The organism is Brachyspira suanatina, from assembly GCF_001049755.1.
GTDB lineage: Bacteria > Spirochaetota > Brachyspiria > Brachyspirales > Brachyspiraceae > Brachyspira > Brachyspira suanatina.
On record NZ_CVLB01000001.1, the window covers coordinates 2,076,023 to 2,243,936 of the forward strand.

The 167,914-nt window shown below is 25.8% G+C and carries 148 protein-coding genes, 2 tRNA genes, 1 other RNA gene and 1 pseudogene (1 of these 152 only partly in view); 75 read left to right on the forward strand and 77 right to left on the reverse strand.

Annotation, left to right across the window (positions count from 1 at the left end; translation table 11 throughout):
- Positions 1-377, forward strand: the 3' portion of a protein-coding gene (locus BRSU_RS08915) for an MFS transporter (protein ID WP_048594983.1). It extends 784 nt beyond the left edge of the window; only the last 377 of its 1,161 coding nucleotides appear in the window; its start codon lies off the left edge, out of view; its stop codon occupies positions 375-377.
- 290 nt (positions 378-667) lie between these two features.
- Here the strand turns inward: BRSU_RS08915 and BRSU_RS08920 are convergent, their stop codons facing one another.
- Complete coding sequence (locus tag BRSU_RS08920; protein WP_048594984.1) at positions 668-2,605, reverse strand: heavy metal translocating P-type ATPase; 1,938 nt, start codon at positions 2,603-2,605, stop codon at positions 668-670.
- On the reverse strand, positions 2,592-2,990 hold the full coding sequence (locus BRSU_RS08925) for an ArsR/SmtB family transcription factor (RefSeq protein ID WP_048594985.1): 399 nt from the start codon (positions 2,988-2,990) through the stop codon (positions 2,592-2,594). Before BRSU_RS08925 ends, BRSU_RS08920 begins: the two co-directional genes overlap by 14 nt.
- Before the next feature lie 609 nt (positions 2,991-3,599).
- Here BRSU_RS08925 and BRSU_RS08930 point away from each other — a divergent pair.
- The 4 genes from BRSU_RS08930 (at position 3,600) to BRSU_RS08945 (ending at position 8,776) form a co-directional block, all read left to right on the forward strand.
- Positions 3,600-4,166 carry a hypothetical protein gene (locus BRSU_RS08930; RefSeq protein ID WP_048594986.1) on the forward strand — a complete coding sequence of 189 codons (567 nt, stop codon included), beginning with the start codon at positions 3,600-3,602 and terminating at the stop codon, positions 4,164-4,166.
- Positions 4,167-4,551: 385 nt separating this feature from the next.
- Positions 4,552-6,534, forward strand: a complete 1,983-nt coding sequence (locus tag BRSU_RS08935) for a DUF4954 family protein (protein ID WP_048594987.1) — start codon at positions 4,552-4,554, stop codon at positions 6,532-6,534.
- Positions 6,535-6,563: 29 nt separating this feature from the next.
- On the forward strand, positions 6,564-7,433 hold the full coding sequence (locus BRSU_RS08940) for a 50S ribosomal protein L11 methyltransferase (RefSeq protein WP_048594988.1): 870 nt from the start codon (positions 6,564-6,566) through the stop codon (positions 7,431-7,433).
- 44 nt (positions 7,434-7,477) lie between these two features.
- Positions 7,478-8,776 carry a glutamate-5-semialdehyde dehydrogenase gene (locus BRSU_RS08945; RefSeq protein ID WP_048594989.1) on the forward strand — a complete coding sequence of 433 codons (1,299 nt, stop codon included), beginning with the start codon at positions 7,478-7,480 and terminating at the stop codon, positions 8,774-8,776.
- A gap of 133 nt (positions 8,777-8,909) precedes the next feature.
- Here the strand turns inward: BRSU_RS08945 and BRSU_RS08950 are convergent, their stop codons facing one another.
- Entirely contained in the window at positions 8,910-9,314 is a 405-nt protein-coding gene (locus BRSU_RS08950; RefSeq protein ID WP_048594990.1) for a hypothetical protein, read from the reverse strand.
- Between the two features lie 202 nt (positions 9,315-9,516).
- On the opposite strand from BRSU_RS08950, the gene BRSU_RS08955 reads away from it, so the two are divergent.
- The 3 genes from BRSU_RS08955 to BRSU_RS08965 all read left to right on the forward strand — a co-directional run bounded on the left by BRSU_RS08955 (position 9,517) and on the right by BRSU_RS08965 (position 12,535).
- The gene (locus BRSU_RS08955) at positions 9,517-10,281 is read left to right on the forward strand and encodes a ParA family protein (protein ID WP_048594991.1); all 765 of its coding nucleotides are present in this window, start codon (positions 9,517-9,519) and stop codon (positions 10,279-10,281) included.
- Positions 10,282-10,373: 92 nt separating this feature from the next.
- Complete coding sequence (locus BRSU_RS08960; RefSeq protein ID WP_048594992.1) at positions 10,374-11,336, forward strand: ParB/RepB/Spo0J family partition protein; 963 nt, start codon at positions 10,374-10,376, stop codon at positions 11,334-11,336.
- 8 nt (positions 11,337-11,344) lie between these two features.
- A complete protein-coding gene (locus tag BRSU_RS08965; RefSeq protein WP_048594993.1) occupies positions 11,345-12,535 on the forward strand; it encodes a DUF4384 domain-containing protein in 1,191 nt (396 codons plus the stop codon).
- A gap of 56 nt (positions 12,536-12,591) precedes the next feature.
- Here the strand turns inward: BRSU_RS08965 and BRSU_RS08970 are convergent, their stop codons facing one another.
- The 5 genes from BRSU_RS08970 to BRSU_RS08990 all read right to left on the reverse strand — a co-directional run bounded on the left by BRSU_RS08970 (position 12,592) and on the right by BRSU_RS08990 (position 17,788).
- Positions 12,592-13,281 (reverse strand): hypothetical protein, encoded by a 690-nt coding sequence (locus BRSU_RS08970; protein ID WP_048594994.1) that lies wholly within the window; start codon positions 13,279-13,281, stop codon positions 12,592-12,594.
- A 429-nt stretch (positions 13,282-13,710) separates the two neighbouring features.
- Positions 13,711-14,769: a hypothetical protein gene (locus BRSU_RS08975; RefSeq protein ID WP_048594995.1), complete on the reverse strand. Its 1,059-nt coding sequence runs from the start codon at positions 14,767-14,769 to the stop codon at positions 13,711-13,713.
- Between the two features lie 14 nt (positions 14,770-14,783).
- Positions 14,784-15,599: a TIGR00282 family metallophosphoesterase gene (locus BRSU_RS08980; protein WP_048594996.1), complete on the reverse strand. Its 816-nt coding sequence runs from the start codon at positions 15,597-15,599 to the stop codon at positions 14,784-14,786.
- A gap of 5 nt (positions 15,600-15,604) precedes the next feature.
- A complete protein-coding gene (rny, locus tag BRSU_RS08985) occupies positions 15,605-17,134 on the reverse strand; it encodes a ribonuclease Y (RefSeq protein WP_048594997.1) in 1,530 nt (509 codons plus the stop codon).
- Between the two features lie 114 nt (positions 17,135-17,248).
- On the reverse strand, positions 17,249-17,788 hold the full coding sequence (locus BRSU_RS08990) for a rubrerythrin family protein (protein ID WP_014488538.1): 540 nt from the start codon (positions 17,786-17,788) through the stop codon (positions 17,249-17,251).
- Between the two features lie 308 nt (positions 17,789-18,096).
- Here BRSU_RS08990 and BRSU_RS08995 point away from each other — a divergent pair, with 308 nt between their 5' ends.
- The 3 genes and pseudogenes from BRSU_RS08995 to BRSU_RS15085 all read left to right on the forward strand — a co-directional run.
- Positions 18,097-18,717 (forward strand): cytidylate kinase-like family protein, encoded by a 621-nt coding sequence (locus BRSU_RS08995; protein ID WP_048594998.1) that lies wholly within the window; start codon positions 18,097-18,099, stop codon positions 18,715-18,717.
- A gap of 84 nt (positions 18,718-18,801) precedes the next feature.
- Positions 18,802-19,155: a DUF2262 domain-containing protein gene (locus BRSU_RS09000; RefSeq protein WP_245158071.1), complete on the forward strand. Its 354-nt coding sequence runs from the start codon at positions 18,802-18,804 to the stop codon at positions 19,153-19,155.
- A 565-nt stretch (positions 19,156-19,720) separates the two neighbouring features.
- Positions 19,721-19,870 (forward strand): annotated as a pseudogene (locus BRSU_RS15085) (hypothetical protein); the annotation flags it as partial.
- Between the two features lie 444 nt (positions 19,871-20,314).
- Here BRSU_RS15085 and BRSU_RS09005 read toward each other — a convergent pair.
- The 3 genes from BRSU_RS09005 to ychF all read right to left on the reverse strand — a co-directional run bounded on the left by BRSU_RS09005 (position 20,315) and on the right by ychF (position 24,179).
- On the reverse strand, positions 20,315-21,394 hold the full coding sequence (locus BRSU_RS09005; RefSeq protein WP_048594999.1) for a hypothetical protein: 1,080 nt from the start codon (positions 21,392-21,394) through the stop codon (positions 20,315-20,317).
- Positions 21,395-21,767: 373 nt separating this feature from the next.
- On the reverse strand, positions 21,768-23,018 hold the full coding sequence (locus tag BRSU_RS09010) for a chloride channel protein (protein ID WP_048595000.1): 1,251 nt from the start codon (positions 23,016-23,018) through the stop codon (positions 21,768-21,770).
- 60 nt (positions 23,019-23,078) lie between these two features.
- Entirely contained in the window at positions 23,079-24,179 is a 1,101-nt protein-coding gene (ychF, locus tag BRSU_RS09015; RefSeq protein WP_048595001.1) for a redox-regulated ATPase YchF, read from the reverse strand.
- 237 nt (positions 24,180-24,416) lie between these two features.
- Between ychF and BRSU_RS09020 the strand changes: the two genes are divergently transcribed.
- From BRSU_RS09020 to BRSU_RS09055, 8 genes are all read left to right on the forward strand, one after another.
- A complete protein-coding gene (locus BRSU_RS09020; RefSeq protein WP_048595002.1) occupies positions 24,417-25,400 on the forward strand; it encodes an aromatic ring-hydroxylating oxygenase subunit alpha in 984 nt (327 codons plus the stop codon).
- A gap of 56 nt (positions 25,401-25,456) precedes the next feature.
- Positions 25,457-25,834 (forward strand): STAS domain-containing protein, encoded by a 378-nt coding sequence (locus BRSU_RS09025; protein ID WP_048595003.1) that lies wholly within the window; start codon positions 25,457-25,459, stop codon positions 25,832-25,834.
- A 50-nt stretch (positions 25,835-25,884) separates the two neighbouring features.
- Complete coding sequence (locus BRSU_RS09030; RefSeq protein ID WP_048595004.1) at positions 25,885-26,889, forward strand: hypothetical protein; 1,005 nt, start codon at positions 25,885-25,887, stop codon at positions 26,887-26,889.
- Positions 26,890-26,912: 23 nt separating this feature from the next.
- A complete protein-coding gene (locus BRSU_RS09035) occupies positions 26,913-27,848 on the forward strand; it encodes a bifunctional riboflavin kinase/FAD synthetase (RefSeq protein WP_048595005.1) in 936 nt (311 codons plus the stop codon).
- A complete protein-coding gene (gene rpsO, locus BRSU_RS09040; RefSeq protein WP_008726355.1) occupies positions 27,815-28,084 on the forward strand; it encodes a 30S ribosomal protein S15 in 270 nt (89 codons plus the stop codon). The genes BRSU_RS09035 and rpsO overlap by 34 nt, the downstream gene beginning before the upstream one ends.
- Positions 28,085-28,153: 69 nt before the next feature.
- On the forward strand, positions 28,154-30,292 hold the full coding sequence (pnp, locus tag BRSU_RS09045) for a polyribonucleotide nucleotidyltransferase (protein WP_048595006.1): 2,139 nt from the start codon (positions 28,154-28,156) through the stop codon (positions 30,290-30,292).
- Between the two features lie 186 nt (positions 30,293-30,478).
- Positions 30,479-31,885 (forward strand): ankyrin repeat domain-containing protein, encoded by a 1,407-nt coding sequence (locus tag BRSU_RS09050; RefSeq protein ID WP_209435140.1) that lies wholly within the window; start codon positions 30,479-30,481, stop codon positions 31,883-31,885.
- A gap of 404 nt (positions 31,886-32,289) precedes the next feature.
- Positions 32,290-33,654, forward strand: coding sequence for an ankyrin repeat domain-containing protein (locus BRSU_RS09055; RefSeq protein WP_209435141.1), 1,365 nt, complete (start codon positions 32,290-32,292; stop codon positions 33,652-33,654).
- A gap of 3 nt (positions 33,655-33,657) precedes the next feature.
- Here BRSU_RS09055 and BRSU_RS09060 read toward each other — a convergent pair whose 3' ends face one another.
- The gene (locus BRSU_RS09060) at positions 33,658-34,839 is read right to left on the reverse strand and encodes a hypothetical protein (RefSeq protein ID WP_048595007.1); all 1,182 of its coding nucleotides are present in this window, start codon (positions 34,837-34,839) and stop codon (positions 33,658-33,660) included.
- A gap of 285 nt (positions 34,840-35,124) precedes the next feature.
- On the opposite strand from BRSU_RS09060, the gene BRSU_RS09065 reads away from it, so the two are divergent.
- Complete coding sequence (locus tag BRSU_RS09065) at positions 35,125-35,367, forward strand: PepSY-like domain-containing protein (RefSeq protein ID WP_048595008.1); 243 nt, start codon at positions 35,125-35,127, stop codon at positions 35,365-35,367.
- 82 nt (positions 35,368-35,449) lie between these two features.
- Here BRSU_RS09065 and BRSU_RS09070 read toward each other — a convergent pair whose 3' ends face one another.
- From BRSU_RS09070 to BRSU_RS09100, 7 genes are all read right to left on the reverse strand, one after another.
- The gene (locus tag BRSU_RS09070) at positions 35,450-37,771 is read right to left on the reverse strand and encodes an nSTAND3 domain-containing NTPase (RefSeq protein ID WP_048595009.1); all 2,322 of its coding nucleotides are present in this window, start codon (positions 37,769-37,771) and stop codon (positions 35,450-35,452) included.
- Between the two features lie 112 nt (positions 37,772-37,883).
- The gene (locus BRSU_RS09075; protein ID WP_048595010.1) at positions 37,884-39,677 is read right to left on the reverse strand and encodes a phosphoenolpyruvate carboxykinase (GTP); all 1,794 of its coding nucleotides are present in this window, start codon (positions 39,675-39,677) and stop codon (positions 37,884-37,886) included.
- Between the two features lie 525 nt (positions 39,678-40,202).
- A complete protein-coding gene (locus BRSU_RS09080; protein ID WP_048595011.1) occupies positions 40,203-40,736 on the reverse strand; it encodes a hypothetical protein in 534 nt (177 codons plus the stop codon).
- Positions 40,737-40,760: 24 nt separating this feature from the next.
- On the reverse strand, positions 40,761-41,255 hold the full coding sequence (locus BRSU_RS09085) for a hypothetical protein (RefSeq protein WP_048595012.1): 495 nt from the start codon (positions 41,253-41,255) through the stop codon (positions 40,761-40,763).
- A gap of 121 nt (positions 41,256-41,376) precedes the next feature.
- Positions 41,377-41,559 (reverse strand): hypothetical protein, encoded by a 183-nt coding sequence (locus BRSU_RS09090; protein WP_048595013.1) that lies wholly within the window; start codon positions 41,557-41,559, stop codon positions 41,377-41,379.
- A gap of 20 nt (positions 41,560-41,579) precedes the next feature.
- Positions 41,580-43,184, reverse strand: coding sequence for a peptide ABC transporter substrate-binding protein (locus tag BRSU_RS09095; protein ID WP_048595014.1), 1,605 nt, complete (start codon positions 43,182-43,184; stop codon positions 41,580-41,582).
- A 293-nt stretch (positions 43,185-43,477) separates the two neighbouring features.
- Positions 43,478-44,038, reverse strand: coding sequence for an RNA 2'-phosphotransferase (locus tag BRSU_RS09100; RefSeq protein WP_048595015.1), 561 nt, complete (start codon positions 44,036-44,038; stop codon positions 43,478-43,480).
- A gap of 182 nt (positions 44,039-44,220) precedes the next feature.
- Between BRSU_RS09100 and BRSU_RS09105 the strand changes: the two genes are divergently transcribed.
- The gene (locus BRSU_RS09105; protein WP_048595016.1) at positions 44,221-44,937 is read left to right on the forward strand and encodes a gamma-glutamyl-gamma-aminobutyrate hydrolase family protein; all 717 of its coding nucleotides are present in this window, start codon (positions 44,221-44,223) and stop codon (positions 44,935-44,937) included.
- A gap of 3 nt (positions 44,938-44,940) precedes the next feature.
- Here the strand turns inward: BRSU_RS09105 and BRSU_RS09110 are convergent, their stop codons facing one another.
- From BRSU_RS09110 to BRSU_RS09140, 8 genes are all read right to left on the reverse strand, one after another.
- Entirely contained in the window at positions 44,941-45,798 is an 858-nt protein-coding gene (locus tag BRSU_RS09110) for a hypothetical protein (RefSeq protein ID WP_048595017.1), read from the reverse strand.
- Between the two features lie 156 nt (positions 45,799-45,954).
- Positions 45,955-47,238: a recombinase RecA gene (recA, locus tag BRSU_RS09115; protein WP_047101015.1), complete on the reverse strand. Its 1,284-nt coding sequence runs from the start codon at positions 47,236-47,238 to the stop codon at positions 45,955-45,957.
- A gap of 136 nt (positions 47,239-47,374) precedes the next feature.
- Positions 47,375-47,469, reverse strand: an RNA gene (ffs, locus tag BRSU_RS14335) — signal recognition particle sRNA small type.
- 34 nt (positions 47,470-47,503) lie between these two features.
- Positions 47,504-47,589, reverse strand: a tRNA-Ser gene (locus BRSU_RS09120).
- Between the two features lie 11 nt (positions 47,590-47,600).
- Positions 47,601-47,674 (reverse strand) — tRNA-Arg (locus tag BRSU_RS09125).
- A gap of 196 nt (positions 47,675-47,870) precedes the next feature.
- Positions 47,871-48,635 carry a hypothetical protein gene (locus BRSU_RS09130; RefSeq protein WP_048595018.1) on the reverse strand — a complete coding sequence of 255 codons (765 nt, stop codon included), beginning with the start codon at positions 48,633-48,635 and terminating at the stop codon, positions 47,871-47,873.
- Between the two features lie 29 nt (positions 48,636-48,664).
- Positions 48,665-49,126 carry a ribosome silencing factor gene (gene rsfS / locus BRSU_RS09135; RefSeq protein WP_048595019.1) on the reverse strand — a complete coding sequence of 154 codons (462 nt, stop codon included), beginning with the start codon at positions 49,124-49,126 and terminating at the stop codon, positions 48,665-48,667.
- Positions 49,110-50,333: an LCP family protein gene (locus BRSU_RS09140; protein WP_048595020.1), complete on the reverse strand. Its 1,224-nt coding sequence runs from the start codon at positions 50,331-50,333 to the stop codon at positions 49,110-49,112. Before BRSU_RS09140 ends, rsfS begins: the two co-directional genes overlap by 17 nt.
- Positions 50,334-50,597: 264 nt before the next feature.
- Between BRSU_RS09140 and BRSU_RS09145 the strand changes: the two genes are divergently transcribed.
- From BRSU_RS09145 to msrA, 4 genes are read left to right on the forward strand one after another with little or no spacing between them, the layout of a single operon-like run.
- Positions 50,598-51,572: a hypothetical protein gene (locus tag BRSU_RS09145; RefSeq protein ID WP_048595021.1), complete on the forward strand. Its 975-nt coding sequence runs from the start codon at positions 50,598-50,600 to the stop codon at positions 51,570-51,572.
- Between the two features lie 11 nt (positions 51,573-51,583).
- The gene (locus BRSU_RS09150; protein ID WP_048595022.1) at positions 51,584-52,567 is read left to right on the forward strand and encodes a hypothetical protein; all 984 of its coding nucleotides are present in this window, start codon (positions 51,584-51,586) and stop codon (positions 52,565-52,567) included.
- Between the two features lie 45 nt (positions 52,568-52,612).
- A complete protein-coding gene (gene msrB, locus BRSU_RS09155; protein ID WP_048595023.1) occupies positions 52,613-53,092 on the forward strand; it encodes a peptide-methionine (R)-S-oxide reductase MsrB in 480 nt (159 codons plus the stop codon).
- A 59-nt stretch (positions 53,093-53,151) separates the two neighbouring features.
- Entirely contained in the window at positions 53,152-53,760 is a 609-nt protein-coding gene (gene msrA / locus BRSU_RS09160) for a peptide-methionine (S)-S-oxide reductase MsrA (RefSeq protein ID WP_048595024.1), read from the forward strand.
- 71 nt (positions 53,761-53,831) lie between these two features.
- Here the strand turns inward: msrA and BRSU_RS09165 are convergent, their stop codons facing one another.
- From BRSU_RS09165 to lysS, 5 genes are all read right to left on the reverse strand, one after another.
- Entirely contained in the window at positions 53,832-54,728 is an 897-nt protein-coding gene (locus BRSU_RS09165; protein WP_048595025.1) for a metallophosphoesterase, read from the reverse strand.
- Between the two features lie 16 nt (positions 54,729-54,744).
- Positions 54,745-56,823, reverse strand: coding sequence for an ABC transporter permease family protein (locus BRSU_RS09170; RefSeq protein WP_048595026.1), 2,079 nt, complete (start codon positions 56,821-56,823; stop codon positions 54,745-54,747).
- Between the two features lie 188 nt (positions 56,824-57,011).
- Positions 57,012-57,440 carry a copper homeostasis protein gene (locus BRSU_RS09175; RefSeq protein WP_048595027.1) on the reverse strand — a complete coding sequence of 143 codons (429 nt, stop codon included), beginning with the start codon at positions 57,438-57,440 and terminating at the stop codon, positions 57,012-57,014.
- Positions 57,441-57,581: 141 nt separating this feature from the next.
- A complete protein-coding gene (locus tag BRSU_RS14340; protein ID WP_209435142.1) occupies positions 57,582-58,517 on the reverse strand; it encodes a putative sugar O-methyltransferase in 936 nt (311 codons plus the stop codon).
- A 281-nt stretch (positions 58,518-58,798) separates the two neighbouring features.
- Positions 58,799-60,331, reverse strand: a complete 1,533-nt coding sequence (gene lysS, locus BRSU_RS09185) for a lysine--tRNA ligase (RefSeq protein WP_048595028.1) — start codon at positions 60,329-60,331, stop codon at positions 58,799-58,801.
- 388 nt (positions 60,332-60,719) lie between these two features.
- On the opposite strand from lysS, the gene BRSU_RS09190 reads away from it, so the two are divergent.
- Positions 60,720-61,172, forward strand: coding sequence for a hypothetical protein (locus BRSU_RS09190; protein WP_048595029.1), 453 nt, complete (start codon positions 60,720-60,722; stop codon positions 61,170-61,172).
- Positions 61,173-61,201: 29 nt separating this feature from the next.
- Here BRSU_RS09190 and BRSU_RS09195 read toward each other — a convergent pair whose 3' ends face one another.
- The 4 genes from BRSU_RS09195 to BRSU_RS09210 form a co-directional block, all read right to left on the reverse strand.
- Positions 61,202-61,972: a 4Fe-4S binding protein gene (locus BRSU_RS09195; RefSeq protein WP_048595030.1), complete on the reverse strand. Its 771-nt coding sequence runs from the start codon at positions 61,970-61,972 to the stop codon at positions 61,202-61,204.
- A gap of 276 nt (positions 61,973-62,248) precedes the next feature.
- The gene (locus tag BRSU_RS09200; RefSeq protein ID WP_048595031.1) at positions 62,249-63,340 is read right to left on the reverse strand and encodes an ankyrin repeat domain-containing protein; all 1,092 of its coding nucleotides are present in this window, start codon (positions 63,338-63,340) and stop codon (positions 62,249-62,251) included.
- A 796-nt stretch (positions 63,341-64,136) separates the two neighbouring features.
- Entirely contained in the window at positions 64,137-65,210 is a 1,074-nt protein-coding gene (locus BRSU_RS09205) for an ankyrin repeat domain-containing protein (protein ID WP_048595032.1), read from the reverse strand.
- Positions 65,211-65,387: 177 nt separating this feature from the next.
- Positions 65,388-66,557: an ankyrin repeat domain-containing protein gene (locus tag BRSU_RS09210; protein WP_048595033.1), complete on the reverse strand. Its 1,170-nt coding sequence runs from the start codon at positions 66,555-66,557 to the stop codon at positions 65,388-65,390.
- A gap of 337 nt (positions 66,558-66,894) precedes the next feature.
- Here BRSU_RS09210 and BRSU_RS09215 point away from each other — a divergent pair, with 337 nt between their 5' ends.
- On the forward strand, positions 66,895-67,767 hold the full coding sequence (locus BRSU_RS09215; RefSeq protein WP_048595034.1) for an ankyrin repeat domain-containing protein: 873 nt from the start codon (positions 66,895-66,897) through the stop codon (positions 67,765-67,767).
- 77 nt (positions 67,768-67,844) lie between these two features.
- Here BRSU_RS09215 and BRSU_RS09220 read toward each other — a convergent pair whose 3' ends face one another.
- Positions 67,845-68,711 (reverse strand): Rpn family recombination-promoting nuclease/putative transposase, encoded by an 867-nt coding sequence (locus BRSU_RS09220; RefSeq protein ID WP_048595035.1) that lies wholly within the window; start codon positions 68,709-68,711, stop codon positions 67,845-67,847.
- A gap of 124 nt (positions 68,712-68,835) precedes the next feature.
- Here BRSU_RS09220 and BRSU_RS09225 point away from each other — a divergent pair, with 124 nt between their 5' ends.
- The gene (locus BRSU_RS09225; protein WP_048595167.1) at positions 68,836-69,636 is read left to right on the forward strand and encodes a hypothetical protein; all 801 of its coding nucleotides are present in this window, start codon (positions 68,836-68,838) and stop codon (positions 69,634-69,636) included.
- Between the two features lie 28 nt (positions 69,637-69,664).
- Here the strand turns inward: BRSU_RS09225 and BRSU_RS09230 are convergent, their stop codons facing one another.
- On the reverse strand, positions 69,665-70,555 hold the full coding sequence (locus tag BRSU_RS09230) for an Rpn family recombination-promoting nuclease/putative transposase (RefSeq protein WP_048595036.1): 891 nt from the start codon (positions 70,553-70,555) through the stop codon (positions 69,665-69,667).
- A gap of 140 nt (positions 70,556-70,695) precedes the next feature.
- Between BRSU_RS09230 and mutS the strand changes: the two genes are divergently transcribed.
- Together mutS and BRSU_RS09240 are read left to right on the forward strand one after the other, a co-directional pair.
- A complete protein-coding gene (mutS, locus tag BRSU_RS09235; RefSeq protein ID WP_048595037.1) occupies positions 70,696-73,359 on the forward strand; it encodes a DNA mismatch repair protein MutS in 2,664 nt (887 codons plus the stop codon).
- Between the two features lie 88 nt (positions 73,360-73,447).
- Complete coding sequence (locus BRSU_RS09240) at positions 73,448-73,771, forward strand: cupin domain-containing protein (protein WP_008723089.1); 324 nt, start codon at positions 73,448-73,450, stop codon at positions 73,769-73,771.
- 536 nt (positions 73,772-74,307) lie between these two features.
- Here the strand turns inward: BRSU_RS09240 and dcd are convergent.
- Positions 74,308-74,826: a dCTP deaminase gene (gene dcd / locus BRSU_RS09245; RefSeq protein WP_048595038.1), complete on the reverse strand. Its 519-nt coding sequence runs from the start codon at positions 74,824-74,826 to the stop codon at positions 74,308-74,310.
- 100 nt (positions 74,827-74,926) lie between these two features.
- Between dcd and BRSU_RS09250 the strand changes: the two genes are divergently transcribed.
- On the forward strand, positions 74,927-76,258 hold the full coding sequence (locus BRSU_RS09250; RefSeq protein ID WP_048595039.1) for a glucose-6-phosphate isomerase: 1,332 nt from the start codon (positions 74,927-74,929) through the stop codon (positions 76,256-76,258).
- Positions 76,259-76,274: 16 nt separating this feature from the next.
- On the opposite strand, the gene BRSU_RS14830 is transcribed toward BRSU_RS09250, so the two are convergent.
- From BRSU_RS14830 to BRSU_RS15025, 3 genes are all read right to left on the reverse strand, one after another.
- Positions 76,275-76,457 (reverse strand): hypothetical protein, encoded by a 183-nt coding sequence (locus BRSU_RS14830; protein ID WP_245158072.1) that lies wholly within the window; start codon positions 76,455-76,457, stop codon positions 76,275-76,277.
- A gap of 104 nt (positions 76,458-76,561) precedes the next feature.
- A complete protein-coding gene (locus BRSU_RS14835) occupies positions 76,562-76,780 on the reverse strand; it encodes a class I SAM-dependent methyltransferase (protein ID WP_245158080.1) in 219 nt (72 codons plus the stop codon).
- Between the two features lie 43 nt (positions 76,781-76,823).
- Complete coding sequence (locus BRSU_RS15025) at positions 76,824-76,949, reverse strand: hypothetical protein (protein WP_280642057.1); 126 nt, start codon at positions 76,947-76,949, stop codon at positions 76,824-76,826.
- A gap of 213 nt (positions 76,950-77,162) precedes the next feature.
- Here BRSU_RS15025 and BRSU_RS09260 point away from each other — a divergent pair, with 213 nt between their 5' ends.
- Complete coding sequence (locus BRSU_RS09260; RefSeq protein ID WP_048595040.1) at positions 77,163-77,849, forward strand: hypothetical protein; 687 nt, start codon at positions 77,163-77,165, stop codon at positions 77,847-77,849.
- A gap of 116 nt (positions 77,850-77,965) precedes the next feature.
- Positions 77,966-79,627: a vWA domain-containing protein gene (locus tag BRSU_RS09265; RefSeq protein WP_048595041.1), complete on the forward strand. Its 1,662-nt coding sequence runs from the start codon at positions 77,966-77,968 to the stop codon at positions 79,625-79,627.
- 67 nt (positions 79,628-79,694) lie between these two features.
- Here the strand turns inward: BRSU_RS09265 and BRSU_RS09270 are convergent, their stop codons facing one another.
- The 5 genes from BRSU_RS09270 to BRSU_RS09290 form a co-directional block, all read right to left on the reverse strand.
- A complete protein-coding gene (locus BRSU_RS09270) occupies positions 79,695-80,291 on the reverse strand; it encodes a phosphatase PAP2 family protein (RefSeq protein WP_048595042.1) in 597 nt (198 codons plus the stop codon).
- A gap of 186 nt (positions 80,292-80,477) precedes the next feature.
- Positions 80,478-82,064, reverse strand: coding sequence for an alpha-glucoside-specific PTS transporter subunit IIBC (locus BRSU_RS09275; RefSeq protein ID WP_048595043.1), 1,587 nt, complete (start codon positions 82,062-82,064; stop codon positions 80,478-80,480).
- Between the two features lie 80 nt (positions 82,065-82,144).
- Positions 82,145-83,503 carry a family 4 glycosyl hydrolase gene (locus BRSU_RS09280; RefSeq protein ID WP_048595044.1) on the reverse strand — a complete coding sequence of 453 codons (1,359 nt, stop codon included), beginning with the start codon at positions 83,501-83,503 and terminating at the stop codon, positions 82,145-82,147.
- Between the two features lie 166 nt (positions 83,504-83,669).
- Positions 83,670-84,335, reverse strand: a complete 666-nt coding sequence (gene bioD, locus BRSU_RS09285) for an ATP-dependent dethiobiotin synthetase BioD (RefSeq protein WP_048595045.1) — start codon at positions 84,333-84,335, stop codon at positions 83,670-83,672.
- A gap of 17 nt (positions 84,336-84,352) precedes the next feature.
- Positions 84,353-86,473: an alpha-amylase/4-alpha-glucanotransferase domain-containing protein gene (locus BRSU_RS09290; RefSeq protein ID WP_048595046.1), complete on the reverse strand. Its 2,121-nt coding sequence runs from the start codon at positions 86,471-86,473 to the stop codon at positions 84,353-84,355.
- Between the two features lie 236 nt (positions 86,474-86,709).
- On the opposite strand from BRSU_RS09290, the gene glmS reads away from it, so the two are divergent.
- The 5 genes from glmS to BRSU_RS09315 all read left to right on the forward strand — a co-directional run bounded on the left by glmS (position 86,710) and on the right by BRSU_RS09315 (position 94,154).
- A complete protein-coding gene (gene glmS / locus BRSU_RS09295; protein ID WP_048595047.1) occupies positions 86,710-88,536 on the forward strand; it encodes a glutamine--fructose-6-phosphate transaminase (isomerizing) in 1,827 nt (608 codons plus the stop codon).
- Between the two features lie 447 nt (positions 88,537-88,983).
- Entirely contained in the window at positions 88,984-90,015 is a 1,032-nt protein-coding gene (locus tag BRSU_RS09300; protein ID WP_014488599.1) for a deoxyguanosinetriphosphate triphosphohydrolase, read from the forward strand.
- On the forward strand, positions 89,993-91,969 hold the full coding sequence (locus tag BRSU_RS09305; RefSeq protein WP_048595048.1) for a BspA family leucine-rich repeat surface protein: 1,977 nt from the start codon (positions 89,993-89,995) through the stop codon (positions 91,967-91,969). The genes BRSU_RS09300 and BRSU_RS09305 overlap by 23 nt, the downstream gene beginning before the upstream one ends.
- 188 nt (positions 91,970-92,157) lie before the next feature.
- Positions 92,158-93,570, forward strand: coding sequence for an amidophosphoribosyltransferase (gene purF / locus BRSU_RS09310; RefSeq protein ID WP_048595168.1), 1,413 nt, complete (start codon positions 92,158-92,160; stop codon positions 93,568-93,570).
- A gap of 95 nt (positions 93,571-93,665) precedes the next feature.
- Positions 93,666-94,154 (forward strand): hypothetical protein, encoded by a 489-nt coding sequence (locus tag BRSU_RS09315; protein WP_048595049.1) that lies wholly within the window; start codon positions 93,666-93,668, stop codon positions 94,152-94,154.
- An 82-nt stretch (positions 94,155-94,236) separates the two neighbouring features.
- On the opposite strand, the gene purC is transcribed toward BRSU_RS09315, so the two are convergent.
- Together purC and purE are read right to left on the reverse strand one after the other, a co-directional pair.
- Positions 94,237-94,953, reverse strand: a complete 717-nt coding sequence (gene purC / locus BRSU_RS09320; RefSeq protein ID WP_048595050.1) for a phosphoribosylaminoimidazolesuccinocarboxamide synthase — start codon at positions 94,951-94,953, stop codon at positions 94,237-94,239.
- 100 nt (positions 94,954-95,053) lie between these two features.
- On the reverse strand, positions 95,054-95,542 hold the full coding sequence (gene purE, locus BRSU_RS09325) for a 5-(carboxyamino)imidazole ribonucleotide mutase (protein WP_048595051.1): 489 nt from the start codon (positions 95,540-95,542) through the stop codon (positions 95,054-95,056).
- Positions 95,543-95,661: 119 nt separating this feature from the next.
- Between purE and BRSU_RS09330 the strand changes: the two genes are divergently transcribed.
- Positions 95,662-96,069 carry a rhodanese-like domain-containing protein gene (locus BRSU_RS09330; RefSeq protein ID WP_048595052.1) on the forward strand — a complete coding sequence of 136 codons (408 nt, stop codon included), beginning with the start codon at positions 95,662-95,664 and terminating at the stop codon, positions 96,067-96,069.
- 14 nt (positions 96,070-96,083) lie between these two features.
- Here the strand turns inward: BRSU_RS09330 and BRSU_RS14485 are convergent, their stop codons facing one another.
- Both BRSU_RS14485 and BRSU_RS09335 read right to left on the reverse strand, forming a co-directional pair.
- Positions 96,084-96,248, reverse strand: coding sequence for a zinc ribbon domain-containing protein (locus tag BRSU_RS14485; protein WP_157031471.1), 165 nt, complete (start codon positions 96,246-96,248; stop codon positions 96,084-96,086).
- A gap of 145 nt (positions 96,249-96,393) precedes the next feature.
- Entirely contained in the window at positions 96,394-97,596 is a 1,203-nt protein-coding gene (locus tag BRSU_RS09335) for an ATP-binding protein (protein WP_083997880.1), read from the reverse strand.
- A gap of 182 nt (positions 97,597-97,778) precedes the next feature.
- On the opposite strand from BRSU_RS09335, the gene BRSU_RS09340 reads away from it, so the two are divergent.
- The 4 genes from BRSU_RS09340 (at position 97,779) to BRSU_RS09355 (ending at position 102,138) form a co-directional block, all read left to right on the forward strand.
- Positions 97,779-99,440 (forward strand): methyl-accepting chemotaxis protein, encoded by a 1,662-nt coding sequence (locus BRSU_RS09340; protein ID WP_048595054.1) that lies wholly within the window; start codon positions 97,779-97,781, stop codon positions 99,438-99,440.
- A 168-nt stretch (positions 99,441-99,608) separates the two neighbouring features.
- Complete coding sequence (locus BRSU_RS09345) at positions 99,609-100,481, forward strand: glycine--tRNA ligase subunit alpha (protein ID WP_048595055.1); 873 nt, start codon at positions 99,609-99,611, stop codon at positions 100,479-100,481.
- Between the two features lie 463 nt (positions 100,482-100,944).
- Entirely contained in the window at positions 100,945-101,295 is a 351-nt protein-coding gene (locus BRSU_RS09350) for a demethoxyubiquinone hydroxylase family protein (RefSeq protein WP_020064030.1), read from the forward strand.
- A 33-nt stretch (positions 101,296-101,328) separates the two neighbouring features.
- Complete coding sequence (locus BRSU_RS09355) at positions 101,329-102,138, forward strand: family 1 encapsulin nanocompartment shell protein (RefSeq protein WP_048595056.1); 810 nt, start codon at positions 101,329-101,331, stop codon at positions 102,136-102,138.
- 65 nt (positions 102,139-102,203) lie between these two features.
- On the opposite strand, the gene BRSU_RS09360 is transcribed toward BRSU_RS09355, so the two are convergent.
- The gene (locus tag BRSU_RS09360; protein WP_048595057.1) at positions 102,204-103,190 is read right to left on the reverse strand and encodes a DUF2157 domain-containing protein; all 987 of its coding nucleotides are present in this window, start codon (positions 103,188-103,190) and stop codon (positions 102,204-102,206) included.
- A 5-nt stretch (positions 103,191-103,195) separates the two neighbouring features.
- Positions 103,196-103,516 carry a hypothetical protein gene (locus tag BRSU_RS09365; protein WP_048595058.1) on the reverse strand — a complete coding sequence of 107 codons (321 nt, stop codon included), beginning with the start codon at positions 103,514-103,516 and terminating at the stop codon, positions 103,196-103,198.
- A gap of 298 nt (positions 103,517-103,814) precedes the next feature.
- Between BRSU_RS09365 and BRSU_RS09370 the strand changes: the two genes are divergently transcribed.
- Complete coding sequence (locus BRSU_RS09370; RefSeq protein ID WP_048595059.1) at positions 103,815-104,246, forward strand: PepSY-like domain-containing protein; 432 nt, start codon at positions 103,815-103,817, stop codon at positions 104,244-104,246.
- A gap of 113 nt (positions 104,247-104,359) precedes the next feature.
- Here the strand turns inward: BRSU_RS09370 and BRSU_RS09375 are convergent, their stop codons facing one another.
- Positions 104,360-106,357, reverse strand: coding sequence for an ATP-dependent helicase (locus BRSU_RS09375; RefSeq protein ID WP_048595060.1), 1,998 nt, complete (start codon positions 106,355-106,357; stop codon positions 104,360-104,362).
- A 194-nt stretch (positions 106,358-106,551) separates the two neighbouring features.
- Here BRSU_RS09375 and ispG point away from each other — a divergent pair, with 194 nt between their 5' ends.
- From ispG to BRSU_RS09415, 8 genes are all read left to right on the forward strand, one after another.
- Positions 106,552-107,619, forward strand: coding sequence for a flavodoxin-dependent (E)-4-hydroxy-3-methylbut-2-enyl-diphosphate synthase (gene ispG, locus BRSU_RS09380; RefSeq protein ID WP_048595061.1), 1,068 nt, complete (start codon positions 106,552-106,554; stop codon positions 107,617-107,619).
- A 187-nt stretch (positions 107,620-107,806) separates the two neighbouring features.
- A complete protein-coding gene (locus BRSU_RS09385; protein WP_048595062.1) occupies positions 107,807-109,156 on the forward strand; it encodes a tetratricopeptide repeat protein in 1,350 nt (449 codons plus the stop codon).
- Positions 109,146-110,435 (forward strand): hypothetical protein, encoded by a 1,290-nt coding sequence (locus tag BRSU_RS09390; protein ID WP_048595063.1) that lies wholly within the window; start codon positions 109,146-109,148, stop codon positions 110,433-110,435. The genes BRSU_RS09385 and BRSU_RS09390 overlap by 11 nt, the downstream gene beginning before the upstream one ends.
- A gap of 526 nt (positions 110,436-110,961) precedes the next feature.
- Positions 110,962-112,038: a hypothetical protein gene (locus BRSU_RS09395; RefSeq protein WP_048595064.1), complete on the forward strand. Its 1,077-nt coding sequence runs from the start codon at positions 110,962-110,964 to the stop codon at positions 112,036-112,038.
- A gap of 94 nt (positions 112,039-112,132) precedes the next feature.
- A complete protein-coding gene (gene cdaA, locus BRSU_RS09400) occupies positions 112,133-112,915 on the forward strand; it encodes a diadenylate cyclase CdaA (protein ID WP_083997881.1) in 783 nt (260 codons plus the stop codon).
- Positions 112,912-113,955: a CdaR family protein gene (locus BRSU_RS09405; protein WP_048595065.1), complete on the forward strand. Its 1,044-nt coding sequence runs from the start codon at positions 112,912-112,914 to the stop codon at positions 113,953-113,955. The genes cdaA and BRSU_RS09405 overlap by 4 nt, the downstream gene beginning before the upstream one ends.
- A gap of 16 nt (positions 113,956-113,971) precedes the next feature.
- On the forward strand, positions 113,972-114,334 hold the full coding sequence (locus BRSU_RS09410; protein WP_048595066.1) for a NusG domain II-containing protein: 363 nt from the start codon (positions 113,972-113,974) through the stop codon (positions 114,332-114,334).
- Between the two features lie 8 nt (positions 114,335-114,342).
- Complete coding sequence (locus BRSU_RS09415; protein WP_048595067.1) at positions 114,343-114,888, forward strand: Gx transporter family protein; 546 nt, start codon at positions 114,343-114,345, stop codon at positions 114,886-114,888.
- Here BRSU_RS09415 and BRSU_RS09420 read toward each other — a convergent pair.
- From BRSU_RS09420 to BRSU_RS09435, 4 genes are all read right to left on the reverse strand, one after another.
- Positions 114,885-115,925: a tetratricopeptide repeat protein gene (locus BRSU_RS09420; RefSeq protein WP_048595068.1), complete on the reverse strand. Its 1,041-nt coding sequence runs from the start codon at positions 115,923-115,925 to the stop codon at positions 114,885-114,887. The two genes, BRSU_RS09415 and BRSU_RS09420, sit on opposite strands and share 4 nt — an antisense overlap.
- A 16-nt stretch (positions 115,926-115,941) precedes the next feature.
- A complete protein-coding gene (locus tag BRSU_RS09425) occupies positions 115,942-116,889 on the reverse strand; it encodes a tetratricopeptide repeat protein (protein WP_048595069.1) in 948 nt (315 codons plus the stop codon).
- Positions 116,890-117,063: 174 nt separating this feature from the next.
- Positions 117,064-117,921, reverse strand: coding sequence for a DUF368 domain-containing protein (locus tag BRSU_RS09430; RefSeq protein WP_048595070.1), 858 nt, complete (start codon positions 117,919-117,921; stop codon positions 117,064-117,066).
- A 137-nt stretch (positions 117,922-118,058) separates the two neighbouring features.
- Entirely contained in the window at positions 118,059-118,442 is a 384-nt protein-coding gene (locus tag BRSU_RS09435; protein WP_048595071.1) for a RidA family protein, read from the reverse strand.
- A gap of 191 nt (positions 118,443-118,633) precedes the next feature.
- Here BRSU_RS09435 and aroE point away from each other — a divergent pair, with 191 nt between their 5' ends.
- The 3 genes from aroE to BRSU_RS09450 all read left to right on the forward strand — a co-directional run bounded on the left by aroE (position 118,634) and on the right by BRSU_RS09450 (position 121,187).
- Positions 118,634-119,485, forward strand: coding sequence for a shikimate dehydrogenase (gene aroE / locus BRSU_RS09440; RefSeq protein WP_048595072.1), 852 nt, complete (start codon positions 118,634-118,636; stop codon positions 119,483-119,485).
- A 36-nt stretch (positions 119,486-119,521) separates the two neighbouring features.
- Positions 119,522-120,280, forward strand: a complete 759-nt coding sequence (gene aroD, locus BRSU_RS09445; protein ID WP_048595073.1) for a type I 3-dehydroquinate dehydratase — start codon at positions 119,522-119,524, stop codon at positions 120,278-120,280.
- A gap of 76 nt (positions 120,281-120,356) precedes the next feature.
- Positions 120,357-121,187, forward strand: coding sequence for a leucine-rich repeat domain-containing protein (locus tag BRSU_RS09450; RefSeq protein WP_048595074.1), 831 nt, complete (start codon positions 120,357-120,359; stop codon positions 121,185-121,187).
- A gap of 72 nt (positions 121,188-121,259) precedes the next feature.
- On the opposite strand, the gene BRSU_RS09455 is transcribed toward BRSU_RS09450, so the two are convergent.
- The 3 genes from BRSU_RS09455 to BRSU_RS09465 all read right to left on the reverse strand — a co-directional run bounded on the left by BRSU_RS09455 (position 121,260) and on the right by BRSU_RS09465 (position 123,766).
- Positions 121,260-122,099 (reverse strand): amino acid ABC transporter substrate-binding protein, encoded by an 840-nt coding sequence (locus BRSU_RS09455; RefSeq protein ID WP_048595075.1) that lies wholly within the window; start codon positions 122,097-122,099, stop codon positions 121,260-121,262.
- A gap of 250 nt (positions 122,100-122,349) precedes the next feature.
- A complete protein-coding gene (locus BRSU_RS09460) occupies positions 122,350-123,132 on the reverse strand; it encodes an amino acid ABC transporter ATP-binding protein (protein ID WP_012670707.1) in 783 nt (260 codons plus the stop codon).
- Positions 123,116-123,766, reverse strand: coding sequence for an amino acid ABC transporter permease (locus BRSU_RS09465; protein ID WP_012670708.1), 651 nt, complete (start codon positions 123,764-123,766; stop codon positions 123,116-123,118). The genes BRSU_RS09460 and BRSU_RS09465 overlap by 17 nt, the downstream gene beginning before the upstream one ends.
- A 173-nt stretch (positions 123,767-123,939) precedes the next feature.
- Here BRSU_RS09465 and BRSU_RS09470 point away from each other — a divergent pair, with 173 nt between their 5' ends.
- Positions 123,940-124,689 (forward strand): SDR family oxidoreductase, encoded by a 750-nt coding sequence (locus BRSU_RS09470; RefSeq protein WP_048595076.1) that lies wholly within the window; start codon positions 123,940-123,942, stop codon positions 124,687-124,689.
- 356 nt (positions 124,690-125,045) lie between these two features.
- On the opposite strand, the gene BRSU_RS09475 is transcribed toward BRSU_RS09470, so the two are convergent.
- The 3 genes from BRSU_RS09475 to BRSU_RS09485 all read right to left on the reverse strand — a co-directional run bounded on the left by BRSU_RS09475 (position 125,046) and on the right by BRSU_RS09485 (position 128,218).
- A complete protein-coding gene (locus BRSU_RS09475; RefSeq protein ID WP_048595077.1) occupies positions 125,046-126,437 on the reverse strand; it encodes a DUF4132 domain-containing protein in 1,392 nt (463 codons plus the stop codon).
- Between the two features lie 48 nt (positions 126,438-126,485).
- Complete coding sequence (locus tag BRSU_RS09480; protein ID WP_048595078.1) at positions 126,486-127,490, reverse strand: C45 family autoproteolytic acyltransferase/hydrolase; 1,005 nt, start codon at positions 127,488-127,490, stop codon at positions 126,486-126,488.
- Positions 127,491-127,786: 296 nt separating this feature from the next.
- Positions 127,787-128,218, reverse strand: coding sequence for a PepSY-like domain-containing protein (locus BRSU_RS09485; protein ID WP_048595079.1), 432 nt, complete (start codon positions 128,216-128,218; stop codon positions 127,787-127,789).
- A gap of 336 nt (positions 128,219-128,554) precedes the next feature.
- Here BRSU_RS09485 and selD point away from each other — a divergent pair, with 336 nt between their 5' ends.
- Complete coding sequence (gene selD, locus BRSU_RS09490; RefSeq protein WP_048595080.1) at positions 128,555-129,631, forward strand: selenide, water dikinase SelD; 1,077 nt, start codon at positions 128,555-128,557, stop codon at positions 129,629-129,631.
- Positions 129,632-129,726: 95 nt separating this feature from the next.
- Here selD and ppdK read toward each other — a convergent pair whose 3' ends face one another.
- Positions 129,727-132,714: a pyruvate, phosphate dikinase gene (ppdK, locus tag BRSU_RS09495; protein ID WP_048595081.1), complete on the reverse strand. Its 2,988-nt coding sequence runs from the start codon at positions 132,712-132,714 to the stop codon at positions 129,727-129,729.
- Between the two features lie 251 nt (positions 132,715-132,965).
- Between ppdK and BRSU_RS09500 the strand changes: the two genes are divergently transcribed.
- Positions 132,966-133,526 (forward strand): OmpA family protein, encoded by a 561-nt coding sequence (locus BRSU_RS09500; RefSeq protein ID WP_048595082.1) that lies wholly within the window; start codon positions 132,966-132,968, stop codon positions 133,524-133,526.
- 38 nt (positions 133,527-133,564) lie between these two features.
- Positions 133,565-134,953: a sodium-dependent transporter gene (locus tag BRSU_RS09505; protein WP_048595083.1), complete on the forward strand. Its 1,389-nt coding sequence runs from the start codon at positions 133,565-133,567 to the stop codon at positions 134,951-134,953.
- A gap of 83 nt (positions 134,954-135,036) precedes the next feature.
- Here the strand turns inward: BRSU_RS09505 and BRSU_RS09510 are convergent, their stop codons facing one another.
- The 3 genes from BRSU_RS09510 to BRSU_RS09520 form a co-directional block, all read right to left on the reverse strand.
- A complete protein-coding gene (locus BRSU_RS09510) occupies positions 135,037-136,380 on the reverse strand; it encodes a toxic anion resistance protein (protein WP_209435143.1) in 1,344 nt (447 codons plus the stop codon).
- A gap of 30 nt (positions 136,381-136,410) precedes the next feature.
- On the reverse strand, positions 136,411-136,947 hold the full coding sequence (locus tag BRSU_RS09515) for a 5-bromo-4-chloroindolyl phosphate hydrolysis family protein (RefSeq protein WP_048595084.1): 537 nt from the start codon (positions 136,945-136,947) through the stop codon (positions 136,411-136,413).
- Between the two features lie 127 nt (positions 136,948-137,074).
- Positions 137,075-138,130: a DNA adenine methylase gene (locus tag BRSU_RS09520; RefSeq protein ID WP_048595085.1), complete on the reverse strand. Its 1,056-nt coding sequence runs from the start codon at positions 138,128-138,130 to the stop codon at positions 137,075-137,077.
- Between the two features lie 230 nt (positions 138,131-138,360).
- On the opposite strand from BRSU_RS09520, the gene BRSU_RS09525 reads away from it, so the two are divergent.
- The 9 genes from BRSU_RS09525 to BRSU_RS09565 all read left to right on the forward strand — a co-directional run bounded on the left by BRSU_RS09525 (position 138,361) and on the right by BRSU_RS09565 (position 149,365).
- A complete protein-coding gene (locus BRSU_RS09525; protein ID WP_012670720.1) occupies positions 138,361-138,870 on the forward strand; it encodes a nitroreductase family protein in 510 nt (169 codons plus the stop codon).
- Between the two features lie 314 nt (positions 138,871-139,184).
- On the forward strand, positions 139,185-139,739 hold the full coding sequence (locus BRSU_RS09530) for a DUF2271 domain-containing protein (RefSeq protein WP_048595086.1): 555 nt from the start codon (positions 139,185-139,187) through the stop codon (positions 139,737-139,739).
- An 80-nt stretch (positions 139,740-139,819) separates the two neighbouring features.
- On the forward strand, positions 139,820-141,694 hold the full coding sequence (locus BRSU_RS09535) for an ankyrin repeat domain-containing protein (RefSeq protein ID WP_048595087.1): 1,875 nt from the start codon (positions 139,820-139,822) through the stop codon (positions 141,692-141,694).
- A gap of 325 nt (positions 141,695-142,019) precedes the next feature.
- Positions 142,020-142,466, forward strand: a complete 447-nt coding sequence (locus BRSU_RS09540) for a hypothetical protein (RefSeq protein ID WP_048595088.1) — start codon at positions 142,020-142,022, stop codon at positions 142,464-142,466.
- 241 nt (positions 142,467-142,707) lie between these two features.
- On the forward strand, positions 142,708-144,021 hold the full coding sequence (locus BRSU_RS09545; protein WP_048595089.1) for a hypothetical protein: 1,314 nt from the start codon (positions 142,708-142,710) through the stop codon (positions 144,019-144,021).
- A 265-nt stretch (positions 144,022-144,286) separates the two neighbouring features.
- Positions 144,287-145,705 (forward strand): hypothetical protein, encoded by a 1,419-nt coding sequence (locus tag BRSU_RS09550; RefSeq protein WP_048595090.1) that lies wholly within the window; start codon positions 144,287-144,289, stop codon positions 145,703-145,705.
- 467 nt (positions 145,706-146,172) lie between these two features.
- A complete protein-coding gene (locus BRSU_RS09555) occupies positions 146,173-147,453 on the forward strand; it encodes a hypothetical protein (protein ID WP_048595091.1) in 1,281 nt (426 codons plus the stop codon).
- A gap of 94 nt (positions 147,454-147,547) precedes the next feature.
- Positions 147,548-148,621: a hypothetical protein gene (locus BRSU_RS09560; protein WP_048595092.1), complete on the forward strand. Its 1,074-nt coding sequence runs from the start codon at positions 147,548-147,550 to the stop codon at positions 148,619-148,621.
- A 24-nt stretch (positions 148,622-148,645) separates the two neighbouring features.
- The gene (locus tag BRSU_RS09565) at positions 148,646-149,365 is read left to right on the forward strand and encodes an ankyrin repeat domain-containing protein (protein ID WP_048595093.1); all 720 of its coding nucleotides are present in this window, start codon (positions 148,646-148,648) and stop codon (positions 149,363-149,365) included.
- 172 nt (positions 149,366-149,537) lie between these two features.
- Here the strand turns inward: BRSU_RS09565 and rpmA are convergent, their stop codons facing one another.
- From rpmA to rplU, 3 genes are read right to left on the reverse strand one after another with little or no spacing between them, the layout of a single operon-like run.
- Positions 149,538-149,792 carry a 50S ribosomal protein L27 gene (rpmA, locus tag BRSU_RS09570; RefSeq protein ID WP_012670728.1) on the reverse strand — a complete coding sequence of 85 codons (255 nt, stop codon included), beginning with the start codon at positions 149,790-149,792 and terminating at the stop codon, positions 149,538-149,540.
- Positions 149,782-150,138, reverse strand: coding sequence for a ribosomal-processing cysteine protease Prp (locus tag BRSU_RS09575; RefSeq protein ID WP_048595094.1), 357 nt, complete (start codon positions 150,136-150,138; stop codon positions 149,782-149,784). Before BRSU_RS09575 ends, rpmA begins: the two co-directional genes overlap by 11 nt.
- Entirely contained in the window at positions 150,138-150,449 is a 312-nt protein-coding gene (gene rplU, locus BRSU_RS09580; RefSeq protein ID WP_008722750.1) for a 50S ribosomal protein L21, read from the reverse strand. Before rplU ends, BRSU_RS09575 begins: the two co-directional genes overlap by 1 nt.
- A gap of 178 nt (positions 150,450-150,627) precedes the next feature.
- Here rplU and BRSU_RS09585 point away from each other — a divergent pair, with 178 nt between their 5' ends.
- Positions 150,628-152,094 (forward strand): tetratricopeptide repeat protein, encoded by a 1,467-nt coding sequence (locus BRSU_RS09585; protein ID WP_048595095.1) that lies wholly within the window; start codon positions 150,628-150,630, stop codon positions 152,092-152,094.
- 5 nt (positions 152,095-152,099) lie between these two features.
- On the opposite strand, the gene BRSU_RS09590 is transcribed toward BRSU_RS09585, so the two are convergent.
- The 5 genes from BRSU_RS09590 to coaD form a co-directional block, all read right to left on the reverse strand.
- Positions 152,100-153,101, reverse strand: coding sequence for a FecR domain-containing protein (locus BRSU_RS09590; protein WP_048595096.1), 1,002 nt, complete (start codon positions 153,099-153,101; stop codon positions 152,100-152,102).
- A gap of 92 nt (positions 153,102-153,193) precedes the next feature.
- Positions 153,194-153,805 (reverse strand): 4'-phosphopantetheinyl transferase family protein, encoded by a 612-nt coding sequence (locus BRSU_RS09595; RefSeq protein ID WP_048595097.1) that lies wholly within the window; start codon positions 153,803-153,805, stop codon positions 153,194-153,196.
- A 192-nt stretch (positions 153,806-153,997) separates the two neighbouring features.
- Positions 153,998-157,732 (reverse strand): hypothetical protein, encoded by a 3,735-nt coding sequence (locus tag BRSU_RS09600; protein ID WP_048595098.1) that lies wholly within the window; start codon positions 157,730-157,732, stop codon positions 153,998-154,000.
- Positions 157,733-157,822: 90 nt separating this feature from the next.
- A complete protein-coding gene (gene miaB, locus BRSU_RS09605; RefSeq protein WP_048595099.1) occupies positions 157,823-159,130 on the reverse strand; it encodes a tRNA (N6-isopentenyl adenosine(37)-C2)-methylthiotransferase MiaB in 1,308 nt (435 codons plus the stop codon).
- A 16-nt stretch (positions 159,131-159,146) separates the two neighbouring features.
- The gene (gene coaD / locus BRSU_RS09610) at positions 159,147-159,635 is read right to left on the reverse strand and encodes a pantetheine-phosphate adenylyltransferase (RefSeq protein WP_048595100.1); all 489 of its coding nucleotides are present in this window, start codon (positions 159,633-159,635) and stop codon (positions 159,147-159,149) included.
- 184 nt (positions 159,636-159,819) lie between these two features.
- On the opposite strand from coaD, the gene BRSU_RS09615 reads away from it, so the two are divergent.
- The 4 genes from BRSU_RS09615 (at position 159,820) to flcA (ending at position 165,456) form a co-directional block, all read left to right on the forward strand.
- Positions 159,820-160,233 (forward strand): acyl-CoA thioesterase, encoded by a 414-nt coding sequence (locus tag BRSU_RS09615; protein WP_048595101.1) that lies wholly within the window; start codon positions 159,820-159,822, stop codon positions 160,231-160,233.
- A 3-nt stretch (positions 160,234-160,236) separates the two neighbouring features.
- Positions 160,237-160,542, forward strand: coding sequence for a hypothetical protein (locus BRSU_RS09620; RefSeq protein ID WP_014487115.1), 306 nt, complete (start codon positions 160,237-160,239; stop codon positions 160,540-160,542).
- 15 nt (positions 160,543-160,557) lie between these two features.
- Positions 160,558-160,983 (forward strand): F0F1 ATP synthase subunit delta/epsilon, encoded by a 426-nt coding sequence (locus tag BRSU_RS09625; protein ID WP_048595102.1) that lies wholly within the window; start codon positions 160,558-160,560, stop codon positions 160,981-160,983.
- A gap of 105 nt (positions 160,984-161,088) precedes the next feature.
- Complete coding sequence (gene flcA, locus BRSU_RS09630) at positions 161,089-165,456, forward strand: periplasmic flagellar collar protein FlcA (RefSeq protein WP_048595103.1); 4,368 nt, start codon at positions 161,089-161,091, stop codon at positions 165,454-165,456.
- A gap of 69 nt (positions 165,457-165,525) precedes the next feature.
- Here the strand turns inward: flcA and BRSU_RS09635 are convergent, their stop codons facing one another.
- Positions 165,526-166,269, reverse strand: coding sequence for a DNA methyltransferase (locus BRSU_RS09635; RefSeq protein WP_048595104.1), 744 nt, complete (start codon positions 166,267-166,269; stop codon positions 165,526-165,528).
- Between the two features lie 138 nt (positions 166,270-166,407).
- Between BRSU_RS09635 and BRSU_RS09640 the strand changes: the two genes are divergently transcribed.
- Complete coding sequence (locus BRSU_RS09640; RefSeq protein WP_048595105.1) at positions 166,408-167,181, forward strand: TM2 domain-containing protein; 774 nt, start codon at positions 166,408-166,410, stop codon at positions 167,179-167,181.
- 18 nt (positions 167,182-167,199) lie between these two features.
- Complete coding sequence (locus tag BRSU_RS09645) at positions 167,200-167,415, forward strand: hypothetical protein (protein ID WP_048595106.1); 216 nt, start codon at positions 167,200-167,202, stop codon at positions 167,413-167,415.
- The last annotated feature ends 499 nt before the right edge of the window (positions 167,416-167,914 follow it).

The following is a 167,914-nucleotide window of genomic DNA, read 5'->3' on the forward strand; positions in this document are numbered from 1 at the left end:
TAACAATGAAATTAAACGATAATCAAATGATAATTTTAGGCGAGTCATTAATTTTGATAGGCATAATATTAATGATTATTCCTGCTGTAAATATTGTATCTTTAATAGGTTTTATAATTATAGGTTTAGGCTGTGCTCCTATATATCCTTCAATAATACATTCAACTCCAAGTAATTTTGGTGCAGAAAATTCTCAGGCTATAATAGGAGTACAAATGGCTAGTGCTTATATAGGTACTCTTGCAATGCCTCCTCTATTCGGTTACATTGCAAATCATATATCAATATCATTACTTCCTTTTTATTTGATATTGATTTTAGTACTTATGTTTATTATGCATAAATTGATGATAAGAAAGACTATAAAAAATAAATAAAAAATAGATGCATGAATAATAATCATGCATCTATATAAAATATATACCTAAACAACTATATTTTGTCAGAAATAATTTTTTTTAATTTGAAAATCTGCAGGGCTTTGCCCACCGCTCTACGTGCTTACGCAGCACCCCACTTCTTTTGCGATTGAAGGAAGTACCTGCGACTGAAGAGAGTATCTTCAGGTATGGTATTGCCACAAGCTAAGCCCACCTGCGGTGTGCGGCTGGAAAAAGTTGAATAAAAAATTGAAAAACTTAAAAATTTTCAGTATCATTATAAATAATTAATGTCCGCAACCGCAGTCAGTAACTTTTATATCGCAAGTTTTAGTATCTATATTAACAGCCTCTTCTTTTTCACCTAAAGGATAAAGAAGTCTTAATGCATTTAATACTACTATCATAGTAACACCTGTATCAGCAAAAATAGCAAGCCACATAGATGCAAGTCCTAAAGCCCCTAATATAATAGCAGCAAATTTTATTAATAATGCTAGAAGAATATTTTGCAAAACTACTATATGATTTTTCTTAGCTAGCTTTATAGCAAGAGCAACTTTAGAAGGCTTATCGTCCATAATTACAACATCAGCATTTTCTATAGCAGCATCAGAACCAAGTCCTCCCATAGCAATACCAATATCTGCACGTGCCAAAGAAGGAGCATCATTTATACCATCGCCTACGAATATTGAAGCCTTTGAATCTTTCATCATTTCTTCTAATACAGTTACTTTATCTTCAGGCAAACAGCCCCCTTTGAATGATTGTATATTCATCTCTTTTGCAAATGCTTCTACTCTGTCAACATTATCGCCGCTTATCAAGGCAGTTTTTATATTCATTGAATTCAATAAATCAATAGCGTCTTTAGTATCATCTTTCACGCTATCATCAATAAAGAATCCGCCGGCATATTTTGAATCTATCGAAATATGAACATTGATATTTTTTTTAATTTCTGATATTTCAACATTATTTTGTTTTAATAAATCAAGTCCTCCAATCAATATATTTTTATTTTCAACTATTGATGAAGCACCTTTTCCACTTATATCTTTATGACTTGAAATTAAACTATCATTTATAATGCCGTTATGATGATTTTTATAATGCTCAACTATTGATACTGCAATCGGATGAGAAGAACCTGTTTCAGCATAAGCAGCATATTTTAATAAAGTTTCATTATCATATAAACCTGTATTATGTATATCTCTTATAGAAAACTCTCCTTTTGTAAGAGTTCCTGTTTTATCAAAAATAACTTTATCAGCTTTGGCAAGCAAATCCAAAAATACTCCGCCTTTAACCATTATTCCGAATTTAGATGCTCTTCCTATAGAAGCAAAATATGTTAATGGAATTCCAACCATAAAAGCACAAGGACAAGATACAACTAATAGAGTCAAAGAACGTTTAAACCAATTATCAAAAACTTCTGTACCATATATTATAGTAGGTATTACAGTAAGGAAAATTGCACCGAATACCACTATAGGAGTGTAGATACCTGCAAATCTGCTTATAAACTGCTCAATATTAGCTTTTCTATTCTGTGAATCCTGAACTAATTTTAATATTTTAGCTATAGAAGATTCTCCGTAAGCTCTTATAACTTTTGCCTTTATAGTGTTATCTCCGTTTATAGTTCCTGCTAAAATTTCATCATTAACTTTAACACTTCTAGGCATACTCTCACCTGTTAAAGCCTTAGTATCAATCCAGCTTTCTCCTTCATATATAATAGAATCAAGAGGCACTTTCTCAAATGGATTTATTATTATACTATCATTAATATGTACTTCGGATATATCAACTTTTTCAACATTTCCATTCTCTCTTATAATATTTGCAGAATCAGGTCTTATTGCCATCAATGCAGCTATTGTACGCTTAGATTTATCAACTGCCATATCTTCAAAGTACTCTCCTACTCTATAAAACATTAGTACGGCTAATGCTTCAGGAAGCTCATGAAGTATAATAGCTCCCACTGTAGCAATACTCATAAGGAAACTTTCACGCATGAACTTTCCTTTAATGAAATCCAAAGCAGCATTTTTAAATACATCTCTTCCTAAAATAAAATATGGGATAAAGAAAATAATATATTCTATAGCACCATGTATATTTTTATGCAAAGTGTATAATAATATTAATACTATAAGTCCTAAAAAAATTTCTAATAAAAATAAAAGTCTTTCTTTATTCTTTAACATGTTCATACCCCCAAGTATAAATTTTTTCTATATGCTCATCATCTAATCTATAAAAAACATGAAGTCCTACTTTTCTCTTCTTTACTACCCTAGCCTGCCAAAGCATCTTTAAATGCTGCGATATAGAAGGCTGCTTCATATCAAGTAAAGAAGATAATTCATGCACGCATAATTCCTTCTCACTCAGGGCAGATATTATCTTTAATCTTGTAGGATCAGAAAATACAGAAAAAAATCCTGCTAAAAGTGAAAACTCTTCATCATTTGGAAGTTTTGGTATTAATGATGATATATTTGAATCTTTTGTGCTTATCTCACAATCATCATCATTATTTAAATATTCTTCATCAGAAGCTTCGATATCTTTTTTTATATTCTTTTTCATATTGCCTCGTATTTATATAAGTATATTATAATATAATAATATACTTATATAATAATTAAGTCAATGATAAAATACAATTTTTTTTAATTTTACTCAAATTTAAAAAAATACTATGTAAAGTATAAAGTAAACATTATTTAACAATAGATAATGTTTTTTATTCTTTTACAAATAAATATTACACTTGAACATTTTTTTAATAATTCAATTTACAAATTCAAAACTATAATTTTTTTATTGACTATTTCTAAAAACATATAATCAATAATGATATTTTTATTGTATGGCAATAAATAATTCATATTCAAAAAAAAAATAAAAAAAACGAATAAAAAATAATATTTTTGTAGAAAAAATATTTTATAAGTATTGACATAAAATATAAAGACATCTAGCATTTTAGTATAATTAAGTTAGAAACATTGATAAAAAAATAAGACAATATGCTTGTAAAGTTAGATTACACAAACTAAAAATCAATCTTTACAATAACGATCAAATAATTCTTAATGAATATCATATCAAAAAATATAAATGTTTCTAATATAATTTTTAAAATAAGCATTAACAATAATGTTTATTATAAATTTCAATAAAGGAGTTCAATATATGAACAAAAAACTTTTTACACTATTTTTAGTAATTGCAGCATCAGCAATATTTGCGGTAAGCTGTAACAACAAAACAACAGATCCTGTTAAAGATTCAAACACAGGAACAACAACAGAATCTAAACCAACAGGAGGAGATACTTCAACTCCTAGTACACCTACTACTCCAACACCAGAAGTAAAAAACATAACTGATGATCAAATTGAAACTGCTTTAAAAACTTTTGGAGAATTAAAAATCAATGATGGAGCAGATAAGGCAAATGCTGCTAATGGAAAATATTCTGAAGGAACTTTCACAATTACAGTAGATGCTGCTGCTGCTAATGCAAAAAAAGCAACAACTAAATCATCTGTAGAAGCTAAATTAGCAACTGTAAAATCAGCATTAGATAAAATAGGTGTTACTTGCTCTACTTCTACAGTTACAGTTAAAGATAATACTGCAGATGGTACTTTTGATTTGGATGTAAAAGTGAAAGAAAATTACAAACTTCCAGCAAGTATAAAATCTGATAAAATAACTGTAAAAATTACTGTTACAGGTAAAACTTGGGAAAATTAATTTACAAGCAAAATATGCTTGCCATACAAAAAATTGAATTGAAAAAGGTGTGGATATATTGATAGTCATACCTAAAATACAAGCTAAATATTATTAAATAAATATTTTATTTATCTTTCTAATTAAGAGATTATTAACTGGCGGGGATATAATATCCCTGCCATACAAAAAATTGAATTGATTTCATCATATATTTATATTAAAAAAAGTCAATATAAAAAGTCTAAATTTATTTCATACATAATAGAAAATTATTTAATTTTGATATATAATTTTTAATATTTTTCATTTTTTAACGAATTTTGATTTTTACACAATTTTTACACAAAATCATAAAGTTAACATAATGACTAATAAATAATGGAAAAAAGGAAAACTTTTAATTATGTATATTTTCAAAAAACAGGATAAAGATTTTAGAAACCTCACAAATGAAGAAATAAATTTTCTTAAATCTCAAGGCTGTTCTTCTCAGTCTTGGGAAAAAATATTAATAAAAAATGTAGACTTAAGCAGAATAAAAGATGTTCAATTTCATGGTAAAATAAAAATAAATGCTCTCAATGGAATGGTGAAATATCATAAAAAAGTAAAATTATTAGCTTCAATAAACAGAGCAACTTTAATAAATGTATATATTAATGGAAATGTTTATATAAATAATGTTGGAAGATTTATAGAAAATTATAAAATAGAAAAGGGAGTTATAATAGAAAATGCAGGCTCTATATATATGGAAGGAAAAAGCAGTTTTGGAAATGCCGTTGAAACTTCACCAATTATGGAAGGAAATGGAAGAAGCGTAAAAATATTCTATAGGCTTAATTCTCATATAGCATATTTAGTTGCAATGTATAGACATGAAAAAGTAATGCGTGAAAAAATCAATGCCATGATAGATGAATATGCCAAACAAAAAACAAGAAGATTCGGTAAAATAAAAAAATATGCAAAAATAATCAATGCAAGACTAATCAAAAATTCTTTAATAGATCCTTATGCCACAATAGAGAATACCGATGAAATTAACAATACAACAGTTATAAGTACAAAAGAATGCCCATCATATATAGGAACTTCTGTCATATTAACTGATTCTATAGTTCTTAAAGGTGCTCATATAGTTGATGGTACAGTTATTAAAAAGGCATTCATAGGCGAAGGTGTTAAACTTGGAAGACAATTTTCATGTGAAGACTCTCTTTTATTTGCAAACTGTGAGGGAGAACATGGAGAAATGTTTTCTATATTTGCAGGACCTTATACAGTTACGCATCATAAAGCTACACTTTTAATAGCAAGTCATTTTTCTTTCTTTAATGCTGGAAGCGGAACTAATCAAAGCAATCATATGTACAAATTAGGGCCATATCACCATGGTTTTATGGAAAGAGGATGCAAAACCGGAAGTAATTCATATATATTATGGCCTTCTCATATAGGAGCTTTCTCAACTGTTATAGGTGCTCATTATGATAATGTTGATACTTCTGATTTTCCTTTCTCTTATATAACAGAACATGGATATCATCAAACAAGACTTATACCTGCTTTAAATTTATTCGGAGTAGGTTTATCAAGAGATGAAAACAAATGGAGAGATAGAGACAGAAGAAAAGGAGACAAAAAAGATTTAATAATATTTAATGTATTTAGTCCTTACACTGTATCTAAAATGATTAAATCAGAAAAAATACTAGATGAAATAAAAAAAGAAAGCAACAATAACAATGGAGATTTTTTAACATATAAAAATATGATTATAAAAATATCTTCTTTAGATAAATATTCAAAAAGATACTCCATAGCAATAGATTTATATCTTCATAATAAAATACTTTCATATATAGAGAACTCTAAAAATATTGATGAAATTATAAAAAATCTTCAGTATGATGAGAATAATATTTTTGAAAAATGGGTTGATATAGGCGGACTTATATGTGCAAAACAAAGAATTGATAATATTATAAAAGATTTAGAAAATGATAAAATAAACGATGTAAAATCATTAACTGAAAGATTTGAAGATATATATAACTTATATTCAGAAGATGAAAAATCTTGGGTTATGGATACCGTAAAATCAAGATATAATATCAATACCATTAATAACGAAACTATAAAAAAATTATTAAATAATCATAAATCATTATTAGAAGAAGCATATAATATATTTTATAAAGATGTTGAAAAAGAATATGATGCATCAAAAATGGTAAGTTCAGGTATTGATGATAAAAGTGTTATGGAAAAAGATTTTGAAGCTGTAAGAGGTACTGTTAATGATAACACTTTCGTAATAAAATATAAAAAAGATATGGAAAATAAAATTGAATCTATTAACAATATTATTAATATATTGTAATATAATAGAAAATTATTATTGGAGTCATTATGTTAATATATTCATTATCAATAAAAATAGAAAGAGGTTTTGAAGATATAATTGAGGCTGTTATAGAAAGCGGTAAATTAAATATATTAGGTTTTAATACAGAATTTCCTATAAAAGAAGAAAGTATTTCAATAGTTAATATATACAATGAAAATGAAGAAATATTAAAAAATAATCTAAATATAATAGAAGAAAATATTAAAGGTATAGCTGAATATACTTATAAAATAGAAGAATTAAAATCTGAAGAATATTTAACTTCATATATGGATTTTCTTAAACCTTTTAATATAGGAGATGTTACTATAGTACCGAATTTAAAAGATTTTTATAATGAAGAATGTGATAATCCTCTTTATATAGCAAAGCAGTATGCATTCGGTTCTGGTACACATGAAACCACATCGCTTGCACTTGAAATGATTTATGAATATTCAAATAATAATGATATTGTTTCAAAAAGTATAACTGATATAGGATGCGGAAGCGGTATATTATCATTATTCGCTTATAAATTAGGTGCAAGAAATATTACATCTATAGATATTGATAATGATGCTGTTCATTGCACTCTTGATAATGCAGATTACAACAGTATAAAACTTGATAATGTTATACTTGGAAATGCTAGAGATTTAATCAATATGAATTTGAAATTTGATTTGGTAATAGCTAATATTGAAACTGATATTTTAATAGATATTCTTCCGGATTTAAAAGAATTATTAAAACCGAGTTCTACTTTAATATTATCAGGAATTTTACTAGAGAAAGAATCATATATGATTAATGCCATTAGAGAAAATAAACTCAATACCATTTTAAGAAAAAGAAAAAATGACTGGGTATCAATAATGCTTAATCCATAATAAAAATAATTATATTTAATTATAAGTATATTAAGGAGAATAATATGCAATTAATAGATTTAGTAAAAAATGCAAAAGAAGCTACATATAAATTACAATCATTGAATACAGATATAAAAAATAATGCCCTTCTTGAAATAGCAAAAAAAATTGAAGAAAATAAAGATAAAATATTTGAAGCTAATAAAAAGGATTTAGAATATGCTCAAAAACTTCTTGATGAAAATAAAATTTCAAAATCTATGTTTAACAGATTAAAATTAGATGAAAATAAATTAATAGATGTTGTTTCAGGAATTAGAGATGTTGTAAAACTTGAAGACCCTATTAATAAAGTATTATTAAAAACAGAGCTTGATGACAATTTATTATTAAAAAAAATATCCTGCCCTATTGGTTTAATCGCTGTAATATTTGAGGCTCGTCCTGATGTAATATCTCAAATATCTTCTTTATGTATAAAATCATCTAATGCAGTTATACTTAAAGGAGGAAGCGAAGGAGAAAACACCAATAAAGCAATATACAATATAATAGAAGAAACTCTAAATAATATAAAAGAATTTCCAAAAAACTCTGTTAATTTGGTATTCACTAGAGAGGATATAAAAGAATTATTATCAATGGATAAATATATTGATTTAATAATACCAAGAGGCGGAAACAGTTTAGTACAGTATATAAAATCAAATACAAATATACCTGTATTAGGACATGCTGACGGTATATGTCATTTATATATAGATGAATCTGCCAATCAGGAAAAAGCATTGCAAATATGTTTGGATTCAAAGGCTCAGTATCCAAGTGCATGCAACGCTGTTGAAACTATACTCATAAACAAAAATATAGCTTCAGAATACTTGCCAAAACTTTATGATTTATTCAAAGAAAATGAAATAAAAATGAATGCAGACTCTGAAGTAAAAAAAATATTAACTTCATCAGATATAGGCGAAGTAAAAGAATGGCATTTTGAATATGGAGATAAAGAAGTATCATTAAAAATAGTATCAGACACAGAAGAAGCATACAATCATATTAATAAATATGGTTCTCATCATACAGACTCAATAATATCGGAAAATAAAGACAATATAGAAAAGTTTATGACATTCGTTGATTCTGCTAATGTATACTGCAATGCTTCAACAAGATTTTCAGACGGATTTAGATATGGTTTCGGTGCTGAAGTGGGAATTTCAACAAACAAAACTCATGCAAGAGGTCCTGTAGGATTGGAAGGTTTAACAATATACAAATACAAAATTTTTGGTAACTATCAAATTGTAGATGATTATGTTAACCATAGAGCAAGTTTCAAACATAAAAGAATAAAATAAAATATAAAAATTGTTAGTACCTGCTGGCAGGAGATATTTAACTAACAATTTTTATTAGCTATTATATAAATAATAAAGCTGATAACTATTAAAAGCTATCAGCTTATTTTTGCAGTATTTTCAAATGCTTTGTTTAATATTTTTCATAATAGAAAATCATATTTGGTTTACTTACACAACTAATTTCACATTCATTCTCACTCATAAAATAAAATATAATGCTTCCTACAATCGGTATATTATGTATAATCAATTCATAATAACTTCTTTTATCATATTTATAATAATCCCAATTATCAATATAATGCCTGCTATATGAACCATCAGCATTATAAAAAGTTAATATGCTATCATAAGAAATAGTAAATCTTTCATTATAATTATCTATGTTTCTCCAAGTACCTATTAGATCATAAGGTCTGAATCTTCCTGCATAATCAGAATCAAATAATGATGAACAGCTTATAGAAAACATAGATATTATAGAAAATAAAGCAATAAATATAAAAGTTCTCACAATTTTTTTACTTTTAATCATAAACCCTCCTTGATGTATATCATAATAATAAAAAACAAATTAATACGACATACACTGCCAACCTATAATACAATAGTAAAACATTTTATCAATAATATTTACATAATAAATAATAAAATAGTTATATATAAAACTTGATAAAATGCCTAATTTTGATATAATCAATCTAATTTCATGGAGATTTTAGTTTAAGGATATATTTATGTCTAAAGTTATAGCTATAGTCAATCAAAAAGGCGGAGTAGGAAAAACTACCACAGCCGTTAATTTAAGTGCCAACATAGCAAAAATGGGTCATAAAACACTTCTTATAGATATAGACCCACAGGCAAATGCTTGTTTAGGTATTGGTATAACAAGAGATCAAATGCAAAAAAGCGTATACGATATATTAATAGGACAGGCTAATGCAAATGAAGTTATAATGCCTACATATCAGGAAAATTTATTCTTGATACCGGCAGACTCTGATTTAGTTGGTGCTCAGATAGAACTTGTCAATGAAATAGCTAGAGAATATAAATTAAAAAAGGCTGTAGAAACTGTAAAAAATAACTATGAATATATTATTATAGACTGTCCCCCTACTTTGGGTATATTAACCCTTAATGCATTAACTGCTGCTGATTCTGTTCTTATACCTATACAATGCGAGTTTTATGCTTTAGACGGGGTTGCTGAACTAAATAATACAATAGCACTTGTTAAAGAAAATCTTAACAAAGAATTAAAAATAGAGGGTGTTCTTCTTACAATGTATGATGCTAGAACAAAATTAGCTTCAGATGTAGTAAAAGAAGTTGTAAATTTCTTTAAAGAGAAGACTTATAAAACTATGATACCTAGAAATGTGCGTTTAAGTGAAGCTCCTTCCTATGGAAAAGCTATAGGGGATTATGATAAAGACTGTGTTGGGGCTAGAAGTTATAAAGAATTTGCTAAAGAATTTGTTGAAAAATCTAAATAATTATGATTCTTTATGCGAATAGTTTTTAAATTTGAAAAAGTTGTTAATAAATAATATAATTATGTTAATTAAATAAAATTAAGAGGATATATATGAGTAGAAAAGGCGGACTTGGCGGTCAGGGTTTAAGTGCATTAATAAAATCTACTGACAATGAAATAAGAACAGCAGCCGAAGAGGCAGAAAGAAGAGGAGTATTAGAAATAGATGTTTCTCTTATAGATGTTAATCCGGATCAGCCTAGAAAAGTATTCAATGAAGAGGAAATACAGGGTCTTGCCGAATCTATAAAAGAAAATGGGCTTATAAACCCTATAACTTTAAGAGAAAAAGACGGAAAATATCAAATAATATCCGGAGAAAGAAGATTCAGAGCATTTAAATTCTTAAATAGAGATAAAGTTCCGGCATTAGTATTAGAAAATATAGCTGATTCTAAAATGCTTGAACTTACATTGGTAGAAAATATACAAAGAGCCGACTTAAATGCCATAGAAGTTGCCAGAAGCTATAAAAAATTAATATATGATCTAAACATAAAACATGAAGAATTAGCTAATAGGGTTGGAAAAAGCAGAAGTACAATATCAAATTCCATGCGCATATTAGATTTAAGCGAAAATATACAAAATTTAATATTAGAATCTAAATTAACAGAAGGACATGCCAGAACTATATTATCATTAGATGATGAGAATGAAAGAGAAGAATTTGCTAAAGAAATAATAGAAAAAGGATATTCTGTAAGAGAATGCGAGAGAATAGTAAAAGAAAGAAAAAATAATACAGTAAATGACTCTAATATAAATAATGAAGAAAATAAAGAAAATCAAAATGAAGTAAAAAAAGAAAATAAAAAAGATCCTAATATAAAAAAATTAGAAAATGATTTAGAAAAAATATTCTCTACAAAAGTAAATGTTATAGATAAAAATGGAAAAGAAGGTAAAATAGTAATAGAATATTACAGTTCCGATGATTTATCAAGAATAATGGATATGCTTGAAAAAGTATATGAAAGAGAAACAGGAATAAAACCTACTCTTGAATATTAGGAGCAATTTTGAAAACTGCATTAAAATACATTTTAATTATTACTATAATATCATTAAATCTTTATTCAAGAGAAACCCTGCTTATAGCTACTGTAGATTTGGATCATAGTTTAAGAGCTAATGAACCTTTAAGAAAAGAACTAGTGAAAACAATAAATAGATTTGCTTATATAAAACAAAAAACTTCTATTTCTGTAGACAGAGAAAAGAAAAAATTATTTTCAACAAATGAACTTACTTTAGAAGAAGGATTGACTGTTGCATCAAATCTGAAAGTACAGGCAGTTATTATAATGGACAGCGAAAAAGTATTAAAAGCAACAAATACAAATAATAACAATATTACTATTAATTCAAATGATATAAATACAATACTAAGCAATTATAATATTACAAATACAATGCTTAGCAATGATATAATACTTACAAATGAGATAAAAGATTTAGGTGATTTAATAGAATATGGAATAGGAGAAAAAAAAGAAGGTATTGATAAAGACGGAGAAGAAAAAAGCGATGAAGAACTTTATGAAATGAGATATAATTTCAAAGTTATGGATATGGCTACAGGAGATATACTTAAAGAATATGAATTAAAAAATCAGTCTGAAAGTATAGCAATTATAAATGAAATATGCACATATTTGGAATTTCATCTATCAAACTTATTATTTAAATCTATGGAATCTCCTATAAATGGTATATATTTAAATTTCAGAATAGAAAGAATTACATTAGAAAATAAAACAAATATAATAAATAATGCAGGTGAAATAATAGAAGGTGAATCATTTACATTAAATTTCAGACCAAATACTGAAGGTTATTTGTATATTTTTGCATTTCAAAATGACGGAAATGTTATTTTAATGTATCCAAATGATTTTAATAATTTTATAAATAATAAATATGAAAATAAAATAGAAGCCAGAAGAAATTATATTGTTCCTCCTGCAAATTCTAAATTCAGTATCAAAATAAGACCTCCTTTTGGAGAAGATGCTTTTTACTGTTTATACACAAAAAAAGAGCAGAAATGGATTACAGGAGAATATTTTACAGGAGATGGCTTCCAAATGTGTCCAAAAAACAAAATAGCTCAATTTACGGATAAATTAAAATACAAATTAAAATTCATTAGTTCTAATGATTGGCAAATATCAAAGGTATATTTAAAATCTGTTTCAGAAACAGAATAAGCTATCACATTAAATGTAATAGCTTATTTACGTTAATAAAACTTTTTTATATATAATTATTTATAAATATATTTGCTGTTATAAAGAGGCTGATATCTGTTTTCTTTATCCAAAAATGAATTAAGATAAAAATCATATAAAACGATAGTACCATCTTCTTGAACATGTCCTACAGGATCATATTTATAAAAAGGTAAAATAGAACCTTTATAATTAACTGTATCTGAAGGCCCCCATCTTTTAGGTACATCAACACCGAATACTTTTTCCTCTTCTACAGGTACTCCATATATATATACATATTTTGTATAAATATCTATAGCTACTAAAGTATTATCCAGATATATTATTCCGCCACCTTTTCCTGTAAATCTATAGAAATAAAAACGTTTCATCATATTAGCATTATCTATATTTCTTTTTTCTGTATATAAAGGATTATATCCTCTGTATTGATAATATGTCATAGATGATATAAAAAACATACCTGCTTTTGAATTTTTTCCTTTATACATATACTCTTTTGTATCTTCATTATTAATTTGCCAATACTGATTTTCAGTCTTTTCTATAAACTGTAATGTTGGTACATTATCACCATTAAAAGTAGCAACTAAAAGCCAGTCTTTAAATTTAGAAGAATTAAAGTTTGGATTATATGATAAATCTCTTTCTATAGCTTCTTTAGAAAAGAGAAATAAACTATTTATAAATATTAAAAATAAACAAAAAAATAATTTTTTCATAAAATCATCTCAAAATTATAATAAGAATTTCTTTTTATTAAATTTATAATACACTAAAAAATATATAAGTAAATGTCAAAAAGATAGCATATAATACAAATTTATAGAAAATTAAAGAAAAAATATATTTTAGTTATAACTATAAGACATTTTTTACAAAAATACTACATTTTATATTTATTGTTGCTAAATTAGCGGACATTTTTTGTTTTATGTCTTATAAAATATTATATAGAAAATTTATTATTATACCCTATTAAATACACTTAAGTTTCTCCTAGTAAAAAGATTTAACTAGTTTTTTAACGGATTATGAGGAAATTAAATATTGACTATGTTATTAACTTTTAAATAGCTAAACTAGCAGCTAATAACTTTAATTACCAGATAATATTTTAACGAGTTTATTCTTAACAATAAGAAAAATTATTATTTATTATTGTCATCAGGATTGATTTCTATATATTTTACATCATCTTTTGTATTATCTTCAGGTTTTATTTCTATGACATTAAAATTATCTCTATTATTATTTGTAGTTTCTACATCATTTTTTTCTACCACATCAACTTCTATAATATCAGATTTTTTATTTATATTTCTTAATTTTCCATAAATAATTACAAAAATCACATAATAAATAATGGACATTAGCACAGCAGATAAACTGTATGGAATTAATGACATATTATTATTATATACTGTATTAAACAAGTAATTATATCCATAAGGGAAAAGTATATATAATAATAATATTAATGGAATTGTAAGCAAAAGCCATAATTTGTTTTTATAAACTTTATCTGCAAATGAATATGATATAATAATAGTTAATATAGATATTGTAGATAAATATGAAACAGTACCTCTATCTAATTTGGCATTATTATAATCTAATTCCAAGAAATTCATTATAATAATTCCGCATATAGAAGTCAAAAATATACCTATCATTGTATATATTATAGCAAATAACAATTTAAGTAAAAATACTCTGCTTGAAAATTCTTTTTCGCTATGAGGAAGCATTTCTACAACCCATAATATTATAGAAAAAGAAAATGTTTGAACAAGAAGCTCTGGTAAATTAGATAAATGAAATTCAATAGGCAGCTGTGTATATATTAGCCCTTCTATAGAACTAGGTGCTGATGAAGGGGCTGCAATAATACCTATACATGCAAATATAAGCCATAGTACAAACCAGCCGAATTTGGTAGCTATAACTTTTCTAAGAGGAAATAATGCAATAGCTATAAATATTGCCCTTATAGGCTGTAAAAAAGGTCCTATAACAGTAAGAGGAGATTCAAATCCTCTCATAAAATTAGAAACTATATCATTATTATATACTGAACTATAATCGAACATATTAGAAAATAAGATACCAAAAACTATATAAGTTAAAGTGTGAATAACAGCAACTTTTATATAAAAAATAAAAAAATGTCTTATAAAAATTTTTGGACTATTCTCATTTTCTTCCATAAAGATCTCTCTAATTATTTTTCTTGTCTTTCAACAATATCATTATGATAAACTAAATTAATTCTTTTAATGGAAACAGCCTTGCCAGTTACAGTGTCAATTTGAACTACAATACCATTAATCATAGGACTGGTAGTTTCTACTTCAAATCTATGAGGCATTTTAGTAACAAATCTAGCAATAGCAGGCTCTTTTTTCATTCCTATAACAGAATTATAACTTCCGCACATTCCCAAATCTGATATATAAGCTGTATACGATGATAATATCTTTTCATCAGCGGTTTGAACATGTGTATGAGTACCAAATATACATGATACCTGCCCTTCAAGATAATAAGAAAAAGCTATTTTTTCTGCTGTGGCTTCTGCATGAAAATCTATAAATATAATATTGGTTTTTTCTTTTATATGCTTAATTGCAAGATTAGCCTTTTTGAAAGGACAATCTAATGTATCCATAAAAGTCCTTCCCATAAGATTAATTACGCCAATCTTACAATCCAACATATCATATATATAATAGCCAAGTCCAGGAGCATCACTAGGATAATTATACGGACGAAGCAGACGATGTTCATTTCCTATTAAAGCAAAAACATCTCTATTATTCCAGATATGATTACCAGAAGTAAGTACATCTATACCTGAATTAAATAGTTCAGCCGCTGTATCTCTAGTGATCCCTATTCCATTGGCAGCATTTTCACCATTTGCTATTATAAAGTCTATATTATTCTCTAATTTTATTTCTTCTAAATGCCTTCTTATAGCATAACGTCCTGTAACGCCTATAATATCGCCAAGACATAGTATATTCTTCACAGACATTTTATTTACCTTGCAACTTCAACTGCTCTAGTTTCTCTAATAACAGTAACTCTAATTATACCTGGGTATTTCAATTCATCTTCTATTCTCTTAGCAATGTCTCTTGCTATTTGCTTAGCCTGAATATCATCTACAATATCACTTTTAGCCATAACTCTAAGTTCACGGCCGGCCTGTATAGCAAATGATTTTTCAACACCCTCTATACTATCAGCAATCTTTTCTAAATTATCTAAACGTTTTATATAACTTTCAAAAGATTCTCTTCTTGCTCCAGGTCTTGCCGCACTAATAGCATCGGCAGCCTTTACTATTACAGCTTCAACTGTTTGAGTATCAACATCATTATGATGTGCTCTTATAGCATTAACTACTTCTTCTTTTTCTCCGCATCTTTTAGCTAAATCGGCACCGCTCATAGCATGAGAACCTTCGCCTTCTGTTTCTATAGCTTTACCAATATCATGCAAAAAAGCACTTCTCTTAGCCATTTCTACATTAGCCCCTATTTCAGCAGCTATCATAGCGGCAATATTAGCAACCTCTTTGCTATGGAAAAGCATATTTTGTCCATAACTTGTTCTGTACTGAAGTCTTCCCATATGCCTGATTAATTCATGATGCATAGTAGTAAGATTCAAATCTACAATAGCATTTTCACCAGCTTCCATTATAGAATCTTCAACTTCTCTTTTAGTTCTCTCAACAACTTCTTCTATTCTAGCAGGGTGAATTCTTCCATCTAAGATAAGCTTTTCTAATGAAACTTTAGCTATATGTTTTCTAACAGGATCAAAACAGGATATTACAACAGCTTCAGGAGTATCATCTATAATAATATCAACACCAGTAAGCGTCTCAAGCATTCTGATATTTCTACCCTCTCTTCCTATGATTCTTCCTTTCATTTCCTCACTAGGTAAAGATACAGATGTTACAGAAGTTTCCTGAGCCACTTCACTAGAAAGTCTTTGTATAGTTTGTACTATTATTTCCCTAGCCTTTTTCTCTCCTGTTTCTATAGCATTTTTTTCTATATTATCAACTATTTTAGTAGCAGATTTTTTAGCATCTTCTTCTATACTCCTAATCAAATCTGCCTTAGCTTCTTCTCTAGTAAGTCCTGCTATTCTCTCAAGTTCTTTTTCAGCTTCTTGTATAACAGAAGTTAATTTATCCTCCTGTTCTTTTATTTTTTTCATTTTATTCTCAATATTATGCTCTTTATTTTCCAAATATTGAGACTTTTTATCAATATTAGCCTCTCGTTGTAGCACTCTATTTTCTAATTTCTGAATTTCAGCTTTTCTATCTCTATTTTCGCTTTCTAATCTATTACGTTCTTTCTGTATTTCAGAATTAGCTTCAGAAAGTATAGTCTTTCTCTCATTTTCTGCTTGCTCTCTTGCACTTTGGAGCAGTTTATGTGTTATTATTTCCGTAGAATTAAGCTTGATTTTAGCTATAATAAAACGGGTTGTATATCCAAAAACAAACGCAACTACAACAGAGGTGATAATTATTACTGGATTCATATTTCACCTCTTTATTTATATTTTAAATTATTTTTTACAATATAATACTATTTAACATAAATTTATTATAAAGTCAATAATATATTTATTATAAAAATAACAAAAATGTTGCTATTAATATTTTTGGAACATTTTTCCTGAACCGCCGCAAGTTTCACAAGTTTCAGGTGCTTTATCTCTATAAATATTACCGCAGCTAGGGCAAAGATAGAAAGTAACATCTCCGTCTTTATTTAAGAAATTATCTATAATATCTTGGAAAAGTTTAGCATGTTCTGTTTCAACTTTACCTAAAGAATTTACTGTATCGCTAGCTAATTTATTTTTCTGCTCTATTGCAACCTGTGCTAACTGAGGATAAAGTATAGTAGATTCATAAACCTCACCTTTTATACCTGCCTCTAAATTTTCTTTATCGCTTAAAGGTTCTACAGGATTAAGCTGAGGAACGAATTTACTCATATCTAATCCGCTTCTTAGAGCTAATTTTCTCATTTTTTCGGCATGAATTTTCTCTGCCAATGATGTTGTTGAAAAAACTTTTTGAATAGCTTTATTGCTAGATGCTTTACCAAATGAACTATATCTATTTGCAGCGTTTGATTCGCCTTGAAATATTTGATATAAAACTTCTTCTAATGTTTTAGCAGCCATATTTATTTCCTCCAAATTATATATTTATCTTAAAAAGAATAATTGTTTTTATTATAATATTCCTGTGTACATGATATCAATTAGTAAAAAAAAATCAAACCATTTTTTTAAAAATAGGAAAAAAATTACAACCCATCGATATAGATTTAAATTTTTTTTATATTATAATAAAAAACTATTATTTTTTATTATTGCTAATAAAAATTGTTCGCTCAAAAGCTCTGTCAACTAAACTTGCCAGAGGCTCACAATTTTTATAATTAGCCTTACAATATTTAAAAATTATTATTTTAAAAGACGGCGAGAATATGAATAACATTATTATAACTATAAGCAGACAATATGGAAGCGGTGGAAGAAATATAGGAAAATTAATAGCAAACAAATTAAATATCAACTTTTATGATAAAGAATTTGTAGAAATAGTAGCAAAAAGAACCGGTATTAATAAACAGTATTTAGAAAATATGGAAGAAAAATTCACTAATGACAATCTTTTTTTTAGTGCATTTCATAAAGAACATTTTTCAAGCCCTTTCTCAGGACAAATAAAATACTCCACTTTAGATAAAATGTTTGAAATTCAAAGTGAAGTTATAAAAGATATAGCAAACAAAGGAAGCTGTGTAATAATAGGAAGATGTGCTAATTTTATTCTTAAAAAGACAGAACATAAATGCTTTAATGTATTTGTACATGCCCCAGATAAAAACAGAATAGAAAGAATTACAAAAGAATATGGTGTAAAAATAGAGGATGCAGAAACCCAGTTAATAAATACTGATAAATACAGATCGAATTACTACAAATACTACACAGGCATGGAATGGGGAAACATGATCAATTATAATCTTACTATAGATAGCGGATCTTTTAATGATGAAAATATATGCAATATTATTATAGAAGCTGCTAAAAAAAGAATATAAAAAAGAACATAAACACTTGAAAATTGATAATATATTACTATATTTAAAAATAAAGATTTATCAAATGGTATATAAGAGGATATTATGAAGGATAAGATTATAAAAGATTTTTATGAAAATGATTACTTTTCTTATGAATCTGATTGCGATTTATGGAATGACGAAAAAATATCATTATTAATAGATTTCGGTGAAGTGTCAAACAAATCTGAAATGCTTATGAAATATATAGATAAAATTAATGAAATATTAAAATGGATTGATGAACATAAAAAAAATGTTACTGACTTTCTTATAGAAAAACAATGTTTAGAATTGGCAGAAGAATGGGTAAGTACTTGCGAAGCAATAGATGAAAATACATACAAAAATCAATCCGGAGAATTAATCACTATTCCTATAAAAGAAGATGATTTTTTTAATGCTATATATATATAGATACAATATTAATAGATTTTGATGAAGACGAAGCAAGACCGGATACCACATTGCATATACTTTTTGAACCAGATTATTTTAAACATCATTCATTAATAGTTTATATAGATGGGGATAAAAATATAGAATACGGAGATATTGCTGGATAATACAACTTATACAAACAAAATAATCATAGATAAAATATATTTTTAAAATTTAATATAATAAACATAATTTATTATATTAAATTTTTATATTTAAATAATAAATCAAACAAAACTCATGTTTATAAACAATACATATATTTTGAACTAAGTTTCATATTTATAATTATATAATATAACTCCTTATAGCTTTTAAATATAAAAAATACTATGCTTATAGTAAAAGATATAAATCAATTGAATTTTATAAAAATGTTTTATATCTATATGTTATCATGGATTTTGGAACAAATAAAACATTAACTGGAAATTTAGTTTTATAAACAATAGAAACATATAAAGATTTTATTGATAAAAATAATATTTCTTTTGGAGGAAATAATTTTGAAATATACTTTGAATAATATGATTTTGATAATTTTATCGATAAACTAAAAAATTACAATATAGAATATGTACATTCTGTAAAAGAACATTCTTGGGGACAGAGAGTTATTCGGTTTTATGATCCAAATAAACATATTACTGAAGTTGGTGAAAATATGAAATCAGTATGCAAGCGTTTTTAGATAGCGGCATGAATATATAAGAAACTGCAAAACGTATGGACGTACCTATAGAATTTATTAATAACTGCATTAAATAAATTTATAACAATAAAATCAATATATTTTTTATTATTATATAGTTAGTATATACTGAAAATTTTTAAGTTTGACAACCGCGAGCTGCTACTGTAGGTATGCTTCGCAGCACCTTTCCCCACGGTATCCTTATTCTTAACGAATATCCCTCTATACGTGCGGCTGATTACTAATTATTGTACAAAAATTAATAATTTATCTTACCTGTAAAAACACAATTAGTATGATTTAACACTAATTTTATACTTACACTTTCGTTAAATGTATACGAGTTTATCGAGTATATAGGTTCTTTGACAAAGTCTGCAGAGCGTATTCGGTTGGAAAAATAACAACATAAAATTGACAAACTTAAAAATTTTATGTTTTTTAATATAGCTTCAATTTTTTTAGCTCTTTTTGATACTCTTCTGATATTTTATTTTTTAATTTTTCATCTCTTACAATATCGCAGCATAATAATACTTTTTTGTATAATTTCAAATAAAAAGAATGATGTTCTAACGTAAAAGGCTCACTAATGAAAGCCCATATTTCTTTTGCTAATTTCTCATTATTTATATTAAGCATTATATCAGCCGCTCTTTCTATTATATATCTGCCTAAATTAATATTATAAAATTTATCATCTTGAATATTTTTTATATTATTCATATATTTTGATATTAATTGCCAAGCATAATCATATTTTTTATTTTCAATTAAAGATTTAAGATAATTATTTAAAGCAGAAACTATATCCCAATTACTCTCATTTTCTTTAACAGCCATTTCAAAAAGTTTTTTAGTAGTTTCCAGTAAAGATTCTTTATCTTCTATAAGTGACTCATAATATTTTAATTTATCTAAATTCTTTTTATCCCATTCTTTTACTGTATCTTTCCATATATCAATAAGTTTTGAACATAATTGTAAATCATCAATATCTATAGAATAAGATATTACTGCATCTATACTTAATTCATCTAATCTTTCATTATAATAATCATAATCATCAATACCATAACCGCAATTACAGTCAAAGTTTGCATTTTTTGCTTTATCAAATAAATCTTTATATTTAGAAAGTAATTTATTTATATCATCATTATAAAGTTTAACAAATAAAAAACTCATAATTTCCAAAGAAGTACCTATTCCCTGATAAGAATTAGTTTGTCTGTCTTTTATCTCTTCTTCAAATAAAAAAACAAGAAAATCTTCAAATGATTTTTTATTCATTAATTCATTTCTATTTTTATGATAAAGTATAGATAAAACTAATTTTAATCTTTCAATATAATTTTTATCTTTTGTATACTCTGCCTCATTATCTTTTTTATATATAAATGCTTCAATATTTATTTGAAATTTTTCTTTATCATTACTTTCTAAACAATTAAATAATTCTTCAAGAGTCTTATAATATTCTTTTAAATAGTCATTAAATAATTCTTGATAAAGTTCCATAATATACCTAAACAAATATACTTTGTAAAAAAATAAAGTTATATTTTTGTTTTTTATATTGGGGCTTTGCCCTTACGAAGTACACAGAGTGCAGAACCCAACTTATTTTGCGAGCGAAGAAAGTGTCTGCAACTTAAAGGAGTACCTGACAAAGTCCACTGTAAGTGTAGGTATGGTATTGCCACAAAGGCTATATCCACAAGCTCAATTTAACAATTTATCATACATATAAAATATAATTAACATATTTGTATTATTTTTAGGCTTGCACTTTTTGCAACTTTGACGAAGTCCGCCTGTGGCGTGCAGCGGGAAAAGTTGAATAACAAAATTTACAAACTTAAAAATTTTCAGTACATATAAAAATTACTTATTAATCATTATGATCGTATATAGAAGTTACTCCCAATACTTTAGCAACCATATACGATATTATCGCCACTATAACTAGAGCCGAGAAATTAGAAATAGAGTTGGATATTTCAAGTATCAATATACATACCATTATAGGTGTTCTTGTAATTCCTGACATAAGAGAAGTTATTCCAAGAAGTATAAACAAATCTCCATATACTGCATAATCCGGAAAATATTTAACTAAGAATATATCATATAAAGAACCTATTGAAGCACCTAATATAAATGTAGGAAAGAATATTCCTCCAACTGCCCCAGAAGTAGCACATACAGAAGTATAAAATAATTTCATAAATATTAATATAAAAAGCATAGATACAGAAAACTTATCTTTTACTATACTTCCTATAAGCAAATCACCGCTTCCAAGTACATAAGGGAAAAACATTATCATTAAACCAGCAAGCAAGAATGCAGGCACAGGACGAATTATATCATTATTAATCTTTTGATACATCTTAGAAAAGAAATTCATAAGATAATTTAATATAGAAGCAAGTATGCCGCATATTATACCAAAAGGAAGTAAAGATATATAATGTCTTACTTCAAGTATCTTAGGAAGATTAAAATTAAGTATAAATCCCTGACCTACAATATGCTCTATTACAAGTATTGAAGCTATGGAAGAAAAAACTATACATACAAAAACTATATGATTTTTATGCTCTCCAAGCTCCTCAAAAGAAAAAGCAATGCCAGTAAAAGGAGCACTGAAAGTAGCCGTCATTCCGGCACAAGCACCGGAAACAAGTAAATATCTTCTATACTTAGCTAATTTAGAAAAGTATTTATGAAAAAATAATCCTACAAGCATACCCACATGCATTGAAGGGCCTGCTCTTCCTAAAGAAATACCGCTTGCAAATGAAATCATACTTCCGAAAAGTTTAAATAAAATTTCCAAAAATATATTTTTAGGTTCATGCAAAGATATATAATATTTTATCTGAGGAACTCCTGCCCCTCTTATTCGCGGATAATGTATAAGTATATAACCTATTAAACATCCCATACTTATAAGAAATATAAAAAGTAAAATAGGATAATACCATTTTTCAAATATAAAGTTTGATACATAAAAGACATTAACGCTTAATTTATATAATATAATCCTATATATAGAAACTATAAACCCAACTACTGCCCCTATACAAGCAGATAATGTAAAAAGCTTTATATATTTAATTTCAAAATTTATCTTCATAATTTAGTTTTCTAATCAATGTTTTTTTATTATTTTATGGGTTATTAATAAATATATAAATCATACATTAAATCTGAATGTTACAACATCGCCTTCCTGCATAAGATACTGTTTACCCTCAAGTCTTATAGCACCGGCCTCTTTAGCTTTAACAAAACTTCCAAGCTCTAAAAGTTTATCACAATTTATAACTTCAGCACTGATGAACCCTCTTTCAAAATCGCTATGTATAACTCCGGCAGCCTCTGGAGCATAAGCACCTTCTCTAACTGTCCAAGCCCTTGTTTCATCTTCTCCTGAAGTTAGGAATGTTAAAAGTTTTAATAATCTATGTCCTGCTTTTGTAAGTCTTGCCACTCCTGATTCTTTTACTCCCAAATCTTCTAAATAGCTTAATCTTTCTTCTTCATCTAAATCCTGCAAATCTGCTTCTATTTTGGCACTGAAAGGTATTAATTCAATGTTTCTTTCATTTGCATATTTTTGTAATGTTAAATAATTAGAATTTTTTTCTGGATTAGCAAGTTCATTTTCTGATAAATTAGCACCTATCATCATACTTTTTGCTGTTAATAAGAATAAAGGTCTTAATATTTCTTTTTCTGTATCTGTTAAATCAAGACTGAATACCGGCTTAAAATTATTCAATTCAGGAAGTATTTTTTCAAGTAATGCCACTTCTTCTTCAGCAGCTTTTACTTTAGCACCTTTTGCTGCTTTTTTCTGCTTTTCCATTCTTGCATTAATAGTTTCAATATCTGCAAGCATAAGCTCTGTTAAAATAATATCTAAATCCCTTAAAGGATCAACTTCTCCTATATGAGTGATATTTCCATCTTCAAATACTCTTACAACATGTAAAACTGCATTAACTTCTCTGATATGAGAAAGAAATTTATTACCTAATCCCTCACCTTTTGAAGCGCCTTTTACAAGTCCTGCAATATCTACAAATGTAGTTGTATTATAAACTTTCTTTTTTGATTTGAAAAGTGCTGCTAATTTATCAACTCTTTCATCTTTTATTATAGCAGTTGCTTCATTTTTATCTATAGTACAAAATGGGTAATTAGCCGCCTCTGCATGAGCATTAGTTAGAGCATTAAAAAGTGTAGATTTTCCAACATTTGGAAGTCCTACTATTCCTATAGATAAAGCCATATTTATTTCCTTAAATCTTATTTAACATTAAATTGAAAAAATGAATTATTTTCGGTAATATTATATATTAAAAAATATTAATAACAAGTATATTAAAGTGAATAATAAAAAATATTTGAATTTATATTGTCTTAACCTTATATGTACTTATACAACTTATAAAAAATCATCTTATAAAATGTTTATTTATTAAAATAACAATATATAATTAATGTATCAAAATTTGAGGATACAACTATGATATATAATATGTGGTATGCTGTACTAGATTCTAAAGAAGTGAAAAGAAATAAACCTCTTTTTGCTAAAAGATTAAACAAAAATCTTGTATTTTGGAGAGATTCAAGCAATAATATATGCTGTATAGATGATAAATGCTGTCATAGAGGGGCTTCATTATCTCATGGAAAAATTTGCGGTAATAATATAACATGCCCATTTCATGGGTTTCAATTTGATAAAACAGGAAAAACAGTAATGATTCCTGCTAATGGAAAGAATACTGAAGTTAATAAAAATTTCTTTGTTGAAGGTTATGAAGTTAGAGAATTATACGGATTTATATGGTTATGGTATGGAGATAAAGATAAGATCAATGATAAAATAATGTTTCCAGATGATTTGAAAGATAAAAAATTCTCCTACTCTACCATAAGAGATGAATGGCATAATCATTATACAAGATGTATAGAAAATCAGCTTGATGTAGTTCATATTGCTTTTGTTCATTATAATACTATAGGAAAAGGAAATAAAACCGTAGTTAATGGCCCTTTAGTAGAGTTAGATGAAGATAATAATATATTAAAATTCTATGTAAATAATGTAATTGACAGCGGACAAAAAGCATTAAGAGAATCTGAAATGAAAAAAGAAGATTTTAAATACTTTTTATATTTTTATTTTCCAAATACTTGGCAGAATTACATATTTGAAAAGATGCGTGTGTTTGGAGTATTCGCTCCTGTTGATGATGAAAATACAGTTATATATATGAGATTCTATCAGAAAATAGTAAATATTCCTTTTATAAAATCTATAGTAAACCTTATAGGAAAAAAATATTCGGATGTTGTATTAAAACAGGATAAGAATGTAGTAAAAACACAAAGCAGTAAAGAATCTTATTTAGGTATGAAAGAAGAAAAACTAATACCGGGCGACAAACCTATCATAATATATAGAAGCACTAGGGATAAATTAAAAAAATTAAATGATTGAAATAAAATTAAAAAAAATTCATTGACTAAAAATTAAAAATTTGTTAAAGTAACCTTATGATAGGTATTTCATTTGAAAGCAGCTATTATTTAAAAGATGATTCTGTTATCATTATATCTTTATACAATAATATATATGATGAACATCTTCCTCAAATAAAAGATTTATTCTCAGAATTTCTTATTAAAGATATAAACAATATTATATTAGATTTATCTGATTGTCTATTTATAGAAAAGGAAATATGGGAATATCTTATAGAATTAAAAAAAGAATTATCTCATAAAAAAGGAGATTTAGTTTTAGCAAATATGTATGGAGTTGTAAAAAATGATTATAATATTATGGAATTATCAAATTATTTAGAATCTTTTAATAATATAAATAATGCTTTTTATAATTTTGGCATATTAAACGATATTAAATCAGCTTAAATTTATTTTTATACTTGAATTTTTCTCTTTCTAGATATAATATATAAATTATGAGAACTATTAAAAATATTATTACTCTTACACTTTTCTTTATAGTGTTTTTTATAATATATTTTGGTATTTATTTATTCAAAGTTATGGATACAAATAATATTTATCAAAATATGAATATTGATTTAGTAAAAAATTTAATGGAACATTATTTTTTAGCAATTGTTATAGTTGCTGGTATTTCCTCTGTAGTAATAATAGGAGCTTTAAATAAATTTTCAGGAAGCTTATCTACTATTATAGTAATAGGCATTCTTGCTTTATTTATAACATTATATCCGGCTTATACAGTAGCATTCAATAAAAACATAGATTATCTTAGAAACGAACTCAATGATAAAACATCATTATTTATAGATGATACAGGAAGATATTTTACAAAAGTTGATAATTATTTAATAAAAGTAGGATATAAATTATTAGATAATACATATAAAAATGTAATATTAGTGGATCCTACAGTTATGGGAAAATTATATATAGGAGATTATATATATATTACAGATAAAGAAATATCTTTACATGAAGTAAAAGAAATTAATGGTACTTCAGTAGTAGAAAAAACATCAAGTATATTTAATAGAAATTCTATAAGTAATTATTTATCAAGTTTTACGGCAGATATAATCTTCGGATTTGAAGTATTCCCTATAATAGTGGCTTTATTAAAAATAGTAACTTTAACTGAAATGCCTATTTATGCTATAAGTCTATTATTTATTAATTTATGGCTTATGTTATTTTCATTTTATATGTTAGGGTTATCTCTAAATTCAAGGCAGTATATATATCATAATATACTTAATGCATTTTTATTATATGGTATAATAAAAATAATATTTGCTGTATCTATAGAACAATACAATTTATTGGAAGTAATAGTAAGAAATGTAAATTATTGGACTATGAATTTATATATGTTTATAGCATCATTAATCACTATAATAATTTCAATAGCCTTGAAAAAAATTCTGAACAACGATAAAAAAACAATTAATAATTAAAGAAACGGATAAAGAATACTAAAATGAATCGAATTATATATGATTTTTGTAAACTTCCTATAAAAAAAGATAGTATAGTAACTATAGGAAAATTTGATAGCGTACATAGAGGACATCAAAAACTAATTAAATACACTGTTGATTATGCTAATAAAAACAATCTTATATCAATAGCAATAGTTATCAAAAAGAAAAATGTATCAATATATAATACCGAAGATAATAACACTTTAATAAAGTCTATGGGTATTAATTACATAATTGTTATTGACTTTTTACCAGAATTTTATACAATGGAAGCTAAAGAGTTCTTTGATAAACTCATAGAATATTATCGCATGAAACATATTGCTGTAGGAACTGATTTTGCATTCGGTAAAGATAGAATGGGAGACAGTGAATTCTTAAATAAATATTCAAAAGAATGTGGTATTGGAGTAAGTTTTATAAATTTTTTAAATTATAAAAAAGATAAAATATCAAGCTCTAATATCAGAGAAGCCCTTTCAAACGGTGATGTTGTTAGTGTTAATAAAATGCTTGGAAGAGAATATTCTATGAGCGGATTAGTAGTTCATGGTAACGCTTTAGGAAGAAAAATAGGATACCCTACTGCTAATTTAGAAATACCTAAAAATATTTTTATACCTAAAATGGGTGTATATAGTTCCACAATAAAAATAGGTAATTCTGATACTATATATAAAGCTCTTACTTTTATAGGTATTAGCAATATCAATAAAGAACTAAGAGTAGAAAGCCATATATTAGATTTTTCTAAAATGATATACGGCAAAAAAATAACTGTTGTATTACTCAAATATATTAGAGATAATATAAAAGTTAATTCTATAGACGAAGTAAAAAAATTATTAGAAAATGATGAAAAAAAGATAAGAAAATATTTCAAAAGGAGAACAAAACAATGTCTATCACAGCAGACGAAAAAGCAAAAATAATAAAAGAATTTGGTAAAAATGAAAAGGATACAGGCTCTACAGAAGTACAAGTAGCACTTTTAACTAATCGTATAACTTATTTAAAAGGTCACTTTCAAACTCATACTAAAGATAATCATTCAAGAATGGGACTTCTTAAAATGGTTGCTAAAAGAAGAAAACTTCTTAACTATTTAAGAAAAACTGATATAGAAGCTTATAAAAATCTTATACAAAGATTAAAATTAAGAAAATAAATTTGCTCAATCAAATTTTATTATTTCAATACCCTCTCGGTGTTTTGTACCTAGTATAAGGAGTAAAATATGGTAACAGTTAAAAGTGTATTTTGTGGAGAGGAGTTAATTTTAGAAACCGGACTTTTAGCTAAACAGGCTCATGGTTCTGTAACTTTGAGACTTGGCAATACAACTATATTGGCAACTGTTGTAGCAGCTAAAGAGCCTAATTTAGAATCTGACTTTTTCCCTTTGACAGTAAATTATAATGAAAAATATTATGCAGGCGGTAAAATTCCTGGTGGTTTCTTCAAAAGAGAGGCAAAGCCTAGAGATAAAGAAATACTTATATCACGTATAATAGATAGACCTTTAAGACCTCTTTTCCCTGAAGGTTTCAGAAATGAAGTTCAAATAATACCTACAGTACTTTCTGTAGATACTGATATGCCTACAGATGCTTTAGCTTTAATAGCTTCATCTGCAGCACTTACAATCTCTTGGATACCTTTCGGAGGACCAGTGGCAGCTGTAAGAATAGGTTATAAAAACGGTGAATATATAATAAACCCTAAAAATAGCGAACTTGTTACTAGCGAATTAGATATTATTGTTGCTGGAAGTAAAGATGCTATTTTAATGATTGAAGGTGAAGCAAAAGAAGTTTCTGAAGAGGTATTCATCGGAGCTATAGAATTAGCACATAAAGAAATGCAAAAATATATTGATATTCAAAATGAAATGGCTAGTCTATGCGGAACTCAAAAAATAGAACAGGAATTGTTTGAATTTGATGCTGAATTAGTAAAAATGGTTACCGAATACGGCAGAGATAAAATAGAAACTGCTAATTACAATCCTGACAAAACCAAAAGAAATGAAAGTATGGATAATGCTTTTAACGAAATAGAAGAATATATCAAAACTAAAGTAGAAGACGAGAAGTTAATATCTCAAGTTAAAGGTATTTGCCATTCTATAGAAGAAGAAATAGTTAGAGAGGCTATAGTAGAAAAATGTATGCGTCCTGACGGAAGAGCATTAGATGAAATTCGTCCTATAACTACTATGACAAATCTTATTCCTAGAGTACATGGTTCTGCCCTTTTCACTAGAGGACAAACTCAATGTTTATCTATAGTTACATTAGGAAGTGAGAAAGATGCTCAATTAATGGACGATATATACGGCAAAGAAAATAAAACATTCATGCTTCACTATAATTTCCCTCCATTCTCTGTAGGAGAAGTTGGAAGATATGGTGCTCCTGGAAGAAGAGAAATAGGACATGGTAATTTAGCTGAAAGATCTTTCAATGCTGTACTTCCTCCAAAAGATAAATTCCCATACACTATAAGAGTAGTTGCTGAAATATTAGAAAGTAATGGTTCTTCATCAATGGCTACAATATGTGCCTCTACTATGTCATTACTTTCAGCAGGTGTTCCTCTTAATGCTAGCGTTGCAGGTATTGCTATGGGACTTGCTACATACAAAGACGGCTATAAAATACTTACAGATATACAAGGTGTAGAAGATCACTTAGGGGATATGGATTTCAAAGTGGCAGGAACTCGTAAAGGTATTACTGCTTTCCAATTGGATATTAAACTTACAGGAATCTCTGCTCAAATATTAAAAGAAGCATTAGAGCAGGCTAAAAAAGCAAGATATTTTATACTTGATAAAATAGATGCTACTATAGCTAATGCAGGAGAGATTTCTGATTTTGCTCCTAAATACAAAACTATGGATGTTAATCCTGAAAAAATAAGAGTATTAATAGGACCTGGCGGAAAAAATATAAAAGCTATAATAGAAGAAACTGGAAGCGATGTAGAAATACAAGATATCGGTGTAGTTAATATATTTGCTCCTGACACTCCTACTCTAGATAAAACTATAAAACTTATCAACTCTTATGTTAAAGACCCTGAAGTCGGTGAAGTTTATGACGGAATAGTTAAAGACATCAAAGATTTCGGTGCTTTCGTTGAGATACTTCCTGGAGTAGAAGGACTTTGTCATATATCTGAACTTGCTTATAAACATGTTATGAATGTTGAGGAAGTTCTAAAAATCGGCGATGAAGTGAAAGTAAAAATATTAGATGTTAAGGGCGGTAAATATTCTTTAAGCAGAAAAGCATTGCTTGAAAAACCTGCTGATTATGTTGAAGAAGAGTACACTAAAAAAGAAAAAAAACATGGTAAAAAAAGATTCTAATTAAAAATTCAAATAAATAATTTTTAATGATAAAAGGCTGTTATAAAAATATAATAGCCTTTTTTATTTAACAAAAATATTTTTAACTTTAATTCTAATGATCAATATAATTTAATGCTAATTAAAATATTTACTAAAAATATATTATATGATATTATTGAAACAATTAATATTAAGGATTCTGCCATGAAAAATAAAATCATTCTAATTCTGATGATAACTCTAACAATAGTAATAGCTTTATATGCAAGTGATGAAACTAATAATGATAAAATAAAAGAAACTATTCTTAACAATGAAGTAACAAATACAACACAAATAAAAAATAATGAAAGCAATAATGATAAAGTAAAAGATAGTACTATAAATAATACAGAAACAACAGATGATGTACAAATAGAAGATAATACATTAATAGAGCCTGACAAAGAAGCTGATGAATATACTGAAGATGAGGAAATAAAAGATAATAGCACTTTTAATGAAAGTAATAATGATAAATTAAAAAATACAGTAACTACAAATGAAATAATAATGCCTAGTGAAGAATTATTAAAACTATTAGAAAAAAATAAAAAGAAAACAGGAGTTGCGGAAATAATTGAATTAATAAATAAAGGCGGTATAAATGCTGCTTCAAAAGATCAACTTATTATAGGCGATGTTACACACTATACTAATTCTACCCCTTTAATAATAGCTTCATCATACGGGCATTATGATATAGCAAAAGCTTTGATTGATAATGGTGCTTTGGTTAATTTAAGAGCAGACGATGGATTTAATGCTTTAATGGAAGCTGTAAGAACTGATAATATAGAGATGGCAAAATTACTAATAAACAATAATTCTAATATAAATATAAAAAATAAAGATGGTGAAAATATGATTATGATTGCATGCGAAAACGGCAATGAAGAAATGTTTAATCTATTAGTAGAAAATAATGCAGATATAAATGAAAAATCATCTTGGGGAGCATCTGCACTTATTTATGCTTCTGAAAAAGGCAATATCAACATAATGAAATATTTAATAGATAATGGAATAGATGTTAATGGAAAAGCCGATTATAATGGGGATACTCCATTACTTTGGGCTGTTACAGGAGAGAATCCTTATGAAGCTTCAAAACTTTTAATAGAAAATGGTGCCAATGTAAATGCTACAAATGATGGCGGAGTTGCTCCTGCTACTATACTTTCAGCATCTGTTCCTGAAGTAGTTAAACTTTTAAAAGATAATGGTGCCGATTTAGATACAAAATTTTTAGATTATTATCCTCCTATGGCAATTGCTGCAGGTGAGGGTAATTTAGAAATAGTTAAGGCATTGGTTGAAAATGGGGCTGATGTGAACTATTATCCTAATGATATAAACTATACAGCGATATTTCATGCTATAGACAAACATAATTATGAAGTTGCTGAATATTTATTTAAAAATGGTGTTGATTTAAATATAAAAATGAAACCTGATAATGACTATGGCAGAAGTATAAAAGAAAGCTACAATGTTTTAGAATATGCTGAGGCTATTCAGGATAAAAAAATGATTGACATAGTAAGTAAATATTATAAAAATAAAAAATAATTATAATTTTAATGTATATTTAAAATTTTTAAGTTTGTCAATTTTTTTATTGTTCTTTTTCCCGCCGCACGCCACAGGCGGACTTCGTCAAGAACCAAAAAGTGCAAGTATAATATTAGTACTAAATCATACTAAAATCGTATTACATGTAAGATAATTTATTAAATTAAAGACCAAATGTAGCCTTTCGCAAAGTGTATCCGAGTTTATCAAGGATATAACTTCTTTGTGGCACCAAAAGAAGTGGGGTGCGGCACGCTGTGTACTTCGTAAGGGCAAAGTGCAGATATTTAAAATTTAAAAAAATTATTTTGACAAAATATAGTTGTTTAGGTATATATTAAAATATTTACTAAAAATATATTATATGATATTATTAAAACATTAATATTAAGGAACGTTTTATGAAAAATAAAATCATTCTCATTCTGATGACAACTCTAATTACAGTAATAACTTTATATGCGGCAAATAATGAAAGCAATAATGATAAAGTAAAAGAGAGCATTATAAATAATACAGAAACAACAGATAATGTAAAAGATACAGAAGACACACAAATAGAAGATAATACATTAATAGAACCTGACACAGAAGCTGATGAATATGCTGAAAATGAAAATATAAAAGAAGAAACAAAAGATAATAGCACTTTTAATGGAAGCAATAATGAAAAGTTAAAAAACACAGTAATGACAAATGAAATAATAATGCCTAGTGAAGAACTATTAAAACTATTAGAAAAAAATAAAAATAAAACAGGCGTTGCGGAAATGATAGAATTAATAAATGATGGCGGTATAAATGCTGCTTCAAAAGATCAACTTATTATAAGCGATGTTACACACTATACTAATTCTACCCCTTTAATGATAGCTTCATCATACGGGCATTATGATATAGCAAAAGCTTTGATTGATAATGGGGCTTTGGTTAATTTAAGAGCAGACGATGGATTTAATGCTTTAATGGAAGCTGTAAGAACTGATAATATAAAGATGGCAAAATTATTAATAGAACATGACTCTGATATAAATATAAAAAATAAAGACGGCAAAAATATGATTATGATTGCATGCGAAAACGGCAATGAAGAAATATTTAATCTATTACTAGAAAATAATGCAGATATAAATGAAAAATCATCTTGGGGAGCATCTGCACTTATTTATGCTTCTGAAAAAGGAAATATTAATATAATGAAATATTTAATAGATAATGGAATAGATGTTAATGGAAAAGCTGATGATAATGGGGATACTCCATTACTTTGGGCCGTTACAGGACAAAATCCTTATGAAGCTTCAAAGCTTTTAATAGAAAATGGTGCTGATGTGAATGCTACAAATAATAGCGGAGTTGCTCCTGCTACTATACTTGCCGGATCTGTTCCTGAAGTAGTTAAACTTTTAAAAGATAATGGTGCTGATTTAGATACAAAATTTACAGATGATGCTCCTCCTATAGCAATTGCTGCAAGCGTTGGTAATTTAGAAATAGTTAAAGCATTAGTTGAAAATGGTGCTGATGTGAATTATTATCCTAATGATATGAATTATACTGCAATATATCATGCTATAGATCAAGGCTATTATGAAGTTGCTGAATATTTATTTAAAAACGGAGTAGATTTAAATATAGAATTAAAACCTTCTAATGTTTATGGAGGTGCTATAAAAGAAAGATATAATCTTTTGGAATATGCTGAGGCTATGCAGGATAAAAAAATGATTAACATAGTAAGCAAATATTATAAAAAGAAAAAATAAAAATTAAAAAGCATTATAAAATAAAGGCATTATAAAACATACTATAAAAGCTACGATTCCATAAACATATACATAATAGCTTCTATTGTTTGTTAGTATAATGTCTTTTATATTTTTTATACTACTTAATTTTTTTAATGATTTTATATTATCAAAAATTATCAAAATAAAATGAATAAGCATTATTATATTTGTAAAAATCAAAGTTAATTTATTGGGACTTATTCCATATTCTTTTATTCTGTATATTGTAGAAGTTAAAATTATTATATTAAAAATAAATGCTATTACAGGAAATAAAATATAAACTAATTTCGTAAATATACTTGATTTATAGTCCATTCTTACAAAAAATAAATTTACCGCCCCTATAGCAAGAGCAACATTATAAATTATAAAATTGATTCTGATATTATAAGGACTGCTGTAAGGAATAATTGGAATTATTATAGAAAATAAATACTTAAATATATTATATAAACTTATATACATTATTATTCTTGAAAAGTATATTGATATATTTTTTACATCTTTTTTATAAAGAAAATAAATTATAAAAGGAGTAAAAGCAAATATATAAAATACAGCCAATATAAAAACATAAAAAATAATAGTTGTATCAGGCAATATATTTATAATAATTCCTTTAAATAAATTGATTACTAAAGCAAAAATCATCATAAACATCAAAGAAATAATTGCAGGTATAATAGAATTTATTATCATTATATTAGCACTGAAAGTAAATGCCTGATTAATATCTTTATAATTTTTATAATTGTTAAATGATAAAGCAAACATTATAAAAAATATAATATCTAAAAATAAATTCTTATTTAAAATTGTATGAACAAAGAAAATCACTTTTTTATCTATATCTATAATATCTTTAAATGTAAACTCTGAAGAAGGTATAAGCACACTAAGAATGCCTATAAAGAAAAATATCAAAAAAGTTATAAATGTATTTTTCTTATTATCTAAATTAAATATCAAAGAAAAACAAAATAAATAAAAAATCTTAAAAGCAAAAAAATAAGAGGTTATATCAGTAATTCTATAATCAGAATTAATATTTGAAGCAAAAAATAAAAAATATATAGTAAAAGGCAAAATAGAAATTAATGCTAGTATTATAATATTTTTTTGTGATTGTATTTTTAATTCTTTTATTAAATTATTCATAATAGTTTTTTCTTGATATTTATTTTTTATAGATTATCTATCTAAATAAATAAAAAATCAACTAATATATTGATTATAAAACATACTAAATGATAAATATCCTAAATATATAGCAATGAAAAATATTAAATTTAAAAATAAATAAATATTTGCAATATCAGATTTAATATAATTAGGAAATTAATTATTTATTTTTGTAAATTTTATTTAAAATATTGTAAAAAAACTTAACATTATTTATATATGTACTATACTATAGTTATAACTAATTATAAAGGAGATTTTATGAAAAAATTAATATGTTTGGTATTTGCTTTATCTACTTTTGCATCTGCTAATTTGTTTGCAGATTGGATCGTTCCTATGAATCAAGTTCCAAGATCAGTTATTAATGCTGTAAAACAATATTTTCCTCAGACTCAAATTTGGATGGTAGAAATGGACGACGGACTATATAAAGTGAAACTTAATAATGGATTAGAAGTTGAAGTTACTCTTTACGTACAAATAATAGAGATAGATGATTAATAATTTTATTGATAAAATAAAAAAGCCAATAGCTTAATATTAAATTAAACTGATAATATAATTAATAGTTTATTAAAACTTTTTATTTAAAATCTCTATCAAAAATTATATCTATTGAATCCATATCATCATCAGGTATATAATCATCACCATATCTTTTATCAGAAGATTTATAATAATAATTATTTCTTAAAGCCTCGTAAAAAAACTCTTCTATATCATAGCTGTTTTCTATAGAAGAAATTAACTCTTCTTTATTACAATAAGAAACTATACTATTTATCTTTTCTATAATATCTGATAATTCATCAATTACTGAAGATATATCTTTAGAGATAACACTAATATCAAAATTATCATTTAATTCTTCTAAATCATTTTTAAATATATAGTATTCAATTTCATCATTTACTACTTTTTCAGAAAATTCACACATCTTTTCACAAAAAAAACTATCCAAAGAATCATAAATATCTTTATGAAATATTTCTTTTAAATGTTTTATAAAATCATCAGGATAATTGAAATTATATTTCTTTTTAATTTTATACAAAATATTTATTATAGATAGACAATCAATATTTTGTAATATTTTATTAAAATTATTAACTACTAAAAATACATCATTGAAATTATAAAAATCCCACAAAGTACTATTATATAATTTCATTATAAAAGATGAATATATATTTATTTTTATATTATCTGAACTTTTTATAAAACAATCTTGAACAATACTAATAATATTTAAATCTTTTATATTAAATTCCAATATTAAAGAAAGTACTTCATAATATATATTTGTATAACTTTTGAAAGTAAAAATGCTAGAATCATAAATTAAATTGATTATTTTTTCTTTAATAAAACATTCATCAGTTTTTTCATATAAATTTATATATTGTTCTATATAAACAGCATTATTTAATATATTCTTTATTTCATTTTCATTATATCTTAAATAGTTAAAAATATAATCATTAATAGATGGATTTAATACACTAATATTTTTATTATTATTCTTATCTATATTTATTTTAAGAAGCGAATTTGATAATCTATTCAATGTACTATCAAAATTATTTATTGTTGTATCTATATTTTTTAATTCAAATAATCTTTTATTGAAAGATTCCTTTAATATATTTAAATCTATATAATTATTTGTAAGAGAATATATTGTATACATCATTATCCTATCAACGTTTTCAATTCTTTTTACAAATTCATTTTCCCATATTTTTGCTGGATTATTTAAATTATCAATAATAAAATTTACATATTCATTAGATTCAACATCTTTATAATTTGAAGTTATATATTCTATTATTCTTGGATTATAATTATTATGATTTATTATTCTATAATAGTTTTTATTTTTTTTTATATTATTAAAATAACTTTTTGGAATATCTGAAAAATACATATGATTATACAATATTAGTGCCTTCTCATAATTACTAATTTCATTTAAATCTATTAAAACAGTGTCATTATCTTTTATAATTTCATTAAATTCTATAAAAAAATTTTTTGCTTCATTCATAATTGTTATTCTAGTATTAAGTATTAATTTTTTATTACAAGTTTTTGAATGACTAATCAGCGTTTTCAATTCTTTAGCATAATTTTCTTTTAATTCTAAATAATGCTGTCCTAAAAAATCATCTATAAGTATTACTTCTTTATTTTTTCCTTTCAAAATAGATTTTTTAATATCCTTAATACTACTATCTGATGAATATTTAACATTGTAATTTTTTTCAAGATAAAATAAAACTAACATTTTAGATAGTGTTGTCTTACCAACACCAGGATCTCCAGTTATAATAACGACATGATTTTTATCTAATATATCAATAGATTTTTTATAAAAAGATGTTTGAACATATAAATGTTTTTCTTTTTTTATATCATCAATTAAATATTCACAATCTATTAAAATATTTTGATTATTTATTATTTGTAATATAGAACTAGAAGATAACCACAATTTATAGTGTCGTTCAACTATATCCGTATTTTCTTCTAATAATTTATTTATTTCAGATAGATCTATTATATTAGATGTATCTGACATATATAAAGAAAACATATTATATATATTTTTTATATTATTAGGAGTAAGTGCTAGGCTAGTAACAATATAATATTTTTCAGGTTTCAATTTATTTATTTTGTCTAATTCTTTTTTCAGAGAGTTTAATAAGGATGAATAAGTACTTCGGCAATAATGTTTTACTTGCACTATAATATTATTTTCTGTATAATAAGCTTGTATATCTATACCATCATCTTTACCTTTAGCATAGGTTCTCAATTTTATACCAAGTTTTTTTTCTAATATATCTCTAATTAGTAATTCAAACTCATAATCATTTAAATTCGTTAAATCATATGACACAAATATTACCTCTTAATTTAATATTATATAAAATACTATTTTTTATAATAAAAGCCAATAGCTTAATATTAAATTAAACTATTGGCAAATTAAAGGAATTTTACTTTATCAATTATTTGCTTAATCTAGCTCTTAATTCTTCTAATTGTTTTTTAAGTCTAGCTGGAAGTCTTGAACCGAATTTAGCATAATGAGCTTCGATTTGATTAGCTTGATCTTTCCAAGCTTCAACATCTACTCTCATAAGCTCTTTGAAATCAGCTTCAGGAATATCTAAACCTTTAAGATCTAAATCGCCTTCTTTAGGCATTTTACCTATAGGAGTGTCAACAGCATCGATTTTACCTTCAACTCTTTCACACATCCATTTTAATACTCTTGAGTTATCACCGAATCCAGGCCATAACCATTTACCGTCAGCATCTTTTCTGAACCAGTTTACATAGAAGATTCTAGGAGCTTTGTCGCCTAATTTATCTCCCATTTCAAGCCAGTGGTTCATATAATCGCCCATATTGTAACCAGCAAATGGAAGCATAGCAAATGGGTCAAATCTTAATGCACCAACAGCACCAATATTAGCAGCAGTAGTTTCACTAGCAGCAGTAGAACCCATAAATACACCATGATCCCAGTTATAAGATTCATGTACTAATGGCATAACTGAAGCTCTTCTTCCACCGAAGATGAATATATCTATAGGTACACCTTTAGGGTCTTCCCAATCTGGACAAATTACAGGACATTGTCTAGCAGGAGCTGTGAATCTAGCATTAGGGTGAGCACCTTTTTCACCGCTTTCTGGAGTCCAGTCATTACCTTTCCAGTCTATACCATGTTTAGGAGCTTCTCCCATACCTTCCCACCATACATCGCCGTCATCTGTTTCTACACAGTTAGTGAATATAGTGTTTTCTTTTATTGAATCCATAGCCATAGGGTTAGAATCATAAGAAGTTCCAGGAGCTACACCAAAGAAACCAGCTTCTGGGTTGATAGCATAAAGTCTGCCGTCTTCAGGATTTATTTTCATCCAAGCAATATCGTCACCTATAGTTTCACATTTCCAACCAGGGATAGTTGGCTGTAACATAGCAAGGTTAGTTTTACCGCAAGCACTTGGGAATGCAGCAGCTATATGGAATTTTTTACCTTCTGGGTTAGTTAAGCGTAAGATAAGCATGTGTTCTGCCATCCAGCCTTCTCTTCTAGCCATAGCAGAAGCGATACGTAAAGCAAAACATTTTTTACCAAGTAAAGCGTTTCCGCCGTAACCTGAACCATAAGACCAGATTAAGTTTTCATCTGGGAAGTGAGAAATATATTTTTTCTCTATTGGAGCACATGGCCATTTAGTATCTTTTTGACCGTCAGCAAGTGGAGCACCTACAGAGTGTAAGCAAGGTATGAACTCACCGTTAGTACCTAATACATCTAATACTTTAGTACCAACTCTAGTCATTATATGCATGTTACATACAACGTAAGGGCTGTCAGTGATTTCTACACCGATTTTAGCTATAGGAGAACCAACAGGACCCATAGAGAAAGGAATTACATACATAGTTCTGTTTTTCATACAGCCTTTATATAATTCTTTCATAGTGCCTTTTAATTCATCTGGAGCCATCCAGTGATTAGTAGGACCAGCATCTTCTTTATCTGGATAACTAATAAAAGTTCTATCTTCAACACGTGCTACGTCAGAAGGATCGCTTCTGAAAGAATGACTGTGAGGTCTTTTTTTAAGAGGTTTTGCTAAACCTAATTCTACCAAACCGTTCATGCAGTTGTCATATTCTTCTTTAGTTCCATCACATACATATATATCTTTTGGCTGACACATATCTGCTATTTCTTTAATCCAAGCTTTAAGCTTCTCATGTTTTAATTCTTCAACCTTCATGAATAATTACTCCTTATTAAAAATTCGTTGCATCAATTATACAATAAAACGCATTTTTAGTAAATAATTTTTATAAATTTATTAATTATTTTATAATATACCTAAACAACTATATTTTGTCAAAAATAATTTTTTTAAATTTAAAATATTTGCAGGGCTTTGCCCCGCACCCCACTTCTTTTGGTGACCCAAAGAAGCAAAAGGACTATATTTTAGCTTAAATTAATAACCTATCTTACATGTAAAACAATTTTAGTATGATTTAGTACTAATTATGTAATTACACTTTTTGCGGCGGGAAAAAGTTGAATAAAAAAATGACAAACTTAAAAATTTTTAGTATATACAAAAAATATATTTAAAGACAATATTTTTATTAGTTTTTTATAAAAAATATACTTATAATATAATTGTGATACTATAATAATTTTTTTAATATTATAATATCTCAATTACATATAGTAGATTATAAATAAAAATCTTATCAAATGTATAAGATTAAATTTTTTTTCAATTATTTTGCTATTAATTTAATATATCATTTTTATATTTATCTAATAAAGTATTACTAAAATCTGTATTTTTTAATATTTCTTTAATTCCTACTAATTCAAAATCATATATGTTGATTGTATTGTTATCAAAAGTAGCTCTTAATCTTTTACTATTTACTATTTTTTTTATGAATAATAAAGCCTCTTTATTATTCATTTCTTTATTTATTACAAATAAGTTAAATATATCATTATTCATATTTACATTTATAGATTTAATTTCTTCATTATCAAATCTATATTGAAATGTTTTTATATTGTTTTTATTTTTTCCAATATATGAAATTCCAATATTTATAAAATCGGAACTAGTTAATATTTGTATTGATTGTATATTTCCAATATTATTTGTATATGCCTGATATATTCCAATAATTTTTTTATCATTAAAATTATTAATATAATTATATACCCACCATTGTCCGTATTGAGTTTTATTTTCAATAGCATAAACCGAAAAGCTGAAAGCGAAAAGTAAAGTTAATGTTAATAAAATCTTTTTCATAAAATGGCTCCTTAAAAATACTAATTATTTTAAATATTTATTATAAGTATTATTATTCATAATAAAATTAATATTTTTTAAATCTTTTAAGATATTTAGTTCTATTATTCTTTTATCTTTATTAATTAATATTTCATTTTTTCTATTAAATATATGTTGTATTTCTTTATTATTATAAATTATGTTTGTATAAAAATTATGATTATTCATATTATGACTAAAATATAATTTTGTATTATTTAATTTAATAAAATCTTGTTTTATAGCCTCGTCTTTTATTCCTATTTGAATTTTAGTATTACTTTCTTCAAGAATGAAAAATAAAAAAGTTTGATTATAAAAAGTTGATATAGTTAATAAATTACTATTAGTTAAAGATAAATCTTGAATTAATATATCAAGACCATTATTATTGATTGTAATTTTATTATTTAATTTAGCTTCTTTATTAATATTATATCCTTGACTAAAAGCTAAAAAACTAAAAGCTAAAAGTAAAGTTAATAAAATCTTTTTCATAAAATGGCTCCTAGTTTATATATAGTCTATATATTTTTCATTTTTTTTCAAACTAATTATAATTTTTTTATACTTTAGTTATGCTTAGTAAAAAATTTGATTTATTAAAAAATATAAATATCTATTTTCTTAATTCAGTTTTTATATCATTTAAAATATTTCTTATATTTCTTAATTCATAAGCTATACTATTTAAAGCACTTGAATCCTTGCTGCTGAACTCTGAATAAAGTTTCGGCATAACATTATAACTGAATATAGTCAATGCAATTCCAATAAATAAACCCACAAAAAATTTTTTCATAAATAAAAATCCTATTTTAATTATTCTATATAAGCATTTCTAAAATCATATATTGAAAAAATATCATATTTCACACCATGAAGTTTCTTGCTCTGCATAATTGTAGCCTTGTCATAATATATAGGTATTATAGCCATATCCTCTTGTATGAGTATACGCTCTGCATCATAAGCTGCTTTTATTCTTATATCTTCATTTGCATTTGTCATAGCAATATCAACTAAATAATCATAAACAGCATTTGTGTATCCGCCGTCATTGCCCAAACCATCAAGCTGAAAAAGTCTTAAATAACCAGATGCCTGATTATAAGCAACGCTAGTTCCGGCCTTGATCATCTGAAAACTTCCGTCTTTTATTGACTGCAAATATGTTGTAGGCTCTTCATATCTAAGTTTTAAATCTATACTCAAATTATTTTTATACATACTCTGAATTGCCTCTGCAACGAATAATGATGAAGGATTTGTAGTTGTGATTAATTCTATTATAGGGAATTTTTTTATATCAGCATATCCTGCTTGAGCAAGAAGTTTTTTAGCTTCTTCAATATTTTTTTGATAATTGCTCTCTTCTAAAGAAATATATTGAGGAGCATTATATCTGAAATTGTTAGTACCAATTTTTACATTAATAGGCACAAATCCGTCAGCAGCTACCCTACCCCCGCCTAAAACATTATTTACTATATAGTTTCTGTCTATACCAAGTGCTAATGCTTTTCTCACCAAAGGATTATTAAAAGGTCTTCTTTTTAAGTTAACCATATAATAAGCAATAGATGTTATGTCAACTTCTATTCCTATGCCCTGCTCTATTAAAGAAGCTCTTTCATTTTCAGGTGCTTCCGGATAAAATAGTATACTATCTGCATAAATTGCCGCAACTGCAGTATTAACATCTTCTAAAAACTCGAAAGTGATTTTTTCTGCCTTAACATTATCTTTATCCCAGTAATAAGGATTTTTTTCCATTACTATTTTTACAGCCTCATCATATTCAGTCATTATATAAGGTCCATTTCCAACATAATGATCTTTGCTCAATGCCCAATCCTCACCATAAGTTTCTATAATATCCTCTCTTACAGGAGAAGCAATATCACTAGCCATAGCCTCTTCGAAATATGGTAAAGGTATGTCAAGCTCGATTTTTAAAGTATAATCATCTAAAGCACAAACTCCAAGTTCTTCCAATTTTTTTTCGCCTTTCATTATACTTTGAGCATTCTTTATTATGTCAAAACCCAAAGAAAAAGGAGAAGCAACTTCAGGATCAATTAATCTTCTTAAAGTGTATACAAAATCATTAGCTGTTAAATCTTTACCATCTGACCATTTAGCATTTTTTCTCAAATGAAATATATAAACTGTATTATTACTCATAGCTTCCCAGCTTTCAGCAAGTGCAGGAATTATAGTACCATCTTCATCTCTTTGAGTGAGAGTTTCAAAAGCATGTGTTATGTAAACTGCAGTATTAATGCCTTTAGCAAATGCCGGATCCAAACTGCTAGGCATTCCTCCAACTGATACAACTATTCCTTCATTAGATGATTTATTATTTGAACAAGATAATAAAAATATATTAGCAATCAAAATTATTATAAAAATCAGTTTCTTCATAATAGATATTCTCTTTATAGGATGATTATATATTTAAATATGATAACTAAATATATAATTATGTCAACTATATTATGTTAATATAATTTACGCACGGTGAATATATTAAAAAATATAAATACATTAACTTTATATTTAAATACAAAAATCAATAAAAATAAATCGTGCGTAGATAATATTTTTAAACTTAATAAAAATTTGGGCGGGTGCTAAAATTGCTAATGAAGCTTTAAAAATAATTATAATTTTATTGTCTAAATAAAGCTAGAAAATATAAATGGAGGGGATTCTTATTAAATCACATCTATAATATATTTAGGATCAACATAATCGCATAGCCAAACTTTATTTTCAGATAAATAAAATTTAATACCATCTTCATACATCTGTTTTGAATTAATTTTTATTATTGCTGGCTTTCCATGACGCTCTCCTACTTTTTTAGCAGTTTCTTCTGTAAGGGATAAATGCACATGAAGCCTTCCCATTTTCTTTATGCCTTCCTGTTTTATGCTTTCTATACTACTAATTGAAGTTCCATGAAACAATATTTCCGGAGGCTCTTTTTCTTCAAATTGTAAATCTACATCTATACTATGTCCCTGATTTGCTCTTATTAAAGTATGATTACCATTAAAGCTGAATCTTTTTTTATCATTATATAATACTACCCTTTCAAGAATATCTTTATTTATATTTTTTCCAGCAGCTTTAATTTTTTCAATTAATTCCTGAACATTCGCCCAGCCGTCTTTTGATAATGTGAGTCCTATATTTTCAGGTTTATGCCTTAATACCAAACTAACAAATTTACTTATTTTTACTTCCTCTTTAGTCAATTTATCATCTTTCATTTTCAATTCCTACAAAATAAATATAAAATAATACTATTTATTAATTATGTCAACTATATTATGTTAATTCTAATATTTAATAATGCTTTACTCAGCCCGCCCACCCGCCCCCAATCTCTTGTAAAAAAATTATTTTACCTGTAATATATATGCAAATTTTTACTTGAATAAAGGATATATTTATGTCTGTTATAGGTTTATCTGGAAATCTTTTATATGAAAATAATTCTATACCAAAAGCTTTCATTAATCGTTCTTATGTTGATTCTGTTATAAGATCTAAAGGAGCACCTTTCATAATGCCGATTACAGAAGATGAAGAAATCATAAAAAAAATGGTTGAAAATGTTGACGGCATAATAATGACAGGCGGAGTAGATGTTCACCCATTCAGATTCGATGAAGAACCTATAGAAAAAATAGGAACAATTTCAGCTGAAAGAGATGAATTTGATTTTACATTGATGAAATATGCAGTTGAAATGAATAAGCCTATATTTGGTATATGCAGAGGAATACAAGTTATAAATGTTTATTTCGGCGGAACTTTAATACAGGATATACCAAGTCAAAGAAATACTAATATACTTCATAGTCAAACAGCTGAATATCATACTGCAACACATAAAATTCAAATAGTAAAAGACAGCATAATTTATGATATGTTGGATGAAACATCAGAAGTAAATAGTTTTCATCATCAGGCTGTTGATAAAGTAGCTAAAGATTTCAAAGTAACTGCCACTGCAAAAGATGGAATAATAGAAGCTATAGAATATAAGAAAAAAGATTCTTTTATTTTAGGAGTACAATGGCATCCTGAATTAATGAGTTCTAGAATAGTAAAAATGCAGAATATATTTGATATGTTTATAGAAGTTTGTGAATCAAGAAAATAATTTTTATATTATTCTATATGTAATCATAGCATTCATATCAAAATATAAGGTTGCTGAAAATTCAGGGTGTCCTAAATACTGCCCTATTCTCAAATTTACTTCTGCATAAAGTCTGTTTATGAATTCATACTGGAAATGAGCATAAGCACCTATTGAATGCCATAATTGTTTGGTATTGTTCATATAAGCAAGCATATAATTAATACCAACAGTTAATGGCATTAAATCAAAAAGTATCATAGAATCAAGTTTATACGATATATCATTTTGATCCCTAATTAAAAGCAAATCATAATCCAAATGATATTTTCCAAACATATTATATGCATATTTGAAAGTAAGTCCTGCCTGCAAAATCAATCCCCTTCCTTCAAATAAAGATCTAAAAAGACTGACTTTAAATGTAGGTGTTGCTTCAGCCTCAAATGATAAATTAGAAGTTTTAGGAGCATTTGCTATACCATTAGTTCCAAATTCATCTTTAGGACTATTAAAATTTACAAACCCTCTTTTAGCATAAGAAAGATAATAATTCAGCATAGATACTTTAACATCTATATTAAAATATTCAGAAATAGAACTATTTACAAATACTGTAAGCCTATTCATTTCAGCACTTATATGATCGCTTATACCTACATCTGTTTTTATACCTTCCCAAATATATCCTGGAAAAACATCAGAAATAAATCTATAAAAAAGCATAATCTTTCCGCCACCATCCATATAAGGACTGAATCTTCCATTTAAATCTGCCCCTATATAAAGACCAGCCTGAAGATTAGTTTGAGCGGTTAAAGGCTTAATTATTATTAATGTATATATAATTGTAAAAATAAATAAAAATTTTATTAACTTCATTCAAAATATTCAAACATTCAATATTATAGTTTTAGTATTATAACATTTTATAAAAATATGTATATACTAATAATATAACTATATTATTAAACAAAAATAAAAAAGGAGCTAATTTTATAAAAAAGCCCCTTTTATAGATATATATAAAAATATAAATTAATTTTTTACAGGTGTTACAATAGTATCCTCAAAATCATTATCACTGTAAGTTTCATCGTCATCATCAGAATAAGCCTCTTCTGCACTCATTAAAAGATTAGAATCATCTTCATCTGCTTTTTTAGATTTTTTCTTTGAAGATGCAGACTCATTATTCTCATCATCATTATTTTCTTTTGATGCTTCTTTAGCACCGCCGTTTTTCTGCTCCTCTAAATATTCAGCAAGTTTTTCTTTCACCTTATCAGCTCCGCCCATATTTAATGTTTCTCTAATCTGTATTTCAAGCTCCATACGCATTTTAGGATCTGATGCAAGTAATTCTCTTACTTTTTCTTTACCCTGTGCAATCTGCTCTCCATTATAATAGAACCAAGCTCCGCTTCTTGTAATGATTTTTGCTTCCATTGCCAAGTCTATCAAAAGTCCTTCAGATGATATACCCTTACCAAATATTATCTCTAAATTAACCACTTTAAACGGTGATGACAATTTATTTTTTACAACTTTTATTTTTACTTTATGTCCTATAGTATCATCGCCTTTTTTAATCCATTCAGTTCTTCTTATATCAAGTCTTACAGAAGAATAGAATTTCAAAGCCTTACCGCCTGTAGTAGTTTCAGTAGGTCCAGCACCATAACCTGTAGTAGCAATATTTTGTCTTAATTGGTTAATGAATATTACAGCAGTATTAGTATTGCTTATTATGGCAGTAAGTTTTCTCAAAGCATGACTCATAAGTCTAGCCTGTAAAGCTATATGAGCATCTCCTATATCTCCTGCAAGTTCAGCTTTAGAAACTAATGCTGCAACAGAGTCTACAACCACAATATCAAAAGCAGTAGAAGAAACAACTTTCTCTAATATTTCAAGAGCTTCTTCACCGCTGTTCGGCTGAGAAATGTATAAATTATCAATATCTACACCCAAAGCACTAGCATATACAGGATCAAGAGCATGTTCAGCATCTATAAAAGCAGCATAACCTCCAGCCTTTTGAGCTTCAGCTATGATATGCAAAGTTAATGTAGTTTTACCAGAAGCCTCATGTCCGTAAATCTCTATTATTCTTCCTCGAGGAACTCCCCCTACTCCCAAGGCATGATCAAGAGTTAATGCCCCTGTGGATATAACATCAACATTAACAGTTTTATTGCTTCCTAGTCTCATAAAAGAACCAGGACCATATTTTTTATTTATCTGATCGGTAATGGCTTCAATAGCTTCACTCTTACCGTCTTTTTTTACTTCAGCAGTTTCTTTCTTTTTAGTAGCCATATCAAAAAATTCTCCTAAAAAACAATATAATAATACATTGTATAAAAATACATTGTTTTTGTCAAGATATTAACAAGTAAAAATATAAAAAAATAATTAAAATGGGATTTATAAAAGAAATTAATAAAAAAGCCCCTTATAACAGGAGAACTAGCACCCAGTTGGGTTGACTTACCGTTGCTTCCTTCCGAACCTGGCGGATTCATCATCAACTGCCGTAGAGCCCCGTTATAAGAGATGTAATAAAATAAAAAGAACATGTATACGGAAAGAGTGGGATTCGAACCCACGGTGCGGTTAAGCACACACGACTTCCAATCGTGCTCCTTCGACCAGCTCGGACATCTTTCCTAATATAGCAACGTGCCTGAGAAGATTTGAACTTCCAACCTTCAGAACCGCAATCTGATGCTCTATCCAATTGAGCTACAGGCACATAAGTTTTTAGTTTAAGAATTATAACATAGTCAATATTTTTTTGCAAATATAAAATTATTATTATTTATAATTGATAATCAAAATAAAATTAATCTTTTTATTTAATAAACTAGGTATAATAAAAAATCTCTAGAAACTACTATAATTCATATATAGTTAGCTGCTAGAGATTTTTAAATTATATTATTTTATTATTAATCAAATAAATTCTCTCCTATTTTAATACCTAATTGAATGCCTAAATCAAATGAAGCCAAATTTCTGCTGTCAATTACTTTAACCCATTTATTAGCACTATCATAATAACCATCTGTACCTCTCAAATCTATACCGAAATCTGTTCCTATATAAGCACCCAATAAAAGAGCAACTTTTTCATGAACATAGAAAGAATAATCAAATGTAAGTTTAACATAAGTAATAACTGAATTTTTCATTACATTATTCATATTATTAATATCATAATGACCTTCTGTTTTTGTTGTTGTATTTCCTGAAGTAAGCTCCATAGAATGTGTTAAATATAAAGGAAGTTTTACTCCTATTCCTAAACCAAAAGCAAAATTATCATAATGAAATTTAGGAAGTATACCTATAGATAAATTTTCAAAAGTATAATATTCTTTTTTTGTATAATCTGTGTTATTTTCTTTATAGGAACCAGATAATCCAAATGAATCATGAGAATATCCTAAATCTAATAATAAACTTATTCCTATATCTCCATCTGATACAGCATATCCACCATAAATATTTACTCCGGCATCAAAACCAACTGTACCGCTGTCTTTTTTATAATTCTTCTTATACTCTTCAGACACATTATTATCAAATCCAATATTATAGAAACCTAAACTCATACCTATAGGTACCATAAAACCAAATTGCCAACCGCTTGCTGCAAATGACATCTTAGAAAATATAAAAATAATTGATAGTATAATAGTAATTCTCTTCATAAAATACTCCAAAATATTAAAATAAAAAATTATATTTCAGGCATATCTATTTTTTTAGCTTCATGCCATAATTTATCAAGATTATAATATTCTCTTCCTTCCTCAGTAAAGATATGAACAACTAAAAAACCATAATCGCTCAAATACCAAACACCTTCAGGATCATTGTCATTTTCAGCATAAGGAAGAACTCCATCTTCTTTTAAATCCTTATAAACTGCATCTGAACCTGCTTTCATTTGAGGAGAAGAAGAAGCTGTAGCCAATATAAAAAAGTCTGAAAGAGTTGTTACATCTTCTAAATCCAATATAACAATATCTTCAAGTTTTTTATCATATAAAGCCTTAGCAGCTTTTAAAGTTAATTCTTTAGCCTTCTCTTTATCTATAAATTTTTTCTTTCTTTTTTTAAGTTTTGTTTCTAAAAGCTCATTTGCTTCATTATTATTTAATTCATTATTTTCATTATTTTTATCATTGTGTAATTTCATAGTAATCATTCCCTAAAATTAATACTGCATTATTTAATACTCTTCTATCTGTCTTTGCATATACTCTTGTTACTCTGCCTTCATTGGCAACCATAAATGCCTTCTCAATTTGTCCGTCTCTTATAAGCACAACACTTTCATTGAGATTAGTACCAAAATTGCCGTATTCTCCAGCAGAAAAACCTCTGTAACGCATTCTAATATTTATTCTGTCGGCAAGTCCGCTAACTGTTGTAGCATTCAATACTGTTAAACTTACATCTTCATTATTCAATTCGCTTTTTTGTGTTTTAAGCTCAACATATAATGTCAAATCGTCCATTTGCTTAATAAAAGCACTTCCTTCAAATATAGGAGTCAAAATACCATTGTCATCTACTCTTGCATCAATATTTTCTATAACTAATGTTCTTTCATTACTGTTTGCAAGTATATTCATCATTGCTTTAATATCAGGAGGTCTTAAATTACTTTTAATTTTTGAAAATATAGCATTTCTCATATCTTTAGAATGTATAATATTTCTAAGCTGAGGACTTTGTATTAAAGCTATCATAGAATTAACTACAACATCTTCCAATCTGTATAAAGTTTCTATGTCCTCATATCCTTTCATATTTAAATAATGAAGATATGATATTATCTTTTTTCCTGTAAACATCCATTCGCCTATATCAAATGATAGTTCGTATCCTTTCTCCTCATCTTTAAAATTAATAGGCTCTTCAACATACATTTTAATGCCGCCAATCAAATCTATAATATCAGATATTTGATTATTATCAATAGCTATTCTATAAGTTATTTTTTTATTTACTGAATTTTCTATTGCTCTGAAAACTGCATTCTCTCCGCCATTTTTATATAACTGTTCTAAGACTTCTGGAGATGAATCATTATTTTCCCATAATGCTATATTTCTAGGCAAACCTATTAAACCTATCCTATTATTCAAACTAGATATTATACCAACATAAGCACCGTAAATATCATTATTATCATCTATAAATAAAACAGAAAAGTATAAAGGTTCATCATTCTTTTTAGCTATATCTAATTTACTTATAAAAAAGTAATAAAATACTATAACAATAAGTGATACTGAAAATATTATAGAAAAAATAATCAGTATAACAGCTTTTTTATTAGCCTGACTTATTGTTTTTAAAGCTTTATCATTCAATTTTTTTTCATTTTTATTATTCATCTATATATGATATATTATGTTAATTAAGTTGTCAAATATATTTTCACAAAAGAATTACTATAAAAATATTTATGTTGATTATTGAAATTGTTTAACTTTTTAATATAATATATGATATAATAAACATAATGGATTTTATAATGAACTTTTTTAGAAAAATTATTTTTATTTTTGGAATATTATTGTCATTAATATCTATAAATGCATTAATGGCATGTAAAAACCCTAAAAAAGAAGAAGATATAGATAAAGATTATTAATGATATGCTTTTTTTAAAAAATAAACTTATATTATTAATTATAATGCTAATCTTTAGTATTAATGCATATTCTGTAACAATAACTATATTACCATTTGAATGTGCCGATGAAACTTGGATAGAAGAATATAAAGCTGATGATGGTATACCTAGAGTATTAGAAGATTCATTAATAAATACAAAAATGCTAAATGTTACAGACTATGATCTTTTAATATCATATTTTACCTCTTATGATATTGTAGCATCATATAAAAGTATGCAAACTAATTTGCAATTAGCATCTGATTTTATTAAAGAAACATTTAATTCCGATTATATAATAACAGGTGAAATATTAGATTTTAATTTGAAAAAAGGCGGTAAAGATACTGCTAATGTTAAATTTAAAGTAAATCTTATTGATATAAATTCATTAAAAACAGTACAATCATTTACTGATACTGGAGCTTACACATTACCTAATAATAGCCCCGTATATTCATCAGAAGATGCTCTTTTTACAGAAACAGCATTGGGAGCAGCGTCTGCAGTAGCATTAAATAAGATTGCTAATAATATAACAAAATATTTAGGAAATCCTCCTATAACAGGAATAATAACTAGAATAGAAGATAATAAATTATATATAAATATTGGTAAAAATAATAATATTAAAAAAGGAGATGAATTTAACATATACAGAGTAGATAAAGTTCTAAAACTTCCAGAAAATGCAACAACAAATAATATAAGTAATATCCCTAAGATACCTGTTGAAAATAATGAAAATACCAAAGGATATGTATCTGTAAGAAGTAATCAGAAAGGAGATGTATGGTATACAAGCGAAATGCTCTATAAATATAGATTTTATAAAAATGAAGAAACACTAATAACATCAGCTAAAGTTATAGAAATTTATGATTATTATGCTGTATTAGAAAATAACTCTAATGTAAAAATAGAACCAATGATGATAGTAAAAATAAGAAATTAGGAGAATTACTGATGATATCTAAGCAAAACGTTTTATACAATGAAATTGAAAAAGATGATTATTACATATATATAAATCAAAAAACAAATAAAGGTATATTTACACCATATTATAAAGGAAGCTGTAATAGTTTTTTATATGACTTCAAATTAGATATATGCAGAACATTTCATAAAAATGCAAGATCATACTCTATAATTGATATGTCATTGGATGGAACTAAAATTATGACCATTTCTGTTACAGGCAATGATTCTCAAAATAATGTATTTAAAATAATAGAAATAGGAACAAATAAAGTATTATTAGAGATAAATAATCTTTATGTATATGAGGCATTTTTCACAGGAAATCCAAGATATATATTAATTAGAGCAAGAGAAGTAAATATAATGAAAATATTTGTGTATGATGTACAAACTAAAAAAACTATGCATACTTTAAAAGAAAATATACACATCGGAAGTGGATGCTTTGATGAAAATAGAATTATATTTACATATCCTTCTATAACAGAAAATAAAGTTATAAATTATCTAAATTTTAATACTTTAACTGAAAATAAAGAGTTAATAGGATATTCTGACATTAGAGTTTCTAAAATTTTCTATACTGCTAATAAAGAATTACTTTTGGTAGATAATGATGAATCAGTTTCATTATACAGCAACAAAAAAATAATTTGGAAAATTCAATTTCTTTCATTCCTTAATCATTATATAGGAGGATTCTTTTATCTAAAAGAAGATAATAAAGTATATTTAGATACTCCTGCTATAATACAGGAAAAAATGTCTAACAATCAAGTTGATGCTATGGTTCTTTACAGAATAGATGCTTATTCTGGTAATATAGAAAGTATACAATTACCAGCTAAGATAAAATATAAGAAATTTACACATATGTTTGATTATAAATTAATAGATACTGCCGGAAATATATTTGATTTAAGAGATAGAACTGCATATTCATTCCCTTTAAACATACATAGGTAGTATAATGCTATTGATTTTTAAAGAAAAATTTATATAATAGTAATTATGTTAAGAAATATATTAATACTAATTTCAATCTTGATAATCGTTATATCATGTGATGAAGCAGATAATAAAGAAGTATGTAATGTCTGTAATGAAACTAAAACTCTTTCAGCAAAAGAATATCATGTATTAATTAATAAAGGTACAGAAATTCCTTTCTCAGGAGATCTTTTAAATATAAAAGAAGATGGAATATATACATGCAAAATCTGCGATACTCCATTATTTCATTCTGAGGCAAAATTTAATTCAGGAACAGGATGGCCTAGTTTTGATGATGCTATAAAAGAAAATATCAAATTAGTACCTGACGGCGACAGAATTGAAGTTGTATGTGCTAAATGCGGCGGACATATGGGACATGTATTCTATGGAGAAGGTTTTACAGAAAAAGAGACTAGATACTGCATTAATTCTGTTTCTTTAAATTTCGTTAATAAATTCACTAATGAAAATAATAATGAAAATTCTGAAAAATAAATAATATTTCAAGATAATAAAGAACAGCAAATCTAAAATTACGGAGTTTAATATATACTATGATAAAAAAAATAATAATAACAATCTTATCTTTATTATCAATTATTTCATGCTCTGAAAAACTTAACAGTCAAAATATTAATGATAAAGGTAACAATATGAACAATAGTACAGCTATGCCTGAAAATGTAAAATATGCATATTTTTCTTCCGGATGTTTCTGGGGTACAGAATACTGGTTTGAAAAATCAAAAGGGGTTCTTTCAGTTGTAAGCGGATATGCAGGAGGACATAAAGTAAATCCTACATATCAGGAAGTATGCACAGGACTTACAGGACATTTAGAAACTGTAAGAGTTGCTTATGATCCTGAAAAAACTACGTATGAAGAATTGGTTAAACTTTTCTTTGAAACTCATGATTTTACTCAAAAAAATGGACAAGGCCCTGATATAGGATCTCAATATTTATCTGCAATTTTCTATCAGAATGATGAAGAAAAAGAAACAGCAGAAAAATATGTTGCTATGTTAAGAGAAAAAAAATATGATGTTGCTACAACTATAAGGCCGTATAAAAACTTTTATGAGGCAGAAGATTATCATCAGAATTATTACGCTAGAAAAGGTTCTATGCCTTACTGCCACTTTTATACAAAAATATTTTAAGAAAGTTTAATTATAAAAAAATAAAATAGGCTTTAAATTTTAATATTTAAAGCCTATTTTTTATTATTTTATTATTTACTGCTTTTTAAAGTTATTATAACAACTTCAGGATAAGCAAATAATCTAAAAGGCATAAGCACAGCCCCTATTCCTGAAGTAACATAAACCTTCATATTGGCATAATTCATAAGTCCGTAAACAGCAGGAAAAAGAGGATATTCTCTATTTTTATTTATTCCTTCCCATACCCACATAGGAAGAAAACTTATCTGAAGGCCATGTGTATGTCCTGAGAAAAAGAAATCTATAAACTTCATATATCCTCCGTCTTTTGCTCTTTTCAAAGGTATATTAGGTTCATGAGATAATAGTATATGGAAATCTTCGGCTTTAACATTACTAGTAGCGATATCAAATTTAACATCATCAGTTAAAAAATCTCCTACTCCTCCAATAGATATATATTCTCCGCTTTCATTTGTTATAAACAAAATATCATTATCAATTACTTTAAATCCATTAGAGTATAAAGCATTAGAAACATCTTCAGTGCTTTCCCAATTATCATGATTTCCTAAAACTGCATATTTTCCATATTTAGCTTCTAAACCTTTTATACCATTATTGAATTTCTCAGTATTCTTTTTATCATAATGACTGAATTTATGAGGGGCACTATAAATATAATCGCCTGCAAATAATATCATATCAGGTTTTTCATTCATTATTAAGTCAGACATTCTTCTTACATGACTTTCAGGTATATAAAGCCCAGCATGCATATCTGCAGCCAAAGCCAATTTCATATTATCAAAACTTTTAGGCAAATCTTCAAACTCTACAGTAATATATCTAACCCTCATAGAATGAGCTGTTTTATACATATATAGATGCATTATAAATAAAAATATAATCACTACTAAAAATATTATTTTATTTCTTTTTGATACTTTCTTTAAAAAATTCATTTTTAATCCTTAACCTCTATATATAATTGTAATTAGATATTAAAAGCGATAGTACAAATGATAATAATACTATACATAAACTAAATAACACCAATTTAATACTAAATATCATAAATATAGATATTATTACAATAGATAATATTAAAGAAATAATAAAAGATAAACCATATAAACCATTTAATAATAAACTTTTATTCCAAGCATTTATATACTTCGATAATCTTCTGTGAAAAAGAGATAATACAGATGAAGATAACAAAGAAAGCGAAAAAGATAAAACTATTATAAGTAAAATAGTAATATTTTTAATTGAGCTGGAATTTATAATATAATATGCTTTTTCAGCAGAAACAATTTTCAAATCATTATTATTTATTATTTCACTTTTATTTAAAAGCGAATATATATCATCATTGCTAGAAAAAACTATTATACTTTCATTATAAGGAGATTTATCACCTTCTTTAAGATATATAAAACTATTCATAGCAGTTACATCGCCTATAATATCATAATTTTTATCTTTCAAATCGTATATACCGCTTACATAAAAATATCCTGTTTCAAGCCATCCTCTTGATGCTTTTGCTATAAGTGATAAAGCATCTCCTATTTTCAAATTTAAGTAATTGGCTAAATCCTTACCTATTATAATTTCTCTTTTAGGACTTTCAAACATCTCACCTTCTACGATGATATTTGATACGCTCATTCCATTTTCTAATATATTTTTATCATAAGCATAAACTCTTGAATATATGCTTCCTGTTCTTATAACAACTCCAACAGGAAAAGTTAATACTGTCTCTATATCAGCATACTCATCATAAGAAGTAATTTCTTTAAATAATAAATTAGTTATACTATTATTTGTAGATAAATCTATAGAACCATTGAATAAAAATGTATTTCTTGAAGTGTTATTCTTTACTATTCTAAAAATTTTTTCATGTGATTCTTTATTAATATTTTCTTTTGATTTATTTGCAAATGTAAAAAATGATATATACAATACCAAAAATACTATTATATAAGTACATACCAGTCCAAATATAATTAATATATTCTTACTTTTTTTATACTCCTCATCCTGTAAAAATACTTTCTCCCAAACCTGATATTTAACATTGGCTATAATAACTGATAATATATTTATAATAAAAAGTAATGGATATATATAATCAAATTCTAATTTGCCCTTATACAATAATATAAAGAAATATATAATGAAAGATATAGCAAATCCAGAAGCACTATATAATAATTTTGATTTTAATAATTCTCTATAGCTGTAAATAGTGTATGAATTAATAAATATAAATATAGAAAGTAAAACAAATAAATATATTAATATTATATATATTTTATATTTAGAATCATTTTCATTAACCTTATAATCATCTCCCAAAATATCTTTTTTAGTATAAGCAGCAAAGCCATTTCCAAAAATTTGATTTATATCATTATCATAATCAAACAATTTATCGTCGCTTATATTCTGCTTCACATATATTTCAGTAGCAGCATTTTCCAAACCTACAAAATTATTTAAATTATTTATATCTATTAAAGCATAATTATAATTTATATTATCAGACACTTCTATTATAGTGTATTCTTCAGCATTATAATGTCCTGTTTTTGTAATAAGTTTTAATATTATAGTATCATTAGTATTAACATCCAATACAGAAGCTATTGACTTACTTATAATTATTGAATTATCAGGATTAAAATTTTCTAATGCATTATTATTTAAAATACCAAAAACTTCATCATCATTTTTTATATCAATACCATTTATGACAATTTCTTCCTCGCCCAAATGAGATATTAAACTAGCTCTGTATTTCAGTCTTGAAGCTATAGGAACTGATTTAAATATTTCTCTTAATTTCTGCTCTTTATTAGGATAATCTAATATATAATAATCATCTAATATATAATCTCTTGATTCTTTATAAGTACTATTCATTATATTGATATTGCTTAAAGAAGTATCAGAATCATTTTTACTTAAATAATTCACAGAAAATAATGCAGTAAATGTAATTACTATAGATATTAAACAAATAAGTATATTAATTTTTTTCATAAATATCCCAAACAAAAAATAATCATAATATAAAAAGAGATTATATCTTAATAGCCATTTTTGTAAATAGTAAATATTATTTTTTGATAAGTAATTATATATTTAATGATAAACAATATATTAAAAAAATAAAAATGCTGACATATAAAAAATTATACGCCAGCATCATATAATCTAATTAAACTTTATTATTCTTGGAATAAAGGAGTTGTTTTATTAGTATCAAAACCTATAACTTTTGTAACTATTAAAAACATATTTGTAGTGCCTTCTTCCATACCAGGTCTTTCTTCTAAATAACCTTCAACTTTAAGATTAACTTTAGTAGGTTCAGCAAAATTAAATCCTGTATATTCTCTCTCTAAATTAAGATACTCGCCTTCCATAGCTACAGGATAAGTTTTCATTTCTGTGTAATTGCTGAAATTAGCAGAATCAGCATAATAAACGAAATCGCCTTCAAAAGTTTGAGTATTTGAAATTAATTGAGTTTCTTCTGCTGCATTATTATTAGCAGATGCATCTGTGCCTACAGCTACATTTTGAGTGCTTTCTGTTTTATTAGAACAAGAAATTGCAAGCACAAAAATGATAAATAGTAAATAGATTCTTTTCATTTTTACCCTCTTTATTATATTATTTTGTTTTATGTAAAACAAAATAGTATGAAATTAGTAATAAATTTTTCATATTTTTTTTATGAATGTTTTTATTTAAATAACTGTTATTATAAATGATAATTTAATAATTAATTATTACTACCAAATTAACATTTTATTTAAAGGATGTGTATTTGGTTCTTCTTCATATATTTTTATATCTTTTGAAAATTTTATTTTATATTCTTCTAATTTATAATTATCAAAATTAGCTATATTATTATATAATATATAACCATGTTTGGATTTTTTTATGACTTTATCTGTATAAATATCTTGTATTTCTTTTGTGAGTTCACTAAAAGCATAATTTGAAATAAAAATATCATACTCATAATCATTATCATCCAATTTATCTAAAGTTAAAAAATTCAATTTAGACATATCAATATCATCAAATTTACTAATATATTTCTTTGATAATTCCAAAGCACAATCTAAATCAATATATGTATAACTTTCGATATTTTTGAAATAAGACATTATTATCCTCGATTGACCACCATATCCAATTCCTATTTCACATATTCTCAAACCATTCAAATTTTGAAAATAGATAATTAAATCTGATAATATTTTTATATATCTTAAAGTTGTAGGGGCTATTTTACCAATTTCTCTAAATTCTTTAATATCTGCACCTCCATATAAATCATTTCTTTTAAAATCTTCAAAATTCTCTTTTTCAAAAGATTTTCTTTTTAATATAATATCTAAACATAAATTAGCTATTTCATAGTTAACATGTTCAAGTACAGTAATATAATATTTATTTTTTCTAAAAGTATCAAAATAATTATCATTGTATGCTGCTAACATACAAATATTTTTATATCCAAAATTTGAATCTGTTATACTAGTGATATCTTTTGAATTTGTATACGTTAATATGTTATCTATATTGCTTACTTTATCATATAAATAATTAAGATTTTCAAAATGATCATAAAGTAAATTCCTTATAGAATTTCTTAATTTTTTAAAAGGTATCCACCAAACTATATTATCAATATCTTTTCTTAATTTTTCAGTCATTAATTGCCTCCAAAATATTTAAAACACAAATAGCCGATATTTACAATTATCAAAATTGCAAACATCGGCTATAATTTTCAATATATAATATATTAGTTGTCTTGTCTTGTCTTGTCTTGTCTTGTCTTGTCTTGTCTTGTCTTGTCTTGTCTTGTCTTGTCTTGTCTTGTCTTGTCTTGTCTTGTCTTGATATTATTTAACATTTTTAAATCCAAAAGTTGGTTAATAGTAACATATTATAATAATAAATACAAGAGTTACTAATACCATAGTATTTACAACTATTCCAGTTTTCTCATTTGAGGGAAAAGAATAGTATCTCTAATGCTTGCCACATTCAAGAATAATATAGCCATTCTGTCAATACCTATTCCAAGTCCGCCTGTAGGAGGAAGTCCGTATTCCAAAGCATTAATATAGTCTAAATCCATATCCATAGTTTCATCTTCACCGCGTGCTTTTGCTTTTAACTGCTCTTCAAATCTTTCTTTTTGATCTATTGGGTCATTAAGCTCACTGAATCCATTAGACATTTCCATTCCGCCTATAAATAATTCATATCTCTCTGTAATATCAGGATTATCAGGATAAGATTTTGAAAGAGGAGAAACTGCTTTAGGATAGTTAATAACAAATGTAGGCTGTATCAATTTCTCTTCAACTTTTTCTTCAAATACTGCCACCATTACTTCCCATTTAGAAGGTTTAGTTTTAGAAGTATCTATTTCAACACCAACTGATTTAGCTTTCTCTAATGCCTCATCATCTGACTGTATAGCATTGAAATCAAGTCCTGAATGCTCTTTAACCAAATCAACCATAGGTACTCTTGCAAACGGAGGCTTGAAATTAATCTCATAATCCTTATACTCTGAAGTGTATTTTCCATTTAATTTGAAACATACTTTTGAAAATACTTCCTCTACCAATTCCATAACTTTGTGGAAATTAGCATAAGCCATATATGCTTCCATCATAGTGAACTCTGGATTATGTCTTGTAGATATACCTTCATTACGGAAATTTCTATTAAGCTCAAATACTCTGTCGAAACCGCCTACTACAAGTCTTTTCAAATAAAGCTCAGGTGCTATTCTCAAATATAATGTCATATCCAAAGTATTATGATGCGTGATGAAAGGTTTAGCCTTAGCTCCTCCAATTAAAGGGTGCATCATAGGTGTTTCTACTTCTAAAAAGTTATTTTCTATCATTACTTCTCTTATAGCAGAAATCATTTTTGATCTTTTAATAAATGCTTCTTTAACATCATCATTCATTATTAAATCAACATATCTTTGTCTGTAGCGAAGTTCTGTATCTGTTAATCCATGGAATTTTTCAGGCAATGGATTAAGTGATTTAGTTAATAATTTTAATTCATTGGCATATATTGTAATTTCTCCTGTTTTAGTTTTAAAAACAGTACCTTTTACACCTACAATATCACCTATATCTATTAATTTTTTGAATACTGTATTATAAAATTCATCGCCTACTTTATCTCTTTGTATATAAGCCTGAATAGTACCTGCTGAATCCTTTATAGTTAAAAATGAAGACTTACCCATTACTCTATAAAGCATAATTCTTCCGGCAACAGCAACTTCAGTTTCATTCTTCTCTAACTCTTCAAATTTTTCTGCTATATCATGCGATTTATAAGTTACATCATAACTGTTTGGAAATGGGTTTATTCCCATACCTCTTAATGTGTTTAACTTCTCTCTTCTGTTTTCTTTTTCTGCATTTTTTTCTACACTAGTATTTTTTTCATTTTGTGTATTTTCAGAATTGTTTTGATTTTCTGACATTAAATTATCCCTCTTAAATTATTTGTTATTTGTAATGAAATAACATGAAAAATATTGCTATAAATATATATTAAAAACAAAAAAAATTCTATAAAAAATTAACATTATTAAATATAAATATAACTAATCTATGTTTTAATAAAGCATTTATAACCATATTATATTTTAATGTTTCATTAGTAATATTTAAAATATAATAAAACTCATTAAGCCTATTAATAAATCATATAATTGTATAAAAAAATAAAATACTAAATAAAAATTAAATTAACAAAAATTGCAAAGTGATAAAATAGAGTAAATAATTTTAATAGATACTTGTAATTTTTATAATTATATTTATGATATTAAAAAATCATTATTGAAAAAGATGTATTATTATTACCATATGAATAATAAATTAAAAATTATAAAATATAAGGCTATACTATTTTTTATAGGAATGATATTTTTATCAGCATCATTCATTATAATCTATCTTCATTTTAGATTTAATAATGAAGATATAATTAAAGTAAATGCCAATGTAGAAAGTATTGAGCATTATGAATACGGAATCATCAAAAAACAAAAATTTGCAAATATAATTTATAGTTTCACTTATGAAGGAAAAGAAATAATACTTACAAACTCATATTTGGAAGATTCATACAAAGGTATTTCTGTAAATTCAAAAACTGAAATATTATACGATAAAACAAACAACACTATAGTAACCAAGCCAAGAATATATACATTAGTTATAGCATTCATATTTATAATATTAGCAATGGCTGTAATAGTATTTGCATTTAAATTAAAACAAAATAATATATATGTATGGCCTACACTAGATAAGTAAAAATATAGGTTTATTCTATAATAATATAATTAGTTAATATAAAATTCATAATCTTTTGCTTTAGAGCATGATTTTCTCAAAGCAAAATGAACTAGAGTTAACATAATCTTACTAATATATTTAGCTGATGAATTACATATTGAAATGCACCTCATACAGGATATGCATTTATTTTTATCAATTATTTTAGGATTATTAATATCTATTGCCTGAACTGGGCATTTCTTAGCACATAATTTACAATCATTGCATTTGCTTTTAGTTTTTGGCACTAATAATACTTTACTTATTTGTCTATATGGACGATTACCTTTTAATTTATGTTCATCTAAAACTTCAGAAGCATTTATTATTTTATCAGCAAATTCTTTGAGTTTAGCTATATCATTTTCATCTGGTCTATTATAGGCATATTTATAAGCTATGGAATGTTTAGCAATTGCAGCTACAGCAGAAGTAACTTTAAAATTTAACTCTTTCGCTATGTCATAAAGTTCAATTAAAGTATCTTCATAATCTCTATTACCATAAACAGATATAATAACAGTATTAGCTCTATTACCTTTTATTTGAGATATACGCTTTGATGCTATTTCAGGAACTCTGCCTGCATAAGAAGGTACTGCAATGACAACAATATCATCTTGAGATATTTTTACGCTTGAAAAATCCATACTATAATCAGTTAAATCAACTTTTTCTATACTGCTGTTAGTTTTTTGGCTGATTTCTGAAGCAATTGCATCGGCAACCTTTTTTGTTCCGCCTGTTGGGCTAAAAATAATTTCATATATCTTCATATAAAACTCCAAATATAATTTAATTAATTATAATTAACTTTATAAATATTATCTTTAATTAAAAATATTGTAACATATATTATTACAACTATAATAACATATTTTATTGTAATGTCAATAATTACAACTAATTTTTTAAAACGCTATTTTTAAATAGTAGGCTGTTTTATATAAATAAAATAATTTTTATTTTATTAATTTTTTAATAAAAAAACAGCTGAGAACTTCATCATCGGTTATCAGCTGCTCGTTTATCACTTTAAAATATTATTTATATTATTTTTCTAACTCTAATATATCATCATAGCCTTTTTCTCTAGCTATATCAAATACAGTCTTATTTTCCTTATTTACAACTGTAGTATCTGCTCCTTTCTCTATTAAAAGTTTAACAAGCTCTGTTTTTCCATTGTCAATAGCCTGAAGCAGTAAAGGATAACCATCTTCTGAAGGTATAGGAGTATTTACATCGGCACCTTGCTCTATTAAATACTTTGCCATTTCTGTATCACTATTATAAAGAGTACTAGCCAATAATGAAATATTTACATTTGGATAGTATTCTTTAAGTTCATATTTCATAGCAGGATCAATACCTTTTGAAACTAAATATTTTACTATATCCAAACAGCCTGACTGAACAGCATAACGAATTAAAGGATAGCCATAATTATCAACATAATTTATATCAGCTCCATATTCAGCAAGCATTTTTAATTTTTCTAAATCACATTTTGATTCGTCAACTCCAATTGTGTCAAGTAATATAGGAACAGGTTCTTCCCAGCCGTACTCGACATCTACTTCAGCACCTGCATCTAATAATTCTTTCATTATTTTTAAACTATTTTCATTTGTAGACATTACTGCTGAATATAAAGCATCAATATTTCCTTCTCCCCTAAAATTAACATTTGCCCCTCTTTTTATAAACTCTTTTACAAGTTCTAAATATCCTTTTGCAGAAGCTGTTTTTAATGGACTATCATTATCAACATAAGTCTGATCAACATTAACACCATAAGAAAGTAATTCTGTAACCATTTTTTTATCACCGTATTGTAATGCCATTATTAAACTTCTTTCTCCATGTTTCTCTTCAAAGCTTTTTAAAGACTCTGCATCCTTTACATTTTTAAGATCATTAAAAGCCTCTAAATCCCATCCTGGTACTTCACTAATTTCGGCAGTATCAGTATTAATTTCTTCAGTATTATTATCTTCAACATATTCATCATTATTAGATATTTCTGTATTATTGGAATTAATTGCGTTAGTATCTGTAGTTACTTCTGTATTATCAGTTTTTTTAGAATTACAGCTTATTATACTAATTAACATTAAAGCAGTTATAATTAATTTTTTCATTTAATTACCCCTTAATTATTATTTTTTATTATCATATCACAACTAAATATAAAAGTAAAGAAAACATTAATTTCTTATTGCTGCTAGCGATAAACTTATTATTATATATAAAAAATCTCGCCTTAAAATATCTATCAGCTAAAGCTGACAGATGCTCGATTTTTTATTTTTAAATATAGCTGACAACTAAAGTTATCAGCTGCTCGTTTATCGCTTTAAAAATATATTAATAAATAATTCATATTAATTATATTAGCAATAATAAAAAATAATAATTTATCATTATACTGTATATCAATTAAAAAATATATAACCTATTTTATATACCTAAACAAGTGTATTTTGTCAATTTTAATATTTTTTATATGAATTATCAACTTTTTTGTCGCTCAAAAAAGTTGCTGCCACAGGCACGCTTCGCGAAAAAGCATATACTACAGCTTAATATTTTAAGAATATATATTAAATGTATGGTAATACATAAAATTTAGGTTAAAAATGCAGTCTTTCGCGAAGCGTATCCGAGCCTGTCGAGGATATAGGTTCTCGCTGCAGGCGGGCTTCGCCTTGGTTACAAAAAGAACTGGGGATGTTATGAAATACGGTGGGAAAAAGAACAATAAAAAATTGACAAACTTAAAATTTTTCATTACATATCAAGTACTTTTGAAACAAGTTTATTATTGCTGTTAATAAAAAAAAAGCTGACAATTAAATCTGCCAGCTGCTCAATTTTTTATTTATTGTTGTTATGCTCGCCACCTGTAAGGGTGCCTACTCGGTCGGCTCACTTATATTATTTTTTTAAAGCCACAATCTCATCATAGCTTTGTTCTTTAGCTAAATCAAAAATTGTTTTTCCGTCTTTATCAACAACAGAAGTATCTGCCCCTTTCTCTATCAAAAGTTTAAGAAGTTCAATATTTTCAGATCTAAGAGCAACAAATATTAAAGGTAAACCAGAAACACTATCAGTTTGAGTATTAATATCAGCACCTTGTTCTATTAAATATTCTGCTATTTCTGTAGTTTTATTTCTTACTGCAGCATTAAGTAATGAATAACTTTTACCTGAGTATGAATAACCATTAGTATATGTCATAGCAGGGTCAACACCTTGAGAAACTAAATATTTTACTATATCAATACATCCTTGAGAAATAGCAACAGCAATTACGGGGCCATACTCAAAATTTGAATAATTTATATCTGCTCCATGTTCTGTAAGTAGTTTAACTTTTTCTAAATTGCATCTTCCTATTATAGCAACATTTAATATATTATCTTTATTTTCTTCTTTAGTACCATAAATAATACCAGTGTCTGCTCCTGCATTTAATAGTTCCTTTACTACTTCCAAATGATAATTTTTTTCAGACTCTACTGCATAATATAAAGCGTCTATATCTCCTTCTTCTTCTCTAAAATTAACATCAGCACCTTGTTGGATAAGTTCTTTTACAAGTTTCAAATATCCCTTTTCTGAAGCTAATTCTAAAGGAGTTCTACTATCATTATCATCTTTCATATTTACATCAGCACCATAAGATATTAATTCAATAGCCTTTTCTTCTGTAGGAAATTTATCAATAGCAAATACTAAAGAAGATTTACTCGGATTTTTTGACTGCCATTCATCGAAAGAATTTTTATCTTTTATAGAATCAATTTCATTAAATAATTTTTCTTCCTCTTCTAACATTGTAGTTTTGTATATATCCCACATATCATTAGAAGCATATCCCTGATAGATTTCATTATTATTATTATTTACTTCTGAATTATTTATTTTTTCGCTTTTACCAGATCCGCAGCTTATTATATTTATTATACTGATTAATATAAAAGCTATTATAATTATTTTTTTCATAAAATACTCCATAATGATTATTGTTTACTATAATATCATAAGTAAATATAAAAGTAAATAAAATACTAATTACCATTATACTGTATATAACAAATCAATTAAAAATATGTTGTTAATAAAAAAAGTTGACAACTAAAGTTATCAGCTGCTCGTTTATCACTTTAAATATTATTTATATTATTTTTCTAAAGCTAATACATCATCATAGCCTTTTTCTCTGGCTATATCAAATACTGTCTTCTTTTCCTTATTTACAACTGTAGTGTCTGCTCCTTTCTCTATTAAAAGTTTTACGAGTGATGTATTTCCATTTTCAATAGCAGTCAATATTAAATTTACAGCTTCTTTGCTATTATCTTTATAATTTGAAGTCATATCATTTTCCATATAATTATCAATAATAGCTTTAGTATTTACATCAGCACCTTTATCTATTAAATATTCTGCTATTTTTGTATCATTATTATTAACTGTAGCAACTAATAAAGAAAATGGTATATTTCTATAATCTGTATATTTCATTGTAGGATCAATGCCTTTTTCAACTAAATATTTCACTATATCAAAACGTTCGCGTCTAATAGCATTAACAATAAAAGGCTCTCCTCTATCATTAACTTTGTCTATATTAGCACCATTTTCTACAAGTGTTTTAAATATTTCAAAATTATTATAATATAAACTTCTGTCTAATATAGTAAAATTGCCTTCCTCGGGATCTGAATAAAGAATATTAGGATTTGCTCCAGAATTTAATAGAACTTTAACTAATTCTAAACTATTTTTATTATTAGCATTAACAGCATAAAATAAAGAATCCGCAGATATATTACCTCTTGAATCTAATTCTCTTGCATTAACATCAGCATTATGATTTATAAGTTCTATAGCTAGTTTTACATATCCGTTAATTGAGGCATTCATTAAAGGAGTAAGCCCACTAAAATCTTTTTGATTGACATCAGCACCATAAGATATTAATTCAATAGCTTTTTCTTCTGTAGGATAATAATCAATAGCAAACTTTATAGGTGTTTGATCTGTATATTTTGACTGCCATTCATCTAAAGAGGCTTTATCTTTTATAAGATTAAAATCTGCAATAACTTGTGAATATTTTTCAGCTGATGAAGCACTATAATAAATATTAGTGGCATATCCTTCATACTCTTTTGTATTGCTTTCTAGTGTATTGGTATTAATTACAGAAGTTAATTTAGTATCGGTTTCTACATTATTTGTATTAACGGCATTAGTATTTGCAGTTACTTCTGCATTATCGTTTTTTTTAGAATTACAGCTTATTATACTGATTAATATTAAAGCTGTGATAATTATTTTTTTCATAAAACATTCCTTAATCATTATTGTTTGCTATAATATCATAAGTAAATATAAAAGTAAATAAAATACTAATTTCTTATTGCTGCTAACGATAAACTTATTATTATATATAAAAAATCTCGCCTTAAAATATCTATCAGCTAAAGCTGACAGATGCTCGATTTTTTATTTTTAAAATATAGCTGACAACTAAAGTTATCAGCTGCTCGTTTATCGCTTTAAAAATATATTAATATATAATTTATATTAATATATTAGCAATAATAAAAAATATATTGACAGAATATACCAATATACTGTATAATCAAAAACCTAATACTAGGTTAAAAAGAGGTTTATGATGAAAGTATTATGTATTATTATATTTATTATTAGTTCGTGCATTTCTTATGCTCAAGTGAGTGATGATTTTAAAAATTTAGCGACAACAAATAAAGAATCAGCATTATACAAATCAGTAATATCAGAAAATATTGATGAGTTTAAATATGTAATTGAAAATATTGAAAACAATAAAGAATATATAACTTACTCTATAACAAACATTGAAACATGGTATAACTATATACCCAATTTAAGCACTAATAGTTTCTCTAATTTCGTAAAAGTTTTATTAGATAATGGAATGGATATTAACGAATCTGGAAAAAATCTTATACTTGATGTAAGTAAGTCCTACAATTCACATCGTCAACCTAAATTCGGAGCAAGTGAAATTATAGGAGTTCCAGATAGTAAATATAAAATTGAAACACTGATGAATCTCGGAGCAAATATTAATATACAAGATAATGACGGAAATGGTATACTTCACTATATACTTTCCAGAGATAATATAGGAACAGAAGAATATGATATTTTTGAAATGCTTATAAAAAACGGAATCAATATTAATTTACAAAATAATGATGGAGATACTGCACTTCATAAAATTTCATATAAAAAAGATAATGGGTATAGAAATATTGATATGGAAAAAAAAGTTATATCTCTTTTTATAGAAAATAATGCAGATAAAAACATAAAAAATAATAATGGAAAAAAAGCGTATCCCGGAGAATTTATATATAATATAAAATTAATTTTTAGTAATATATTTAATATATTATACTATATTTTTATAATTATAATTATAATTATAGTTGATATATTCTATTCTATATTCTATGTAATATCAGGATTTATTTACAATATAGCTAGATTTTTTAGATAATTTATTTTTATACTGATTAAAATTATATATATTATTATTTTTTCATAGAACTAAAATTATGATATAAATTTTTTATATCATAATTTTTCTATTTTTTCTATACTAAGTCCTGTTAATTCGCTTATAAGATTTAAATCCATATTTTTATTTTTCATATTTCTAGCTAGAGAATATTTTTCTTGTTCTATACCTTTTTGTATTCCTTCTTCTATACCCTTTATACGCTCTTCATTAAGCATTAAAACATTAAAGTAATCTCTTTCATAATTACTGTAACCATTATATAAATCATTACTATTAACAAATTTATTATATTCTTCATATACTTCTTTCATTATAGGGTTTTTCTTTACTAATATTTCCATAGTATCCTCCAATTTATCTTTAGAATTTAAAAACTCAAACCAATCTGATAAACCTTTATACAATTTATTATTACTATTGAATTTTTTCAATTCAAGAAAGTGAATCTCTAAATGATTAGTTAATATATGATTGGTTTCAAGCTCTTTAATAAAGTAACAGCTATGAGGTTTATCTATACCTTTTATCAAATTAAAATCTAAAATATTAATACTTATTACGGGTGTTAAATCTGAATATATATCCTTAGATTTTAAATTTGTAAAATAATTTTTAGCCCAATAGTATAAACTTCTATATATAAATGATTGATTACCTATTCTTTGTATTTCTATTATTATAGTTTCGCCTGATTTCGTTTTTGCCTTAACATCTGCTATTGATTCTTTATAAAATACATTTTCTTTTAAATTAAAAGTATTCAAAACTTCTATATATTCAAAAGGCTCTTGATTAGAATCTATCCTAACAGAATTAATAAGATTTTTAAGTATATGCTCATGTCCCTCTTTGGCAAACATATAACGCATAAAATAATCATTAAGCACATTAAATTTTTTATTATTTGATCTCAATTCCATAAAATTATTATAATGAATTTTTATTCTTTGTCAAATAGTATCAATTAAATATATATTAACAAAATATATTTAGTTTATGAATATTCTAGTATTTAATTTTGACAAAAAAGTATATAATAATATTATGAACAAATATGCATCTCCAATATATCAATACAAAGGAAGAGTTAATTTAATAATCTCTTCAATATCAGCTTTAATAAATTTAACAGCATTACTAAATATAAACAATTTTAATTTAATAACATTCAATACAGTATATTTATTTAGCTTCTTTTCAGTATTTATGTTTATCAATTCCCGTACAGTTTATACTAACATTTTTAAAAATTACAAGAAAGAAATAAAAAATAAAACTATATTCTCTTTTATTGGTTTTGTTATATCATTAATCTTGTATATATTGATTACAAAAATTGTTTTTAATAAAATAGCAGTATCATTTAAATATGCTATTCTTCCTATTATGAATTTTATTTCCATAATACTAGCTAATACAGTATATTTTATATTAGAAAAACTTTTTATAAATAAAGATAAACATTTCTTTAATATTAAATGCATTTCAAATATATTATTAATATCATTTGCATATACATCAGTTTTTATAGCATTATATTTATTTTATGAATCTAAATACATTATTATTTTACTAAGTATATCAAACTCATTATTATCATCAGCAATACTATCAGTTTTTAATATAATGTCATCGAAGTTTATGAATCCTTGGAGCAGGTTTATATTTGTAAATGCTAGTTATATAATATCTTTTATTTTATCTTTAATAATATCTTCTATTTTAATAGCGATTTTCTTTACATTTACACTAAAAATATTTGTTTCTACTTTTATGATAATATTATTGTCATTTATAATTTCTATTTTATTAGCCCATTATATAAAAGCATATTCATATTTATAAATAGAACTCAAAATATAAATTTTTTATATCATAATTTTTCTATTTTTTCTATACTAAGTCCTGTTAATTCGCTTATAAGATTTAAATCCATATTTTTATTTTTCATATTTCTAGCTAGAGAATATTTTTCTTGTTCTATACCTTGTTCTATCCCTTCTTTAATACCTTCCTCTTTCCCTTCTACTCTTCCTAATCTTCTTTCCTCTTCCAGCATTATTTGATTGCCATATAAATATGCTTGTCTTTTATCATATTCGTTCATCATTAATCTGTCTTTTATAAAGTTATTATATCTTCTTTGTACTTCTTCCATTATAGGTTTCTCTTTTACTAATTCTGACATTATAACCTCCTTATTATCATTATCTTTCATAGTAAAAAATTTAAGCCAACAATTTAAATCATATTCTAATGAATCATATTTGAATTTTTTCAATTCTATTATATGTATTTGTAAATGGTCAGTAAGTAATCTTTTATTATTGGTGTCATAAATCATATAACAAGAATGTATAGAATCATTATCATCTAAATTAAAATTAAGCAAATTGATACTAATTACTGGAGTTAGAGCATCATATTTTTCTCCTTGTTTCAAAAGTTTACTATAATTAGAAGCCCAATAATATAATATTCTTTCTGGAAATCTTGAATTACCTTGTAATTGTATTTCTATAATAACAACTGTTCCATTTTGTGTAATACATTTTACATCTGCAATAGTTTCTTTATCTTCGTAATTCTCTTTATAGTTAAATGGTGTCAATATTTCTACAGATCTAAAAGTTTTCATTCCAGAATCAAGCATTATTGAATTAATAAAGTCTAATAATATTGCTTCACTGCCTTTATCGGAGAAAAGATATCTCACAAAGTAATCATTTAAAACATTAAAGTTATTATTTGATCTCAATTCCATAAAATCATTATAATGAATTTTTATTCTTTGTCAAATACTATATATTTTATTATTTGGCATATAAAACGAATAAATTCAAATTTGATTAAAGATTAAAAATATATTATACTAACCCTAAAATTTATAAACGGATAACTATAATGCAAGAAACATTTTTTGGAAGCGAAAAAGAAGAAAATCAAAAACTCACACCTATGATGAGGCAGTACAAAGAAATAAAAGATAAATATAGTGACAGTATACTTCTTTTTAGAATGGGAGATTTTTACGAAGTATTTTTTGATGATGCAAAAGTAGTATCCGATATATTGGGGCTTACACTTACAAAGAGAGCTAATGTTCCTATGGCAGGAGTTCCTTATCATGCTATAGACAATTATTTATCAAGATTAGTTAAATCTGGAATGAAGATTGCTATATGCGATCAAATGGAAGACCCAAAACTTGCAAAAGGTATAGTAAAAAGAGAGGTTACTCAGGTTATAACTCCGGGTACAATTTCAGAAAATAAATACCTTGAATCAAAAAGCAATAATTATTTAGCTTCTGTAATAGTATCAAAAAGTGAGAAAAATGCTGCTTTATCTATATGCGATATTTCTACAGGAGAACTTTATGCTACAGAAATAAATTCTAATTTAGAAAATCAAAATGAAGCTGTAAAAGAAATCATTAATGAGCTTACAGAAGAAATTATAAGATTCTCTCCTAAAGAGATTATGACTATAGAATCAGTTTCTGAAAGTGTCATTATAAAAGAAATTCAAAATAAATTTAATAATATATTCTACAGCACTACTCCAAATTATACCGCAGAATATTCTTATGCATATAAAACATTAACAAATCATTTTAAAACAGTATCATTAAAAAGTTTCGGTATAGAAGAAAAGCCTCTTTTAATATCCTTATTAGGATCAACTATATTCTATATACAGGAACTTTCAAAAACTTCTCTTGAACATATTTCAAATATTAAACTATATAATAGAAGAGATTCTATGACTTTGGATTATGCCACAATAGCAAGTTTGGAAATATTAGAAACTATAAGAAATGATAATAATAAAATGACATTATTTGACACCATAGACAGAACAAAAACTTCTATGGGAGCGAGATATTTAAAAAGAATAATCGTAGAACCACTATTAAATATAGAAGAAATAAATAAAAGACTTAATAATGTAGAGTTTTTCTATAAAAATCAAAAGTTTATGTATAAAATAAGAGATTTGCTTCAAGATATTGGAGATATAGAAAGACTAGCATCGAAATTGGCATTAGGAAGGATTAATCCTAAGGAATTAGTATCATTAAAAAGATTTTTAGTAGGTTCTCTTGAAGTTGTAACAGAACTTGCAATGAATAACTTTGAAGATGTGAACTTTGAGGAAGTTAATGATATAAAAATAATAACTGATTTAATAGAGCGTGCAATATTAGAGGATCCAAAAGTTGTTATAAATGAAGGCGACATTATAAAAGATGATTACGATGAAACATTAAAAAAATATAATGAAGCTAGAAGAGAAGGAAGGTCTTGGATAGCAGAACTTGAATATAATTACAAACAAGATACAGGAATAAACAATTTAAAAATAAGATATAATAATGTTATAGGTTATTATGTAGAAGTAACAAAATCAAATGTATCATCAGTTCCAAGCGATTTCATAAAAAGACAAACATTAATAGGAAGTGAAAGATACACTACAAGCAAATTAATGGAATATGAAACTATTATAAATGAAGCTAATGAAAAAAGTTATGCATTAGAATACAATATATTTATTGAGGTGAGAAATAAAACCAACGAATATTTAAACTCAATATTAAAAATGGCAAGAGTAATTTCTATAATAGATGTTTATTCTTCTCTTGCTTGTTTAGCTAAAGAAGACAATTACATAAAGCCAATAATAACAGATGACGGTATAATAGATATAAAAGACGGAAGACACCCAGTCGTAGAAGTTAATCTAAAAACAGAAAGTTTTATTCCTAATGATACATATTTAGATAATAAAAATGAACATATGCTTATAATTACAGGTCCTAATATGAGTGGTAAGAGTACATATTTAAGACAAACAGCTTTGATAGTATTGCTTGCTCAAATAGGTTCATTCGTTCCTGCATCAAGTGCAAAAATTTCTATAGTTGACCGTATATTTACTCGCGTTGGAGCTAGCGATAATATAGCAAGAGGAGAAAGTACATTCTTAGTAGAAATGAATGAAACAGCATATATTCTAAATCATTGTACAGATAAAAGTCTTGTTATAATGGACGAAATAGGACGAGGAACTTCAACTTATGACGGACTTTCTATTGCTTGGGCTATAGTGGAATATTTAGTTCATGAAGAAAACAAAAAAGCTAAAACTTTATTCGCCACACATTACCATGAACTTACTATGCTTGAAGATTTACAAGGAGTTAAAAACTATAAAGTATTAGTTGAAGAATATAAAGATGAAATAATATTCATGAAAAAAGTTACTGAAGGAGCTGCTAAATCTAGTTATGGTATATATGCTGCCAAAATAGCAGGTGCCCCTAATAAAGTTATAAAAAGAGCTACTGAAATATTAAAAAGATTAGAAGCTGATGCAAGTGTTCAGGTGGAAAATATAGAATTAAATAATCAAAAATCTAAAGATATACTTCCGCTTTATGAAGAACCTAAAATCATAGAAAAAGAAAGCGAAATAGAAAAAGAGATAAAAGATTTGAATATTAATATGATAACACCTCTTGATGCTATGAATTTAATTAATAAATGGAAGAACATGATATGAAAATATCATGTTAATTTCATTGATTTTTTCATAAATTCAATTTTAAGAGGTTGCAAGCCGAAATTATAGTATAATAATGAGGTGTACAATGACTGAACAATATTACTACAAATCAACAACTGAAAGAGAATTCGACTGCGTAAAAGATGATGAGAGATTGATAGAAACTTTGTCTGATAAAGGCTATACTGTTTATGCCATTGCACAAAAATCTAATCAATTAATACCATATCATGAACATCCTTCCGAAGAAATGGTAATAGTATTAAGCGGTAAAGTAAGATATATAGTAGAAGAAGAAATCGTGGATTTAGAAGAAGGTGATATTATAAGAGTAAGACCGCATTCTGTGCATTCCATGATAGGAATTTCTGAAAATGGAATATCTAATTTACTTTTAGTATTTATTTAATCTTTTATAAATTAATAGCAAAAAATAAATTTGTGTAATATAATCTAAAATTATGTTACATTAAAAATTTTCAGTATATACCTAAACAACTATATTTTGACAATTTTATTTTTTATATTGTTATTATTTTCGGGGACTAGCCCATGAACCCCCAGTTCTTTTACGACCGAAGGAAGTACTGTAAGTATTGGTATAAGGCACAGCCCGCCTCACGAAGTGTGCCTACGGCAGGCGAGAACCAAAATAACTACATTTTTAGTCCAAATTTAGGATATATCCTATATTTAATAAGTATTTTTCAAATATAAAGTTCTAGCAATTGAGTTTTCGCGAAGCGTGCCGACGAAGTCCACCTGCAGTGGTGGCAGCTACTTTGACGAAGTCCGACAAAAAAGTAGATAACATTTATATAAAGTGCATCGGCTGACAAACTTAAAAATATTTGGTATATACCAAATATATTTCAAATGTAAAAATTGAAATGGATTATTTTTAATATAAAAGTATTAATTAAAAAATTTAATACAAATACTAAATTACTTGAAATCTTTATAAAGCATACTAGGCTGAACATCAGTATTATTCTGGTATTTACTGCTTGTATACTCTTCATATTCTCCGTCTATTGTATGATAATAAAGCTGAGCTATTTCAACTCCGGGATATATTATTATAGGCTTTATACAGAAAATTTCTAAAGTCCAGTATCCTGCAAATCCAACATCACCAAAACCAGCAGTAATATGAATAAATATTCCAAGCCTTCCTATAGATGATCTACCCTCTATCATAGGAACAAATTTTTTAGTGTTGGTATACTCTAAAGTTCTTCCTAAATATAATTCATTAGGTTTTAATTCGTATCCAGATTCAGGTATTATTATTTCCTTTACACTATTAGGTTTTTTCATATCAAGAACATTATCTTTATATACTAAAAGTTTATTATGAAGTTTTACATTATAACTATTTGAATTTAATTGTTTTCTATTAAATGGTTCTATTATTATATCTTTTCCTAAATTTTTTTCTATTTCAAGCCCTGACAAAATCATCTATTTATTTTCCTGCAATTTATTTTAAATTATTTCGCTTTATTTTTCGGTATTATTATAGTATAATTTATTAAGTAAAATAAAATTATGGAGTTATTAAATGCTATCTATAAATTATAAAAACGTATTAGGATTTTTACAAGAGCATGAACTAGAATATTTTGCCGAAAAAGCTAAATATGCAAATGAACTTCTTGAAAACAAAAAAGGTGCTGGCAATGATTTTTTAGGATGGGTTAATTTACCAACAGAAGCTTTAAAAATGGTAAAAGAAATTGATGAATTAGCTAAAGAAATTAGAGAAAATGCTGAAGTTTTAGTATCTGTTGGTATAGGCGGATCTTATTTAGGAGCAAGAGCTGTTATAGAATCTTTTTTAAACCCTTTTGTTTCCGCTAAAAAAGGAAATACTCAAGTTATATATGCCGGTCATAATATGAACGGAGAATATTTCAAAAATTTATTAGATTATTTAGAAGGTAAAGATTTTTATATCAATGTAATATCTAAAAGCGGTACTACAACTGAACCTGCTATAGCATTCAGAGTATTAAAAGAATATGCTGAAAAAAGATACGGTAAAGATGAAGCTGCTAAAAGAATAATAGCTACTACAGATAAAGCTAAAGGAGCTTTAAAAACATTATCTACAGAAAATAAATATAGAACTTTTGTTATACCTGATGATGTAGGAGGAAGATATTCTGTACTTACACCTGTTGGATTAATTCCTATTGCTGTTGCAGGAATAAGCATTGAAGAGCTTATAAAAGGCTTTGATTCTATGGCTAAATTAACTAAAGAAATGGATTATAAGAAAAACCCTTCTATGTTATATGCTATACTTAGAAATATCCTTTATAGTAAAGGATTTAGTACTGAAATAATGGTTAACTATATACCTAGAATGCATTATATATCTGAATGGTGGAAGCAATTATACGGAGAAAGCGAAGGAAAAGATAAAAAAGGTATTTTCCCTGCTTCTGTTGATTTCTCTACTGATTTACACTCTTTAGGTCAATTCATACAGGATGGTAAAAGAGGATTATTTGAAACTGTTATAAGAGTTGATAAAGAAGATATCGATTTAACTATGAAAAAAGAAGCTTCTGATTTAGACGGACTTAATTATTTGGAAGGTAAAACTTTGCATGAAATAAATAAATCAGCATTAGAAGCTACTGTACTTGCCCATGTTGATGGAGGAGTACCAAATATTATAGTAGATATAGATAAAATTACTCCATTCACTATCGGAGAGCTTTTATACTTCTTTGAAAAATCTTGCGGTATATCTGGTCATTTACTTGGTGTTAATCCATTCGATCAGCCTGGTGTAGAAGCATACAAGAAAAACATGTTTGCTATGCTTGGTAAAAAAGGTTATGAAGAAATGGGTAAAACTTTGAGAGCAAGATTAGGTAAATAATTAATTAAAAATATTATTAATAAGGCTGATAATAAATAATACTTATTATCAGCTTTAATTTTATATATCTATTATTTTTTCCTGCAACAGAATATATAAAACCTTTTATCTGTTTCTTATCTATTACATCAAATCCATTTTTCAGCATTCGTTTATATATACTTTCTTTGTTTTCTGTGCGGCAATCTCCACTTTTCATAATATTAAATAAAATATTATTATCTATCCAAGCTGCAACTCCTCCTACTCCTGTATCTGATAATATATAAATTCATCATTTTTTAAGAACGCTGCAAACATCTTTCATAGCATCATCAGGATACGGATAATAATGAAACTCTGTATGCATGTTACTATATCAAAAGTATTATCATTAAAAGGAAGTTTGTTGGCAGTACCTAATATAAATTCAGTATCCTTTATATTTTTAGATTTAGAAATATTTATCATCTCTTCTGATAAATCAAGTCCATAAAATTCTGCGGTATCTTTATATTTTTTAGCATATTTATTAAGTAACATGTTCCACAACCTATATCTAAAAGTTTATTATAATCTATATTTTTTAAATATTCTGACACATAATTACATCTAATTTTTCCATACTTAGAATAATAAATAATATACTTTTTATATAAATACTAGCTTGCTTATTAAAATATTCTTTTGATAATTTTTTATAATCTTTCATAAATATTATCCTTGCATTTTAAATGTTAGCATAATCTAACATTTAAAATAATTAAATCAATAATAAACTTTTATTAATATTTTCATATATTTAATTATGTAAAAATAAATTATTTTTAAAAAAAGACATTATTTCATATTCTTTTTATAATACATTTATTTCTATTTATTGTATAAACTGTTTTATATATCAATAATTTTAAAGGAAAACATTATGAAAAAAATATTAATACTTTTTATTATTATGATATCTTTTATATCAATAATATCTTGCAATAATAAAGAAAAAAAACAAGCTAATAATTCTCAGCAAAATACTCAAAAAATAATAAAAACAGGAGAATGGGATATTAATCCTAAGCAAATAAATTCAATAGATGAAAATATTAAAACTATTTTTGATAATACTGTAAAAAATTTATTAGGTGTGAAAAGAGAATTAATGCTATATCTTGGAAACCAAACAGTAAATGGAGTCAATTATGCTTTTATTTGCCGAAGTGAAATAACATATCCTTCAGCATCTCCTTATTATGAGATAATTATATGCAATGTATCTCCTTCAAATGAAATATCTATAGTAAAATTAGAAAAGATAATAGAAAGCAGTCAAAGCAGTGTAGGAGGAATAGTATGCACTTCTTCTGATGAAGCTAAAATAAATATATCCAATTCTAAAGAAGCAAATGATATTATTAAAATATTCAAAAATGCAGTTAAAGATATAAAAGATACAAAATATACTCAAGAACTTTATATTGCAAATCAAGTAGTAAAAGGAATTAATTATTATTTCATAGCTAATGCTGAGCTTAATGACGGAACTCATTCAATAAAACTAGTAACTATAAATAATTTTATGGAATCAAGTGAAGTAATTGAAGTAAAAAATATTCTATAATACAGAGAAGTTAAGAATTATGTAAACTCATTGTAAAAAATATTATATATCAATTAACATAACAATGCAGGTTTATGATATCCTTAACCGATAATAACTTGTAAGAGGGTATCAACATGAAAAACATAAGATATAAATATTTATTTGTTATTTTATCGGTAGTATTCATTTCTACTTTAGAAAATTTATATGGCCAAATTGCTGTAAATACTTATTCTTTAGAAATTAATACTAACGATATAGAGATAGTAAAATATATAAATGGCTATCAAATTTACTTAAAGAAAAAGCCTAATGTATATGGATACAGAATCCAATTAAAAAGACAAGACGGGCTTAATTCTTATATTTATATTGATAACAGCGGTAATACTAATTCTATAATTAGAATAAGAGAAAGTGATTATCATTATAAAATTGGAGAAGTGTTTAAAGTATTTATTCCGCAAAATGTATATTTAGATAATAGAAATAATAATTCTTTATTTACTTTAAGGGATAATATTACTCTTATTTTAGAAGCTTATGATATTAATAATAATACTTTAATAAATAATGAAATAATATTAAAGGCAAATAATACTGAAGCTTCAACACCTACTATAACACTTAGAAATGTGGAAAAGGAAGGTGATCTATATGCATTTTATTTATACTATTCCGGAGGAGATAACGGAGAGTATGCATTTTATGTAAGAGAAGGAAAAACAAATACATCATATAAATTGATAGATACTTCTTATGGAAATACAGGAAATTACGATAGCAGCGGTATAATATTAGAAGATACTTTTAATAGAGTATTGGGTAAAAAACTTTATATAAAAGCATATTTTAAACAGCTTCCTGAAGATAGATATTTATCATTTAATGTATTCAATACACAAGGAGAGAGTTTCACTTATCCTATAGACTATGTTATAGAAACTACAAATGTAAAACAAGAAGTAACACCTCCTCAAATGCCTAGCGGAGGAAATGAAGGACCTGTAAAAATAAGACCTAGAGATAGAGTTATAGAAACTTCTACAAATACTATAATAGTAAAAAAAGATGCTGCTCCTCCTACTAAAGAAAGTAATGAGATAAAAATTTTATCATCTGCTAATATTGTTGAAAAACCTGTAATTAATGAAAAGTCTGCCGCAGAAGAGAATTTTAATTACAACTTGGAAGCTATGAATAATTTAAATAATGCCAGCAAATCATTCAATACACCTAATAATTACGTAAAAAATGCAGATGAATTGAGTGATAAATTTAAAAGCATTATTAAAAGATATAAAGATGAAGGAAGTATGGACTTAGTTATAGTACTAGACACAACAGAAAGTATGCATCCTTATTTGAAAACCATAAAAAGAGATATAAGAGGTATGGTTACAGAATTATTCGATGCTCATAAATATTCCAGAGTAGGTTTTTTACTTTATAGAGATGTTAAAGATACTTACCTTACAAAAAAGATAGACTTCAGCGATAATATTAACTTTATAAATAGAGAAGTTAACTATTTTTATGCTGCAGGAGGCGGAGATAAGGCAGAACCTATGTATGAAGCTTTACAGGAAGCATTAGAAACATTTGATTATATTAATCAAAAAAGATTGGTAATAGTATTAACAGATGCCCCTGCTAAAGTTATTGGAAGAGCTAATTTGGATTTAAATTTATCTACAGCTAAAACAAAAAATGTTACTGTAGAATTTATATTAGCATCAGAAATAGAAGAAGAGGAAGATTTTTCTGATGATTATTTATACTTTTTAAATTTCTAAATAACAAAATAAGTAATGTTGATAATAATGGATAAAGCCCTTATCTTATTATAGGTTTGGGCTTTCATTATATATGCGGATTATCAAATTTATTTAAAATTTTAATTTGATTTAATCTATATTCAATATTCAATTTTTTAAAAATCATATAAGTTAAAGAAGATACAGTGATTCCAATAAATACTCCGAATACTACATCACTAGGATAATGAACTACTAAATAAACTCTTGAAAAACCTATCAATAAAGCAATCAATATGGCTGCAAAACTATATCTTTTATTAAAATATAAAAAAATTGGAAAAAATACAGCAAATGATGCTGTAGTATGAGAAGACGGACAAGAAAATGAAGTTTCAATGTGCTTTCCAACAGCAATCCAATATTCATTATAAATAGGATCTGTAAAAGGACGTTCTCTTGCTATTAATGGTTTTAATATAATGGCGCCTATGAATATAGATATAAATAAACTTACAGCCATATTAATACCGCAAACTCTAGTTCTTTTTATAAATATCAATATAATTGTAAATATCATTAAAGGTATTGATTCACCTAAATATGTTATAGATGAAAAAAACAAATCAAATATTTTACAATTATTATGTAAACTATGAGCAAATTCTATTAAAGTTTTATCGAATATATTTATTATCTCCATTAGAATTCCTATAATTAATTTTTCTATAAAACAGTTATATCGTAAATATGTGATAAATATTTATTCCTTTTAATAATGATCTATATAAAAATATGAAAGGAATTATATTTTCCTTCCCTATTCTAATTTTATATAACTACATATTTTTATTTTCTTTATATTATATTAAAAATATTGAATTTAGTACTATTCATCATTTTTTAGAAGTTCTTCAAATTTAGCTTTTACTTGAGAAACGGATAATCCAATTATTATCTGTATAGCATTTCCTTTTTTCACAACACCGTAAGATCCGGCTTTTTGAAAATATGCTGCATCTTTTACAAGATTAATATCTTTTACCGTTACTCTTAATCTAGTAGCACAATTGGTAAAATGTTCTATATTATTTCTGCCGCCTAAAGCTTCCAAATAAATAGCAGCTTGATCTTCAAAATTTGATTTTTTAACTTCTCTTTCTTCTTTATAATCTTTTTTAGTATAAAGTTTAATATCACTATCCCCTCTTCCAGGAGTTTTAATATTAAATTTTAATATTAAAAATCTAAACAAAAAAAACCATATAGCAGTAAATATAAGCCCTATAACAATATTTGCTATGACCATAGCAGAATGATTTTTTATGGCAAATATCCAGTTTTGAGTTATGAAAGCTATTAACCCTGATCCATAATTTCCTACTACTCCTCCAACTACATATAATACCGTAGATAAAGTGGCAGCCAAAATAGAATGTACTAAAAATAAGAAAGGAGATATAAATAAAAATGTAAACTCTAAAGGTTCAGTAATACCTACAAGCACCGATGTTAATGTTACCGGTATAAGCAAAGCAGCAATCTTCTTTCTATTTTCATTATTGGCACAAAAATAAATTGCCAAAGCCAAACCAGGAGCACCAAAAACTTTTGAGTTACCATGCAAAGCAAATCCTCCTTCAGGAAACAGATCTTTAAAAGGCTCAAGCATATTTGAAAACTCAGCAACATGATTTATCCAATATGCTTCTATACCTTCAGGGACTACAGCAGGTCCATAAATAAAAGGTCCGTAAATAAAATGATGCAGCCCGGTAGGTATCAATATACGCTCTAAAAAAGTATATATAAATACTCCTACACCGCCGGCTTTTATTAAAAATGTCTGCATTGAATATATTAAATTCTGTATTTTAGGCCATATCAAACATGTTAAAAATGCTAAAACTAATACAACAAAGAAACCTATAATATGTACAAAAGATGTTCCCTGAAATACTCCTAAATAATCCGGCAGTTTTGTTTCATAGAATCTATTATGAATAATAGTTATGACAAAACCTATAAATATTGCCCCTATTATGTTTGTATCTAATGTTTTAATACCTGCTATTAAAGTTAAACCGCTTACTCCGCCTACTTCCTGAGTAAAATCAACTCCGAAATAAGGTCCAAAAAAATTAAGTATAGCAGATATAAAATAGTTATATGATAAATAACATATCAAAGTTGCTAATATTGCTCTTTCAGGCGCCATTTTTGAAAGACCTATAGGAATACCTAAACAGAAAAATAAAGGCATATTTCTGAATATAGTCCAAGCACCTTCTTCTATTATAAATACAAACTTATAAAATATACCTTCTGGATCAGCTAAATTTCCAACTATATACTGATCCTTAAAAATAATTGTAAGGCCTGCAATTAAACCAGAAAAAGAAAAAAGTAATACAGGTACAAACATAGCCGCACCAAATTTTTGGAAACTAGCCCTCAAATCAATATTAGCAAACATTTTATATTCCTAGCATTTTAATCTTATATAAAATAAATAATAATAAATCAAACTCTAAAATATTATATAAGAAACAAAAACTATTTTAAATAATCCAAATATGGTTTTTGACTTTCTATCATTCTGTCTACCATTTCTTCAATATTTTTACATACATTAACAACAGGGTTGGCAAGTATAGCCTGCACTGCATATTCTTTTTTATGATGTATAGCAGCTTCAGCAGTTAAATCGTATACACTTACATAATTTCTTAAAAGAGACAAATAACCTTTAGGTACATTATTTAATTTTACTCCTTTAACTCCATCTTTACTTATTTCAGCAGGTACTTCAACAGCTATCCAATTAGGTAAATCTTCTATTAATCCGTCATTTAAAATATTTACCGCTTCTTCAACATAGCTTTCATTTGTAACTATAGCATTTATTATGCTAGAAGCTCTTTCTTTTACTATCAACTCTATTTTAGGCTCAGCTTTAGAAAGTACAGTTCTATATAATTCATAAAAATCTAATATTCCTCTATGATCAACAACATCCCAAGCCCAAGCTATATATTCTCCGAAATGGCTGTCAACTGTTATAGGCAATAATTTATATTTTTCTAATATCACTTTCAATAATCTTCTGTCAGCCCATATAAATTCGCCTTTCAATCTTTCCTCTATAGAATGGTCAAAATTTTCTGTCTTTGAAAATGCATTATTTGCTTTAGCATACTTTAATAAATCACTATACCCTACTTCATGCTCAAAATAACCATGCGCATTTTTTAATACATCAGGATATAAATCTTTTCCGCTTTTTTTATCTTTTATTTCTAATAGACAGCTGAAATGATTGAGTCCTCCTGCTTTAATATCCAATGACTCATAATTCATTCTAAGAATTTTAGGCAGCCATTTATGAAGCCATCCTATTTCATGGCATAATCCTATAAATTTAGCATTAGGATAAGCTCTCTTTACAGCAGTACATATAGCAGTCATAGGATTAGAAAAATTAAATATATAAGCATTAGGACATATATCCATAGCATCTTTAACTATATCCAAAATAGGAGGAATGATTCTTAGAGAGTGAAATACTCCTCCAGGTCCTCCGTTTTCTCCATAAACCTGATGAATACCATACTGCATAGGTATTTTCCAATCTTCATCCCATAATTGAAATCTGTCTCCTACCTCTATTGAACTTATAATAAAATCAGCGTCTTTAAAAGCTTTCTTTCTATCTGTAAGAGCATCAACTGTGAAATTAAGTTTATTTGATTCTATAAATTCTTTAACATAATCATATACTTTATTTAAAGCATTCGTATTAATATCCAATAATGTAATATGTGAGCCTTCCAAAGACTTAGTAGAAAAAATATCTCCAAGCATATCGCATCCGAATTGTGCACTTCCTGCACCTACTAAAACAAATTTAATCATATTTACTCCTTATAAATATCATTTAATTATTATAAACAATATTATATACCAATAAAATTCAATGTTAATAATTTTTTATAAAAATTGTTAACATTAATTAATATTTTTATTTTATAAAACAAATGCTAAATATATTATTGAATTTTTAATACTGAATTAATTATCATCAAAATAAGTCTTTAATAATATTTGGATATTTAATATCATTAATTTTTGATATTCCAGCCTCTTTATCAAATTCAGTTATATGTACTTTTATAGGATCTATTTGGCTTGTAATATATTTTATAACATTAGCTGAAACAAATACATCTTTTCTTACATTAATAATTATAAAAGGTATTTTAAATCCTCTAGTATGAAATAATTCCACCTGCTCTAAAGATGAATGTATAACATTAGAATCATATTCAATAATAGGTATTATATGAATTTCATTTTCTTTTTCTATATCAAGCATCAAATCCATAAAATTATAATTTTCTTTTATAGGCGAATATAAAGATAATGATTCAAATACCATATAATCATAAATATTATTATTTTCATCTATGAGATCCGTAATATCTCTTTCATCTATTTTTGCATTAATACTATGAAGAGGAGATATATTTCCATTGGTAGCATAGGAAACAAATATTTCTGAAGCTTTTAAAGAAGTTGTTTTTTTTACATATTCAGGATCAAATAACTTATTATCGCGTACTTCCATTACGAAAGGTTTATAATAACATACAGTTTTATCAAGCATCTTTAATGATGACACTATATGAGAAGAAATATAAGTCTTACCAACATGACTTTTATCTGATATAATACAAAACAGCTTCATCTATACTACCTTTAAAATTAAATATATTTAACATCTAATTTTACTTTATATTTAACTTTTTCTCCGGCTTTTAATGATATATTCTTGCAGCATACTATAGTAGAATTTTGATAATTCATTTCAAGTTTATCAACAGCATCAGATATAGTAAAGTTAGGCATATATAAGAATACTGTTTCTTCGCTAGCTTCCATTAATACTTTTATTTTTATATATGAATCATCAGCCATACCGAAAACTGTACCTTTATATTCTCCGCAGTCTGATAAATTATTAGAAACTTTTTCATTGCCTCCTATATAGTATCTGTCTGGTTCCTGACCTGCAAGCAATGTTATATTATTTTCTAAAGCATATACAAATTGAATATCTTCATTAGATTTATTTTCTATAATAGATTCAACAGAAAATTTTCCGTCATTGCCTACTATATATCTTTTTATTAAATATATATCCTTATCATTAACCTTTGAAGTTTTTTCAAAAGATACTGTAGCATAATCTTTATTGATAAGATTTTCTAATACATCATAATGAATGTTATAAAAATCTGCATTTTCTTCATATTTCAACAATTGGAATTCTTCAGCAGTAGGCATTTTATTTAAGAAGTGGTCAACACCAAATACTTTTTCATTTTTATCGAATACCAAATATTTAGCAATCTTATCATCAACTTTTTTTGCTATTTCATGTATTGATACATGTTCATTATCTTCCTGCTTATTATTAGAATTTCTTACAGCAGCTATATGATAAGCCTCTTCTCTTCTTCTAAGACAGTCTATTAAATTGGTAGGGTTTCCTTTTTTCAAATCCCATTCTATTATAGATCCGCTTAAAGTATGGAAAACTAATCCGGCATTTTCACAGGAAATCATAATCTCCTCTCTGCCGTCCATATCAAAATCTAAACTATGACTTAAGAAATATTTTCTTCCATAAACTTTTTCTAAAGATATAGAAGTAGCTTTAATTAAATTAGCATAAGTAGCATGCCTTAAATTATTTAAATAAAGTCCGCCGAATGTACCATGCCAATAAGGACAATTACACTGACCTTTTAATAAATAGCTCAAAGCCTCTTCTTTTTCTTTATAATTAGATTCAGTAATCTCTCCTATCATATTTGAAGTAAATATCATTCTTTTATTCATTCTGTTGCTTTCAGAATATTTACTGAAATAATTTCTCCAGAAACCGCCTCTCATAAATCTGCTTATAATCTCATTATCTTCAGATTTTTTTAGTTCTTCCTGTTTTGAATGGAATTCATCCTGTACCTTAGCAGGTAAAACCCAAGTAAGCATTTCTTCATAAGAGCCTGTAGGTATATAAATTCTTGATATAGGAGGATGCTTCTCCATATATTCGCTGTATGTAGTAGTAATAATAGTATCTTTTTCTTTTGTGAGGGCATCAAAAAACTTTTCAAGCCATTTATCTTCATAAACCCATTTTTGAGTGCCAGGCCAATCTCCGTATTTTTCTCCGTCATCATGAAGAACTACAACTCTGTCGCCTTCTTCTGTAGCTATTGATTTTAAATATTCAATAGACTTTTCAACATCTCTAAATGGTATTAAATAACGAAGTTCCTGAGATATTGGAAATATATTTAATTTATAATTTTCATTATCAGTTATAAAATAACCGAACATATTTTTAGTATCTACACCTGTAGTTAAAAACTGAGAATCATCGAGCATTATATATTTGATGCCATTCATAGCTAAATTCTTAACTAATGTAGGCTCCCAAACTCTCTCTGCAATCCAAGCACCTTGAGGAGTAATATTAAAATTCTTTTCTATATATGAATTTAATTTTTTTATTTGTATATCTTTATCTTTATCCGGTATTGAAGGCATTATGGGTTCATAAAAACCGCCGCTTTGCATTTCTATTCTTTTTTCTTCTGCAAGTTTTTTCAAGGCTTGAATATGTTCTGGGTGATTCTTTTCAAGCCATTCTAATAAACAGCCTGTATAATGGAAATTAAATTTTATATCTTTATATTTTTCTAATATGTCTAAAAAAGGCTTATAAGCATTTTTATATGTATTTTCAAATACAAAGTCAAAATTGCCAACCGGCTGATGATTATGGTTACCCAATATTAAATTAATAGTTTTCATGATAATGCCCTGTTTTATTGAAATTTATTACTTATAATTTCGTAATAATAGAAAAATTAATTAACATAATTCTATAATAAATAAGGCTTTTTGTAAAGTGCCTATTTATGTATAGTATTACTTTAAGCAGTATTGACTTTTTGATTTTTTTATTTATCATGTTCGATTATCAAAAAAACTGATTTTTTAAAAATGACGTTTTTATGATAAAATTTTATTTTAAGGACTTTTGTTTTATGTGCGGAATAGTTGGATATATAGGGGATAATAATGCATCAGATATATTAATGCATGGACTCACTTCTTTAGAATATAGAGGCTATGATTCTGCTGGTATATCTATAGTTGATTCTAAAAATGACATTGTTACATTCAAATCTGAAGGAAAACTTGAAAATTTGAAAAATATTTTAAAAAATGAAAAAAATATAAACTCAAATGTAGGAATAGGACATACAAGATGGGCAACACATGGAGCACCATCAGATATTAATGCCCACCCTCATTTTACAGAAAGGCTTTCGCTTGTACATAATGGTATTATAGAAAATTATAAAGATATAAAAAATGATTTAATAAAAAAAGGATATAAATTTTTATCAGAAACGGATACCGAAGCTGCCGCAAATTTAATAGATTCATTGTATGAAGGAGATCCTTTAACTGCTATAAAAAAAGCTTTAAATATAATAGAAGGTTCATATGCATTCGCTATAATTTTTCAAGATGATGTCAATAAATTATATGCTGTGAGAAAATCTGCTCCTTTAATAGCTGCTTTAGGTGAAAATGAAAATTTCTTAGCTTCAGATATACCGGCAATATTGAAATATACAAATAAATATATTTTGATAGATGACGGAGATATAGCTGTTTTAGAAAAAAACAAAATAACTATATACGATGAAACATTAAAAGAAAAAGATTATGAAGTACTTGAAGCGAATTGGACTGTAGAACAGGCTGAAAAATGCGGATATGATCATTTTATGCTTAAAGAAATTAATGAACAGCCTAAAGCTCTTCTTGATACAATAGAGCCTAGAATAGTGCATGGCATACCAGATTTTAAAAGAGACGGAATCGAAGATGAAAGTTTCTGGACATTCTTTGACAGAGTATATATAATAGGATGCGGTACTGCTATGCATGCTGCCATGATAGGAAAAAGACTTATAGAAGATAATTGCAGAATACCTGTAGAATGCGAAATAGCTTCTGAGTTCAGATATAAAAATCCTATACTCACAGAAAAAACTCTTTCAATATTCATATCACAATCCGGAGAAACTGCTGATACTTTAGCGGCTTTAAACTTAGTTAAAGAAAAAGGATACAAAACTTTAGCTATAGTAAATGTTAATAGTTCTTCTATAGCTAGAAATGCAGATTATGTTATATATACTTATGCAGGACCTGAAATATCTGTAGCTTCTACAAAGGCTTATTCTGTACAAATGGCTATAATGTATTTAATAACTTTTAAAATAATATCAGCAAGAAAGATGAAAGATAATGATTATATAAAAACTCTCATAAAAAATTTACTTAACACAATAGATTCTGTAAATAAAGTACTTTCTATGAATGATGAAATAAAATCTCTATGCTATGATTATAAAGAAGCTAACAGCATATTTTTTATAGGAAGGGATTTAGATTATTATCAAGTAATGGAAGGAGCTTTAAAAATGAAAGAGATAAGCTATATTCATTGCGAGGCATATGCAGGAGGAGAACTCAAACATGGTGCTATATCTCTCATTACAGATAATACTCCTGTAGTGGCATTGGCTATACAAGAAAAAATACTTAGTAAAATGATAAGCAATACAAAAGAGGTAATATCAAGAGGAGCTAATGTTTTACTTTTTGTAAAGGAAGGTATTGATATAGATAAAGATTCATATAAAAAAATAGTATATCTTCCTAAAGTTGAGGATATGTTTATGCCAATAGTTTCAATTGTAGCATTACAATTATTAGCATATCATACATCTGTAATAAGAGGATGCAATGTTGATAAGCCTAGAAATTTGGCAAAAAGTGTTACAGTTGAATAAATAATACAAAAATTAAAAATCTTGTATTTTATTAAATAAACTTGTTTAAAAACTAAATTAATAGATATATACACTGTTTAATTTTTTAGTGTTTTAAATTTATAGTTGGGGCTTTGCCCCAAACCCCAGTTCTTTTATTGGTATAAAAGAACCAAAAGAACTGCATTTTTATATACTAAAATAATTAATTATACAACATATCAACATTATTTTATAACTAAAATTTTATTAAAAATTATACAACTAAATTTGTCAAGTACTTTTGAAACAAGTCTAATATTTATTTTAGCTTATTTATTTTTTCAAAATACAGGATTTTTTATTTAACTAAATAAATAACTATTATAATTGTATTTTTTTATTAATTGATTTATTATTAACATAATTATTAGAATATTAGAACTTTTATTTTATTATTTAATATCTTAATTATATAAGGAAAATATTTTGAGAACTATAAGACTTGATATAGAAACCAGAGAAAAAGGCTTTTTATCACCTGCTGCAGCTTTCTCAGCAGATAGTAAAGGCACAGTATACCCTAGAGAAAAAGACGATATAAGAACTATTTATATGCAGGATAGAGACAGAATAGTACATAGCGAATATTTTAGACGCCTTAAAGATAAAGCACAAGTTATAATGCTTTCAGTAGGCGATTTCAGGACAAGACTCACTCATACACTTGAAGTTATGCAAATAGCTAGAAGCATAGCAAGAGCTTTAAGACTAAATGAAGATTTAACAGAGGCTATTGCATTCGGTCATGATTTAGGACATTCACCATTCGGACATGCCGGAGAGAGGGCTATATCAAAATATTTCAAAGGTTTTCATCATTCTTCACATTCTTTAAGAGTAGTAGAGCATCTTGAAAAAGGCAAAGGACTAAATTTAAGTTTTGAGGTACGCGATGGTATTATAAAGCATACTAAAGGAAAAAACGGAAAACTTATTGCTGACTCATCAGGTCCTTCAACTAATGAGGGTATGATAGTAAGGATATCCGACACTATAGCTTATGCCAACCATGATGTTGATGATGCTATAAGATACGGACTTCTTAAATATGAGGATTTACCTAAAGATATAGTTAAAGTTCTTGGCACAACTTATGGAGAGAGAGCGGACACTATGATTATGGGTGTTATAGAAGCTAGTATGGAAAAGATGGAAATTGATATTGATGAAAAAGTATTAAAAGCTATAAATGATTTAAGAGCTTTTATGTTTAAGACTGTTTATGAAAGCAAAGCAATACTCGAAGATGTTGAAAGAGTAAATAGAATAATTTCAACAATATTTGAATATTTATTAAAGCATAAAGATATTATAGAAGAAGATACTTTATTCAAAAAAGCAGATATACCTTATAACAGCGATGAAGAATTAGTAAAAGATTATGTTGCACATCTTACAGATTCTGAAGCCATATCATTACATAAAAAGATTACCTATGGAAAATTTAATTATATATAAACCTAAAAACAAAGAAGAATTAAAAAAATTAACTGATGATGAAAATATAAATCTATACAATATAGATACAAGTCTTATAAAAGATATGAGTTTTTTATTTAAAGAAAGCAAAAGAAAAAATTTTGAAGGCATAGAAAATTGGAATACTTCAAATGTTCATGATATGATTGGTATGTTTAAAGATGCTCATTACTTCAATAATGATTTGAATAATTGGGATACTTCAAACCTTAAAAAAATTTCATATATGTTTTTTAATGCATCATCTTTCAATAAATATCCTGATAAATGGAATCTTGATAATGTAAAAGAAGCTTATGATGTATTTAATGATGATATTGATATAAATAAACTTCCTTTTAATCTTAGAATAAATCTGTATTATGAAGATTTTGATAAAATAAAAGATATTGATATAAAAGATATATACAAAACTATTATTACTTCTAAAAACAGAAAGATTATAGCCTTTAGAACAAAATTAGAAAAAGAACATTATGATGAACTTGAAAAACTTATAGAACATAGAGAAAAAATAGAAGCTAAAAATGAAGTAAAGTTTAATAGCATAGAAGAAGTTCAGGATTATGTTAATAATAATTATGAAGAATATTTTGATAAAAATTTAAAATTTATTAAAGATGAATATGATATTCTCTCAAGAGATAAAACTAAAAAGATTGATATTAAAATAATTAAATTCATTTACGGAAATTATTTGAAAGTTAAAGATAATGTAATGAGATTAAAAATAATAGATAATATCATAGATTTAATAGATATAGAAAGTTTCAGGAATGCTGCCTATAAAATATTTGAAAATGACAGAAGTAAAATTGCTTCAAGAATAATAGTAGGCATATATGGAAAAGGAAATATTATAAAAGATTATGCTAAAAGTATTCAGGGCAAAGAATTTTATCCTCGTTCATATTATATTTATATTTTAGCTTTAAATGACGGAAAATACGCTTTAAGTTTAATAGATGAAATGGCTAGAAAATCAAAGATTGAAAGTGTAAGAAATGCTTCTAATTCTGCACTAGATGTTATAGCCGATAGAATGAAAATAAATAGAGATGAGTTAAGCGGTTTATTAATTCCTGATTTTTCATTGGATAAAAACGGAGAGAGAATAATAAATATAGAAGACAAAAAATATAAAATATCCGTCAATTCAAATATGTCTGTTGATATATACGATATAACAGAAAAAGAAAAAATATTAAAAACTATTCCAAAAACTTTTTCATCTGAGTTAAAATCAGAAATAAACTTCATGAAAAAAGAAATAAAGAATATTGTAAAAAGAGAAAGAGAAAAAATATTAATGCTTTTTATGAACGGAAGAAAATTAAGTTATGATTTTTGGAAAAAGATTTATATTGATAATTCATTTTTGAGTCAGTATTCTATAAATTTATTTTGGAACTTATACGATGAAAACGAAAATTTTATAAATATTTTCAGATATTTAGGAGATGGAAGTTTCATTGATATAAATGATGATTATATAACATTGAATGAAAATAATTTAATAAGTTTAGCCTCCCCTACTGAAATAAATAAAGATTCAATAATAAAGTGCATCAATCAATTATCCGATTATGAGATAGCACAGCCTATTAAACAGATTCAAATAATAGATAATTTAGAAAATGAGTTAAATAGATATAATAACATAACAGCAACAGTATCAAATATAAAAAATTTCGCTTCTCAATTTGCTTTTAAAGAAATTTCCGAATATTATGAAGAAGTTAATGGTTATGAATATTTAGATAATTACAGTGGTTTATCATTATATATAGAATCTCCTTTTAATAAAAATTCAAATTACAATGATGAAATTGATATAAAAATATCTATTCAAGGCAAAAATGACAATAATAAACATTTATTTGACAGATTTGTGTACGGAAGCATTTTAATTTTAGAAAATTTGATTAAATAATTTTATGTAAAGTTTAATTTAATAAAAGCGAGCCGGAGCAGATAACAGCTTTAGCTGGCATCTATAGTTAGCGGAGGCGAGCATAACAATAATAAGATTTTTTTTTATAAATCTATTGTATAAAAATGCAATTAATTATAATATTGACAGGTTAAAAATAAAAATAAAGTTGGTTATAATAATATATGATGAATAATATTTATATGAATGACAAGCCTAGAGAAGAATGCGGAGTTTTTGGTATTTATTCTAAAGAAATAAAGAAAGATATATTAAAAACATTAAATTATGCACTTTATTCCTTACAGCATAGGGGACAGGAAAGTGCAGGTATTACGGTATCAAATTACAAACATTTATTTACTTATAAATCTATGGGGCTTGTATCAGATTTATTTTCTAGTAATATACCTAAGGATACAGAAGGTAATATTGCTATAGGACATGTAAGATATTCCACTACAGGTGCTAGTAAAATAGAAAATGCTCAGCCGCTTGAAAACCTTTTCAGATTGGGACAAATTGCTATAGCACATAACGGCAACTTGACTAATGCTGAAGAATTAAGATATGAACTTGAAGAAGGAGGAGCAACATTCAATGCTACTTCCGATACAGAGGTTATTATTAAACTTATAGCTAGAAAAACTGTTAATAACTTCATAGAAGGCATTAAAGAATGCGTAAATATTATAAAAGGGGCTTTTGCTTTAGTTATAGTTGTTGATGGCAAACTTATAGGTGTAAGAGATCCTTATGGAATAAGACCATTATGTTTGGGTACAAATGCTAATGGCGATTATTTCTTAGCTTCCGAGTCTTGTGCTTTAGATGCTGTAGGCTCTAAATTCATAAGAGATATAGAAGCAGGAGAAATGGTTATAATAGATGAGGAAGGTGTTAAATCTTTCAAATACGCTAAAGACCAGGTTAAACATTATCCTTGTGCTTTTGAACATATATATTTTGCACGCCCTGAAAGTAATATAGACGGTATTAACGTTTATAATGTAAGATTCCAAACAGGTGTATTGCTTGCCAAAAAAAATAAAATAGATGCTGATATAGTTATAGGTGTTCAGGACTCTGGTACAATAGCGGCATTAGGATTTGCTAAAGAAAGCGGAATTCCATATAGTATAGGTTTAGTAAAAAACAGATATATAGGAAGAACTTTCATTATGCCTGAACAATCCTCAAGAGAAGAAACAGTTAAATTAAAATTCAATCCTTTAAGACATTTAATAGACGGAAAAAGAGTTATATTAATAGACGATTCATTGGTTAGAGGAACTACAAGCAGAATATTAATAGATATTGTTAGAAAAGCAGGTGCTAAAGAGGTACATTTCAGATCGGCCTCCCCTGTTATAAAGAGTCCTTGCTACTATGGAGTTGATATATCTTCTAAAAAAGAACTTATAGGAGCAAAGCTTTCCGTAGAAGAGATCAGAAAAGAAATTAATGCTGATACTTTAGAATATCTCACTATAGAAGATATGCTTGAAGCTTTACAAAATCAGAATTACTGTATAGGCTGTTTCACTGGAGAATATCCTACTGAAATTCCAAAAAGACCTTTAGCTGAAAAAACTTGCTGACATAATAAAAATATTTATGTACTAATTGACTTTTTTATCAATAAATTTATTATATATTATGAAAACATATAATAAAGCTGAGGTTAGAAATTATTATGAAAGAAGTTTCTTATAAAATTTGTATGAATGAAGAAGAGTTAGTAAATGCTCTTATGTCAGATGATGATGTTATTTATATAGAGCATAAACTTGGCAATAAAGTTTCTAACATAAAAAACACAGGTAAAATAGCATGGGGAGTTCTTATAGGAGGAGTATTAGTTGCCGCTACTGCTATAGTATCATCAAAAAAATTTGGAAAAGATAAAGCATTAATAGCTTCATCAATAGCAACTGTTCCGTCAGCTGGTGTAGCAATCATATATATAGGGCTTCCATCTACTATATCATTAATACAAATCATTATTCAGGCATATAAGAAAAATGACGGTATTAATGGTGCTAAAGATTTAGTATTGAAGCTAAGAAATAACTATTATATAGCTGAAAAAGACAGAGAAAAATTGACACTTAAAAAAACTGCTGATGAAAAAGTTAAAGAAGTAAAAATAACAGAAATTAAAAAAGCAAAAGAAGAAAAATAAAATTTAATTAAATAATATTAAAAAGACTTTGCAAGATACTAAAATCAAGCAAAGTCTTTTATTTTATATTAATACTATAAAATTATAGATTATTAAGTCTATTTAAAACCTCTATATAAGCCTCTTCAATAGAACCTAAATCTCTTCTAAATCTGTCTTTATCTAATTTTTTACCAGTTTCTTTATCCCAGAATCTACAAGTATCAGGAGTAATCTCATCAGCCAAAAGTATTTCACCTTTTGCATTTTTACCGAATTCAACTTTGAAGTCAACTAAAGTAATTCCTATTTTATCCAAAGCGTCTTTTAATAGATTATTAACTTTTGAAGTTACTTCATAGATATATTTTAACTCATCATAAGTAGCAAGTTTTAAAGCAACAGCATGATGATCATTGATTAAAGGATCACCGTATTCATCATTTTTATAACAAATTTCAAATATAGTATTAGGAGGAACTGTACCCTCTTCTATTCCAAGTCTTTTAGCCATAGAACCTGCAATTAAGTTTCTAACAATCACTTCTAATGGGAAGATTTTAACTTTCTGACAAAGCTGTTCTCTGTCGCTTAATTTTTCTATGAAGTGAGTTTTTATTCCATTTTTCTCAAGCATTTTGAAAAGTAAAGTTGTTATTTCATTATTCATAACGCCTTTATCTTTTATAGAACCTTTTTTCTCACCATTAAAAGCAGTAGCATCATCTTTATAATACACGATTATTTCATTAGGATTATCTGTAGCGTAAATCTTTTTAGCTTTTCCCTCATACATCATTTCTTTTTTTTCTTTAGACATATATTAACTCCTATTATAGTTAAACTTTTTATATATATTCTTTTTATTATATATCTTTTTTAATTATTTTACTATATAGTATTTAAAAAATAAAAACTAATTAAATATCAAACTCTATAGGCTTTTCATTATCAGCAATAAAATCTTCTTTCATTTTTTTTCTGAATTCTATCAATTTGTTTTTTATGTCGCTATATTTTAAAGCAAGCATTTCCACAGCAAGCATACCGGCATTATAAGAATTATTAATACCAACAGTAGCAACAGTTATAGGTTTAGGCATTTGAACTATAGAAAGTAAAGCATCCATTCCGTCAAGATTGCTAGCACTAATAGGTACTCCTATAATAGGAAGTATTGTTTTAGAAGCTATTACACCAGGTAAATGTGCAGCAAGTCCTGCACCAGCTATTATCACTTCATAATTATTTTCTTCTATATGTTTTATAGTTTTTTCAAGATGTTCAGGTACTCTATGAGCAGAAAGAACAAAGGCTTTATATTCGATACCAAATTCTTTTAAACAAGAAGCAGCCCCTTTCATTTTATCAGTATCAGATCTGCTTCCAAATATTATAGCAACTTTCATGTTTTCTCCTATATAAAAAATATTGTTAGTATTATAACTAAAAAATAAAGCCAATGCAAATATATTTATTTTATCTTAAATATGTTAAAATATAATAAACTAATTTTATAGGTATATTTATGGACAATACTTTTTATACTCTTATTATACTAGGAGCCGTTATAATACTAATAAATATTATCAATAATATAATATTTAAAACTAAAAGTTCCGGTAAATTCAAAACAATAAATCTTGATGAAGCAGTTAATATAATTCATAATAATAAAAATATTTTGCTTATTGATGTAAGAACTTACAAAGAAATAGAAAATACAGGTTCTATAAAAAACAGCATATCAATAGCTTTCAATGATGATAATTTTGAAAATAAAATATCAAAACTTGATAAAGAAAAAGAATATATAGTGTATTGCAGCAGCGGTTTCAGAGCTTCAAATGTATGCTTTAAAATGGCTGAAATGGGATTTAAAAACATTTTCTATCTCAAAAAAGCAGGATACAAACATTTATCTAAAATGCTATAAAAATTATATTAGATCTATTTTTTTATAATATGATCCATAGACTTAGTATCTTTGCTCCCGCATTTTGGGCATTTAGGACTGAAACCAAATAAATGAATAACCGAAGGTCTTTTTCTAGAATAAAAAATTTTACCGCAAGAATTACATTTATATATAAAAGGCGGATTGAAAGGCATCATAATAAACTCCTATATAATAAATTATAGTGTTTATATATGACAGTTTTTGACACAATATCAAAAAAATTAAAAATTATCTTAATTATATATGAATAAATTTAAATATGAGTTACTTCTATAAAAATAACTCATATTTAACATGAAATTATAATAATGATTCTATAAATTGTCTTGCTACCCTAGGACTTCTTCCGGCACTTCTTATAGCATAACTTTCAGCCTGTTTTATTAGTTCCTCTTTATCCATTTGTATATTATTAATTTCGGCATAAGAAAATACAATATCTGTAAATAGATCTTTATCAGGTCTTTGATATGTTATTATTATACCAAATCTATTAGTCAAACTCATTATCTGCTGAATAGTATCTTCTATATGAATATCATCTCCGGTTCTGTCTTGGAAATTTTCTTTTATTAAATGTCTGTAATTTGAAGTAACATAAACTACAACATTTGAAGGAAAAGAATTAACTCCTCCCTCAAGAATGGCTTTTAAATATGAGAAAGTATCATCATTTGAAGAAAATGTTAAATCATCTATAAATATTATAAATTTAAGAGGACTAAAACTTAAATCTTCTATTATATCAGTTATAAATGATAATTGGCTTTTTTTAACTTCTATAAGCCTCAATCCATCATCTTTAAACATATTTGCCACTGCTTTTATAGTGCTGCTTTTTCCTGTACCGGCATCCCCGTAAAGAAGTATATTATTTGCTTTTTTACCTTCAAGAAGACTTTTAGTATTTGCTATAACTTTGTTTCTCTCTCTTTCATAGCCGTATAAATGTTTAATATCCTGCATATCCTGATGTTTTGCCGGTATAACATTCTTTTTATCATCAAGAGTAAACATATTATTATTATAAAATATTCCATGACCTTTTTTAGGCATTTCTTCTATATGTTTTTTATATAATTCATAAAAACTTATCTCATCACAGTCTAATTTTGATATTTGATTAGAATACTCTTCTGAAAATAATGTATTAAAATCGAATGAAGATAAAAATTCAAAGAAATTTAATTCATTCTTTAATGACTCTTCCAAATTATAATCTAAATTATCTTTCTTTATATATTTGTTTATATAAATATTATCATCTTTAAATATATAAGCTAATAAATAATCAGCTATACTATTATTATATTTAAAAAGTTCATATAAAAAATCTGAATAATAATCTATCAATTTTATTTCATTGTTTTTATTATCATCATAAGCTTCTAAAAATTTAATTAGCTTTTTTATCACTTTATTTTTAAGTATATCCCTAAATATTACTATACTAGAAAATCCTATTCTCATTTTTACTATTTTATCATTCATAACATTTTCCATTCCATTTTTAATTTACAATTATTTTAAATTTATTAAAAAAATATTCAAGTATTTTTATTTTATTTTTAATTTTTTTAATATTAATATAATATTTTATTTATTTATATGCTATAATCATTGTATTACAGTTTAATTGATTCCGAAAATTGTTAAAAAACTATATTATGGATATGAGGTTGCATATGAAAATAAAAACAAGGTTCATTATATTTGGTATTTACACTTTTATAGTTACTATTTTATTAATATATCTTCAATTTAGAATAGTAAGAAGTGTTACTGGATATAGTAATATATATCAGCATACTATAAAATCATCTGCTATAGCAAGAGAGTACCAGCAAAATTCAGCCTATTTAACACAATTTGTTAGAAGTTATGTAGCAACTGCTAATCAAAAATATGAACAGGCATATAATGACTGTATAGGAATATCAGGCGGTACAAAACCAACTCCAATGAATTATGATAGGGGATTATATTGGTCTTTATACTTAGGAAGCGGAACTAAACCATATCAAGATGGACAAACAAAATCTTATGCTGATGTTATGAAAGAACTTAATTTCTCTCAGGATATGTTTGATTTACTTGCTTTATCAAAGAGCAGGTCTGAAGAATTAGTAAAATTAGAAGTTCAGGCTATGGATATAATAAAATCAATACCAAGAAATGCAGACGGAACTATACCTGATGAATATAAGATAAGACAATTAGAAGCTATAGAATTAGTTAATGGGGATGAATATGAAAGAAGAGTTTCAGAGATAATGACTCCTATAAGCCAGTTTTTTGATAAATTAGAAAACGATAATGCTATAAAGTTACGTGCGGCAGCTTATGAAGTAAGAAATGATACTATATTATTTTTTATAGGTTTATTATTAGTAGGTTCATCTGTTGTAGTGTTCTTGGCTTCTTTAGGAAAAACCATAGGAAAGAATTTAAGATTATGTGTAGAATTAGCTTCTGAAATATCTAATGGTAATTTAACAGCAGAAATAGATGAAAGATTATGCAAAGGTAATGGAGAATTTGCTTCATTACTTAAAAGTTTTAAAGATATGATATTGCATTTAAGAGAAATTATTTCAAGAGTATTACAAAGCTCTAAAGAAATATCTGAAGCTGCTACAGAAATAGCACAAGGAAATACTGACTTATCAACAAGAACAGAAATGCAGGCATCTCATTTGGAAGAAACTGCTTCTTCTATGGAACAGATAGCATCTACTATAAAATCTTCTGCAGATAATTCTGTAAGAGGAAATCAGATGATGCAGGATTCTGAAAAATCAGTTCAAGAAGCTGGAGAAATAATTGAAGCTACTACCAATAATATAGAATTAGTATTTGAAGCAAGTAATAAAATTACAGATATTACCAAAATAATAGAAAATATTGCATTTCAAACTAATATATTGGCACTTAATGCTGCAGTAGAAGCTGCAAGAGCGGGAGAACAAGGAAAAGGTTTTGCTGTTGTTGCCTCTGAAGTTAGAAACTTAGCTCAAACTAGTCAGTCTTCAGTTAAAGATATTACTTCTCTTATAGCAGATGCTAATGAAAAAATAAAAACTGCAACAGAAACAGCTAGAAAATCAAAAGAAATATTTATGGACATAGAACAAAAAATAGAAGATACTTCTAGGATCATGCAGGATATCAGTGCTATGGCAGTAGAACAGCAGGCGGGAGTTGATCAAGTTAATATAGCAGTATCTCAAATGGATCAATCCACTCAGCAAAATGCTGCTTTAGTAGAACAGGCTACTGCTTCTTCAGAAGGATTAATGGGACAGGCTAAAGAATTAGTTGATTTGATGCATTTCTTTAAAGTTTGATATTAATTAAAATATTTTTATATAAGACAATAACGGTAAATTTACTGTTATTGTCTTTTTTATATTAAAAACATAATATTTTAATATTAATTATAGCATTTTAATTAATCATATTATATAATTGATACCATTATTTGATTAATAAAAAAGAATGGAGATATATCTATTATGACCTTTACAGATTTAATTATGACTTTAAATAAATATTGGAGCGAAAACGGATGTATAATACAGCAAGGATATGATCTAGAGGTAGGTGCCGGAACATTTAACCCAGCAACAGCATTAAGAGCATTAGGCCCAGAACCTTTCAGCGTAGCTTATGTAGAACCTTCAAGAAGACCAACTGACGGAAGATACGGAGAAAATCCTAACAGACTTCAGCATTATTATCAATACCAAGTTATAATGAAACCATCTCCAGAAAATATTCAGGATTTATATATACAAAGTTTGGAAGCATTAGGAATAAGCTTTAAAGATCATGACATAAGATTCGTTCATGATGACTGGGAATCCCCTACTCTTGGAGCTTGGGGCCTAGGTTGGGAAGTTTGGCTTGACGGTATGGAAATAACTCAATTTACATATTTCCAAGCTGTAGGAGGAATCAATTTAAAGCCTATAACAGGTGAGATTACCTACGGACTTGAAAGAATATGTATGTATTTACAAAATATAGATAATGTTTATGATTTGGAATGGGGACATGGCATAAAATACGGAGATGTACATTTACAAGGTGAAAAAGAATTCTCTAAATATAATTTTGAAGTTGCTGATACAGATATGTATTTCAGACATTTCAAAGAATATGAAGAAGAATGCGATAGATGTTTAGCTAATGGCTGCGTACTTCCTGCTTATGATATGGTTATGAAAAGTTCGCATGTATTCAATATGCTTGATGCTAGAAATGCTATAAGTGTAACAGAAAGAGCCGGATATATAGCAAGAGTAAGAGAGCTAATGAAAAAAGTTTCAGCTGCTTATATAGAATCAAGAGAAAAATTAGGTTATCCATTAATAAAAAATAAGTAAGTTATTTATTTAAAAATTATTATTTATTATTATAATATATTACTAAAGACTATATATTAATTGTTTTATTAAGTTTTTAAAGCGATAAACGAGCAGCTGATAACTTTAGTTGTCAGCTATTTGTGAGCGAGTTTATCGCTAGCAATAATAAAAAATTTTTAAGCTGTCATTTATATAATGGCAGCTTTTTTTATTTTTATTTTATACTACTTGTAAATTATAAAAAAATATTTTTTGTTATCATATATTTCATTAAAATACACATTATATGTTACCGGTTTACTTCTATATATAGTTTTTATTATACATATTAATATAAAATTATAACAAATAAATTATTACTTTTTAATATGAAAAATGTTATTATTTATTATAATAATATTGACATTATTTTTTTATCATGTATAATATTATTAGTAATTAATACTATTAAGTAATTATTTTAAATAAGGAGACTAATATTATGCCTAGTTTTGCAAATCCATTTAATGCAAATGTGAACAGAAAAGTTACTAAAGAAGAATTAATACAAGCTGTAAGACTTGATATTGCCGGAGAATTGGAGGCTATATATTTATACGATGCCCATGTTATGGCTACAGATGACCCTGTTGCAAAGGCAGTATTAGCTGACATAAGAGATGAAGAAAAAGCACATGTCGGAGAGCTTATGGCTTTACTTAGACATTTAGACCCTAAAGAAGCAGAACATTTTGAATCTGGACAATTAGAGGTTAAAGAGATGATGGAAGAGCTTGGAATAAAAGAACCTAATCTATCAGGGCTTACAGTTGGAAGTTTGAAAAAAGACTGATAAAGCGATAATAAAACATTAAAGGAGGAATATATGGATTATTTAGCTAGAGAAAGTTCGCCTTTTGAAGAAAGTTTTTGGCAAAATATAGATAAAGTTGTTGTTGAAACAGCGAGCAGAACACTTATAGGAAGAAGATTTTTATCTATTTACGGACCTCTTGGTGCAGGTGCTATAAGCGTTCAATATGATAAAAGCGACAGAGAAGAAGTTTTTGAAGATGGATTCGTAAAAACTTCAGGAAGAAAATCTGTTGAGCTTCCTCAGATTTATCAGGATTTTACTCTATTATGGAGAGATTTGGAAAATAATATTTCAAATAAACTTCCTTTAGATTTATCTATTGTATCTCAGGCAGCTCAAACACTCGCTAACAAAGAAGATAATTTAATATTCAATGGAAATGATTTCCTAGAATTAAAAGGTATACTCAATGCTGAAGGAGTACAAAAATTAAAAATCTCTGATTGGGGACAAGGCGAGAACCCTTATACTGATATAGTAAAAGCTATAAATATGATTAGAGAAAAAGGCATTGTAGGAAGATTCGTACTATGTTTGAGCCAATCATTATATTTTGATTTACAGAGAATACAGCAAGGCACTGGAATGACAGAAGCTCAAAGAATATCTAGTATGATTGGAAATCTTTATAATGTACCTGTTATAAAAGGAAAGAAAGCTGCATTGATTTGTTCAGAGCCTCAATATATGGATTTGGCTGTTGGAATAGATATGTCTACTGCATATTTAGAACAAAAAGATTTAAATCACAGCTTTAGAATAATGGAAACTATTATACCTAGAATAAAAGATTCTAATGCAATAGTTGTTTTAGAATAGTTTAATTTCATAATAACTCTTTAAAAAATTATAAGCCTGCAGATAACATAAAATCTGCAGGTTTATTATTTGTATTTTATTATTCTCTCTATTATCACTCCTATTAATATAGTTGATAATCCCAAAATAATAAAAAATATCCAAGTATTCATTCTTGAATAGAAATATTCAAAATATCTTATATACATATTTAGAATAACAAAAAATATTGAGTATCTTACTATAGAAGATATCTTTAACTTATATCCTATTATAAGTGCAATGATATCTGAAATCAAAAATATAGAACTATATATTATGATTTCTTTATTAGCAAAATGTTCAAGAATTATTGGATAATCATAACTCCCAAATATTGACATTATTGCAAGTATTATGTTTACATATAATATTCCAACTGTATAATATATTACTGAAAAATTAGAATATCTTTCTCCTAACTTTTTATTGATATCAGTTATTCCTATTAAAAACATTAATATGCTTGTCATAATAAATCTTATATAATTATTAAGTGTTAAATCAATTCCAGATATATCGAAACCTTCAAAACCATACCAAGTTATCAAACCTATTATTGCAATAGATAATACCGCATAATTTCTCTTTATATATGCTATTATAAAAAACAATATTATGCTTATAAGAGATAGTAAAATAAAATTATCTTTGTTATGAGTTATAATGTACGATAAAGTAAAAATAAATGCTGATAAAAATATAGAAGAAATAGCTATTATTGCAGAAGAAGTTTTAGGTAAATATATATCTTTTCTTTTAAGTATTTCATCAATTATAAACCCTGATAAAAAAAGTAAAGCAAATAAAAATGCTATAAAATAAAGGGAAAAAATATAGAAACTTATAAAAGCTATAAATCCAATTGATACCATTACAATACCTGTTATCATTATAGCTTTTATAATAGGCTGCCAATCTATATAATCATCTATATATCTTTTGGATAATGTTTCAAACTGTTCATCAGTTATAATATTATCTTTATTCCACTTTTTTAATTCTTTAAGTAAAAATCTGTTTTTGCTTCCCATAATATTTAATAGTCTTTAAATATTTCTGTTTTTATAAATTTCATATTATCTAATGTATATCTAGTATAATCATTATCATTATGCTTAATAGTTCTTAAAGCTCTTATATACTTAATAAAATTCATAAAAGTATTCATCAAATTTGCAGGAACAATATTTTCAATATTAGATTTTATATTATCATTAAAACTATCACTATTTTCTAATATTATCAAATTGCAAAATTCATCTTTATGTTTGAAAAAATTATCCAAATCATTATTCTCTAAATATGAAATAAGTTCATTTAATTTATCAGCTATTAATTGTAAATCTTTATTACTCATAGATATAATTAAATATTATAATAAAATAATTGCAATAGTTAAAAATGAATATTTATAAAATAAAGTTATAAACGTAAGTAAACTTTACATTTATTAGTAAATTTCATATAAATCAAAAACCATATGTATAAAACGTATTCTAATATATATTAAAATATATATTTTAGGTAAATTTTTTGTAAATTTAATGTAAATTATATTGACAAATATCTTATTTAGGCTATACTTATAATTGTAAAGATAATTTACATGATTGCTAATAAGAAATAAAAACAACATAAATAAAAGGAGATTTACTATGACTAAAAAATTATTTGCTTTATTAATAACTTTAACTATAATTTCTACTTCAAATGCTTTTGCTGATTGGATAGTTCCAGCTTCTTCACTTCCTCAAAATGCTAGAAGCTTCATACAGCAAATTTATCCTAATGTACAAATATGGAAAGTAGAAAGAGATGACGGAAAATTTGAAGTAAAATTATCAAACGGTGCCAAAATAGACTTTTTATACAATGGCGATTGGAACAGCATAGAAGGTGAATATAATACCGTACCTTTCAACGCTTTACCTGCTAATATAGCAAACACTATAAAAAATACTTATCCTCAGGCTGCTGTAATAGATGTAGAAAAAGAATGGGGCAATTACAAAGTTAAATTGAATAACTTTATGGAATTATTTATAACATCTGACGGACAGTTAATGGGACAGAAATTCGACGATTAATTACAAATATATTATTAGATTACTTCATGAAAAATACTAAATAAAAAAGAGGGAGTTATAAAACTCTCTCTTTATTATTTTATAATTAAATAGTTTATCAAAAAATGCTAACCCTATTTATTATCAGGTCTTAAAGAAGCCTTTAAATTAGAGAAAAACTCCTCCTCGTTCATAGCCATTTCTTCAGGTAAATTCTCGCTCATCTCCTCCAAAAATACAGAAGGTGTGCACTCAACTTTTCTTCCCATTTTAGTTCTGCTTCTGCAGTATGTTAAAGTTAAATGTTTCTTAGCCCTAGTCATAGCAACATAGCAAAGTCTTCTCTCTTCTTCTAATCCATTTTCGTCCAAACTTTTTTGATGAGGCATTATACCGTCTTCCATACCGCATATATAAACATAAGGAAACTCTAATCCTTTAGCAGCATGTATACTCATAAGCATTATTCCTTTCTTTTTATCCTCATCATCATTTTGTTCTTCTATACTCATTAATAAAATTCTATCTAAATAATTTTTTAAAGTAGCATTTTTATTTGATTTCTCATATTCAAGTATGCCGTTCATAAGAGATTCTACGTTCTCCATTTTTTTAGCACCCTGCTCTTTTGTATCGCTTGAGTTTAAAATCTCATTATGATAAGCAATAACATCTAAAAATTTATTTATGTTATCATATAGTTTAGGACGCTCTAATGCATTTTTATCAACAGTAAATAAATTATGATAATGATCTATAACTTCAAGAAAATCTTTTATACCTGCCTTAGCCTTAGGAGAAATATCATCCATACTCTCATAATTAAGCAATGTCTCATATAATGAAACACCATTTTTTATACTAGCTTCATTGAGATTATTTATTGCAACAGCCCCAATTCCTCTTTTAGGTATATTTATAACTCTAAGCAAAGATACTTCGTCTTCAGGATTAACGAATAAATTAAGATAAGCAAGTATATCTTTAATCTCTTTTCTTTCATAAAACTGAAAAGCTCCTACTACAGTATAAGGCAAACCTCTAAGTCTGAAAACCTCTTCAAAAAGTCTTGACTGTGCATTCATTCTAAAAAGCACAGCAAAATCTTCATAATTTAATTTTTTGCTTATAGAATAATTTATTATAGAATCAGCAACAAATTGTGCCTCTTCCCTCTCATCTTCGCATGGCATTATAGTAGGAGGTATTCCTTCCTCGCCTTCTGCCACTACCTTTTTATCTTTTCTTTGAGTATTATTGCTTATTACAGAATGTGCCGCTTCAAGTATTGCTTTTGTACTTCTGTAATTTTTTGTAAGAGTTACTATTTTTGCATCAGGATATTCATTTTCAAATGATAATATATTAGATACATCAGCGCCTCTGAATGCATATATACTTTGATCATCATCACCCACAACGGCAATATTTCTATATTTTGATGCTAATAAAGTGGTAAGTTTATATTGAGCAAAATTAGTGTCTTGATATTCATCTACCATTATATATCTGAATCTCTCCTGATATTTATCAAGAACTTCAGGAAACTCTACATATAAATCTATAGTAAGATTAATAAGATCATTAAAATCAACGGCATTATATCCTTTTAAATAGCTTTGATAAACTTCATAAACTCTCTTTGCTATTTTTTCTAAATCATCATGAGGCTCTACTTCATAAGGCTTCATCAAATTATTTTTAAATCTATCTATATACCAAGCGAATAAATTTTCATCATAATTGAGAGTATTAATTTTTATTTCTCTTAAAATATTTCTTATTAAAGTACGGCTGTCAGATGAAGAATAAATACTAAAATTATTTTTATAACCTAGCTTTTCAATATCGCCTTTCAATACTCTAACACAAAAAGAATGGAAAGTGCTAACTACCAATTGTTTTGGTTTTTCTTTTAGAAGTTTTGTTATACGCTCACGCATTTCAGCTGCTGCTTTATTTGTAAAAGTAACGGCTAGTATCTGACTAGGAAGCACGCCATACTTTATTAAATATGCTATTCTCTCTGTAATAACCCTAGTCTTACCGGAACCTGCACCAGCCAATGCAAGCAATGGTCCGTCAATATGTTCTACTGCCTGTCTTTGTTCTTCATTTAACATTAATGCCATAATTAAAAATACCTCTCATTTTGAAGAGTTATTATATATTATATTTAAATAATGTAAAATTCAGAATTTGTATATTTCATATTAATTTTTTATATAAAAAATATATAAACTTCAAAATATATTTGCAAAAATATTTGAAAATGATACTATAAATAACATAATTTTTTAATTAAAAGCAATTATAAGGAAACAAAATGAATATAGATAGTATTAATGATATAAGAAAAAAAGTAAAAACTGTAAAAATTGGAAATGTTTTGATAGGCGGAAATAATCCTATAAGTATTCAGTCTATGACAAATACAGATACTAGGAATATAAAAGATACAGTTAATCAGATAAAATCGCTTGAAGATGCTGGGGTTGATATAGTAAGGCTTGCTGTTTTGGATATGGATGCTGCCAAAGCCATTAAAGAAATAAAAAATCAAACTAAAGTTCCTTTAATTGCTGATATACATTTTGATTATAGATTAGCATTAGAAAGTATGAAAAGCGGTATTGATTCTTTAAGACTTAATCCTGGTAATATAAAAGACAAAGAAAAAGTAAAAGAAGTTATAAAGGAAGCCAAAGAAAGAAATCTTACAATAAGAGTCGGAGTAAACGGAGGAAGTTTAGACAGAAGCATATATAAAGAAGTAACTCCTGAAAACATGGTAAAAAGTGCTGCTGATCATATAAAATTAATGGAAGATTTAGATTTCACTAATATAAAAGTTTCTTTAAAATCTTCAGACATCAAAACTACAATAGAAGCTAATACTCTATTCAGAGAAAAATTCGATTATCCTATACATTTGGGAGTAACAGAAGCTGGTACTTTAAGAAGCTCTCTAATAAAAAGTACAAGTGCTTTATCATATTTAATAATGCAGGGTATTGGCGATACTATAAGATACTCTATAACAGGTGATCCAGTAGAAGAAGTAATGGCTGGAAAAATGCTTCTTAAATTTTTAGGCATAAGAAATGAACCTTCCATAGAAATAATATCATGTCCTACATGCGGAAGATGTCAGGTTAATGTTGAAGAGGTGGCAAGCTTTATAGAAAAACATGTACAGAATATAAAAAAGAATATTACAATAGCTATTATGGGCTGTGTTGTAAATGGTCCTGGTGAAGCAAGGCATGCTGATTTTGGAGTGGCTGGAACAGGAGACGGCAATTTTATATTCTTTGAAAAGGAAAATGAACCTATAAAAGTAGCTAAAGATAATATTATAGCTTTCCTTACAAAAAAAATAGAAGAGTTTTAAAAGTTTTTATATTAGATTAAATTATATAGTTAAATAATTATAAATTAGTAGAATATGTTTTTCTATATTAATAATATAGAATTTAAATGTATCAAATATTTTTTAATAACAATATATCATTATTGAAAAAATTGTAAATTTATGTTACTTTTACTCTATAATCTTCTTAAATAATAAAGTATAGAAAATGCATGGAAAAAAGATTAGAGATATAATATTCAATATAGATGAAGCATATAAAAATAGGTTATACTTTTTATCCGAAAGACTTCTCAAAGATATAGTGGATAAAAATCTAGAATATTATAAACTATATATTTTATTTGCATATTTAATGCAGTTAGAAGATAATAAAGAAAAATTAAATCTGTCAATTCAATACTCTTCAAAAGCAATAGAATCAAATAAGCATTATCTATTGGCATATTGCTATAGATACAAGGCAAGTAAAAAATTGTTAGAAAATTATAAAAATGATAAGTATACAAAACAATTAGAACAATTAATAAATCAGGATATAAATTATTTAAAAAAATTATCTAATAATTTTATTATAAAGAAGCATATGAAAAATTTCATTAAAAATCCCCTATCCTATTATGATAAAAATAAGTTAATATTAAAAACTTCTTCTCAAATAAAAAAATATATAAAGTATTTTAACAGAGAAAAAGTAAAATATGACTATATAGATATAATAGAAAATTATAACTTCTTCATAAAAAATAATGATAATGATTATGAAGCATATAATTTAAGAGGATTTTTAAAATATAATCTTAAATTATATGATGAAGCATTAGAAGATTTTAATAAATCTATAACACTTAATTCCAGACTTGCAGAAAATTATTATAATAGAGCTAAACTTTATTATACATTAAAGCGTTATGAAGAAGCCTTGAAAGATTTTAGAAAAGCACAGAAAATATTTGTAAGAAATAATATTGATTCTCCATTAGATATAATAAAATGCGATCATTATATAGCTTGGTGCAATTATAGTTTAATGAGAGATGAAAAAATATTTTTAGATATTGAAGTAGATGAAGATATTAATGATTTTTCTGAAGGATACTACAATAGTGCTAAATTAAAATTCAATAAGAAAAATTATAAAGATGCTTTGAAAATTTTTTCTAAAGTAGATAAAAATAATAAAAACTATACTAAAACAAAATATTATAAAAATATATGCAAATGTAAAATCAATAATAATTGTAATATAAATTTAATAGTTAATATTTTAAGATTATCTGATATTTATAAATACGAAAATGACTTTCATGTTACAGAAAATTTATGCAATGAAGCTTTAGAATATATTAAATCTATAAAAGAAAAAAACGACTTTTGGTATTTATATCTTAAAGGCATTGCTTTGTATGAATTATATGACATATCATTTTTGGATTATAAGTTAAAAGAAAAAGTATTGTATTATCTTAATAAATCTAAATGTACTATCGAAAAAGAAAATAAATATTATAAAAGAATAGAAGAAATAACAACGGATATTACAGAATATGGCATTTGATATAAATACCAAAAATATAGAATTCAATTATAAGAATTCAAAAAAGAATATTTCATCTTTGAAAGATATCATAAACAATAAAAAAAATATTTATTTGATTGAAAGTGTATCCGGTAGAGAAAAAGATATTGAAAAAGACTATAAAATAAGAAAAATAATAATAAATGATGATAATATATTCGATTATGATATTTCTAAAAAAGTGCAGTATATAAATAAAAATGAAATTAATAATATTATAAATAAATCCAATACATATTTTTTAAGCCGTGATGCTTTTATAGAATATTATAATATTTTATATGATAACAAAATAGATAGCGAAGAATATATAAAAAGAATAAAAGACAGAATAAAACAAAGACAATACAGAGAATTAATATTACCAGCATATAAATTAAAAAGTAAAGAAAAAGGTAAAGAAGGTTATTTTTATTCTTTAGAAGAAATGGAATTATTTGATATTGTCATAGAATATTTTGAACTTGAAATGAGTAAGTTAAAAGATATTTTATACAGTAAAAAGATTAATTATTATAATATCATAAACTCTAAAATAAAATGTTTTTACAAAAATATTCAAAATTACAAATCAAAAAATAATGATAAGATGACATATTATCATTATAAATTATACTTTATACCATTTTTAATTTTTGATAATTTCAAACAGGAAAAAATTACCGAAAATGAACATAATGAACTTATAAGATTATACAGAAAGTTTTATAAATCATTGAAAAAAATAAAAAAAGAAAAAAAAGAATATACATATTTAGGATATAAATTAGAAAATAAAGAAACGTTTTACAAAAAAAATCTCATAAAAATATTTGAAGTATTTTCTTATGAAGATTATAAAAATGCTTCATATTTAGAAGAATATATTCAATTTCACAAGGAATTAATAGAATATCAAATAAAGCATAATAGATATATAGAATATTATAATAACTTTTTTAATGATAAGATTTTAATTTTTTTATATTTTACAGATAGAATTTCTAATAATGATTTTTTATTTTTTAAAAAACATATAGAAGAATTAAAAAAAATAAATGCTGAAAATAATAATGAATACAAAGCTATAAAGCTGACAGAAAAAGATGAAAATATAATTTATGAAACAATAATTAAAAACGATTATAAAAAAGTAATTATAGGATATATAGAATTATACAATTTCAACAAAATTTATCATAAATCATCAAAAAAGCATTATAAAAGAAGTATAGAACTTATTTCAGGATATAATTTCTTCAAAAAAATTTTAAAATAATTTTTGAAGTATTTAAAAAAATGCATACTTCAAATGCAATATTTTATTTTTAACGTATAGTAATGTCAAAATATTTTATAAACCTAATATTAAAGACTTATAAGGAGGTAAGGTAAAAACTGCAAAAATGGTAAATATAATTGGAAAATATGCTAAATTGACTTTTTATTATTATATATTCTTTACTGATAAAATAGTTATGAATATAGGTTTATTATACAAATGTTGATTTTATGGTATATGATCTTTCTAATTATATAAAATCATTATTCCTTACTTATTATATAGGTTAAAGTAGGACTGATATTCTGTCCTAAAGCTTTTAATTAATTTGACATAATCATTTTAAATTAAAACAATCAATATCATTAAAAAGCCTGTCTTATATTTTAGGCTATGAGGCAGGTTTTTTATTATTTTTATTTAATAATTTATTAAAATATATAATAAATTAAATTAATAACTATGAAAAACCGAATTTTATTTAATAAATAATACTGAAATTTAATAATTAAAGGTATTTATTATGAAAAGAATTTATCTATTAACCGCTATATTATTTATAGTAATAATTTTTAATATATACCCTAACACTTCTCAAAATACCTATATAGATAAATATCTTCTTCTTACACTTAATGGTACAATAGATAAATCACAAATAACTATGCATATAAAAATAAAAAATCCTGATTCTATTATAGAAGGAAAAATTACAACTATAAAAGGGCATTATAAATATGATCTTATAAATATGCCTATAAAAATTGAAGGAAATATTGATAAAAAAGGAATAACTATAAAAACTCACAATAATGAAATTTTTTCTTTTAATTTGAATGAAAATCAATTATACGATATTATCAATTCAAAAAATGAAATATATGTTAATTTTAATGGAAAATGGAGAAATAAAGAAAAATCATCCGAATGCAGCATAAAAAACATTAAATTTGTTCACTCAATTTATGAAGTATATGTGGAAAAAGAATATAAAGAAAATTCAGGTTCTATGGGGGCAATATATATAGAAAATAAATCTTTAGCAATATATAATGGAAATGTAACTAATACTACATTAAATCAATTAATTTCTGATATAAATAACAATCTTGATGAAAAACTAAAAACAGATAATCAAACAAACAATTTAAACTATACTGAATCTTCTTCCATTTCAGATTATTTCGATAATAATATATTTTCTATTAAAAACTATTCTGATGGATATTACGGAGAATTTGGAATTATTTATAAATCATATACAACCATATTTACTATAAACTCACTAGTAAAAATCAATAATTATTTAGGAAATTTGGTATATGATACTAAAGAGTTTAGAACTTTTTTAAAAAACAAAATAAAAGAACAAACTTATAATTATGACAATGATAATTTCGGAGAATATTTTGATGAATATATAACTTCTCTCAACTATGCTGAAATATATTTTAATACCGATGCTTCCGTAACTATTCATTTCTTTTTTGGTAAAGAAAAACTAGAATATGGCTTTATAAACATAAACATAGAAGAACTAAAACCTTATATAAAACCTGATAGTTTTTACAGTTATTTATTTTATAATTTGAGTTTATAACTATGCAATAATTTAAATATAATAATGTAAATAATAAAAATAATTAAATAGCAAATATTTACAAATTATATATTTGTGATATAATGGAAAAGCAATGCTTTATGTAATAAATAATTTTATATCAACCTCAAACTGGCGATATTTCTTTTATGGCCTTGATATAATATTGGTTGCTGTATTATTTTATATTATATATATGCTTATGTATAATACAAGAGCTTACAGCATAGCAATAGGTTTTATAATATTATTTTTTATTACTTTAATAGCAAAAGTATTCGGACTTTCTACATTATCTTGGATATTTGACCAATTCTTCCAAGTAGGACTTATAGCCATAGTAGTAATATTCCAAGCTGAAATAAAACATGCCTTGAGAATATTGGGAGGAAGAGCTTTTTTAAAAAAATCATTCAGATATGATGAAGATCAAATTCAAAAAATATTAAGTGCTACATTTAACTTATCATATAAAGGATACGGTGCTTTAATAGTATTTCAAAGAAATATATCCTTACATTCCTTAGTTGATAGAGCTGTAAAACTTAATGCTGATATATCCATAGAACTTGTTGAATCTATATTTTTTAAGAATAACCCTATTCATGACGGAGCAGCAATAATAATGGAAAATAGAATAGCAGCAGCAAGCGCATATCTACCACTCACAGAAATAGAGCCTCAAATAAAAAATAGAAGATTAGGTACAAGACATAGAGCAGCACTTGGTATTTCAGAACAAACAGATGCTGTAGTTATTGTAGTTTCAGAGGAAACTCAATGCGTATCTATTGTTCATAATGGTATATTAGAATATAATTTAAATAGAGAAGAATTAGATAAAAGACTTGGAGAACTTTTAGAGATAAAAAAATGAGCAGCAAAAAAACATCAGATTTAAGTAAATTTAGTTTTAAAAAAGCGTTAGCTCGTATAACGAATAGATTAGGAATTAAATTATTATGTCTGTTAATGTCATTTTTATTATTCCTATTTGTAAGATATCAGAAAGAATATACTAAGGATTATGTTACTAAAATAGAAATAAAAAATATTCCCTCAAGATTATTAATTGCAAATGACATACCTGAAAATATTACAATAACTCTAAAAGGATTTAAAGACAATATTTATGAACTTCCTACAGAATTTAGTGCTTATATAGACCTTACTAATGCTACTATAGGAAGCAATATGTATGAAGTTAATTTAGCAGGCGATATAGATTATTCAAAAATGAATATTACGGTAAATCCAAGTGAAATACCTATAATATTAGATGAATTATCATACAAAACAGTACCTATAAAAGTACCTACTATAGGAACTGCAGCATATGGTCTTACAATTGATAATATAATAGTAAATCCGTCAAATACAATAATATCAGGCCCTAAAGCCTTAATATCGTCTATAGATGAAATAAAAACTTATAATGTGGATATATCAGACAAATATTTAGATTATTCATCAATATCAAGAATACATTTACCTAGAAATATAAAATCTGATGTTTCAAGAGTAAATATAAATATTATTTTCAATAAAAATCTTGACAAAGTGGAATTTAATAATCTTGCTATAAGTATAGATAATTTAAACGGAAAATTCAAAATTAATGATCGTAATCCTCTTATAATAAATAAAGTAGTTTTGGAAGCTAATAAAGTAATGCTTGACAATTTATCACCTGATGATATTAAATTGTATATAGATTTACAAGAAATGACAAATGTCGGTATATATTCAAATGTATCTGTAGAAGCTAATGTACCTATTCAAGCAAAACTTATAGAAATAGAACCTTCATTTTTTGATATTGAAATAATAGAAAGAGAAATAACAGATAATAATATAACCAATGCTGATAACAACATAAATGAAAATAATAATAAAAGCAACTTAACTAACAGATAAGGTAAATTAGTAAATAATGAAGAGATTAAAATACGGTGATGTATTAATATTTTTATTTATAATTATTTTCTCATTTTTTTATGCTAAAAACTTGATTTCAAATAAAAGCAGTAAAATAATAATAGATACTTATGATAAATCTTTTAGATATGATTTAAATACTGACAGAGAAATTACTGTTAATGGTTTATTAGGTGAATCAAAAATACTTATAAGCAATCAGCAAATTATGTTTGAAAGTTCGCCTTGCAGAGATAAACTATGCATCAAAGCAGGCGTACTAAAAAATTCACCTATAATATGCATGCCTAATGGTATATCTATAAGATTCGAAAAAAATATGGAGAACAATATAGAAATTGATTCTGTAGTTCAATAGGAATATTTATGTTATTTTTAGAGAATATAAAATCTCATATAGGTAAAAGAAGAATATACGATATAATATTTTTTGCTTTTTTATCCTCATTTATAGCAGCTGTTGAAAATATGTTTCCAAGACCAATACCATATTTCAGGATAGGATTTTCTTTTATTATTGTATTGATGGTTGTAGACGTATTCACTTTCAGAGAGCTATTATTACTCATATTTATAAAGAATGTTTCTGTTGCTTTGGCTTTTGCCTATATATTAACACCTCCATTTTATTTAGGATTATGCGGAGGAATCACATCAATCATAATAATGAAATTTATGAGTTATTTCAAAAATACATTTTCTATTTTTGGAGTGAGTTTAGCAGGTTCTTTAATAAGTAATTTATCTCAGGCTTTTCTATCCAAATATTTATTTAAATTACCGGATATAAGATTCTTAATAGTACCTGTATTTATATTATCACTAATAACAGGAAGTATAGTTGGAATTATCACTATGTTATTATGCACAAATAATACTAAAAAAAGTGATTCTTATGCTGATAATAATTAATTAATAGCAAGTAAAGTTTCCTGTAAAGCCTGCATATATTCTCTTGCTCTTGAAACATTAGGATTAGCAGGATATTCTGATATAAAAGTATCCAAAACCTTATAAGAATCTGAATATCTTCCTACCTTGAAATATGATAAACCTATATAAAGCAAAGCCTCAGCATCTAGGGTATAAATATTATTGAGTCTTACTCTATTGTAATAATCTAATGCCTTATTATAGTTTTTTTCATTATAATATGATTGTGCTATTCTAAATAGAGCATCTTCAGCATGTTCTGTTCTAGGGAATAATTCGGCTATTTTTGTATAATACATTCTTGATTTTGTATAATTACCTTCAACAAATGTTTTATGAGCCATAGCAGGAACTTGTATTAAATATGTTCTTACAACTTCATCATAATATATACTAGTTTTATTATATTTTAGAAAATCTTCATAAGTTTCAAATGCCCTGTCATATTCATTCATATTAAAATAAACTCTTGCCCTTCCAAGTACAGCTAATTCTCCATCATATCTTAAAAAATAACTTAATGCTTCACCATACTTTTTTTGAAGGAATAACTGATAACCATATTGAACATTTATTTTTGAAGTTAAATTCGAATTTCCTGTCTGCAAATTTTCCTGCAATTTTGACATTATATATGGATCTGCATGATTTTCTAATCTTGATATATCAGCATAGGCTAAAATTGCATTTACAGAATATTGAGAAAAATTAGGATTATTAATTATACTAGAAAGTCTTTCTTTTGCTAAAGAATATTTTTTTAATCTTTTTAAAGAATCTGCAACCATAAAATATGCTTCAGCTATATTATTTATAGGTCTGGATTTACTATCTATTGATAAATATTCATTTAAATTATTAATGGCTTCCTGATAATTTTCTATCTCATAACTTCTTTTTCCTTTTTGAAAATATCTTTCAGGAGAAGATAATGCTGATATTTTTGTAATAAATACACCGCCCAATATTGCTACTATAGTTATAACAGATGCCAAAACTGCTGCATAAGTTTTCATAATTTAAATACTCCAATTATAAATCACTCAAAACCTGATTTATCCAAAAATTAACTTCTTGCGTATTATAAGATTTTATACGATTAAAAACATCCAATGAATTTTTCTTCCTGCCTAAATACTTATAACATTTACCAAGAAGAAGATTAATATCATAATATAAATTTCTATTTATATTTCTTCTAGATATAGGCTCCAATATAGAAGCTGCCTGAGAATAATTTTTTAATTTAAATTGTGCCAATGCTTTATCATATTGAGTTTTATATCTGTTATACTCAGAGACATTATTAACACTTCCTTTGCTTGATGATGACACAGAACTGGCAATATTATTTGTCAATGTAACCGTATTGGTAAGAGTAACAGTATTTGTTAATAAAATATTATTTGTCAATATAACATTATTAGTGACTGTTACAGTATTGGTAATAATATTATTATTAATATTTGTATTATATTTTAAATTATTATTAAAAACATTATTTGATGTTATTCCATTAAATGATAAAGATGAAGTATCAATATTCTCTTTAGCATTGTAAAAAACTGAATCATTTATATATGAAACTACAGCATAATAGTATGTAGAACTTATTATAGGACTATCTGCTATAGTATACATTTTTGAATCATTGGTTGCTTTTACATAATCAACTACAGTAGAATTAGAAAATGAAGATTTACCTATTATAGGAGATTCGCTTCTATAAACATAATATATTAGATTATCATCTATTATTCCTTCCCAACTTATCAATACTATATTATTATTAGTATTTGATGTAGAAATTTTTATTTTAGATACAAATCTTTCAGCATTAGGTAAATTATTTATTAATGTTTCATCATAATACGCAGAAGTTTGAGTATATAAAACATTTATTGATATATAAAAGAATATTATACTTATAAATGCAAATAATAAATAAATACCGCTTTTTTTACTTCTTTTTCTATTCATACAATAATCCTATAAATGCTTTTTCAATTTTCGGAAATGAAATATATAAAATTTAATTGAATCAAATGAATGATAATAAATGATAAATAGGAATTTAAAAATAAAAAAGCCGAAAATCAGCTTTCCGGCTCATAAAAATTTATAATAATATAATATTTTTTTATTGTATCTTAATTATATTTTCTCCATAGCTATAGCAACCAAGAAGCCCACACACATAGATATAACTGTAGAAGCTAACATAGGAAGACTCATAGTTGCCATATTAGGCCATAAACTTAAAAATGATACTATTATAATACCAAGAACAAAACCAAACAAAGTGGATTTATATTTTTGAAGTAATATAGTTACAAGTTTTGATATACCGAATATTCCTATAACAACTCCTAAACCTAAAAATATTAAAGGAATTAGAAGGCTGAAATTAAAAGTATCAACAAATGAAGATATAAAATAAGATATATTCTCGTATTCTCCCAATATTAGTAAAAGCAAAGAACCAGATATTCCAGGTATTACCATAGCAACAGCAGCAGCTATACCGCATAAAAACAATTTAATACCATAAATAAGTGAAAAATTTCCAGCATAAGTAGTTGCCCCTACAGGCTTATTTATATCAAAATATACAAATATCGCCATAATAAAAGCACCTATAAAAAATGCTATAAAAACTTTGAAATTGAATTCTTCCACTGTTTTAGTAATAAATGGAAAAGAACCTAATATTAAACCTACAAAAAATATTCTAGTAGGTATAGGATAGTATGTAAATGTATAATTTATAAGTTTTAAAAATAACACTATAGAAATAGCAGCTCCCAATGCCACAGGAATCAAAACTTTTAAACTTTCTTTAATTTCTTCCCATTTTAATTTTATTAAAGCATTAGGTAAAATAGATATAGCATAAGTTAATTTTTCATATATACCTAATACAAATGCTATAGTCCCTCCAGATACGCCTGGTATAGCATTGGCAATACCTATGGCCATTCCTTTGATAAAATAAGATATATAATTTCTCATGATTTCCTCTTTCAATTATTTGCGATTTATAATGATAAAAAAGATAGGTAAAATATTTGAATAATATAATATATAGAAAAAATTATAAAAAAATAACCATGAATATATATTATACTCATGGCTATTATTAATAAAAATCAGCTTATAACAGCGATTATTTCAACTTCTACTAAAGCGTCTTTAGGTAAAGCTTTTATAGCAACAGTGCTTCTTGCAGGTGGATTTTCTGGGAAATAATTTGCATATACTTCATTGAAAGCTGCAAAATTAGACATATCTGTTAAGAAACAAGTAGTTTTAATAATATTAGCCATAGTTAAATTTTCTGACTCTAAAAGACCTTTAATGTTTTCCATAACTCTTTCAGTTTGTTTTTTTATATCATTTTCAGCCATTTCTCCGCTTACTGGATCCAAAGGTATTTGACCTGATGCAAAAATGAAATTTCCGCTTTTTACTGCTTGAGAATAAGGTCCTATAGCTTGAGGTGCTTTGTGTGTTTTAATAATTTTTTTATCCATGTATCAATTCTCCTTTATATGTATATTTTTAATTTTTTCCATTTTTTATTATGTTAATTATAATTTTTTTTTAACAAAATATCAAGTAATTTATATACTATTTTTTTTATTTATATAATTAATATTTGACAATAATAAAAATTATATTATTATGTATAATAATACTTATAAAAATAATTAAGGATATAAATATGCAAATAAACGCTGAAACTATATTAACAGGACTATTCGCATCTCCTTCAAAGCATAGTATATCCCCTATTATGCATAATGAATCATTTAATAAACTTAATCTTAATTATATATATTTAGCTTTTGAAGTTGATAAAAATAATTTAAAAGAAGCTGTAAATTCTATAAAAACTCTCAATATGAGAGGTGTTAATTTGTCTATGCCTAATAAAAAAGAAGTAATAAAATATTTAGACAATATATCTGAAGCAGCAGAACTTTCTCAAAGTGTAAATACAATAGTAAATGATAATGGAATACTTACAGGATATAGCACAGACGGCGAAGGTTTTATAAGATCATTAGAAGAAGAACAAGTATTCATAAAAGATAAAAATATCACTATACTAGGAACAGGAGGAGCTGCTATAGCTATAATCTCTCAAGCCGCATTATATGGAGTAAAAGAAATATATGTATTTAAGAGAGATACCAATTGGGATGAGCAGAAAAAAATTATAGATAATATAGCATCTAAAACTAATTGCTCCATAAGTCTGCATTCTTTAGAAGATAAAAACATCCTAAAATCAAAAATAGAAAATAGCTCTGTATTAATCAATGCTACAAGTGTTGGCATGAAAGAAGATGTTTCTATTATAGAAGATAAATCATTTTTTAGAGATGATCTTGTAGTAAGCGATTGTATATATCATCCTGCAAAAACTAAATTATTAAAAATTGCCGAAAAAGAAGGATGCAAAATAATAAATGGAATGGGAATGTTACTATATCAGGGTGCTTTGGCTTTTGAACTTTGGACTAATAAAAAAATGCCTGTAGAATATGTAAAAAATATTATATTTAAATAGTATTGTAATAAATTTTATATGAGTGAGGGAGCGGAAATGGAAAATATAGTAAAAATAAAAAATGTAAAATTGGGCGACGGTATTCCAAAAATATGTATATCTATAGTTGAAAAAAATGAAAAAGATATTATTAAATACATAAAAGAAATAAGCAAACTTCCTGTTGATATTATAGAATGGAGAGCCGATTTCTTTATAGATGATATAAATAAATATAATGATAACTTTGATGATATAATATCATTTTCAAAAGAGATAAAAAAATTAAGCAGCAAGCCAATACTATTTACTTTAAGAAGCAATAAAGAAGGCGGAAACATTAAATATAATATGTATGAAAGTATTATAAACTTATACAATGATATTATAAAAAACAAATGCTTTGAGGCAATAGATTTAGAATTATTAACATTAAAAGAAAATGATATAAAAAAATTAATAAAATCAGCCTCTTCAAACAATATAAAAACTATAATATCAAATCATGACTTCAATAAAACTCCTTCAAAAAAAGAAATAATATCAAGAATCAATAAAATGATAAGATTAAAATGCGATATAGCAAAAGTCGCTTATATGCCTAAAAATAAAAAAGATGTTATTACCCTATTAGATGCCTCAAGCGATATAAAAGATTTCCCTATAATAGCCATATCTATGGGTAATATTGGAATTATAAGCAGAATATTCGGCTCTGTACTCACTTTTGCATCTGCAAAACGCTCATCTGCTCCTGGACAATTAGAATCTATGAAATTAAAATATATATTAGATACAATTTACGAAAAAATTTAATTTTATTTTCTTTGATGACAAAATCTGTCATGGTTATCTCCTATTATTGTAATATAAAATAAAAGGAGAATAACAAATGGAAAATATAGAGAAAAAAATAGAAGCTCAATTAAATAATATTTATGATTTTTTTAAAAAGAATAATATAAATAAATATAGTAACTATAGCAGAAAAAAACTATTAAATATTAAGAAATTAGATTTAAGCTCTTCAAAATTAAGTTATATTCCAAAAGAAATATATATATTAACAAATCTTGAAAATTTGGATATATGCAATAATAAAATAGAAGAAATACCGGATAGTATATGCTCCTTAGTAAATTTAAAATATATTGATGCCAGTTTTAATAAATTAAAAAAACTACCTAAAAAAATATCATTGCTTCAAAATCTTGAAGAAATAGATATATCAAAGAATATGTTTAAAACTTTTCCTAAAGAAATATATGAATTAAAAGAATTAAAAAATATTAATATTGCAGGATATTCTTTAAATGAAATACCTAAAGAAATTTTTAATTTAGTAAAATTAGAAAAATTGGACTTATCTAATAATAAGATAGAAAATATACCTAATGAAATTTCTAAATTAGCAAATTTAGAAAAACTTTATTTACATAATAATAATATAACTAAAATACCTAAAATAATAGAAAAATTATCTAAATTAAAAATACTATCTTTAAAAAATAATAATTTAGAAGATATTAATGAATATATAGGAAAGTTAAAAAATCTTGAAGAATTTTATTTCAGCAGCAAACATACTATAAAAGCAGCTGATAATTTTTATTCTTTAGAAAACTTAAAAAAATTATATATAGAAGGAGATTTTTCATATATAAAAAATGAAATACATAGATTAAAAAATATTGAATATTTATATTTAGCAAATAATTATTAATAACAGTATATAAAAAAGTGCATATTATTAGAATAACTAATAATATGCACTTGTACAATATGAATTTTATGACTACTTTAACATTATGTCTTTAGCAAACCATTTTTCAGATATTTTAGAAGCTGTACCATCGGCTCTCATCTCATCCAATATTTTATCAACCTCTGCCAAAAGTTTAGCATCCGATTTTCTAAATCCTATACCATATAATTCTTCTGTCAAAGGACTATTTTCTACAACAACAAAAGGAGCTTTCTTTTCAGCTATATAATACTGAGCTGCAACTTCATCTATAACAACAGCATCTATTCTTTTAGCCTGTAAATCTAAAAATGCATTAACATTAACATCATATCTTCTAATCTCTTTAGCATTCTTACTTGAAGGATCAGCAGTTAACGCTTCATCATTACTTCCAACCTGAACGCCTAATACTTTTCCTGATAAATCATCTTTAGAATTAATAGTGTTGTCGTCAACAGCTTTTACTATTACCAATTTATTATTAAGATAAGGTTTTGAAAAATTAATCTGTTGTTTTCTAGCTTCATTGATAGTAACACCATTCCAAAGAACATCTACATCGCCTTTATTAAGACTCAATATTGAACTAGACCATTCTATTGGTTTTATTTCTAATGATACTCCAAGTCTGTTTGCTACTTCTCTTGCCAAATCAATATCAAAACCTACTACTTCACCATTTTCATCTCTGAATCCCATTGGTGCAAAAGTATCATCTAAACCCAATACTAATTTTCCTGCATCTTTTACTTTTTGCAATGAATTATCTTCTGCTGCTGCAGCAGTATTGTTTTCAGCAGTATTATCAGCAGCAGCTTTATCACCGCCTCCGCAGCTTACAATAAATGCAAAAATAATAAATAATAAAATACTTGATATACGTTTCATCGTTTTTCTCCTAAATTTTATGATTTTTATAATATGATAAATTAATTATTAGAATTTTTTATTAATGGACGAAGGTGGTATGAAGTTGGAATGAAAAAGAATCATTAAAGGTATAATTCAAAAAAAGACTATTCATGATAAAAACTCCATAACACGCTTTTATTACTATATACTATAATACTATTTACAAAAATGTCAATACGAAAATTATATATATTAATAATTTATTTAAATTTCTTTTACAAAATAATCATTTATGAAAAATTTTATTTAGAAAATCTTTAATTCTTTCATTGCTTTGATTATTAAAGAAATTATCAGACGTATCCATAGCAATAATTTTACCAGCATCCATAAAAGCGATATTTGTAGAAAGTTCATGTACAAAACTTATTTCATGGCTTACAACAATCATAGTCATTTTTTCTTTAGCAAGCTCTTTTAATACAGTAAGAACTTCGCCTATAAGTTCAGGATCCAATGCTGAAGTAGGCTCATCGCAAAGAAGTATTTCAGGCTTCATAGCCAAAGCTCTCGCAATAGCAACTCTCTGTTTCTGTCCGCCGGATAATTCATTCGGATAGCTGTCTTTTTTATGTTTAAGTCCTACACTATCAAGAAGTTTTAATGCTTCTTCTATAGCCTCATCTTTATTTTGTTTCTTTACTATAACAGGTGCTTCTATAATATTTTCTAAGGCTGTTTTATGAGGAAATAAATTAAAATGCTGAAATATCATGCCTATTTTTTCTTTTCTCTTCATAAAATCGGCATGACTAATATCAAGTGCCTTCTCCCCTTCTCTCTTACAAAATAGAACTTCATTATCTATATAAACCTCTCCGTAATCAGGATGCTCTATCTGTATAATATTTCTTAAAAGTGAACTTTTTCCGGCTCCTGAAGGCCCTATAATAGAAAGTATATCACCTTTATTAACTGTAAATGATACTCCATTTATAGCAGGAGTTCCTTTATAATGTTTTTTTATATTTACAACTTTTAAATTAGTTTCTTTAGTTTCTGATGACATACTTTTTCTCCAATTGTCTGAATACAAACACAAGTATAGAAGTAAATAATAAATATATAATAGCTGCTATTAAGAAAGGCAGTAATTTATAATCTCTAGTAAGTATCTGTCTTGCATGAAGCATTAAATCTCCTATTCCTAAAACTATAACCAAAGCAGTATCTTTTATTAAGTTAATAGCTTCATTAGAAAGAGGAGGAAGAACTCTTCTTACAGCCTGGGGAAGAATGATTCTTGTCATAATCTGTCTGTAACTCAAATTAAGTGCGAAACCTGCCTCATATTGTCCTTTTTCTATACTTTCAATACCTGCTCTGAATATTTCCATAAGATATGCTGAATAATTTAGTACAAAAGTTATTGCTGCTGATGTAAATGCAGGAAAGGCTATCATATTATTAGTCATAAGAGGAAGTCCGTAATAAAAGAATATAAGCTGAAGTATTAAAGGAGTACCTCTAAATATCCAAGCATATATATCAAAAATGTATCTCACAAATTTAGGAGAGCTAAACTGTAATGCCGCAAATAGCATAGATAATGGAAGGGAAAATATTGCTGTTACAAAATAAAGAGATAAAGTAGTATATGTTCCCTTAAGCAAATATAAAGTAGTAGATATTACATAATCCATAAAATACAACCAATAATCATTTTTTAGTTACTAAGATAGCATTATAATGTTATTTGTAAAAATATCAATAATAAAAGATAATTCATAAAAAAATACTTACATATTTATTCTTTTAATATTGATTATTATTATGTATAATGAATACAAACAACAAATATATTAGGAGTTTTATGATGTCAAGTAAAATTTGTATTATAACAGGAGCATCAAACGGTATAGGAAAGGAAATTGCATTATTATTTGCAAAAAACAACTGTGATATAGCATTCATTGATAAAGACAATGAAAACGGTTTAAAACTACAAAAACAAATAAAAGATATGGGCAGAGAATGCCTATTTATAAATGACAGCATAGACAATGAAAAATCTATAAAATCATTCACAGACAAAATAATAGAAAAATTCGGAAATGTAGATTATTTAATAAATAATGCATGCTATTCAAATAAGGGGCTTTTAAGTAATTGCAGTTATGACGACTTTTTGGAGATTTTCAAAATAGGTGCTGCAGCTCCTTATGAGATTACAAAAAATCTTATGAATAATTTCAATGAAAAAGCCTGCATAATAAATATAGCTTCAACAAGGGCTTTTATGTCTCAAAAAGACAGTGAAAGCTACAGTGCTGCAAAAGGTGCTATTATAGCTTTAACTCATGCGATGGCTATAAGTTTATCTCATAAAGTGAGAGTTAATTCCATAAGTCCGGGTTGGATTAATACCATTGATGATGCCTCATTCAGCAAAGAAGATATACTTCAGCATCCTAGTGCAAAGGTTGGAAACACTTCTGATATAGCTAGTACTGCTTGGTTTCTTTGTAATAATGATTTTATAAACGGAGAAAATATCACTGTAGACGGAGGCATGACAAAACTTATGATATATCATAATGATGAAGGTTGGAAATTAGATATTTAATTATATTCAAAAATTTATTTAAACGCACGGTTAGTAAAATTTTATACCTGATTAGAATCTTATTAATAATTAATCTAATTATATATAATTTAATTTCGTGCGGTATATAGATCAACAAATTTAAAAAAATCTTGGGTGGGCAGCTAAAATTTCAGAAATAAATTCTAAAAAAATATAATATAAAAATAACAGATAAATTTAAAAAGTCTAGAGGGAGGGATTCAAAATAGGCAAAAAATCTATTTACATACCCCCCCCTTATTCTTTGCTGCTTATTTTTTTAATTATAATTTTAATTAATTTTAAAACTTTATTTGAAAAAGCATACCCGCCCAAGCGATACTAAATTTAGAAATTTATTTTAGATAATCAGATAATATAAGATAAGCTCCATATTCAAATCTTTCATCAGCATTTTTGAATTTTATTTTAATATCAATTTCATCTGTAGTATTAGAACCATAATAAAGATTTGGAGTTTCTATTGATACTACAGCTTTATTATAGTAATCATATAAAAAATAAAAACTTACAAATCCTCCATCATCTACTTTATCCATACCCAATTTCAATGCAGTACTCTTTATGCTTCCTGCTTTTGCCTTTTTGGGTATCCTAGAAATTAAATCTTCTTTTGTTTCTAAGGATAATTGATTGAAAGGCTGAACTATATCGTAATCTGAAAGCTGACTTTTCCATTTCTCTATCATTTCTTTATTAGTTTCCATAGGACTCAATAAAGTTATTAAAGCATTATCTTCTATATTCATTTCCTCATCATCAGCATTATTGAACGAGCCGTCATCCATATATCTGAAAGTACTTAATAAATTATTATCTTTATCATATACTCCCCAAATAAGTTTAACAGCAAAAGCCCTCATAAAAGGATTGTCAAAAAATATCTCTTTCCATTCATTTAAAGTCCATTTTCTACCGTCCATTAATACCAACTGCAAACGTTCAGTCTGAGTTTTAAGCATCTTATTTATATCACTTTTTAATTTTGTTAATTCTTTTTTTGGAGTTTGAGGAAAATCTTTAGGTAATGTTTTATATTCTTTATTTTTCATTTCATCGAATATTGATATAGTAAAATCAGGCTTCAATGTTATTTTAAATTTTTTATTATCGCTTTCTATTATTCTAACTCCGTTTTTATCAAAATCAAAATCAGGTATAATCTTATCAGCAAAAGCCTCTTTACTTATGCCTAATTTTTTAGTGATATCTTCTATAATAAATGAACAGGTATTTTTAACGCTGGCCTGTTTGAATTTTCTTGAAGCTTCATACACTAATGAAAAACCTTTTTTTGTACCGCTTAAAGCAATAGCCTCCAACATAGAACATGCCAATTTAAATCTTCCGCTTGCAATAGATACCGCTCTTTTGTACAAATTATCAAGCTGTATATTATTTGCAAATATGCAGTAAGGATAAAGTATTGATTTAGTTTTATTATTTTCATCCCATAATTTACATACATTCTCAAGAGTCTCACTTAAACTTTCACTGTCTAAAGAATTGCCTATCATATCAGCATTTCTTAATCTGTAAGCCTCTTTTATATCTAAATATTCACCTAAAATATATCTTATCACTTTGCTTGAAACTACAGCACTTTTATCTTTTATAAAAACATTTGATATTATAGAATCATCTATAAATGAAGTTGTTTTATCAAATTTTTTATTATAATTTTTTTCTACTATGTTATTAATTTCTTCTAATGAAAGCACTATCATAAACCTCTAAAATATTTTTATACAAAATATATTATTTAGAAAATAAAATCAATAATCAAATTTCAATCTCTTATCTTCTTTGAATTTCTTCCTTGATGGGTTTCCTTCAGCTATATATATTTTTTTATTTTTTATTGAATATATAGAAGACCAAACGGTATCAAAATTAAGTTTCCTATCATATTGACATAAAAAACCATATTCCCCTGAAATAAGTTTTTTGGCAAAGTCTAAATCATAATCATAATTTTTAAATGCATTTTTCATAGTAATATATCTTTCATGTGAATAAATATCATCTTCAATATCAGTATTATATTCTTTCATAGACTCACTTACAAAATGATTCGATATAAATACATAATCATTTTTTATTATTTCTATATTTTTGCAATTACATTCTATCAATGCAATATCTCCATTTCTATCTGCTAATACTATATTCTGTGTGGATGAAATAGGAATATTTTTTAAAAACTCTAAAACCTCATCAACAGCAGAGCATTTTTCTAAAATATATCTTATTATCATTCCTGCATTGAATCCATAATCTATTATTGTAGGGTATACAAAAGTTAATGCCGCTGCAAGTCCTTTTTCATTTATACCATCTTCAATTTCTATGAATGCAGTAGTATTTCCTATAAATGAATATGAATCATCTAATTTAAAATATACGCTGTCGCAATAGTCTTTTATATCTTTTAAAAAATCACTGTTTTTCGTAAGTATTATATCTTTATCAGTTTTGAAAGCAAAAGAAGAACATTTATTATCAAAAGTAAATGCATATATCGTAAATAAAAAATCGCATATATCTTTATAATCTATTTTTATATTATCATTCGTATTTAATCCGTCAGCTAATCCTTTTATCTCCTCTATTATTTCAGGGAAAAAATTATTATATATAGGCATGCATTTATTAGCAAAATCTTTTCTTTCATTTGATATATTAATTTTTTCTAATGGATTAATATTATTTTTAGCAAGCAATTTACCATATTTAAGTCCTGCCTCATAATGACTGCCTTTAAATCTTGAATGATACATATGATAGCTCCTTATAATATTTATACAATTACAAAATTCACAATTATACAAAGGCTAGCATAATAAAAATTTTAAGTAAATATGAATAAAAAATTTTTTTAAGATTAAAAACATAATTAAGGGGCGGGTGGGCGGGCAAAATAAAACCATAAAAATATATTAATGCTTCTTTCATTCATTTAAACAAAAAAAGAGGAAGCCGTTTTTAAAGCTCCCTCTATTTTTTAGTATTTTCAATAAATAATTAGTATCTTTACATAAATAATCTTTAGGAAATTGTATTTAATAAATATCGATTAATCATCAAATTTCTGTCCCATTAACTGTCCATTAGAAGATATGAATAATTCCATAAAGTTATTTAATTTTACTTTATAATTACCCCACTCTTTTTCTACATCTATTACAGCAGCCTGAGGATAAGTATTTCTTATAGTGTTTGCTATATTAGCAGGTAAAGCAGAGAAAGGTACAGCATTATATTCACCATCTATGCTATGCCAATCACCATTAGGCAAAAAGTCTATTTGAGTACCATTTGATAATTTTACTTCAAATTTTCCTCCGTCTCTCTCTACCATCCATATTTGAATATTAGGATAAACCTGCTGTATGAAAGTTATAGCGTTTTGAGGAAGTGAAGAAACTGGAACAACCCAATCAGCAAAAGCACTTGAATTAGAAATTATAGTTAAAGTTATTAATAAAGCGAATAATTTTTTAGTCATAGTAAATCTCCTTTAATTTATAAATATTTGATTGCTATTAGCAATCATGTAAATTATCTTTACAATTATAAGTATAGCCTAAAACAGATATTTGTCAATATAATTTACATTAAATTTACAAAAAATTTACCTAAAATATAGATTTTAATACATATTATAATACAAATACGATATATACATTTTTTAGAACCTAAATAAGGTAAAAAAAATTTACTTTTATATATAATCAAATATAATATAAACTATTAAAAAACATTATTTAAATAAAATATTTGAATTTTTCATTGTATAGTATATATTCTATTCATTATAAAAATTAATTTATAGGTGTTTATTATGTCAAATATTACAAATAATAAGGAAGAAAAAAAAGAACAAATCGAATTATTATCATGTGCTTTGGAAGGAGGCTGTTCCGCTAAAATTCCGCCTGATTTACTTGAGAAAACTCTTGCTCCTTTGATGCAAATAAAAACTGATTCTAATTTACTTTCAGATGTAGATATAGGAGATGATGCAGGAGTTTATAAGATTTCAGATGATAATGCTTTAATATTTACAGTGGATTATTTCCCTCCTGTTATAGCAGACCCTTACGGATTCGGACAAATAGCAGCATGCAACTCTATAAGCGATATTTATGCTATGGGAGGAGAACCTAAATTAGCATTGAATATTACTATGTTTCCAAAAGATGATTCTTTAAATATATTAGCTAATATGCTTAAAGGCGGACAGGATAAAGCCACAGAAGCCGGAGTATTGGTTGTAGGAGGGCATACCATAACAGATGCATCGGTAAAATACGGAATGGCTGTTATAGGTTTTGCTAATCCTAATAAAATAACTACAAATGCAGCTGCTAAAGAAGGCGACATTATAATATTTACAAAACCTCTAGGAACTGGTGCTTGTTTGGCTGCTATGAGACAGGGACTTATAAAAGAATCTCATATAGAAGATGTTTTTGAATCTATGAAAACACTAAATAAAAAAGCATGTACTGTTATGAATAAATATAATGTTAAATGTGCCACTGATATTACAGGATTCGGACTCATAGGACATGCTTATAAAATGGCTAAGGCAAGCAATGTAACTATAGAACTTCAATCATCAGCATTACCTATGTTTAATAAAACTTATGAAGTGCTTGATATGGGCTGTATACCGGGAGCTGCTTTTACTAATATGCGCTATGTAGGAGATAATATCAAAGTAGATGATAATGTTGACTATAATTTAAAAATGCTCTCTTTCGACCCTCAAACCTCCGGCGGTTTATTTATATGTGCTGATAAAAGTAATGCAGAAAATATACTAGCTGATTTATGGCGCGAAGGTATAGACTGTGCTTGTATCATAGGAAAAGTAAAAAACAAAGAAAAAGAATACATACATTTAACAAAGTAATTTATATTATAAATGACAATATAATAAAAATAGGGCTTAACTTTATATATAAAGTCAAGCCCTTTACAAATTCATTTATATAAATATTTTATCTATTATTTTTTGCTTGTTTTCTTAGCTGGTGCTTTTTTAGCTGTAGCTTTTTTAGCAGCTGTTACTTTAGAAGCTGTTTTTTTAGCAGCTGGTTTTTTAGCAGTTGCAGTTTTAGCAGCAGCTTTTTTGGCAGCTGGTTTCTTAGCAGCGGCTTTTTTAGCTGGCTTAGAACCTATTATTCCTTGAGCAGCAGCAAGTCTTGCTATAGGTACTCTATAAGGTGAACAGCTTACATAGTTAAGTCCTATGCTATAACAGAACATAACTGTAGCAGGATCTCCTCCATGCTCACCGCAGATACCAACAACAAGCTTTTTATTAGCAGCTCTACCTTTAGTTACACCAATTCTCAAAAGCTCTCCTATACCTTCCTGATCCAATGATTGGAATGGATCTTTTTCGTATATCTCTTTATTAACATAGTCTTTCAAGAATTTACCAGCATCATCTCTTGAGAAACCGCCTCCCATTTGAGTTAAGTCATTAGTACCGAATGAGAAGAATTCAGCTTCTGTAGCAATTTTGTCAGCAACTAAAGCAGCTCTAGGAACTTCTATCATAGTACCAACTTTATAATCAACTTTAGAACCTTCTTTTTCAAATACTTCATCAGCTATTTTAATGATTCTTTCTTTGATCATTTTAAGCTCTTTTAAAGTACCAACAAGAGGAATCATTATTTCAGGATGAACATCTACACCGTTTTTCTTAACTTTAACAGCAGCCTCAATGATAGCTCTAGCCTGCATATCATATATTTCAGGATAAGTAATACCAAGACGGCAGCCTCTATGTCCAAGCATTGGGTTGAATTCATGCAAACTATCTCTAATAGCTCTAAGTTTTTCAAAAGGAACATTCATTTCATTAGAAAGTTCTTGTAATTGAGAATCTTCATGAGGAATGAATTCATGCAAAGGCGGATCAAGAAGTCTTACTGTTACAGGATATCCATTCATAGCAGTAAATATTCCGATAAAGTCTTCTCTTTGCATAGGAAGAATATTATCTAAAGCATCATCATAAAGTTTTCTAGGCTCTCTATATAAAGGCTCAATTTCTTCTATAGTTTTCTTATCGCCGATTTTTTCAGCAGCTTCTAATTTTTCTTTTAACTGCTTAACTTCTTCAGCAACAAGTATAAGCTGTCTTACACTCTTAATTCTATCAGCATTGAAGAACATATGCTCAGTTCTGCAAAGTCCTATACCTTCAGCACCGAATTTTCTAGCAATTTGTGCATCATTAGGAGTATCAGCATTAGTATGAACTTCGAATTTCTTTTCTTTTCTCTTTTCATCAGCCCATTGCATAAGTTTTTTGAAGTCTTCAGACATTTCAGCTTCTTTAGTAGCAACTTGTCCTAACATAACTTCACCAGTAGAACCGTCTATAGAAATATAATCACCTTCATTAACTGTATCATCACCTACTTTCATACATTTATTAGCATAATCTATTTCTAAAGCACTACATCCAGCAACACAGCATTTACCCATACCGCGAGCAACAACAGCAGCATGTGAAGTAGAACCGCCTCTTGCTGTCAATATACCTTCAGCAGCGTTCATACCTTTAATATCTTCAGGGCTAGTTTCTATACGAACAAGTATAGTCTGTTCTCCTGCCTCTTTCATAGCTTCAGCTCTGTCAGCAGCAAATACTACTTTACCAACAGCAGCACCAGGAGAAGCATTTAACCCTTTAGCAAGAACTTTAGCTCCTTTTTTAGCAGTAGGATCGAACATTGGGTGAAGTAATTGATCCAAATCAGAAGGATTTACTCTCATCAATGCTTCTTCTTTAGAAATTATTTTAGCTTCAGCAAGCTCAACAGCTATTCTTACAGCAGCAGCAGCAGTTCTTTTACCATTACGAGTTTGAAGCATATAAAGTTTACCTTCTTGTATAGTAAACTCCATATCCTGCATATCACTGTAATATTTTTCTAATTGATTTTTATAGCTTACTAATTGTTTATAAACAGAAGGCATAACTTCTTCAAGAGAAGGATATTTAGCCTTTCTTTCTTCTTCGCTAATATTGTTGTTTTTAGCCCATTCTAAACTACCTTCCAATGTAATTTCCTGAGGAGTTCTGATACCAGCAACAACGTCTTCACCTTGAGCATTAATTAAGAACTCTCCATAGAATTTATTTTCACCTGTAGAAGGGTTACGAGAGAAACATACACCTGTAGCAGAAGTATTTCCCATATTACCGAATACCATAGCCTGAACGTTTACAGCTGTACCTAAAAGACCTCTTATGTCATTTAATTTTCTGTATGCTTCAGCTCTAGGGTTATTCCAGCTTCTAAATACTGCATTAATAGCATGCCATAATTGTACTTTAGGATCTTCAGGGAATTCTTCTCCTTTCTCCTCTTTATACATAGCTTTATATTTTTCTACTACTATTTTTAATTCTTCAACATCTAAATCTGTATCTTTAACCTCTTTTTCAGGTTTTCCAACTTTAGGTGCTATAGCTCTTTTCCTTTCATCTAATATTTCTTCAAATTTATCATGATCAACGCCCATAGCAACATCGCCGAACATCTGTATAAATCTTCTATAAGCATCCCAAGCAAATCTAGGATTATTAGTTTTTGCTACAAGACCTTCTACTACTTTTTCATTAATACCTAGGTTAAGAATAGTATCCATCATACCAGGCATAGATATAGCAGCTCCGGAACGAACTGAAACAAGTAAAGGCTTATTAACATCACCAAATTTCATATTCATAGCCTTTTCTAACTTCTTGATGTTTTCATCAACCATTTTTTCTAAACCTTTAGGATATGACTTATTTTTTGAATAATAATCACAAACTTCTGTAGTTATTGTAAATCCAGCAGGTACAGGTACCTTACTTTCTGTCATTTGTGCAAGTCCTAAACCTTTACCTCCTAAAAGAGCTTTGGTTTCTTTAGCGCCTTCAGATTTACCGTTACCAAAGAAGTAAACCATCTTTTTTGATGCCATAATAAACTCTCCTCTAAAAATAAAATATTTATATAAACTTTAAGTCATTACTTATTATATAGTATAATGTTATTTTTCTTATTGTCAATTTTATTGTAAAAATTTCATTAATTTTTTTTATCTTTAATAAAAATAAAGCATTGCATTATTGATGTTTTTTTATTTTTCCATTTTTACAAGATGATAAAAAAATATTTAAATTTTTTTTATATATTGTATAATTATCCGATGTAAAAAGGAAATTTAAAAATATGCTGAAAAAAATAAACATATTCTTTGTTCTATTACTAATAGCTTTAAATGCTTATGGTGCAATAGTAATATCAACTTATAGAAAACCAAAAGAAATAAAATATAAATATAAAATGACTGAAAGAGGGAAAGTATTAATAGTTCCTAAAAATATATTATTTAATTTTAACAGCGGAGAATTAGATTTAAATAAATATTTAAAAACTGTCAAATATGTAGGAGATGTAAGCACTAGTACTAATATTATGATGATTATTATAGAAGGTCATACAAGTATTGATGAATATAAAAAAACTACCAACGGATACGATAAAAAAGATATATTATTTCTTTATAATAGAAAAAATATTGATGATTTATCATACAAGAGATCTTATAATACATATTTAGCTATAACAAATGGTATTGTAAGTAAATTAACTAATTACGGACTTCAAGATTTATTAAGCGAATATAAGAAAGTTGAAGAAAATAGAAGAGTAGAATTCATTTTAATAGAAAATACTAATGATATGAATGTATATACCAATTATATAAATAATTTAATAATGTCAAAATAATGATATTTTTATATATAAATATATTGTAGGTGTGAATTATGCATGATAATAATAGAGAAAAACTTTCAAGCAGATTAGGTTTTTTATTGGTTTCAGCCGGATGTGCCATAGGTTTAGGTAATGTATGGAGATTTCCTTATATCACAGGAAAATATGGCGGAGCACTTTTTGTGCTTCTATATTTAATATCCCTTGTTATATTGGGACTTCCTATACTTGTAATGGAATTTTCTGTTGGAAGAGCAGGTAAAAGAGATTTAGCAGGTTCGTACAGAGCATTACAAAAGTCAGGATATAAATGGCATATAGTAGGATATATACAGATATTCGGATGCGTGCTTCTTATGATGTTTTATACTACTGTAGCGGGATGGTGTTTATCATACTGTTATTTTATGGCAGCAGGAAAACTTGAAGGACTCAATCCGCAGCAGGTAGGGGAATTCTTTGGTTCTGTTTTAGCTTCTCCTTCTACTTTGATATTTTGGATGACTGTAACTGTTATAATAGCAACCTTTGTATGTATGATGGGGCTTGAAAATGGAGTTGAAAAAGTTACTAAAGTAATGATGACTCTGCTTTTATTAGTTCTTTTGGTGCTTATAATAAGAGCGGTTACTCTTCCTAATGCTAAAGAAGGACTTAAATTCTATTTACTTCCTGATACAAATAAAATGTTCAGCGGAGGATTAAAAGGATTTTTCTCTGTTGCTTATGCTGCTATAGGTCAGTCATTCTTTACTTTGAGTCTTGGAATTGGAGCTATGACTATATTTGGAAGCTATATTGATAAAGACTATTCTCTTACAGGCGAATCTGTAATGGTTATGGGACTTGATACTTTAATAGCATTTCTTTCAGGACTCGTTATATTCCCTACAACATTTTCTTTTGGGATAAATCCTGGTGAAGGTGCCGGATTAGTATTTTTAACTTTACCTAATATATTTAATTCTATGGTATTAGGAAGATTATGGGGAGCATTATTCTTCTTATTCTTATCAATGGCTGCACTTACTACTATAATTGCGGTATTTGAAAATTTAATTGCATTTACTATGTCTGAAACAAAAATGCCTCGTAAAAAAACTACTATAATAGTATCAATTACTATATTTATATTGAGTCTTCCTACAGCTTTAGGATTTAATTTACTTTCATTTATAAAACCTCTTGGAGAAGGAAGCACTATAGCTGACGGACTTGATTTTCTTGTAAGCAACAATTTCCTTCCTATAGGCGGTATAATAATACTGATATTCTGTACAAGAGAATTCGGTTGGGGATGGGGTAATTTTATAAAAGAAGCTGATACAGGAAAAGGAATAAAATTCCCTCAATGGGCTAGATTCTATGTTTCATATATTCTACCTTTCATAGTATTAGCTATATTTGTAATTGACTATATAAACAGATTCTTTATTTAAAATATTTATAATATTGATAATAAAAAAGCTCATCTATATAAAATATACAGATGAGCTTTTTATTTTATATATTAGAAAATAATTTATTCTCTAGATACATTCAATATTTTTGCTTTGAGTTCATTTTCTATATTTCTAAGTTCTATCTCTGCAGCTCTTCTCTTTTCTCTGCCTTCAGTCTGTATTTTTATAACCTCATCTAAGGTAGATATTAACTGCTGATTTGTATGTTTTAAAGTTTCAATATCAACTATTCCTCTTTCTGATTCTTTAGCTGTTTCTATAGTAGAAGTTTTAAGCATATCAGCATTCTTTCTTAACAACTCATTTGTAGTATCAGTAACGGCTCTCTGTGCTTTTGCTGCCTCATTGGAATGATGAAGTCCTATAGCAAGAACCATCTGATTCTTCCAAAGAGGTATTGTATTTGTTATAGTTGATTGAATTTTTTCTGTCATTATAACATTATTATTCTGAACCAAACGTATTTGAGGTATTGTCTGTATAGAAATTGTCTTTGTAAGCTCTAAATCATGTATTCTTTTTTCAAATCTATTAGCCAAATCTTTAAAATCTCTAGCCATTTGTGCATCTTCAGCGGTATTACTTGCAATAGCCTTTGATTCTAAAGCAGGTATTTCATTAGCCATTAAATGATTAAGTTTCTGTTTTCCTGCCTCTATATAAATTTCAAGTTCTTTTAAATATTCCAGATTATAATTATACATTTGATCTAAAATACTTATGTCTTTTAGAAGATTTCTTTGATGTGCTTCTAGATTTTTTACAATACTATCAATATTAGCTTCTACACTAGTATATTTAGCTTTTAATTTAGTAATATTATTAGCAGCTTTCTTGAAGAATCCGAATAAACCTTTTCCTTTAGTTTCATTTTCTATATCAAAACCTTTAAGTTCTGTTATAACATCAGTAATAGCCTCTCCTACTTCACCTAAATCTTTATTCATAACATTACTTAAAGTATTTTCAGAAAACTGTATCATTTTATTTTGAGCTGCTGATCCATAAGACATTATAGATACGGAATCCTGTAAATTAATACTATTTGATAATTGATTTATTTTTGCCAAATCTTCAGGTGTAAATTGTCCATTTGAAACGCTGTTCATATCATTTAATACTTGCTGTGCTGAATTCTGAGGCTGATAATTTTGTGTATTCACAAAGTTTTGCCCCTGCATATTAACAGGCATTGCATTTTGCTGCACAGGCTGAACATTTACGAAATTCTGTCCCTGCATATTGTTAGGCATTACATTTTGCTGTACCGGCTGAGTATTTACAAAATTCTGTCCCTGCATATTGTTAGGCATTGCATTTTGCTGCATAGGCTGAGCATTTACAATATTTTGGTCTTGAATATTATTAGGATGTTGATTATTTTCTAAGTTATTATTTTCCATAGAACCTCTCCAATTATTTATTTTTTTTAATTAATAACCATCTTTATCAAGCATGTTTTTTAATACATCTATATCGCTGTTTATATCCATTAATTTATTCTGATTCATTTCTACAAGCATTTTTTTCAATGCTTCATTTAATTTTATTATAACATCTTCTATTTCTTGTGCTGTTTTTTGCATATTTTCATTTTTTACAGGAAAATTACAAAAATCTATATAAGAATTAAGCATTTTTATAGCTGTAGGAAGATGATATTCATTTATTTTTTCTAGTTTTTTCTCTCCCTCTTTATTAGCTTTAGAATATGAAACCATTTCTTTTAATATACCTATCATTTCTTTTAATGCAGGAGTAAGTTCAGGATCATCTATTTTTTGAGAGAAATCTGTAATTTTATATATATTTCTTTCTGTTTCTAAAATTGTTAAACTATCTTTATTTGAATAACTATCATTTCTATAATTATTTTGATTATAATTATTTACATCATCTTCTCTTGGGAAATTTCTCTGTATATTTTGTCTTAATTTCTGAAAAATAAAATCATCTTCATCTCTTGGCATATATATCCTCTACAATGAACTAAATTAATAAAACTATAAACTAAATATAAAGTAAAAATATATTTACCATTACTTGGTATATATTATAATCAATAAACATAATATTTGCAAGATTATATTAATTATTTTAAACTATAACATAATGAAGATATTCAAATGTTTTTGAAGCTGAATTATATCTTTTGCTGTCGGCTTTAAATCTGCTGTATTCTTTAACAAATAATCCGTATTTTCCTTTTTTTGACATTATTTTCTTTATATCTTCCAATGACAATAAACCTTCATTATTGTAGCTTAAAAATATATATTTAGCATTAGCTTTATTTATCAGCTCCTCAAATGCATTATAAACATAATTTTTATTGCAGTATAATGATTTTATTCTGTCATTTCTAAGTCCTGTTTTTCCTTTTATTAGTGGATTATCATATTTAGCTATAGTTTCAAGTATATGATAATTATCTGCATATTGTCTTCTATTATATGGCGGATCTAAATACAAAATATCAGTTTCAATATTTTCTATTAATTTATTGGCATCTTCATTATATACTTTATGTTCTATATTGCTTATAACAAATTCGCAAGGACAATAATTGAAAGTTTTTGAAGCTGTTTTTTTTATATCTTTCAAAAATGCCCCATAAACCGAAGCTGTATTTGCACATTTATCAATATTTTCAAGCAAGCTTGCAAGAAGAAAATAATATTCATTTTCATTAATCTTCCTATTATTAAGCCATTCTTCTATTTTCATTCTTATAGCATCGCATTTCATGGCATTTTCATCTGAAAAGTATATTCTCTTATGTTCTTTATCTTTAGTGCCTCCTAAAGAATAATTATTATAAATAAAACCTCTTTTATAGTCTATATTATTTAAATAATCGCATACAATTATATATTTTTCTTTAATATCAGCTTCTTTTAATTCTTTTATTTCTTCACATAAGCCATCAAAATTTAAATATTTATTATTTTCTATATAATGCTTATTTAAAACATAACTGTAATACTGAATATCATTAGCTATAATAGAAAAATTTTTAGATTTAAAATACCTTCCAACAATACCTGTACCTGCAAATAAATCGCATAATATACAGCAATCGCTATCTATTATAGACATTATAGATTCATATAAAAAATCTAATAAAGACAGTTTACTTCCTATATAATTCATTAATATAATAATATCATACTTTTAAAAACTTTAAAATAAAAAATTATAAACATAGAAAAGCTTGAGCTGGCATGATTTTTAAAAAATAAACTAAAAAATATAAATGGCGGGATATGACTGCCCTACTCTAATTTTTGATAATTAATATATAAATTTTAGTACTCTAACAATTTTATTTTTTTATATTTACTATATAATAATAATAAATAACTTTAAGGAGAGAATATTATATGAGTGAAGATATTCTATTTACAAGAAGAAGCATAAGAAAATATATTAAAGGCAAACAAGTTGAAGATGAAAAGATAGAATATATGCTTAGAGCTGCTATGTATGCTCCGTCTGCAAATAATAGAAGAAATTGGGAGTTTATAGTAGTAAAAAACAGAGAAACATTAGATAAAATCATGAACTCTCACCCTTATGCTAAAATGCTAGATACTGCTACATTAGCTATAGTTGTATGCGGAGATTTATCCGATGAATCAGGTCAGCTTTACTGGCAGCAAAACTGTTCTGCAGCTTTAGAAAATTTAATGCTTGCAGCAAAAGCTAAAGATTTGGGAAGCGTTTGGATTGGTGTTGCTCCTCGTGAAGAGAGAATGAATGAAATAATAAAAATATTTAATTTACCTGATCATATTAAGCCTTTAGGAATAGTTGTTATTGGTTATCCTGACGGAGAGCCTGCAATGCCTGACAGATTTGAGCCTAATAAAATACATTATGAAAAGTATTGATAATTAAATGAAATATTAGACATATTTCAAAACTACTTGACGAGATTATCTGAAAAATTTTCAACTTAATTTTAAGAATAGAATTATATTTTATATGTTGTATAATCTCTAATTTTGCGTATAAATTGCAGTCTTTTTGCTTCTTTGTGCCAACAAAAGAAGTGGGGTTTGGGGCAAAGCCCCAATTATAAAAATGAATAAAGTAAAACTATTACAAATATTTATTAAATTAGTTTTGAAACAAGTCTATTAATATAAGATTATAAATATATGATAAAAAAATAAAAACAAAATTTATTATTAGGAGATTATTTATGAAAAAACTTTTTATTATATTATTTATGATTTTTGCCGTATCATTCATAAATGAAAACTATGCTCAAAATGGTACTAAAAAAGTTAATATAAGTTTCGATTATACAAAAAGACCGGGTTATTCCAGCAATCAAATAGCTGTTTGGACTGAAGATAATAACGGTAATTATATAGCTACAATATATATTACAGATTTTACAGGAAGAAGAGAAGGCTGGACATATAGAAAACAATCTTTAAATAATTGGCAGAAAAAAGCTAATGCTCAAAGTATAGATAAAAAAATAATTGATGCCGTCTCAAAGTCTACACCAAAACAGGGCAAAGTTAATATAGTTTGGGACTGCAAAGATAATCAAGGAAACATAGTAAAAGACGGTACTTACAGAATAGTTGTTGAAGCTACTATATATCAGGATAATAATGTGCTTTATACTTCTATTATCAATATAGGAAATCAGGCTAACTCTCAAAAAGCATCGGCTAAATACTCAAAACCTGAAGCTCAAAAAATAGATATAATAAAAAATGTAAATGTAAGTTTCATGCCTTAAATGACACTTAGTCCATTATATTGACATATACACTTCTATAGTATAATATAAAACCTTTCTAATATTTATAAGGGGAAAATATGTTCAAAAATAAAAATATTTTTAGAATAATTGTATCTTTTATTTTCTTAATAATAACATCTTTATTTCTATATTCTCAGGAATATGACACCAATTACTATAAAAATCTTTTTGATAAAATGTTTACAAATGAAGATGAATTAAAAGAAATGGCAAAGGACCCTAAAGAATATATGGAAAACCTGTTTAAAGAAGCAGCAGAAAAAGTATTAAAAGAAAAAATAGAACTTTATAAAAAATATAATGTTATAGAAATAGACAGTTTAGAATATGAATATCAAAATACTGCAGAAGGTTATGGTGATTTAGAAGATGTTAAGAAGTTTGTACAAAAATATGATATAAACGGAGTATATGATGGCTATACTTTGCTTTATACTTATTCAGGATATAGAGGCAGCACTGATATAGTAGAGTTCTTACTTGAAAATAATGCTGATGTTTATCAAAAATCTATTAATGGTAAAACAGCCCTTTACAGTTCCGTAGACGATTATGCTTATGATGTTGTTGAAATTATCTTGAAACATTATAAAAACGATGATGATATAAATGATGAGTTTTTGTTAGCTGTTAATAAAGAAAATGAGTTTATATTAAAAAGTCTATTAAAAAAGAAATTTTTGTTCTTTGGAAATAAATTCAAAATGGATTTAGACAAAGGGCTTGAAATAGCACTCGATAAAGGCAATGAAGATATAGCTGCTATATTGGTTTTAAATGGAGCTAAAACTGATAATTTTTTATATTATTTTAAATTGGTATTTGGTAAATATTTAATTCTTATAGCTATTCTTATAGCTGTTATTATTATTTTTATTAAAGCATATAAAAGAAGATATATTCCTGATATTTATCAAAAGACAATAACGTTTATAACTTTTAAAGATAAAGTAAATAATATGTATATTTACTGTTATGGTTATTATGGCAGACTATTATCTGTAATTAGTGGTTGTTTTGGAAATATATTTATAAATAATGATAAGATAAAAGGGTATTATAATATACTCAGTAATTTTATGGATAATTATATTTCTATTTATGATTTTAATGATAATAAAAAAAATGATAAAGAATATTTTAGCTGGTATGATATTATTATAGAAAGAAATGAAAAAGCTATCATAAAATTTGATTGTTCTCTTTATGATTTTATAAATAGTGATAAAAATGAAATTAACTATATTGTGGAAATATCTGATTCTAAAATTATAAATGGAGTTTTTGAAGTAAATAGAAATCCTGATATTAAGGTAGAATATTTTAAATTAATATTTAAAAAGATAGCAAAATCTAATCATTTGATAAATATTCTTCGCTATTTATTTGATCTATATCATTTCAATATAAAAAACAATGATAAAATTAATTCATATATAAACGGAGATAATAAATCGTATTCTGAAAAAACAAATGAATTGAAGATAAATGTTGAACAGATTTTAAAGAAACATGATAAGGTTTTATTTAATGATATAAAAATTAAATATTATGACAAGCTTAAAGATTTTTATAATGCTGATAATATAATTTATTTTGATGATAAAACAATATGCGTATACAAGAGATTTGCTAAGATAGAAGCTAATAATAATCTTATAATAAATAATATATCGCTTATAATTGATTTAGATAATGGAAAATTAATAAGTCCTTATTTGAAAGATTTCGTTAATAATGCTGATGAGATATTAAAAAGATATAATGTTCCTAAAAACTTTTATAATGATACAGACAATTTAATTTTTCTTATAACAGAAGCCGGTATTATATTGATGAAAGATAAAGGACATAAAAAAATATTTATTCCTTTAGATGATATAAAAGATAATATTAACAAAGATCATTATTTGTCTTATTTATTTGATTAATTTTTAGTATATACCTAAACAATTACATTTTGTCAACTACGAGCTGCTACCGTAGGTATGCTTCGCAGCACCTTTCCTCATGGTATAACCTATTATTAATGAATATACTCTATATGTGCATCTGATTACTTATTAATAATAAAAATTAATAATTTCTTATATATTAATTATTACAAATTGGTATTAATTATTTAGTATGATTCAATACTATATTTTTTAATGAAGATAAATAAAAAAATATAAAATATTTTAATATAAAAATGAATTTTCATTGACATAATTAAAAATCTTTTTTATAATACTATACCATAGGAGGTTATATGATATGAAAGGTAGAATTTTAAAATTTTCATTCTTTTTATTAATTTCAAGTTTTTTATTTATTAATACTGCATGTTCTAAAAAAACAGAAAAAAACACAAATATCCCTGAAGACCTATACGGTCAATATTTTATGTCAGCTGATGAAACATATATGAAATCGTTTCTTATAATTGTAGGTTATGATGGTATAGAAATTAACTATCCTAATGATGAATCTACAATAGAAGTTGTGAAAAAGTGCGTGGATATTGTAATGGAAAGCGATAGAGCTATAAAAGGTGATATAGGAAATAGTAAATTATCAAAAGTAGCAGATAATCATTATAAAACTATATCTAAAAATGATGCTCACTTAGAATTTAAATTTACTAGTGAAGGACTTGAAATGTCTGTTTATGATGGAACACAGCAAGTTAACTCAATTAGTCTTAGTAAATTAGGAAAATAATATTTTAAGTGAATAAAATTATAATTAGATACAATAAGTTAGTTGTATAAAAAATCGTATTTTAAAATTTTATTTACTTTATTAATTTTTTAATAATGGATTTATATGCATATCGCAAAAAAATAATAAAATGCGAGTATAAAAATAAAAAATAATTTTTAAAGCAATAAACGAACAGCTCTCAACTTTAGTTGTCATACCATATAGAGCGAGTTTATTGCTAGCAAAAATAGGAGGATTTATGGATATTGAACTTATCCTTATTATTGTATGTTTTTTTCTATTTGTAGTTGCACCTTTGGCAATTTATTTTAATATTGACAAAATTCTGCCAGGTCCAAAGAAATGGTATTCTAAAAATAAAATATGGTTAAATGAAAAAAAATTATTTATGCTTAAAGATAAAATAAATAATATATATATTAATTGTTATAAAATTGAATATGATGAACATTATGATTCATACCGAAGATACTATCGCAAGTTGGAAATTGTATCTCCTTCATTAGAGTTTGATCTGTATGCACATGAATATTTTGACTCATTTTCAGGGCAAATGTTTCTACAGTATGGAGATAAATTAATGATTCGTGAAACTAGTCCATTATATATAAATAAAATGATGGTTTACCAAAATTATGATGTTAAATATTTTAACGAAATATATTCCAAACAAAATTATTCAACTATACGAAAAAGAGATAAATTTTGGTCAAAAGAAGAAGTAAGAGACAAATTGACAGCTATAACATTCAGAAAAGAATTAGATTATGAAAGAACATCTAAAATTGAATATACTATGGATATTGAAGATAAAAGAATAGAAGGAGTTTTTGAAATTATAAAGCCTGAAGTAGAAATAAAACAATTTTATCTTCCGATTGAACAGACAGATTCCTATAATACAGTTTGGTCTGACTTGAATAATATGATGACTAATTATTTATTTAATTTCAATTATCCTTTTATTAAAGGAAAAGAAAAAATAAATATGGCTATCAGCGGAGCTTATAATTTTGATGAAAAATTCAAACAAGAAAAAGGAAAAGAGCTTGAAGAGAAATTGAAGCATAAAAATGATCTTTTAGAAGATAAATTCTGTATTGATGATAAAACTTGTGTTGCATATTATAATAAAATTAGTAACTTTAGATGCCTTGATATATTATACTATGATGATGAAGTAATATGTGTATACAAAAGAACTGTAGAAGTAGATTCAGCTAAAGGAATTATATTAAAGAATCATTCTCTTATATTTGAATTGGAGAGCGAAAGAAGTATAAGTTCTTATTTGAGAGATTTAGTTGTTGATAGTAAAGAGTTATTATTTAAATATGAACTCACTGATAATTTTTATAAAAATATAGATAATGTAATATTTCTTTTAACAGATACAGGAATTATGGTAATGCCTGAATACCCTAATCTAGATATTAATGACTCTGCATATGAATATGAAGAAATTGCGGAAAGAGTATTTATCCCTACAGAGCATTTAAAAAATTATCTAAATGAAAGTCATTATTTATTTAATTTTTTTAATAGGAGATAATTGCTTTGATAATTAATTTTTATATACTGAAACAATTATTTTTGTAAATTTATATATTTTTATAGGTATATTATCAACTTTTTTGTCGCACAAAAAAGTTGCAAAAAACGCAAGTACTTTAACTCTATATGTAGAGAATATATATTAAATGTAGTATAAATACACTGAAATTCAGGTTACACATTGCCGCAGTCACACATAGCAGTAAGTTCACTCACTAGCTTATATATGGCAGCGGCGAGCATAGCAATAATCGGAGTTATTTATGATATCATTTGGAATATTGGAACCATTAAGACTTTTTCTTATTAGTGACTATTTCTGGCCTATTATTTTTGGAGTACCTATAATTTTGCTAGCTGTAATTTTTATGCTTGAGAAGAGAGCAAAAAAATGGTATGCTAAAAATAAAATATTGGTATATGAAAAAAGTTTTTTCATGCTGAAAGATAGAGTAAATAATATATATATTAATTGCTATAAATATAAAGATAATAACTATGATGAATGGTACAGAAAACATCGAGGTAAAGTAAAGTATTTAATTAAAGTAAAATTTGATAATTTCGCACGTGAATATTTTTCTTCTTTTACAGGTCAAATGTTTATAAATAACGAAAATAAATTAATGATTCGTGAAACTAATGAATTAAATAATAATGAAATTAATGTTTACCGTGATTATGATTTGGGTTATTTTGAAAAACTAAAGGAAAAGCAATTTAAATTCTATATTCCTTATGAAACATACTGGAAAGAACCGCATAAATTTTCTAATTGGAGTTCAAAAGAAAAGAATAGAGAAATTTTATTAAAGATAAAATTCAAAAGAGAATTCGATTATGAAATAACATCAGAAATTGAATATACTATGGATATTGAAGGCGGAAAAGTAGAAGGAGTTTTTGAAGTTATTAGAAAGCCTGAAATGGAAATAAGAGAGTTTTATATTCCAGTAGAACAGACTACTTTTACTAATGATAAATATTCAGCTTACCTTGGTATGGATGAAGTTAGAAAAATGCTTACTAATTATTTATTTAATTTCAATTATCCTTTTATTAGAGGAAAAGAAAAAATAAATTCGGCCATCAGCGGAGCTTACAATTTTGATGAAAATTTTAAAGAAGCAAAGGGAAGAGAACTTGAAAAAGAATTAAAAAATAAAGAGCTTATTATAGAAAAATTCCATCATTATGATCAAAACAAAGCCTATTATGCAGATAAAATTGGTATTATATATTATAAGAAACTTAAAGACTTTAGATGCTTTGATATATTATACTATGATAATGAATTAATATGTATATATAAAAGAACTGTAAAAGCAGATGAAAGAAGAGATGAAGCTGCAGTAAAGAACCATTCTTTTATATTTGAATTAAACGGAGAAAAAAGTATAAGTTCTTATTTAAGAGATTTAGTTACTGATAGTAAAGAATTATTATCTAAATATGTAGTTCCTGACTATTTTTATGACAATATATATAGTTTAATATTTTTTTTAACAGATACGGGAATTGTAGTAATGCCTGAATATACTAATCTAATTCTTAATGATGAGGACTATGACTTGGAAAATACAAATGAAAAAATTGCAAGTAGAATATTTATTTCTTCAGCTGATTTAAAAAATTATTTAAATAGAAGTCATTCTTTATTTAATTTTTTTGATAGGCAATAATTGTTTTTATAATTAATTTTTATATAATATGGAGTGTATACTGTAGAACATAAAATTTGAATATATAGCTAAACAACTATATTTGGTCAAAAATTGTTTTATTATTTGTGGGGACTAGCCCCAACACCCCCAGTTCTTTTACCGACGCTCTGCGTGCCGTAGGCAAGGTACCTTTCGGTATTGGTATAAAAGAACCAAAAGAACTGCATTTTAGTATAAATTTAGGATATATCCTATATTTAATAAGTATTTTTAAAATATAAAGTTCTAGTAATTGCGTTTTTTGCTACTTTTTTGTGCGTCAAAAAAGTAGATAAAATTTACATAAAGTACATCAGTTTACAAAGTTAAAAATTTTCAGTATTATAAATAAAAAATTAGTGATTTTATTTATTAGTTTATATTGCGTACTAAGTAGGCACACTTCGTGTGGGTGAACATAACAATAATAGGAGAACGTGAAAACAATGAAAAATTTAATAACTAAATTTATGGATAAGGATATAATAATTTTGTTAGCAGTAGTAATTTTAGTAGCCGCTGTCATAATAATTATTAATATACCTAAAAATAAGGCTAAGAAAAACCCTGTAAGATTCTATAAAAATAATTTTTTCATGCTTAAAGACAAAGTTAACAATATATATGTTTATGCTTATGAACACAAAAAAAATGATAGTCATAATGATTTATACTTTGATAGAGATAATGTATTTCCATATCTAGGAAGAGTATATATAAATAATGATAATGGCTTTATTATAAATGATGTTTACTTTTCATCTGAAAGAATAGGAGTTGATAATTATTATAATAAAGATAATCCAATTTTAATTAATAAACACTCATCAGAGGGTAGTAGATCTTCTAGATATGATGCTGAAACTTTTGCTGAAATAAAATTCAAAACAAAATTAAATGATACATCAAAATCAGAAATTGAGTATGTTATTGAGTTTAAGCCTTATGACAGTATTGTTGACTATGTTGGCGATAATATTAAAAAAACTTTAAGAGAGCCTGTAAAAATAGAAGGAACTTTTGAAATTATAAGAGAAGATGAAGCAGAAATAATAAGACTGCATAATACAGACATATTGGGTTTGTATAATGATAAAAGTATTTTATTCAGTTCTGAGAGAATATTCTCTCTCAATGTATTTAATTTTGATTATCTTTTTATAAATGGAAAAGAAAAAATAAATTCATATATTAATGGAGTTAGAGAGTTTTCAGAGGAGTTTTTGAAAGATAAAATAAATGAAAATAAGGATATAGTAGAATTGTATCTAAAAGAATCTAAAAAAAGACATTGGAAATCATTAATGGATGAGAGTATATTAAATTATATTGACAATTATGCTGATTATTATAATGAACTTAAAGAGTTTAAAAGTTTTAATATATTATACTATGATGATAAAACAATATCTTTATATAAAAGAGTTTCAAAGCTGGAAGATTTGCAGCTTGCTGAAATAGATAATATGTTTATGACATTTGAGTTGAGCAGTCAAAAATTAATAAGCCCTTATCTTAAAGATTTAGTAAATGATGCTGAAAAATTACTAAAAGAATACAATGCTCCTAGTGATTTTTATTCTAATATAGATAATTTAATTTTTGGTGTAACAGATTCATTTATTATAATAATGAAAGAAAAAGGATACGGAAAAATATTTATTGATAATAAGAATGTGAAAGAGTATATAAATAAAGAGCATTATTTGGCTTATTTGTTTAATTAATTTTTATATAAAAATTTTAGTTTTTCAAATTTTACTATTTGCATTGACTATTAAATTATAAATGAAAAATAATTTTTGGAGTTAAATAAATATTATGAAAGAATTATTATATAGTATTCTCTATAACGAATATTTTGTTTTGATTATTTCTATTATTATTGTAGTTATTATTTTTAAATTATTAATGAAAAATAAATACCGTCCTTATTTTGAAATAAAGGATATAACTTTTACTATACTTAAAGATAATATTAATAATATATACATTTATTGCAATAAATTTGAAAATATAGATGATGGTATTCATTATTTGTATAGAGGAAAAATTTTTATAAATAATGATGATTTATTTGGTATTTATGAAATTAGAGGAAACAGCAGTAAAATAGAAGTTTTTGATTATTATACTGAAGAAGAATTTATAAGATCTAAAATAAAAAATATTGCTGAAATCAATTTCAAAAATAATAATATTTCAAAATATGTTATGGAGCTTAATTTCAAAAAAATAGAAGGAGTTTTTGAATTAATAAATGAACCTAAAATAAATATAAAAAAATTTAATATATACAAATTTGGATATTTAAAAAACTATGGAGAATTAAGCGTAATTCTTAGTTATTTATTCAATTTTTATTATGCATTTATAGACAATAAAGAAAAAATAAATTTTGATATTAATGGCGAATCTAGTTTTTCAAAAGATTTTCAGTATAAAAAAGAAAATGAACTTTCAGATGAAATTAATTCATTTTTGAAAAAAATTCCTGTTTATGAATTAAGAAAATATTTTATTAAAATTAAAGATTTATATGCTTTTAATATATTATACTTTGATGAAAAAACTATTTGTATGTACAAAAGACTTATAAAAACAGAAAATAGTAAAGAAATTATAATAAATAATGTTTTTCTAATTTATGATTTGAATAATCAAAAATTAGTTACTCCATATTTGAAAGACTTAGTAAATGATGCTGAAAAATTATTAAAAGAATACAATGCTACTAGTGATTTTTATTCTAATATAGATAATTTAATTTTTGGTATAACAGATTCATTTATTATAATAATGAAAGAAAAAGGATATGAAAAAATATTTATTGATTTTAATAATATAAAAGAGTATATAAATAAGGATAATTATTTGGCTTATTTATTTAATTGATTTTTAGTTTATAATAAATCAATTATGAGTAATAAATTAAAAATTATAATAAATATATTTGCTGTTATTATCATTGTTGCATCTGTCAATATTATTATTTCTTCTTTTTCAATGATGATATTTTATAATAAAAGTAATTTATTTTATATCATTGATATAATTGCTTTACTTTTTATAATAAACTCTGTAGTACTGCTTTATAAAAAGAATTATAAAGCATTTATTATAGGCTTTGTTTTGATATTATCATTTAGTTTTGTATTTACTGCTTGCAATTATGTTATATATGCATGGAAATCAGAAAAAGCTAAAATTGTAAAAAAAGATAAGGAAGTACATAATTCTTTGGATAGAGCATTAGCCAAAGAACGTTTTTTTAAAGCTGCTGAAAAAGGAGATATTGAAAGAATAAAGAAACTAATGGATTATGTTGATATTAATACTAAAGATGCTTATGGAATTAATGCCTTGATGCATGCCTTAATTTTTAATAATTTGGAATCTGTAGAATTCTTATTAGAAAATGGTGCCGATGTAAATTCAATCGATTATGAATATCAAACGCCTTTAATGTATGCAGTACAGAAAAATAATGCAGAAATTGTAAAGCTTTTAATTTATAAAGGTGCTGACATTAACTTTAAAGATGCTAGAAATAGAACTGCTTTAGATATAGCAAAATCAAAAGGTTATGATGATATAGCTGAGATTTTAGAGAATGCTAAAAAATATATAAAAAAGTGATATTATAAAAAATGTCATTATATAAATTCTTATTTAAGATTTTTATATAGATTTTATTTTTATAAATTAGAATATAGAAGAAGTATTTATTAAATAGAAAATTAAAAATAAAAATATCTCAGCTAATTAGTTATTATCAGCTGAGATATAATATTTTCAATAGTTCAATTTATTATTCAGTTACAACAGAGATAGTTTTCTTTCCGAATTTATTAGTATGGAACTTCACATAACCAGAAGCAGTAGCAAATATAGTATGATCGCGACCTATATCAACATTTCTTCCAGCATGGAATTGAGTACCGCGTTGTCTAACTATAATATTGCCAGATATAACTTTCTGACCGCCGTAAACTTTAACACCTAAACGTTTAGATTGACTATCGCGTCCGTTTTTAGAACTTCCGCCACCTTTCTTATGTGCCATTTTTATACTCCTCTTTATATTTTATAAAATCAGGATACTCTTTAATTAAAGATTTTATACCTATCAAATATCCATTACTAACTATTTTATATTCTATTTTTTTATCATTTTCAAGTTTATAAAAATTAACAACTTCTAAACTCAAAAATCCATCATTTATTTTGTACTTTAAAAATCTATTTCCTACTATAGATAATAAAGCCTTATACATAGCCTGTGTCAATGCACTCAAAGCTATACAAACTTCATAACCTTCACCAGATCTTTTAATGCCAGCATGTCCTTCAACTGTTATGCTTTGTATAATCGATTCTATATCATATACTACATTAACAAATGAAGACATTAAACAGCTATATCTTCAATAGTTATTTTATGGTATTTATGTCTATGTCCTGTTTTTCTTCTATAGTCTTTTCTTCTTTTATGTTTACCGATAACTACTTTATCACCTTTCATCATTTCTACTATTTTAGAACTTACTTTAACGCCATCAACATAAGGTGTACCTACTAAAACACTTTCATCATCTTTTTTAAGAAGAAGAGTTTTAATTTCAGGAGCTTCTTTAGCATCATCGCCTAGATATTCTACTAAAATATCCTGACCTTTTTCCACCTTGTATTGCTTACCTTTTACTTCTACGATTGCATACATTATTGCTTATCTCCAATTTATATATATTTTTATTTTATACAATACTATGAGTACATTATAATACTATATTAAAGTAATTTTGTCAAGCATAAAAATAAAAAACTATCATTAACTAAAAAATAAATTACTGCTTTAAATAAATAGATTTTTTTATAAAAATATTGTAATATATAGATCAATGAGTAAAAAAATTTTAGAAAAGATTAAAGAACTGCATAATCAAAGCAAGCATCAAAAAATAATAGAGCTTATATATTCTATAGATGAAGAAGAAAGAGATTATGAAATAATTTTATTCTTCGCTAGAGCTTTAAATAATGTGCAGAATTATGATGAAGCATTAGATAATCTTATGTATATAAGAGAAGAAGGATTATTTGATCCTTTATGGTATTACAGAACAGGATATGCTTATTATCATAAAAATGAAAAAAATACCGCTAAACAATATTTTAGTAAGGCTATAGAATTATTTGAAAATTATGACAAAAAAAATATAGAAAATTTTGAAGAAATATCAAATAATATAAAAAATTTATATTCATTATGCTTTGAAAATGAAGATAAAGAACTTAGTTTTGTAAAAAGAGTAAAATTATTTTGGAAATGGTTTGAAGATAATGAAAAAGAAATAGATGATATAATCAAATATAAAAATAAAGATATAATTCATTTTCTCTCTCATGGCGTAAAAATAATATCTGATAATTTAGCTTTCAATATAGGAAGGAATTATAATTTTACTTTCAATATAGATGGTAAAAATTATTTGTTTTATCTTACACCAAGAATAATATCTGATATGCCTGAAAAATTAAAGGAAAAATGGACTTTTATGCCTTATATTCCTAGTTCTAATGGCGTAAACTTCACTATTGAAATACATAATAAAAGAATAGAAGCTCAAGATGTATTTGTGAAAATAGAATTTGATGATGAAAACGATAAATTTGATTTAGTATTTTATAATAAAGATTTAAATGATTTAGATAAAGAAGAAGCTTATAATATATTTTTTTTAATAATGGAAAATTCTATAGGAGAAGGTTTATCAAGAGTATATATAAGATATGCTGATATAAGCAATAGAAAATTAAATAATATGCTGCTGCTTATAGAATTAGAAAAATATATTAAAAAAACATTAACTTTCCATAAAAAAAAGATTATAACAAACCCCATAGATCAATACTTAGCATATACTTCTGAACCTAAACAATCCAATACATTAAGATATGATATAATAGCAGGAACTACATCATATTATGAAACAGTTAATGATTATTACAATGAAAATACAGATGATATAATAGAAATATCTAAATGCGGAGCAAGAGCAATATTTTTATATTATACTTATGATTATAAAAATGATGATGAATCAAGAAAAGCAATATTAAATGAAAGATACGAAATACAGGAAAGATTAGAAAAAGAAGTGCTCGCTAGCGGAAATAAAGAAGCTGATATAGGAATAGTACTAGGAGGAGCTATGGGAGTATACAATATTTATATAGATTTGATTGTTTATGATGAAAATGAGTTCATAAAAAGAGCTAAATTACTTCTAGCCGAGTATGAAAGAAATTTCTATATATCTAAATTAAGAAAAAATTCAGATATAATAAGCATATTCGATTTATAAAATAATTATTTAGATACTGAAGTAGTAATCATTCTTTCATCAAATTTCTTTTTTATTCTATCAAACTTTTCTCTTGATCTCATTACAGCCGAACCCATTTTACTAATAGCTCTTTGATTTGCGGCGTATAATGTTAATGATTTTCTTGCATAAGAAGTCATCTCATTTTTCTTATCAGGATATAAATTTATTAACTTTATTATAGTATTATAATAACCTTCATTTGCTGCTATCATTCTATAATGCTTCATTTCAAGATCATTAATCTTATTTTCTCCTTCTTCCATATTAACTAATGAAGCAAAATTTTCATTATTATTTACATCTGATATATTTTCCATAGCTACCATTAAATTTTCTATAGTATTTATATAATCTTCTCTTGAAGCTTCCTCTCCCCTATTCAAAAATACTATAGGATCACTGTCAGCACTTTGATTTACAACTTTAGATCCGTCATCTATTGTATTAATATAAGCTTTTTTCGGATTTAATACTTCCTTATCATTATCTGTAATAACATCAACAACACCATCATCTAGAACAACTATAGTAGAACCGTCTTCTGCAAAAGCAACATCAAAACTTGTACCCCTCACAATAGAACTAGTAGTTGCAGTGTGTATTTCAACTAAAGCTCCAGCATCTTTATTTATATTAACTTTAATGTAACCTTCTAATAAAGATAAAGAAACTCTATTATTATCATCTTTTGAAATAGGCTTATTAACAAGAACTATAGTATTTTGAGGAACTATAATAGATCCTATTTTATCTCCTCTTCTGCTTAAAGTAAGATCAACACGAGTATTACTTGATGTTCTTAATCTATATTCACTATGTACTTCACTTCCTCTGAAAGCCCTAAGTGATTTATTTATATCAGTTCTTTCTATGAAAGCTAAACCAGATATTCCTGTCACTTTAAAAGAGATATCCTGTGATAATAAAATATTGCTAAATAATAAAGCAAATAATATTGCTGATAAAAATATTCTATTAAGCATAAATATACTCCTTAGTTTTAATGCATAAAACTACCAAGTAATATAAGTGTATAATTTAGTATAAAAAAAGTCAATAGTAATAAAATTCAAATTTACATATTTATATTTATATTGGGCAATGTAGGATAAGCAAATAACATATTTAAATTGAAATCTTGAACATTTAAATCTACTTCATTTTTTGTATCAAAACATATACTTATTATATATGAATCATCCAAAATAAAAGAAGCAAAAAATAAATTATCAGCATTTCTTACCTCTCTCTCAATAAGATCAACTTCTACAGAATTTTTTATATCAAAAATAGTTTTACCAAGCATTTTTATATATGCCTCTTTGATAGTCCATATAGTAAAAAAATCTATTTCTAGTTTATGAGTATTTTTAAGATATTCAATCTCACTTTTATAAAAATATTCTTTAGCAATAGCAAAATAATCTCTTTCCCTTATCTTCTCAGCATCTATTCCAACATTATATTCATTGCTCATAACAACAGCAAACAATTCTGAAGTATGAGTACCATTAAAATATAAACTATTTTCATTTTTGAAGTAAGGTTTTTTATTTTCTTCTCTTTCTATGATTAAATTATTTTTATTATAATGATTTTCAGACATAGAAAGAATCAAATTCTCTAAATTTTTTCTTGCATCTGCCCTATTCTCATTATCATTGAAACTATACTCTAAATAAGTCATCACAATATTACCCTATATTTAATAACAAATTATATTTTTATGAATACAGTATATATAAACAATTTTATTTTGTCAAAAATTATATTACATAATATAATAATATATTATAAATTAGACGCTAATAAAAATACTTATTAAATTATTTTAGCAATAGCTATATTATCAAAATTGTTTTATAAAAAATTATTAAACTTATATTTTATTCTGTTTTTTTTTCAAAATATCCTGATTATCTTTACGATATTTTTCATCTATATTTTTATATGGATTAAATGAATAATCAGAGTATAAATTTATAGTTTTATATATTTCTTTAGATATAGGTAATTGTAAATAAACAGGCATATCTTTAACTATATCTTTTTCAAATTCTGTATTCCTATCAATATATTGAACATTATTACAATCAACTAGAATTCTAAATTCATTTTCAAATTGAAAAGCATCACTTTTATAAAAGAAATCTTTAATATCATCATTAACATTTGTAATATTTTTATTAGGATCATATTCAATATCACCTATATAATAAACAGCATTATTAACAAATCTTTCTAATATACTTTTAATCAATATTCGTTTATTAAAAGTAATTCTAACTTTTATAATATCATCATTTTCTGTATATCCATATATTTTCCACATAGCATAAACATTATTAGTATTTACTGTTTTACTGAAACATGATATATAAATTTTGCTATTTATATCATATAATTTTTCATTATGATCTTCATATGTATATGGATGAGAAAAAGTCATAACCCCATTTTCCATATCTTTTAAAAGATATTTAAAATATAATATTTTAGATACTTCTTCTTCATCATATGGTATTAATTCATTAACTATATCATCTATATTATTAGTATTTAATATATTATATCCGGATGATAAATAATATACCTCATATATATCATTATTTTTTATAATTTTTACAGGTTTTATTATACTAAATAATATTGACTCTAATTTTTCTCTTATTTCTATATTAAGTATATTTATTTCATTATATATTCTTTTGTATAATTCTCTTTCAATATTTAATTTAGCTAATATAAATATTATTTTATTCAATAATCCTATAATTAAATTTTCATTTGGTATAATTCCTTCTTCTATATATTTAGGAGATATCTTATTATGACATTTTATTAATTTATCTACAAATAAATTAAAATTAAATTTATTTTTATCTATATTAGAGAATAGATTTTCAAAAATATATCTTTCTGCTATCATATCATCATGATAGTTTTCTATATTATTAGAAATATATTCAGTAAAATAATTCCATAATGTAATATCGTTTATGATAAAACTCTGTAAATATAAAAAATTAGTATAAAACATATACTCATTAAAATTAAAATCAATATTATTTTTTAGTTCATTATTTATATTCGAGATGATATCTTTTAAGGATTTTAATTCTTCTTCATCTGTTATATCTTTATCTTTATACTTACATATATTGCCTATATAATTTTTTATAGTTGCTGATATATGAGGAGAAATATTTTTAACTATTTGTATTTCTTTTTTGTATATTTTTAGTCTAATTTTATATAAAAAATCACATATAAATTCATTTTTATATAATTCATCATTTTGTAATAATTCTAATTGCAAATTATTTATATATTTAAAATGATAATAATTAATATATTCAAATGAATTTATCATTTTCAATATTTCTAATTTTAAATTATTTTTATTTATAAAATCACTAATAACATCAGATACTATTGATTCTTCTTTTTTATATAATGATAATCTATAAAATTCTAATATTAATTCCGATATACTATCTTTAAATTCTATTTTTTCATTTTCTTCTAAACTATCATATATTTTTATTATACTTAATATATGATAATACCCTTTAAACTCATCAATTAAATTAGATCTATCTATATTTTCTATAAGTTTTTTGATAATATTTATTTTACAATCTTCATTTTTATTAAAAAAATTCTCAAAATTAATTTCATTAAAAAAACTTTCAGTCCAAATACCATTATAGTCTAAATAAAAATAATTTTTGTATAATTTCACATCCCTATTATAATAATAGTATGGTATTTTTACCAAGTTATATATTAATTCCTCAGTATATTCAAAATCTATTCCTTCAAATATATTCTCTAGTCTATAATATATAAAATATAAAAAATACTTATCTGAACATTTTACAATATTTATTAAATCAGATATGTTATTTTGATAATTATTATAATTAAAATATTCTTTTATTTTTACTTTTTCTTCATCTGTAAATTCTACTTTATTATTTCTTGGATATGAATTTAAATACAAAATATAATTATATAAATGTATTGCCCAATGTTTATCCCAATAATCATTTATATAATCTATAATATCTGTCATTCTTAAACCAGAATTAAAGTCTTTACTTGTTGTTAAAAAATAATATTTTATAAATGGATTAACTATTATATAATCATCTTTTAAATATTCTTCTTTTCTTTTATATTTATCAGAAATAGTATTGTACATATCAAGTGTAGTAAAATCTGCATCATTTCCTAATTTATTAATAATTTTATTAACATCTTCAACTAATTTATCTTTATCAAAAAATAGATGTATACATTCTGTTTGATATTCAAAAGCTTCTTTTTCTTCTTTTTCCAATTTTTCTCTGAATTGACGATCTAATATTTTCTCTTTTTTTACATTTTCTGGAATTAATTCAAATAATGGAGATCCTTCATCTATTATATTATAATAGAAAAAAATCTTCATATTTTCAGAAAAATCATTGAACTCTTCTTTTGTTGGATTTAACGATGATAATATATTTTCATATCTTTTAGGAAATATAAATCCATGCTTTTTTATTTCATAATTTTTACAATAATCTAAAAATGATTTTTTTACTATATCTATATAACTGCTTAAATCTATATCATTTATTATTATCTTTTCATCTTTGAAATATAAAGCTAAATATCTAATTATTATATAAAATTGAAAACCTGAAAAAATTTTATTTATATCAATATTTCTTTTACTTAAACAATATATAATAATATCCAAATCATCAGCATAGTCATAATTAGATATAGTTTGAAATATTTTATTTAATTTTTCTTCATCGCTTGGAAAAAATGTTTTTATTATATCAATAATATATTTTTCATTATCACATAATACATCAACAATTGATTTTACCAACCTAATTACTATATTCTTATAAGGTGATTTTTTAATCAATTCTTCATTTGAAAATATTTTTATAGATGTTTTTACTAAATTATTATATATTTGCTCATCTTTAATTATTTCTTTATTATTATTAGAATCTAATATAATAGATATTATAGTTTGTAATATACTAAACTGTCCATACACATTAAATAAATATATAGTATCTATAATTTTTTGTATATCATCTAAATCAATTAGTTTATTGTTAAAGAATTTTATTGCAAATATAGATACTACAGATTGAATATAATAAAATGCATTTGAAAGATTTATTTTATTTATATTTTCCTTTATAAGATATAAATATTCATCGAATAAAATAGTATCATAAATACTCTCATCTAATTTCCCATTATCCGACAAAAATAATATAGTGTCTAAATGTATAAATATATTTCTTACTGTATTGAAATTAATTTTATTTACTTTATCCTTAATTGTATTTATGCAGAAATTTTCTATTGATTTAAATATTTTTATATCTTTTAAAGTTACTCCATAAAATATATACAATGATCTTAAAGGACTCTCATTATCTAAATAATTATTAAATATATAAGTAAATAATTCTTTTTTTTCTTCATCCTTTTGTATTGCTAAATTGCATTGATCACTATTAGAGATAATATCTTTATATAAAAGTATAATATTCTTATCAAACTGATCTATGTAATTTTTTACGCTCATTTCCATATATTCACCTTAAAATTATTTTGTTTTTTTATTTTAATTTAGAATATATATAATAAAACCACATATAGTTCTGATTTAACAATAAAAAAACTATATAAACTTACCTATTAATGTATGGCTTTTTATCTCTGTAACTTCAGCATTGAAAATATCGCCCATATTAAGTTCTTTTTCTTTTTTCACTAAAATTATTCTGTTTTCCTTGCTTCTGCATAGATAATGCATATTATCTTTGGCTATATCATCTACCATTACAGAAGTTTTTTTTCCTACCTGCTTTGATAATAATTTCTGGGCCAATTCTCTTTGATAATTTACAAGATTAGTAAGTCTTCTTGCTCCTGCCGATTTATCATACTGTACATTTTTCTTAAATGCTATAGAGCCTTCTCTCTCTGAATATTTATACAGGTAAGCCTCTTCAAAACCAATATTCTCAAGTAAATTTAATGTTTCTTGATACTCATCTTCTGTTTCATCAGCATAACCTACTATTATATCAGTAGAAATAGGAAAATCATCAGCATAATCTCTTAAATATGATACTTTTTTTACATATTCTTCTTTAGTGTATTTTCTATTCATTAAATTTAATATTCTATCCGAACCGCTTTGAAAAGGTAAATGTATATGCTTACATAAACTATTCAAATTCCATATAGCATCAGCCAAATCTTTATCAAAATCTTTAGGGTGAGAAGTTAAAAACCTTATCCAAACCTTATCTTTAGACTTTTCATCAATAACTTTGTCTAATTTGTATAATAATTCTGTAAAGTTAATCTCATTATCAATATCAAGCCCATAGGAATTAACATTCTGCCCAAGTAAAGTTATCTCTTTAGCTCCGTCATCTATTAATCTTTTAAGTTCTTCTATTATTTCGCCTGATTTTCTACTTACCATCTTTCCTCTGGTATGAGGCACTATACAGTAAGTACACCAATTATTACAGCCATGTGATATTGGTATAAATGCTTTATGAGGCTTATCTTCATCTACATAAGATTTATTAAATATATAATTATCATTAAATTTTCTTACAAAAACTTCCTCATCCTTCAAATAATCTATAATATTAACTTCATTATATACATCAAATATCTTATCAACACCAAGTTTCTCAAGATGTTCTTTGGAAGTTTGAGCCATACAGCCCATAATTATTATTTTTGTGTCTTTTTTATTCTTTTTTCTATTTGCATTGAATAATTTAACTCTTGAAAACACTCTCTCTTCGGCATGAGCTCTTACACTGCATGTATTTATTATGATATTATCAGCATTTTCATGATTTTCTGTTTGTATAAAGCCTTCCTGCATAAGCGAATTTATTAAACTATTAGAATCCGCCTTATTCATTTGGCATCCGTAATTTTCTAGGTAAAAATTCTTCATGTTCTAATCTTTATTATTATTTTTTTATGAATTTGGATTTTATGTCTTCAACTATTATTTCCGGCACTAATCCGTCTATAGGTCCATTAAATTTAAGTATTTCCTTTATTAAAGAAGAACTTACATAAGCATAATGTTCTGATGTATGTAAAAATATAGTATCCATCTCTGGATATAATAATTTATTCATTCTAGACATTCTTAATTCATAGTATAAATCTTCACTGTCTCTGATACCTCTGGCCAATACCTTTATATCGTTCTGCTTCATATACTCTGTTACAAGTCCGGATATAGATACAATTTCTATAGTATCATTATCCCCTATTACTTTTTTAATCATATTCTTTCTTTCTTCTATACTAAAAGTAGGAGATTTATCCAAATTAACAGCTACAGATATATAAACCTTATTGAAAATATCAGCAAGTCTGTAAAGAACATCGAGATGTCCTAATGTAAAAGGGTCAAAAGTACCCGGAAATATTACTTTTCCATTTTTCATAATGATAAAGTATATACAAAATTGATATAATATCAATATAAAAAATAACATTTATTTCAATACTTCAACAATTTATACATAAATATAGTATTTTTATGTTTTATAATAAAAAATAGAAAAAAAATAAATATTTTTTATATTATATGTTATAATTTAAAGAATAAATATTCATTAGGAGTTATTTATGGCTCATGTTAATAAAACTGAAATAAGAGTGATATATGCAGATACTGATCAAATGGGAGTTGTTTATCATTCAAACTATTTAAGATATTTTGAGATAGGAAGGACAGAGCTTTTAAGAGAATTAGGCATTTCATATAAAGATATGGAAGAAAAATATGATATAATGCTTCCTGTGAAAGAGGCTTTTGTAGATTATAAAATTTCTATAAAATATGATGATGTTATAGTAGTTTATACTAGTGTTGAAAAGTTGAAAAATGTATCATTAAAACTAAAATATGAAATAAGAAGCAAAGAAGATGAACAAATATTATACTCTACAGGTTATACACTTCACCCTTTCGTAAATAAAAAAGGACAAATAGTAAAACCTGATGAATATCTGTACAATATAATGGCTAAAGGTAAATAATATATGAGCTGGCTGAATGTTATATTAACTGTTTTGTCATCTGCTAATATGGTTGGTGATTTGGTAAAAACAACAACTATGGAAAGCAGAACAAAGAAACTGTATAGTAAATTAGATGAAAAAGAAAAAGAAATAATAGAAAAAGTGGAATCTAAAACAAAAAAAGAATTTCAATATATATATTCAGAGATAAATTCTTTAAAAATAGTAGTAAGATTCTTATTTTTCATTTCTTTAATATTATTAATTTTATTTATCATTTCATTGATATTTATAATTTTTGTTTTAAAATATAAAAATGTAATTTAATTTTGAGGGTTTTATATGGCTACTACTGCGGTAAAAAAAAATAAAAAAGCTTTAACTTGCTCAGTAATTACAAGAAGCGGTCCTATATTAAGATCTATAAAGATAGATCATGTAGAAATACCTTCGCATGATGGTTATGTTTCAATACATTTGGATCATTGCCCATATATAGTAAGAATAGGTTATGGTGAACTCAAGATATATAATGAAGATAATAAACTTATAAACATGTATGTGGAAGATGGTATAGCTGAAGTTACCAATAATGTTATAGGTATATTAGTAGAAACTGCTTTATATCCTAAAGATATTGATGCTGCTATGTTAAAAGATGAAATAAACAAATTATCTACTCAAATGGTTATTAATGCTGAAGAAGCAAGAAGAAATCATGAAAAAATAGCCAAACTTAATAAACAAATAGAAATTTCTTCTAAATAATATGCTATTGTAATTTTAGTATTATCCGATAATTTAGTTGACATATTTTTATAGCTTAACTATAATTAATATGTTAACTAAAAATTTATATTAGATGATTGAAATATGCCTAAAATAGAAGATTTAGAAAGACTAGGAAGTATTGCTTTTTTAATAGGAAACAAAGCATTACCAAAAGAAATATCACAAAACGACTATGATCGTTTTAAGTCAGTTTTTACAGATGAACATATGGCTAGTTCTATGCCAGCAGAAGATAATGGTTTACCTTCTATTGATGATTTAGATAGTTTGGATGGTTTAGATTTTCAAGATGATTCAGACAATAATGCATCTGATGATATTGATAATTTACAACTTCCTGAAGATTTTGACAATCCATTATCTGATGATCTCGATGATTTAGGACTTCCTGAAGATTTGGATAATGATAAAGTATCTGCTGATGTAGATGATTTAGGACTTCCTGAAGATTTAGATAATGATAAAGTATCTGCTGATGTAGATGATTTAGGACTTCCTGAAGATTTGGATAATGATAAAGTATCTGCTGATGTAGATGATTTAGGACTTCCTGAAGATTTGGATAATGATAAAGTATCTGCTGATATAGATAATTTAGAGCTACCTGAAGATTTGGATAATGATAAAGTGTCTGCTGATATAGATAATTTAGATCTTCCTGAAGATTTAGATAATGATAAAGTATCCGCTGATATAGATAATTTAGAGCTACCTGAAGATTTAGATAATGATAAAGTATCTGCTGATATAGATAATTTAGAACTACCTGAAGATTTAGATAATGATAAGGTATCCGCTGATATAGATAATTTAGATCTACCTGAAGATTTAGATAATGATAAAGTGTCTGCTGATATAGATAATTTAGATCTACCTGAAGACTTAGAAGATAATGATAAAGTATCGGCTGATATAGATAATTTAGAACTACCTGAAGATTTAGATAATGATAAGGTATCCGCTGATATAGATAATTTAGAKCTACCTGAAGACTTAGAAGATAATGATAAAGTATCCGCTGATATAGATAATTTAGAACTACCTGAAGATTTAGATAATGATAAGGTATCCGCTGATATAGATAATTTAGAACTACCTGAAGATTTAGATAATGATAAAGTATCTGCTGATATAGATAATTTAGATCTACCTGAAGACTTAGAAGATAATGATAAAGTATCTGCTGATATAGATAATTTAGATCTACCTGAAGACTTAGAAGATAATGATAAAGTATCTGCTGATATAGATAATTTAGATCTACCTGAAGACTTAGAAGATAATGATAAAGTATCGGCTGATATAGATAATTTAGATCTACCTGAAGATTTAGATGATGATTTAGGATTACCTGAAGATTTAGATGATGATTTAGGATTACCTGAAGATTTAGATGATGATAAAGTATCCGCTAATATTAATGGTTTACAACTTCCTGAAGATAAAGAATTGGAAGATAAGATAGCGATGGATATTAATGACGATAATTCTTACAAAAATGATATTCATTCAGAAAAATTACCAGTATTAGATGAATTACCTTTACCTGATACTTTACCTGGTATAGATAAATATGAGGATATAAATAAATATGATGAAGATTTACCGAATATAGAAGAATCTAATATTGATGATGACAAAAAATCTAATATAAATGATTTAGATCTTGATGATATATCTGATAGTTTAAATGATATATTAGAAAATGAAGACTCAAATTTAGATGATTTAGAAGATATACTAGATGAAGATAATGATATAGATTCTGATAATTCTAATGAAAAAGATGAAGTTAAAGAAGAAGATACTAAAGAAGAACCTCATGACAATGTAGATTTGTATAATTTATCTTCAGATAATATTATTGACGAAGATAAAGAGGAAGAAGAGCCTAAAGATGAAGTTAAAGAAGAAGAGCCTCATGATGATATAGATTTAGACGATTTATCTTTAGACAGCATTATGGATAAAAAGGAAGAAGAGCCTAAAAATGAAGTTAAAGAAGAAGAACCTCATGATGATATAGATTTAGACGATTTATCTTTAGACAGCATTATGGATAAAGAGGAAGAAGAGCCTAAAAATGAAGTTAAAGAAGAAGAACCTCATGATGATATAGATTTAGACGATTTATCTTTAGACAGCATTATGGATAAAGAGGAAGAAGAGCCTAAAAATGAAGTTAAAGAAGAAGAGCCTCATGATGATATAGATTTAGACGATTTATCTTTAGACAGCATTATGGATAAAGAGGAAGAAGAGCCTAAAAATGAAGTTAAAGAAGAGCCTCATGACGATATAGACTTAAACGATTTATCTTTAGACGATGCTATAGAAGAATATGAAGAATCGCCTAAGAATGAAGTTAAAGAAGATCATTATGATGATATGAATTTAGATGATATATATGATACTGATAATGCTATAGAAGAAAACAAAAATGTATCTAGTAATATAGTTGAAGGCGGCAGTACTCTTCCTCCTCCTGAAATGGCTAATAATTTATCTGCTTCTAAATATGATGATGTAGATAAAGATGTAGATCATGATAAAGTTATTAATACAATAAAATATCTACCTTCTCTTACACAGTATCATGTTTTGGATGCAATACTTAATGAAAAATTAGACCGAATTTCTATGGAAGCATTACTTAATGCATTAGAAAGAGGAGAATCTAATGAAAACATTACAGAATTATTAAATAAAGAATTAGGTTTAAGTATTAAAGATGAAGGAAATAAAAACATATTAGAACTTATACCTATACCTAATTCATTAAAAGATTATGCTAAAATAATAAGAGTTGCTGCTGTATTTTTGGTATTATTTGTAGCTATAGTTCTTTTATCTTTCCAATTCATTTATAAACCTGTAATGGCAAATAAATATTATAATCAAGGTTTATTAAGTATATCAAACGGCGCTTATGATGATGCTGAAAGAAACTTTGCTGAAGGTGAAAGATTAAAACCAAAACAGATAAAATGGTATAATAAATATGCTAGAGCTTATATAGACAGAGAAACTTTCAATTATGCTTTAAAGAAAATACAAGGCGCTTTGGATATGAAGCCTAGAGATTTCGAAACTAGAATAACTTTCGGATATTATTATAGAAAGAAAGGAGAGAAAGAATTATCATTAGAAGATTACACGTTAGGCGAAGAATTATATAATGATATGTTAGTTTATACTGAAAAGAAAAAAGAAAAAGAAACTATATATGATGAACGCGGTCTTCTTATGATAAGTAGAGCTAAAACTTTATTAGAGCCTAATTATTATGATATAGCTTATAATAACTATAGGGATATGATTAATTTCTTCGGAGATGGAGTTGTTCCTAGAAAGAGAGCTATGCTTATAAAAATTTATCAAGATGATTATGAGCAGGTAAAAGCACTTCAAAATCATATAAACTTACTTAAAAATGGTTATATAGATGATGAAGTTTATCCTAAATTAGCAAAATATTTGCTTGATAAAGATGATTTTTATGGTTCAAGAATATTGTTTGAGAATCTTATAACTGCATATCCTAATAATTTAGAATCTATAGTAGGTTATGCTGATTATGAAGCAAGATTAAAACATTATGATAGAGCTATGGAAATACTTACTACAGCAGCATTGCCTTTATATGAATCTAATCCTTTCTATAGAGGAAAAGAATTTGTATATAATATGTTAGGTCAGATATATTATAATTTAGGCGAGTATGGAAATGCTGTAAAAAACTTTAATGAAGCTTTGGCTATAAATTCAGTATATCCTGATGCCAATTATAATTTAGCTAATGTTTATTTTTATAGAGAAAAAGATTATGAAAAAGCAAAACAGTATTATCAAACTGCTTATGATAATTTAGCACCTAATCTTAGAAGCGATAAACTTCTATATAATCTATCTTGGATATATTATTCAGATGGAGAATATGACAGAGCATTTGAAGGATTTAATGCATTATTCCAAAAGAATCCTAGCAACAGTGTTGTTTCTTATGCTTTAGGTAATTCGCTTTTACATTTAGATAAAGCTAATTTGGCTAATGGTTTTTACAGAAATGCTTTGAGTCAAATATTATCTAAAAGAGATAGATTGGGAAGAATGGAAATGCGTACAGAAGGTGATTTTATACTTTTAAGTTATTTAGCTAGCCTTTATAACAATATAGGTGTTTCATATGCTTATAACTCTACTGTTACAAATACTATTGTTAATGAGCAGGAAGCATTTAAATATTTCGTATTGGCAAGTGAATATTTTGATCAAATTAGAACTTCAAATATAGACTTGGAAAGAATTGAAAAAAGAACAATACTTGTTGACAATCAAAATATAGGGGCTGCTACTTATAACATAATGTCTGTACAGGGAAAAAGAAATTTAAAACAAGCTACTGTTATAGATGATTATATACCTAAAGATATGTACTATGTTAAATAAATAAATATAATAAAAAAAGCAGAGATTTAATTCTCTGCTTTTTATTTTTAAATAAAAAACATTAAATATTTACTGTAAATTTCTTAGATGAACTTTTCCATTTATATCTATAGTTTTATTTCCTTTTTTATACATTATAAATAAATAATTAAATCCTCTTAAATAAAAATTATTTTCAGCCGCTGCTATATGGTAATTACCTTTATTAAGAGTTTTATTATGACGAACAACAGATACAATATCAATAGGCATAAAATATTTACTCATAATCTCAAAAAGCTTAAATCCAATAGGCATAAAAGGAAATCCCTTTTCATAAGAATCAGAAACATATAAAGCCATATACCTATCTTTTTTCATTATTCTAAATATTTCATTAATAACTTTTTCCATAGCCTCATAATATTCATTCTCTCTAGCTGTTAATTTTCCAATACAATTTTTCTCATCAGAATAATTTATATGGGTGCTATAAGGAGGATCTATAAAAACAAAATCCACTTTTTCATCTTCTATAGGTATTTTTCTAGCATCTGCTTTAAAAATATCTTTTCTTTGTAATGCTTTAGGGTTTATATCATATCCCAAAGCACGTCTTCCAAGCTCTCTTGCCACATCAATAGTAGTACCACTTCCCGCCATAGGATCAACTACTAAATCTTTTTCTTTTGTATATCTATTTAGAAGATTCCAAATTATATATGAAGGTGTTGCTCCTATATAATGTTTATGCTTCTCTTCTTCACTTTTTAAATACTGCTGGGAAGGATAATCCCATAAAGTTGTAGTTTGCAATTCTAATTTTTTTTTCATGTCTTTATTCGCTTTATAAAATTTGTATAAATAATATACTATAACTATTTATTAGCAAGTATTGAATAAAAAATTTGCTTGTTAAAAATAAATACTTTGATATTATATAATAGTAAATACCATTATAGGTTATTATAAATGAAAAAAAGAATTAAAGCCATAATATGTTCTGCTATCTCTCTGATATTTGGAGGAATAGGGATACAAAAGTTTTATTTAGGTCAGACTAAAAGAGGTATATTGTATGTTCTATTTTTTTGGACTGGCATACCCTATTTACTTTGTATTGTGGATTTAATAAGATTTATATTTATGACTGAAAAAGAGTTTAATATTACATATAATAAAGACTACCTAGAAAATATAAGTCATGAAAATGATTATAAACATTATAAGAGTAAATTTGATGATGCTATAGATGCTGAATATAGTTATGTTGATGAAAATGAATATAACAAAAATGAAAAAGAAAATTATAATAATCAAGAAAATATAGAAGAAAATATTACTATTGATAAAGCATTAGAATATTATAAATTAATTGATGAAACACTTATTTATATAAAAGATTATAATTTTTTAGAAAAAGTAAAAAAAATGAATCATTTGTTCAAAATCATTATCGATAAATCAAGCAGCTATAAAAGAAGTAAAATAGCTATAAAAGAGCTAGATAAAATGCTGGAATATAATATACCTACAGCATTAAAGCTTATTAATTCATATATAGATTTATCCTCATCAAATACATCAGATTTAAACAATATTAAAACAGATATAATAGAATCTATAGAATCTGTAACAATATATTTAAATAATATATTAGAAAATATACAAAAAAATGATATTATGGATATAGCAAGCGATATAGATGTACTTAAAGCAGGATTAAAAAAAGACGGTTATGTTTAAAAAAAAGGAGATATTAAAGTGGATAGTGATGGCGTATATAAAAGAGTAAATATAAATAAAGTTATTAAAAATATTCAGAAAAATAATAATGATATAACCGAAAGCAAAGCACAGGAAATAGCATATATTATGATAAAAGAACTTAATAAAAAAGTTTCTGCTATGGTTAATGACTTTGAAAATGGAGAAGGAGATTTTATGGCATGCTATTTTGATGCCATAGATAAAAAATAATAATTTCAACGAATTTTAGAATCAAAAAAATATATAGAAAGCGGTACAAGGCTTTATTTTTATTGCAAACCAAAATACAAGCAGGACATAAACTATTTGAGAGATAGTTATTCACACTTGTACCGCATTTCGAGCTTATTAAAATTAAAGAACAATTGCTGTTATTTTTCTTCTGAGCATACAGCTCTTTAGAAGATAGTATTATACCTCTATCAACTTTCATATTTTATGTCCTTATAATGCTTACAAAAGTTTCTCAGGCTTTTGTTTTTGATGCATTTCTTAATTTGGTTTGCATTTACTAATATACACAAAAATATTTTAAAGTCAACAAAAAAACATTTTTTTAAAAATTTAAAACACTGCCGTAAGCAGTGTTTTTTTAGTCAAGTATATATAAATGTATACCTAGATAAAAAAGTCCCTAAAAATAAGGCTCTACGCTTTAAATAAAGGCATTGTAATAAATACTTCAAACATCAATTTGCATTATATTATC

Excerpts from the sequence above, each read along its gene's own strand:
- BRSU_RS08920 (WP_048594984.1), bottom strand. The coding sequence starts at position 2,605 with ATGTTAAAGAATAAAGAAAGACTTTTATTTTTATTAGAAATTTTTTTA.
- BRSU_RS08925 (WP_048594985.1), bottom strand. The coding sequence starts at position 2,990 with ATGAAAAAGAATATAAAAAAAGATATCGAAGCTTCTGATGAAGAATAT.
- BRSU_RS08930 (WP_048594986.1), top strand. The coding sequence starts at position 3,600 with ATGAACAAAAAACTTTTTACACTATTTTTAGTAATTGCAGCATCAGCA.
- BRSU_RS08935 (WP_048594987.1), top strand. The coding sequence starts at position 4,552 with ATGTATATTTTCAAAAAACAGGATAAAGATTTTAGAAACCTCACAAAT.
- BRSU_RS08940 (WP_048594988.1), top strand. The coding sequence starts at position 6,564 with ATGTTAATATATTCATTATCAATAAAAATAGAAAGAGGTTTTGAAGAT.
- BRSU_RS08945 (WP_048594989.1), top strand. The coding sequence starts at position 7,478 with ATGCAATTAATAGATTTAGTAAAAAATGCAAAAGAAGCTACATATAAA.
- BRSU_RS08950 (WP_048594990.1), bottom strand. The coding sequence starts at position 9,314 with ATGATTAAAAGTAAAAAAATTGTGAGAACTTTTATATTTATTGCTTTA.
- BRSU_RS08955 (WP_048594991.1), top strand. The coding sequence starts at position 9,517 with ATGTCTAAAGTTATAGCTATAGTCAATCAAAAAGGCGGAGTAGGAAAA.
- BRSU_RS08960 (WP_048594992.1), top strand. The coding sequence starts at position 10,374 with ATGAGTAGAAAAGGCGGACTTGGCGGTCAGGGTTTAAGTGCATTAATA.
- BRSU_RS08970 (WP_048594994.1), bottom strand. The coding sequence starts at position 13,281 with ATGAAAAAATTATTTTTTTGTTTATTTTTAATATTTATAAATAGTTTA.
- BRSU_RS08975 (WP_048594995.1), bottom strand. The coding sequence starts at position 14,769 with ATGGAAGAAAATGAGAATAGTCCAAAAATTTTTATAAGACATTTTTTT.
- BRSU_RS08980 (WP_048594996.1), bottom strand. The coding sequence starts at position 15,599 with ATGTCTGTGAAGAATATACTATGTCTTGGCGATATTATAGGCGTTACA.
- rny (WP_048594997.1), bottom strand. The coding sequence starts at position 17,134 with ATGAATCCAGTAATAATTATCACCTCTGTTGTAGTTGCGTTTGTTTTT.
- BRSU_RS08990 (WP_014488538.1), bottom strand. The coding sequence starts at position 17,788 with ATGGCTGCTAAAACATTAGAAGAAGTTTTATATCAAATATTTCAAGGC.
- BRSU_RS08995 (WP_048594998.1), top strand. The coding sequence starts at position 18,097 with ATGAATAACATTATTATAACTATAAGCAGACAATATGGAAGCGGTGGA.
- BRSU_RS09000 (WP_245158071.1), top strand. The coding sequence starts at position 18,802 with ATGAAGGATAAGATTATAAAAGATTTTTATGAAAATGATTACTTTTCT.
- BRSU_RS09005 (WP_048594999.1), bottom strand. The coding sequence starts at position 21,394 with ATGGAACTTTATCAAGAATTATTTAATGACTATTTAAAAGAATATTAT.
- BRSU_RS09010 (WP_048595000.1), bottom strand. The coding sequence starts at position 23,018 with ATGAAGATAAATTTTGAAATTAAATATATAAAGCTTTTTACATTATCT.
- ychF (WP_048595001.1), bottom strand. The coding sequence starts at position 24,179 with ATGGCTTTATCTATAGGAATAGTAGGACTTCCAAATGTTGGAAAATCT.
- BRSU_RS09020 (WP_048595002.1), top strand. The coding sequence starts at position 24,417 with ATGATATATAATATGTGGTATGCTGTACTAGATTCTAAAGAAGTGAAA.
- BRSU_RS09025 (WP_048595003.1), top strand. The coding sequence starts at position 25,457 with ATGATAGGTATTTCATTTGAAAGCAGCTATTATTTAAAAGATGATTCT.
- BRSU_RS09030 (WP_048595004.1), top strand. The coding sequence starts at position 25,885 with ATGAGAACTATTAAAAATATTATTACTCTTACACTTTTCTTTATAGTG.
- BRSU_RS09035 (WP_048595005.1), top strand. The coding sequence starts at position 26,913 with ATGAATCGAATTATATATGATTTTTGTAAACTTCCTATAAAAAAAGAT.
- rpsO (WP_008726355.1), top strand. The coding sequence starts at position 27,815 with ATGTCTATCACAGCAGACGAAAAAGCAAAAATAATAAAAGAATTTGGT.
- pnp (WP_048595006.1), top strand. The coding sequence starts at position 28,154 with ATGGTAACAGTTAAAAGTGTATTTTGTGGAGAGGAGTTAATTTTAGAA.
- BRSU_RS09050 (WP_209435140.1), top strand. The coding sequence starts at position 30,479 with ATGAAAAATAAAATCATTCTAATTCTGATGATAACTCTAACAATAGTA.
- BRSU_RS09055 (WP_209435141.1), top strand. The coding sequence starts at position 32,290 with ATGAAAAATAAAATCATTCTCATTCTGATGACAACTCTAATTACAGTA.
- BRSU_RS09060 (WP_048595007.1), bottom strand. The coding sequence starts at position 34,839 with ATGAATAATTTAATAAAAGAATTAAAAATACAATCACAAAAAAATATT.
- BRSU_RS09065 (WP_048595008.1), top strand. The coding sequence starts at position 35,125 with ATGAAAAAATTAATATGTTTGGTATTTGCTTTATCTACTTTTGCATCT.
- BRSU_RS09075 (WP_048595010.1), bottom strand. The coding sequence starts at position 39,677 with ATGAAGGTTGAAGAATTAAAACATGAGAAGCTTAAAGCTTGGATTAAA.
- BRSU_RS09080 (WP_048595011.1), bottom strand. The coding sequence starts at position 40,736 with ATGAAAAAGATTTTATTAACATTAACTTTACTTTTCGCTTTCAGCTTT.
- BRSU_RS09085 (WP_048595012.1), bottom strand. The coding sequence starts at position 41,255 with ATGAAAAAGATTTTATTAACTTTACTTTTAGCTTTTAGTTTTTTAGCT.
- BRSU_RS09090 (WP_048595013.1), bottom strand. The coding sequence starts at position 41,559 with ATGAAAAAATTTTTTGTGGGTTTATTTATTGGAATTGCATTGACTATA.
- BRSU_RS09095 (WP_048595014.1), bottom strand. The coding sequence starts at position 43,184 with ATGAAGAAACTGATTTTTATAATAATTTTGATTGCTAATATATTTTTA.
- BRSU_RS09100 (WP_048595015.1), bottom strand. The coding sequence starts at position 44,038 with ATGAAAGATGATAAATTGACTAAAGAGGAAGTAAAAATAAGTAAATTT.
- BRSU_RS09105 (WP_048595016.1), top strand. The coding sequence starts at position 44,221 with ATGTCTGTTATAGGTTTATCTGGAAATCTTTTATATGAAAATAATTCT.
- BRSU_RS09110 (WP_048595017.1), bottom strand. The coding sequence starts at position 45,798 with ATGAAGTTAATAAAATTTTTATTTATTTTTACAATTATATATACATTA.
- recA (WP_047101015.1), bottom strand. The coding sequence starts at position 47,238 with ATGGCTACTAAAAAGAAAGAAACTGCTGAAGTAAAAAAAGACGGTAAG.
- BRSU_RS09130 (WP_048595018.1), bottom strand. The coding sequence starts at position 48,635 with ATGAAGAGAATTACTATTATACTATCAATTATTTTTATATTTTCTAAG.
- rsfS (WP_048595019.1), bottom strand. The coding sequence starts at position 49,126 with ATGAAATTACACAATGATAAAAATAATGAAAATAATGAATTAAATAAT.
- BRSU_RS09140 (WP_048595020.1), bottom strand. The coding sequence starts at position 50,333 with ATGAATAATAAAAATGAAAAAAAATTGAATGATAAAGCTTTAAAAACA.
- BRSU_RS09145 (WP_048595021.1), top strand. The coding sequence starts at position 50,598 with ATGCTTTTTTTAAAAAATAAACTTATATTATTAATTATAATGCTAATC.
- BRSU_RS09150 (WP_048595022.1), top strand. The coding sequence starts at position 51,584 with ATGATATCTAAGCAAAACGTTTTATACAATGAAATTGAAAAAGATGAT.
- msrB (WP_048595023.1), top strand. The coding sequence starts at position 52,613 with ATGTTAAGAAATATATTAATACTAATTTCAATCTTGATAATCGTTATA.
- msrA (WP_048595024.1), top strand. The coding sequence starts at position 53,152 with ATGATAAAAAAAATAATAATAACAATCTTATCTTTATTATCAATTATT.
- BRSU_RS09165 (WP_048595025.1), bottom strand. The coding sequence starts at position 54,728 with ATGAATTTTTTAAAGAAAGTATCAAAAAGAAATAAAATAATATTTTTA.
- BRSU_RS09170 (WP_048595026.1), bottom strand. The coding sequence starts at position 56,823 with ATGAAAAAAATTAATATACTTATTTGTTTAATATCTATAGTAATTACA.
- BRSU_RS09175 (WP_048595027.1), bottom strand. The coding sequence starts at position 57,440 with ATGAAAAGAATCTATTTACTATTTATCATTTTTGTGCTTGCAATTTCT.
- BRSU_RS14340 (WP_209435142.1), bottom strand. The coding sequence starts at position 58,517 with ATGACTGAAAAATTAAGAAAAGATATTGATAATATAGTTTGGTGGATA.
- lysS (WP_048595028.1), bottom strand. The coding sequence starts at position 60,331 with ATGTCAGAAAATCAAAACAATTCTGAAAATACACAAAATGAAAAAAAT.
- BRSU_RS09190 (WP_048595029.1), top strand. The coding sequence starts at position 60,720 with ATGAATAATAAATTAAAAATTATAAAATATAAGGCTATACTATTTTTT.
- BRSU_RS09195 (WP_048595030.1), bottom strand. The coding sequence starts at position 61,972 with ATGAAGATATATGAAATTATTTTTAGCCCAACAGGCGGAACAAAAAAG.
- BRSU_RS09200 (WP_048595031.1), bottom strand. The coding sequence starts at position 63,340 with ATGAAAAAATTAATTATAACTGCTTTAATGTTAATTAGTATAATAAGC.
- BRSU_RS09205 (WP_048595032.1), bottom strand. The coding sequence starts at position 65,210 with ATGAAAAAAATAATTATAATAGCTTTTATATTAATCAGTATAATAAAT.
- BRSU_RS09210 (WP_048595033.1), bottom strand. The coding sequence starts at position 66,557 with ATGAAAAAAATAATTATCACAGCTTTAATATTAATCAGTATAATAAGC.
- BRSU_RS09215 (WP_048595034.1), top strand. The coding sequence starts at position 66,895 with ATGAAAGTATTATGTATTATTATATTTATTATTAGTTCGTGCATTTCT.
- BRSU_RS09220 (WP_048595035.1), bottom strand. The coding sequence starts at position 68,711 with ATGGAATTGAGATCAAATAATAAAAAATTTAATGTGCTTAATGATTAT.
- BRSU_RS09225 (WP_048595167.1), top strand. The coding sequence starts at position 68,836 with ATGAACAAATATGCATCTCCAATATATCAATACAAAGGAAGAGTTAAT.
- BRSU_RS09230 (WP_048595036.1), bottom strand. The coding sequence starts at position 70,555 with ATGGAATTGAGATCAAATAATAACTTTAATGTTTTAAATGATTACTTT.
- mutS (WP_048595037.1), top strand. The coding sequence starts at position 70,696 with ATGCAAGAAACATTTTTTGGAAGCGAAAAAGAAGAAAATCAAAAACTC.
- BRSU_RS09240 (WP_008723089.1), top strand. The coding sequence starts at position 73,448 with ATGACTGAACAATATTACTACAAATCAACAACTGAAAGAGAATTCGAC.
- dcd (WP_048595038.1), bottom strand. The coding sequence starts at position 74,826 with ATGATTTTGTCAGGGCTTGAAATAGAAAAAAATTTAGGAAAAGATATA.
- BRSU_RS09250 (WP_048595039.1), top strand. The coding sequence starts at position 74,927 with ATGCTATCTATAAATTATAAAAACGTATTAGGATTTTTACAAGAGCAT.
- BRSU_RS14830 (WP_245158072.1), bottom strand. The coding sequence starts at position 76,457 with ATGAAAAGTGGAGATTGCCGCACAGAAAACAAAGAAAGTATATATAAA.
- BRSU_RS14835 (WP_245158080.1), bottom strand. The coding sequence starts at position 76,780 with ATGTTACTTAATAAATATGCTAAAAAATATAAAGATACCGCAGAATTT.
- BRSU_RS15025 (WP_280642057.1), bottom strand. The coding sequence starts at position 76,949 with ATGAAAGATTATAAAAAATTATCAAAAGAATATTTTAATAAGCAAGCT.
- BRSU_RS09260 (WP_048595040.1), top strand. The coding sequence starts at position 77,163 with ATGAAAAAAATATTAATACTTTTTATTATTATGATATCTTTTATATCA.
- BRSU_RS09265 (WP_048595041.1), top strand. The coding sequence starts at position 77,966 with ATGAAAAACATAAGATATAAATATTTATTTGTTATTTTATCGGTAGTA.
- BRSU_RS09270 (WP_048595042.1), bottom strand. The coding sequence starts at position 80,291 with ATGGAGATAATAAATATATTCGATAAAACTTTAATAGAATTTGCTCAT.
- BRSU_RS09275 (WP_048595043.1), bottom strand. The coding sequence starts at position 82,064 with ATGTTTGCTAATATTGATTTGAGGGCTAGTTTCCAAAAATTTGGTGCG.
- BRSU_RS09280 (WP_048595044.1), bottom strand. The coding sequence starts at position 83,503 with ATGATTAAATTTGTTTTAGTAGGTGCAGGAAGTGCACAATTCGGATGC.
- bioD (WP_048595045.1), bottom strand. The coding sequence starts at position 84,335 with ATGAAGCTGTTTTGTATTATATCAGATAAAAGTCATGTTGGTAAGACT.
- BRSU_RS09290 (WP_048595046.1), bottom strand. The coding sequence starts at position 86,473 with ATGAAAACTATTAATTTAATATTGGGTAACCATAATCATCAGCCGGTT.
- glmS (WP_048595047.1), top strand. The coding sequence starts at position 86,710 with ATGTGCGGAATAGTTGGATATATAGGGGATAATAATGCATCAGATATA.
- BRSU_RS09305 (WP_048595048.1), top strand. The coding sequence starts at position 89,993 with ATGGAAAATTTAATTATATATAAACCTAAAAACAAAGAAGAATTAAAA.
- purF (WP_048595168.1), top strand. The coding sequence starts at position 92,158 with ATGAATAATATTTATATGAATGACAAGCCTAGAGAAGAATGCGGAGTT.
- BRSU_RS09315 (WP_048595049.1), top strand. The coding sequence starts at position 93,666 with ATGAAAGAAGTTTCTTATAAAATTTGTATGAATGAAGAAGAGTTAGTA.
- purC (WP_048595050.1), bottom strand. The coding sequence starts at position 94,953 with ATGTCTAAAGAAAAAAAAGAAATGATGTATGAGGGAAAAGCTAAAAAG.
- purE (WP_048595051.1), bottom strand. The coding sequence starts at position 95,542 with ATGAAAGTTGCTATAATATTTGGAAGCAGATCTGATACTGATAAAATG.
- BRSU_RS09330 (WP_048595052.1), top strand. The coding sequence starts at position 95,662 with ATGGACAATACTTTTTATACTCTTATTATACTAGGAGCCGTTATAATA.
- BRSU_RS14485 (WP_157031471.1), bottom strand. The coding sequence starts at position 96,248 with ATGATGCCTTTCAATCCGCCTTTTATATATAAATGTAATTCTTGCGGT.
- BRSU_RS09335 (WP_083997880.1), bottom strand. The coding sequence starts at position 97,596 with ATGGAAAATGTTATGAATGATAAAATAGTAAAAATGAGAATAGGATTT.
- BRSU_RS09340 (WP_048595054.1), top strand. The coding sequence starts at position 97,779 with ATGAAAATAAAAACAAGGTTCATTATATTTGGTATTTACACTTTTATA.
- BRSU_RS09345 (WP_048595055.1), top strand. The coding sequence starts at position 99,609 with ATGACCTTTACAGATTTAATTATGACTTTAAATAAATATTGGAGCGAA.
- BRSU_RS09350 (WP_020064030.1), top strand. The coding sequence starts at position 100,945 with ATGCCTAGTTTTGCAAATCCATTTAATGCAAATGTGAACAGAAAAGTT.
- BRSU_RS09355 (WP_048595056.1), top strand. The coding sequence starts at position 101,329 with ATGGATTATTTAGCTAGAGAAAGTTCGCCTTTTGAAGAAAGTTTTTGG.
- BRSU_RS09360 (WP_048595057.1), bottom strand. The coding sequence starts at position 103,190 with ATGGGAAGCAAAAACAGATTTTTACTTAAAGAATTAAAAAAGTGGAAT.
- BRSU_RS09365 (WP_048595058.1), bottom strand. The coding sequence starts at position 103,516 with ATGAGTAATAAAGATTTACAATTAATAGCTGATAAATTAAATGAACTT.
- BRSU_RS09370 (WP_048595059.1), top strand. The coding sequence starts at position 103,815 with ATGACTAAAAAATTATTTGCTTTATTAATAACTTTAACTATAATTTCT.
- BRSU_RS09375 (WP_048595060.1), bottom strand. The coding sequence starts at position 106,357 with ATGGCATTAATGTTAAATGAAGAACAAAGACAGGCAGTAGAACATATT.
- ispG (WP_048595061.1), top strand. The coding sequence starts at position 106,552 with ATGAATATAGATAGTATTAATGATATAAGAAAAAAAGTAAAAACTGTA.
- BRSU_RS09385 (WP_048595062.1), top strand. The coding sequence starts at position 107,807 with ATGCATGGAAAAAAGATTAGAGATATAATATTCAATATAGATGAAGCA.
- BRSU_RS09390 (WP_048595063.1), top strand. The coding sequence starts at position 109,146 with ATGGCATTTGATATAAATACCAAAAATATAGAATTCAATTATAAGAAT.
- BRSU_RS09395 (WP_048595064.1), top strand. The coding sequence starts at position 110,962 with ATGAAAAGAATTTATCTATTAACCGCTATATTATTTATAGTAATAATT.
- cdaA (WP_083997881.1), top strand. The coding sequence starts at position 112,133 with ATGCTTTATGTAATAAATAATTTTATATCAACCTCAAACTGGCGATAT.
- BRSU_RS09405 (WP_048595065.1), top strand. The coding sequence starts at position 112,912 with ATGAGCAGCAAAAAAACATCAGATTTAAGTAAATTTAGTTTTAAAAAA.
- BRSU_RS09410 (WP_048595066.1), top strand. The coding sequence starts at position 113,972 with ATGAAGAGATTAAAATACGGTGATGTATTAATATTTTTATTTATAATT.
- BRSU_RS09415 (WP_048595067.1), top strand. The coding sequence starts at position 114,343 with ATGTTATTTTTAGAGAATATAAAATCTCATATAGGTAAAAGAAGAATA.
- BRSU_RS09420 (WP_048595068.1), bottom strand. The coding sequence starts at position 115,925 with ATGAAAACTTATGCAGCAGTTTTGGCATCTGTTATAACTATAGTAGCA.
- BRSU_RS09425 (WP_048595069.1), bottom strand. The coding sequence starts at position 116,889 with ATGAATAGAAAAAGAAGTAAAAAAAGCGGTATTTATTTATTATTTGCA.
- BRSU_RS09430 (WP_048595070.1), bottom strand. The coding sequence starts at position 117,921 with ATGAGAAATTATATATCTTATTTTATCAAAGGAATGGCCATAGGTATT.
- BRSU_RS09435 (WP_048595071.1), bottom strand. The coding sequence starts at position 118,442 with ATGGATAAAAAAATTATTAAAACACACAAAGCACCTCAAGCTATAGGA.
- aroE (WP_048595072.1), top strand. The coding sequence starts at position 118,634 with ATGCAAATAAACGCTGAAACTATATTAACAGGACTATTCGCATCTCCT.
- aroD (WP_048595073.1), top strand. The coding sequence starts at position 119,522 with ATGGAAAATATAGTAAAAATAAAAAATGTAAAATTGGGCGACGGTATT.
- BRSU_RS09450 (WP_048595074.1), top strand. The coding sequence starts at position 120,357 with ATGGAAAATATAGAGAAAAAAATAGAAGCTCAATTAAATAATATTTAT.
- BRSU_RS09455 (WP_048595075.1), bottom strand. The coding sequence starts at position 122,099 with ATGAAACGTATATCAAGTATTTTATTATTTATTATTTTTGCATTTATT.
- BRSU_RS09460 (WP_012670707.1), bottom strand. The coding sequence starts at position 123,132 with ATGTCATCAGAAACTAAAGAAACTAATTTAAAAGTTGTAAATATAAAA.
- BRSU_RS09465 (WP_012670708.1), bottom strand. The coding sequence starts at position 123,766 with ATGGATTATGTAATATCTACTACTTTATATTTGCTTAAGGGAACATAT.
- BRSU_RS09470 (WP_048595076.1), top strand. The coding sequence starts at position 123,940 with ATGTCAAGTAAAATTTGTATTATAACAGGAGCATCAAACGGTATAGGA.
- BRSU_RS09475 (WP_048595077.1), bottom strand. The coding sequence starts at position 126,437 with ATGATAGTGCTTTCATTAGAAGAAATTAATAACATAGTAGAAAAAAAT.
- BRSU_RS09480 (WP_048595078.1), bottom strand. The coding sequence starts at position 127,490 with ATGTATCATTCAAGATTTAAAGGCAGTCATTATGAGGCAGGACTTAAA.
- BRSU_RS09485 (WP_048595079.1), bottom strand. The coding sequence starts at position 128,218 with ATGACTAAAAAATTATTCGCTTTATTAATAACTTTAACTATAATTTCT.
- selD (WP_048595080.1), top strand. The coding sequence starts at position 128,555 with ATGTCAAATATTACAAATAATAAGGAAGAAAAAAAAGAACAAATCGAA.
- ppdK (WP_048595081.1), bottom strand. The coding sequence starts at position 132,714 with ATGGCATCAAAAAAGATGGTTTACTTCTTTGGTAACGGTAAATCTGAA.
- BRSU_RS09500 (WP_048595082.1), top strand. The coding sequence starts at position 132,966 with ATGCTGAAAAAAATAAACATATTCTTTGTTCTATTACTAATAGCTTTA.
- BRSU_RS09505 (WP_048595083.1), top strand. The coding sequence starts at position 133,565 with ATGCATGATAATAATAGAGAAAAACTTTCAAGCAGATTAGGTTTTTTA.
- BRSU_RS09510 (WP_209435143.1), bottom strand. The coding sequence starts at position 136,380 with ATGGAAAATAATAACTTAGAAAATAATCAACATCCTAATAATATTCAA.
- BRSU_RS09515 (WP_048595084.1), bottom strand. The coding sequence starts at position 136,947 with ATGCCAAGAGATGAAGATGATTTTATTTTTCAGAAATTAAGACAAAAT.
- BRSU_RS09520 (WP_048595085.1), bottom strand. The coding sequence starts at position 138,130 with ATGAATTATATAGGAAGTAAACTGTCTTTATTAGATTTTTTATATGAA.
- BRSU_RS09525 (WP_012670720.1), top strand. The coding sequence starts at position 138,361 with ATGAGTGAAGATATTCTATTTACAAGAAGAAGCATAAGAAAATATATT.
- BRSU_RS09530 (WP_048595086.1), top strand. The coding sequence starts at position 139,185 with ATGAAAAAACTTTTTATTATATTATTTATGATTTTTGCCGTATCATTC.
- BRSU_RS09535 (WP_048595087.1), top strand. The coding sequence starts at position 139,820 with ATGTTCAAAAATAAAAATATTTTTAGAATAATTGTATCTTTTATTTTC.
- BRSU_RS09540 (WP_048595088.1), top strand. The coding sequence starts at position 142,020 with ATGAAAGGTAGAATTTTAAAATTTTCATTCTTTTTATTAATTTCAAGT.
- BRSU_RS09545 (WP_048595089.1), top strand. The coding sequence starts at position 142,708 with ATGGATATTGAACTTATCCTTATTATTGTATGTTTTTTTCTATTTGTA.
- BRSU_RS09550 (WP_048595090.1), top strand. The coding sequence starts at position 144,287 with ATGATATCATTTGGAATATTGGAACCATTAAGACTTTTTCTTATTAGT.
- BRSU_RS09555 (WP_048595091.1), top strand. The coding sequence starts at position 146,173 with ATGAAAAATTTAATAACTAAATTTATGGATAAGGATATAATAATTTTG.
- BRSU_RS09560 (WP_048595092.1), top strand. The coding sequence starts at position 147,548 with ATGAAAGAATTATTATATAGTATTCTCTATAACGAATATTTTGTTTTG.
- BRSU_RS09565 (WP_048595093.1), top strand. The coding sequence starts at position 148,646 with ATGAGTAATAAATTAAAAATTATAATAAATATATTTGCTGTTATTATC.
- rpmA (WP_012670728.1), bottom strand. The coding sequence starts at position 149,792 with ATGGCACATAAGAAAGGTGGCGGAAGTTCTAAAAACGGACGCGATAGT.
- BRSU_RS09575 (WP_048595094.1), bottom strand. The coding sequence starts at position 150,138 with ATGTCTTCATTTGTTAATGTAGTATATGATATAGAATCGATTATACAA.
- rplU (WP_008722750.1), bottom strand. The coding sequence starts at position 150,449 with ATGTATGCAATCGTAGAAGTAAAAGGTAAGCAATACAAGGTGGAAAAA.
- BRSU_RS09585 (WP_048595095.1), top strand. The coding sequence starts at position 150,628 with ATGAGTAAAAAAATTTTAGAAAAGATTAAAGAACTGCATAATCAAAGC.
- BRSU_RS09590 (WP_048595096.1), bottom strand. The coding sequence starts at position 153,101 with ATGCTTAATAGAATATTTTTATCAGCAATATTATTTGCTTTATTATTT.
- BRSU_RS09595 (WP_048595097.1), bottom strand. The coding sequence starts at position 153,805 with ATGACTTATTTAGAGTATAGTTTCAATGATAATGAGAATAGGGCAGAT.
- BRSU_RS09600 (WP_048595098.1), bottom strand. The coding sequence starts at position 157,732 with ATGGAAATGAGCGTAAAAAATTACATAGATCAGTTTGATAAGAATATT.
- miaB (WP_048595099.1), bottom strand. The coding sequence starts at position 159,130 with ATGAAGAATTTTTACCTAGAAAATTACGGATGCCAAATGAATAAGGCG.
- coaD (WP_048595100.1), bottom strand. The coding sequence starts at position 159,635 with ATGAAAAATGGAAAAGTAATATTTCCGGGTACTTTTGACCCTTTTACA.
- BRSU_RS09615 (WP_048595101.1), top strand. The coding sequence starts at position 159,820 with ATGGCTCATGTTAATAAAACTGAAATAAGAGTGATATATGCAGATACT.
- BRSU_RS09620 (WP_014487115.1), top strand. The coding sequence starts at position 160,237 with ATGAGCTGGCTGAATGTTATATTAACTGTTTTGTCATCTGCTAATATG.
- BRSU_RS09625 (WP_048595102.1), top strand. The coding sequence starts at position 160,558 with ATGGCTACTACTGCGGTAAAAAAAAATAAAAAAGCTTTAACTTGCTCA.
- BRSU_RS09635 (WP_048595104.1), bottom strand. The coding sequence starts at position 166,269 with ATGAAAAAAAAATTAGAATTGCAAACTACAACTTTATGGGATTATCCT.
- BRSU_RS09640 (WP_048595105.1), top strand. The coding sequence starts at position 166,408 with ATGAAAAAAAGAATTAAAGCCATAATATGTTCTGCTATCTCTCTGATA.